Source organism: Alteromonas sp. ABH4_452, from assembly GCF_056311825.1.
Genome location: NZ_CM149973.1, coordinates 4,319,942 through 4,500,969 on the forward strand (window position 1 = coordinate 4,319,942; position 181,028 = coordinate 4,500,969).

Genomic DNA, 181,028 nt, shown 5'->3' on the forward strand with positions numbered 1-181,028 from the left:
ATCCATGAATGGGCAAAACTTTGCATTGGAATTAGCGCTAGTATCAATGTCGCTATAAGTAGTAATCGCATGTCAAAGTCCTGTTATTGGTTAGAAGTAAATGCCAAGGTTGATGTTCAACCGGTGGGTAGTTTCTTGTCTACCACCTAAGTCTAGCCCAACGCCGGGGCCGCCTGAAAACCACATATTTTTGCCTTGGATACTATCTACATATACAAACAATTTATCCCAGCCAAAGCTACAGCCATTTATCCACTGAGAAGAGTTTTTCCCTTCATTCCCTTCGCCTTTGGCAACACTGTATTCTGAATAGCAGGTAAGCGATTCTATATGCGCAAACTTATAGGGCACCGAGTACACGAGGTTTGCTGAATAGGTTTTACCGTCGGCCGCGGCTAAGAACGGGAAGGTGAAAGAGGATAGCGCTATACGGTCGTCAGCCTGCCCTTCAGGTGCAGCCAGGTCGTATTCATAGTCGATATACTGTAGCTCAACTTTTACGTCACCTTGAGTGTGACGCATATGAACGGCATAAGCATTCATGTCACCATCGTCTAACGTATCTAAGTTTAGAATGTTACCGTACTGATAAGACACGCCGATATCGGTAGTCGCACCGCGTATAAAATTCGCTGAGTAGTTAGCACGTAGATTGTACTGCCCGTCTTCTTTATTTCGGTATTCCCCGTCATCTGCTACATCAAACGAGTAACGACCAAACTCAGCTGCGTCATTGTACTCATCGTTCATAAAGTAAGCGGCTTGAAAATCCCATTTGCCCCAATCGTGATTAATTTTGACCCCAGCATCGTAGTCATCTTCAAAGCCAAGATAGTAATTAACTGAAAACCAAAAGTTGTTACTGGCAAAGGGCTGTAGACCAAACGGGGTTTGCGTTATACCTGCGGTAATTTCGGTTTTATCGTCAAAATGATAAGTAAGATCAGCGAAGCGAACGGTATCAAAATCAGTATTTTCGTACCAACGGTATTCAGCTTTGTAGCTAAACTGGTCTGACTCGCCGGATACGCCAAGCTTGAATGATTCAAACTCAAAACCATCTCTAAACTCGGGAATTTGCCAATCTTGATGTCCGTAATTAACCCTCACGTGACCGCTTAAATTAAAGGGGAGTTCGTCGGCTTTTACGCCGCTCGAAGCGCATGTAGCAATTGAAACTAAAGAAAATGCGGATAGTAGCTTGTTCATTACTGTTCCTGTATTGAATTTTCGGCGGGAACCCTTTGCTAAAAATTGCCTCTAATGAGTAAAGGGGCGTTTAAGCGCTTAGGAATTTCGTGCACCAAAATAAATCCTTCAGTACTTACAATACTGAGCAAACCTTAAAAAAAGATCATTTGTTAAGGTCTGACTTCTGTGAATTGAGTTGAGAAACTTCGCCGCCCCGATAGGCGGCGGCATTTAAACATTGGCAGTCGAATGTTTAAAGTGAAGTGGAATGAATGTACGGTAAATAAAGAAGTTTTTGCCGTGAACGCCAGGGCTTATCTAAAATTTGAGCAACGCTTTAAAAGCAATTATAGGAAAACCTGTGAATATAGCCTGTCAGCTTTATGACTACATAGAAATAGCCTGCATGTATAAACTTGAGGTAAGCGCTGTATTAAAAAGTGGGGAACTAAAAAGCGGTAAGGCATTAAATACAGTTATAGATAAACGCGATGACGCGCCAACAGAATGTATACAAATGCGCATTAACGGTAATGTAGAAAACATTGCCCTTAATGAAATCGCTCAACTTCATGCAATAACTGATAACCCGCATTTCAGCTCGGTGAGCTTTTAGGTAGTATGCCAAGTTCACTTAACCATTTTGAACTGAACCACATTTATGACACAACACCTTTCGGCGATTACCTTCTTTGTAGACGACTACGACAACGCAATTGAGTACTTCACAACGATTTTAAATTTCACCTTAACTGAAGATAAAGCAACCGGTGAAGACTCGCGCTTTGTGTTAGTAACGCCGCCAAACAGTTCAGCCAGCTTGCTGCTAGCGCAAGCTAAAAACGACGTTGAATTAGCGCTTATTGGTAACCAAGCCGCAGACAAAGTATTTTTAATTTTAAATACCGATGACTTTTGGCGCGACTTTAACGAAATGCAAAGTAAAGGCGTGGTGTTTTTAGAAACTCCCCGTGAAGAAGTTTATGGTACGGTAGCCATCTTTAAAGATAAGTTCGGCAATAAGTGGGATTTGATCCAAACCACTGAATAGCACTTTATACAAGTGCACCTTGCTTATAGCGCATTCTGTATCACAAGGTTTAATCACCCACAGTAAAGACGTAGAGGAGAAGTAAAACGTGCAGGCCATGAAACGTTCTATTATTGCAGATGTTGTTGCAATAGCGGCGATAGCACTGTTGATCACCACTACCTTTTACTGGATTGAAGCAAGACGTGAGGTCATTATTCTTTGCGACAACTTTACGCCAGGGGTGTCGAAAAAAAGCGTTGAACGCCAGCTTAACACCGCAGACTTGTTGTTGTGGGATACTGAGTTTGTAGCAAATGGCAGCAAGATTGAAGCATATAGTCCACTGCACTTAGGTATCATGAAGTGCAGTGTAGAATTTAATAAGCAAGATATTGTGGTGTTCTCTATTGTGGAATAATCATACGGCCTTCAAATATTAGGAACGCATTAAGCTTTTGTAGCCATAAAGCTGAACCACCTTGGTGCAACGTTTACATTGCCGCAACACCCTATTCACCGAAGCGCTAAAAGTCGTAAAGGCAAACTTACCTTCTTACTTTTATCGTGCTGACTTAACTTTTCATCTTGCTGTCACCGAATGTGCTGTAAACGTATAATTACGCTGTGTCTTCTTAACGCAAACTCTTTTTTATGCAAAAAACAAAACACAGTGTCGTCGAGGATGTTTTCGCCCTGATAAGCGCCGGCTTGTTTGTTGCTTTTGGCGTATATCTTTTTCAGTCTCAAGACCTAATGGTAGGTGGCGCGGCAGGTCTTGCGCTATTAGGTACCTATGCTTTCGACATGGACTTCGGGTTGTTATTCTTTTTGATTAACCTACCTTTCTATACCTTAGCGTGGACTCAAATTAGTAAACGTTTCACCATCAATACGTTTATCTCTGTAACCACTGTTTCGGTGTTAACCGAGCAAATTCCGGCATTTGTAGATATCAGCCACGTCAACCCGTTTTTCGCAGCGGTATTTGGCGGAATTTTAATTGGTGTAGGCATGCTGATGATGTTCCGTCACAGCTCTAGCCTAGGCGGCGTTGGTATTATGGCCTTCTACTTACAGCAACGCTTTAATATCAGAGCTGGGACTTTCCAGTTAACTGTAGATAGCTGCATATTGCTTAGCGCGCTGTTTTTTATTTCATGGCCATTAGTGCTTATCTCGATACTCGCGGCGTTTTGTTTAAATATGGTAATTTCGCTTAACCATAGACCAGAGCGTTACTTCCCGGCACCCGGAGAAAACAGTTCAGACAAGGCTAAAATAGAATCAAAAAAGGCTGACGCGAAGCGTGTGGATAGCAATGAGCACAGCAGCATAGACAGCGAGCTTCGCGCCCAAAACGGCTAAATTGGTAGTCAGCGCCTAAGGTTTTACGTTTACGTTTAAAGGCTTAAGCGTGTAAACAGATACCGGCAAGCTGAAAGTACTCAACGGTTCACATAAGTAGTTAATAGAAAGCCCGGTTAGGCAAACCTAACCGGGCTTTATTGTATCTTTTATTTGTATTCCTTGACGCCTACAACAAACCTATTGTTTCTTTTGAACAGGTCTTGACGGTCGACTAACTACTCCACGATTCACTCTCGGACGAGAAAACGAAGTACGCATACAAACCTCACTTATGAGTTGATGCTCAGAACAGTTGGAGGCGAAATATTCGCCGCAATCCCATAACTAAGCCACAACAGTAAAGCCCAAATTAGGGGTAAAAGTCTCATTCTTTTAATGAATAGTGCTTTATTAAAACTTATATAAAGATTGCTCAAACTGGCACAGTGTTGAAAACTAAAGGTATTTCACAATGCGCGGTACTCGCTGAGAAACTCGCGTCATTAATTCGTAGTCGATGGTGTCGGCATTGGCTGCGACTTCCTGAATAGATACATTCTGTCCCCACAGCTCTACTTCATCGCCCACTGCTACGTTGTCGATATGGGTCACGTCAATGGTGATCATGTCCATAGATACGCGGCCTGCCAAATAAGCGCGCTTACCCCTAACCATGACTGGCGTACCGTTTTTGCAGTGCCTAGGATAGCCGTCGGCATAACCAATGCCTACCGTTGCAATTTTGCTGGTTTTATTCGCCACCCAGGTTTGCCCGTACCCGATACCCTCGCCTGCCGGTATAGTTCGCACAGCCAGTACGCTTGAGCGAAGGGTCATGGCTGGATACATTTCAACATCTATGTTTTGCGAGGTTGAAACCGCACCACCGTAAACGCCCACTCCCAACCGGTTCCACGCATTTCGACTTGCGGGCCAATTTACCGTAGCCGGAGAGTTAGCCACGCTAGTAGGTAAGCCCAATTTATTTGCTATTTGATTAAACGCTTCGATTTGCGTGATAGTAAAGTTATTGTTTATATCGTCAGCGCACGCAAAGTGTGTAGCAATCACTGTTTGCTCGCTGAGTAAGTGGTTGTATTTAGCAGCAATCTCTTCGATATCGGAAAGGGCAAAACCCAATCGATGCATGCCGCTATCCACTTTAAGCCAAACATGCGGGCGTTGTTGTTCAGGGCATTGCTCTAACCATGCAAGCTGCTCTTCACAATGCATAACCAAAATGCAGTTATGCTGAAACGCCATTTGGCACTCTTTTGCCTGATGAGCCCCTTCTAAAACAACGATTGGCGCGGTAATTCCCGCATCGCGAAGGGCAATAGCTTCTTCGATAATAGCGACAGCAAAACGCGAAGAAACATGCTGAAGAATACGCGCCACATTTACGGCTCCATGACCATAGGCATCAGCTTTCACCACCGCCATAGATTGACTTGATGGTGCTAAAGCGGCAAGGGCTTTAAAATTATGTAAAATGGCGTCAGCATGAATAATTGCTTGCGTTTGTCGGCTCACTGAAAAACACGTTCCTTAAATGTTTAATGGGGAAACATATAAAGCCGAAGTGTACCACGAGAAACGCATAGAGGGCGCAGGATTAATATTGAAAAAACGACTGTCTAACGCAAGGTTTCTTATGGTTTAAAATACCGGTATGCTTTGCGCTCGCTTGTTATAACAATTTCGTAGCTTCAAGGTTTATCATGTCTTCGCACAACCCTTCTACTTCAGATACGCACGCTATCACTCGTATTAAAAACAACGCGGCAGATAATGCTCCCACCGTGAATGAATTAGCTAAATCACTGGATAAAGTTGTCTCAGAAGGCAGAAATCCCAATACCTTGGATATAGACACGTTAAGTACCCAAGGCATTCTTACCTGCCTTAACAACGAGGATGCTAAAGTCGCAAACGCGGTAGCACTTCAAATACCCCAAATAGCGAAAGCGGTAGATGCCGCTACTACTAGCATTAAAAATGGCGGAAGGCTTATTTATATTGGTGCTGGGACCAGCGGCAGATTAGGCATACTAGACGCTGTTGAGTGTCGCCCTACCTTTAGCGTACCCGATGAAATGGTTGTGGGTGTAATAGCGGGCGGAGAGAAAGCCGTTCAGCACGCGGTTGAAGGCGCGGAAGATAATTTTGATGCAGGTCGCACTGACCTTGAAAGTTTATCACTAACGCAGAACGATACAGTTATAGGTATATCAGCTAGCGGTCGCACACCCTATGTAAGTGGAGCATTGGAATATGCCCATTCCCTTGGCTGCTTTACCGGCGCTATTGCTTGTAGCCCTAACGCTGCTATTTTTGAAAATGCTGACGCGGCCATATGCCCCGTTGTCGGTCCTGAAGCACTTACCGGCAGCACACGTATGAAGTCGGGTACGGCACAAAAGCTTATACTTAATATGATTAGCACCAGCGTTATGATTAAGCTGGGAAAAACCTACCAAAATTTGATGGTAGATGTGAATGCTACTAACGAAAAACTAAAAGCTCGTGCTCTTCGCATTGTTATGCAGGCTACCGACTGTAGTGAAGATGCCGCTTTAGCAGCACTTAGTGCATGCAACAACAAAGCGAAGGTCGCCATTTTAATGGTACTAACAGGGCAAACCGCAGAGCAGGCAGCCGCACAGCTAAGTGCTAACGATGGCTACTTACGTAAAGCCGTTGAAGAAAGCAAATAGCTAAGGTGCTTCTCTACAATAAGGGACTGCAATAAGGGGGTTCAGGTTTAGCCACTATGAGCACAAATATTACACGTTATACAAAGAGCGTATTAATCATCGCGTTTATCTTGTTGGTCAGTTTTTTCTTCTTGACCTCATGTGCGCAAAACAGCTTATCTACACATGTATATACAACCGATAGTGACAGTTTAAAAGCAAACCAAAGTGGGCTGACTAATGAAGGCTTAAACGCCAATCAACTTGCTGTAGGTGCTGAACGCTATTCAAGATACCTCCCTTTGTTAGAAGGTAAGCGAGTTAGTTTGGTGGTGAACCAAAGCTCTTTAGTTAGAAATGATTTGGTTAGAGATGATTTGGTTAGAAATAACCAGATAACTGGGCATTCAGGACCGATAAAAGAAAACCAACCCTATCAGCATTTGGTAGATGCTCTATTGCAACGTAACATTGACCTAGTAAGCATTATGTCACCCGAGCACGGATTTAGAGGGGATAAAGGCGCAGGTGAAAAGGTAAATAGCGATATTGATGCTAAAACAGGTTTACCTATTCATTCGCTTTACGGGGCAACTAAAAAGCCCACGACGGCTATGCTGGAAAATACCGACGTAATTGTTTTCGATATTCAGGATGTAGGCGTACGTTTTTACACATACTTAAGTACGTTGCACTATGTAATGGAAGCCGCTTTTGCCCAAGGCATTCAGGTTGTGGTGCTAGATAGACCAAACCCTAATGGCCGATATGTCGACGGCCCAGTGCTAAAGCCAGCATTTTCATCGTTTATTGGCATGCACCCTATTCCCGTTTTGCACGGCATGACATTAGGTGAACTTGCTCAAATGATCGTGGGAGAACGTTGGTTAGATATTAATGCTGCCAGTTATAGCAATGCAAAACTTACCGTAGTACCAATAAAAGACTATGAACGCACTGCGTACTATTCCCTGCCGGTGGCACCTAGCCCTAACTTACCAAACGATTTATCTATCCAGCTATACCCCACGCTATGCTTTTTCGAGGGAACCGATGTGAGCATTGGCCGTGGCACTGATTTTCCATTTCAGCTTATTGGTCACCCTAATATTGAATTCGGTGGATCTCAAATACGGGTAAAAGCAAATAGTGCAGCGCCTCACCCTAAACATGAAAACACCTTACTAAATGCACACGTTTTTACCCGCGCAGATCTTATCGACTCTGAATATATGGACTTGGAAAACTCAAGCCTTAAGTTACAGAATCGAGAAGGTTCACCAATTAGTGGATTAGAAATAGAAACCTTGATTGATGCCTATTCTCGCTTTTCTGAATACAACCGAAATGCCACCGCCAGTGGAATTTCTACAGAAACATTTTTCACCCGCCCACAGTTTTTCGATAAATTAGCGGGTACTGATGCGCTAAGAATACAAATCCAAACCGGGAAAACATCTGCTGAGATTCGCCAAAGCTGGCAAAAAAGTTTGAACACGTTCAGAGAAAAAAGAAAGCCATATCTACTTTATGAAGACACCGAACGACGTCAAGAATAACTCATGTAGGCTTGCCAATTTAACGAACTGGTAGAAAGACAAAATGGAGAGGAACTGCTATTAACCTTTGAATGGGTAAAGGTGAAAGTAAACACTTACTCAGCCTTTAGGACTTATATCATAAGCCTAAAAAAAGTTAGTAAAAACTAACCTCCCTCTGTTTTAGTTTTTACTAGTGTTGCAAGTTTAGCTTCTGCTGTGGCTTTTTGATGTCTAAGCTCATCTCTATTTTCACCGTCACTTTCAGCGATTTTTGCATCAATATCGGCAATCGTCTGCATCAAGGTTTCTTTACTTTTTTCTTTTTGCTCGGCCTCTTCAGCCTTGTCAAAAATCACGTCTTCTGGAGACGCTTCTTCTTTGGTGGTTTGGCTGGGCGATTTAGCAATCATTTTCAAACCATCGGCCTGAGGGCGCTGGTTCATGAAACTAGGCGAAACAATTTCAATATTAGAATTGTGCAAGGCATCAAGTACAGCTTTATGCAGCCTTGAGCGAGCGCTCAGCAAGCTCTTTACTTCGGTTAGTAACCCGGAAATACGATAGCTTACAGAGAAATCGCATAGCCCCATGACCTGTACAAAAGGCTCTGCCAGCTTTGCATTTTCAGCAGCAGCAAGTAGATGCTTTTCAATAACGCTGTGGTGAATATCATAGCCTAAGCTAATATCCACGCTAACAATTGCACCAGAAGCACGCGTGACCGAAACAGGCGAATTCACCATAAGCGTGTTGGCGAAAGCAATTAGTTCTCTGCTCTCCGTCTGAATTTCAACATCAAGCAACCCCATTTCAGTAACGCGCCCGCTATAACCTTCTACTTTTATGAAGTCACCGACCCTAAAGGGGCGGTTTACCCGAAGTACTATTCCTGCCATCAAATTACCCACCATAGTGGTAGATGAAAATGCAATGACACCAGAAATGAGTACACCGATAAGTGCTATAACTTGATTTCGCGTACTTTCACTTACCGGAAGAGTCATAGCTATAACAACTGCTCCAATAATAGTAAGTACTAACATGCCAACTTGACGAGGCAGTTTCTGTTCGCTGGTAAGGTGGCTTTGTTTAGCAAGCAAAAGGTAATGTAGAGTAACGAGTGTACTTACAACCAATGCTATAGCAACGAGTAGAGGAACAAATGTAAGGAACGTACTGAACACAGAGTCCATTAGTGATGCTCGCGTAGTACCTGATAAGTTTTCTGTATTCACATGTTTTCCTTTAAGGTTGTCTAAAGAAGCACCTTTAAACTAGCCTTTCACATTGTCGGTCAAACTGGCGCTTTTAGGTATAATGAAAGCTACTCTAACGAAACTGGTGCACGACCTTCAGCAACTGAATTACCAACTAAAACATCAGCCAGTGCGTTCAGACTATAGCTGGTAACTTTGTTACCGTCCCTATCACCTTGACTGTCTATGCTTATTGCATAACTAAATGTCGCAATAGCGATGTCTGCCGCATTTTTAAGGTCATTTGCTTCATACGGCATACGTAGGGGAGCAAAAACCACGGTTTTGTTCTGTGTTTTCGCAGCAGTCATCATCATTTTGCTAAATGTCATCACATCAGTTTCACTTGCGCGCTGCTTCACATGTTCAGGTAGATCAAGCCCACCTAACTCATAGTTCGCGTGAAGCGGACTAATATTACCCACCACTAGCACTTCTGCCTGTTTTAAAAGCATCATAGCAAGCTGTTTTTTTGGCAATGCCGTCAAGGGTAAACAAGCAAATTCTAGGGGCTTATTAGTACTCTTTGAACTTGCTCGTATCAGTGCACTTTCAAAGGCTAAACACCTTGCGGCATCAGGCATTAGCGCAAGCCAACGCGTTGATGTTACCGGAAGTTTCCCCTTTCCAAACAGCACCGAAACCGAAGCCTTAGAAAGCGCTTTCTCAATTTGAATTCCTTTATTTTTTAGACTGTTAGGATTATCAATCGATGCGTTTTCTTTTGCTTCATTAAGCCACCAAGATACAGGCTTGGAAACAAAGCTTTCTAAATTAAAGTGTTGTTTTACTTTAAGAATACGATTATAGGAAGACACCAAGAAAGCGCTTTCTGAAAATGAGTCTAATGACTTATTTACAAGTCTTACTGCCACATTATCTAAAAGCTTTGAAAATGCGTTGATATCCTTTCTATTTCTTATGGTGAAAGGCATGAGCGCAATATCCGCACCGGCAATGAATGCGCGAACGAGCGCTTCTTCGTGCGAGAAGAACTGTGTAATACCAGCCATATCTAACGCATCTGTAACGACCAAACCTTTATACCCTAGCTGTTTGCGAAGCATGTCGGTTAGTATCTTTTTCGACAAGGTAGCGGGAACAATTTGCACCTTGCCATTTTTATCTGCAATTTCAGTATCATCTAACGACGGATATTGAATGTGTGCGCTCATAACCATTGCAGGCGGGGTTGCACTGTTTATGATATTAGCAAAAGGAAGAATATCCCCCGCCATAGCCTGAGCTTTGGTATGGGTGACTTGCGGTAAGCCACTGTGGCTGTCCACATGGGTATCACCGTGACCTGGAAAGTGTTTAATAGCAGCCAAGACTCCCGTACTTTGCATTGCACTTACAAACGCTCGTCCGAGTGCCGCCACCTGCTCTGGTTTTTCAGAAAAACTGCGTACGTTTATAACGGGGTTCTTTGGCTCACTATTTACATCCACCGACGGCGCAAAATTAGTATTAACCCCTAAAGGTAACAGCGTTTGCCCTATATGCGATGCTACGCTTCGGGCAAAGGCATGGCCCCGCTGATGAAAGGTAGCACCGATAGCCATGTTACCTGCAAACGGCGAAAGCATATCTGAAGGCAGTCTCGCTACTCTCCCTCCTTCTTGGTCGACAGCAATAAATAGCGGCTGGCGACCTGCTTTTACCATATGCTGCTGCATGGTGTAATTGAGCGTAATTAACTGATCGGCATTTTGAATGTTTTCCGAAAACAAAATAACGCCACCTATATTGTGTGTACGGAGCATACTTAAAAGCGAAGGAGGAATTTCGGTCATAGGCGTACGGCAGCGCGATGATGGCGTACCGTCTTCACAGAAATAGCGAAAATCTAAAATGATCTTTTGCCCAAGCATGTTCCTTACTGCACTGACAGCTTCGGCACTAATCGTTTTCGCGCTAGTCAATTCCTCGCTAGCCCCGTCATCGCCAGCCTTTTTAGCTGTGATTTTGTTAGCGCTGATTGGGGGTAAGTCAGTATTGGTAGCTCTTGGGGTAGATGCGTCGACGCTTAATGAGTTTGCCGTTGCGCTAGCAGCAAAAATGCCGACACTAAATAAAACTAAAATGCCTGAAAGAAAATGACTTAAGCCCAATACAGAAGCACGCTTTTTACAAATAACTTGCTGGAATAACAATGTTTATCTAATCCTTGGTAACACAGAGCACAATACGGTACGCTAGCATAAATGAGAGAAGCATGTTCGCCAACTTTGAACTGTATTCACTCCTTCTCTTACGCGTTAGTTTATATAATATGTGACGTGAAAAGACATACCTGTAGGACACGCTGAATTTAAGAAAACAATCTAAAGCAGCAGGTCCTAAGCACACATAAATTTAAGTTTGGAAAGAAGTATGGATTGGATGTCAGTCATCCCCCCTCTTGTGGCTATTGCCGTCGTTTTTTGGAAAAAAGAAGTTATCTTAGCATTGGCGCTGGCCGTACTGTCTGCTGAAGCCTTAATTTTGGTCAATGCTGATATCGCAACTAGCTACATGGCCCCTATTAATGCCATAGAGCGTGTGGTTGATACGGCTGCTAGTCCAGGTAACACGCGGGTGCTTATTTTCTCTGTTCTAGTAGGCGCATTACTGGCTTTTATTCGTGATTCTGGTGGCGTAACGGCAACCGTTAACTTTCTTGTTAATAAGGGCGTAGCAAAAAGCCGTAAACAAGTAGGCGGTTTAACCATGTTTACTGGTATTGCCGTATTCATAGAATCGAACTTGAGCGTGCTTACTGCTGGTATATTCGCCCGAGGGTTGTTTGACCGTTTCAACATGAGCCGCGCACGTTTAGCTTACATCATTGATTCCACCAGCGCGCCAGTTTGTATTTTGATTTTATTAAACGGCTGGGGCGCTTTTATACTCAGCCTACTCGATGCCTACGAACTACCCGCTTCGTCAGCTTCCATTTTATGGGGCAGCGTATTTTTTAACTTTTACGCTATTTTCACCTTACTTATTGTGGCTTATACAATTTCGGCTGATAAAGTGCACGGCCCTATGGCTGAAGAAGAAAAAGCACTGTCTCATGTTGAGGTAAATCACACGACTGAGCCTGCCACTAAAGCGCGATTTATGCTGGTTCCGCTGCTGGTGATGGTATTGAGTATGGTTGGCTTCATGTTCTGGACAGGCAACGGCGTTTTGTCTGAAGGCAGCGGCAGTAAATCAGTTCTTTATGCTACGGCTCTTGCCACTGCTATTGCCTACGGTCTGCTTCTCGTCCATAAACGTTTTACTCATAAAGAAGCGGTAGACATCGGTTTTAAAGGGATGGGTGAACTACTCCCCCTAGTTACCATAGTGTTACTTTCATTAACCTTAGGCAATAGTCTTAAGGTGCTAGGAACAGGCGTATTTGTGGCAGGAATAGTGGGTGAATACCTTCCAATGGTGCTGATTGTTCCCATGTTGTTTATTGCCGGCGGGATCATGTCGTTTACCACAGGTACGTCGTGGGGTACGTTCGCCATCCTTATACCTATTGGTGTACCACTAATTCAGAGTTTAGGGTTGCCTCCTTCTTTGGTTATTGGCGCTATATTGGGTGGCGGTATATTTGGCGATCACTGTTCGCCTATTTCCGATACCACAGCCGTATCTTCGCTAGCTGCGGGTACTGACGTATTAACGCACGTTAAAACACAGTTCCCTTACGCACTATTTGCCGGCGCACTTACGCTTATTGCCTATTTTGTTGCAAGCTTAGTCATGCTTGGCTAAACACGTGACTAACGTTTGTTGGTAGCCGATTGCTAATATCAAGGTGTTAGCAATATCTGTAGCAAGGAGTTTTTAAATGAAAAGACGGATAGCAAACATCGGGTTTATCTCGATGATAGTGGCATTTATTTCAGTAGTGGCAGCATGTTCACATTCGCCAAACGACACTGTAAATACTGTTGGAGAAAATGCCGTAGGCTTAAGTCAGCCGGCCGTTGCCATGCCTGACAGCTATAGCGCCGATGCTGCGATGCAGGTACTTAAGGAAGGCGGCAACGCTATTGATGCGGCTATTACTGCTCAGTTTGTTTTAGCCGTAACATTGCCAGAGGCGGGTAACGTTGGCGGCGGTGGCTTTATGACAATAAAGTTTGAAGATAGTACCGACTTTCTTGATTACCGTGAAATGGCGCCTGAAAAAGCTCACCGCGATATGTATCTTGACGAGCAAGGTGATGTAAAACCGTATGAGTCTTTGTTTGGGGCTAAAGCGTCTGGCATTCCTGGTACCGTTGCAGGTATGTGGGCCGCGCATAAAAAATACGGCACATTGGATTGGGAGCGTCTACTCGCACCAGCCGTTGATTTGGCTGAACAGGGCTTTGTGGTGCATGAAAAATTAGCAAACAACATTGCCCGTTATATTTCGCGCACCCAAGAAAAAGGCATCGACAACAATTTCAGTGAATACTTTGCAGACGCAAAAGCGGGCGCTACTTTTAAGCAGCCTGAGCTAGCAAAAACACTTAAAGCTATCCAGCAGCAGGGCAAAGACGGCTTTTATAAAGGCGATGTAGCAAAACATATTGTTGATTTTATGCAGCAAAATGGCGGCCTTATTACCTACGAAGATTTGCAAGCTTACAAAGCCGTGTGGCGCAAACCTCTTCACCTAAACTGGCAAGGTTATGAGCTGGTAACCGCACCACCTCCAAGTTCGGGTGGTGTTGCCGTAGCGCAATGGATTGGCATGCTAGAAGCCTATGATGCAAACCACGATTTGCCTGCGCAAAACAGCACTGAATATATTCACGTTATGTCTGAAATAGGCAAGCGTGTGTTTGCCGATCGCGCTGAATACATGGGCGATCCTGATTTTGTTAGTGTTCCGGTAAAAGCGCTCACTGACGCTAACTACATTATCGAACGCGCGGCAGATATTCAGCCTGACAGCATTTCTGATACGCCAAGCGTTAAGCCGGGCTTGAAAGAGAGCGAAGATACTACTCACTTCTCGATTATGGATAGATGGGGTAACGCAGTTGCCAATACCACAACCATCAACCTTACTTTTGGTAGTGGCGTTGTTGTGGCTGGCGCCGGTTTCTTGTTGAATGATGAAATGGACGACTTTAGCGCTAAACCTGGTGTGCCAAACTTCTTTGGTGCTGTAGGTGGTGAAGCGAATGCGATTGAGCCCTATAAGCGCATGCTATCTTCTATGACACCCACACTGGTTACTAAAAATGACCAAGTGGTTCTGGTAACAGGTTCGCCGGGCGGCACCACTATCATCTCGTCAGTTGCTCAATCACTTTTGAATGCCCTACTTTACGACATGAGTGCCGAAGAAGCCGTGAATTCACCACGTTTCCATCACCAACTACTGCCAAAAGACACTATTCGTATGCACGACGGATTTACAGAGGCAACTGTGAATGAGCTTAAAGCCATGGGCTATACCATTGATAACCGTCGATTTGGTGATGTGCATTTAATTAAACGTACTAAAGAGGGTGTGGAAGCCGCGTCTGAGAAAAGCGGCCGGGGTAAAAGCCTAGTACAACCGTATTAGCACACCTCATTAGCTTGTAGTCATGAACTTAAATCTATAGGCGAGCCGTATCGGCTCAGCCTTAAGATTTCGGCATCAAGCAAGGTAAAAACTAATAACTACAGCAACAGCGTGGTGTCGATAGGCACGTACTTAGACGCCACTTTTTGAATACTTTCAGCCGTTAATGCGGGAACGCCGTACACCGTTACGGTTTTCCCTTTTTCTTTAAGGGCATTTACTAGAATATCGAAATCACCGTCGCCAGACACCAGAATGACCTCATCAACATCATCGGCATGTTCAAGTGCATCTACTGTTAAACCCACATCCCAGTCACCTTTGGCCGAGCCGTCGGCGCGTTGAATGAAAGGCTTTAACTTTACTTCAAACCCAATAGCACGAAGAATGTTTTGAAATTCTCGCTGCTTGCTGTCTCCCCTGTCTATGGCGTATGCAAAAGCATGGGTTATATCAAGGTTGTCGCTAAGTTCACGCCAAAACTGGTTGTAATTAAAGTTACGTTTGTACGCCTGACGGCAGGTGTAATACACGTTTTGTACGTCTACCAGCACTAATGCTTTATTCAAAACCACTCACTTTATCGATTTACTCGGTTATTGTTTTCTGATGTTATAGCCTTTTGCTAGTAAAACCAAAAACCAAAGTGGAAAAAGCGCTAGCCTTTTCTAAACGAAGAGAAAAGTTTTACTTAGCGAAAAGCTGAGAAATATCGGCGAACGCTTTGAACTCTAACGCGTTGCCGAAAGGGTCTTTGAAAAACATAGTGGCTTGTTCACCGGGCTTTCCTTTAAAGCGAATATAAGGTGCGATAATAAACTCAGTATTTGAGGCCTCTAGCTTACTTGCTAGTGCTTGCCAATCGTCCATGGTTAGCACAACGCCGAAGTGCGGCACCGGCACTGCATGATCGTCTACCCCGTTATAAGCAGGCGGCGACGGCATGGCCTCTACGCAGTGCGTTACTAACTGATGGCCGAAGAAGTTCCAGTCTATCCACTGGGTGTCACTGCGGCCCTTTTCACAGCCCAACAATTCACCGTAGAACGCTTCTGCGTCAGTTAAATTAGTGACCGGAATGGCAAGGTGAAAAGGCTGAACCATGAAAACTCCTGTTATAAAAACTTCTTAAGCAACGATAGCTTAAACTTAGAAAACGGCGCATAACGAAAGAATACGTCGAGGGCGAATGAACGTTTCATTACCGTTTTAATATGACTGAATGTATCAAAACCTGCTTGGCCATGATAGTTACCCATGCCGCTATTTCCTACGCCACCAAACGGCAACTCAGGATTAGTCATAAACAGCATAGTGTCGTTAGTACACACACTGCCTGAACTGGTTTTGCTGATAATATTATCAAGCACATCGTCCTTATCACCAAATGCATAAAGGGCAAGTGGCTTAGGCCTGCTGTTCACAAACTTAATGCCCGCCTCCATGTTGTCGACAGTGATGATAGGTAGGATAGGGCCGAAGATCTCTTCTTTCATTAGCGGGCTATCTAGCGATGGCTCTAGTACAAGGGTGGGCGCCATTGCTGGACGAGATTCATCTAGCTCGCCGCCATACACCACATTGACGTTTTCGAGGTAACTTTCAAGACGCTTTAAGTGGCGATGATTAACGATATTGCCGTAATCTCGTGACGATAAAGGCGCTTTGCCGTATTGCTTTTTCAGCTCTTTTTTAACCGCATCAATAAGCTTTTGCTCAAAGCCCTTTTCAACAATGACATAGTCAGGCGCAATACAGGTTTGGCCTGCATTCATCCATTTACCCCACACTAAACGGCGCGCGGTGACGGCAAGATTTGTATTCTTATCCACAAAGCACGGACTCTTTCCGCCAAGCTCAAGGGTTACTGGAGTTAAATGTTTGGCCGCGGCGCTCATGACAATTTTGCCCACCACTTCACCACCGGTGTAGAAAATGTGGTCCCACTTGCAGGCAAGCAGCGCTATCGCTTCGTCTTTACCGCCTTCTATTACTGCAACGCATGAATTATCCATATATTGAGGGATAAGCTTAGCCACCAGCGACGATGTTTCTTGTGCTAGTTCAGAGGGTTTCAATACCGCACAGTTGCCCGCTGCGATGGCAGCAATGTAAGGAGCTAGTAGTAATTGAAGCGGGTAATTCCACGCACCAATGATAAGCACGGTACCAAGGGGTTCAGGCTTGCGAAAGCTCTTACCTGGCCACGCCACCATAGGCGTAGATACTTTGCGCGGTTTTGCCCATTTGTCCAAGTGCTTAAGCGTATGCTTAATATCAGAAAGCAGAAACCCTTGTTCCGCTACCATGGCTTCGGTCTTACATTTGCCTAGGTCATTTTTAAGGGCCTGCAAAATGTCGTGCTGGTTGTCCTTCAATAAGGTTTCTAGCGCCTTTAATTGGCTTTTGCGCCACTCCAGAGACTGAGTTTTCCCTGTATCAAAACTATCATTAAGTTTATGAACAACATCAACGAAACACACACCGGTTTCCACTGCGTGAAGAGAAGGTCTATTTGGCATAAGAAGGCTCCGATAGCATAACACCCACGGCAACAATTCGATGACTCTCTTTGATATTGTTGACGGGTAAAGCAGCGTAATAATTAACTGATACTATCTTATATTAATAGGGATGTTCGAAGACAACGCAACTAAATTGTTAATTAATGTTTAATGCGACCACATATTAAAGGCTATAAGTAGATTTTATATGCGTGAAATGCAGGCGCAGAAAAATGAGGCGTGATAGAGGCAAGTGAAAAAGAGGTAAATTTTGTCAGTAATAAAAAAGCCCAGTAAACACCGGGCTTTAGATAGTATATAACGCTTTGCTATTAAGCGTCGTAAGGGCTGCGCAAAACGATAGTTTCGTTTCTGTCAGGGCCTGTTGACACAATATCAACCGGCACACCTGTTAGCTCTTCAAGACGCTTAATGTAGTTTTTCGCCGCTTGTGGAAGGGCTTCAAACTCAGTTACACCAAAGGTGTTGTCTGTCCAACCTGGCATTTCTTCATATACTGGCGTTACTTTTTCGTAACCGTCAGCAGCCATAGGTGGAACGTCTTTCACATTACCGTCTGCATCTTTGTAGCCAACACAAATTTGAAGGCTTTCAAGACCGTCTAGTACGTCAAGCTTCGTTAAGCAGAACCCGGTAATAGAGTTAATTTGTACTGCGCGCTTCATTGCAACTGCGTCGAACCAACCAGTACGGCGCTTACGCCCTGTAGTTGCACCAAACTCGTGGCCTTTAACACCTAAGTGTTGACCTACTTCACAATCTAGTTCCGTAGGGAAAGGGCCTGAGCCTACACGCGTGGTGTATGCTTTTACGATACCCAATACGTAATCTAGCTTAAGTGGGCCAAAGCCAGCACCCGTTGCGACACCACCAACGGTAGTGTTTGACGATGTAACATAAGGATACGTGCCGTGGTCGATGTCTAGAAGTGTGCCTTGGGCACCTTCAAACATAATAGGCAAGCCAGCATTGTGTGCCTTGTCTAGTTCGTCAGTTACATCAACAACCATTGCTTTAAGAATGTCAGCAACTTCCATTGCACCTTTCAAGGTTTCATCAAAGTCTACTGCTTCTTCGCCATAGTATTGCGTAAGTGTGAAGTTATGCACATCTAGCACTTCTTTCAGCTTTGCAGCGAAGTCTTCGGCGTTGAATAAGTCGCCTACGCGTAAACCGCGACGAGCTACCTTATCTTCATAAGCAGGACCGATACCACGACCCGTTGTACCAATTGCTTTTGCGCCGCGGGCTTTTTCGCGCGCTACGTCTAGTGCAATGTGATAAGGAAGAATAAGCGGACAAGCTTCACTAATCTTTAAGCGCTCGCGCACTGGAACGCCACGCTCTTCAAGCATAGTCATTTCTTTCATTAGTGCGTCAGGGCTAAGCACAACACCGTTACCAATAATACAGGTAACATTATCGCGTAGGATGCCTGATGGGATTAAGTGAAGTACGGTTTTTTCACCGTCGATTACTAGAGTGTGACCTGCATTGTGTCCGCCTTGGTAGCGAACAACATATTTTGCGCGATCAGTGAGTAGGTCTACGACCTTGCCTTTACCCTCGTCACCCCATTGAGTGCCGAGTACCACAACGTTCTTTGCCATGAATCATATGTGTAAGAAAATTAGGCGGGGATTCTACAAAATTCTAGGGCAAGGATCATCTCTTTTTCGAACAAAAATACGACTATTTGATTTTTATTTTTGAAAACATAAAGATGCCCAACCGTCGCAGGCGGCTTTTTAAAATAAGGCTTGGCTTATTGTTTTATAAAACATATTTCCTAAAGCGCTAATTTTTATAGCATTCTAAAGTTTAGCTAGCGCAAAACCTGAACAGGCGGTCAACCTTGAACTGCGCAGCTCAGAAAAAAGCTTCTTCCAACATTAACTGAAATAAAAAAGCAGTAGCGCGCCAATTATCACAAGGGTACCGCCAATTTGACGCAATTGGTTACTCGGTTGCTGACTAATTTGAAGCAAATAATTACGCCATTTATTCGGAAAAAGCAGCGGTCCTATTCCCTCAATTATAAGTACCAAAGCGAAAGCGGGTAATAGCCACTCCATAAATTTATCCTTAAAGCCGTGAAAGTACTGTGATCTTAAAGAGCATGCTTTTAATGGGCATGTCGTTGATAAGTGTGCTGTTAATGAGTTCGCCACATTTTTCGCGACATTGTGTGCCGCCTTTCCTGTAACGAACTAACACCTTTTAAGGTATTTCCGAAAGCGCACCTAAATCAATGTATTCGGGTGTATGGTATAGGCCAAAACCAAAGCGTAACCGGTTACCTCTGAAGTCAGTAAGAATATGATGTGCTTTAAGCTTTGAAGCAAGGGCTTTTGTCACATCCGCATTATCTAATTCAAAGGTAAGGAAATGCCCCCGATTCATTTCATTGTTAACGGCTAAGTGCTTTTCATTGAGTAACGGATGATTGCAACCAGCAAGCTTTTTTAAAAATGTTCGCTGCATGCGCATTACGTAATCATTTATCGCGGCAACATCTAAACTATTTTCTTCAAACATGCGAAGTACAGCTCTTAACCTGTAGAGCGCCGTAAAATCCATAGTGGCACCGGCAAAGCGCATACCATCTAAACTATATTGAACGTCATTTTTACCGCCCGTCTCGCGGGGTTTGTCTAACTCGCCAAATTCGGCAAACCAGCCGGTATACGTGGGTCTTAGCTTACAGCCCAACGGTACGTGAGCAAAGCACGCCCCCTCTCCCGCCTGTGCGTATTTGTAACTACCTGAAAGATAAAAAATACGATGAGCAATATCGGCAAGGTCAGTAGGCTTTGCCATAAAGCCGTGGTAGCCATCAACTACTACGAGGGTACTGTCGTTAGTCACACTATATACAATATCTGAAACGTCGTTTACCACATAACCAGAATTGAAAAAGACCTGACTAAAGAAAACTAGCTCAGGATTGTGTTCAGCAATAGCCGCCTTAAAGCGTGAAGCAAAAGTATGATAAGGCTTGGTAGGTACGGTAATTAGTTCTATTGCCCCCTGTTCTTCTAGTCTACTCGCTTGGCGCTGAAAACTGTGAAACTCGCTGTCTGTCGACACCACTTTATAAGGGGCAACATTATCTATGCAGCTCATAATACGATAAAGCAATTCATGAGTATTTGGCGCAAAAACGATTTGCTGAGGCGCGCCAGTATTCAGTATTTTGCTAATACGCTGCTGCAGTTCCGGTACTAAAGTTTGGAAAAAATACCCCCACTTTTCGTCTACGTATTTAGCGCTGTCATCCCAATAATCAAGCATTGCCTCGCGCGTACAGTCTGGCCAAAAATAATGGCTGTGACACGCATAATGCTGTTTACCTTTGTTAGCGTTGAGAAATCCTGTATAAAACTGCTGATATGCCATGCTTTATTGCCTAAAATAAAAACCGCTTAAACCCTATCAAACTTCAGCATACTTCGCATGAACCTGCGCCTACAGCAAAACATTTATTTACAAAATAGGTGTAAATAGTTTTGCCCAAATCGTTGCGCTTAATGTTATTTCTTATATACATACGCCCACTGCAAAACTAAAAAACTCTGCTATACCCTATAGAGGTGAGCTGGTTTTGTAAGTCTAGTTAGCAAGCTCCATCTGTTCCACGCAGACACACATTAAAGGTACTTTATGCGTTTCCCTAAATACGGAAATTATTCATTGGATGTCTCAGGTAACGTTCTTGAAGTGTTTGCTACCGGAGCGTGGAACCTTAAAACAACAGAATTTTTTATAGAGGAAATGCATGCGCTTATTGATAGGTTCGACAATAAGCCTTGGGCAGCCTTAATGGACGGACGCCGTTGGGTATTATCTACGCCGGAATGTCAGACCCGTTTAGCAGATGCAATAAAGGTGAATATTTCGAAAGGGCTTAGTCGCTCAGCGTATGTGCTAGATAGCGGAATGGTCAAGCGTGCTCAGCTGGAACGCACCCATCCATCAAACCAACGTGATTTTGAAACGAGCAACTATGAACGGGAGTATTTTGAAAAATACTTCGAGGCACTTAACTGGCTGCATAAAGAAGGGTTTTCACCTATTTGCTAGTTTTCTAGCCCAAGGCGATGGTTTTAGCGTTACGGTGAACGCTAAAACCCGAATAGTCTTAGTACAACAAGCTATAGACTTTACGACGATACTCTGACTTAAGCGGATCGCCGTCAGCGAGTGCGTTCATCATATCCATCATTAACTTTCTGGCATCGCCAAAGCCAAGTTCTTTCTTTAATACAGTATAAAGAAGCTCTAGTGCATCTTGTGCTTTGTTCGCTTGCTGCAACTGTACAGCTAGGTCAACCTTAAGCTGCAGGTCATCAGGGTTCGCCTCTACTGCCGCTTGAAGCTGGCGTATTTCAGGCGTATCCGCCGCTTGTTCTGCAAGTTCAATTTTGCCCGCCAAACTCTTATAGCGAGAGTCTTGATCTACCAGCTTAATCTCTTCAAGCAAAGCTTTAGCTGCATCGATAGAGCCCGTCTCAACGTAGCAATCAATAAGCATATACTTCGCGTTTACGTTATCAGAGTTAAGCGTTAAGGCTTCTTTTGCCGCTGGCAGTGCTTCTGCGTAATCCCCTTGTTGGATCGCCTTGCCTGCAGTGGCAAGTAGATCATCTTCTGGGTTTGGCAAATATTTATCCAGCATTTCACGAATTTGCTGCTCAGGTTGTACACCTGCAAAGCCATCGACGGGCTGACCATTTTGCACCACCATTACCGTTGGTAGGCTTCTAATACCAAACTGAGCAGCCACTTCTTGCTGTGCTTCGCAGTCTACTTTGGCCAAAATCAAATGCTGGCTGTATTCACCTGCCAGCTTTTCTAGTATGGGCATTAGGTCTTTACAAGGTTCGCACCAGTCAGCCCAGAAATCGATAAGCACCAGTTTTTCTTGTGATGCTTCTACAATAATTTGCTGAAAGTTTTCTACCGTAATATCCACGATGGTTGCTTGGCTATTTGCAACGAGATTTTCCATAACGCAGGCCTTTAATTTCTTGTATTGAGAGGAATATGGGGCAGGCGCTGTAAAATTACAAGGCTAAGGGGAGTTATCTTTAGCTTTAGGATGAGCGAGATACTTTTTTTGTAAAAGCGGTCATTTCGCCTTTGTCGCTTTCACGACAATCTCTACCTTCAAGGAATGTTAATGTGGTGTAAAATTTCTCTGTTGAGATACTTTATTATTAAGCCACCTAATTTCTATAAGATTTGGCTAAGAAGGTTTTATGACTATACAAACCAGCACAGACACTCAGTTTGCTTCGTTCAAAGAGTTTTACCCATTTTATTTAAATGAGCATAAAGACGGCACATGCCGCACGCTTCATTTTATCGGCTCTTGGCTAGTACTTAGCGTTATAGCGCTGGCAATATATATGGCGAGCTGGTCGCTACTGTGGTTTATACCGCTAGTAGGTTACGGCTTTGCGTGGGTAGGACATTTCTTTTTTGAGAAAAATCGTCCCGCTACATTTAAACACCCCCTTTATAGTTTGATGGGTGATTGGGTCATGTTTAAAGATATTCTGGTGGGCAAAATTAGTCTTAAAGGCGAATAAGGCTCATGAAAGTTACACAAGGGCTACCCGTGCGGTAATAACGATAACGCCCGCTGTTAGCGCCCCCGTTGTTATACATTGCATAATATGCTGCCATATATGCAGCAATTCGCATTTTTAACGGACAATCCCCCCCCTTCACCGCACACCCTTTACATAATGGAAACGAAAGCGATAAGGTTGAGAATAAGGTTCTCAGTTTACTCAATTAACCCTAGCGTTAACGTTAAGAGTACGACTGCGAACACATTATCTTGAAAAACGCCGCCTATCGCGCATAGCGCAAAAAGAATAACAAAAGGAACAAACATGTTTGTGTCTCGTTTCCCCCTTCGCCCTATACAACAAGGTTTATTAGCTACCTCGACAGCGTTATCACTGTTGGTTTTAGGCATGAGCCAAGCTAGTGCATTGCAAAACTCTGACTCTGATTCAGGTAGCGTAAATGCGCTAACGTATGAAGATACCTTTAACTTAGAGTTTGTCACTAACCCTCAATTCCTCGATAAGGAAACGGTTATTTATTCTCGTCAAAGCATGGATATCATGACTGACGGAAGACAAAGCCGATTGTGGCAGGTAAACATTAAATCCGGTGAACACCGCCCGTTTATTGGAGTAGACGAGAACTTGTCACAGGCGACTTTGTCGCCCAACGGTAAAATGGTGGCGTATACAAAATCGGTCAACGGCCGCGCACAAATCCACCTTTATTACTTAGATACCATGCAGTCTGTGCGTTTAACCAATACCAGCGAGACACCTCGCCAGTTAACCTGGTCTCATGACAGCAAAACCTTAGCCTTCACCCAGTTTACCGAAGAAAAGCAAAAGCCATTGTTTACCGGCATGCCGAGCAAGCCTAAAGGAGCGAAGTGGGCTGAACAAGGCACGTATATTGATGCGGTGCAGTATAGAGGTGACGGCAGAGGCTACCTGCGTGAAGGCTTCGAGCAGATTTTTATTCTGCCTGTAGAAGGCGGCACGCCGCGACAGTTAACAACGGGGAAATTTCCGAGCGGCGGCACCCTTTCTTTCTCTAAAGAGAATGACTGGATTTATTTCTCCACACCACAACGAGAAGACTACGCGCTGCATCCTTTATTTAGCAATATCTACAAAGTGAATGTGAACACAGCGACAGTTGAACAAGTTACCGATATCGAAGGCCCTGAAGGCAGGCCAACCTTGAGTCCCGACGGAAAATACCTTGCGTTTACTCAGCTCAACGACAGAAAGCTTTCATATCAGAATGGTGACCTCGTTGTACTTGAGCTTAAAAGTGGTGATATTACCCGCTTAACCACATCGCTAGATAGAAGCATAGGAAAGTTCACGTGGCGTAAAGACAGTCGCGGATTAGTTTTCTCTTACCTTGATCATGGCGAAACTAAACTTGCTGCGGTGAACCTTAAAGGTGATGTAAAAACTATCGACGTTAGCATAGGTGGTCAAGCGTTTGGTCGCCCTTACACGTCGGGTGACTTTGCAGTTAGTGACAAAGGTGACATCGTTTATACCACTGCCAGCCGCACCATGCCTGGTGACTTGGCGCTTTACAGAAAAGGTAAAGACGGCACACAGCTTACCGATTTAAATAACGACGCACTTGGCCATAAGACCTTGGCAGAGGTGCAAGACCTTTCTGTAGTATCAAGTGTTGATGAGCTACCTATCGACGCATGGATTGCATTGCCCCCAGGATTCGATAGCAGCAAAAAATACCCGCTGATACTAGAAATTCACGGCGGTCCTCATGCTGCCTACGGCCCTCATTTTGCTATGGAAATTCAGCTAATGGCCGCGCAAGGTTATGTCGTGGTATGGGCTAACCCAAGGGGCAGTAGCTCTTACGGTGAAGACTTTGGTAATTTGATCCACCATAACTATCCGTCAGAAGACTACAACGACTTGATGGACGTGGTAGATGCGGTTGTTAAGCAAGGCTATGTAGATTCAGAGAATTTGTTTATTACTGGCGGCTCAGGCGGCGGTACACTTACCGCCTGGTCCATTGGTAAAACTGATCGCTTTAGTGCAGCCGTTGTGGCAAAGCCGGTTATTAATTGGATGAGCTTTTCCTTGACCGCCGATGCGTATCCTTATTTTAGCCAATATTGGATGGCTGATATGCCGTGGAATATTGCCGATAAACTCTGGCAACGCAGTCCTTTGAGCTTAGTGGGCAACGTGGTTACGCCAACCATGCTGCTAACGGGCGAAGCCGATCACCGCACTCCCATCAGTGAGACCGAGCAATACTATCAAGCGTTGAAACTGCAAGGTGTGGATGCGGCTATGGTACGAATTCCAGGCGCGTCACACGGTATAGCAAGCCGCCCTTCGCGATTAATTCAAAAAGTGGGGAATATTTTGGCGTGGTTTGAACGCTACAAGAAAGACAACGACAGCGAATAAATCGTTTTAAACCCACAGTTCTTTTTAAGAAAAAAGGCGCCCTTCAGTGAATGAAATGGCGCCTACCTTTTTTATCATCGACCTTATTTGGTCAGCTTCACTACTTTGCCATTAGGGGCGTCGGTCAGTAAGTAAATGGCACCATCTGGCCCCACTTCTACGTCGCGGATGCGGTCGTGATTGTCGCGAACATATTCAAACTGCTCACTAGGCTTTCCATCTTCTACCTTGATACGGCGAAGGTGGGTAAATTTTAAAGAACCCACTAATATATCGCCGTTCCACTCTTTAAACATGTCGCCTTGATAGAAGGTTAGGCCGCTTGGTGCAATGGACGGGTTCCAGTACAACCAAGGCTGCTTCATACCATCCATATGAGTTTTATCGCTGATAATATCGCCGCTGTAATCAACGCCATAAGTAATCTCTGGCCAACCGTAGTTCGCACCGCGCTCTAGGATATTAATTTCATCACCGCCTTTGGGGCCGTGTTCCATTGCCCAGACTACGCCAGTTTCAGGGTGAATAGTGACGCCTTGCACGTTGCGGTGACCATAGCTGAATATTTCGGGGGCATTGCCATCGGTAAAAGGGTTATCTTCTACTGCGCTGCCGTCACGGTTAATACGCACAATTTTACCAAAATGGTTATCGGTGTTCTGCGCTTCTTTCATATACTTATAGCGGTCGCCCATGGTGACGTATAAGTGCTTTTTAGCATCGAATGCTAAGCGACAGCCAAAGTGAAAGCCGTTATCGACAATAGAGTCGGCACTAAAGATAACTTCAACATTTTCAAGGCCCGAATCAGTAAGCGTGGCTTTTGCAACACTACTGCTACTGCCAGGTTTGCCTTCTGTCTCACTCGCTTTGCTGTAACAGAAATAAATCGTGTTGTTGCTGGCAAAGTCTGGGTCGATGGTAATGTCTAACATACCACCTTGGTTCTGCGCGACCACTTCTGGTACGTTATTTAGGCGCCCTGACAATTTACCGTCTTTAGACAAACGTTGGATACCACCCGCTCGTTCGGTTACCAGCAAGTCGCCATCAGGTAAAAACACCATGCCCCATGGATGTACTAAACCTTCAGCAAACGTGGTTACGGTTATATCGCTGTCGGTGATTTCATGGTCTTCGTCATGCTTGTGGTCGCCATGAGCTAGGGCAAATTGACTTACTGCTAGCGCCATCGCACATACTACTGAACGCGCTAGTATGCTTACAGGTTTGGAAATAACTGCTGGTTTCATCGTTAGAAGCCTCTTTTACAGAAGCTGTGTTTGGTGGCACAGACTTCTTCTTTTATTTTTTAAGTTATAGCAGTATACAAAAAAGGGTACAGCGCCGCTGTACCCTTTGTGATAGTTCTACTCGCTAATGCGATAAAGTTGGCTTGCCGACTAAACGAAACTAACCCCCTTCACCACGGCGCAGTATTTATTTTGGAAGCGTTGCGCGAAGCATCCAAGCAGTTTTTTCGTGAACGCGCATACGATCGCCAATTAGCGCTGCAGATGATTCATCGTCAGCATCTTGCGCTAGCTTTAATGATTCGCGACACGTTTTCACTACTTGCTCATGACCATGAGTCAGTAAGCGAACCATTTCAGTGGCCTCAGGCACACCTTCAACTTCTTCAATTGAGCTAAGCTCAGCGAACGATTTATATGTGCCCGGTGCTGAAACACCTAAAGTACGGATACGCTCTGCGATTTCGTCTACCGCTTCTGCAAGCTCGGTGTAATGCTCTTCAAACATAAGATGCAGTTCACGGAACTGCGGTCCTTCTACATTCCAGTGAAAGTTATGCGTTTGAAGGTACAAAGTGTAAGAATCGGCCAATAGCTTTTTAAGGCCTTCTGCTACTGCGTTACGATCGCTCTCAGAAATACCAATATCAATCTTGCTCATGTCACACTCCTTAACGTTAAAACCCTTTTTAGATTTACCTTCAGTCCATTCATCGGCGCTGAAAAATCTTGGTTTAAATAATATAAGTTAATAGTACTACAGAAATTTTGATTTAGATTAACGGTTTAGTTGATTGCATTCATCGCATTAATCGATGACTTTATACATTCTGCCTCAGCTACTCTATTAATGGTGGTGATGGTGACCTTCGCCCGCTTCTTTTTTAACCGGTAGCGAAACCTTCAGCTCGCTTGCATCGCTAAATGTGAGGGTTAGCACTACTTCTCTGCCCTCTTCCAATCTCTTAGTCAGTCCCATCAACATGATGTGACGGCCACCTGGTTCAAAAGCGACCATCTCGCCCGCTTCTACTTTGACGCCTTCAGTTAGCTCACGCATTTTCATGACGTCTTCTTGCATCACCGTTGTGTGAATTTGCGCTTCACTTGCTATATCTTGGGGTACTGAAACAGATATCAGCGTTTTGTCGTTTTTACTTTGATTATGTAGAGTAAAGTACACTGCGCCGGTTTTTGCCAAGGCAAAGGTTGCTCTGGCGTAACCATTCATCACCATAACGTCAGTTTGCTTACTGATGTGCTTATGCTGCTCTTTTGGCTTGTGGTGGTTATTATGATCATTGCCATGGGCAGAAATAGTCCCAGACAAGCTTAAAGAAAATAAGCCAGTAACGATAACTAACGGTTTAAGTGATTTGGAAAAAAGTGACATACAGTCTGCTCCGAATGAGTATTCGTAAGCAAGTGTACGTAAGTTTGGCATAGGAAAAAAGAGAAATGGTGCCGACTGCCGGAATCGAACTGGCGACCTACTGATTACAAGTCAGTTGCTCTACCAACTGAGCTAAGTCGGCACACTTTAAAAACCGCTGCCTAGACAGCGGATGCGTATTCTAGCGATAAACGCGTGGGTGTCAACCTTTTAATCGCGTTGCTTCACCAACTAATTTCGGGAAGTACTCAAGTGGTAAATATTTGCTCAATGCCATGAGCTTTTCACCTAAACTCTCATAACTATTAGTGGTGACATTAATGTGCCCCATTTTGCGTTTTTCACGCACAGACTTTCCGTACCAATGCAGGTGACTTCCATCAATACTTAGCAGGTCTCGAGAAAAGCTGCTGCATCCAATGATGTTAACCATAGCGCTTGGCCCTATGGCTGACGTATCGCCAAGAGGCAAGCCGCAAACGGCACGCAAGTGGTTCTCAAATTGACTGGTGACAGCGCCTGACTGGCTCCAATGCCCAGAGTTATGTACACGCGGCGCAAGTTCATTGACAAGCAGTTTATCGCCAACTTGGAATAACTCCACTGCCAGCACGCCTACGTAGTCCATACCCTCAGCTAGTTTCACGAAAATATCGTGAGCTTGAGCCTGAAGAGCGTCATCTACACGAGTCGCAGGCGCGACCGACACATGGAGCTGACCTTGGTGATGCAGATTTTCAGCAAGTGGATAGGTTCTGACGTCGCCATTAGCATTGCGTACACCGATTAAAGACAGCTCTCTATCGAATGCCACCATTTTTTCTACCACTAATGGCACGTTTTCTAAGTCCAAGCCTTGTAGCGAGCTTCTTAGCGCTGGCAAATCAGCTTCATCACTTAAACGCCACTGTCCGTAACCGTCGTAGCCATCGCGGCTCGCTTTGAGAATAAGTTTGCTACCAAGCTGTTTTACGCAATCATCTAACTGAGCAAGGTCGGTCACTATCTGGTGTTCGCAATTAGCCACCTGCATGCTTTCGAGAAGCTTTTTCTCGCGTACGCGGTCGGCACCAACTAGAATACTGTCGATATTCGGCATCAACTTGTTAGTTTTAGCCGCTTCTTCCAGCAATCTTTCAGGTACATGCTCAAACTCTACCGTTAATGCATCGGCATCTTCTAGCGCTTGCGCTAGTGGTGTATCGAGTGGGGTTTTGCTAACTGGATGTACAACGGTATCGTTGTTTACGTCCACAGCTTGAACCTCAATACCTAACGGGCTTCCCGCTAGGTACATCATTTGAGCAAGTTGGCCTGCGCCGTAAACAACTACTCTCATTCATCTAGCTCCAATGTGTTGCTTGAAGCAAGTACGGTCTCAGTTTGAGACTTTCTAAAAGCGATAACGGCTTCGCGCACGCTCTCGTCTTGCAGTGCTACGACTTGCGCCGCCAGTAGACCCGCATTTGCTGCACCAGCTTCACCAATGGCTAATGTGCCTACTGCTACGCCTTTCGGCATTTGAACAATAGAAAGCAATGAATCTAACCCGTTGAGCGCTTTTGATTTCACCGGGCAACCAAACACCGGCAGATGGGTGTGTGCGGCAATCATTCCCGGCAAGTGTGCTGCGCCGCCCGCGCCAGCAATTATTGCGCTAAAACCTTCATCGGCAGCGCCTTCAGCAAACTCTACTAGCAAGTTAGGTGTACGATGTGCCGACACCACCTTCGCTTCAAATTCAACACCAAACGACTTCAGCATTTTTGCGGCCTGCTGCATGGTAGGCCAGTCTGAAGTTGAACCCATTACAATCGCGACTTTTGCCATCTAGAGATCCTCGGAGTAGGTAAAATGGACAACCTTGGAAAGGCCGCGATTGTAGCTTAAAACCGTTCAAAATCCCACCGTAAATGGCGTGAAATATAGTGCTATAGAGTACGAGCGAATAAAAGCACTCTACCTTGACCGGTGATCTATCTAAACCTAATAACCCGTATTAACTATAATTAATTTGTGAAGAAAAACTGCCGTATAACATGGATTAGCAACCGCTACGTTATAAGCTTTGCGGTGTTAGTAGTTAAATGGCGCAAGAGGTTATTGATGACAGATAAGCATGAACCCGACGTACTTGACGAAGTCATAGAAGAAGTGCAGGACGTGGTCTCTGATTTCTTAAACCGCGAGGCTGCTCCCGGTATTTTGCTGATGGCAGCGACAATACTCGCACTCATTATTGCCAATTCCCCACTAGATACCCTTTACGACCATTTAATCAGCATGCCAGTCCAAATATCCGCTGGGTCGTGGGCTATTGATAAACCATTGCTGCTATGGATTAACGATGGCTTAATGGCAGTCTTTTTCTTTCACGTAGGCCTAGAGCTTAAACGGGAAGTTTGTGAAGGTGAGCTAGCAAACCCTAAAGATATTATTCTACCTGCTGCTGGTGCCGTGGGCGGTATGGCACTGCCAGCATTAATCTATGTAGGTATAAACTGGGATAACCCAGTGGCGATTGCAGGGTGGGCCATTCCCGCTGCCACAGACATTGCCTTTGCGTTGGGTATTTTGGCGCTACTTGGTAGTAGAGTACCTACTAGCCTAAAAGTGTTTTTAGTTACGCTAGCCATCATCGACGACATTGGCGCTATTGTAATTATTGCTTTGTTCTACACCGAGCACATTACCGCAGGTGCGCTGTACATTGCTGCTGGCTGCCTACTGTTGTTGTGGCAAATGAACAAGCGAAATGTGGTGGATATTCCAGCCTATGTTTTTGTAGGCCTCATTTTATGGGTAGCTATGCTGAAGTCGGGTGTGCACGCGACGTTAGCCGGTGTGGTACTGGCTAGTTTTATTCCCATGCGAGATCAAAAAGACCCGTCATACTCTCCAGTAACTCGACTTGAGCACGGTTTAAATGGTTCTGTAAGTTTTGCCATTTTGCCTTTGTTTGCCTTTGCTAATGCAGGCATTAGTTTCGGCAATATTAGCCCAGAAGGCATTTTTCACCCTGTAACCTTTGGTATTTTCCTTGGCTTGGTTGTGGGAAAACAAATAGGCGTATTTGGGTTCTGCTATTTAATGGTAAAGCTGAAACTAGCAAAGTTACCTGACGACCTGAACTTCAAGCATATTTATGGCTGTGCACTGCTTTGCGGCGTTGGTTTTACTATGAGTCTGTTTATAGGAGGCCTTGCTTTTGAACAAACCGGCATTAATCAAATCTTTGATGAGCGGGTCGGAATTTTAGCGGGCTCACTCGTGTCTGCGTGCTTGGGCTACATTGTATTGCGCTTGGTAAGTGATGCACCGAGTGATGACACTGACGTAGCCTCAAACGCTAGCAAGCTCACGGGCAATACAGTCAAATAGCACTTGCTTGCGTATAGGCTTACTCAAATGCGCATTCATGCCTGCTTCTAAGCAGGCATTTTTATCTTCGACAAATGCGTTGGCCGTTAGCGCTATAATTTTAATCTTAGTTTTATTTCGACCTTCGTTGCGGATAAGTGTGGATGCAGCTAATCCATCCATTATGGGCATCTGACAGTCCATTAAAACTAGATCGAAATCATGTTTTTTCTCTGCCTGAACGGCATCTCTGCCATTCTTAGTTCGAATACATTTGATGTTCGCTGATTTAAGCATATCCATCACGATGTCAGCGTTTATATCATTATCTTCTGCAAGAAGTACGCGAAGACCGCTGGGGAGTGTTGCTGAGGTCTTACGTTGCTCCTGCTTATCACTATTACTTGTCGTGGCCGGAATATGGAAGGTAAAATTAGTTCCCTTACCCAATTCACTTTCAACGTAGAGTTCGCCGCCGAGCAACTCAACCAGTCCTTTGGATATGGCCAAGCCTAGACCGGTTCCTCCAAAGTGGCGGGTGGTTGAGGTGTCAGCTTGCTCAAACTTTTCAAAGATAAGGTGTATTTTTTCAGGGGCGATACCGATGCCGCTATCCCGTATCGAAACTTTAAGCCCTTGGTGCGCGTAATCAACGTCAACCGAAACTTGACCTTCATTGGTAAATTTAATCGCGTTACTAAGAAGGTTATTAATAACCTGAGCTACTTTTCCAGCATCAATGTTTAAGGCATGGGGTACATGGTCACTAATATGAAGCGCAATGTCGTATCCCTTAACCTGCGCCGTATGGCGATAAAGTTCACAGGAAGCTTCAAGCAATTCACGAATGTCACAGCGCTGGATATCACTGAGCATTTTGCCTGATTCAATTTTCGACCAATCCAAAATACTGTCCAAAATAATCAATAAATTAGTAGCTGAACGAGAAATCGTTTTTGCTCTCACTGCGATATGTTCAGGAAGGTCGTTGTCTAACATCAATTCGCAAGAACCAACGATACCGTTCATTGGCGTTCTTATCTCGTGACTCATATTGGCGAGAAATTGCGTTTTGGCAACGTTAGCAGCTTCAGCTTCTTTTAACGCTTGTGCTAAATGCTCAGTCTTTTCCTCTATGCGCTTTTCCAAGGACTGGTTCAACTCATTAAGTTCTACGTTTAGCCCCTGCTCTATTTCTCTCGCTTTCTTAAGCTCATCAAAGGCACCTGACAAGCGGGTTTCTAAGCGCATAAACTCATCGCTTAGTAACGATAGTTCTTGAATGTGGAGTGCTCTTTGCGGCGCTTTTTTTCCTTGTTGCTGTGTAGGTTCGAAGTCTGCAATATAGCGAACGAGACGGCGAATGGGTGCTCCTACCATTTTCGCTACTACATAGCCTGTAAAGGTCCCGAACGCAGACAAAGCCAGCAATAAAAGTAAATCTTTGAGTAAATAACTACTCATTGATGCCATCAAAAGCCGTTTGTCGAAATAATAGCTAACCTTCCAATTGGCAAAAGAAATGTTCTTGGTAAATCTAAGCCACGTCTTACCTTGAGGACCATCATCAACTTCAATGGAACATTTGGGCTCACATGAATAAAACGGTGCTTTAGTTAACGGCTTTAACGCTAACGCCTCTGAGGCGTAAATTACCTCACCCTTTTGATCTTCGATTAACATCGAGAATCCACCGAGACTAAGGCTATCAATAGCATGAAAGCTCTTCAGAGATAACGACCCTTCTACAATACCTTTAGGCGCCCCATTGCTATCTAATATAGGCGCAGATAGCGCGACAATTGGGTCGTTACCAAAGCCACGGCCTTGGAAAACGTTAGATAAAAATGGCACGCCACTTTGCATAACTTCATAAAAATAAGGCCGATAAGACACATTGGGCCGCCCATTTCGCTTTGCTTTTTCCAACATGCTTGGTGGATAGGCATGCGTAATATCACCATCTTCATTGGCTACCAGAAAGGTTAAAAACTCAGGGTTATGAGAAGCCACAATTTGTAGATTTTTGGCTGCGATGTTTTCGGCATTTTTTTCCGAACCACTATTAGAAAGTACTTTCGCTGTAGCGGTAATAGCATTTTGATGATGACGTAAAAAGTTTGAAAGCTGGAACTCCAGCACTTTAACTCGCTGGGCCATATAACTGTAAATTTGCCGCTCTTGTTGATGCTGAAACAAGCTGACTGACAGATATATCACCGCCATAGAAGCAACAAAAAAGCATCCAGAGAAAAAATACCCGAAGAGAAAGTGAAGCGTGACCCGCTTGGATTTGTACGAAGTTTGCCGCTTCAGGCCATAAATAGCTAAGTACGCGAAATGGCCGATGATCAAACCAAATACACCACTGACCCAAGTAACTAAAACACCAGAGAACACCATGTTCACGTTGCCATCATCGAACAGAGAGTGTTCTAACAGCAAAATGGGTAAAAAGACGATAGACCAGAAGCCTGCGCCTACTTTAATCACTTGCTTTAGCGATTTATCATAGCCGAAAAAGCTAAGTACTATTGGCAAAAGAGTGAGACTTTCTTTGCCAACAATGCTGCCTTCGTTTAGCCAAAGTGGCAGACTGATTAGAAGTCCAATGGGAATTGAAATAAAGGGGGAAAAGCGAAGGGAGGCGTAAACTGCCGCTCCTATACCAAATGCGGCTATTCCAGTGCTGTCAAAAGGTGGAGAAAGGGCATTTAAACTTGCACCCAACACACATACAATTAATGCTTGGAAGGCCAGAGACCATGAAATGGAAAACGAATTACTACCAATTTTCAATACATGTCTCCAGCCGCCAGTGTTAGTGTTGCGCCATATAATCTAAAGTAAAGTTAGTAAGTAGCTTCACACCCAGCTTCATTCCCTCATCATCAACGTAGAACTCTGGCGTGTGATGAGCAGGGCTGTCTTCTTCTGATACATCTAGCGGTTTACCGCCTACCCAAACGTATAAACCTGGAACTTGCTCCTGGAAAAATGAAAAGTCTTCAGCCCCGGTTACCGGCTTAGAAAGCAATGTGTTTTCGACGCCAGCGGTACGCTGCATGGTAGGTAGCATGGCTTTTGTAAGCTCTGGGTCGTTATACGTAATTGGGTAATAGTAATCTAGTGGTAACGTGAGTTCTGCCTCTGCCCCCATACTCTCTGCAATCGCTTTTACTTTACGTGGAAGTGACTCGTAAATGTGATCGCGAGCGGCTTCGTTAAGAGTACGGATAGTGCCTACCATTTCGACTTCATTTGGAATGATGTTAGAGCGATTACCACCGTGGATTGAGCCAATCGATACCACTGCCGCATCGTCAATCAGTTTTAATTCTCGACTTACAATGGTTTGAATAGACATTATCATTTGCGCAGCAGTAACTACTGGGTCTACGCTTTTCCACGGATAAGCGCCATGCGCTTGCTTTCCGTGAATAACAATTTTGAACGGATCTACTGCGGCCATAGTGCCACCGGCGTTATAGCGCACTTTGCCCACATCAGTGTTGGCATTAATATGCAAACCAAAAATAGCGTCGACGTCAGGATTCTTTAATACGCCTTCTGCCACCATAACTTCAGCACCGCCTTTTTCTCCAGCGGGGGCGCCCTCTTCTGCAGGCTGAAAGATAAATTTCACTTTACCCTTTAATTCACCCTTTATTTCAGTAAGGATTTTTGCGGCACCCATTAGCATAGCCATATGCGTATCGTGACCGCAGGCATGCATCACTGGCACTTTTTTACCATTATATTCGCCTACTTGCGTAGAGCGATATGCTAGGTCGTTTTGCTCTTTGACCGGAAGCCCATCCATATCTGCTCGTAGGGCAACAACAGGGCCAGGCTTGCCAGAGTCTAATATTGCTACCACCCCGGTTTTAGCTACACCGGTTTGAACTTGTAAGCCTAGGCTTTTGAGGTAATCAGCCACATACTCAGCGGTTTTGAACTCGCGGTTCGACAGTTCTGGAAACTCATGAAAATGATGGCGCCATTTAATAACGTCTGGCTCTACTTTGTTAGCCAGTTCATCGACGTTAATTGGGTTAGCGCTAGCTGTAAAAGAGGCTAGGCCAGCAAATACAAGTGACAGCAACTTCCGATTCATATCTTTTATTTCCTTTGATGTTTTTAGACAGAGTAAATCATCTTAAAGGAGAACACACCAATGCTTCTACAATTGCAGTAAAGAATTAGCAGGGACTTGAAAATACCCCATTCGTCCAGCCGTGAATATTAGACGGAAGTATAAGGTAAGCCACTGACTAATTTGGGAAACAAACTAACCTGGAAAACAAAAAGGCGCCATGAGGCGCCTTAATGTATATATCAACTTATTGCTAAGTCGCGATTAGCTCTTTTGTCTACGCATTGCGTCAAAGAACTCATCGTTAGTCTTGGTCATCGACAGCTTACTGATAAGGAAGTCCATGGCATCAATTTCAGACATTTCGTGAACAATTTTGCGAAGGATCCACATTTTCTGTAGTTCGTCTTGCGCAGTAAGTAGCTCTTCACGACGGGTACCTGAGCGGTTAAAGTCGATAGCTGGGAATACACGTTTTTCCGCAATCTTGCGGTTAAGGTGAAGTTCCATGTTACCTGTACCTTTAAACTCTTCGTAGATAACTTCATCCATCTTAGAGCCGGTATCAATTAGCGCTGTTGCGATAATGGTTAAGCTTCCGCCTTCTTCAACGTTACGTGCAGCACCGAAGAAGCGCTTAGGCTTATGTAGTGCGTTTGCGTCAACACCACCGGTAAGTACTTTACCTGATGAAGGAATTACCGTGTTGTATGCGCGAGCAAGACGAGTAATCGAATCTAGCAAAATAACCACGTCTTTTTTATGCTCTACAAGACGCTTCGCTTTTTCGATTACCATTTCTGCCACTTGTACGTGACGGCTTGCAGGTTCATCAAAGGTCGATGCAACAACTTCCCCCTGAACAAGGCGGTGCATCTCGGTTACTTCTTCTGGACGCTCGTCGATAAGCAATACCATTAACTCACAATCTGGGTGGTTAGCAGCAATTGACTGAGCAATGTTTTGAAGAAGAAGGGTTTTACCGGCTTTAGGTGGTGCAACGATAAGGCCACGCTGACCTTTACCGATTGGCGATGCTAAATCGAGTACACGAGCCGTGATATCTTCCGTTGAACCGTTGCCGCGTTCCATACGCAAGCGGTCTGCTGCGTGAAGCGGTGTAAGGTTTTCGAAAAGGATTTTGTTACGTGAATTTTCAGGCTTGTCGAAGTTAACTTCGCGAATTTTAAGCAGAGCGAAATATCGTTCACTGTCTTTTGGTGGACGAATTTTTCCAGCAATTGTATCACCTGTACGCAAGTTGAAGCGTCGGATTTGGCTTGGCGATACATAGATATCGTCCGGCCCTGCAAGATACGAAGAGTCAGCTGAGCGTAAGAAGCCGAAACCGTCCTGTAAAATTTCTAGTACCCCATCACCAAAGATATCTTCACCGCTTTTTGCGTGTGTCTTTAGGATTGAGAAAATGATGTCTTGTTTTCTGGCGCGCGCCATGTTTTCCAGGCCCATTTCCTCGGCCAGGTTAACCAACTCGCTTATTGGTTTGTTCTTTAATTCAGTTAAATTCATACTGGTGGGTCTTTGTGCTTGAACTTCGCTTACAGGACTTAAAGTCACTCTGTTCTAGTTTAGATTTGATATCACCCGGATGTGGGCGTAAGCAGAATGCTGCTCGGATGAGCGCTGAGGAAAAGTTAGCACTATATTTAATCAACGTCCAGCGTTTTACCACCGAAATGTTAAATAAATTGATATGCCCTTTTCTAAAACAATTAGTAAGTACCTGTGATGCAAATAAAAACCGGCGCTTTATTCGCACCGGTTTTTTATTTTGTTTCAATTACAGATTTTCGTTTAGAAATTCTGTTAATTGAGCTTTTGATAGCGCGCCAACTTTAGTAGCAGCAACGTTACCATTTTTGAAAAGTAGCAATGTAGGAATACCACGAATACCATATTTAGGTGGAGTTTCGTTATTTTCATCGACATTCAACTTGCCAACTGTTAACTTGCCTTCAAACTCGGTCGCAACTTCTTCTAAGATTGGTGCGATCATTTTACACGGGCCACACCATTCGGCCCAGAAGTCAACCAGTACAGGACCTTCAGCATTGATAACATCTGCTTCGAATTTATCGTCAGATAACTGGATAATTTTGTCGCTCATTCTTTTCTCCATTATTGGTCTGTCGCTGATTTGTCTCAGCCCGACCATAAGTGTTATATAGAAACTGTTTTTTAATGCAAGCACTGATAAGCTATAAGCTATGCCTACTCACTTAACTGATACTCATTTTTCCGACCTGCCGATTAACGGCAAGGTTGTTGACGCCTTAACGGCAGCTAATTTTTCACATTGTACACCAATTCAAGCACTTGCACTGCCTCCATTATTGGAAGGTCACGACATTGCAGGGCAGGCTCAAACGGGAACAGGTAAAACCATTGCCTTTTTGGTGGCTACATTTCACTATTTGCTAAGCAAAGCAGAAAATGCAGATAACAGCAAATCAAATGGCCCTCGCGCAATTATTATGGCGCCGACCAGAGAGCTCGCCGTTCAAATCTATAACGACGCCAAACTACTTAGTGAGCATACTGGATTGTCGCTTGGTTTGATTTATGGGGGCGAAGGTTACCAAAGTCAACGTGAAACTTTGGAAGAAGGGGTGGATATTATAATTGGTACGACAGGACGCATTCTTGATTACTACAAACAGAATGTGTTCACCCTGAATAATATTCAGGTTGCCGTGCTTGATGAAGCCGATCGCATGTTCGATTTAGGCTTTATTAAAGATATTCGCTTTTTATTCCGCCGTATGCCACCGGCAAGCGACCGCCTAAGCATGCTGTTTTCAGCTACGCTAAGCTATCGCGTACAAGAACTTGCCTACGAGCACATGAACAACCCGACCCACGTTCAGGTAGCGCCAGAGCAAACAACGGCAACTCGCGTTTCACAAGAGTTATTTTACCCGTCTGACGATGACAAAATGTTGCTTCTTCTTACGTTACTTGAAGAAGAGTGGCCAGAAAAAGCGATTGTTTTTGCCAACACTAAAAATAGCTGTGAAAAAGTCACTGACTGGCTTACCGCTGATGGACATCGCGTAGGCTTACTAAGCGGTGATGTACCGCAGAAAAAACGCCTGGGGATATTGGAAGGCTTTACCAAGGGTAACCTTGATATTCTGGTTGCAACTGACGTTGCAGCACGAGGTCTTCATATCGACGCGGTTACTCACGTATTTAACTATGACCTTCCTGATGATGCGGAAGACTATGTGCACCGAATTGGTCGTACTGGTCGCGCAGGTCAAAGCGGCGTTGCGATTAGTTTTGCATGTGAGAAATACGCACTGAACTTACCGGCTATCGAGCAATACATTCAAAAGGCAATTCCGGTTACCGATTATGACCGCAGTGCCTTACTTGACGATGTGACGCCACCTAAGCCACGCAGAAGACGTACGCCTAACAACCGCAACTCTTCTCGCCGTGGTAACGGTAGAGGCCGAGGTAAGCCTCAAAACCGAAACAGCAGAGCGCAATAATAAGGCGCAAGGGTAGTCAATAAGAAACGAGATTTTATGCAGGCAGAACTCCAGCACGACGCACAAACTTACGGCGAGTATTATGCCGCCGTGGACTTGGGCTCTAACAGCTTTCATATGGTGATTGTGCACGTTGTTAACGGCAGCGTGCAAATAATAGGGAAAATTAAGCAAAAAGTTCGTTTAGCCGCTGGCTTAGACGATAACTTAGCACTTGATGATGTAAGCATGGAGCGCGGCTGGCAATGCCTGCAAGTTTTCTCGGAACGCCTGCAAGATATCCCTTCATCCAATATTAAGATAGTCGCTACTGCTACCCTACGCCTTGCGACCAACGCTCATGTTTTCATTCGCAAAGCTGAAGAGATCCTTAATCACAAGCTCAATGTGATAAGCGGCGAGGAAGAAGCGCGACAAATTTACCTAGGCGTAGCCTATACATCAGCTAACCAAGGTAACAGCCTTGTCATTGATATTGGCGGTGCAAGCACCGAAATTATTATCGGTAACGACATGCAACCTATTCATTTGAAAAGTTTGGATATGGGCTGTGTGACTTTTATGGAGCGTTATTTTACAGGCGGCACCATAACCGAAGACAACTTCGAAAATGCTAAAAAAGCGGCCCATGCACTGATTGATGATGTATCAAGCGCTTTTTTATGTTTCGACTGGGAGAATTGCTTAGGTGCGTCTGGGACGCCGCAGGCGATTACCGAGATTTTGGTAGCACAGGGTATCAGCGATGCCATTCGCTTAGACTATCTGTATCACTTGGAAAAACAGTGTATCGAATGCGGCAATATTAAAAGCCTTGATATCGACGGATTAGAAGACAATAGAAAAGCTATTTTCCCTTCTGGCTTGGCGATTCTTATCAGCTTGTTTGAAGCGCTGAATATCAAACATATGAATATCTCCGGCGGGGCGTTGCGCGAAGGGCTTATCTACGGAATGTTAGATAACGTTACTGAAAACGATAGACGCCAACAAACGCTCAACCAAGCAAAGCAGCGTTATCACGTTGATAAAAACCACGCTAATTCTGTTCGCCATGTGGCGTTAGCTTTATGCCATCAGCTTTGTGCTCAACAAAATATTTGCCATCTAGATACGGAAACTATTTTAGGGGCCGCTGCACAATTGCATGAAATTGGTCTTCATATTGAATATAAACGCCATCACGAACACGGTGAATATATTTTAAGTCATATTGATTTACCGGGGTTTACGCGCTTGCAGCGATCAGCAATTCGCGACCTTGTTGCGCAGCATCGTTTAACGATTGATGCAGACATTTTTGATAAGTACCACGAAGACTATCGCCCTATGCTAAAAGGCATGCTTCGCGTATTACGCATAGCGGTAGTTTTATGTCTACGCCGCCAAAACAAACATATTCCAGAAGTTTCGCTACAATGTGATGACAGTAAGTGGACACTTACTTTCCCTGAAGACTGGTTAAAGTCTCACCCTTTAATTAATGCTGAGTTAGCTAACGAGTGCTGGCTACAGCACAAAGCAGGGTGCGAGCTTGTGTGTAAGTAAATACTCACACCTTTATCGTATCAATAAAAAAGCCGTGCTTAGCACGGCTTTTTGTTGGAATACGCAACTTAATATCACTTAATTTTAATGTCTATTGACCATTTTGCTTTGCTAAAAGCTCCGCAGCTTTAGGTGCAAAATAGGTTAAGATGCCATCTGCCCCAGCGCGTTTAAATGCAAGTAAAGACTCTAAAATTACTGCGTCTTCATTTAGCCAACCATTAGCAAAAGCAGCTTGATGCATGGCGTATTCGCCACTTACTTGGTAGGCAAACGTCGGCACTTTAAATTCGTCTTTGCAGCGTCGTACGACATCTAAATAGGGCATGCCGGGCTTCACCATTACCATGTCCGCGCCCTCTTCTATATCAAGGGCAATTTCATGAAGGGCCTCATCGGTATTCGCAGGGTCCATCTGGTAGGTTTTCTTGTTGCCGCCTTTGATGTTTGCGGCAGAGCCGACTGCATCACGAAATGGCCCATAGTAAGCCGATGCGTATTTAGCCGAGTAAGCCATAATACATGTGTTGATATGGCCTGCCTCTTCAAGTGCCTTACGAATGCTGCCAATGCGGCCATCCATCATGTCAGAAGGTGCAACAATGTCAGCACCAGCTTCGGCATGTGACAAAGCTTGCTTGATGAGAACCTCAACGGTTTCGTCGTTCATCACATAACCCGTTTCATCTAGAAGACCATCTTGTCCATGAGACGTGAAAGGGTCTAATGCAATGTCTGACATCAGCATGACTTCAGGGAACGCCTTTTTAAGCGCCCTCATAGCTTGTTGAGCAAGGCCGTCAGGATTAAATGCTTCACTGGCGCATTCGGTTTTAAGCGACATAGGTGTTACAGGGAAAAGTGCAATCGTTCTAATGCCCAGCTCTACCCATTTCGCCGTTTCTTGCACTAGCAAATCAATAGAAAGTCTTTCAACACCAGGCATAGAGGGTACGGCTTCCCTCGCGTTATCACCAGGCAACACAAAGACGGGGTAGATTAAATCATCCGTAGTTAGCCTGTGCTCTGCCACAAGCCCTCTTAACGCATCTTTGGCACGTAGTCTACGCATACGACGGAGAGGGAAAGGTGAAGACGTCATAGTTTTTCCTGTAAATGTTTGTGTATTACTGTGTTTCGCCCTGAAGCTTTCGCTTCGTACAGGCAGTCATCAGCATATTTAAATAAACTTTGCGCGTGCTCTTCATCCGCGATAATGGTTGTAGAAACACCTGCGCTGGCGGTTAGCTTAATTACTTGTCCCTCGTATTCAAGTGGACTGTTTTCTAAGCTATGTCGGATATTCTCAGCAACGTGGTACGCGCCGCTTAAATCGGTATTAGGCAATATAATGGCGAACTCTTCACCACCTATGCGACACAAATCATCTGTTGGGCGATGGATGAGTTTTTGAAAGACATTTGTCACGTGAATTAAGCACGCATCTCCACCGTCGTGTCCATATTCGTCGTTAATTTTTTTAAAGTGATCCACGTCAACAATGATCAGTGATAAAGGCGTTTGCTCACGACGGCTGCGCCTTCCCTCCGAACGCAATCGCTTATCAAAGTGGCGGCGGTTATGGGCCCCTGTAAGCGGGTCTATTGCGTTAAGCCTTTCTAGCTCTTGATTCACATCGGAAAGCTCACGCAGTGTTATCTCTAACTCGAGCGTTCGCTCCTGAACTTTATATTCAAGATCATCTTGGTAGCGCTTTTGCACTTCCAACAAATTTTCCTTAGCTGTATTCGCCTGCTTTTCTTGTTCAAGGGCAAACTGCTGAGCATTAATTAGGTCGTCACGGCTGTGGCTGTAATTAATCGCTAAGATTAGCGCCAAAATAAGGGCTTCAACCGTCCCCCCGATAATCAGCAAGTTATTCGATGATATAGGTAGCTGGATAATATTTACATTGTCTAAACTTGCACTCAGCCCGCTAATTAGTAGGAAGCCCCATGCAATAGTAAAGTAGCGAGCTACCACTTCTCCTTTAAGAGAAAGCCATACGCCCAGAGACAGAGTAAAAATAACCACTAGGCTTAGCAATAAAAGAAATGCTTTTATCATTAGCCAACAAGGCAGAACAAGACCTGCAACAATACTCAGGCCGCAAATCCAACTAATCGCTTTGGTCACGTTATCCAGTTTATTGCTGTAATTTTTAATAGGCAGAAGACTACGCGTAAATAACGCGGCAAACATAATGGTAGCGTTTGCAAATACGATAATCGCCTTACTCTGAAACCAAGTGCTCGAAGGCCAAATATAAGAAAAGCCATAGCCATGAAGCGTAATTAGAGTAAACGCCAGGTTGATTACATAACCCGAGTAAAACAAAAAAGACACGTTTTTGGTTGTGACAGTTAAAAAGGCATTACTCACCCCCATTGCTAGCAAAACGCCGAAGAAGATGCCTAACACCAAGTTTCTCGTTGATGTGTATTCTATAAACTCTGTCTCTTCCCAAATACGAATGGGAAGGCGTATGCTGCCCGATGTTTGCAGTTTAATAATAATGCGCAGAGATTGCGCACTGTCAGGTAAGGGGAATAAGGGTTTGACGTGCGCAATGGGTCTATCTTCAAAGCTTTGTCCGTCGCCGCCAGAGTAAGACACTATGGGTTTAGTGCCCACTTGGCTATATACAGCTACATCCAAGTTATCTAACAGCGGATAGTCTATATGTAAAAGAAACCGGCTTTGGTTGCTTTGAGTAGGCTCGACCACCATTGAAAACCAGTGCACATCGATGTTCATTCCTAAATTTACTGGCGAAGAGACTTGCGTCCATTCGCTTGTTGGTGTTTGAACCACACTATTGAAATCTTGTGTCGTTCCTTGATTTTCTTTTAGATAGATTAACTGTGAAAACCGAGGGGAAAGGCTTGAGGCTGGTGAAAGGTTAAGCAGAACTAAGGCAAATGCTACAACGGCAAGGGCTGTAATAAGAATAAGACCCGCATCATACTTGCGGATCGCTTTTAGATTTGTCTGCATATAAACCCGTGTTTAGCTGAGAGAAAACAACTCACAGCTATTAGCATAACTGCTAATACGCAATTTATCAGTGTCAACTTGAAGATATTCACCTAATTGCTGAGCTATATGGGGCAAAAAAGCGGGCTCATTATTGCGTTTTCGCGGACGAAGTGTTTTTGGAAATAAATATGGGGCATCAGTTTCAAGAATAAGCTTATTCAGCGGGATATGCTTTACGGCATCACGTAAGTCAGCACCGCGCTTATCGTCACATACCCATCCTGTAATACCAATATAAAGGCCTAACGACAAATACGCTTTTACTTGTTCAGTTGTGCCAGTAAAGCAGTGGGCAATTCCCCCTTTTAAGCTCGGCATATACTGGGTTAACAAGCCAATCTGCTCGTTAAAGGCATCTCTTTCATGTAAGTACACAGGTAAGTTCAATGACGTAGCTAACTTTAACTGCGCTTCAAAAACCGCTAATTGAACGTCCTGAGGTGAAAAGTTACGGTTAAAGTCTAACCCGCACTCACCGACAGCCACACACCCTTTATGTTGAGCGAGCTCACGTAAACGCTCATAGTCGCTTTCAGTGACATCTTTTGCATTATGAGGATGTACACCAATGGTGAAACAGCACTGATCAGGGTACTTTTCGTAAAGCGCTACCGCGGCATCCCACTCGTTGGGATGAGTGGTAATGACACACAGTTTATCAACACCGGCTTCTTGTGCACGTTGTATGACTTCTTCGGCGTCAAAACGCTTATCAAGCAGATTGACGCCTGCGTCGAACCAAGACATTTACTTAACGCGTTTTACTTTCATGCGCTTGTTAACACCTTCTACGCTTAAATAGAATGACCCTAACAGACCTCTTTCAATTGAAACTTGCTGACCTTCTTCAATCTTCAAGTAAGCGCTATCGCTCTGCTTCCAAACTGAGCCATCGCTAAACGTAATAATCTTTTTACCTCGAAGAGAGTCTTTAAACGATGCGATAGTGAGTGAAATCTCAGAGGCTTCAGCAGATAAATCACGTTTATGTTCTAAACCGAAGTCATTTTCAGGCTCTGCTGCGCTAGCAGGTTTGCTTACGGCAGGACGTGTATTCGGTTCAGCTTGCAATCTTGGTTTAGCAACCGTCTGCGATTTATACGCTTGTAATTGGCTTACAGATGCATCTGCGCCATCATATTGATTCAGTGATTTCGCAATATTGTCGTAACAAATGAGACGCTTTAAGCTGTTGTCTGTGTTCCGGCATTTTTCCATAGCATCAGCTACAGTCTCGGCGTGAACGTTAAGCGCTCCAAAAGCACACAATAATGTGGCAATAGATATCAGTCGAGTTTTCATTCTTATTCCTTGCTCTTTTTAACTTTTATGTATTGTCAGTGACTTCTTCTGACTCATCGTCACTTGGCTTTTTACCTGCGTAGAAACCACCCACAATGACGCCGACTTCGAATAGCAACCACATTGGTATTGCTAACAGAGTCTGAGAAATAATATCTGGTGGCGTCAGTAACATGCCAACTACAAACGCACCTACAACCACATACGGACGTTTAGCTCTTAGCGACTTAGCATCAGTCACGCCAGTCCAACACATCAGAATAATAGCTATGGGTATCTCGAATGAGACCCCAAATGCGAAGAACAGTTTCAATACGAAATTTAAGTAACTCGATATATCTGTACTTACCGTTACTCCTTCAGGCGCCACACTGGTGAAAAATGCGAACGCAATAGGGAATACAACGAAATAGGCAAAGGCCATACCGGCATAAAATAGTAAGGTACTTGATAAAAGCAGAGGCGCAACAAGGCGTTTTTCATTTCGGTATAAGCCCGGCGCAACAAAGCCCCACACTTGATAAAGCACATAGGGGATAGCAATGAAAAACGAGAGCACCAAGGTAAGTTTAAAAGGCGCGAAAAAGGGCGATGCCACATCGGTTGCAATCATACTTGAGTTTTCAGGTAGTGTTGCAAGTAATGGCATTGCTAACAGCTGGTAAAGGTCTTGTGCGAAAGCGGCAAGACACACAAATACGATCAGCACGCTCAAAAGGGCTTTGAGAATACGTCTGCGTAATTCAATTAAATGAGAAATGAGATTGTTAGCGTCAGACATCTATTGCTTTTTATATGGTTCTTGAACCGACTCGGCGGCTTTTTTAAGCTCATCGACACTTTGTTCAAGTTCAGGTGAAAGATCTTTAAGGCCTTGCTGCTCTGCTTTTTTCAAGTTTTCATGCAACTCATGCACACGCAGCTGATGCTCAACTTCTTGCTTAAAGCCCGTTGCTACATTACGCACGCTGCGAATTGTATTTATAGTAGAGCGCATGGCACCTGGCAGTCGTTCGGGCCCTAAAATAAGGAGTGCCAAAACGCCTACTACCAATAGCTCCCAAAAGCCGATATCAAACATCAGGATTTTTCTTTAACGTCGCTCTGTGTTTTTGTCGAAACAGGCTCAGCCGCTGACTTTTCTTCAACTTGCTTCTTTTGCTCAAAGTCGGCGTCTTTGTCTTCTTCGCTCACAGCTTTTTTGAAGCCTTTGATTGCGCCGCCTAAGTCAGTGCCGATACCTTTAAGTCGTTTTGTACCAAATAATAGCACTACGATAACCAGTACGATCAGCAACTGCCAAATACTAATACCACCCATAAAAATAATCTCCATTACATCGTTGTACACAGTATGCCATTGCCCGCCAATGCTTTCACCTGAATATTTACTCGAATGAATAAAGATTGACGTTTTAGCATCGACAATACATTCTCTGTATATCTTAAAAGCGAATAGTAAATACATTCAACTATTCTAATTTTTACAAGGAGTTAGTGAGCAATGCTGTGTCTTACCATTGTCTATTGTCATTTGTTGCTCTCTGCCCCTTCTACGCTGAATAATACTCCACACACGTTGAATCAACCCGTAAACACGACCAGTAGAAGCGCTTGTTACCACGACGCTATTAAACCTACGCACGCCCTTACTACAAATTCTGTCAATTCGAAAAATGACATACTGTCAGCCGCACAGGTGCAAGACGATGAGCAGTGGTTTGATATTTGGCAGCGCAGTTTTACTGACACTATGGACTTTACGGTAAAACAGCTCGATGGCTTGTTTATGAGCGACAGCCTTCCAATTACTTCCGGACGCAAAGAAGCAAGAGCGGAAGGCCGTATTCAACTCTCATGGGAGCCAAGAAGCAGTATGCTTACAGATACTGACTTACGCTTTCGTATTCGTGTTCGTTTGCCGGCTTTAAAAGAGCGCGTTGATTTACTATTGAGTGACAATGAAGACGAAACGCAGAACAATACAATACGGGCAGCAAGAGATACCGGAAATAACGACCGCGATAGGACGACTATTGCACTAAGGTTTCGCCCAGAACAAGATTCACATTATTCGTATAGAGTCGGCGCAGGACGTCGCGACCAACTTTATGCCATGACGCGATACAAAGACGCCTTCGCCTTTTCCAAACAGTGGGCCATGCTTTATGACGCAGAGCTTTATTATTACACCCGTGACCGATTAGGGGCTGAACTTGGGTGGGCAGTTCAATACGAGATGAGCAAAAAACATCTCATTCGCCAAAACAACCGCTTTTATTTTCGAGACAATACAAATGACTGGTTGTGGCGCCACGAAGTACATCATTTGTTTTCAGTAGATCAACATAACGCCGTTATTCCCCACTTAATGGTGGAGGGGCTGAGCCAACCTAACTATCGCGTAGAAGAAATTTACGGCGGGTTTAGATGGCGTAACAATATGTTACGCGATTGGCTTTTCTTTGAAGTAGAGCCCTTCGTGTTGTGGCTACGTGAAGAGGATTTTAAAACCTCTTATGGCTTAGCTTTGCGCGTTGAAGCTTACTATGGGCGAGATACTTAACTTAAGTGAGCACATATAAAAAAAGCTGTCGTAAGACAGCTTTTTTGAAAACGATACAATGAGTGATGTTTAAGGACGAAGCGCCCTATCACCTCGAGCAAGCCCACACACGCCGGTGCGCGATGATTCGATAATTTCAGCACACTGCCCCATAGTCGTGGCAAATGCATCTAGCTTATCTGTGGTGCCCGTAATTTCGATGGTGTAATTGTTTACGTTCACATCCACAATACGCGCACGGAAGATATCAGAGTTCCGCTTCACTTCAGCACGTACCGACTCTGTGCGAGTCGCAACTTTAATCAGCATAAGCTCGCGTTCAATGTGGGTTCCTTCAGTAAGGTCTACCACTTTTAGCACATCAATAAGCTTGTTCACTTGCTTAGTAATTTGCTCGATAACCTTATCATCGCCGTGCGTGATAATCGTTAGACGTGAAAGGCTCGCGTCGTCGGTTGGTGCCACACACAGTGAGTCAACGTTGTAACCACGTTGTGAGAATACACCAACGATACGAGATAGTGCGCCGGGGGCGTTTTCCATTAATACAGAGATAATACGTTTCATCAGGTTCGCTCCGTCTTGCTTAAGCGCATGTCATCCATTGCGCCAAACTTAATTTGCATTGGATATACGTGTTCGTTTTGGTCTACTGCTATGTCCATAAACACTAAGCGATCTGTGTAGCTGAAACATTTCTCCATTGCTGCGTCTAGCTCTTCGAGCTTGTCTACTTTAATGCCTACGTGTCCGTAAGCTTCTGCTAACTTCACAAAGTCAGGCATTGAATCCATATACGAGTGTGAGTGTCGCCCTTTATAAATCATATCCTGCCATTGACGAACCATACCTAAAGCGCGGTTGTTCAATGAGATAATCTTTATAGGCAGGTTGTACTGCAAGCAGGTAGATAGCTCTTGAATATTCATTTGAATACTGCCATCACCGGTTACTACCACAGACGTTGAGCCTGGGTGCGCAAACTGTACGCCCATCGCCGCAGGCAAACCAAAGCCCATAGTGCCAAGACCACCTGAGTTGATCCACTGACGCGGTTTGTCATAAGGGTAGTAAAGCGCGGCAAACATTTGGTGCTGACCTACATCAGAGCTTACATAAGCTTTGCCGTCGGTATGTTTATACAAGGCTTCAATAACGCGCTGTGGCTTAATGACTTCTTCGCCTTGCGCGTAGTTCAAGCACTCACGAGCACGCCATGTTTCTATCTGCTGCCACCAGTCGGCTAGCTTTTCGCTTTGACCTGATAAATCTTTTTTATTTACCTGGCTTAAAATTTGATCAAGTACTTTATCTACCGAACCTACAACAGGAATATGCGCATTTACGGTTTTAGAAATTGATGCGGGGTCAATATCAACGTGAATAATATCTGCATGAGGGCAGAACTTATCAACGTTGTTGGTAACACGGTCATCAAAACGCGCACCTAGAGCAATGATGCAGTCGGCATTATGCATGGTTTTGTTCGCTTCAAGCGTACCGTGCATACCAAGCATACCGATGAATTGCTTGTGTGTTCCCGGCATAGCGCCAAGGCCCATTAGCGTACAAGTTACCGGAGCATTTAGCTTTTCAGCTAACTCAATAACTTTTTCTGATGCGTCGCACGCTACTGCACCACCACCTACATATAATACCGGACGTTCTGCTTTAAGTAGCGACTCAACCGCTTTCTTAACCTGCTTGGGGTGGCCCTTTTCGGTAGGGTTATAAGAGCGCATGGTAACGTCAGTTGGGTACACATAAGGGTGCTCTTCCGCTACGTTAACAATATCTTTTGGCAAATCTACAACCACCGGACCAGGACGGCCAGTGTTAGCAATATAATAGGCTTTAGCAATGGCTTCTGGAATATCAACCGCGCGCTTAACCAAGAAGCTATGCTTAACGATAGGACGCGAGCACCCTACCATGTCAGTTTCTTGGAATGCGTCTTCACCAATGTGCTTCGACGGCACCTGCCCCGATAAAATTACCATCGGGATAGAGTCCATGTACGCAGTAGCAATACCTGTAATAGTATTCGTAGCGCCTGGACCTGATGTGACGAGCACTGTGCCGGTTTTGCCAGTTGAACGTGCATAACCATCCGCCATATGGGCGGCTGCCTGTTCATGACGTACGAGGACGTGTTTGACATCATCTTGCGCAAATAACGCATCATAAATGTCTAATACGGCACCACCTGGGTAACCGAACACGTGTGTCACTCCTACATCTTTTAGCGCTTCAACCACCATGGCTGCGCCCGACATCATTTTCACAGTGCTTTTCTCCTGTAATGGGTTGGGGGGTTTGTCAGCGTACGTTGACGATGCCTCGACTATAACTAAGGTAATAGGAAGATAAAACACCAAATTGCGTAAAAGTGAGATATATATCCCAATATTCGTAATAAATAGGATGGATATTTCGACTGAAGGTTTAATTTGACAGAAAATAGGATAGTTATTTACACAAAATTAACAGTGTGAACAATAAAGTTTAAGAATGAGAACGATGCGCCTTTATCCACTAACGTGCATAAAGGCATAAGCTTAATCATCTAGATCAATATCAATGTCACTGTTATCGCTTATATCTTCATCATCGTCAACTTCTTCTGCAGCCGGGCGCTTAGAACCATAAATGCTTGCAGTTTTCGGTCTATTAATTCGCGCTTGGTATTTTAACCACGCTTTTTCCTGTGGTGTAGCGGGTTCACGGTGCCCAAGTGCCGACTCCAAATAAGCTTGCTCTTCGTCGTTTTCTGGTATGATCTTTCCGTCAACTAAAGCGGCAAACAAACTTCCATGAGTTTGTAGAAGTTTGCTTTCATTAATTGAAAAATCACCAGAGCGTGCGAAGCCGTAGGGATAGTTCTTCTTATCTGCGAAGGGTTTTCTTGTGACTTGTTCTTTTGTGATTACAGACATCTTAACCTCTTTCATTGCGGCTCCTCATGCTGCTTAAAAGGAGGGCTGCCACTTAAAAGTTGAATGAAATAGACTTCCGATATAGCGCCTTAATCGCTTACCAGTCTATTCTTAGATGTGTTTTTGAATGCTGTCAATTAGAAATAGGCGTGTCGTAAAAACTTAATATTGTGCTTTAAAGCTGACATAAAAAAAGGCCGCAAAAGCGACCTTCAAATAACACGACATAGTTTAGCGTTTTTCGCTTACCCAAACAGTAATAGTGCCATCTACAACCACGGTCCCTTCTGCGTTATACGCTTTAACCGAAATGGGTAAATCTCCCGGCTTCCACGCATCCGCGGGCACTTCGGCAACACAGCGAATGTCTGAGTCTGCTTTTGCAGGATATTTCACTTCCATGCCCTTTGGGATCCACCTAAGGTTTTTAGGGATTGATGCTTCGCACATAAAGCCCATGGCCATTTCTAAGCCATTACAAATCGCAATGACATGAACCGTGCCGATGTGATTTTCTACCACTTTCCGCTTTTTAATGAGCACTTCACAGTAGTTAGGTTCAATGTCTGTAATAAGGGGGGAAACTGTTGAGAAATAGGGCGCTCTACGGGCTGAATACCAGCTAAACAGCTTTTTCCCAAATGGCAGCTTCATAAATTTGTTATAAGTGTTTAGTACGTAATTCTTTGACATAATTGTTCACGCTCATTTTCTATAAAGTGCTACTGCAGAAAGCGGTGCTGATACTTCGGCTTTTATGCAATCTGTGCGATCTGGTTAGACCAGTAAGTATAGCGTTAACATAATCGTTACGTTTAAAGGTTGCAAACGAATCTACGATTTTTCTATTAAATAATACCCAATGACTTCTGCAAAGCTTCGGTTTGTAACGCGTAGCGTTTCCAGCGACCTATTGAACGGGTATTTATTGGTTCTCGTACCTGAACTTTACTGGCAGTCGAAACCGGAAGCTTGTTATTTTCAACGTGTAAACATTGTTCTTCCCAAGGCAAATTGCAAAACGCCAATAGCTCTTTAACTTCAGTCTCTGGATGCTGAGCAAGTTGCTCGTATGATTGCAGGCGAATAGCATTCGGATATGTATCAGCAAATTTTCTCACCCACTTTTCGAAACTTTGATATAGCTGCCCTATCACATCAAGGTCGTAAGCATAGGCGTAATAAGGGCTATGGATAGAAAACAATTGTCTAAAATTACCCACGCAAGTATCCATAGGATCTCTTAGTAAGCACACTATTTTGGCGTTTGGTAGAGCCTGCCTTATTAGGTCAATATAAAAGAAGTTAAACGGCAGTTTGTCGACTAAATGTTTTGAATCTTGTCGCAAGAATGACGTGCGCTGAAGATAGCGTTCTCCAACCTTGGAAAGATCGCATTCATATGCCCTTTCTATCGTATGCTTATCGAGCACCAGTTGGCTGCTGGTTTGAGTTACCTCTTTAACAGCCACGCCAAAGTCTTGTAGTTCTCCTCCAGAGGCAACTAATGAATGATGACTAAGTATCCGCTCAACTAACGTTGTGCCGCTGCGAGGCATACCAACAACAAAAATTGGAGCGTCGCTTTGGGAACCACGACTAGAAAAGGAATCGGGGTTTACTTGTGCCTGCAAATTATTATTAAGAGTACTGAATATTGCCTGATATTCTTTAAGTGTGCTTTCGCTGCGTGCCTTTTGGGGTGCTTTCGCGTGCTTCAGCGCGTCGAAAGCACGCCCGTAATCACCAAGAGCTTCATACTCCTTGGCAAGCGCATGCCCTATATGAAGACGCGCATCAGAATTTTTCTCTACCCTTTCTACCCTTTCAAATAAGGGTTCAAGTCGTGCTAGATGATTATTTTCAGCTGAAACACCGCCAAGATCAGACAAGGCAAAGTGCGCCTGAAAAAAATGAGGTTCGCTATTTATGGCCTTTTCAAAGTGTTTTCTGGCTAGCTCAAACTTCCCCGCAAACTTGCAGCTGACAGCATAGTTGTAAAGGTATTGCGGATTCGCTGGCGCTAGCGTAAGTGCTTTTTCAAAATAAGCGATAGCCTTTTCATGTAGGCCGACTCGAGACAGTGAAACGCCAACCGTATCTAAATCGAGTGCACGAGAAAGGCTTTCCACTGGAGCTTGCTCTACTCGCTCTAGTGCTTGCTGCATGTCGCCCCTTAACGCAAAACATTTGGCTAGGTAGGCAAAAGTAACGGGGCGGTTTTCTATCTCGTTAGATTTATTTAACAAGGCGATTGCTTTTTCTATTTGGCCAATTTCAATATGAATTATGCCAAGTAAAAAATAGGCGTGAGCATGCGGCCCGAATTGTTGAATTACTTCTACACAACAGCGATGCGCTTGCTGATAGTCACGTTGTGATAAAAAACTTAGGGCCTCATCTAAACGAGTTTGACTTGTATTCATTTTTAGCTTTTTTTTAAAACCGTTCTAATACGAAAAAGGCGCTTACACGTTAAGCGTAAGCGCCCTTATATTGTATCGTGTAGCAGTAACTATACTACATGCCAAATTGATACTTAAACATCAATCCTACAGTACGCGGTGTTAACACATAGTGACCATAGTTTCGCTGTAACTCGGTACCGTTTGGTTCTAGGGTATCGTTGAATTGACCTAAACCAATATCACCTACGTTACGACGTGTTGAAGTAAACGCATACTTATCAAATAAGTTGTCGATATATAGCGTTACCGACCAGTCTTCATCTGAAATAGTGGCGTTCAGATTACTTACTGCATAACCAGGAAGCGCTTCACCATCTTGACGTAGACCAACAGTAGTGTACACATCACTTTGTGCAGTGATACCGTAGTTTACGTTTAGCATTTTGTCGTCAAATACTTCTTGGCTGTATGTAATGCCGAATGAAAACTGATGCTCTGCCGTTCCTGGTAAACGATCACCCTCTTTACCATCGTAGAAATCTTGAAGCTCTGTACCTTGATCATCGAACACGCCGAATAAGAAAGGTGCGTCGGCTGTTAACTCAGCTTTTGTGTAGGCATATGTTGCATAAGTCGTGATGTTGTCGCCAATAATACCACGCACCGAGAACTCAGCCCCTTTCGACTCTGCACCTTCTGCGTTAACAATAATAGGCTGCTGACCATTGATTGTAGCCCCAGATACCTGCGGGTCCTGCCAGTCAACATAGAATAGCGCGGTATTTAATTGAAGCTTATTTCTAAAGAAACTGGTTTTAACGCCTAGCTCGTAGTTAGTTGTAGTGTCAGCCTCATAGAGTTGCTCTTCAGGAGTAGCACAAACTATTTGGTTATTCAGATCGTCAACATTATCAGGGCAAGCACCGACGCTATTCGCGCCACCAATTCTAAAGCCTTCACTGATGGTCAAATAACCCATAGTACTAGCGGTAAATTGATAGCTAGTGTTGAACTTAAATAACGTGCCGCTATCGTCAGCCTCTGTCTCACCATAATCTAGTACAATAGAATCAGACGCTCGACTTTCAAAAACAGAATTATACAGCGGTAAATCTACTGCCGAACGCGAATAGACATCATATTGATAGGCGCGCAGACCTAATGTTACGTCCCAGTCTCTTGTTAACTCGTAAGATAGTTCACCGAATAGAGCTTTTTCAGTCACTTCGCTTTCGTCTACTGAAAAGTATTCAAGCGAGTCAGGACGGTAGTTACCCTCTACACCCCACACTTCGATAGCATACACATCAAAATTAGGCGTGAATTCCTTACTGCTGCCTTCACTGTCTAAATCGTAATAAAAACCACCTACTATCCAAGATAAAGGGCCGCCAGTTTGCGAAACTAAGCGAAGCTCTTGTGTAAAAACTTCGCGTTCTGATTCTTCTTCGGTGTAAGCAGAAAATGCTGGAAATTCTTCATAGCTATAGTCTAAGCGAATCAGCAAGTCGGTTTGGTCACGCTGACCGTTTGCATTAAAGTTAGATAAACCCGTCGCAGACACTAATTCCGCAAAGCCCAGGTCGGCACTCATTTCTAAACTCAAAAGTTCGTCTTCTTTTTCGCGAGGCTCTTCATAGCGATACGCTGACTCATACTCACCAATAACTTCGCTCAAAGGATTTTCAGAGGAAAGAGAGTCGTAATGGGTAATAGAACGGCCTTCAACGTCTTGCTTTTGATAGAAGTAAGTCAAAGTGCTGTCAAACCATTCGTTTGGCGCCCAGCGCACTGCAATACGACCAGTTAGCGTATCTTCGCCATTGGCATCTTCAACCTGTTTTAAGTTGCTATTTACTTCTTCTTCGTTAGACCAGTCTGGATCTGGCAACGATACGCCGCCTTCTCTTACTACATAGTTGTAGTCAAGGAAACCAGGGTTATTGAAATAGTTTAGTGACGCACGTACCGCTAATTCACCATCAATAATAGGTGCATTAAAGACAATGCTGCTTTCTCCGCCTAGCGAGTCACTTTCGCTGATGTTGAATACATCACCCGTTACTTCACCAGACATAAACTCTAGGTCAACTTTCTTAGGAAGGTAGCGAATAGCGCCACCTAAAGTACCGGCTCCATAAAGCGTACCTTGCGGGCCAATAAGAACTTCAACCCGATCCACGTCGACTAGACGCATGTTAAGAAAAAGAGGAATGTCACCAAAATAAGTGGCTACCGTGCCCCCATTTGAACCGGGGCCTGATGAATTAGTATTTAGACCACGTACGATAATCGGAGAGTCGTTTCGCCCGCCTTGATCAGTCACAGTAAGACCAGGTACCCAACGGGCTACGCCGTCAAGATCTTCAATATTCTGTTGGTCTAAAACGTCTGACGTGAGCGCTGAGATATTAATAGGTACTTCTTGTAGCGTACCGCTTCTGCGCGTTGCAGTTACCTCTACTTTTTCAATTTGTTTTTCGTCTACTGCAACCGTTTGGGCGTATGCGCCTTGGCTTGAGCAAGCGGCTAATACTGCGCCTGCCACAGCGGAAATATGAAAAGGAGCACTTTTACTCTGCATGTTCTCTCTCTTTAAATGGACATTACTAAAAAGTCACTAGCCCATTCCGTTGGAATAACAGAGTCCTTCTGATTAAGTGTTTCTAGTGTGAATTGGGTAATTATGCGTACCGGCTCGTTCTTGGTCGCCTTACTCTTATCTATCGTTACTATTCACCGAAAAGGGTCTAGAGCCTACAGCTCAGCAGAATACGTGCCGGAATTTGCGCGCATTCTAATATAAAAACCGATAAAAGCCAGATCAAAACAGGGTATTTATTCATATTAAGTGCAATTATTCTCAAAGAATGACACAAGAAGAGGCAGGCGCACTGTATAAGAACCCATAAGGCAATGGCTTTTTAATTTATATTTCAACTATTTATAGAATTTAATCTACAACCTAACCATGAACGCACCAATTTGATGCAAATACGGTAGAATTAATATCCAGAACCAAAGAATAATGTGATGTAAACGAGAAACGTAAAAGTCATTCGTTATTTAGTCGACGATTAATATAATCATTGAATCGACTGTTATCTCTACACTTTACTATTCCCTGGACAGCTATAGAGTCGGGTGAAGAAGGAAAATCGCGATCTTCAATCGTAATTCCCTTATTTTTACTGAGGGCGCTGAATAACTTTCCTTTTATTGAACTGCAATCAACGACTATTTCAACGCTTTTTAGAAAATCTTCGTTTTCAGTATTGAAGGAGTTAGAAAGCTTAGGGTTTCTTTTCACATTCGAATAGGTTTTGTTTGAAGGTGATTGATTGGCGATGTCATGCAAACGTTGTGCGTTCAGACGATTGATATAATCTTGTGTGGCATCCCGAAATTTAAGCTTGGTTTCTTCTGTTCTTGCTTTAAATTGTGGTGAAGGTTCTTTAACCAAAAGTTTCTGTGGCTCTTTAGATTTGCCAACCACTTCGCTAGCGCTCGTTACTTTCTCACCTTTTTTCGCTTTTTTAATGGCAACGCTATGTTCTAGGTCGCTACCTTTCTCATTCACTGGTTCTGAATCAATTTCGGTCTTTTGAGGGGCAGTCGTTGGCCTTACTAATACTGCCTTTAACAATACGGGCGTAGAGTGTTTTTGGCTTACAGACTCGTTACCAGTGGTGAATGCCAACGCGAGTAACAGTGCCCCATTGATACCAAGTGAAAGTATAAACGCACGGAGTGCAGAAGCGTTTGGCAGGCTTACTTGAGTAAAACAGTTCCTCTCAAGCTCATACCTATCAATCCTTGGCTCTACCATTAATGCATCCATCCATAAAAGCACCTAGTAGTTGAGCATTGCCAAAGCAGAAAGTTCAAATAGCTTTCGCTTACAAAGTAACTGCGATTATGGGATATGGATACTGAAGAAAAAGTCTAGAGCGGGAAACAGATTTGAACTAGTTGCGAGGCAATGGCCGATACTCGGTCGCAGGCCCTTCAAGGGGTCGCATTGATACATCTGCAAATGTTTAAATTTTTGTGATGTTTGAAAATTTGGAGCGGGAAACGAGATTCGAACTCGCGACCCCGACCTTGGCAAGGTCGTGCTCTACCAACTGAGCTATTCCCGCATAGAGTCGATGCTGTGCATCTTATAGGCAATCTAGAGACCTAGATTAAAATTTGGAGCGGGAAACGAGATTCGAACTCGCGACCCCGACCTTGGCAAGGTCGTGCTCTACCAACTGAGCTATTCCCGCAACAAAAGAGGTACTTCGTTTGAAGTGGTGCGCATTTTACAAAAATTTTGGGGTAACGCAACCTTTAATTCTACTTTTTTTGCACCTCGATGTTCGAATGCTTAAATCGTAAACACTTTCTCTCGATAATAGCGCATTTCTTCAATAGACTCGCGAATATCATCTAAGGCTAAGTGTACGCCTTTCTTTTCAAAACCATTTAATATTTCAGGCTTCCAGCGGCGCGTTAGCTCTTTTATTGTACTTACATCAATATTTCTATAGTGGAAGTAAGCTTCAAGCTCGGGCATGTACTTAACCATAAAGCGTCTGTCTTGCCCAATGGTGTTTCCACACAGCGGCGATTTACCTGCATCTACCCACTGCTCTAAAAAGGCAATGGTTTGTGCAGACGCTTCTTCTACACTTATTTTACTTTCTCGACAGCGCGTAGTTAATCCACTTTCCCCGTGAACGCGTGTGCACCACTCGTCCATATTGTCTAACACGTCATCGTTTTGATGTACTGCAATCACAGGGCCTTCTGCCAAAATATTCAGCTGTGCATCGGTAACTATTGTAGCAATTTCCATTACTACACAGGTTTCAGGATCTAACCCTGTCATTTCCATGTCTATCCAAACAAGGTTACTGTCGTGTTTACTCATTACTTTCCTCTTTGCGCTACAGGCATGGCAACCATGCCCTACAAACGGTATTATTGACATAGTATACGTGAAACTAGAAAAGAATCGTGGCGAAAAAACCAAAACTTACACAACGACAGAAACGACAAGTTGCAGCTAACAGAAGCAAACGCTTGCGTGAAAAGCACGCCACTAAAGGCGCAGCCAACCTAGATGAAAGCACGTTAGAAAGCGGCACTGTGATTGGCCGTTTCGGTAAGCACGCTGACGTTGAAGATGCCAGTGGCGACGTATCCCGCTGTCACATTCGCCGAACCGTTGACTCTGTAGTGTGCGGAGACAAGGTGTTTTTCAGCAAAGGAGATGAAGCTGAGTCGGGTGTAAGGGGTGTTATTGAAATAGTAAAAGACAGACATTCGGTACTTACACGCCCAGATTATTACGACGGCATTAAGCCCATTGCGGCAAATATCGACCGAATCATTGTGGTCAGCGCTATATTACCTACTCTTTCACTGAATATTATCGACCGCTATATCGTAGCCTGTGAAGATATCGGCATTACGCCCCTGATTGTACTCAACAAAGTCGAGTTGCTTAGCGATGAAGAGCGCGAAAACGTTGCAGAGCAGCTTAAAACTTACGAAAAACTGGGCTACGAAGTACTGTTCACTAGCTGTAAAACTGGCGAAGGAATCAACACACTCAATAAATACCTTAACGATAATATCAGCGTTTTCGTAGGGCAGTCGGGCGTTGGTAAATCGAGCCTTATTAACCAAGTTTTGCCAGACGCGGATGAGTTAACCGGTGACATTTCAGATAACTCAGGGCTGGGGCAACACACAACCACAGCGGCTAAACTGCTTCATTTACCGGCTGGGGGGGATTTAATTGATTCTCCAGGGGTACGTGAATTTGGCCTGTGGCATATTCCTACCGAGAGAATTACATGGGGTTTTATTGAGTTCAGAGATTATTTGGGCGGCTGCAAATTCAGAGACTGCAAGCACTTAAATGACCCCGGCTGCTTATTAAGAGAAGCTGTAGAAGAAGGAAAAATTAGCGCTGAACGCTTCGATAGCTACCATAAAATTTTGACGACTATGGAAGAGCAGCGTCCTAGCCATAGTCAGCCACCTGGGGCATAGCAACTGCCCTAGGGTTTTGACGTTGCTGAAACGCCGAACCTGCAGAAGCGTCTTAAAAGCACATCATTTATTACTAACATTGAGCTTACTGGCATTGAGTAGCGAGGCTAAACCAGTAAAGAAAATGTTGCAGTGTGAACCATATGCTTATGCTTTTGTGTAAGCACTCATAACCCTAAAGTTGCTCTTACTACCACAACTTACTATACAATAACGCTATCTATGCAATGCGTTATTGCTTGCATAAAAGAAACGGAGATATTTTGTGTTAGATTGGCTTAAAGTTAATTTACAATACGTTACACCCAAGCACCTGCTTTCACGCCTTGTGGGCAAACTTGCAGAAGCAGAAATGGGTAGCGTAACCACCTTTTTCATCAAGCTGTTTATCAAACAATACAATGTTGATATGACTGAAGCGCTGCATGAAAAGCCCGAGCATTACCGAAGCTTCAATAAGTTTTTCACGCGCCCTCTTAAACCTGAAGCACGTACCATCGATGAAAACGAGGACGTACTGATCCACGCCGTTGACGGTACGGTAAGTCAGTTTGGCGATATTCATAGCGACAGTATCTTCCAAGCCAAAGGTCACGACTTTAGCTTAACTACCTTGTTAGGCGGAAAGCCTGAAGTAGCAGCACCATTTAAAAATGGTAAATTTGCTACTATTTACCTTGCCCCACGCGATTATCACAGAATTCATATGCCAGTTGAGGGCACATTAACTGATATGCTGTATGTGCCAGGCGAATTGTTTTCAGTCAATCCGCTTACGGCACAAAATATACCTGGGCTATTTGCACGTAACGAACGTGTAGTGGCGCTGTTTGATACGCCTGTAGGCAAAATGGCTATGGTATTAGTAGGCGCAACTATTGTGGCCAGTATTGAGACCGTTTGGGCAGGCACAGTTACGCCACCTGCAGGTAAAAACGTTCAGCACTGGTCATATGAAAAAGACACAGAAGCGTCTGTTTTCCTTGAAAAAGGTGCCGAACTTGGCCGATTCAAACTGGGCTCTACCATTGTGGTATGTTTTGAAAAAGACATGATCAACTTTGAAGATATTGCCCCAGGTATGGTTACTCGCCTAGGTGAGCCTATGGCTTCAAAACTATCTTCACAAGAGATAGTTTCCCAAGACCTTGCTTCGTCTGAGCCTGAGCAAAGTAGCGATGAGTTCGATGACGATGCAGGTGATACAAAAAAAGAAACACCATCTGAGGGCGCTGACAGCTAGTTTATGGATGCTGTTAAAAAAAGCCTGATTTCGCTTCATCTCACGGTCATTTTGTTAGGTGGTACAGCCCTTTTCTCTAGGCTTGTACCACTTAGTGCCAGTGACATTACCTTGGTGCGTTCAGTATTTGCTTGCATCGCCCTGCTGGCATTTTTGAAACTGGCCGGAAATAAAATAAAGCTAAATTCCAGAAAAGATTATGGCGTCGCTCTTGGTCTAGGGCTTTTAATGGCGCTACATTGGGTTACCTATTTTGCCGCAATGCAATATGCTGGCGTATCTGTGGGCATGATTGCGCTATTCACATTTCCCGTTATCACAGTGCTTATTGAACCTTTTTTCGAACGGGTTAGGCTGGTGTGGCAGGACATTGTATCTACGTTAACCGTAGTCATTGGTGTTTATTTAATTGTGCCTGAAACATCGTTGGAAAATGACGTTACCCTTGGGGTGCTCATCGGTATTGCTTCTGCCATCTTGTATTCATTTAGAAACCTAATTCACCGTAAGCATTTTAAGCACTATACGGGTGCACAGGCCATGGCGTGGCAGACCTTGGTTATCAGCATTCTGATGTTGCCGGTAGGCAGTGCGGAAATAGCTTCGGCGTCAACGAGCTCTTGGCTAATGCTGTTGCTTTTAGGCACAGTATTTACCGCGCTTCCCCATGCTTTAATTGCGGCGAGTCTACGTCACTTGCGGGCAAAGACATTTTCACTTATTGCCTGCATGCAGCCGCTTTACGGTGTCTTTCTTGCCATAATTTTGCTTAATGAAAAGCCCGGTTTAAGCGCATTGCTAGGCGGCATTCTTATAACGTCGGCGTCAGTCTATGAAACGCTTAACACCCATAAGTTACACAGCGCGAACGATAAGTAACATTCGCGCTGAAATTTAAGGAAGGAATGTCGATGCTAATTTTTGCCCACCGAGGCGCCAGTAAAGCCGCCCCAGAAAATACACTAAAAGCGTTTAAATTGGCCTTCGAGCAAGATGCCGACGGCATTGAGTTTGATACTTATCAACACGAAAGCGGCATTATTGTTTTTCACGATAGAACCCTTACACGTAGAGCCCGCGAGACAGGTTATTTGTTAGATACGCCGTGGCAATCCCTCAAACAAATGGACATTGGCGATGGAGAACGCATACCTTCACTTTCCGAGACCTTGGCATGTGTTCCAAATGATAAGTGGTGCAACATTGAAATTAAGCACTTGCATGACGTAGATAGCTGGGTAAAAGATGTTAGAGCGGCGGTGCAGCAAAGCGGCGTTAATGTTAACAAGCTACTTATCTCTTCATTTAATCACCATTGGCTTAAAGCGATTGCACACCTGTGGCCGGAAGTAAAAATTGGCGCTTTAACCGCAAGCTATGAACTAGACTGCACGGCAAGCGCAAGGGCCCTTAGTGCTTACTCGGTAAATATTGCGCTAGACGCGGTTAATAAGCTGTTCGTACAAACTGCGCTGCAGGAAGGCTTTGATGTTTTCGTTTATACAGTGGACGAACCTAGAGATATGCTAATGCTTAAAGAGTGGGGGGTAACCGGCATATTTACTAATCTGCCAAATGTAGCATTTAATACACTATCTGATTAGATCACGTATTTTCTTGAGGCTATGTTCTTTTAAAAACACCAGATACAAAAAAACGAGCCATTGGCTCGTTTCTTAAAACTCTGTTTTACTAGCTACTTAAATTCAGTAGATAGATGGTCTGAAAACACTGTGTTTTTGCAGCACTTACACTGTCGACACAGGCGCATATTGATCCAGTGACCCGCTACAATTAACCCTGCCCCTACCGCAATAGTAAATGGTTCGTAATGATGCCCAAAAATATCTTTATGCCAGTAAATTGCGCCACCAGTAAACAGTAGTGCCAGCGGGTAATATTTGCCGTGGTAGCGAATGGCACCGCTAATCAAGGCTACCGCCCCAACAATCAGTGAGAACGTCAAAATAGTTCTTTCAAACCATACTTGGGCAAAAAAGCTAGAACCGATAAGCGGTAACAGAGGCACCAAAACAGGTAGCGCAAGGCAATGCAGCGCACACAAGCTCGACACCCAGATGCCAAGTTTGTCTAGTTTTGTTGGATTCTCGTCAATTGGAGTCATTACTCTAATTACCACCGTGCTTGAAAATGTATACGCGAATTATTCGCCATAGACGTTATATTATAACAGACTCACGAAAATGAGAAACGTTCCCACATTAAATTTTGATCTTATTGAGATGAAAATAGACTAATTAAGTAAGAAAAAAGGCGAGGATTTTACTCGTTAGGCGCCGTAGTCGAGCGTTCCGTAACCTCTTTAGATTCAGTATTCTCTTTGAATTCAGTTATCTCTTTATATGAGGAACTCTGCACAAACTCACTGCTAACAAACCTATCCTGCTCACTTATTTCAAAGCCTGTTTTGTTTACACCTGTACGAGTAAGCTGAGCTGTTTGGCTCCGTTCTTTACCAAACTGTTTAGCCACTTTAGGTGCGTAAGAAAAATAGTCGGCTACGGAAGTAAGGGTAAAACCCTCTTTTTCAAGAGAGGGTAAATGGGTTTTCAAGAACTCGACCGTTTCAGGATGAGGGTGACCAATCACTACAACGTGCCCATTCTTTTGAGCGATGCGTTTCATATGATTAAACTGCTTCAACAAGAACGACGGCTCTAGTTTGTGGTCGAGAAATATTTGCCTGCTTGTACTGGGTACACCCAAACGCTGCGCAATTTCTTCACCTTTAGTTAGCACAGTAGTTCTGCTATCTACAAAGAAGAGACCTTGGCGCTTTACCTCTTTTAACAGCGCTTCCATTCCTTCTTGCTGACCGGTAAAGGCACTGCCCATGTGGTTGTTTACGCCTACTGCGTTTGGCACACTTTTCATCGCTTTGCGCAAATTATAAGTAATAGCCCCGGCAAACATATCCGTGGTTAATCCAAGCGGCCCCATGTTTTTACCATTTTGGGCTTGCATAGGCATATGAAGCATTACCGCCCTGCCCTCTTGCTCAGCACGGTACGCAATTTCAGATGCCAATGGAGTTTGTGGAAGTATGGAGAACGTGATTTCTTTAGGGAGAGAAAAAGCAGCGATATCGGACGGCCTGTATCCCAGGTCATCTAATATTATTATTATGTCTGACTTTGCGTTTACTTTAGGGCTAATTAGCCCGCATAAAACAAAGATTATACAAGGCATTAGCAGACGCAAAAGCATCTAGATCACATCCGTTTTTCATCATTATTATTAAGCGCACTGTGTGAATGTATTCACTTTGACGTTAAGCATACCAACAACAAGCGTACTTTCAACAAAACTAGTTTTTTATTACCGTCTTATTACAGGTGAATCATGAACAACCTTTGTAAAGGGAGGTAAATGTTGCGTAAATCTGGTGCTACGCACTAAAAAAATCAGTGATAGGTCGATACTTTATGGTTAACGACCACCCAGCATTTAAGGTTTCACTATGATTTCAGGTATTAATGATTCTTCAGCAGCACAACAACTAAGACCAAGTACTCCACCACCGCCACCAAAAGGGCAGCAAACATCACTTACTGACGAGCAAACACAGGCTTTGCAATCGATTTTAGAGCAATATGACGCTGATTCACTAACCAGTGAAGACGCAACATCTATTGTTGAACAATTGAAAAGCGAAGGCATCGAGCCTGGAAAAGCATTAGAAAGTGCACTTAGCAGTGCGGGTTTTGACGCAAAACAAATCGGCGAACTCGCTGGTTTAGGTGAAGGTAAACCTCAACGTCCACTGCCCGATACAGCAACATTTGAAGTTACTGCCTAAATTTTATCGTGACTTTAACGGTTTAATCCAGCCAAGCTTTCGGGTTTAGCGCTTTGCCTTTGTGGCGAATTTCAAAGTAAAGATTAGGATATTCCTGACCACCGCTTCGACCCACAAGAGCAATGCGTTCCCCTTGCCGAACCTCATCCCCCGACTGTTTCAGCAATGCTTGATTGTGTCCATAGACACTCATATAACCCTCGCCATGGTCGATGATGGCAACCAAACCAAAACCACGCAGCCAGTCGGCATACAATACTCGTCCGGGCGCAATGCTGTTAACTGGATCGCCCTCAGCACCATCAATTACAATACCTTTCCAAGAAATCTGCCCTTGGCGGCGACTACCAAACAAATGACGTATTTTGCCTTTCACAGGTGCGGGAAGTTTACCCTTTTGCTTAGCAAGTCCATTCATGCTGAACTCAGCGGCACGCGCGGCCCGCTCTGCTGCAATGCGGGCTGCCTCTATGGCGCCTTTTAGCGCTTTCTCATCGGCCTGCAAAGACGCAATTCGCTGGTTTTCTGAAGCAATGGTTTTATTTATTTTCTTAAGCGTTGCTTTGCGGTCGGCTTGCCGGGTGATAAGCACTGCCCGCTGGCCTTCCTGCTCCTCTTTAAGCGCGACTAGCGACAATGCTTTTTCACTGAGTTCGGCGGTAACGTCTTCAAGTCTTGCAACATTACTTCTAAAACTTTCGATTTCGTTTTGGCGCGCTTTCGCCACGTATTGATAGTAGGTAATAACACGCTCAAAAGTACGCGCATCATCTTGATAAAAAAGCATCTTAGCGTAGTCGTAGTGACCAGCCATGAAGGCACTTTTGAGTTGACTTGCCAGTAAAGATTGCTGTTTGCGAATAGCAACTTTCAATGCATCTTGCTCTTCTTTTAGCGTAGCTTCTTCTTGCTTAACGCTTTTAAGCGTTTGTTCAGTGGTAGATAACGCTTTTGCTACTTTCGCTATATCAAGCTCTGACGCCTTTAGCACAGCTTTTAGCTCTTCTGCGCTGGCTTTATTGTTTTCGAGCACTTGCTGCCTCGCACGCAGTTCGGCCTGCAGCTTTGCTAACTTTTCTCTTTGCGCACTAGCTTCGCTGTCTTGGGCTAACGCATCACTTCCAATTGGCATAACAGCCAGAGCTACTATGCATCCGATAACTGAAAGAAATGAACGTGCTGACATAACGTGCGCTTAAAACCTCAACTTTTGCAATGGTGATAACTGCCTGACCAGCTGTATTTCACCACCACTATTAATAACAACATCCAGTGTATCTGACGGCTTCCCATATGCCCAGTGCAATTTATCCGTAATATCAATCATCTAAAGTATTTAAGATCAAAGCATGGTGAAAGTCTCTTAGCTAACTGAAAGGTAAGCTGGTTTCTCGCCCATTTTTCTATATACTTTGCACTCTTTTCATGGTCTGTAGACAGGGTTAGAGGTAATGGATCAACTAATAGAATTTGCTAGCAACAATATTATTCTTGCTGGTATTTGGGTTGCGCTGATTGCCATGTTGATATTTAGCTATATCAGTACATGGACATCTTCGGTAAAAGAATTAAGCACACACGAAGCAACGCTTTTAATTAATAAAGATGATGCGATAGTGTTAGACACACGACCTGCAAAAGAGTTTAAAGCTGGCCACATTTTAGGAGCCAGACAAATTAAACCTGAAGAAGTGCGTGAGAAAAACTTCAAGAAACTTGAAAACAGCAAAGACAAACCCATTATCGTAGTATGCGCTATGGGTAATCAGGCTCGTGGTACAGCAAATGCGATGCTAAAAGACGGCTTCGCGAATGTGAATGTATTAAAAGGCGGAATGAACGCGTGGCAAAGTGCCAGCCTTCCCGTTTCTAAATAACAGGTAACCTTTATGAGCAAAGTAGAACTTTACACCAAGGGGCATTGCCCTTACTGCCACCGTGCAAAAGCACTGTTAACGCAAAAAGGTGTAGAATTTACCGAATACCCAATAGACGTTAAGCCTGAGCTACGTGACGAAATGATTGAACGCGCAAATGGCGGCTGGACTGTCCCACAAATTTTCATTGACGATCAGCACGTTGGTGGCTGTGACGATATGATGGCTTTGGAAGCACAAAGCAAACTAAACCCAATGCTGGGTTTAGCGTAAGCGTCAGCGCATACGGCAACGCACTACATTAAACTAAAACGACAATTAAATAGGAAATACCATGGCTGACGAAAATCAGACAAACAACGGTGAAGCAGCAGGCGCACAAGCGCAACAAGGTGCTCAGTTCAATATTCAGCGTATCTACACAAAAGATATTTCTTTTGAATCGCCAAACGCACCGGCTATTTTCACTAAAGAGTGGAAGCCAGAAATTAAACTAGACATCGACACTAGCACTAACAAGCTAGAAGAAAATACGTTTGAAGTTGTACTTTCAGTTACCGTTACTGCAACGCTAGGTGAAGAAACAGCCTTCCTTTGTGAAGTTCAACAGGCAGGTATTTTTGCTATCGGCGAAATGCCAGATCAAAACAAAGCGCACACACTAGGCTCGTTCTGCCCGAACATGCTTTTCCCATATGCGCGTGAGACTATTTCTAACTTGGTTAACCGTGGTACCTTCCCTCCACTTAACCTTGCGCCTGTTAACTTTGACGCTATCTTTGCGGCTTATGTGCAAAAACGTGCACAACAAGCGCAAGGCGAAGCGCCTAAAATGGACGCCTAATTAGGTGACCATGGAGCAGGTGAACATGAAGTCGAACTTGGTTTCTGAGTCGGTTTCAGTATTGGGGGCGGGGTCGTATGGCACCGCCCTTGCTTTTTGTCTTGCCAGAAATGGTAACCCAACACTGCTTTGGGGTCGTGATGAAAAGCACATTGCTGAAATGAAAGCGAACCGAGAAAACAGCCGATATCTTCCTGGCGCAACTTTTCCCGATTCACTTATTGTAAATGCCAACTTAGAAGAAGTCGTTGCTGCCAGCCGAGACATCTTGGTAGTGGTTCCTAGTCACGCATTTGCCGCTATGCTTCAAAGCTTGAAGCCATTGCTTAAACCGCATCAACGAATCATTTGGGCGACTAAAGGGCTTGAACCTAAGACTGGGCGCTTGCTTCGCGATGTGGCGGAAGAAATTCTAGGGACAGATTATCCCTTAGCAGTTTTATCCGGGCCTACTTTCGCTAAAGAAATGGTAGCGGGATTACCTACTGCAATTTCATTGTCTTCTACCGACGATACCTTAAGTGACGAGTTTGCAGCAAAGCTTCATTGCGCAAAGTCTTTTCGGGTATACAAAAACTCAGATTTTACTGGTGTGCAGTTGGGTGGCGCAGTTAAAAACGTTATCGCTATAGGCGCGGGCTTAGCAGATGGTCTAGGCTTTGGCGCAAACGCGCGTACGGCCCTTATTACCCGAGGCTTGGCAGAGCTTACCCGTTTGGGCGTAAAGCTAGGTGCCAATCCAGAGACGTTCATGGGTATGGCAGGCCTTGGCGATTTAGTATTAACCTGTACTGACAATCAGTCGCGTAATCGACGCTTCGGCTTGGCATTGGGCCAAGGAAAGAGTGTAGATGTTGCCATTGAAGAAATTGGTCAGGTTGTTGAAGGTTACCGCAATACAGAAGAAGTACATGTATTATCTAAAAAAGTGGGTGTAGAAATGCCTATTTGCGAACAGATATACGCTGTACTTTATCACGGAAAATCGCCTAAAGAGGCGGCGTTAGCCTTGCTTGGTCGAGATTTGAAAAACGAAGCGTAATTTCTCATTACGCTTCGCTTTAATTCTTGCTGACGACCTTATCATTCATGACCCAATAATTAACGCTCTTCCCTTACTACAATAACTTTCTTGTTGCCTTGGTAGCTATATTGGCTGCGTTTATAACGTTTAGCTTTTTTCACCTTATTATAGGGTGACTCTACGACCACATAGTGGTTTCCATGTTTGCGATAGTAGTGGTTATTCGCAACGTAATAGCGGTGGTTATCAACAACCTCAACCCTATGTGCGCTCGGTAACACGTTAACGAATACCCCAATCTCAGGCACGCTAATGACTACGTCAACCAAAGAACGGACGGGCTGCGAGATAACAGTTACTGTTTCAGTTTTGGCTCTTTTTCCATGAGAGTGATGGACTGAGTGCGCGCTAGCCTGCCCGGCCACTAGTAAACAAACGCCGGTAATGATACTTAGTGTTATGCTTTTCATAATGCTACTCCTAACTCATTTGTGTATATTCAATGGCTATACTAATGAGCGAAGCTGAACGAAAACTGACTTTAAGGGGCTTTACACTGTCTTTACATTAGGCATAAAAAAAGCCCTTGTTACAGGGCGTTTTTAACAGGTGTATCTTGAGGCAGCTTTCGCCTACTTTCTACTATCGGGCACCTTCGTAGCCGAACTGACGCCAGCTTTCGTATACAAAGACAGATACGGCATTGGATAGGTTCATGCTGCGACTGTCTGGCAACATGGGAATGCGAATGCGCTGCTCTGGAGGTAAGGATTGAATATAATCGTCGGGTAAACCACGGGTTTCAGGGCCAAATATAAGCGCATCGCCTTTCTGATACGAGACATCGCTATGAAACGCTTTGCCTTTTGTTGTACAAGCGAATACTCGGTTCGGCTTCGCGTCTTCAAGGTAGGCTTCTAAGTTTGCATGGCGCTTAACGTGAGCAAATTCATGATAATCTAAACCTGCACGTCGTACTCGCTTGTCGTCCCACTCAAAACCTAAAGGCTCGATTAAATGTAGTGTGAACCCACTGTTTGCGCATAGACGGATAATATTTCCCGTATTTGGCGGGATCTCTGGCTGATAAAGTACGACATCAAGCATGTTTTTAAACGACCTTCACTGTTAATAACCGACGTATTCTACAACGAAACACGGAAATTCATCACCTACTCTGCGATCAAGAAGTCTAGAATTCTGGAAAGAGAGCGCTCGCGAATGTCGTCTGACTCGGTGAATAATTCATGATAAGCCCTTGGTATAATTTCGAGCTCAGCATTTGGCATTAGGTGTGCCACCCGCTGTTGGCGCTTATTATCTATTATGGCGTCATCGTCTGCGCTTAAAACTAGTGAAGGGGTAGTGATTGCCCCCGCACTAGTTTCAATTCTATTCATGGCCTGATGGGCTGCGGCCAACCACTCAGTCGTTACGCCCCCAAGCTGGATATCTTGCTCTTCATCATAAAGCTCACGAAACAATGCGTAGCGGGATTTGCTATGGGTAAGCTTATTCAAAGAAAAAGGAAACGCGATATACGGGGTTTGCCCAAAAAAGTAGCCTGCATCAGCTTTTTTCATTCTATTAACCGCAAGACCAGTGCGAATTAAACCGTTCGCCAACCAGTTGGGCAATGAAGGTTTAATCCCGAACATGGGGGAAGCCAACACGGCTTTAGAAAATAAGTTAGGTAAACGCAATAGCGTAAGCGCACCAATAGCGCCGCCCATCGAATGACAAACCAACAACAAAGGGCCTTGTTGCATAGGCTTAACGATAGACTCAACGAAGGCAACGAAATCGTCTACATAGTCATCGAAATGCGCAACATAGCCGTGTTGGGGGTCCCGTGTCATTCTGTCTGACAGGCCTTGCCCTCGGTGATCAAGAATAAAAACCGCAAAGCCATTTTGATAGAGGTCGTAAATAAATTCTTTGTATTTTAAGTAAGACTCTATACGCCCAGAACAAATAACGATAGTTGCTCGCGGCGTTTCAGGAATGCAGTAGGCGTAGCGCACCTTTATATCATCTTTGCCGGTGAAGTGGCTTTCAGTAACACTTTCCTGCCAAAACGGGTTGATGTGAGTGGCAAAGGTGCTGGCTAAATTCTCTTCCGACGTGAACGTCCAGTTCATAAATACCCTATAACGGTCAATTTGCGCTCGTTGTGAAGCTACATACTACTGTCAAAGTATAGGTTACTACTTCGGGAATGACAGAGTTACTCGCAGCCCACCGCGCTCAACAGGTTCAGCGATAATGCGCCCATGATGCAACTCAACCGCAGCTTTTGCAATGGATAAACCTAGCCCAACACCTCCTGACTCTCGCTCTCTGGCAAGCGTAGCGCGGTAAAAAGGTGAAAATATACGTTCGCACTCCTCTACAGTCAGTCCCTCACCGTCATCTGTAATATGAATGCACCATTGCTTCGCATCTTCGCTAAAAGAAACATGGGTTAAGAACTCGCTATGTCGTATAGCATTGCGCAGAACATTCTCAACCGCGCGACAGAGCATCATACTGTCGACAACTACACGCTTTGTGGGAATGTCATCAATTTTAAGCTGCTTGTTTTTATTTGCTGCCTCAAAATTCGCATCGGTAAAGACATCGTTGAGCACTAGCGATAGCAATTGCTCTTCCTTCGTTGCTTCGCCAGCTTCAGCACGGCTTAGTGTAAGCAACTGACTTACCAGCGCTTCCATGCGATCAGCCTCTCGCTCGACCCGAGATAGCGTTTCAGGATCTACATTTTGTTGATAGGCGAGACCAAGCGCCATTTGCAAACGCGCGAGCGGTGAGCGAAGTTCGTGGGATACATCGGCTAGCAATCGCTTTTGCGATCCCCACATCGACTCCAATTGCTCAGCCATTTTATTAAAGTCGCGCGAAAGCTGCCCTAGCTCGTCCTGACGCTTAGCCGCTCTGCCTACTCGCGCCTGCCAATCACCGTTTGCTATGCGTTTCACTGAGCTTTGGATTCGCAATATGGGGTTAGTGAGTGATTTCGCAAACAGCCAGCTCAATAATATGGTGGTGATCAATGCGATGCTAAGAAACAGCAAGACGGGAGGCGTTTGCTTTTCAGGCATTTCCAATCTTACTGAAAAAAGCGCAAATCGGGTGCCGTTGCGCTCAAAGAAAACCGGGCCCAGAATTTTAAACGCCCCTCGCTTAACCGCTATGGGTGATGTTTGGCTCATTAAGCGGAGTAAATCTTCTCGATCCTCATTACGAAGCGGTGGCCCACCACCTGAAATAACACGATTATCAGTAGTATCGACAGCCACCACTCGACCTCTTCCCGCTCTGGAATGGCGGTCTAGCGCACCGCGTAATGGCGCATCTTGAAAACGGTCGTTTTGAATGCTCTCCACCACTTGATTAAGGGCAGATACTTCACGTGGCTTTATTGGCACGATTTCAAGATCTTCAAAGAAAAGGCGACTGCCCCAAATAGCCAACAGTGCGGTAACGAGGAATGTTGCCCAAAACCAAAGAAACAATCGGCCCATAATGGCCCGGGTTGGGCTTATACTGCGTAACAGGTTTACCATTAGTGGCTTCCAACAAGTAACATATACCCTACACCACGGATGGTTTTAATTTTTTCATCTCTGGCCACTACACTGATTTTCTTGCGCAAGTTACTCACGTGCATATCGATACTTCTATCAAAAGCCTGAAGTGGCTTACCTAGTATCTTTAAGCTTATCTCTTCTTTCGTAACACGTTGAGCAGCATTGAGCATTAACAGTCGCAGAATTAAAAATTCCGTTGTGGTAAGCGTTAGTTCGACATCGTCCACTTTCGCCAGCTGACTGCTAGGGCTTAAAAAGATCCCGTTGACAAATAAATCTTGTTCAACAGCTCCGCCCGTTGATGACAAATTATGACGGCGAACAATAGCTTTTATTCGCGCAACGAGCTCCCTGTGATTAAAGGGCTTAGGTAGATAGTCATCCGCTCCCATTTCGAGGCCCAAAATGCGGTCGTAGTCATCGCCTCTCGCGGTAAGCATAAGCACAGGGGTACTGTGACTTGCTCGAAGCTTTTTCAATACGTCAAACCCATCCATTTTAGGCATCATCACATCAAGCAATATCAGATCGTAATGACGCCCAGAAATTGCTTCTGATAGCCCCTCTTCGCCATTGTTGCGCACTTGCACCTGATAACCCATACCCGATAGATACGTGGAAAGCATTTCTGTCAGCTCTAGGTCATCATCAATAACGAGGATAGACTGCAAGTGAAAATCTGTACTCATGGTATTAAACTCTTTAACTGCTAGATTCATGAAAATGCCTGTAAATTAGATAAAACTCAACCTACGCTTTCGGGGTGCTGCGCCTTGAGCTTACAAACAACACTGGCAAAACGCGTACTATATCTTTTCAGACCTTTACAATCACAAATCGGCATTACCTTTACATAAGCTTTACACTGCGTTGACTGCATTTTTAGACGCGCACGCTAGGATTAGCGTGTCCGAAAAAAAGGAGACGACAATGAAAAAGTTATTAATTGCTAGTGTAACAGTAGCAGCAATTGGCTTAGGTGGCCTCGCACTTGCGCATCCTGCCGGGCCTGGAATGCGTCACCACGAACCGGTAAAAGAAATTGTTAAACATCTTCGCGGCATCAGCTTAAGTGACGCGCAGCGCGAAGAAATAAAAACACTCGTAAGCGCATTTAAAGACGCTAACCCTCGACCTGAATTTGGTGATATTCAAAAACCTAACTTAGATTTTGCTACCGCCACTGATGCCCAGTTCAGCGCTTTTATCCAAACCCAGATTGAAGAGCGCGAAGCAAAGCATTTTGCTTTTGCTCAACTGCGCCACGACATCTACAAGGTGCTGAATGAAGAACAGCAAGCAATTCTGTTAGCTCGAGACGCTAAAAGAGAAGTAGATAGACAGAAACATCATGATGCTTTCAAAAAACAAGAAGCACGCTTTGCCAAACGAATGGATGGTGAGGGTCAAGGTCCTAAACCCAAGCCTAGGGAGTTTTTGTTCGAAGGCATTGAATTAACCGACGCACAAATAGAAAGCCTTGCTGAGCTTCGCGAGTCGTTCAAAGAGACATCGAAAACAAATAGAGAGACGCTACGCAATTTTAAAGACGCCCAGCAAGATTTAATTCGAAGCCAGTCTTTCTCTGAAGACGCTTGGGACGCGCTTATCGCTCAATACAAAGATAGCCTTGTTAATGCCGGCGTGGAAAAAGCTAGACAGCATCAGGCCATGTTTCAAGTCCTAACATCAGAGCAGCAAGCGCAGCTAGCAGCTCTGCGCGAAGAAGAACGTAAGCTACACGAGCTATTTAAGCTTTAACGTTTAGCCTTTTTTACCCTTTTTACCCACCTTACCCACCGTAAAAAGTGCTGGCTTCGGCCAGCCTTTTTTATGGCTGAGCCTCAGACAACTTTTGTGTTACGGATAAGGTCAGTGGCGTCACAAAATCACCAAGATGTACGCTATCACTACCTCGCTCAGCCTTAAGCAAGCTAACCTCGTCAGCCACTTCAAATACTTCTAAAGTAAGGGTATTACTCGAAAATAAACCGGATTTTCTTGATAAACCTAGGGTGGGTAACGCGCGTTGCTTTACGAGTGAAAACTTATCTCCTGCCGTCAAACCGCTATTTTTACCTAGGTCGATTGCAATATAGTCCGGCGATATATCTATAACTTGCGCATAGGTTGTTTCGCACTGTAATGCCGCATGAATATCGGTAATGGCAGCGTGTATAGTGTTTAGCACCATTCGACCAAAATCACTTCGCCACAAAATGCTATTGTTACTATCTACAGAATCGTGTTGAGAGAACGGCCAGTCCGCTTCACTGTGATAGCTATCGTTGAAAATAACTTTTGCTTTAAACGTATCGAGTACGTAAACCTGAACAGTAAAGTTTCTGCGAAGTGCTGTACTATCGCTTTCAAATATCGACGTTGCTTGTGACACTTGTTCAAAAAGCGAAATGTCTTTAACAAACCCAAATACCACAAATTGCTGACCATACTCATTTCGAAGGTACGTGGACATCGCCGTCAAATCGACATCAGAGAGACTAGACGTTAGCCAAGTATTTACGTTAATGAGGGAAACGGGAATCTGGCTAACACTATTGCCGTTATAAAGCCCATTGAGCTGCTGTGTAAAACGTTGAGATACATGACTACCAAACGAATAAAGCATACCGGTAGCGGCTTGCTGCGGTGAAGTTAAAGAAAACTCTGTTACTAGTATCCGATGGGCTAATCCATTATTAGTACAGTTAAACAGAGGCGTAATATTAACGTTCACCACTACAGTAAGCATGTCGTCTTTAAGTGTTTCACTTATAATTTCTACACGCTGTATTCTTCCCTGAGAGCGAATTTCTGCCTTACTAGAAAGCAGTAAACCATTTACCATAATATCTTGCGCTGATATCGTGCTGCCACTATGAAAAGCCGCATCTGCGATAGCGTTTTGTATGGCACTGGTTCTTATGTCGCTTAACTCTGCCCCTGCGAGGGCTACAGTAGATTCGCCTTGTACCCATTGAGCGCAAGGCTGCTTAATCACGATGAATGAAGAGAATAAAACTAACCCAGTAAGCGTTTTACGTAATCGGCTCTTGTACATGTAATTCTCGTCACTAACCAAAAATTGAAAACAGTTTACCGATTACCGTAGGCTGCTGATTTTCCTGTAGATCACCTGTACCGCTGTATTCAATTAATGCGTTACCGACTTTAGATGACAACACGGTATTGCTTTCATCAACGTCCTTTTTACGTACTTCTCCGGAAAAACGAATGTATTCTTTTCCCCTGTTCATGGTTATCCACTTTTCTCCGGTAACAAGTAAATTTCCAGCAGGGGTTATACCGGTTACGTATACAGTAATGCTGCCACTCATTGAATTTGATTGTTTGGTTTGAGCTGAGCTAGCAAATTCGCTGTCTTGCTTATGCTCTACTTCAACATCATCGCCTTCAACACGAATACCACCTAGTTTCAATGTGACGGGCGCCAAATCGAACGAAGTATTTTTGTCGGTATTAAAATCAAGAGACTTCTCTGATTGGGTCTGCTCATCGAGCTTAACCAATATCATATCTCCCACTTTAAAGTTCGCATGACGCTCATATAGCCCTATTGATTGCTCAGGGTTAAATAAAGACCCGGTAGGCACATGTAAAGTGGGTGTGGGCTGCGCTCTGGGTGGTGAATAGCGCGGATGACCAGGTTTCGGTTCGTCTTCTATTTGGCTAACTGCCCGTTGCGACACATTGGGGTTAGTAGGGCTATTTTGAACCACCTGCTCTTCTTCAGTAATTGTTTGGGCGCAACCCCCAAGTGTAAAGATTGCGATAAGTGTGTGTATATGGCATCGAACTTTCATGACATTGCTCAGTATTATTTTTTATGCAGTGTGTAATTTAAGTGCCATCCATGACCTGACAGGAGCAAGTTTAAACGAACAAATCAGAAGAAATCTCGTTCACTTTCTCTATTTGCAAAACCTTTACAAATCAACTATATGCCTGCGGGTAAGGGGATGTTATGGCCTTAGAAAACACAACCACCAGCTCTGTTGGAACTGGCTTCAATGCACTGTTATCAAAACTTGATTTAGCGTCAGGTTTCAATGACAGTAAAGCTACGGATTCGACAAATTCTTCAACAACGTCAGATAATGAAGCGGCAAAAAGCGGCGAGTCTTTGCCGTCTATTTTCTCATTATTACTTGACCAACAGAGCCAGACGAATGAACCAGTGGGTACATCGGATATTGTTGCGGATATCAGTGCGGATACTATTGCAGATAAAGAAGAGGCTATCAGTGCTGCAAGTCTTGCAGAAGATGCTCTCTCACCACTGACAAACATGAGCAATGCACTTTCAGATGATGCTATAGTCGCTATGCAAGGTACGCTATTAACTGCATTGCAAAACAATATATTTCAAGCGTTATCCTCCAATAGCGACACCACTAATACTGCTACTACCAGCGCAACTTCTGACATTAACAATACTAGTATTAATCAAAATGAAGCCAGCCCAACTTTATTCCACACCCTATACACAAACGCATTTGGTGATGACGGGCTTAACCTTAAAGATGGCTTTGATGTCTTAAATATTGCAAACCACCTGCCTATAGTTTCTGATATTTACGAGGCAACTACTTCTAGCCACACTGCTGCCGCGGCAAGTTTGGCTGGTAGCTTTTTATATGGGGGCGTAGGTGGCCTTATGTATAACGCTGTAGACTTAGCCGTTGAAAACGTTACTGGGCAAAGTATTTCAAATAACCTATGGTCAATGGGCCAAGCTCTAGTGTCATCGTCGCTTAACGAGATCAACACAAATAGTGCTTCACAGGCGTTGGATGAGAGTGTACTGGCCTCAACGCCTATCGAGACTAATGATATAAAAGCAGGAATAGCCAATAAGGCCGCGGACGCTACTTACCAATTCGTTCAACGAGGCTTAAATTAAAGCCTCTACTTTGAACAAGCGCACGTGGCGGCAATAGTGTTTGCCCGAAGGCCTTAAAAGTTAGGTTTAACTGGCTTGTATTCGGGAGATAGGAAGAGCGGTGATGTGATCACTAAATCTGCTGTGGCTGGTGTACAGGCTACTGGTACGTTCCACACTGAGCACAGCCGCAATAGCGCTTTTACGTCGGGGTCATGGGGCGCTGGATTTAAAGGGTCCCAAAAGAAAAATAGCGCGTCTAGCTTGTTTTCTGCAATCAACGCGCCTATTTGCTGGTCTCCACCAAGCGGGCCACTTTTATAGCGTGTGACGTCTAACCCTGTTTCGCTAGCAATTAAGCCGCCCGTAGTTCCTGTCCCTACCAAATTACACTGCTTAAGCACGTCAATATGCTGTTTAACCCATGCTAGCAATTCGGGCTTCTTATGATCGTGCGCAACCAGCGCTAAAGTAAGTTTGCTCATTTTATTTTCCGAGTTCAATCCCAATAACCTATTTTCACAGTCTTCTGCTTAGGCCTATAGCAACCTATCACTTATCACTGTCTGATTTCATGCGCTACTTGCGCTTTACAATTTGGGCCCGTTTTCCTTTGCAAAAACAGACTACATTCATAGCTAATTAAGCAGCAACGCTGCCATAAATAAGTACAACTACTACTTATTAGGTGCCAAATATAAATATTCAGTTCTATTGAGCTTGTTGTCAACTTACTGTCATAACTATAAATATATTATTAAGTATCTTTTTACAGACGAAACAGCATAAATATAAGATAAAATATTTATACATTTTTATTGCATAAACATTCAAATTAGATACACTAGTCCACGGTTAAAGCATCCAACCCGTAAATTCGGGTTGTAACTTTATAGGAATTGATGATGACACAACCAACTCGCGTTGTTGGTTCAACCACTAGCAACGATAAAGAGTTTATCTCTCCCCTGGCTGGCTACACCATGCATAGCGCACGACGATGCGTGTGCACATCTATGCTTATTCAGTAGCACACTTTTTACCTTTGTAATGTGGTCGCGGTTAGGCAAGGATATTCGCCCAACCAGTTTACAAAGGTAAAAAGTGATTTTTTTCTCCTTTTATTGAATTTTTAAATTATGTATAGCGTTTCAATTATTGGTGCCAGTGGTTACACAGGTGCACAACTTGTTCAGTTGGTTAATCAACATCCAAAACTTGAGTTAGCGGGTACTTATGTATCTGAGAAAAGTAGCGATGCGGGTAAAAATATCGCGCAGCTTCACGGCAACTTGGCCCATGTCAACGCTACGCTCACGCCTATCTCAGATGCTGCCCTAAAAGAGATGGCTAACGATGTTGATTTTATTTTTCTGGCAACGCCTCATGAAGCAAGCCACGACTGGATGCCAGTTTTATCTTCAGGTAAAGCGAAGGTGCTTGATTTATCAGGTGCGTTTAGGCTGAAAGACACCCAAGTCTTCGAACAGTTTTATGGCTTCCCTCATACGCAGAAGCAAAGTCTAGCTCAAGCCGTTTACGGTCTTGCCGAGTGGCACGAAGCACAGATTGCCAGCGCAGATGTAATTGCTGTTCCGGGTTGCTACCCCACTGCGAGTCTTAGTGCACTTAAACCACTTGCTGAAAATAACTTGCTTGATGCAAATGTACGCCCTGTAATTAATGCCGTTTCCGGCGTATCGGGTGCAGGTAGAAAAGCCAGTTTAACCACCAGTTTTTTTGAGGTCAGCCTTCAGGCATACGGCGTGTTAGGTCATCGTCATATGCCTGAAATTGAAGCGTATCTAGGCACGCCTGTTATCTTCACGCCGCACCTTGGAAACTTCAAAAGAGGTATCTTGGCAACGGTCACCGTAAAGGTTAAAGCTGGTACCACCAGCGAGCAGCTTGAACAAGCGTACACTGGCGCCTATGCTGATAAACCTATTGTACGTTTGCGTACCAGTTTTCCAAAAATTGACGACGTTGCTCATACCCCTTTTGTTGATCTTCACTGGAAGCTAGATGAAGCATCTGGGTATGCAGTGGTTACCGCTGCAATTGACAACGTAATGAAAGGCGCAGCCTCTCAGGCTATTCAGTGCCTTAATATAATGACGAAACAGCCAGTAGAGACAGGGCTAGTACTATGAATGTTTCACCTATCGTAATTAAAGTTGGTGGTGCATTGCTTGACGATGCAGCAGCAATGACACGCTTATTTTTAAGCGTGCAAGAAGTTCAAGCCATACGCCCCGTAGTGGTCGTGCACGGTGGCGGCCCGTTGGTTGAGACCCTAATGGCAAGCCTAGGTCTTCAAAGTACGAAAATTGATGGCCTTCGCGTTACGCCCGATGAGCACATGCCTTATATCTGTGGCGCACTTGCAGGCTCTGCGAACAAACAGCTTTGTGCAGCGGCACTTGCCACGGGTATTACGCCAGTTGGTTTATCTCTGCTAGATGGAAATATGGTGGTATGCGAACCACTAGCTGATCAATATGGTGCGGTAGGTGTACCTTCAACAGCTGATGCTTCTTTCCTAAAAAGCGTACTAGCGCAGTCTACACTTCCCGTAATTAGCTCTATTGGTTCAAGCCCCCAAGGTAGATTACTGAATGTAAATGCTGATCAAGCAGCCACGGTTATTGCTGAACTTCTTAACGCGGAACTTTTATTACTTTCTAATGTTGAAGGTGTACTAGACGGCGACAAAGCGCTAATTAGCGAACTTAACGCTGCAAGTATTTCAAAGTACGCAGATGAAGGCGTGATCACAGACGGAATGAAAGTAAAAGTAGATGCGGCACTTGCGTCTGCAGAAAGCCTAGACCGCGCGGTTTACATCGCAAGCTGGGCAGCTGATATCAACGATATTTTAAATAAGAAAACGGGCACACAAATTCTGCCCGCAGCGCTGGCAAACTCAGAGTCGACAAACGCTGATTTACACCACACCGACGTAACAAAAGGCAATGCCGGAGAAGTACAATGAAACAGGACCTACTTACTTTTGCAGACTGGACACCCGAAGCAATGAAAAACTTGCTGCAATTGGCTGTAGAAATTAAACAAGCACCGGCAAGTTACAGCAATGTGCTAGCGGGAAAATCAATCGTTGCCCTGTTTGAAAAACCGTCTTTGCGAACCCGCGTAAGCTTTGATATTGGAATTAATAAGCTTGGCGGTCATATGGTGTACTTAGATGCACAGTCGGGCAAATTAGCAGGTCGAGAAGATGCTGTAGATACCGCAGCTAACCTAGCCTGCTGGGCTGACGCGATTGTCGCTCGCGTGTTTTCTCACCAAACCCTAGAGACCTTTGCTAAGGCAGCAAAAGTGCCAGTAGTTAACGCATTGTGCGATAAATACCACCCATGTCAGGGCCTTGCCGATTACCTCACTATGTTTGAACGCTTTGGCAAGACCGAAGGTCTTACCATGGCATACGTAGGCGATGGCAATAATGTGACCCATTCACTATTAATTGTAGGTGCGCTTTTAGGTTGCAACCAAGTGGTAGTAACACCAGAAGGTCACGAAGCGGCTCCTGAGATAGTGGCGCAGGCCAAAGCAATTGCCGAGAAAACGGGCGTATCGATTGTTGAAAGCACCGACCTTAGTGCCGCTAACGGCGCAGACGTTATCTATGCAGATACATGGCTTTCGATGGGTGACGATACGCCGCTTGAGGTGATCAAAGAGAAGTTCATGCCTTATCAGGTAAATGAAGCGCTGATGGAAGCAACGGGGGCTAGCTACGTAATGCACTGCCAGCCTGCCCATCGCGACTTAGAAATTACAGGCTCGTTAATTGATAGCGATAAGTCGCTATTAATGCAGCAAGCCGAAAATAGAATGCATGGCCAAAACGCCATTCTTACTCAATTACTTAACGCCTAAGCAGGCGCCTAAAAAGACGCTTAAAAGGATTAAATAGATGCAAAACGTAAAAAAAATCGTGCTGGCCTATTCAGGCGGGCTTGATACATCAGCCATCATTCCATGGCTTAAAGAAAACTATGGCTGTGAAGTTGTAGCATTTGCAGCAGATGTGGGCCAAGGTGATGAAGAGCTAGAAGGCCTTCACGAGAAAGCTATCGCGTCTGGCGCAAGCGAATGCCACATTGTTGATTTGAAAGAAGAGTTCGTAAGTGAATATATCTTCCCAACTATTACTACCGGTGCGGTTTACGAAGGGGAATATTTACTTGGTACGTCAATGGCGCGCCCGGTAATCGCAAAAGCGCAAGTTGAGATAGCCCGTAAAGTAGGTGCCGACGCCCTATGTCACGGCTGTACCGGTAAAGGTAACGACCAGGTGCGTTTTGAAAGCACCTTTGCCGCCCTTGCTCCAGACCTTACCGTTATCGCGCCGTGGCGTGAGTGGGATATGGTAAGCCGCGAAGACTTACTTGCGTACCTAGCCGAGCGCAATATTGCGACTACAGCGTCAGCAACAAAGATTTACAGCCGTGATGCCAACGCATGGCACATTTCTCACGAAGGCGGCGAGCTTGAAGATCCATGGCAAGAGCCTACCAAGCAAGTGTGGACCATGACGGTTGACCCAGAAGATGCACCAGACACGCCTGAGCGCGTTACCCTGTCTTTTGACGAAGGTAAGCTGACTCATGTTGATGGTGAAGCACTATCGCCTTATCAAGCGCTAGTTAAACTTAATACTGTTGCTGCGGCACACGGTGTTGGGCGTATCGACATTGTTGAAAACCGCCTTGTAGGCATGAAGTCACGTGGTTGTTATGAAACGCCAGGAGGCACTGTATTACTTAAAGCGTATAAAGCGCTAGAAACTATGGTGCTAGATAAAGCGGCGCTTAAATACCGCGAGCAAATTGGCCTTGAGTTCTCACATGTTATGTACGATGGCCGTTGGTTTACTGCCCTTAACGATGCACTGCTTGCTGGCGCAGCGTCTTTTGCTAAGAAAGTGACAGGCGAGATAGTAGTTAAACTTTATAAAGGGCAAGCTACTGTTACCCAGCGTAAATCGCCCAACAGCCTTTACTCTGAAGACTTTGCTACCTTTGGTGCAGACGATGTTTACGACCAGAAACACGCTGAGGGCTTTATCCGCCTATTCAGCCTTTCAAGTCGTATTGAAGCACTAAAAAATCAAGGTTAATGGTATACCGCGCGTAGCGTTTAGCAGCTACGCGCAGGTAGCAAAGGCAACAAACAGTATTTAAGGAGCATCGCATGGCGTTGTGGGGTGGCCGGTTTGAATCCGGTGCAAGTAGTATGTTTAAACAGGTTAACGACTCGCTGCCGTTTGACCAAGTTATGGCAAGCCAAGATATTCAAGGCTCTATCAGCTGGTCTCGTGCGCTTCAAAAGGCTGGCGTATTGACCGTTGACGAACAAGCCCAGCTTGAAGCAGCACTTAGCGAGTTGAAAGCGAAAGCCGATGCTGGAGAATTAGACTTTAACGCATCGAGCGAAGAAGACATTCACAGCTTTGTAGAAGCTGCGCTTATTGAAAAGCTTGGCGACATTGGTCGTAAGCTTCATACCGGGCGTAGCCGAAACGATCAGGTAGCCACCGACTTTCGCTTGTGGGTACGTGAACATATTGCCTCACTTCGCGCTGATGTTTTAGGTGTGATCAAATCGCTTCTTAATGCCGCAAGTCGTCATCAAGAAGCGATCATCCCAGGTTATACCCACTTACAGCGTGCACAGCCTATTCACTTTGCACACTGGTGCTTGGCTTACGTTGAAATGCTAAAGCGTGACTTAAGCCGTTTAGACGACTTGAAAGTCCGTATGAACCAGTGCCCGTTAGGCTCTGGTGCATTAGCAGGCACTACTTTCCCTGTAGACCGTCATGCCATTGCTGAAGAGCTGGGCTTTGACTCTCCATGCCTTAACAGCCTAGACGCTGTGTCGGATAGAGACTTTGTGCTAGAGCTTTTATTTGTAGCCAGCACCAGCATGATGCATTTGTCTCGTCTTGCCGAAGACATGATTTTCTATAACTCTGGCGAAGCCGGTTTCTTACAGTTAGGCGATAGCGTAACCTCTGGTTCATCGCTTATGCCGCAGAAGAAAAACCCAGATGCACTAGAGTTAATGCGCGGCAAATGCGGCCGTGTGTTTGGCTCACTGCAGGCCCTGCTAGTTACCATGAAGGGCCTTCCACTTGCATACAACAAAGATATGCAAGAAGACAAAGAAGGCGCTATCGATACGGTAAACCAGTGGCACATTTGCTTGTGCATTGCTAGTGAAGTGCTCGACTCATTGCAGCTTAATGAAGAGCGCTGTCGTACTGCGGCAACTCAAGGCTTTTCTAACGCAACCGAGCTTGCCGATTACTTGGTAGGTAAAGGTGTACCGTTTAGAACAGGCCATGATATTGCAGGGCGCGTTGTGCTTCAGGCCATCGACAAAGGCTGTGCTATTGAAGATTTACCGCTAAGCGACATGCAGGCGATTTGCGATAAAATCGAAGACGATGTTTATCCAGTACTTCAATTGGAATACGGCGTAAACCAGCGCAATATCCTTGGCGGAACCAGTAAAGAAACAGTCACTAAAGCACTGTATCAAGAGCTGGAAGATTTGGATAAGCAAGGGTAGCGGTAAGGAACTACTTAGATGGTATTAGCGCAGCAAGATGGTATAAAACTGTTTCGCAGTTCACTGCCATATATTAATGCTCATCAGGGAAAGACCTTTGTACTGATGTTCGGTGGCGAAGCCATCGAACATCCTAATTTTCCCAACATTATTCAAGATATCGCTCTATTGAACAGCCTTGGCGTACGTGTGGTTGTGGTGCACGGTGCCAGACCACAAATAGACCAGCGAGTTGCGTTACGCAGTATAGAAGGCCGCTTCGAAAACGGTGTACGCATTACAGATAAACAAACCCTTGAGTGCGTTAAAGATGCCGCCGGCTCGGTGCGTTCTCAAGTGGAAGCTCTGCTTACTATGGGGCTTCCCAACTCACCTATGCACGGCTCTCAAATACGCGTGTGTTCGGGCAACCTGGTCGTTGCCAAGCCGATGGGCGTACGAGGCGGTGTTGATTTCGAAAACACGGGATTAGTGCGTCGTATTGATACGACCGGCATTAACGATCATTTAAACGACGGCTCAATTGTGCTGCTATCTCCTATGGGCTATTCATCAACAGGAGAAGTGTTTAACTTATCTCACGAAGATGTAGCCACACAGGCGGCTATAGCCCTTAAAGCTGACAAACTTATCGTATTTTCAAACTATGATGGCGTATACAACCGTGACGGACGTTTACTTCGTACAATTGAACGCCCTCAGCTAGAACAGTTGATGATGGCGGGCGACATTACCACCGAAGATACGGTGTTAAGCGCTCTTACCACCAGCGTAGCTGCAGGTGTTCCCCGTGCCCACTGCATCAGCTTTGAAAAGGACGGCGCATTGCTTCAAGAGCTGTTCACCCGTGACGGTACGGGTTCGCTTGTAATGGAACATCATTACGAACAACTGCGTGCAGCCACCATCGAAGATGTAGGCGGTATCTTAAAGCTGATAAAACCGTTAGAAGAAAGCGGCGTGTTAGTGAAGCGCTCTCGTGAGCGTTTAGAAAACGAAATAAACCAGTTTATCGTGATAGTGCGTGACGGCATGATCATCGCCTGCGCAGCTTTGTATTTATACCCCGAAGACGGTTGTGCCGAGCTAGCTTGTGTGGCAACCCACCAAGATTATCGCGGTAAAAACCGTGGCGAACGGATTTTAGATGAAGTGCGCTCCCGTGCTAAAGAAGCGGGTATTAACAGTATTTTTGTACTGACCACAGTTACCGCACACTGGTTTTTGGAGCAAGGGTTTGAACCTGCAGACATTAGTGCGCTACCTGCCGTAAAGAAAGAGCTATATAACTTCCAGCGCAATTCTAAAGTATTTACCTTGGCGGTGTAGGAAATCTCTCGTTTTAGCGCGAATGCTATGGCTTACCATCCCAGCTAAGCAATAGCATTTGCGCGTCACTTATCACTCAGCACTAACTATTAACAAAATAAATAGTCAAGATATTGCATTTTATTGGTGCAGAAGGTTTACTGGTTAGACCAGATGTGTTTTCGAGATCTCCAATGTCGAGCAAAATAAAGCAATACGGCACAATAAAGAATACGAGTGTTAAAGATATCACTGTTACTTGCGTTGATAGCACGCCACTTGCTGCCTCTCTTTTCACCCCCGAGCAGCCTGCTAAAGCAGCCATTATGATTGGTCCTGCTACGGGTATCAAACGTCAGTTTTACCGCGCATTTGCTACTTATTTGTGTGAGCAAGGGTTTGGCGTTATCACGTTCGATAACCGAGGCATTGGCGAGTCGGTAAAGGGCTGCGTTAAACAAAGCGATGCATCACTAGTAACCTGGGGGGAACAAGATATGCCGGCGGTGCTAGAGACACTAAAGGTTCATTTCCCTAACGTACCCTATTTTCTTGTTGGCCATAGCGCAGGTGGCCAATTACTGGGTTTGATGCACAACGTACACGACCTCACTGCTTTTTGTAACTTTGGCAGTTCATCAGGTAGCTTACGAAACATGCGTAAAAGCTATCTGCTAAAAGCGCATTTCTTTATGAATTTCTATATCCCCGTGAGTAATTTACTGTTCGGCCATACGAAATCTCAGTGGGTAGGCATGGGAGAGCCACTGCCTAAAAAAGTGGCGCGCCAATGGCAAAAATGGTGTAACGGTAAAGGATACGTAAAAACAGGGTTCGGCAGTGATGTAAACCAGCACCACTACGACACCATTCAGATACCTTCTAAGTGGTTACTCGCCAATGACGATGACATTGCTAATATTCACAACGTCCACGATATGATTAGCGTTTTCCCCAATATGGAAGCTGAGGTGGAGGAACTCGACCCGCAGGCCAACAACGTAAAAGAAATAGGCCACATGAAGTTTTTCTCACGGAAATGTCAGCATCTATGGCCTAAAGTCACCGATTACTTTAATCAATACGTGTGATATTACCTTCGAACGAGCGCTTTTTATCAAAGCGCTCGAACTTAACGAAGGTGAGGAGCTCCACGCTAAACAAGCGTATAAATTCTTCCTTCGTCTGAGGGAATCTGACCTTGTTGATGCTGGCTAAAGTCATCTTGTAGCGCGCTCAGCCCTTCACGCTCTTCAACGTTCAACCAACCGGCGCTCCACGCAATGGCTTTTGATACAAACCCGCTACTTAACTTCTGGTACTCAGCAGCCCCAATCTCAGACATGCGCTGCTGTATATGAGCAGGCGCAAAGAAGAACTCCTCATCGCTTTTGGGCTTAACGTCCTGCCAGTGAGTAAGCCCTACGTTGATGTATCTTGTTAAGTGCGTACCAAGTCTATGTTTAATTACTTCTTTGACCTGAGCATTACCTGACATGTCGACCACAACGGTGCTTTTTAGTTGCAACATTCCCAGCTGTTCATAGCTAATAACGGTGCTGTAAACATTTAACGCTTCAAGTGATGCAATGCGCTTTTCAGAGGTGACGCCTATCGCGCTAATACCGGCTTCATTTAACGCAAAGGCAAGCCCTAAACTGGTTTTGCTTGAAGCACTTAGTACTAATAACTGTTCTTGCGCTGAAGCGGGTATGGATTCGATTACTTCCGACAAACAAAAGGACGTTGCATAAAGCGGCCACAGCAACATCTGAAAATTTTCTTGGCTGTGCTGCTTCGTGTTTACTTCAGCGTTAGCATCGCTCTTTTGGGCAGGCAGTGGGCGATATACGTTATAACCTTGCGGCAACGTCAAGCGATGTGGGCTACAGTCGATAAGGTTACTGCTATTAACTGTAGTGTTACTCATAACCAAATATTCAGCGGGTGGGAAGTACCCCAGAAAACGACTTCCTGCTTCTACCGCATCGTTATTAGAGCTAATTACTTGCCCCACGCCCCATACTGGAATAACGCCCCAGTTTTCGTTGCTACTGGTATTAAAAGGTGGAAAAAACTGCCAATAACCTAGCTTGTCACCCACCATATAATAGGTCAGGTTATTGGCAGTAAACGCGAACCTTTCAATTTTGATCACTAGGCTTTTCGCCTTTCCAGTTCCCTCTATCTGCGCGTTATCATGACTAGCTTCTGTTTGCATTATTCGATAACGGTTTGGGTTCGTTTTGTCTATTTGAAACTGTTTCATCGTTATTTATAACCTCTTAAAGTTGCCCACTCGCTTTTAAGCCGTGTATGTAGGTCATCAGCTTTTGCATTGCCGGTCCCGCTGCTTCTTTCAAACGCCCTAACACCTGCATTTTTTGCATATCGTCTTTTGCCACGCCGTGTACTACTTTTGAAAAGCCATCCAGCCGACAATGGTAGATCCAATCTTTAAGCGCTGTGTCTTCACCCCAAATTTGCATGTTTCGCAACATGGCAGCAGTCATGGGTAACCAGTCGACGTCACGATTAGGCAATGGGACCACTTGTGTCAGCATCTGCTTTTGTTGTTCATCGCTGTAGGCCGCCTCTACGTGGGCAATAAGCGCTGCACTAAACACGGGTTGATAGGCGCGCACTGTTTGAGGGGTGATGGTGTCGCCATCGAACACCGCTTTCATCTCTAGGTTAGTCAGTGCAGAAGCTGAGCAGTCAATGACCAACGCGTTATCTGGCATTTTCCATGTTGTGCTTTCAAAACACAGTTCTTCGCGGCTGATATGCTTAACCCGACCTTCTCTAACGATAGACGGGAGCGTTTGTAAGGCTTTTAGCTCTAGTTCGCTTACCGTTGCACCGTGAAACATACTGGGTCTTACGTTTTTATCTAAACGCAACAGAACACCGCGCTCCTCTAATTTGTCGAACATATCTTCAATGGAGGTTGACGCAGCAATGGCTTCCATTTGATTTGCTTGTGCCCCAATAGAGTCGAAGAAGAAGTCATCCAAGGGCTGCGTATTTTTACGGTTGAGTAACCAAGCATCTCGCGATACCACCCAGTGGATATTATGCGGTGCCACATGGTTTTCAAGCAGCCATAGGCAGGTATCAATACCCGTTTTACCCCCACCAACAACCACGTAGTTTTCAAAGCCTTCAATATTTTGAACCACGGTATTAACTGGCGTAAAGGCAACATCGTCGTCGCGGGTAAAGCTAGGTGTATGAGTAAGCGGAATATTAGTGTTGAGATAAGTGGCATCAACAATTTTCTTGTTAACCGTAACGTTATAGTGCTTGCCATTTAACGTAGAAATAAATTGTTTATTGCCCTTGTATTCGCAAAGCGGGTAATACTGCACACGGTTTGAAGGTAAAAAGGTCTCGTTCATTACCGCATCGAAATATGCGCTAACTTCTTGGCCTGAAGCTAACCCCATTAGGCCTTCATTCATTCCACACTTGTCGATTACGCCCCGATTTAGCTCTTTTGAGCATACGCCATAGAACGCTGAAGGCTGGTGAAGGGTAACGAAGGGGTAGGCATAATTCCAATGCCCGCCGGGCTTCGCATTTTTATCTACAATCAAAATGTTAGCGTTTGTTTCGTGAAGCAGTACATCAGCGAATGCCATCCCTACCGCGCCAGCACCAACAATTAAATAATCGCAGGTTAATTGCTCAGTTTTCATATATAGTGTCCTTATGAATAACCTGCGGGCAGGCAGGTTAAGTGTTAAACCAAGAGATATAACAGCGTTATAAATTCACTCTACATAACGGTGTTATATTGCGCAACATGTAAATGATGTGTAAATGAAAAAAGATACGCGACAAAAGATCTTAGATGCGGCTTCTGCACTGTTTCTGAAGGGCGGTACAAATGCGCTGAGCGTGCGTGCCATTGCTGAAGGCGCAGGTATGTCTACTATTGGTATTTATAGCCATTTCAAAGGTAAGCAGGGTATTTTAGATGCACTTTACATAGAAGGCTTTGAACTAGTAGAGCGTGAAATGTTGGCAGCCGATGGCAATACAGCGGCAGAAAAAGTGATTAATGGCTGTGAGCGTATTTTAACGTTTTCAGAAACCCATGCGGCCCATTATCGGTTAATTTTCGCTTCTAATTTGAAAGATTATACGCCATCAGATGAGGCGATAGAGGCAGGTGAAAAAGCCTTTATCACGCTAACTAAGCTGACCGCGGCGTTAATCAAAAAAGACCTGTCTGTTGAAGAAAAGCAAGATGTTGCTATGCAGGTGTGGGCGCTTAATCACGGGTACATTACCTTAAACCAGCACGAAATTAGCAACCGGATTACTTGGAACAATTGGAAAGAACGTGCGCTTCAAGCCATCCGTTTGCACGTTTACGCCCTAGTCGCTACCCAGTAACGAAGCGGGGTCAGAGTACTTTTTCCAAAATTAACTCTGACCCCATTTACTCTATCTGTTAGATACTGCCTGTCTTACACGGGCGCCATAATCACTATCTGCCAAGTCGTATTGCACGAACATCGCTTCTTGCACATCTTGTGTCGCTTGGCTTAAACCATCAGCGATATTGTTTACTAACTGCTGCTTTTGATCTTCACTCATAATGCGGTACAGATCACCTGCCTGAGAGTAGTTGTCTTCATCACGGTTATCATAGATGTCTAACCATGCATCTTGCTCTAGTGGCATCGGTGGTTCTTGCACCTCTGGCATTTCAGCAGGCTCACCAATACGAGCTCGGTTGTTTGGATAGAAGTTGGCTCCACTTCCCGCTAGTGCTGGGTTGATCCCTGCAAAAGCGCCATCTCGCTGATAATTGTGTACAGGACAACGTGGTGCGTTTACCGGTATTTGATTGTAGTTGGCTCCAATGCGGTATCTGTGAGCATCTTGATATCCAATTAGTCGCGCTTGAAGCATTCTGTCTGGCGACGCACCAATACCCGGTACCAAATTGCTCGGCGCGAACGCTGCTTGCTCAGTTTCTGCAAAGTAGTTATCAACATTGCGGTTTAACTCCAACTGTCCAACTTCAATTAATGGGAAGTCGCTGTGTGGCCATACCTTGGTAAGATCAAACGGATTGATATGATAATTACGTGCTTCCTCTTCAGTCATAACCTGCACGTTCACGGTCCACGATGGAAAATCGCCTTTATCAATGCTTTCAACCAGATCTTGCTGAGCGCCATAGGCAGGCATCTTTTCCGCTTCTTCGTTAGTGAGCGTTTTAATACCTTGGTTAGTTTTAAAGTGCCATTTCACCCAAAAACGTTCGCCGGCATTATTCCAGAAACTCAATGTATGTGAGCTATAGCCATTCACGTGACGATAGGAAAGCGGAATACCACGGTCAGACATCAAAATCGTTGATTGGTGTAATGACTGTGGGTTATTCGCCCAAAACTCATAGACCGCCTGCGGATCTGGCAAGTTAGTACGTGGGTTCTTTTTCTGGCTGTGTATAAAGTCAGGGAACTTAATGCCGTCTCGCAAAAAGAATACTGGGGTATTATTGCCTACCATATCCCAATTACCCTGTTCGGTGTAAAACTTCACTGAAAAACCACGTGGGTCACGCGCGTAATCACTTGAATCTTGACCACCACCTACCGTAGAAAATCGCAAGAACACATCGGTCTTTTGCCCTTCTTTTTGCAAGAAGTCGGCAATAGTATAATCAGACAAACTTTTAGTTAGCGTAAACGTACCATACGCTGCGCTACCTCTGGCGTGAACTACGCGCTCTGGAATTCGCTCGCGGTTAAAGTGCGCAAGCTTCTCGAACAAATAGTGGTTATCAAAAGTAACGGGGCCGCGAGGACCCACGGTTCGACTTTGATTGTCATTGGCAACGGGCGCACCATTGCTAGACGTTAGCGTGGTAGGGTTTATAGCTGTACCTGAAAATGGACACTTACTCATTGCGAATTCCTTCTAGTTCTTTTCTCGCCCTCTTTTTAGCTTTACTAATTGTCTCGCTAAAACTGGGCGCTATATGCGCAATTAACAATGTTTTGCTAATCACCTTTTTCGTTTAAAAAGATAATCGCTGATTCACAACAACAATTAAAGTGAACAAAATAGATAATGCTAATCGTGATTTCAAATTACGCTAAAACACCTTTACTAGGTGAATATTTTTGAATATCTGTTTTTGCTGCTGGGGCGTCGTAAGATGAAGGTAAGCATCGGCGAGTTTTTATGACTGGAAGGAGCGAAAGCTACTCATCGCTATTGTCTGGCGTCTAAAATAAATGGTGAAATGTGCAAATTCCATGGGTTCTTCAGCTGACACGCTCACTATTTTAGTTCGATAGAGGCTATAAAAAGATAGAGCAAAACGAATTACTTTTTTGCAATGAAAGTCTAGCGGTGTGCTTTTTTCGTAAAAGGCACAATAAGCATCCGCAATCTACTAGGGGCTTGCCTCATGACAAAGCCACTCATATTTATCACCGGTTTTATAATGTTGTGTATCATTGCCGTTGCGTCTTGGAATACCTTTGAAACACTATGGCGTATTAACAGCAAGAACAGCGAGCTAAGTTTTATGGGCAGTTCGGGTTGGCAATGGCATAACAAATCAAAAGGGCTTCAAATTAAGCGAGTTGATGGCTATTTGCCGGCGCTGAGAAGAGTGTCCGAGAGTAAAGAATATGCATCACTCATTACCATTACCGAAAAGGGAGGGTACCGGGGTTTTGTATTTTTTGACCAAGACTGTGAAGAAGGCGCTATTGTCTCTGAGCATGTAACTTACAGTGCGGCAGAAGCACCAAAACTTGAAGTGTTACATTGCCTGCATGGAAAGTTAGTGTATATGAAAAACTGGTCTGCAGCGCCTAACGAACGCTGGCGAGGCCGTGTGGGCAACTTTGAATTTAATGAGGCCCTGAATGAGTGGGATTTCACACCACTTCAACAAGCCTATCTAAAGAGTGTGGCAGAGCTCATTTGAAAATTGGGGTCAGAGTCCGGACTCTGACCCCATTATTTAGGTGTTGGCGAGGGCGTCGTCGATATCTTTTGCGCTGTGGCGGTTTGCTAGCTGGCCGTCATCGCCCCAGGTTTTGTTGACAATACGACCTCGTTTGACGCCTTCTCGTTGCTCTAGCTGTTTAGCCCATCGTACTAAGTTGGTGTACTCATGTACTTGAAGAAACGTTGCTGCGTCGTATAGGTTGCCAAGCACTAAATTGCCGTACCATGGCCATATAGCCATATCTGCAATGCTGTATTCACTTCCCGCCATAAACTCATTATTTGCTAAGTGCTTATCTAGCACGTCTAGTTGACGCTTAGTTTCCATAGTAAAGCGATTGATAGGATATTCCATTGGGTAAGGTGCATAGCTATAGAAGTGCCCGAAGCCGCCACCTAAGTAAGGCGCCGAGCCTACCTGCCAGAACAGCCAGTTAAAACACTCTGCTTTAGCATGGGCGTCTTGGGGAATGAACTTACCGAACTTTTCTGCGAGGTAAACCAAGATTGAACCTGATTCAAAAAGCTTCGTTTCTGGCGCCGTTGTAGTATCGACCATTGCGGGAATTTTACTATTAGGGTTCACGTCAACAAACCCTGAAGAAAACTGCTCGCCCTCACCAATATTTATAAGCCAAGCGTCGTACTCTGCTTCACTTACACCTGCTGCCAACAGCTCTTCTAGCATGATAGTCACTTTCTGACCGTTGGGCGTGGCTAACGAATAAAGCTGCAAACCATGTTCGCCACTCGGACGATCCTTTTCGTGGGTAGCGCCAGACACAGGACGGTTAATACTAGCCCACTTGTTACCATCATCTTCAGCCTGAGTCCAAACTTCTGGCGGTGTGTAGTTATTTTCTGTCGACATAGCAAATCCTTATAGTTTCTTTATTGGTTAAGTTACTGCAATACATAGCTATTAAGAACAGCTTTTAAAGACTTATAGCTCATCACTGTCGACTAATAAACGGTGATATACGGTTACTGACATAAAAAAGCCGCACTTTGTTAAGACACAAAGCACGGCTTCAATAATAAAAGGCGAGCAGTCCATTGCCCGCAAACTGGTACTAATCGATACCCACCGATAAGCTTTAACTGCAGAAACGGTGACTATATCGATAGCATGTAAACGTATGATTTCGGGTTACTTAACCTTGTAGTAGGCGTCAATTAGGTCGGATTCATCCAAATAGACAAACATTTCACTTTGTTCATCTACTGGGCTTTCTGAAGCAGGTTCGATAGCTTTTTCCGTAGCCTTTTCATCATGTGCTACAACATCAACGTTAGTTGCATCACAAGCAGAAATTGTTGCAAGAGCTGCCATAACTAACGACGTAGAGAATGAGCGCTTAATAAGTCGCGTACAGAAAGGACTTGCCTTGTTTTTTAACTTTGTCATCAATAACACCTCTTGCTCCTTGTTGTAACTAATAAGAAGAGTATCAATCATCGTGCCAATTGAAATTAATCAATAAATATCAATAATTTAATAACACCAAGGTAGTAAAAAGAGTCAGAGAAATGAAGGAAATGTTGCGCATAGGCAACACCATTTTACATTGGTTTACGATTGCTCCGCGAGATGGATAAAAAGCGAACGAATTAGGTTTGGTTATTTCTGCTAATGATAGAGAAGTAATAAAGAAAACCTAGTCTACAGGCACAAAAAAAGCAGGTTTCACCTGCTTTTTTAAAGTTATGTGCAGATTAAATACTTACCCGCTTATAAGGACGATATTCAGCTTTCCAGAAGTTTCGCTCAATGCTGGCGCGCAGTGCGTCGTCAGACATTTCCAAGGCTAGCCCCTGCTCCATCGCTACTTTTCCTACTTCAAAAGCGATCTCACGGCTAATTTCCGCGATAGCTGCAAGTGGTGGTAATAATGAACCTTGACCGGTGTTGACTAATGGCGACGCTGCCGCCAGAGCATTACTTGCAGCCATTAGCATTTCATCGCTAATTAACTTCGCTTTTGAGGCAACAACACCAAGACCAATACCAGGGAAAATATAAGAGTTATTACACTGAGCAATAGGGATGACATTGCCATTGTACTCAACAGGCTTAAACGGGCTCCCGGTTGCAATAATCACCTCACCTTCGGTCCATTCAATTACTTGCTCTGGACGCGCTTCAACCTGGCGAGAAGGGTTGCTTAACGGGAAGATAATCGGCAGTTCACAACCTTGCTTCATGGCACGGATAACTTGCTCAGTGAATAGACCTGGCTGACCTGAAACACCAATAAGTACGTCTGGTTTCGCGCAGTGCATCACATCTAACAAAGAGGCGTAGTCACCGCTGAATGTCCAATCTGCCAAATCGGCATTCTTCTGCTGAAGTTTTTGTTGAAAGTCGCGCAAACCTTCCATGCCTTCAGTTACCAAACCAAAACGGTCAATCATAAACACTTGCTTACGCGCTTGTTCGTCGGTAAGGCCTTCAAATACCATTTGCTGAATTAGCATTTCAGCAATACCACAGCCCGCAGAGCCCGCCCCAACGAACACAACTTTCATGTCTCTTAGCTTTTGCTGCTTGGTTTTACACGCCGCCAGAATAGTGCCAAGAGTAACTGCAGCGGTGCCTTGAATATCGTCGTTAAAACAGCACACGTCGTTGCGATAGCGGTTTAATAGCGGCATAGCATTTGGCTGTGCAAAATCTTCAAATTGAATCATCACGTCAGGCCAGCGTCGCTTCACCGCATTGATGAACATATCAACAAATTCGTCGTACTCTTCCTGCCCTATACGCGGGTGACGCGCGCCCATGTACATAGGGTCATTAAGCAGTTTTTCGTTGTTAGTTCCTACATCTAACATCACTGGTAAAGTGTACGCAGGGCTAATTCCCCCGCAAGCGGTGTAAAGCGATAGCTTTCCGATAGGAATGCCCATACCACCTATACCTTGGTCACCCAAGCCTAGAATGCGCTCACCGTCAGTCACAACAATCACTTTCACTTTGCGCTTTGTCGCATTGCGAACGATGTCATCTAGCTGATGACGTTCTTCATAAGACACAAACAAGCCGCGTGAACTGCGATAAATGTCAGAAAACTGTTCGCATGCATCACCTACAGTTGGGGTGTAGATGATAGGCATCATTTCATCAATGTGCTTTTGAATCAGACGATAAAACAAGGTTTCGTTGTTATCTTGAATAGCGCGCAGATAAATATGCTTGTTTAGTGCTTCGTCAAAGCTGCTGTATTGCATATAAGCACGCTCAACCTGCTCTTCAATCGTTTCATACCGTGGAGGCACTAGACCAGTTAAGTTAAAGGCCGCACGCTCACGTGCTGTGAACGCACTGCCTTTATTCAGTAGGGGGGTTTCCAGCAAAGATGGGCCGGCATGAGGAATATAAAGATATCGCTGTGAATCTTCTGACATTGGTTTTCCGATAATGAGTTCAGGGCAAATACATCGCCTTCGCCTAAAGCAGCACGCACACAGCGTGCTTTTTTTATAATTAGAATATTTCTTCTGGCTCTGGCGCAGTTGTCTTGTCCTGCGTGGCTGGATCTAACACTTCGTCATCGCGAACGTAAGTGGTTGGTTCCGTACCTTGCAGGAAATATTCGAATAGTGTCGTATGGTCTGTACGTCTGGTCAACTTTCCACTGGTACGATCAATGCGAACACGCACTATATTCTCTGGTACGGGCATAGGCGTATGAGGTTTATTTTCAAGGGCGTGCTGCATAAATCTTATCCATGCAGGCTCCGCCGCTTTCGCGCCATCTTCGATACCAATCAAAGCGTTACCAATCCAGTTGAACTTCTCAGGGTCCTTATTAATCAAATTTTGATTACGTGTGGCACGTCCCAGTTGACGGCCCATATTGTCAAACCCAACCCAGGTCGTTGCCACCAAATCTTTATGGAAACCACTGAACCAGGTATCTCGTGAATCGTTCGTTGTGCCTGTTTTACCAGCAATATCGGTGCGCTGCAGAATATTTCGAGCACGCCAACCTGTGCCTAACCAATAGGTCTTTTTGCTCCAATTTCCATTTGCTCGAACAGCCGTACGCATCATCTCTGAAACTAAGAAGGCATTTTGAGCCGTAATGACCTGAGGCGCTATCGCTTTTTCAGTGTTTTCATCAAGGTCGGCGTCACCTAGTAAGATATCTTGGTTTAACTCAGCGGCTAGCAAGGCTTCAATATCCGCTTCTTCGTCTTCAGGCAGCATTTCTTGCTCGCTTTGGTTTTCGCAACGATTACATGCCCACACAGGGTTTGCTTTCCAAAGTTCATCGCCGTTTTCATCAAGTACTTTGCTAATGAAATGAGGGTTTACTAAGTAACCGCCGTTCGCGATGACCGACATACCTCTTACGACTTCAAGTGGGGTGTGTGAACTCGAACCTAGAGATACGGTTTCATCTAATGGAATGTCGTCTTTATTGAAACCAAATCGGGTTAAATAATCTGCCGTTTCTCTTAGACCAACACCACGTAGTAAACGTACCGATACCACGTTTTTAGATTTGCCCAAGGCTTTGCGCATTCTTATTGGGCCATCGTACTCTGCCGGTGAGTTTTGCGGTCGCCAAGCGACGCCGGTAGCGGCATTCCATTGGTTTATAGGCGCATCGTTTATAATTGACGCAAGTGTGTAACCACTGTCTATTGCTGCTGAATAAACAAAAGGCTTTATATTCGAACCCACCTGTCGTTTTGCCTGGGTCGCCCTATTAAATTGACTTTGGTAAAAGCTATAGCCGCCAACTACAGCTTCAACAGCGCCATTTTGAGGATTAAGCGCAATAAAGGCACCGCTTACTTCTGGAATTTGCGAAATACGCCACTGCCCTTCTTGCTGCCTAATGTAAATTACTGCGCCTTCTTGGGTTACATCTGATGCGGTTTTAGGGTCACTTCCCTGCCTAAAATCCGTAATGTAGCGCCTAGCCCAATCGAGGCCGTCCCACTCTACCGTAATGGTTCTTCCATCAACGGCAAGCACATCGATTGACTGATCATTTACCTTTGTAACAACCGATGGCAAAAGAGGTTTAATGTGAGGAATCTCTTCAAGCACGCGCATGATTGATTCGTTATCCCACTCTTCTCGTGTTGTTTTATTACTTACGTCAAAGCTTAAGGAAAGCTGGGGAATGACGTCATCCTTTCCTTCTGGCTTAGGAATATTCCATAAGTAACCAAGGGCGCCTTTATAGCCATGACGCTCATCGTAATCATGAAGGTTTCTCACCACTGCGCGTTGTGCCGCAAGTTGCAGATCAGACGTTGCGGTAGCGTAAACTTGGTAACCGCCCGTTTCCGCTTCTTCTTTGCCATAAATTTCTACCATTTCATTGTAAATGGTATCTGCTAAATATGGCGCATCAACTTCTATCTCGGCTCCGTGTTTCTTAGCTGTAACCGGCGCATTAGCCGCTTCATCGAACTGAGCTTTAGTTATGTATTCTTCATCTAACATTCGAAGAAGTACAACACGTCGACGCTCAACCGAACGCTCTGGCCCGCTTACAGGGTTAAGTACCGAGGGGGCTTTGGGAAGACCAGCTATAGTGGCAATTTGCGCTAAAGAAAGTTCGTCTAGCGGTTTGCCATAATACACCTGAGCAGCAGCACCAAATCCAAACGCCCTGTGCCCCAACTCAATTTTATTTAGGTACAGCTCCAGAATTTCCTGCTTGGAAAGCTCTTGCTCCATATGCAGCGCAATGAAAATTTCTTTGATTTTTCGAACGTAGGTCTTTTCACGGCTAAGAAAGAACCCTCTTGCTAGCTGCATGGTTAATGTACTCGCGCCCTGACGCTTTTCACCTGTAAGTACTAAACTTACTGCAGCGCGCACAATACCAATAGGGTCAATACCGTGATGTTCGTAGAAGCGACTATCTTCAGTAGCCAGTATGGCGTCAATTAATTCTTGCGGAACTTCCTCAAGTTTTACCGGGATCCGCCGTTTAACTCCATATTGTGAAATAAGTTTTCCATCTTTAGTGTATATCTGCATAGGGGTTTGCAGTTGTACATCCTTAAGTACAGTAACACTTGGTAGGTCAGGTTTGATATAAAAGTAAATACCTACCAGTGCTGCAAAACCAAGAAGGCCTGATAGAAAGCTAAATAAAAAAAGTGGTTTAATGTACTTCACTGTAACGGATACCAAGACATTTTGTTGAAATGACGTATATTCTATACGTATGTGTTATCTGTAGAACCATACGCACAATACTAATAGAGTAATATTGTACTTTAGAGCAACTACCTTTGAAACTGGACACTTGTAAATGAAATCGCTGTTCGAAAAAAAGCTGCCGCCCATTGTGGGCTTAGACATAGGCACGCGTCAAATAAAAGCGGTGTGGCTAGAACAATCAAAAGACGGGTTCGTCCTTCAAGGGTATGCCTGCGAACCCATCTCAAAGATCGCTTTTTCAGAGCGAGATATTAAAGATTATGAATCGGTTAGCGTTGCGCTGAAAAAAATCCGTAAATCGTTAAAAACAAAGTTAAAGCTGGCGAATGTCGCGGTGGCGGGCACGTCTGTTATTAGCAAAATAGTCTATATGGAACCTGAGCAGAACGATTACGACCTTGAAAATCAAATTGAGATAGAAGCAGATAGTCTTATTCCCTACCCCCTTGAAGAGGTCTATTTAGATTTTGAAGAAATGGGGCCAAGCGCGACTCACACTGGTAAGGTCAATGTTTTATTAACGGCCGCTCATAAAGATCTCGTCGACAGTAGGTTGTTGCTAGCAAGAGAGGCTAACTTCGAGCCTAAAATTGTCGATATGGAAAATTACGCTATTGGCAATGCATTGGATTTTTTCCACACTCCGCAAGCTGAAGATGAGCCACTTTGCTGTATAAATGTGGGCGCCTCACTACTTCAAATATGCGTGATTAAAAATGGTGATGTGATTTACACAAAAGAGCACGCATTTGGGCTAAACCAACTGGTCAATGATATTAGCGCTATTCATATGGTGGAGCGCGAGGTAGCAGAGCGTCAGTTACTAGACGGGACACTTTCAGGGAACTGGGTGGAAGATACACTACCCATATTCGCGGCTAACCTTCAGCAGAATATTAACCGCGCTCTTCAGATGTACATGAGCACCTTGCATGCTGAGCGACCAAAGAAAATTCTGTTAAGTGGTGGCGCTGCTACCATCGAGCCCCTGGTAGACATTCTGAAACAAGACTTAGGCCTTGAAGTAGATTGCTTCAACCCATTTAGTAATATGACTATAAACCCAAAACTAGATACTGCACGACTTAGTAAAATTGCACCTCAGCTTGCAATAGCAGCGGGTCTGGCGAGCCGGAGCTTTACGCCATGGCACATGTAAATTTACTGCCTTGGCGAGAAAAGCAGCGCCAACATCAAAAGCAACAATACTTGGCAGGCCTAGTTGCGGTTGCTGCTATTGTGGGCTTAATTTTTTGGTTTATTGGTCAAGCTATCGACCAGCAGATTAATAATCAAAACTCGCGTAACCAATACCTTGAACGTGAAATAGCCGTGCTTGATGCGCAAATTGGTGAGATTAAAAAAGTAAAAGAAAGAAAGAGTGCGGTTGAGCAGCGTATGGCACTCATTGAGCAACTACAAGCAAACCGTAACGTCGCCCCTATTGTATTTGATGAGCTTGCCAAGCTGGTCCCCCAAGGTGTGGCTTTCGAATCTATGACAAGAACCAATAACATCATCACGATAGAAGGGATTAGCGACTCAAACAACCGCTTATCAGATTTTATGCGCGCACTAGATAATTCAAAAGTATTCGTGGGCGCAGAGCTTTCTACCATAAAATCTGACAGCAGCGCGGCTAGAGCGATTAGCAACTTTACGCTTACGTTTTCGATAAACCCGAACGTTGCTCCCTTAGAAATCGTAAGTAGTGAGGCGAAGGAATCATGAAGTTTGATGTCTCGAAACTAAAAGAACTCAACGAACTCGACTTTGAACAAATCGCAATTTGGCCGAACGAAGTCCGCATAGTTGTCGCTGCGTTTCTTGCCATATTGGTAGGTGCAATAAGCTACTACACCTTGGTAAGCCCTAAACTACCGATTATGGATGCCGCCGAGCTAAAGGAGCAAGAGCTGAAACTGCAGTTTGAGGCTAAATATCGCATTGCGGCTAATTTAGAAGCGTATGAGGAACAACTTGCAAAGATAAAAGAAGACTTCTCTTCCATGCTGAAAAGTCTGCCAACCAGTAACGAAACGCCAGGCCTGCTTGATGACATCACGTACGTGGGTACGTCAGCTGGGCTAACGTTTGAACTCCTTAACTGGCAACAAGAAGTACCAAAGGAATTCTACACCGAGCTTCCTATCGAAATGGAAGTAAGCGGAGGTTATCATAACTTCGGCGAATTCGTGTCTAAAGTGGCCGACTTACCTCGTATTGTTACGCTACACGACTTTGATATTAAGCGCGAAGTAGGCGGTTTATCTCTTAAATTACAAGCTAAAACCTATCGTTCTGAAAATGCTTCAGATATTGAAGGAGATGAACAATGATTCGTTCGCTTTTATCTCTTTTAATCATATTACTTATAACAGGCTGTTCGCCTAAGCTTGACGATCTTCAGGCCTACACACAAAGTGTTAAGGAGCGCGCACAGCCTCAAATAGAACCCTACCCAGAATTCAAAACACACCCTCCATTTAGCTATACTGCAAGTACGCTTAGAAGCCCTTTCGACCGTCCGCGAAAAAATACGGCGCCGGTAGCTAAAGCAAGGGTAGAAAACTGTCTACAACCCAACTTTCAACGCACTAAGGAAGCATTGGAGGCTTATGGTGTAGATGCCCTTGCACTTGCTGGCAACTTTGCCGTTAAGGGGGAAAAGTGGGCATTATTAAAAAGCAACGATGGCGCGTTACATAAAGCTAAAGTAGGGAGTCGTATCGGGCTGTTTTATGGCAAAATTATGCAAATTAGCACCGACTCAATTACTATTGAACAATTATTACCTGATGGTGCAGGCTGCTGGCAAAGGAAAACAACAACAATGACTACAGCATCGAAGGCGGGAGAGTAAGCATGGCCGAACGATACATTTTTAATAAGTCTCTCACTCGAAGAGCACCTAGATGGTATTGGCTGGCTTTTGCTGTCGCTGCAATATTCTCATTTACTTTTTTGGTGTCTCACCCCGTCAAAGCACAAGAGCCCCTACTGGTAGATCCCAACGCAAAGCAAAATGAAACGGCTCCCACTACTACGGTTACCAATATAGACTTTACCCAAGCGCCCAATAGTACGGCAGTAACCTTAGTGGAGTTCGTTGGTAAAGCTCCCAAAGTGCAGCTTATTGAATCGCAGGGAAAAGTGTCTCTTACGCTCACCAATACCGCTTTAGCTGAAGATCAGCTCGTTGAGCTTAGCGTGGCCGATTTTGGCACTGTTGTTTCAACCATCGAAACCTTTGAAGATGAAAATGATGCACGTATTGAGATTAACTACTCTGGCCAAGTTACCGTTAAAAATACAGTAAAAGACAGTGTACTGCGCGTAGCAATTTCGCCGATGGACATCGAGCAACAAGAAGCGTTGGGCGCAGAGAAACAATACACAGGCGATCCGATTTCATTAGACTTTCAAGATGTTCCTGTAAGGCAGGTTCTACAAATTATCGCGCAGGTAAACGGTTTTAACCTTGTAACGACTGACACCGTATCAGGCAACGTCACTATTAGCTTATCTGGCGTGCCGTGGGACCAGGCGCTAGATATGATTTTACGCGTTAAAGGCTTAGACAAACGCTTAGAAGGCAACATTTTATTAATCGCGCCTGCCGAAGAATTATCTGCACGCGAAACACAAGCGCTTCAGTCTAAGAAACAAGTGTCGGATTTAGCCCCACTACATACGGTAAATATTTCGGTCAACTATGCTAAAGCCACAGCGTTAGCCACTATATTGAAATCTACCGAAGGTGGAATCCTTTCCGATCGTGGCGGCGTTACCGTGGATGAACGAACCAATACATTACTTATTCGCGATACCTTAGCGTCTATTGATGAAGCTAGAAAAACCATCAATGCTTTAGATATTCCCGTGAAGCAAGTACTGATAGAGAGTCGCATGGTTACTGTACTTGATGATGTTGACGAGCAGTTAGGCGTTCGGTGGGGCTTCAGCGACCGCCAGGATGATAACGGCGTATCAGGCACCCTTGAAGCGGCCGATACCATTGCCGGAGGCGTGGTGCCTAGCATTGATAACCGTCTTAATGTGAACCTTCCAGTGACCAGCGCAGCGGGAAGTATCGGCTTTCAAATTGCAAGTTTAGTAGACGGCACCATTCTCGATCTCGAACTTTCTGCGTTGGAATCAGAGAACAAGGGTGAAATTATTGCAAGCCCTCGTATTACCGTGGCTAATCAGCACGAAGCGTATATTGAACAAGGTACGGAAATTCCTTACGTTCAAGCAACGTCGAGCGGTGCAACATCGGTAGAATTCAAAAAGGCCGTGCTATCGCTTAAAGTTACTCCGCACATTACGCCAGACAATCGCATAATTTTGGATTTAGTGGTAACCCAAGACACGCGCGGTGAGACTGTATCTACATCAACCGGTGATGCGGTAGCCATAGATACCCAGGAAATCAAAACCCAGGTATTGGTAGAAAATGGTGAAACTATCGTACTTGGCGGAATTTTCCAACAGACCAGTTCGGACGGCGTATCAAAGGTACCTTTATTTGGTGATTTACCTTTTATAGGCGCTTTATTTAGAAATACCTCGCAGCTTCAACAGAAGCGAGAGCTACTTATCTTTGTTACACCTAAAATTGTAACTGAAAGGCCATAAGTAAAATTTCACCTCCCAAAAAACGCGCATTTTAATGCGCTTTTTTTGTTTTAAGGCTTTTTTTGTAACTAAATTTACAGGTATACGCTATTTGTTAGTAACAAAACTTGCATCGCCTTGCATGAAACTGAGATAATCCCCGCCTCGAAATTTAAGCGAGGTTTAAGGAGTGGTGCTTATTGGACACTAAATAGGCACGAGTCAATGGGTAGGCTGGTAAGGCAACAGTGCACTGCCCCTAACATGATTAAGTTGTGATATAAGCAAATATGGCTGAAAAACGTAATATCTTTTTAGTTGGCCCAATGGGTGCTGGCAAAAGTACCATCGGTAGACATCTGGCAGACGAACTTCACCTAGATTTTTTTGATTCGGATCAGGAAATTGAGCGCCGTACAGGTGCAGATATCGCTTGGATCTTCGACTTAGAAGGCGAAGACGGTTTCCGCAATCGTGAAGAGAACGTCATTAACGATTTGACAGATAAGCAAGGTATTGTACTTGCCACTGGCGGCGGTTCTATTGTAACTAAAGCGGTGCGTAATCGTTTATCTGCTCGCGGCATTGTTGTTTACCTTCAAACCACAATCGATAAGCAAGTTGCACGTACACAACGCGACAAACGTCGTCCTTTGCTACAAAACGAAGATCCAGAACAAGTTCTTCGCGATCTTGCAGAAATGCGCAACCCGCTTTACGAAGAAGTAGCTGATTACATTGTTGATACAGACGACCAAAGTGCGCGTGCTGTAGCAAATCAAATTATCAGTAAAATCGGTCTATAAATTAAATATGTAATAGGAGGTGCTACGCCAATGTCAACCTTAACTGTGGAACTTGGAGAACGTAGCTATCCTATACAGATAGAGGCTGGGCTGCTTTCGCAACCCGGCCTTTTTAGTGCCTACATAAAAGGCCCGCTGGCGGTTATCGTAACAAACGAGACCGTTGCGCCCCTTTACTTAGAAACCGCTAAAGCAGCATGTGGTGACGTTCAAGTTGAAACCATCATTCTGCCAGACGGCGAACAGTATAAGAATTTAGAACAGTTCGAAGTGGTCATGACCCGTCTTCTCGAGCTTAATGCAGCAAGAGATACAACGCTTATTGCCCTTGGCGGTGGTGTGATAGGAGACCTCACAGGCTTCGTTGCAGCGACTTACCAACGCGGTGTACCTTTTATTCAAGTGCCCACTACCCTGCTTTCCCAAGTTGATTCCTCGGTAGGCGGGAAAACAGCGGTAAACCACCCTCTAGGTAAAAACATGATTGGTGCGTTCTACCAACCTGTTTATGTTGCTATCGATACCGACTCGCTAGCGACACTCCCCCCAAGAGAATTTGCTGCTGGTATGGCAGAAGTTATTAAATACGGCATTATTTACGATGCACCGTTTTTTACGTGGCTTGAAGAAAACGTTAACGCACTTACGTCACTTGATACTGAAATCCTTACTTACGCCATTTCTCGCTGCTGCGAAATAAAAGCAGACGTTGTTGCGAAAGATGAACGGGAAGGTGGCTTACGCGCCATTCTTAACCTTGGCCATACCTTTGGTCACGCCATTGAAGCCGAACAAGGCTATGGTAACTGGCTACACGGCGAAGCGGTAGCCGCTGGTACTATAATTGCTTGTAAAGCTGCTGAAGCATTAACATGGTTTGAAGCGTCAGAAACACGACGCGTGACAGCGCTATTTGAAGCTTTTGCACTGCCTATTGCAGGGCCTAGTAGCATGACGAAAGACGACTATGTTAAGCACATGAAGCGCGATAAGAAAGTGGAAGCGGGCAGTATTCGATTTGTACTTCCTCAAGGCATTGGCAAAGCGGTTGTTACTAAAGACGTCACCGACGCCATCCTTACTGACATTCTCTCTTAATCAATCGCGTTCACGACAAACTGGCAGCGTGCCCTTTCATTATTCCCGAGACTTGGGAAGCTGAGAATAAGGTGCGTTGCTAGACTAGTTTTAAAGCAACATTGAATAAGGGCAAACTCCCATGCAAAGTGAACTGCATGAACGTTTGGAATATCTGGTTAACTATTCCTCTCAGCTGATCTTTGTCAGCGGTGAGTCTATTGCTCAACAACAAAAAACCCTTGAAGCCTTTGTCTTTCAACAGCACGACGATACCGAAATTGCGTATTTGACCGCGCAAGATAATATGGAGCCTTCTGACTATCGTAGACAGCTTTGTCGGCAGCTGCTCGGTCAAGTAGTGGGAAGCTTTGTTCGTCCCCTCAATGAATTACTTTCTGATTTGAATAGCCACGAAGGCCCAATTCTAATTGCTATCACCCAAGCCCATAACCTTCCTGATGCACTGTTACAAGAGCTGTGGGATTTGGTATTACAAAGTCGATTTGCTGGAAACAAACAGCATTTAAACGTGCTTTTATTTGCAAATAACGCATGGGCTGAGCGCGCTAAACAATGGCTTCCAGCTAAAAATACTGAAACACCGCTTATTATTAGCAGCCAGTCTGTGATTAGCGAGCAGCCTAATTACGAGTCAGATCTCGATAAAATGATAGCTTCTCGAAGAGAAGCGTTTCAGGCTCATTTAGAAAATAGACAACGTGAAAATACTAAGACATTCACTAACCCGCTAAAAACAAAATGGTTTTATGCTGGTGTAGCTCTGGTGTTTCTAGCCACATTCTCTGGCCTTATTTATTGGCAGTACGGTGAAAAGCTCGCATCAATTTTCTCTCCTATTAGCCAGCAAACTGTTGAAACTAAGGAAAATCAGGTTGAACCAGGTTCAGCCTATAACAAGCTAATTGCTGACGGCGATGGTGACGAAAGCCTCAATACCGGCGAGAAAAAAAGCAGAGAAGTCACCGTTGCTGAAATGCAAAGTGACGTAAGCGCACAAACCGGTAATGTGGAAATTGTCTCGACACCAAGTGCACCACCTGAGCTAACCGGTCAATCAACCCTTGATAAGCCAGTGGAAAACGAAATAGCAGAGAATGACTCGCTAATTACCGACTGGGAAAGCGCAGTATCCTCATTACCTGATGCAGGTTCTTTGTCTGAAACAGAAGGCGACAATAGTAGTATTACTTCAAGGGCGCAAAGCAGTAACTCTTCCTCTGTCGAGGCTAGTCGAGGTGAAAGTACTGAGCAAACGGCTGCAGAGAATACACAAACAGCACTAACGAACACGCAAAGCACTGATACGGCGCTAAGAAACGAAAATGTGAACCAAACATCACTGCAAGCAAACCAATGGATTGACGCTAACGATTACGCCATTCAAATGTTAGCCATGAAAAGCGAATCGGTGCTCAATGCGTTCTTGCGTGACAACAATCTTGTAGAGCAAACCCACATTTATAAAACTAAACGCTACGGCGGCGATTGGTTTGTGGTTGTGTTCCGAGAAGTTTATCCCTCACTATCACAAGCACAGCAAACTCGCGCAGCGTTACCTGAATATCCAGGCAGACAAAATGCGTTTATAAAGCGAGGTAGTCAGATCCTAGCTGAAATAGATAAAGCGCAAAATTAAGCCGATTCAAAGTCAAAAGCACCTAATTAGTTCTGATAATTTAGCTAAATTCCACTCTTGCGACACTTGCTGGTTGTCCGTTTTACTGATGAAAGTTACAATCTACCTTTAGCGTGGTGATATCTGATACTGATCAGCATAAAAGTATAAAGACGACCCTTTCCCTTGGAACGGCGGCGCAAGGAAAAACCACCGTCTTCATTCCGTCTAGGTAGTAACGTTTAAGCATGATGCAGAAAAAGAACCGTGCCTTTTTAAAGTGGGCCGGTGGCAAGTACAGCTTGGTTGAGCACATTCAGGCCAGATTACCGCAAGCTAACAAACTCATAGAACCGTTTGTTGGTGCTGGATCTGTATTTCTGAATACGCAATACAAACGCTACCTGCTTAATGACATCAACCCTGACCTCATTAACTTATACAACTTCTTAAAAGCGCAACCCGATGCGCTTATTAACGATGCGCGTGCGTTTTTTGACGGGAGCCGCAATGAAGAGAAGATGTACTATGACCTGCGTGAAGAGTTCAACGGCACGCAAGACGAATACTATCGCGCTATTCTTTTTCTCTATTTGAACCGCCACGGCTACAACGGTTTGTGTCGATATAGTCTTCAAGGTCGTTTTAATGTGCCTTTTGGCCGGTACAAAAAGCCCTACTTTCCAGAAGACGAAATGTTTGTGTTTTCTGAAAAATCACAAAAGGCCACTTTTACCTGCCTACCGTTTGAGAAGGTTTTTTCAAGGGCTAGGCGAGGCAATGTTATTTATTGCGATCCTCCATACGCACCTATTAGTAAGACAGCAGCCTTCACCAGTTATGCGGCGCGAAGTTTTGGGCAAGAATCCCAAGAAAAACTGGCAGAATTGGCCACCCGAGCTTCTAAAAAACGTGGTATACCGGTTTTGATATCGAACCACGATTTACCGCTAACTCGTGCTTTATATCAAGGTGCAGACTTTAGCATGCTGTCAGTTAAACGCTCTATTAGTCAAAATGGCGCGAAGCGACAGCCAGTAGATGAAATATTAGCTTATTTTCCACCCGCGAAAGTCGTTGTGAAACGGAAAACACGCAAGAAAAAAGTAGCTCAGTCGGCTTCTGCTGAATAATTATTGCGAGATAAAAGGTTAGCAAACACCTATTTGAAGCAATGAAGCGCTTTTACTCAGTGTGAGGGGGCTATCAGCCGTAGCCTGTATACCACTTTACAAACATGAAAAGTGATACGACAAATACCACGACTAAAATAACACCTATAACAGCAAAGCTGATAAAGGTACCTTTAGTAAAGTCACGTTCATAATTTTTATGGCTTTGAACACCAAACAAACTTGCCACTACACTACCTAGAACTGACCAAAAACCAGTACCAGATTGCATAATATCCCCTTAAGAGTCGTTTGAAGGTGAAGTGAAATCCCGATTACCATCGTCGCTGTGAAGCAACTCTAGTAAATCTAAAAAGTGAAATTGAAAGGACGGTGATTTTCCTGCTATCCATGACAGCCAGCTAACCTCTTCAACTCCCTCTTGATGACGGGCGCACTGGTTTTGAATGTGGCTTGCAGGAAGCTTTGGATTAAACTCGGTAACAGGCTGAAATTCACAAACAGACGAGCGTGAGCTTGGCGGGTTTGTAACGGCCACGCTAACTAGGGCGACGGCTCCGCAAATCGCAAAAAAAGGAAGAACTTTCATCCTGAATACCCCTTACACTCGTTTAAAATTTAATCTCATTATAATCAAAAGCAAGTAACGAACAAGTTAAAAATGCGTTGCGTTTTAAATTGAAAAGCCTAATGCAAATACATTAGGCTTTTACTACTCAACGTTTAGGTTAAGAGGCCTATCCTTAGGCCTCTTAGATTAATCTTTAAAGCTCGAAATCTACTGAATAAGCTACAGTAAATTTAACTGCATCGTTATCATATTCGTCGTCACCGCCCATATCATCAAGATCAGTGCCTGTAATTGCAAAGCTAAATCCGTCTTTTGCGATTGAAATACCGTAGTCCATGTAACCTTCTACGCCGTTAAACGCTTCAGCGAAATCACCTTCGTGATAACCAACGTGGAAACCAAGTTCAGTGCCATTTAAAATTTCAGTGGTGTAGCCAAGAGTCGTATAAGACGCTTGCGCAAAACCAAAGTCCTGTCCTTCGCCCTCATCAGCTTCGGTGTGAGCTAGCAAGTAAACGGTAAGGCTTAAACCACCCATACCTACCGAGCCGTATAATTCTGCGAAGTCGAAGTTCGCTTCATCATCGTAGTTGTAATAAAGGTAACCAAAATCATACGCAATGCCGTCAGACTCGCCAGCAAAACCAAAATACATATCGTGCTCGTATGAATATACGTCACCTGCACCGTAATTCACGTTAGACGCCCACGTACCTGCATAGAAGCCGCTTTCGTGTGCGTAGTCGATACCGCCCTGTACAGCAGCTTCGTTAGTTGTCTGTGTTAGACCACGCCAAATGTAGTTGCTGGTTGCACTAGCATTGGCAGTAAACTCGCCTTCAGCATAGCTAGGCATTGCAGTTAGTAGACACGCTGAAGAAATAGCAGCGGCAAGTAGGGTTCTTTTTGTAGATGTTTTCATGTGTGTTCTCCAGTCAAATTCAAACTTGTTGTAATTCGTTTTTTCTGTCTGTGTTTTCTTTTTGGACTGGATAACGCAAAGTTGATGCCCATTTATGGTTCATTAAAAAAGCTTGCCATTTTATTTTTAAATCACTGATAAAAAACAAGTTATAAATTCATCACTCAATACTTCTGTAATTGAATCAGGTGAAGTGCAGTTTAAAAACGCACCAATAAAACGCAGCCTCACCAAAATTGGGCAGCGACACGCTTTACCGTTGTCTGTCTTAAATTTATGTCAAATCATCCTTGATGTGCCCTTTACATAGTAAAAAAGCATGGTTTTGGGTAAACTTTCGCAACCTTATATCGTAAGTGGCAACGCACCTTATTGTTTTTGACTTGAAGGACACGTAATGAAACCCTTTTTAATTGCCCCATCAATACTCTCTGCCGACTTCGCCAGACTTGGTGAAGACGTAGTAAAAGTATTAGACGCAGGCGCCGATGTGGTGCATTTCGATGTGATGGATAACCACTATGTGCCAAACCTTACGTTTGGGCCAATGATTTGCGAAGCATTGAGAAATTACGGTATAACCGCGCCGATTGATGTTCACCTTATGGTAAAGCCAGTAGATGACCTTATTGAGAAATTCGCTAACGCGGGCGCAAGCTACATAAGCTTTCACCCAGAAGCGTCTGAACATATAGACCGCTCTCTTCAGCTCATTATTGATGCAGGCTGCAAACCCGGTTTGGTATTTAATCCGGCTACGCCGCTACACTACCTAGATCATGTTATGGATAAACTACACCATATCCTTATTATGTCGGTGAATCCTGGTTTTGGCGGCCAGAAGTTTATCCCCAGTACCCTAGATAAGGTACGTGCGGTAAAGCAGCGTGTACTAGAAAGCGGCTATGATATTCGAATTGAAATTGACGGTGGCGTAAAAGTCGATAACATTCGCGCAATAGCAGAAGCTGGTGCAGATATGTTTGTGGCTGGTTCGGCCATTTTCTCCCAACCCGATTACAGCGATGTGATTGCGCAAATGCGCGATGAACTTTCATTGTTGTCTAAAGCTTAGTTTTTAACAGAATTTAACGTATTACAGGTAAATAGAAATGAGTAATAAACCCGTTGTATTAAGTGGCTGCCAGCCTTCAGGACAACTTACCCTTGGCAACTATATGGGTGCACTTAAACAGTGGGTTTCCATGCAAGACGATCACGACTGCTTATACATGATTGTTGATTTGCATGCGATCACCGTAAGGCAAGATCCAAAGCAGCTTGCCGAAGCCTGTCTAGACGGCCTTTCTCTTTATCTAGCTTGCGGTATTGACCCACAAAAGAGCACGCTCTTTTTGCAATCACATGTCCCTGAGCATGCGCAGCTGTCTTGGGTATTAAATTGCTATGCTCAAATGGGCGAGCTAAACCGCATGACGCAGTTTAAAGATAAGTCTGCGAAAAACGAGAACAATATCAATGTGGGCTTGTACAGCTACCCTGTGCTTCAAGCAGCAGATATCTTGCTTTATCAAGCGGATAAAGTCCCTGTGGGTGAAGATCAAAAGCAACACCTTGAATTAACTCGCGACATTGCTACCCGCGTGAATAACCTATATGGCGACGTATTCCGTTTACCTGACCCTTATATTCCAGAGTTCGGTGCTCGTATCATGAGCCTGCAAGAACCAGAAAAGAAAATGTCTAAGTCAGACAACAACCCCAATAACTTTATTGGTCTGTTAGAAGATCCTAAGAAGCTGGCTAAGAAGATTAAACGCGCGGTAACCGACTCTGACGAACAAGCTAATATATACTTCAACCCGACCGAGAAACCAGGGGTATCTAACTTACTTACCCTGCTTTCATTAGCAACGGGTAAAACAGTAAAAGAGCTTGAGCCTGAATATACCGATAAAATGTACGGTCACTTAAAGGGTGATGTTGCAGATGCGGTGGTATCTTTACTAGAGCCTATCCAAACCCGCTATGCTGAAATTCGTGCGGATAGAGCGTACTTAGACGACGTTATGCGCCAGGGTGCGGAGAAAGCATCAGCACGCGCAGCAGAGACGCTGGCCAAAGTTTACAAAGCAGTGGGTTTTATTCCAAAGCCGTAACTTAAATACTGTACGTAAAAGACATGAAGCGTTAATAAAGCGCTTCATGTTCTAACCGTTGTTTTATAGATATATCAAGGATTAACACTGCTGTGTTGCTGTTAATTGATAACTTCGATTCGTTCACTCATAACCTTGCTAGGTATTTCACAGAACTTGGTGCTGACGTTGAAGTAGTGCGAAACAACGCCCTCAATCTTGATGATATATCGCGCTTAGCACCTTCTCAGCTTGTTATCTCGCCAGGCCCTTGCACGCCTAACGAAGCGGGTATCAGCTTATCTGCGATAGAGCATTTTGCCGGTGAAATTCCCATAATGGGCGTTTGCTTAGGTCATCAAGCCATAGGTCAAGTCTTTGGTGCAGAAGTGGTAGGCGCAAAAGAAATTAAACACGGCAAAGTTTCAGCATTGTCCCATCACAACACAGGGCTATTTGAAGGGCTACCAAACACCTTTAATGTAACCCGCTACCATTCACTGGTGTTAAGCCCTGAATCTTTACCGCCATCACTACGCGTCGATGCTTGGTGTGAGACAGCGTTGGGTACAAAAGAAATTATGGCAGTTTCCCATAATCGCTACCCTATATGGGGTGTTCAGTATCACCCTGAGTCATTACTTACCGAACACGGTCATAGCGTGCTTGAAGCTTTTCTTCATCATAAAAAGGTTTAAGTCTACAGGCGTATTGCCGATACCCTACATAGTGTAAAAGGTTGCGCTTGAAGGCCGTTAAAATTCGCAATTCACTGATTTTTCGTTTAACTTTTCATAATCAAGTTTAGCCAAGCGCTAACTGAGCGTTATGTTGAAAACTACATAAGCGATATCAATCATTGCAGGGTGCTAACTGTGCTTTTAAGTGGTAGCTACATTTTCATCATTACCGTAGCTAACGTTATAAAGGCCCCTAATGTACGATAATATCGCCGTTCACCAAAAAGTTATGAGCAGGAGTGCTTTTAATATGACCATGGGGGCAACCACACCGCCGACGATAGATGATCGATTTGAAAATATGATCGTATCACCCGAGCGCGTGCTTGAAATGCTAGGAAAGCGTAAGGTGGGCCAAGTCAGCTTCGAACAGTCAGAACAGGGTGACGCACGTAGGCTTTTACTTCACGTTGAAAAAGTCGCAATTGAAAATAAACGCCTACAGGAAAAAACAGAAGCCTCTTATTTAGAATCGGTTAGCCACCACCTTCACGAGATTTTGCTTGGTGAACTTACTGAACAACTCAGCTATACCGATGAACTCGTTCAGAAAGTGCTTAACTTGCCTGAAAACATTGGTGAGCTATTAGATGCCTTATCTGTCAAAGCATGCTCAGTGTCAAAGCTCGAGCCTATAGTCGCCACTATGCCATGGCTTTACGACGAACTTATTGTAGTAGTAAATACGCCCAGATTCAGGCGAAAAGACTCGCGAGGGCGTATTATTGTGGTTGAAACCTTACGTACCGCTTTAAGCTTTTTAGGTATCGAAAACTTGCGTACGCTAATCCCCTCGTTGATATTAAAGCGTGCCATGCCTCAAATTACCGATCCATACCCGTTGATAAAACAAAAACTAACGCAGTACTCTACGGGCATTGCGCTGACCGCTAAGCGCCTTGCTACATTAAGCGACCTGAATAAGAATCAAGCCTACGTGTTGGCAATGGTAAGTAACTTAGGCCGTTGCGCCGTGACGCGGCTTTACTTTAAGCTGTTTGATAAAATTCAGCTGCACCTGCTGCAAGAGTGTCAAAAAGATAAAGAACAAAGACGGCACGAGGCTTTGCTAAAAATTGCGCCATCAGCAAACCACCTTATTGCCTTACAGCAAGAATTTGCTGATGCAATAAGCGCAGATATTTTGGAGTGGATGCACTTTACCCGCCTGCCAATTGCACAGCCAATGCGTGCATGTGCTGATAAACAGCCTGCGCAGGCCAAGACCTTGAGCAAAATACTGCACCAAGCACGTGCTTATACGCAAATACGCATGTTGCATCAGTTAAAGCTTGTCGACATTAAAGAAGTAAAACCACTTTTCGCTGAACAAAAATACCCTGCGGGTGCACTTGAGGCACTTAAAAGCACGGATATCTTCACCCTTCCCTTGGTGAAAAATGAAGATAGTTACTAGAGCTTTTAGCTACACCCTACTCATTTAGAACACCAATCACGCAAAATAGTGCACTAAACGTGAAATATTTTATGGATATTCATGCATTGGTTATGCACTTTTTTCGTAGTTGATGTCTGATACTCAAAAATATCGGCCGTACCTCAGTACTTTGCCTGTTTTCAGCACGGGTAAACAGGCAAGTTTGTCGCGGCGCATTACCCCCTTTTATTCTGTTAAAGCACCACAAAACCACCACGCGGCGCTTTTCTTAACGTAAAAATTGATTATTACTTAATGATATAGCCCAGTAGTTAATAGTTATTCACTTTTCCTGCAAATTAAGCCACAGTCCTTATAAATAAAGGGCTGCAGCCCTTTGCATAGAAGACAAATGTTAAAAAAAATGGCATACTGTAAATCAAATCCGATTAGTTTTTATGCGCCAAATTAGTGCTTATCGACTCACGCAGCACGTATGAAACGTGCGCATTGATTAGACAAGCAGGCGATTGGCGCCCAATGCAGAGGTAACAAAGATGAACGTAACTCGCGCTACATTTGATGATGTAATGGTTCCTAACTATAACCCAGCAGGTATGGTACCTGTTCGAGGTGAAGGTTCACGCGTATGGGATCAAGATGGAGCTGAGTACATCGACTTTGCAGGTGGTATTGCAGTAAACGTTTTAGGTCACTGCCATCCTGAGCTAGTTAAAGCACTTAATGAACAAGGCAGCAAGCTTTGGCATTTAAGTAACGTATTTACCAACGAGCCAGCGCTTCGCCTTGCTAAAAAGCTTAACGATGCAACTTTCTCTGACAAGGTTTACTTTGCCAACTCTGGTGCGGAAGCTAACGAAGCGGCACTTAAGCTTGCTCGTCGTTGGGCACTTGATAAGCACGGTGAAGACAAGAATCAAATTATTGCTTTTAATAAAGGTTTCCACGGTCGTACCTTCTTTACCGTAACGGTAGGTGGTCAAGCGGCTTACTCTGATGGTTTTGGTCCTAAGCCAGGCGCTGTTGATCACTGTGACTACAATGACCTAGCTGCCTTTGAAGCACTAATTTCAGATAAAACTTGTGCAGTAATGATGGAGCCGCTTCAAGGGGAAGGCGGAATCATTCCACCTGATGCAGATTTCGTAAAAGGCGTTCGTGAGCTATGTGACAAGCACAATGCTCTGCTAATTTTCGATGAGGTACAATCGGGCGTGGGTCGTACCGGTCACCTTTACGCATATATGGGTCTTGGCGTAACACCAGATATCTTAACTACCGCTAAGTCACTTGGTGGCGGCTTCCCAATTGGCGCCATGCTAACAACGAATGATATTGCAGCACATCTTAAGCCAGGTACCCACGGTAGTACTTACGGCGGTAACCCACTGGCTTGTGCGGTTGCGGAAAAAGCGTTAGATATCGTGAACCAGCCAGAAGTGCTTGAAGGCGTGCTTAAGAAAGAAGCCCTTTTCCGCGAATTACTTGGCGCTATCAATGACAAGTACAACGTATTTGAAGAAGTACGTGGTCAAGGCATGTTGTTAGGTTGTGCATTGAATGAGAAATACCAAGGCCGTGCACGCGACTTCATGATGGCTGCAACGAAAGAGAACCTTATGTGTCTGGTTGCTGGCATTAACGTTATTCGTTTTGCACCTTCACTGGTTATTCCTGATGAAGACATTAAAGAAGGTCTTGCACGTTTTGAACGCGCCGTTGCTGCCGTTGTAAACGCCGAATAATTACAACACGAGTAGCGAACATGAATATCATTCGCCCTATCACGAAGGCCGACTATAACGCGCTTAAAGAAATCGCCGTTGAATCAGGTATTGGCTTTACGTCTTTACCTGTCAACGACGAGTTGCTGCAGCGTAAAATTGATCGTGCAGAAACCGCGTTCAACAAGCCAAACGTAACTGAACCTGGCGATGAGTCATACTTGTTTGTAATGGAAGATACCACTACCGGACAGGTAGTGGGAACAACAGGTATTGAAGCGGCTGTTGGTATAGACGATGCGTTCTATCATTACCACCTAAGCAAAGTAGTGCACGCCTCGCGCGAGCTTAACATTCACAACACGGTAGACATTCTAACGTTTTGTAATGACTACACCGGTGTTACTGAGATATGTACCCTGTTTCTTCGCGAACAAGCCCGCGGCGGCATAAACGGCCGCTTCCTTTCAAAGGTTCGATTCTTGTTCATGATGGAGCACCGTGAACGCTTCTCAGAGACAGTTATTGCTGAAATGCGTGGTGTGAGTGACGAAGAAGGACGCTCACCGTTTTGGGAGTGGTTGGAAACCCATTTCTTCTCTATGGATTTTCCTACTGCCGACTACTTAACTGGCATTGGTAATAAAGTGTTTATTGCTGAACTTATGCCGAAGTACCCGATATACGTAAATCTGCTTAGCAAAGAAGCGCAAGAAGTCATTGGCGAAGTCCACGACAAAACACGCCCTGCACTTCAGCTTTTAGAAGAAGAAGGCTTTTCTTGCCGCGGCTACGTAGACATTTTCGACGCAGGCCCAACGGTAGAAGCAAACTTGAGCCACATCCGCACGGCTCAGTCGAGTTTAAAACTGCCTGTTTTGATTGACGATAGCGCTGCTGCCCAAGGGCAAACGCACTACATCATTAATACATCAGTATCTGATTTTCGTGCAGTCGCCACCGAGATGACGGTAAGCGAAGAAAAGCAAGTTGCCGTGCTATCTCGCCAAGCCGCTGCTGCATTGAATGTCAAAGAGGGAGAGCACGTACGCTTTGCCCCCGTTACATTCAGAGATTAAAAGGACACCCACTATGCTACATACACATTTTATCAACGGTGAATGGGTTGCCGGACAAGGTCACGACTTAACGTCAGTTGACCCTGCAAAAAACGAAGTAATTTGGGAAGGTAAGTCTGCGACTGCCGCTCAAATTGATGACGCAATTAACGCCGCTCGAGCTGCACTTGTAGCGTGGAGCATGAAAACCGTTGAAGAGCGTCTAGAAATCATCAAGGTTTATGGCACTAAGCTAGAAGAAGCGAAAGCGCATCTAGCCAAAGTTATGGCTAAAGAAACGGGCAAACCAGAGTGGGAAACTGCCACTGAAGTGGGCGCCATGATGGGCAAAATTGGTATTTCTGAAAAAGCCTATTTTGAACGCACGGGTAACGTTGAAAACCCAATGCCTGTAGGTAAAGCCTTCATTCGACACAAGCCTCACGGCGTTGTTGCTGTATTTGGCCCATACAACTTCCCTGGCCATTTGCCAAACGGACACATTGTTCCGGCCCTTATTGCAGGAAACACGGTTGTGTTTAAGCCAAGCGATTTGACGCCTATGGTTGCACAAGAAATGGTAAAACTATGGGACGCTGCTGGCCTGCCAGCGGGCGTACTTAACCTAGTACAAGGTGAGGTTGAAACAGGCAAGGCATTGGCATCGCATAACGACATCGATGGTCTGTTCTTCACAGGTAGTTCTCGTACTGGAAAAATCCTTCACGAGCAGTTCGCAGGACACCCGGGTAAAATCTTGGCACTTGAAATGGGTGGTAACAACCCACTTATTGTGAAAGACGTGGCTGATGTTGATGCGGCAGTACACGATATCGTGCAATCTGCTTTCATAACTTCAGGTCAGCGCTGTACGTGTGCACGTCGTCTATTCTTACCAGCCGATGCACAAGGTGATGTAATCCTTGCTCGCTTAATCGAAGTAACCAAAAACATTAAAGTTGGCGATTACGATGCTGAAGACCAGCCGTTTATGGGTGCTATGATCTCAAGCAATGCCGCTGCACTTATGGTGAAAGCGCAGCAAGAACTTGAAGACCTTGGTGGTAACGTGTTAGTTCGCCTTGAACAAAAAGACGAAAGCAAAGGTTTTGCTACCCCAGGCATTATTGACGTTACCGACATGCTTGCTTCGCTGCCAGACGAAGAACACTTTGGTCCACTACTTAAAGTAATTCGCTACAGCGACTTCGACGCAGCCATTGAGGAAGCGAATAACACTAGCTTTGGTTTGTCAGCAGGTCTTCTAGGTGACAACGAAGAAGACTATCGTTACTTCTTCGCGCGTATACGTGCGGGCATCGTAAACTGGAACAGACCTATTACCGGTGCAAGCAGCGCTGCGCCGTTTGGCGGTGTGGGCGATAGTGGTAACCACAGAGCAAGCGCGTTTTATGCCGCTGACTACTGTGCATACCCAGTAGCTTCCGTAGAGCTAGACAAAGTCACTATGCCGGGCAAATTAAGCCCAGGCTTGTCAATGTAAGCTAAGCTTTTAAAGCGATATAAAGGCCGATGCAGAGTGCGTCGGCCGATTAAGCACCAACCCTATACGAACTATTCATTTAGAAATAGTCGACGACAGAAAGGACCCTATCATTATGCATAGCAACATCGATACGTTGTTTAGCAACATGTGGGACGATTACGTAACCATCACTCCCTCAGCGCATAAAATCCATGCACTTTTGGCCGGTGAAGAACACACGAACGATATCGTTAACGACCATGTGGCTTTTAGAACTTTTGCTTTAGATAAAACTCGCTTAGACAAGCTTGCTGCACACTTCTTAGCATTGGGTTATGAAGCGAAAGGCGACTATGACTTTGAAGCTAAAAAGCTGACTGCAAAGCACTTTGAGCACCCTGACGATACTAAACCAAAAGTATTTATTAGCGAGCTACGTGTAAATGAATTGTCTGAGGCAGCTCAAACAATTATTAAAAAGCTTGTTGATCAAATGCCTGAGTCTGTAGTGGATGCAGATAACTTCTTGTACTCGGGTAAGCATTGGGACGTGACTAAAGTAGAGTACGACACACTGCTTAACGAGTCAGAATACGCGGCGTGGATGGCAGCATGGGGCTTTCGTGCTAACCACTTTACGGTAAGTGTTAATCACTTAACCCGCACTGACGAGTTGACCGACGTAAATACATTGCTTAAAGAAGCAGGCTTTGTGCTAAACACCTCAGGCGGCGAGATCAAAGGCGGTCCAGACGTATTTTTAGCCCAATCGTCAACTATGGCTGACCGTGCTGACGTAGCATTTAGCGATGAGACTGTGGCTATTCCAAGCTGCTTTTACGAATTCGCACAGCGTTATGAAATGCCTGACGGTAAACTTTATAAAGGCTTTGTTGCTGCATCGGCAGATAAAATCTTTGAAAGTACAAACGCTAAGTAACGCGCTTGTTTAGTCATTAAAAAGCCCGTTAGGGCTTTTTTTGTTTACGCTTTACAGAAGACGTTAACGATTAGGCTCAGTGGTATGCCTGGCAAGAAACTGGTCATAAGGCATAGGTTTATCAAAGTAAAAACCCTGCATTAATTTAATATCTGCTTGCTCCATAAAAGGTAGATAAGACTCTAATTCTACCCCTTCAGCCACCACATCTATTTGCAGGCTCTTCAACATAGCTATCAGACCATTAAAAAGCGCGTTTGCTTTGCTATCTTGGTGAATACCTTGAATTAAGCTTTTATCTACCTTGACCACCTCAAACTGAAAACTCCTCAGGTAGCTAAGTGATGAGAAGCCACTGCCAAAATCATCTAAAGACAATCTAAAACCACTCTCTCTAAGTGTATTTAATGCTCTTAGCGCTGATTTTTCGTCCCGAATAAACACCGACTCAGTGAGCTCTAACTCTATAAATTCCGGGGATATATTGTTATCCAAACAAATAGAGGCTGCTTGGTCAGGAAATTCTGGGTCGAGCATTTGGTTAGCACTAATATTTACCGACAGCGGAATAGCTTCGCCTTGTTGCGACTCCATTATCGAAATATAGTCACAGGCAGCCTCTAGCGCTTGTAAACCAATGGCGCTATCTAACTTGTGCTCTTCTGCTATGGGGATAAACACTGCTGGCGATACGACACCGTGCAATCCAGAGATCCAGCGGCACAACACTTCACCACCCTTTAATACGCCATTTAAGTCATATTTACCCTGAATATAAAAATCAAGAAGGTGGTTTTCTACGGCCTTGCGCAAGTCGTTCACCATACTAACTTGCTGTGTCATGCTTTCATAAAGCCCTGGCTCATAGACAAAGGTTTGCCCTTTCCCAAGCTCTTTGGCGCGATACATTGCTGCATCGGCACACTGCACTAAACCTTCAATGTTGTTACTGTGTTCTGGAAATTCTGCAATGCCAATACTGGCCGACAGCCTTAGCTCTGTCCCTTTTACAACAATGGCGTCTTCTTCAATTTGGCTAATAAGTTCCTGTGAGCGCTCGGCAATTTCTTCAATATTTTGGTTAGGCACTACGGCAATAAACTCATCACCGCCCCACCTGCCAACTTCCCCAATGGGGCCGAACATACCGGTAAGTAATGCTCCCATGCGCTGCAACTCGGCATCGCCTCTTTCATGCCCCGCATTATCATTTATGGCTTTAAACCCATCTAGGTCGATAAACACGAGAGAAAAAGGCTGCACTTTTTTCACTAACACTGAAATAGACTCACGTAGCGAGTTACGATTAGAAAGACCGGTCAATTCATCGTGCAAGGCGAGTTGACGTAGCTTCGCCTCATTGCGCTTTCTATCGCTAATGTCGCGCATTGTTGCGATTAAATAAGTCGAGGTTTGTTGATAGGTTTCGAACAAAGCTACAGAAATATCTACCACTTTCATTTCGCCGCTTTGGTTTTTTATCTTTGACTCAAATCGAACCTGCTTATCGATGGCCAATTGCGCTTTATTAACTTTCTCTGCGATGAATATTTGATTGAAATCCAACCCTACACATTGCTCTTTTACTGACATACCAAGCAATTTGATAAAAGCATCATTGCATTCTGTGATAACCAAGTCGGGAGAAAGGACTAACATAGGCTCTCTTGAACTAGCGAACGCAGAGGCCATTAAATGGAAAGATTGCTCGGCTTTACGCTGCTGGGTTATATCTTTGGTAGTTCCGACAATGTGCAATGCTTCACCCGAGCTTCCCCGCTCTAGTACGCGGCCGCGTAACCTTACCCATTGATAACCCTTTTCTAACATTAAGCGAAAGGAAAACTCAACACGATCGCGATTGCCGTGAAGTGCCATGGTCCAGTGAAACTGAAGCCCTTCTAAATCGTCTTCATGTACCCGCTCAGAAAGCTGAATTAGGGTACCCGACCACGTAGATACGCTTTGTGAGTGAAGAGAAAAAGAGCGAATCTCCATTATGTCGCTTTGCGCCTCCCAACTCCAAAATGACTCTTGCGAAGCCCAAAGGGCAAGTTCTAGGTCCTTTTGCGCACGTTGGCTCTTTTGCAAAGTAGCATATAAGCTTTGGGTTTTTTCTCTGAGCAAACTTTCGGCTTGCTCTCTGGCATTTCGCTCTCGCTTTAAACGACGCTCAATTGAAGCTAAAGCGTCGTTATTAACGGATTTGCCAATGGATGCATCGTTTGACATTACATCCCCCGTTAAACAACAAGAGATATGCTAAATTCGTACGTGTGAGGCGTTTCTAGTTGATGGGTTTCCCTTTCAAGTTTGCAGTTGTAATAGGCTGCAGCGGCGTCCATCAAGCCCTCAGCTAGGGGATATAACTCTCTCTCAGAGTAATATTGTAGGCGCATGGAGGTGTCTGTGCGTGACAGCACCTTAAAACGCGGGAGGTCTGCGTCAGGATAAAGCTTTTTAACCTGGACATGGATATCGCCGTCCAAGTGCTCCAACATGTCTAGCATGCTATTGGTATTGGCTAATACGTCACCGTGTACGGCCCCTAACTTACCGAATAAATAAAAACCAAAATCGTATAAGAGTTCGTTAGCAGATTTACCCGTTCTCTCTACCAGCACACCTACCAGGCGTTGCATCTGTTCAAACGGGTAATAACCCACTGCGGTATAAGCTCCGTCGTTCTCTAACCCAGCTTCCATGATGACATCATCAGCGAACTCGGGAGAAACCTTCTCCTCAAGCATATCGATTAATGATGTAAAAACTATGCCTAACATGCAAATTCCTCGTTCATTCCTTTAATGAGTGTAGTTCACTTAAGCATAAGAACAACTTAAACTTTATGACAAATCTTCAGGAGCTTCGTCTTTATTTGATAGCACTACTTCTACGCTATCCACCCGCTGTAAACCGCGAGGCAATTTATTCCCCCTACGCCCCCTTTCCCCCTGATAGTGGGTAAGGTCTTCAGCGCTTAACGTCATGTTGCGCTTCCCTGCTCCAACCTTAATGGCCGCGCCGTCAGGCACGACGGTCAGCACTTTGACATACTCTTCACGAGACTGTGATTTTGCTGAAGGAATATTGATCAGCTTATTTCCTTTTCCTTTGCCTAAACTTGGCAAGTCGCGAAGCGGGAACATAAGCATGCGCCCTTCGTTAGAAATACTTAAACACCAATCAGAGTCCGGGTTAGTCACTGGCATTGGTTTCATTACTTTCGCTGCTGTAGGCAATGACAAGTAGGCTTTACCCGCTTTATTCTTGCTAACCATATCTTTGAATGTGCCGACGAAGCCATAGCCCGCATCAGAACCCACCAAGAACTTACTCTCGTCTTGCGCCATAATCACGTGCTGGAAGGATTCCCCACCAACAATACTAAAGCGCCCGGTTAAAGGCTCGCCTTGACTTCGTGCAGAGGGAAGCCCGTGAGCGTCACACGAGAATGTTCGTCCTGAGCTATCCATAAATACGGCAGGCTGATTACTTTTGCCTTCGGCGCTAGATAAATAAGCATCACCCGCTTTATAGCTTAGTCCTTCAGCATCAATATCGTGACCTTTTGCACAACGTGCCCAGCCTTTTTCTGAAAGTACAACTGTAACTGATTCCGCAGGCACTAACTCTTTTTCAGACAGCGCTTTAGCCTCGCTACGCTCGACAATAGGTGAACGCCTGTCGTCACCGTATTTCTCAGCATCAGCAAGAATTTCTTTTTTAATGAGGGTTTTAAGGCGACGGTCTGAGCCAAGCAGTTGCTGTAGCTTGTCTCGCTCGGCAGCGAGCTCGTCCTGCTCACCCTTAATTTTCATTTCTTCTAATTTGGCTAAGTGGCGAAGTTTCAGCTCTAAAATGGCTTCGGCCTGTTTATCACTTAAACCAAAACGCGACATAAGCTCAGGCTTGGGTTTGTCATAGGTACGAATAATTTCGATAACTTCATCGATATTCAAAAACGCAATTAACAAACCTTCTAAAATATGTAGACGCGCCAATACTTTATCTAAGCGATACTGCAAACGTCGTGTCACTGTATCTTTTCGATACTGCAACCACTCAGATAAAATAGTACGCAAGTCTTTAACCTGAGGGCGACCGTCTAGGCCTATCATGTTCAGGTTAACGCGGTAATTTTTCTCAAGGTCGGTAGTTGCAAACAAATGCTGCATTAATTGGGTAACGTCAATGCGATTTGAACGAGGAGTAATAACTAAGCGAGTTGGATTTTCATGGTCCGATTCATCGCGCAGGTCACTTACCATTGGCAGCTTTTTCGCCTGCATTTGCGAAGCTATTTGCTCCAGGATCTTGGCGCCAGACGCCTGATGAGGTAGAGCAGTAATGACCACATCCCCATTCTCTTCGCCGTAGACAGCACGCATTTTTATTGAGCCACGCCCAGTCTCGTAAAGCTTTTTAATATCGGCTTTTGGCGTAATAATTTCGGCTTCAGTGGGGTAGTCTGGCCCATTAACATGTTCTAGGACGTCGCTAAGCTCAGCTTTACTGTTGTCCAGCAGCATAGCGCATGCGTTAGCCAACTCTCTTACATTGTGCGGTGGAATATCAGTGGCCATGCCTACTGCGATACCTGTCACACCGTTAAGCAGTATGTGCGGTAAACGGGCAGGTAATACACTTGGTTCTTCTAACGTACCGTCGAAGTTGGGCACCCAGTCTACCGTGCCTTGGCCAAGTTCGTTTAACAGCACTTCCGAGAATCGAGAAAGCTTAGCTTCGGTATAACGCATGGCTGCAAACGATTTAGGGTCATCCGGTGCGCCCCAGTTCCCCTGACCGTCAACCAAGGGATAGCGATATGAGAAAGGCTGCGCCATAAGCACCATGGCTTCGTAGCAGGCAGAGTCACCATGTGGGTGAAATTTACCAAGTACATCACCTACGGTTCTGGCAGACTTTTTATATTTTGCATTCGCGCTTAAGCCTAAATCGGACATCGCATAAATAATACGTCGCTGTACCGGCTTTAAACCATCGGAAATATGCGGAAGAGCACGGTCCATGATGACGTACATGGAATAGTTTAGATAAGCGTCTTCGGTGAAACGTCGAAGAGGAAGTTGCTCTACCCCATCGCGATTAATGATGATCTCGTCACTCATGATAGTTTTTTCGTTTTGTTATTAATACCAATGCGCTCGTAATAGAAAGGCCGCCATTCGCGTTGTGTTGTAGCGCACTACTTACTGAATGTACGCGAGCGTTTACGCTATTGTGGGGTAAACCGCATTTGTGTGCAATCTTTGAAAACAATTGTCACCATTTTTCAAATAGCCTATGCCCCACAGTCTTAGCTATTTAGCAAAGATCCTCGCACTCTAAATGCTATCAACATGTTAATTGTTTGCTTTGTTATTCTGCAAATAGAGTGTTTAAATAGATTGGGCTGAATTTTGCGTTCAACATTCGCCTTAAAAATAATAAAACCCTTATTTAAATGGTAGTTAAAGTACAGAATAATATGGCAACCTTTCGCGCACTTTCTTTCCTATTTATTTTGCTAGCTAGCTTCTGGCCTTCTTGTTCCCAAGCGCAGCATATCGAGCAGCTATTTGACGAACAAAGTACGCTAGATTTATCAGACTCCCTGTACTTTCTATTCGAAACCGATTACCAGCTTACCATTGGGGATGTATCAAGAAGACGAAATGACTTTCTTATGCATCCTCACGGAAACCCTAACTTTGGTTTTCGCAATAATGGTATGTGGTTGCTAACATCCGTTGCCAATGTTTCAAACGACAAAAACTGGGTATTTTCAATAAACTTTAGTCAGCTCGATAACGTTGATTTCTATTTAGTACAAAATGGAAAGGTGATTAGTCAAAGTCATCAAGGTAAGGCGCAAAAAGAGCAGCGTTTTCGCGTTCCTACCTTTCGGGTTGAACTCGCTAACAGCGACCCAGTTGACCTTTACATACGCATTGAGAGTCATTCATCAAGCCTCATCGCTCCACTTCGCATACAAGCTGAGCCTTTGCACAGCAGCTATTTCCAAATGGACAGTTTGCTCTGGGGCTTTTTTTACGGTGGCTTACTCATACTTGCCATTTATAATTTAGCCTTATTTTTCGGTGTAAAAGAGAAAAGCCTGGTTGCTTATGTTGGATACATATTAGCGGTAATATTATGGCAATTCGTGTGGGGCGGTCATACACACCTCTTATTTACTCAAGGTATTCCGTCTTGGCTAGTCGGTCATTCGGAATTGATATTCGTCATTATCGGTATCAGTTCAGGCTTGTTTACCATGACCTTCTTAGAAACCGAAAAGCACTCGCCCACTGCTCACCCTATTATAAACTTATTATTGGTGTGCCAAGCGCTCACTGGACTCGTGTGCTTTGTCGATCTTCTTCCCTCTATCTGGAAGAACAATCTGGTATATGGCGTAGGGCTGGTAGCGATTTTGAGCTACATCTACGCAGGGGTGGAGGCCTTCCTCAATAATTTCAGACCTGCACGCTACTTTATTTTTGCATGGGGCATGCTTGCTACCGGTGCCATTATTGGCATGTTAAGCCTTATCGGTGTGCTGCCCTCTAACGACTTTACTACCTACTGCTTCCAAGTTGGCGTTTTCCTAGAAGCTGGACTTTTTTCTTTCGCACTCATGGAGAAAAGTCGAAGCCAGCTTGAAAGCGAAGTAGAACAAGCAACCGATGATTTACGCAATAATGTTGAGCTTATTGAAGAGCAGAATGCACGCTTAGACATTGCGCGAAAAGACGCCATCAAGGCCAGTAACGTAAAATCTCAATTCCTTGCAAACATGAGTCATGAGATACGCACGCCGCTAAATGCAATATTGGGGTTTAGCAAAGAACTCAATAACGCATTGCTACCTACGGACCAACAAGAGCAGGTTCGGATCGTTAATACTGCAGCTGAAAACCTGCTCACGATTGTTAACGACGTACTCGACTTTTCAAAAATTGAAGCGGGCAAACTTCAAATAAACAACCAACCTTTTTCGCCTAATAAACTGCTCGAAGAGATGGTCACTATTATGGCCAAATCTTCGCACAGCAAGCGCATTGAGTTCGTTTTCGACTTAAATCCGCTGCCTGAAAAACTTATTGGCGATGTATTTCGCATCAAGCAAGTGCTAAACAACTTACTCAGTAACGCGCTTAAGTTTACCTCTAGTGGAGCCATTACATTCTCAGCAAGCGGGCGCTCGCTTCCTCATGGTATCCACGAATTAAATATTGTCGTTGAAGACACGGGAATTGGTATTAGTCGTCAAGACAGGAAAAAGCTCTTCAGCGCGTTTTCACAGGTAGACGATGCACTAAATCGAAATTACCAAGGTACAGGCTTAGGCCTTGTTATTAGCAGGGAACTCGTTCGCCTGATGAACGGAGACCTTTCGCTTAAGAGTGTGCTGGGCCAGGGCTCTACGTTTAGCGTCTCTCTTCGTATGAATCAGCTTAGCCAAAAGTATTCATTGACGAGCAGCGAAGACTGGAAAGATAAAAACGTGGTTAATTTCGACCCCATTCCCGCAACCCGCCGCTCTAGCGCTAATATGTTGTCTATATTGGGTGCCAAGGTCACCTCAGTGGAATCGTTAGACTATTTAGCTACGCTAAACGGTCAATATGACTTCTTCATGGCAACGGTACCGGTAAGCAAAATGGCATTGCGTGATACTTACCTAAGCCGATTTGTACAGTTTCCAGCCACAAAACGAATTCTCTGGTACTCTGGCCCCGAGCCGTACGCTCAATATCCAAGCCTATCGCAGCATTTCCATTCTCAGATACGTATGCCAATAACCTTGACTAAGTTAGATAGCTTGGTAAACCAGCACGCTACGCCTGCGAAAAATGCCATGCAAGAGAAGATCAGCAGTTTGCCTAGCGTGAAAATATTGGCTGTTGATGACATGGAAATGAACCTGAAACTTCTGCATACATGGCTTGACCATTCACCTGTAGAACTCATTACAACTATTAGCGGGCAAGATGCGGTAAATCAGTGTCAGACACAAGAGTTCGACCTGATTTTAATGGACGTTCAGATGCCTGGGATGGATGGTGTACAAGCAACTAGGGAAATTCGTAAATCTCCTGTAAATATGGGTACGCCTATTATCGCTGTCACCGCTCACGCATTTAAGGAAGAACAGGAGCGATTACTCGCATCAGGTATGGATGATTATCTTCCTAAGCCTATCGAAGTAGAATTACTTATTAACCTAATTAAATCCTGGTGCCACAGCATTGAACCAGGGGAAATAGAGCTTCCCTCAGTTGACTGGCAGCTTGCGCTAAAACATGCCAATCAAAACCAAGACACCGCGAAAGAAATGTTAGACGGCTTTATAGAGCTGCTCCCAGAAACCATTGTATTACTTTCAACGCTGTGGGAAGAAAAAGATTATAAAGAGCTAAAGACCGAGGTACACAAGCTTCATGGTGCATGTTGTTATACTGGCTTGCCGCGCATGCAGCATTTGGCGAATGATACTGAAAGCGCGCTCAAGTTAGGCCAGCATAAACTTGTTGATGAGCATTTACCTGCACTTATCGCTGAAGCAGAGAAAGTGTTACGGGAGAGTAAGCCTAGCGTATAACAAATTATTGGCCACGCATATAGCACTGGTTATTGCGTGGCGTTTTCCTTTTGGAAAAACTTCCGTGATTGCTGACAGTCAGCGATTAACCTAGCAAATTCGCTGGCGTCTCTATCTAACTCTGAGCTTGCTATAAAAATATCAAAACCGAGACGTTTTCGAAGCTCTACCATACGATGAGCTAACATGGCTTTTATTCCTTTAATGATAGTACCGTCTTCCATAACGTATTGCTTATCGTCAAACATTGATTGTTCGTAACAACTTCCCGACGCGCAGTTTTCGTCGGTATTTTGCATTAGCAGAGGTCGCTGCTCCATCAGTAAGTGTGTAGCAAGCCTAGGTGATATTGTATTTAAAAAATCAGTATAGCTTTTTATTTTGAAGCCGACTGTTTCTAAGGGAACGTGATCTAATCCATGGCGCACACGTGGGCAATCTGCACGCTGGAGGTTGTCCCAGTGAATTCGCCAACTGCCGAGGCGGTGGCGATAGGTGATGTAATCTCTGGCTATTTCTAAGCTGAAGTCTGGCTCGCGTACCTTAAAATAACCCACTAGTAAACACACCAGTGCCGCACTTGTCAGAAAAATACCGGCTAAAAACAACCAATCTGGCAAAAAGGCCAGCCACAATGCTGCGACAAAAAGTCCTACACAGCCCAATACTAGGCTAGTGATGCCGTTACTTTTTGACGCAGCTCGGATATAGATAGGTTCAACACTAGTGCCAGACATACAAGTACACCACCAACATAATTATGGCCCAAACGATATAGAGTCTGACCCGTTTACATTTCACGCAGTCAGTCTGCCACCAGCGCAATATTGGATGAGATTTTCGCATACGCTGATACACCCTTATTATACGCTCATTAGAAAGGGATAGTTTAACCGCAAAATCAAGCTAATGTGTGGTTTCTATAACGATATCGTTGAAATGCCGCCACTATGGTTGGTGTAAATACTAACGACAAGATAACCGAAAAACCAACTCCACCTGCGAGCACAACAGCCAATGGCGGCCAGAAGCTTCCCTCGCTAAATAACAACAGTGGAATTAAACCGCCTACCGTTGTAAAGGTTGTCGAGAGTATGTGGCGGCTACAACTCATGGTTTCTTCAACAATGGCCTTGGTATCGCCTTGCTTTGCTTTGGGATTAGCATTGATTGCAGCAATGACCACTATCGAACCGTTAATTGCAACACCAATAAGCCCTGCACAGCCAAGTAGAGGGTTGAATCCTACTGGCAAGCCTGAAATCCACAAACTAAACATTCCTAGTCCCACTGAAAGTATCGCGACAAGTGCGATAACTCCGGCCATACGCAGACTTGTGAACGTCAATATGAGCGTGGTTATCATTAAAACCAATAAAACAGGCGCATAAGTGGCAAGCTTGCCTAGCGCTTGCTGCTGTTCATCTGCATCGCCCGCCAAGTGAATTCTATAGCCCTCGGGCAGTTCAAGTTGGCTTTCAAGCAAGTCTCTTAACTGATTACTGGCATCAATTGCCGGCACACCTGGCAGTAAAAACGCCTGAATGCGGTTAAGCCTTTCTCCGTCAACACGGGTAATGCTGCTAGTTGCAGGCTGTAGCGTTAAATTAGTAACCGCCGCCAGTGGTGACCACGAGATTGCATTGTCACCGGCTACAGGTATGGGCATAGCATCCACACCCGTTACGTTTTGTCTGTAGGCCTCATCCAGCCTTACCCTAACCGGAATTTCTTCTGTGCTCTCCAGTACCGAGCCACCGGTGATCCCCGAGAAATTAACCTGCATTTGATTAGCAAGCTCAGAAAGGGTTAAGCCAAGGTAAGATAAGTTATCGCTATCGGCATTGATTTTAAGTTCGGGCTCGCCCATAGAGATACTGGTGATGGACTGAGATATGCCGTCAACTTGTGACATCAACATACGAACTTTATCGCCTAGGTCATTCAGTATATTAAGATCTGGGCCAAATATTTCGACTTCTACCGGCGCGGCAATTGGCGGACCTTGCCCAAATGCTCGTACTACAATTTGTACCTCAGGATATTCGCTATCGAGAGAATGTTGTAACTCACCCACCAGCGCTACCGCTTCATCTACCGTGTGGGTAGAAACCACGGCATTAGCAAAATAAGGCATGTTATCGCGAGTCATCATTTGATTGTAATACACCGAAGGGGCAGAGCCGCCCACCAACCAGCTAACCTGCTTTACACCTTGCTCGGAGCGAATAGCGGCATCAATTTCTTTAACGTAGTGGGTAGTGTTGTCAATGCTGCTTCCTTCTTTCGTCCACAGATAAACTTCAAACTGGTCTCTATCTGCGCTTGGGAAGAACACATTGGCCAATGTCGAAGACAGCACAAAGCCAGACAGGCAAAGTATGGCAACAACCGGTAGCACGAGAATGGGCTGTTTGACCCAACGACCTAACTGCCTTTTAAAAGCTAGGCTTAACTGCGGCGCTTGAAGACCCACTTTCCACCACGAATTGGATACGGCTTTACCTTGGGATGCATTGTCGTGCTTTGGTAAAAATCGTGCGGCTAGCGCGGCAATAATAGTCAGTGAAATAAACAGGGAGCCAATGAGCGCCATGACCACGCTTATCGCTATTGGCCCTACGAAATCACCTATATTTCCATCAAGAAGAAAGATAGGCATAAAGCCGAGAATAGTCGTAAGTGTTGAAGCTAAAAGTGGCGCAAATAAGTGAGACACACTTTTTGCCATAGCTCCTACCCGCGTTAGGTTAGGGTCTTGTAAGTTAATGCGTATTTCATCGGTAATTACGATAGCGTTATCAATAAGCAGGCCGATGGCGATAATCATTCCGAAGATTGACATTTGGTGTATTTGCTCGTTGTAAAAGCTCAATGAAAACAACGCAAAAGCGGCGCACAATGGTAATGCTAACCCCACAATCCATGCTGCGCGAAACCCCATGAAAAGTAGAATAACCATCATGACAACCGCACACCCCATCAATAAATTCATCGATAGGTCGGCAAGGCGCGTGGCAGTATATTCATTTTGCTCAAATGCCACCGTAGCGGTTAATGTTCCACTGAAATCTTTATTAAACTGCTCTACCACTGCTAATGCATTTTTTGTCCATACATCAGAACGCAATGAGGGCTGCATGCGGGCGGCTACAAAGATAGACTCTTCACCATTTAAAAAGGCTATTTCGCCTCGTGGAGTGGTGTAACTGCGTTCTACCGACGCAACATCTTCGACTCTCAAATAGCGCCCTTGTTCATTAACAAGAGGAATAGACGCTATCATGTTTACACCATTTAAGCCCTCTCCCACCGTAAAGCGCAGATTACTTTGTTCGGTATTCAACATACCTGCAGGCAATTTGGGGTCGGCACGACTGATTGTATTGCTGACCTGCTGTAATGTAAGGCCTGTCGCGGCAAGCTTAATAGGGTCTATGTTGACACTAATTTCTTCCTGCGGTGCGCCGTATACACGCACTAACTCAGTACCGTTAACATTGCGAAGTCGGTCGGTAAGTTCCTGAGCCAAACGAGCGGTAAGTGTAATAGGTGTATTATTAAAATGGTCGGCACGTACAGAAAGCAACAAGGTGAAAGCAGTCGCGCCGCGTTTTTCATCGAATATTGGCGCCATTGCGCCTTCTGGAAATGACTCAGCGGCAGCACCTATTGCATCGCGGATCTCGCTAAATAGCTGCTCGTTACTGGTGTTGTCTATCCAGTCCTGTGTTTCAATTAATATGATAGAAATCCCAGCACGAGAGGTAGATTTCACTTCCTTAATCTCAAATATCTCCCTTAACCTGTCTTCAAGTACGTCGCTGACTAAGGCTTCAACTCGCTCGGCTGATGCGCCGGGATACTGGGTGATAATTAGCGCATTTCTTGTATCAATTCGAGGGTCTTCTATTCGCGGTAATGAGCCCAAAGCCGATAACCCTGCGGTAATCAAAATCAATAGACTTAAAACCAGCAAATGGCCCCGTCGGTAAAAGAGCGTGTACCAGGGGTAGGATTTATCAGTATCGAAGTTAAATGACTTCATTAACGAGCCCCAGCATGTTGTTGGCTAGGTATAGCTACCATTTGCCCCGGCGCTAATTTATGGGTGCCCTCATTAACATAGACATCACCGTTTTTGAGCGCGCCGCGAACGAACGCTTTATTTCCATCTGTGTACACCACCTCGACAACGCGCGCTTCTATGGTGGCGTTTGACTCACTGGATAAAACAAAAACCCTCCATAAGCCTCTTAGGCCATTACTTAGCGCGTTTACAGGAAGCCAAGCGCCTGTTTCAGAATGAGAGCGGAAGGCAGACAGAATTGCCATATCGCCAGGACGAACCTGTTCGTTACTATTAAGTGTAACCAGAATATCTACGGTTCGAGTCTGCACGTTACGTACTGGAAGCCGCTGAGATACTGTTCCAGCAACATCGATATCACCAACACGCACAAGTACGGGTTCATTAACATCAAACTGCTCTACGACGTCAGCAGGTACCGCAAAACGCGCTTGATAATTGTCGATACTTGTAATGCCAAATACAGGGCTTCCTGCACTCACCACACTGCCTTCATCAAAAAATCGGCGATTAACAACACCATCAAAAGGCGAAACGAGCGTAGTTTTTGCTATCTCTACATTGAGAGATTCGAGCGCGGCCTGCATTTCGCTAACCTGCGCTTTCGCTACATTTAAATTCGCTTTTGCTTCGTCTAGTCGTTGCGCTGACTCTAGCTTTCTCTCCACCAATGAGGTGGTCCTATCACTGTTGACTTTAGCAAGTGCAAGGTCAGCGTTTGCTCGCTCTAGCGCTGCTTGTAGCTCTCTCTTTCTTGCATTTAGACGCTGCAAATCTTGGTGAGCAAGAATATCGCCTTGACTGACTACATCCCCTTCTTCAACAAGCATTCGGGTAACTTGACCAGCGACATCAAAAGATAAAGATGTGGCCTTAGGTGATTCAACTAAACCAAACACATTAATAGGCGTTTCAAAGCCTGATTGAATGGTGACCGTACCTGTTGAGACCGCAACGGGTAGTCTTGCCTCCGGCGTTTGCGTTGCATTCCCCAAACCAGCAGTCATCAGTAATACCACCAGTGCTGCTGTAAAAACGGCAATTGAAATAAGTAACGTGAATTTGCCACTTTTAGACGGTGTATTTGCAGCAGTCATAACGGTTCCTTTAACCAATTGGGCGTGTGCTTTAGGCTATATTTGCATACTTATTGTGCTATGCTAGTATATAAATACTAGACCGTCCAGTTTGATATTTAAATATTCTGCAATAAAGTGAGAACGTACGTGGCTAACATCAAAAAGCAAGGCCGTCCCAAAAGTGAAGAGAAATATCATCTTATATTGCACGCCGCGTCTTGCTTGTTTTTAAAAGAAGGGTTTGCTAGTACGTCAATGGACACCGTGGCTAAGGCCTCAGGAGTGTCTAAACAAACGGTTTACTCTCATTTCGAGAGCAAAGATGCTCTGTTTAAAGCCGCTATCTCTTCAAAATGTCGCTCGTATCAACTCGACACTCAGCAGCTTATCGACGCCTCCTTAGGCTCGCTTTCACTGTTTGAATGCTTGCAAAAAGTGGGGTGTCAGTTTGTACGCCTGTTACAAGACCCTGAAGCTATCGCTATATTTCGCGTAATTATTGCCGAAGCGGTAAATAGCCCACACGTAGCCACCTTGTTTTATCAAGCAGGTCCTGAAGCGTCGCTCGCCACACTTAGCACAGTGATAGAAAAATTTGGACAAGGTAGCTTAAGCGCTGATGTTGCGCAGCAGCTAGCCGTGGATTATTGCGCTCTACTTAAAGGCGAATACCACACCATGATGTTATGCGGCATCCAGTCTCCGCTAGAAGACGCCGAAATCACAGCCCACGTTGACAGTGCCGCTGAGAAAATTCTGCTGCTTTTTACTCATTACACGCAGCAAAGTGGTAAAAGCTGAAAATTATCCTAGCCATTTCAAACAGCACAAGTGCTATTTTACCAATTGGTCAAACCGAGAAAAACGTTAGGTAAGATTAACCTTGCGCTAATGACTTAACCCCAGCGGTATTATAAACTAGCGGCGTTTTCGTTGATGATTGAGAAGCGCATGTCTGACTTTACCGGTAACCACATTCTTTCGGTTAATCAATTTGATCGCGAGGCCATTGAGAAAGTCTTCTCAGTCGCCAATTCCATGAAGCCTTATGCGAAGCGGCAAAAGCGCACTACCGTATTAGACGGCGCTATTCTCGGAAATCTTTTCTTCGAACCAAGTACGCGTACCCGCGTGAGCTTTGGTACCGCTTTTAATCTTTTAGGCGGCGAAGTAAGAGAAACTACAGGCATGTCGAGCTCTGCACTTGCTAAAGGCGAATCACTTTATGATACCGCCCGAGTGCTCAGCGGCTATTCTGATATTATAGCCATGCGACACCCAGCAGCCGGCTCCGTCGCTGAGTTTGCAGAAGGTAGTCGAGTGCCTGTAATTAATGGGGGAGACGGCGCAAACGAACACCCCACCCAAGCACTTTTAGACCTATTTACCATTAAACGTGAGCTTGAGTACAACGGTCACGGTATTGATGGATTACATATCGCAATGATTGGCGATCTGCGATACGGTCGAACAGTACACTCTTTATCACGCCTATTATGCCTGTTTAAGAATATTCGCTTCACGCTGATATCGCCGAAAGAGCTGGCTATGCCTCAGCCAGTTATTGATGCCATTGAGAATGCTGGACACCAGCTTACTATTACCGATACGCTCGAAGGAAATATGGATGCGGATATATGCTATCAAACTCGTATTCAAGAAGAGCGCTTCCCTTCTCAAGAAGAAGCGAACAAATACCGAGGTAAGTTCCGCTTAAATCAGTCGATTTACACGAAACACTTTCAGTCGAAGACCGTTATTATGCATCCACTTCCTCGTGACTCACGTATGGAAGCCAACGAATTAGATAACGATCTAAACCTTAATCCAAACCTCGCTATTTTTAGGCAAACCGACAATGGTGTGCTTGTAAGAATGGCCCTGTTTGCGCTAACCCTTGGTATAGAAAACCTTCTGACCAAGTATGAGCGCGATGTTGTTTGGTACAGCAATAAGAGTAAGTAATTACATGCAAAAATCTGAAGCCCTATTTACCCGCGCCCAAAAAACCATTCCCGGTGGCGTAAACTCACCTGTTCGCGCATTTAAAGCGGTAGGCGGCACACCCCGCTTCATTACCAAAGCTGATGGCGCTTATATGTGGGATGCGGATGGTAAGCAATACATTGACTACATCCAGTCTTGGGGGCCGATGGTACTAGGTCATAACAATGCAAAAATCCGCGAAGCAGTGATTGAAGCTTCATACAGTGGCCTTTCATTCGGTGCCCCAACCGAAGCGGAAGTGATCATGGCCGAACTTGTTAGCGAGTTGGTGCCATCTATGGAAATGGTACGCATGGTTAACTCTGGCACAGAGGCCACCATGTCAGCCATTCGACTAGCCCGCGGCTACACTAGCCGCAACAAAATCGTTAAGTTTGAAGGCTGCTATCACGGTCATGCCGATTCACTTTTAGTGAAAGCAGGCTCTGGCGCATTAACCCTTGGTGTGCCTAGCTCTCCGGGCGTACCTTCCAACGTAGCCGAGCACACGCTAACGGTCGAATACAATAATCTAGATAGCGTAAAAGAAATTTTTGCAGCTCACGGCGATGATATTGCGTGTATTATTGTTGAACCAGTCGCTGGCAACATGAACTGCATTCCCCCAGTAGAAGGCTTCCTTGAAGGGCTTCGCACTATCTGTGATGAGTACGGCAGCGTACTTATATTTGACGAAGTGATGACAGGGTTCCGCGTTTCTCGTGGCGGTGCACAGGAACGCTACAACGTAAAACCAGACCTAACTTGCTTGGGTAAAGTTATCGGTGGTGGTATGCCTGTGGGCTGTTTCGGTGGTCGCCGCGACATCATTACTCATATTGCCCCAACCGGCCCTATCTACCAAGCCGGTACACTTTCGGGTAACCCTGTTGCTATGGCGGCAGGACTTGCTGCGTTAACCCAAATCAAACAGCCTGGTCTTTACGATTCTATCTTTGAGAATACACAAAAACTCGTCGATGGATTTCAGGCACTAGCTGATAAACACAATATTAGTCTAACTACTAATATTGCTGGCAGTATGTTTGGGATATTCTTTACAGACGTAGAGAAAGTCACTAACTACAAGCAGGCGATTAACTGTAATACCGAGCAATTCAATAAGTTTTATCACGGTATGTTAGAACAAGGTGTTTATTTGGCTCCCGCTTCCTATGAAGCAGGTTTTGTCTCGAAAGCACACGATGCTGAGGTCATTGAAAAAACATTGGCTGCGGCAGATAAAGTGTTCTCAACCCTATAAGTTAATTGCCCCTTACCGTTAATTAAAAATCGGCGCTAACACTTTTTGTAAATGTAATTAAAAGTAATGTGTTAACGCCGAATTATCCTTTATACTTTCTTGGCAGCATAATTATTGACCGCATTTTTGCTGTTTTTCTGTAGGAAATTAAAAGGTGTGATTAACAATGGACTGGCAAATAAGCGCGCTTGTTGCACTTACTGTTTATAGCACTGTTATAAGTATTCTTTATGTCAGGCGAAGCAGGCGCTTCAAATATCGACTGAGAAAAGCCCTATCCCGCAATTCGAGTAAGTATGAAGCAACACTGCAGGCTGCAGACGAAGCCCGGTTTCAGGCCGCTGCTGATGAAGCCTCAAAACTTACCCAAACTTTTCAGAAATTTGTACCCCGCCAGTTCGTTGAACATATGGCTACCACCGATGTAGATTCATTGGAACTGGGCTATGCTGCTGAAAACGATGTTGCCATCATGTTTTGTGATATTCGTGGCTTTGCAGGTTTTTCTGAGCGTATTACCCCGCAAGAACTGATGAATTTTCTAAATTCGTATTTCACGCGAATGAATGACCCTATTCACCAAAACCGAGGCTTTATCGACAAGTTTATGGGCGATGGCATTATGGCGCTATTCGACCATCAAGGCGGCACGCCCAAAGAAAAAGCGTTAGATGCGGTACAAGCAGCGTTGGATTTACGTAAAGCATTAACGATTTATAACGGGCACCGGAAAAACTGCGACTACGAAGCCATAAATATGGGGATAGGTATTCATTTCGGCCAAGTCATTATGGGAACCGTGGGCTCGGAGGATAGAATGGATACCACGGTTATAGGCGATAGTGTAAATATCGCCTCCCGACTAGAAGCCCTAACGCCTAAATACCAAGCAGATATTATTGTAAGCGCTCAGGTGCTACAAATTATCGGCCCTAACGACTCCCTTAGAACCCGCTTACTTGACTGGGTCAGAGTTAAAGGACGAAAATCGCCTATCGAGATATATGAAATTCTCAGCCACCTGCCAGAAAAAGAACAAGAGAAGAAGCTTGCGGTGCAAACGAAAATAGCGGCGGGTCTGGCGTGTAGAATCAATCAGCAATGGGACGAATCTATTGCATACTTTGAAACGGCCCTAGCCATAAGCCCCAATGACTCACTTGTACATCACCACTTAGATGTGTGCCGTATCTACAAAAACTTAGATCTTGCCTCTGACTGGGACGGTGCTTTGGTTCTTTAGCATTTTTCGCTTTAACACCTTTAAGCGACTAACAACCTGCTGGGCTATTCCGGCTTCTAATGAAGTTCAGCATTAATTCAACACTCTCAGTTTTCCGAAAGCTTCGCTTGTTGCCGAATAAAGGTCACCGAGGGTGCGAAGAAAGCAGCACCTGTTTCGGCACTGGTGAAGTCTAGCCAGCGGTCGTAGTCGCCTTCACCGTTGCCGTATATCTGGCTATGCAGCATCTGTTTAAAAGGCCGCGCGCTCGCACTACAACTTACAAAGAATAACCCCTGAGATATCATATCGCCGTAAGGCATGCCTTGCTTTATTAGTCTTGGCTCGTCGCCATCTGGGGCGACCGTACTTGCTCTTACATTGTGTGACGACTCTGACTGCTCACTACTGACTAAGTTATGCTCTTGCGTTGTACCCATAACCTGCTCTTGCTGGCGGCTTGAGAGGCTGTTCCAGCGCCTTAAATCATGGCGATAACGCTGAACGTGAACATAGCTGCCACCGCTAAAATCAGGGTCATCTTCCCCGATAACCCCCACTTTTCTGCGCTTCATACCACGAGGGTTATCCGCTCCATAAAGATACCCATTGAGGTCACGCCCGTCTAAATATCTAAACCCTCTTATCTGTTCAACAAGCTCTACATGAATACGCAATAGGTCCATCACTTCAATGCCAACGGCGTGGCAGATATCTAACCTATCAGCACGTATTTGAATAAAGAGATCACAGGGCATGGTGGGCGCACTTCGGTCTTCACACTGCATATCGGGAAAGGGGGCAAGTTCAATGGGTATCAACCCCGGGTAGACTTCTGCCCAATAACCCGTACCTATGGCTACTACCCCTGTAACCATAGCCTCGTAATGCTCATTCTCGAAGTGCTCAAAAATATCCAGCACGCGAGACAATTTTGCGCGCACGGCTTGGCTATCATCGTCAATTACGTTCAGTAACAAATACTGTGCATGTAAGTTGGGCTCAGCGCAGAGACCTTTTTGTGGTTGTGTCATTGCCGCTCTTTTTGTTATTAACGTCTCACTATGACGCTTCGCTGCTGACGAACATTCGTCACGCTTTGTATTGCGAACCTTTTATCAATTGTAGCAACTACTTCAAACTTAAAAACCTTTTCAAGTGAAGCTAAGCTTTATTGAGCAGATAATCTATCGCTTAATATTTACTCTAGTGTGCTTAATAGCCCGCTGCTTGTCCATCTTTTCGCGTTTCTGATGCGCCAAAATAGACACCTTTTTGCTCATCCCAAGCAATGGCTTGGTAACCACCAAATGCGCCTACAACGCGCTGCAGCTTATGCCCTCGCTCCATGAGTTCTCGTTGAACGGTTTCACTAAAGCCAGACTCTAAGCTCACATAGCCGCCATCGGTCATAAGCGCCCCAGTTGGGCTACTTGAACCACTGTGCAGTATGCGAGGCGCATCTCCCGCTTCTTGTAAATTCATACCGAAGTCGAGAATATTCACAATAATTTGTGCGTGCATTTGCGGCTGTGTCCCGCCGCCCATCACCCCAAAGCTCATCACGGGGTTGCCGTTTCTTGTTACAAAAGCAGGAATAATAGTGTGGAAAGGACGCTTGCCTGGGCGGTACTCGTTAAAGTGCCCTTCTTCAAGGGTAAACATCTCACCTCTGTTTTGGAGAATAAAACCCAGTCCAGGCGGTGTCATTCCTGATCCCATGCCGCGGTAGTTGCTTTGAATCAAAGACACCATGTTGCCTTCTTTATCAGCAACGGTAAGGTAAATGGTATCCCCTTCATAAATGCCCGCATCAACACGATTTGCAGCGCGTTCGTTGTCAATCAGCTTTTGCCGCTCAGCAGCATATTCTTTTGAAATCAGCCAATCGACGGGAATCTCATTAAAATCCGGATCCGCATAGAACTTAGCGCGATCTTCAAAGGCAAGTTTTTTGGCTTCCACAAAGGTATGGATGTAGTCAGCTGAGTTAAACCCCATTCCTTCTATGTCGTAGTGCTCAAGTACATTAAGAATCTGTAGTGCCGCTATGCCTTGTCCGTTTGGCGGAAGCTCCCATACATCGTAGCCGCGATAGTTAGCGGAAACAGGCTCTACCCACTCAGAGGTATGTGAAGATAAATCCTGGTATGACAAAAAGCCCCCTTGGGACTTCATATAAGCATCGATAGTACGGGCGATATCCCCTTTATAAAAGGCATCACGTCCCCCAGTTGCTATTTTTTCATAGGTCACGGCTAACCCGGGGTTTTTAAAAATGTCCCCCTTCTGCGGTACCTTACCACTGATAAGAAAGGTCTCAGCAAAGCCATCGTAATGGCCAATTCGTTCTTGATTCATCTGCCAGTAGTAAGCAATGACCTCGGAAACCGGAAAACCTTCACGGGCATATTTGATAGATGGCGTGAGCAACGCTGACATAGGCAGTTTGCCAAACTTCTCGTGTAGCGCGAACCAACCATCTACAGCACCAGGGACAGATACGGGCAGAGGACCAAATTTGGGTATTTGATGAAGACCGCGCTCAGCAAAGACCTTTTTGGTTAGCTGTCGTGGTGATCGTCCAGAGGCATTTAAACCTACCAGCTTTTCTTCTTTTGCATCCCACACAATGGCAAATAAGTCGCCGCCAATACCGCTACCTGTTGGCTCAACCAACCCCAACATGGCGTTGGCCGCAATGGCTGCGTCAACCGCGCTACCACCTTGTTTTAAAATATCCAACGCCACTTGCGTGGCTAATGGTTGGCTAGTGGCCGCCATGCCGTTCTTCGCAATAACTTCTGAGCGACTTGCAAAGGGTTGCCCCGTTATTCTGTCATAGCCCAAACAATTGATACTGAAAAAAGCCAATATCAAAGGTAGTAGTCGCACACTTACAGTCATAACTATCCTTTTACAAAAACGTTGCCGTTGATAAATCTAGCCTAAACCCTTTAAAACCTAAGCCCCGGAAAACATAGTGTAGCGTTATTGTCACATTACGCCTAGGGCCTTTTCCTTAGTCTTATAGCAACTAAAAAGCACATTACTTTAAACGAAAAAAGCCCCGCAACTGCGGGGCTTAAACGAAGTAACAAGGCATTATTATTGTTATTTCATTTGCCTAATCAAGACTCTCTTACGAGCGGCCGCTTGTGAAGTCTGGGTATGCTTCCAGACCGCACTCGCTCATGTCTACGCCGTCGAACTCTTCTTCTTCGCTCACACGTACACCCATTACCGCTTTAATCACTAGCCATACCACTAGGCTCACGACAAATACCCATACAAAGATAGTCGCGGCGCCAATTAGCTGACCAGAGATGCTTGAACCGTCATTTGTGAAAGGTACAAGGATTAGACCTAGTAGACCAACCACACCGTGAACTGAAATTGCGCCCACTGGATCGTCAATCTTAAGTTTATCTAGTGCAACAATGCTAAGCACTACCAGTATACCGCCTAGGCCACCAAATAGAGTCGCTTGAAGAGGCGTTGGTGTAGATGGCTCTGCAGTGATAGCAACAAGACCCGCAAGCGCACCGTTAAGTACCATAGTTAGGTCAGCTTTACCGAATAGAATACGTGCAACGATAAGTGCAGCAATTGCACCACCCGCAGCTGCAGCATTCGTGTTCATAAATACGATTGCTACTGAGTTTGCACTTTCAACAGTTGCAGTAGCCAGTACTGAACCACCGTTAAAACCAAACCAACCCATCCAAAGGATGAATGTACCTAATGTTGCCAGCGGCAGGTTAGCACCAGGGATAGCATTTACTTTGCCGTCTGCAGTGTATTTACCTTTACGCGCACCAAGTACAAGCACACCAGCAAGCGCCGCAGCCGCGCCGGCCATGTGAACAATACCAGAGCCAGCAAAGTCAGAGAAACCTAGGTCACCAAGCGTATACATACCGAATACCGCTTCGCCGCCCCACGTCCAAGCACCTTCCATTGGGTAGATAAAACCTGTCATAACAACTGCGAATGCTAGGAATGCCCAAAGCTTCATACGCTCAGCAACCGCACCAGATACGATAGACATTGCTGTTGCAACAAATACTACTTGGAAGAAGAAGTCAGCAGAAGGTGCATATGTTGCTGGCTCTTCAGCGACACCTGTTGCGCCATCAGCCATGATACCGCTTAAGAAAGGACCCCAGTCGCCGCCGCCATACATAATGCCGTAGCCGCAAATCATGTACATGGTGCAAGCAATTGCAAATAGTGCCACGTTTTTAGTTAGAATTTCTGTGGTGTTTTTCGCTCGAACAAGACCAGCTTCAAGCATCGCAAAACCTGCAGCCATCCACATAACCAGTGCACCGCAGATTAGAAAATAAAAGGTATCTAGCGCATACCCAAGTTCAAAAGTGATTTCCATTATGGTTTTCTCCGCAAATATATCGTTGTGGCTTACAGCGCGTCGCTATCCGACTCACCAGTTCGAATACGAACGGCGTGCTCAAGGTCGTAAACAAACACCTTGCCGTCTCCAATTTTGCCTGTTTTGGCAGCGCCAACGATGGCTTCTACCAGGCGCTCTACTTGATCATCCTGAACAGCAATTTCCAGTTTGACTTTAGGTAGAAAATCCACCTGATATTCCGCTCCACGGTAAAGTTCAGTGTGTCCTTTTTGACGTCCAAAGCCCTTCACTTCGGTCACGGTCAAGCCGTCGATACCGATTTCTGAAATGGCTTCACGAACATCATCTAGCTTGAACGGCTTGATGATCGCTGTGACTAGTTTCATGAGTTGCTCCCAGTTTGTTTTGGTTATTCTGTGATTTATGGTCGTGTTTCCAACTATGGGAAGATAAACCAAGAGCCATGCCACAAATGTTTCTTCATATAAATCAGACATATACTTACAAGGAAGATGATCATGCACAAAAATAATGCACATTTATGGTGCACCCGTTAAAAAATGCCCAATTATGAAGCGGTCGAGAAAATTGCTGAGGTAAGGTGACTAATAAGTGCGATGAAATTAGGATGGAACTATTCGATAGCGTGAATGGTCTGTTGTTTACTATGACAACTATCACGCCTTCTTTCTTTGCGCCAGAACGCAGTACAGAGCACCACTCCGTTGCCAAAAAAGCGGCGTGGCGACCGCTATTAGTTTCATGTGGTGTTCACGTATTTGGGGTGATTTTGGTTGTCTTACTTTCTCAATTGAGTATTGATAATCAAAAAGCTCGTGTAAATGTTTCAGAGCGAACACCTGAGATTAGTGCCAGACTATACTACCCTCCAACTCCGCGCCCCTCAATCCAAGCCGAATTAGAAGACACTAAAGCAGTCGATGCTTCCGCTAAAAGGCAAGAAATTGAACTGAAGTCTGATGTCACTCAATCCACCGAAGCACCTGATAGTAAAACTAAAATTTCTGAAATTCCTGAAGCAAAGCAGCAGAAAGTTGCTGAGCCCGAAATACAGCAAGCCCAGGTAGAAAATAAGCCAATTACTACGCCACCAACGCCGACTCTTTCAAAAGATGCAAATCGTCGCGCGGGTTCGTTAAATTTATCGGTCAAAGATGGCGCTGCGCTTTATTTTGAAAAATACAACAGTGAAAAAGTAGCTGAAGACGCAGAGCAAGCAGCAAGGAATTTCCAAGAACGAAAAGATAGCCCTATATTAAGCGGGCCAAGTACACAAGAAATGCAAGCTAGTGAAAATAGACGCCCGTCAAAACAAGTAAACTGTAGCAGTACGACCAATAAAACCTTGGCGATATTAAGCGGTTTTGCCGGAGGCACTTTAAAATGCACCAAAATGGACGATCACAAACGTTTTATAGATGCGAGAGTGAATAAACTGCCCAAAGATGAAGAGCGAAACTAGCGCGTATTGATTTTTGCCATGCTCTTTTTTGCGATAGTCCGTAGCCGACTAGTGTCCCCCTTTAGCAAAGCGTGATTACTTTCTTTTAAAAGACTTTGGTGGTTGCCCGAAATAGGCTTTGAATCGGCGGCTGAATGCAGCAACATCTTCGTACCCCGTTGATTGAGCTATGCTCGACATAGGCGTATCGGTGTTTCTAAGCAGTGCTTTGGCTTTCTCCATCCTTATCTTCACTAGGTAATCACGTAAGCTAAGACCAGTGGTTTGTTTAAACCGAGTTTTGAACTGTGTGGTTCCCATACAGGCCATCTCTGAAAGCAACTGCAACGAATGCGATGCCCCTAAGTCACTATGTATATGGCTTATTACTTGGGTGATCCGCTTGTCTGTTCCCCCGCCCACCTCGCTTTTCGCCAGTAACACCTGAAATAACGCGGTCATTTCATCCTGTCCGTAAAACGCGTAATTCGTTAATTGCACTTCGACAAAGCTTAAGAAAGCTTGAAGGGCGGTATTAACCTGAAAAATAGGATTGTGTTTGTCTTGCAACTGTACCGGTACTGAAAGTAAGTCGGCGACCATAAACTTTGCATTTTCGTTTGCACTAAAACTATGTACCTCGAATGGCGCTATACACACTCCCTCCCCTACACCGACGCTGCCTGTAAAATCGTCTTGTGCTATTTCTATATGCCCATTTACAGGCAATACTAACTGATAAAATGGGTGAGCGTGACTGCGTGCTTTTCTGGTATAAGAACGAATTGAAAGTGAGGGAAGTGCTGTCTCTTGATTTATTTCGCTATCGTTACTCACACTGATTTCAACCTTTTATCTGAAGTCGTACTATTCATAAGTTGCCAAAGGTAAAACCCTGCGCGTATTCTTTGTATGCCGCAACTACTTATCGATTGCCGATTTGCTATGTTAGTGAAACACAAAAACAGCACACTTAATAACAACGAATACAAGGAAAATCACTGTGGCCGCAGCTAACTTACTTGCCCTACTTGATGATATTGCAACGCTAATGGATGACATCGCTACCATGTCAAAAGTAGCTGCGCAAAAAACAGCGGGGGTTTTAGGAGATGATTTAGCGGTAAATGCCGACCAAGTCCAAGGGGTTAAAGCAGACCGAGAGCTACCTGTTGTATGGGCAGTAGCAAAAGGCTCTCTTATCAATAAAGCGATATTGGTTCCTGCGGCATTAGCCATCAGTGCTTTTGTGCCCTCACTTATAACCGTCCTTTTGGTACTGGGCGGATTATATTTATGTTTTGAAGGTGCAGAAAAACTCCTGCACAAATATCTTCCCCACGAAGATGAAGAAAAAACACGAGAAGCCAGAATAGAAGCGCTCACCCACGAAGATGTTGACATGGTAGCTTTTGAGAAAGATAAAATCAAAGGCGCTATACGCACGGACTTCATACTCTCCGCTGAAATCATTGTTATCGCGTTAGGTACCGTGACAGATGCCACGCTTACAACGCAAATTGGCGTGTTAGTGGCACTAAGCTTAGCGATTACCCTTGGCGTATATGGGTTGGTAGCGGGCTTAGTTAAAATGGACGATGTTGGGCTTTACATGCTTCGCAAGTCGTTAACAGGTTCAATGAACACCCTTCAACGATTTGTCGGCAGAGCATTACTGGTTGCCGCGCCCGCACTAATGAAAACCCTCGCGGTAGTGGGTACTGTTGCCATGTTCTTAGTGGGCGGCGGAATTCTTACTCACAGCATAGGCTTTTTACATATTTTTAGCGACTGGTTTACCACGCTGATCCCAAGCGCGTCACTGATCATGTCGATACTGGCAGATGGCGTAGTAGGTATTGCTGCTGGTGTTATCATTGCGTTAGTTGTGGCAATGGTTACGAAGTTTAAAGGCAAAAAGTCCTAGGGCCGTGCTCTATGCTTTATCTTTTTGTTTACTCTTTTTACTTTGCTTTTTCACTTTCTCTTTTAAGCGAGGGTGTCGCGGCTTTCTGTACTGCTACCCCTCTGTTTAACTCTATATCTGACAAAAGATGCCTTAGCATACGCTCGCAAAAACGTTGCGTTAGTCATTTTGACCACCCCCATATGAAAAACACTAAATTTTAGTACTTTTGTAATAGATAAACTTTTCACTCATTTCTCCAAGAAAATTAAAACCCAATTATTTCAATGAGATAAACAATTTTAACGAGTTGGCACATCCCTCGCTATAAACTAATTGTTAATTGATAACGACTTATTATCGAAACCTTTAGCAACATGATAGCTGCCACGCAGTATGTTCAAGTGCAGTGTCTAACTTACTTTTTTAGGAGATTACTATGTTTATCGGTCGCAAAACTTTCACTGCACTAACTTTAGCAACTAGCGTATTGAGCGCAGCAGCATTCGCTGACGAATCTCAGAACAACATTGTTTCACATACAGATTTTATCGTTGAAAGCGCCATGAATGACGTAAAGCAGAACTTAGCGCTGGATGTGACCTATGACGTGTTAACTACAAGTCACACATTTGAACCAGAAGTAGAAGAGGCGCGCTCATTGGTTGCAGAGATAACGATTACACCAATTGAGTCAGTCAGCTCGGACGATAACGACGCATAAGGAGAGTGCACATGTTAACCGCCGCAACCCTATTTATGATAGTACTCGGGCCGGTTATTGCGTTTGCTGTAAGTGCGCTGGTGTTTTCTACAGCGCGCCTATTCCTTCAGAAAGGGCATTGAAAACGCAATAAAAACAAATAGGAACCTAACCGACTACCGCTAAAAGATTTGCCTTCCCTGGGCCTTTTACTCCAGAGGGAGATAGAAAGCACTGACAGTATCCCAGCCAAGTGATTGTGTTTTCTATCTTCTTACTGGAGTTTTTTTATCCGAATATCCGTTCCCACCAGCTTTTTTCATCTTTATCACTATTTTCATCTACAGGACGGCCTGAGCAGTCTTGCTGCGGTGGAGGAAGCACATCCAAAATAGCCGGTACGCTCAAACTGCCCGCACAACCTGCAACCACTACCGCCCCGGTTTTTGCATCAAAATGCGCAATGCCCAGACCTTTCGGGAAACGTCTTGATAATGATTTAGGTGATTGAGACTTCATGTAATTAATGAACACGGGAAGCGCACCACCGGCACCGGTTAAGTTAACGGGTTTATTGTCGTCGTTACCTACCCAAACCGTGACCACATTGTTTCTATCGAAGCCGCTAAACCAGCTATCGCGGTAATCATCTGTGGTTCCCGTTTTGCCTGCCATGTTCACATTACCAAAGTTCCAGCCTATGCGTTTCGCTGTGCCTTCTGTGGTTACCTTGTACAACGCGTAGTTGAGCAAGTAGGTGGCAGCCTCATCAGTTCGCTGGCTAAAGAACTCCGCTTTTTTCCAAAGCAACGCATTATCCGCTGTCACTACCGAGGTCACTGTATGAAGGGGTATATAGCGCCCGTCGTTAGATAGGGTTTGATACATCTGATTAGTGCTAAACGGCGTCAGTTCGAAGGCGCCTAGGGTTAACGACGGTACTTTATCTACCGGAGTGGTAACCCCTAAGCGCTCAATAGTATCAGCTAACGCATCTAGGCCTATCTGCATGCCTAAATTGACTGTTGGCACGTTCAAAGATTCAACTAGCCCTTGAAGTAAAGGCACTTGACCTCTGAACTCTTTATCGTAGTTTTGCGGCGACCACGTGTTTCCATTTCGACTTTCAAGGGTAATGGGTTCGTCTTTAAGCGGTGTTGCCAAGTTAAACTGTGTTGGGTCTTCTAATGCGGTTAAGTAAACCGCAGGTTTAATCAACGAGCCTATTGGGCGTTTCGCGTCAAGCGCCCGATTAAAGCCTTTGAACGCAAAGTCTTTTCCGCCAACAATAGCGCGTACTTCGCCACTTGCGCTGTCAGTCACAACCATCGCCCCCTGTAAGGGCACTTGTCTGTCTTTTTGCAGACCGTCTAATGTGCCTGACAATGCACTTTCTGCACGGCGCTGAGCTACGATATCCAATGTTGTGAACACTTTTACGCCCGAGTCTCTTAAACTTGGCTCTGCTAAAATTTCATTAAGCTCTCGACGTACCTGCTCCATGAAAGCAGGATGTTTGCCGCTTGCTAAACTCGCACCACTGGCAAGCCCTAACGGCATATTCACGAAGCGTTCGTAGTCTTGACGGCTTATTTCATTTTCATCAAACAGCATGCGCAGCACTAAATCACGACGCTCTTTTGTGCGCTCGGCATATTTGCGGGGGTTGTAATAAGATGGGCCTTTAATAATGGCAACAAGCGTGGCTATTTCAGGCGTGCTTAACTCGTTGGCTGGTCGGTCAAAGTAGAAATAGCTGGCAAGTCCAAAACCATGTACGGCCATGTCGCCGTTTTGACCTAAAAACACTTCGTTCAAATAAGCTTCAATTATTTCTGATTTGCTGTAGCGTGCGTCAATGATCACCGCCATGATCGCTTCTTTTGCCTTACGCACAATTGAGCGCTCTCGGGTTAAAAACATGTTTTTAACCAGCTGCTGCGTCAGCGTGCTGCCACCTTGAACCGTACGACCTGCAGCAATATTCGCCATTAGGGCGCGCAATATTGAAAGTGGCGCAACGCCATGGTGATTATAAAAATTACGGTCTTCCACCAGCGTTAGCGCTTTAGGTAACATTTCAGGAATGGTGTCTAAAGTCACCAACATACGGTCTTCTTGCGAACCGCTTGTCATACGCGTTACTAACCAAGGTTCAAGTTTTACAGAACCATAAGGGCGCCCTTGCGATTTGTCATAGATTTCCCCAATGCGTGCACCTTCCCACGTTATTACCAAGTGTCGAAGAGGCTCAGCGCCTTCAGGGAACTGAAACGCTCGGCGCTGCACGGTTAACACCTTGTTTTGATAGCTGTACTCACCGCTACTGTCAGCAAAAGTCACCTTGCGATAGCCCAGCAAATTAAGCTCATCAATGACTTCTTGTGGCGTGATCTCCTCGCCTTTACTCACTTCTAAAGGACGAGCAAAGATTTGCGCAGGTACTTCCCACTTGTTACCCGAGAACGCATGTTTAATTTGTGCGTCGAGATAAAACGCATAAGCCCCGAGCACCACTAAGCCAATTAAAGTGACTCGCCAGAACAGCTTGAAAAACCACGAGCGCTTGGCTGAGCTCTTATCCTTGTTGCTTGCTTTACTTTTTGAAGATGATTTGTTTTTTGTCTGTCTTTTTGCCACGTGAAAACGCCATGAAGATCATTGAAGATGACATCGCATTCTTTGCGATATAGATTTAACGAACGTTGCTTAAAACGTTAGTTTTAATAGTATCAACATTACCATTCGGGCCGCCGCTCAACAACTGTTTCCAAATATGCACACTTAAAGCCCATTTACTATTGAAGCGGGATAAAGTACTTCTATACGTACTACCAAAAGTGAATTTTACTCGCGTTTCACGGTCACAATGCGATAGCATGCTGGCAAGTAACACAGGAATCGTACTATGCGCTTAGCTTCATTTAAGTCTTCTTTTCTTTCTGACCGTTCACCTAAGAAGACCAAGTCTTACCCCTCATTCATTCGTACATCTTTGGCTCTGCTTATTGCTAGTGCGTCGATTAACTTCGCGTATGCCAATGAACAATTTGCTAGCTGCACCGCCGTGCTTGCAGATAAAGCAAAGCAAGAAGGGGTTAGCCAGCAAACCATTGATGATGTATTTCCTCACCTTGTTCACCAGGACCGTGTGATTGAGCTAGACCGAAGCCAACCCGAATTTGTACAAACTTTTCCAGGATACTTTAGTAAGCGCGTTACCGATTGGCGTACTCAGAAAGGTAAAGAGATGTACGCTAAGCACGAGGAGCTTTTGCACAAACTAAGTGATAAGTACGGCGTGCCTCCTCACTACCTGCTCGCTTTCTGGGGCTTAGAAACAAACTTTGGCTCTTACAAAGGCAAAATGCCGGTACTTGATTCTCTTGCCACTCTGGCTTGTGATAAACGAAGAAGTAAGTACTTTACACAAGAGTTTCTTGTGGCCGTGAAGCTAATGGAACGGGAAAAGCTACAAAAAGAAGACATGATTGGTTCGTGGGCTGGCGCGATGGGCCACACTCAGTTTATGCCTTCGGCCTATACGCACTATGCCATTGACGGCGATGGCGATGGGCAAATCAATTTGTGGGCAAGTGAAGAAGATGCGTTATCTTCTGCCGCAAACTTCCTTGCAAGCCTAGGTTGGGAGCGCAGCTTCCGCTGGGGTCGTGAAGTGCAGTTGCCTGAGAATTTTGACTATCAAGAGTCTGGCTATAAAAATAGAAAACCTCTTAGCGAATGGAATGCTCAAGGCGTGAAGAAAGCCGATGGTTCTGCGCTTGGCGAAGACGATACCTCAGCTTATGTTATCGTGCCTGCTGGGCATAACGGCCCTGCCTTTATCGCTTACAAGAACTTCCGCGTTATTATGCGTTGGAACAACTCTGAGTTTTATGCCATCGCCGTAGGCGTATTGGCCGACCGCATCGCTGGGGCGTCTGGTATTAAAGCAACCTTACCCGATCTCCCTGCCTACAGCCGCAAAGACATTATTGCGCTTCAAAGTAAGCTGAATAATTTAGGCTTCGATGTGGGCAAACCCGACGGCATCATTGGCCCTGCCACTCGCGAGGGTATCCGCAACTACCAAATTAGCAATAATATGATCGCAGATGGGTTTCCAGGTCTAGAAGTAATGGCAGCCCTTAACATTGACCTTGCAAGCAAGGCTACTTCTTAATCTTGATTAAAACAGCGCCCTTTCAGGGGCGCATTAATCATTCGGTATTTTTAGTGACCGGTGAGGTAAACACCGTTCATCTTATTGGTTACTGAACGTATTCAAACGTAAGGCTTGAAAAGTAAGTCTCAAAATCTGCTGCAGAACTATTTGTGAGGGGTACGCCCCAAACCGTATTTAGCATAACAGGCCCTTCGACATTAAGTTTAAACATCGCCTTTCCTTCACTGTCAGTTTGCACCGCTTGCACTTCAGCACTGTGATCAACCAAAGATACTGCATCGATAAGTGCATCGCTTAAGGGCTTTCCTTTAAATAACACCTGAACAGATAGGGTGTTATCTGAGAGTTTATAAGGGTGTTCAAGGGGCACTATTTCTAGCGTATGGCCTATGGGTTTTAGCGCATTATCCGTTGTTGACTCACCCACTTGCACAATGGTTTTTGCTTTCCTTGAATAAAGCTCTTTTCCGGCAATATCATTCTGCCCTCTCGCCTCGCGATAGCTCAATATCTCAGTTAAGCCTTCATCTTTTGCATACTGATTAAATTTCTTCGCTTTTAGTACACTAGTAGCATGATAGCTCTCAAACCCTATAACGTGGGTGCCAGGTGAAAGCTCGACCGTTTTAGCCATGCCGGGCAGCATTGACGTTTTAGGTACTACGCTGGCGGCCATATCACTCACGCCGTCAGAAGAGTAGGTACGCAACGCGACTATTCTATCCCACGCAAGGTTCCAATGAGAGGTATCTTCTTTATGGCCCACTTTAAACTGCAAGGCAACAGCACTTGGCTCTTGTGAACGGTAGTTTGTTGGCTCTAACCAAAAATCGTGAGCCTGAGCGCTTAAAGATGTAGCTAACAGAAAGCCCACGGTAGCTAAACTTGATAATTTCATAGCGTAAGGTTACCTAAATAAAAGTTTGTAAATGCTACCATCAACTTAGCTTAGTTTTTATTGTGTAACCACTGTCGTTAAAAACAGACTGTGTAAGAAACTGGTGTATGAGCAATGGCTGGTGTTTGTAATACACAACAATCAACTAAAAACAGTAAGAGGTATGGCCGCAGTAGCGGCTACATATGTTTTTTTGTCTTACTGGTCGGCAATGCATTGGCAGGATCATCCGGCCAAAAGTGCTTGGGGTAACGCCCCTTCATCTCTTTTTGTATTTCCTTATAGCTGCCGTGCCAAAACGCACCTAAATCACTGGTGGTTTGCAGTGGCCTACCAGCTGGCGACAACAGTTCGCAAACAACAGTCACTCGCTCACCCGCTAAGGTTAATGGAGTGCTTTGCGAATACAGTTCTGGCATTTTGACCGACAGCACCACATCCCCATTGTCGCGATAATCTAAGCTAGCCTCTCTGCCCGTAGGAATAGTCACGTGAGTGGGCAAAAGCGTAGCCAATGCGTCTTGCTGAGGCCAAGATAACCCATTATTTAAGGCTGTCTTCCAGGGTAACTGCTTAAGGTTTTTAATACTTTTACAGCTTTTTAAAACAGGCACTAGGCTGTCTTTTGCCTTATGCACCAGTTCGCTTAATGACAATGGCCAGGGATCTGGTTCGTCAAAAGCTTTATCTTGCGGTAGATTGAGCTTTGCGGCCATCAGAACTCTTCGCCACCATTGCCAATCGGCATCCGACAGTGGCCAATGGGATAACGGCAAGGTATCGAGATAGGCAAACCAGGCATCGCACATTGCGCTATCCCAAAACGCTTTTTCGCGGCTTTTTTCTTGACCGGATACTGGCGCACTATTTAGCGTTATGTCATAAAACCCCGTACTTACTCTAGCTTCCATCACGCCAGTGTCGCTGTTAAGAATAACACTACGCTTTTCGCTAAATGCGTCAGGGAAAGCTAAACGCAACCAGCGCTCGGGGACACGCTCAGCTAGGCGTATTGCCACTGTGCTTTTGATTAGCTGCCCCTCAAGCACCGCTATCCAGGGTTCATTGTCTTTCTCGCTTTCATTGGAAAATGTATTACCGGCTGTAGCGGTTAGCTCAGCCCCCTTCCCACTCGCCAACTTGTACTCAATAATATGATACTGAGAAGCACTGCTTCGTGTAGCCCCTTTTATTACGGCTTTCGAATTACCAGAATTACCGCTATTACCGCTCGGCGCATTGCGCCTGTAGCCCACCTGCAAAGGAAATGCGATGGCGATACAAAGGCCAAGGGCGCGCTCGTCTAATGCATTGATGTCGGGCGTGAAAGTCTGCGCTTTTCCCTTCTCGCTTTGCACATGGCGCGCATAACGGGAAGCTTGTTGTATAAGCTGATTGCGAGTGCTGCTATTAGCATGAAGCAGCGCATCCATTACGTTTGTGACACCACTCACATTAATATTACTTTCGCTTATTGCCACAACAAACGGTGCAGCAAAGCGAAGCGCGCTATTTTCATCAGAACTTAGCCCGTCTATGCCTGCTTTTGCCGTTAGCAATAAATGGGCTAAGTGGGGCTGACAAGGCAACTGGGCCAACGCTCTTCCATAAGGGGTAATGTTTGCCTTTGAAACAGCATTAACTCGGCAAAGCTTTTGCTGTGCAACCTGCAGTTGTGCTTGTGTAGGTTGAGTCAACAGTGCCAAGGTATCTGGGCTGCTACCCCACGCTAGAGTATCTAGCAAGAAGCTGCTTAAGTCCTCTTTTTCAATTTGCGCTGCATTATGTTTAGCTAAACGCTCGAAGCTGCTTTTACTGCATAGCCTATAGCAGGTACCGGCCATTACCCGTCCTGCTCGCCCCGCTCTTTGAGTGGCAGATGCTTGCGAAATACGTTGCTGGGTGAGGGCGGTAATATCGCTTGAAGGGTGATACTGAGCACTGTTCTCCCACAGAGAATCAATAACCACTGTCACGCCTTCAATGGTTAAACTTGTCTCTGCAATATTGGTAGATAATATGATTTTTCGCTTGCCCTGCGGGTCTGGCGCTATGGCTGCTTGTTGCGCTGATTTTCCTAAAGCGCCATAAAGCATGTGAACGGCTATGCCCGCACTTTCAGCTACCCCTTTTATTTCTCTGGCAACAGCATTTATGCTTCCTCGGCCGGGAAGAAACACCAAAATATCACCATCGTGCTCGCTTACTGCCAGTTTTATGAGATTACTGGTCTTCGGTATCAACTCATAAGCCTGCACATCTTGGGTGTAGCGAACATCAACAGGAAACATACGACCTTGAGTTTCTAAGTTCGCTACTGGCAGTACGCTAAACCCATTGAGCAATGTTTGAAGTGGCGCAATATCCAAAGTAGCCGACATCACCACTAGGCGTAAGTCATCGCGAAGCCCAGACTGGACTTCAAGTGCCAGCGCCAAACCAAAGTCACTATGAATACTGCGTTCATGAAATTCATCGAAGACAATAGCATCTACGCCGGTAAGCTCTGGGTCTTGCTGAATCATGCGCGTTAACACGCCCTCGGTTATTATCTCAAGCCGAGTAGCTGACGACGTTTTCGACTCGCCCTTTATACGATAGCCAACTGTTTCACCCACATTTTCGTTTAACTGTTTTGCTAAGTGGTCAGCAAGATTTCTTACCACGACCCGGCGTGGCTGCATAAGCAGTATTTTTCCCTTTAGCGAAGATTGCAGCAGTGACAGAGGCAGTACAGTAGATTTCCCTGCCCCCGGAGGCGCCCCTATAATGATGTTGTTAATCGCTACGGCTTCTTGTAGCGGCGTAACAAGTTCATAAGCGGGTAGGTGAGAAAACGGCTGTAACATAAAGGGCATAAAGGTGTTATAAGTTGGTGGGTATAGTGTACCTGATGTAAACAATGCACTCGAACATCACAGCTATTTTTTTAAATTTGGTAAATATTCAATACGCGCGACTTGTTTTGGAACTCGTCCGCAGCGCCATGATAAACTTATTGTCGTACGGACGTTCGCTGCCTTCTTAAACTTATGGGCTGCACTACTGTTTAATGTACATAGATAGGGCAAATTTAAAGGAGGAAAGCTATGCGAAGCTTTATTGGTTTAGATCTTAGCGCCACAGAAAAACTTGCTCTAGATAGCTGGCGTCAACAGGCGTTGCCTGAAGTAATGCCTCGTCAATGGGTGAAAAGCGAGGTGACTCGTACTCGTAAGTCTGGCAACAAGCGTAACGAGCACATCAACGGCCAGGGGCCTGCAATACCTTATGCAGTGCCAGCAGCAAACTTTCATATCACGCTTTGCTTTTTAGGCGAAATAAATCACCGTCAGCACGAAGCGCTTGTGTATGAACTCGACCAGCTCGTCAGTGAACCATTTTCTCTAACTCTTAATGCTACCGGGTTATGGAATGGACCTAAAATACTCTTTGCTGCACCCACTGAAACAACAAAGGCACTTAATGAACTCGCTAAATTGTCGAGAAAAGCGGCCCGTAAAGCAGCAATCGAAGTAGAAAGCAGAGAGTATAAGCCTCACGTCACTCTTGTAAGAAAGGCTACGTCGACATTGCCGCTACCGCTTTACAGCCCGAGCGTAGACGTTCACATTTCAGCATTTCACCTATTTGAATCTGTCACTACGCCGCAGGGGGTGACCTACCCTATTCGTCAATCTTGGCCGTTGAAACACAATATGTCGGTAAGAGAGAAACTTCGCCGCGGTATTACAGATGAGTAAAAAGAGGCAAGTAAAGAGCGGCGAAAAACGGAAAATGTACTGCCTAGCTGGGTTATATGCATCTGTACCGCTATTAAAAATGCCTTTTTATAGCTAAGCAGCCCTGATAACTGAAAGTAAAGACTGAGAGTGATTATGAGTTATAGCAATTTAAGCTGGCATTAAATCGCCTATAGCCTTTACAACGCCTAGCGTCACGGGTAAAAAGATAGCCTGTTTTTTTATTCAAACTGCCCACATGCAACAAACATTTAGATTAGTTATAGACTGCCCTGACCAAATAGGGCTAGTTGCCAGCGTGTCGCAATTTTTAGCCGACCACAACGCAACCATCGTTGAAGCCAGCCATCATACCGATTTACAAACCGGCCGCTTTTTCATGCGCCATGAAATTAGTACCGATTCGCTTAAGTTAGATCACCAAAGCTTTGTTAAAGAGTTCACCCCACTTGCTAACGAGTATCAGATGAACTGGAAGCTCAGTGACTCAGACAAAAAGCAGCGCGTAGCGCTGTTAGCTAGCCTAGAGTCTCACTGTTTAGTTGACCTGCTTCACCGCTGGCACACTGGCGAACTACACTGTGATATTCCAGTGATTATTGGTAACCACCCACAAATGAAACAATTTGCCGACTGGTACAAAGTCCCTTTCCATTGGGTAGACTTTAAAGCATTAGGAAAAGAAGCAGCATTTGCGCAAATCACGACCTTACTTCAAGAGTACAAGATTGATTTGACCGTGCTTGCTCGCTTTATGCAGATTTTACCTGATACCCTTTGCCAAGAATTAGAAGGCAAAGCCATTAACATTCACCACAGCTTCCTACCTAGCTTTGCCGGTGCTAAGCCTTACCAGCAAGCCTATGATCGCGGCGTAAAATTAATTGGCGCAACCTGTCATTATGTCACCAAAGACTTAGATGAAGGTCCGATCATTGAGCAAAGCGTTAAACGTATCAGCCATAGCGACAGCGCAGCTGATATGGTGCGCAAAGGTAAAGACTGTGAAGTAACCGCACTGGCTCACGGTGTGCGCTACCATTTAGAAGACCGCGTAATTATTCACAGAAACAAAACCGTGGTGTTTGCGTAAGTTTTTACGATTGCCCAATAAAAAAGCCCGACAGTAAAATTACTCTCGGGCTTTGATTTAGTCGAGTCTCGCTCTATCTAGACATTCTTTTTCACGTTATTGAACCCATCTTCACCAAGTACTTCTTGAAGCCTCGCTTTTATTACGGCTTCCTTGTGTGGATAGTGAAAATCAAATCCTCTGCCGTTTCTGTCTAAAATTACCCCGAGATAATGGTGAGAAAAATTTAGTGCATAGATAGTACTAACATTCACTTTTAGTGGCTGGCGCTCATGACGGTGAAAATAACAAAAGACCAAGGACTCGCCATCTTTCTCTATCAAATCCTCGATGGGGTACCTTCTGCTGACACAGCCGCTTCTTAAAAAAGAATAATAACTAACACATAACCCTATACTACCAATGGCAGCCGCTAGTTTCACTTCACCGTCTGCAAATATGTTTAGAATGAAAAGTGCGAGTAGAAAAGCCGGAACACCGAATAGTAGTACTTTATCGATGGGTTTGCGTTGCATAATCTTCCCTGTAAGTTTGATTCCATTTTGACGATAAATAAATCACAAAGTGGCTATATATTCAACGGCTAAACTCTTTTCACATTTAAATTGGTTTAAACACAAAACTAAACAGGGCTAGTGCGCATGGCACGTCTAAGCTTCATGTAGTACCACAGGTTTGATGCTGCAAATAGTGCTTCAGTAATAGCTAATCCCCAGGTTTGGGTAATCACACCGTATGCCGTGAAGTTGATTGAACCTATAATCATACACACGCGAAGGCCTGCTTCTTTACAATGCAGCTCACCAAAGCGATAAGCCATAAAAGTTAACACAGGCATAGCCTCAATCAGCGAGGTTTTACCGGTTAAATTATTTACTGTCAGTACAATCACCATCATAGTGATTAAAGTAATGTAAGTTGCAATAGGCGACAGGAGCTTATTTTTTATTATGCGATAGCTGGTACTCATTCCTGCTACCGTAATAACTACGACGCCTCCCCATGCTTGCTCAAAAGCCAAAAGAGAGCCAATCGCAATACATAACCCTAAATTCAGCAGCAGTAATTTGCGTTCAGTATTGGACCAAAAGGAGGCCAAGGCGAATGCTACGGGAAACCCGTGAAGAAGTAATTCAAACATGGTGATCACAGTAAATAAGTCAGTGGTTTACGCGCTGTGGAATACAGCTAATTCAGAACACGCGCAGTGTAATTTCCAACCAGCGCAAAGCCAATCAAAATTTGTGCAATTTCGACGAATTGCATACCAGTACGATTTCCCCTCCAAACCGCTGTACTGCAAGGAATTACGTTAAAGAGCATTTAACTTATTTTTACATTATCTTAAGATGGTTTTTGTCAAAAAACCTATAGATAAAAACAGACAGGAAAACTCATGGGTAAATTTAAAACATCACTTACCGCGATAGCGGTTGTGGTTGCACTTGGTGCATGTTCAGAACAAAAGGCACCAGAAACGTCTAGCACAGAAGTGCAAAATACAACGGCATCTCAACAAGCACAGTTTGATAACGTTCTGCTTCAAGAGTTTAAAGGCCCCTATGGCGGTGTACCTGCTTTTGATAAGATGAATTTGGAAGATTTAAAGCCAGCGCTAGAAAAAGCCATGGAATTGAATCTTAAAGAAATTGAAGCTATCGCGAATAATGAAGCGCCACCAACGTTTGAAAACGTTATTGTAGAAATGGAGCGTGCAGGTGCTGAGCTTGGTCGCGTATTCACCTATTACGGCATTTGGAGCTCAAACAAGTCTAGCCCTGAATTCCGCGAAATTCAGGCAGAAATGTCGCCTAAGTTATCGGCTTTCTTCACGCAAATTACGCAAAACGAAAAACTTTTTGAAAGAGTTAAAACGGTATACGAATCTGACGAGTTAGATTCACTTACGCCAGAAGAACAGCGTATTACATGGATGACTTACAATAGCTTCGCACGCAATGGCGCGACCCTAGATGGCGAAGCGAAGAAGCGCTACGCTGAAATTAACCAAGAGCTTGCTACGCTACACACTAAGTTTTCTAACAATGTACTAGCAGACGAAGAAAACTACGTTACCTATATTACTGAAGACCAGCTTGACGGTTTGCCTGCCTCATTTGTTAAAGCAGCAAAAGCGGCAGCCGAATCTCGCGGCGAAGAAGGTAAATACGCGATCACCAATACGCGTTCGTCTATGGACCCGTTCTTAACATACTCCACCAATCGCGAGCTTCGCGAGAAAGTATGGCGTACTTACTACAACCGCGGTGACAATGCTGACGAGTTTGATAACAACGACATTATTAAACGCATCTTAACTCTTCGTGACGAGCGCGTTGAGCTATTAGGTTACGAAAACTACGCACAGTGGCGTTTAGAAGATCGTATGGCGAAGAACCCAGAAAACGCCATGGATCTGATGATGAAAGTATGGCCTGCCGCTATTGCTCGCGTTGAAGAAGAAGTGGCCGACATGCAAGCCATTGCCGATGAAGAAGGTGCAGACATTACGATTGCACCTTGGGACTACCGCTTCTATGCAGAAAAAGTGCGCCAGGCGAAGTACGACCTAGATTCAAACGAAGTAAAGCAGTACTTACAGCTTGATAAGCTTCGCGAAGCGATGTTCTACGTTGCCGGTCGCTTGTTCAACTTCAACTTCACGCCTGTTGAAGAAGGCAAAGTACCCGTTTTCCATGAAGACGTGAAAGTATGGGAAGTAACGGACAAAGACAGCGGTGAACACATTGGTCTTTGGTATCTTGACCCGTTCTCACGTCAGGGTAAGCGCTCTGGCGCTTGGGCAACTACATACCGCTCTTACACCACGTTCGATGGTAAGAAGACCGTATTGTCTTCAAACAACTCGAACTTCGTAAAAGGTGCTGATGGCGAAGCCACGCTTATTTCGTGGGACGATGCTGAAACCTACTTCCATGAATTTGGTCATGCTCTTCACTTCTTAGCGTCTGACGTAGAATACCCGTCTTCGCATTCTGGCGTACGCGATTACACTGAGTTCCAGTCTCAGTTGCTAGAGCGTTGGTTAACTACCGATGAGGTTATCAACAACTACTTGGTTCACCACGAAACAGGTGAGCCTATTCCTGCTGAGCTGGTAGAAAAAATTAAAAAGGCTTCAACCTTCAACGAAGGCTTTAAAACGACCGAGTACATGGCTTCAGCCATCATGGATCTGAAGTACCACACTACCGATCCTAGCAAGATTGACCCTGACACTTTTGAGCGTGAAGAGCTTAAGAAGCTAGACATGCCGGAAGAAATTGTTATGCGTCACCGCTCACCTCATTTCGGCCACGTATTCTCAGGCGAAGGTTATGCAGCGGCCTATTATGGCTACATGTGGGCAGAGGTATTAACCGCTGACGCAGCAGAAGCCTTTATGGAAGCACCGGGTGGTTTCTACGATAAAGAAGTAGGCGATCGCTTAGTAAAATATCTATTCGCCGTACGTAACGCAATGGATCCAGCTGAAGCATATCGCAAGTTCCGCGGTCGTGACGCCAAGGTAGACGCATTGATGCGTGACCGTGGTTTCCCTATTCCTCAGGAAAATAAAGAATAAGCGAAACGGCAGCAGCAGGCTAAGTTAACGCCTGCGACTAACCAAATCCGTTTCTGAAACGCTTAGGCTCTCGTATTTGTTATAACAAATACGAGAGCCTTTTTATTTATCCCCTACATATGTAAAGGCTAATATTTTTTGTTGACCTGTTGGTCAATTATGCTTCACAATCGTTTTGACTTATTTATTGGCAAAAAGTATAAACTTTGCAAAGAATAGGTCGATAACTTCTCTGCGCTTTAAAAATAATAAAAGCATTAGCGTAAGAATCATAAAGTAGTACTGACCCGCCTAGGATTCAGTATCAGACGTTGCTGTGCCTGCAATGCCACGTCACCTTTTAATCTATAAATTTTCAGCATTAACTTACGTGGTCGAAAGTCATGACTTTCAGTATTAAACAAAAACTCATTATTTCTCTTATTGTGGCCGTACTTGCCGCAGCTATTCTTGTAGGTTCAATTAGCCAATGGATTGCCCGTGATCTCGTTAAAGAGAACATGGAAGAACTACAGCTCCCTTCTTTACTGAAACAGGTTGGCAACCGCGTAGACAGAGAGGCTAGCGTGATGCTTACTGTAGCACACAGCATTGCCTCTAACCCGGATATTCTCGCTTGGTCATCAGCCGGCGCCGATAGCGCTGGCGAACGGCGTTTACTAGGCTATCTGAATAATATTGTTGAATTTAACGATTTAACGGTAGCCTCGTTTGTTGACAGAACCACTCACAAGTATTGGAACCAAGACGGTTTCTTACGGGTGTTAAAAAACGACGAATTTGATGGGTGGTTTTTTGCGTACAAAAATAGTGGCGAACCCATCTCGCTGAGTTTGTACAACGAACCCGGGCAGGGTTACCGCCTGTTTGCGAATTATCAGCAAGTAAACGGCAGAGGTATGTCGGGTGTCGCTAGATCGGTAGATGAGTTATTGGGTATTATCAATGCCGTTAAAATTGCACAAACCGGATTTGTCTTTCTTGTAGACGGTAGCGGCACTATTATCGCGCACCCCAATACCGATTTACTGGGCAAAGCCAAATTAGCGTCAATAAGTGATTCGAACACAGCGGGGCAACTGCTTAATCGTCAGGGTTTCGCTATGGCCACCAGCGACTCAGCAGGCGATACTCAGTTATTTGCCAGTACCTATGTGGAAAAGGCGGGTTGGTACGTAGTAGCTCAAGTACCCGAGCACGAACTTTATGCATCCTTAGATGCTGGTAGCCGCCAAATCATTATATGGGCGTTGATAATAGCCGGTGCTTTTGCATTTATCGGAATATGGCTAGCTGGAACGCTTACTAAACCACTTGAATCACTCGCGGATGTCTTCCAACAGCTTGGCAGAGGTCAAGGCGATCTGCGCTCGCGAATTCCTATGCCTGAACAAAAAGAAATTGCACGCTTAGTAGAAGGGTTTAATAACTTTATCGACCACCTTCACGGCACTATCTCTCAAGTAGCTAAAACAAGCCATGCATTAAAAGCATCGGCTCAGGATGTAGCAAAGCAGTCTCATCAAACTGAGAGCTCTACTAAAAGCCAGCGGGATCAGACGTTGCAGGCAGCTGCGGCATTAACAGAGATGGGCAGCACGGTAAATGAGGTGGCTCAGTCTGCTACTCATGCAGCCCAAAATGCTAACTTGGCAACCACCAACTCGGCTCACGGCCGCGAAATTACTCAGCGTGCGGTGCATGCGATAAACGGCCTGTCAGAGCAAATTCAAGATGTATCACGCGTGATTCAGTCGCTAGATGAACACACCGCAGCCATTGGCGGTATCCTTGATACGATAAGAGGTATTTCGGAGCAAACTAACCTACTTGCGCTTAATGCTGCAATTGAAGCCGCGCGGGCTGGCGATCACGGTCGAGGTTTCTCGGTTGTTGCCGATGAGGTTCGAACTTTGGCGCAACGTGCCGCCCAGGCGACTGATGAAATACAGGTTAAAATTGACAAGTTCCAGCAGGACTCCAAATCTGCGGTTTCGCAAATGGAGTCAAGTCGTACGCGCACCACTGATGTTGTAACCGCAACCACTGAGATTGACAAATTGCTTCAAGATATCGCCGAAGAGATTGCTCATATCAATGATGTGAATACGCAAGTAGCGACTGCTACCGAAGAGCAAGCAACTGTGGTTGAAGATATAAACCGAAACATTAACGATATTAGTGCATCTAGTGAAGAAACTTTAAATGCAACGCAAATATTGGTAAATGTAAGTGACAAACTTGACGAGCTGGCGCAGGAACTTTCGGTAGAAGTAAGCAGGTTTAAATTATAAATAGCCTCTATTACTTTACGCGCTAAACGGTTAGTAACAAAACCTTATACGCCATCATTTAGAAGGTGATGGCGTATTGCACTTTTACTTGATTATCACGGCTTGAACGCCATGGTAGTTGAAGTGACGCACCACCACTTTCCCACGATTCTCTCATGGCGCCTACAGTAAGTAAGTGTTTATCTTCGTTAAACGGAACTTCAACGTACAGCCCAGCCGTTGTGCTAGTTGGTAGTCTGATCGTATCGGCGACAGGAATACGCATTTCATGGCGAGGACGAACTTTGTGGCTCAATCCTAGGCGGTAGCCTCCTCTATCCCACCAGCTGACTACTTCAAATTCGTGGCTTTTCACGCGCTGAGATAAAACACCATAGTCAAGAAGCCCTTTATTGTAGTGCACAATAGCTTCAATATTAAACGTAGGCGCTAGTTTTTGGCTGAACGCTAATTGATATTGTTTCTGCTTGCAGCCTTTGAATTTAATCTTATTTTTTGTGAGGGTTAGAGAAAAGGTATCATCGCTATCTGAATATTTGTTGAGCCATTGCTGCGCCTTTTCAACCACGGAGGCATTAGCTGCTCCTGCCATTAATAAACATGGGCAAACACACATTGCTAAAAAGGACTGGTGAAAACGTCTCATTTTGGTTGCCTCTGAAATTGTGGTTGGCTACAACTTGTTCGATAACAATTTCAGTATAGACGCTAGTACGGCCAGTTGGGTATTAGCCATTTTACTAACAACAGCTAAAAGATAACTTAAAAAGAATGAATACTGTTAATGGCAGTAGACTTGTTCACGGTCTTAAACAAGCAATAACGACCGAATTTTGCTCATTTTTGTGTTACTTGAGCGCTAGATAATGACGCCTTGCGCCCTTCCGTTGCTTCCTCACTAAACCAATAGGTGCCTTTGTTATCTACGCATACACCTTCAACTTGCTTGTATCGCTCTAATGGCCATATATCAAGAAGCTTATAGTCTTGTGAAACCTGTGCGATAAAGGTTGCGAAATTGCCAAAGGGATCTGATTTATACCCTGTGATAACGAACTTGCCTTGATGACGGTCGAAATCAACGCCAGTTACTACACCTGGTAGGCCTTCAATTGATGCAAAGGGGCTGATGGTTTGTTCTGTTTCCCCTTCGTTGACCTTGTAAACGTGAGTAATGCCCGTTCTCCAGCTTTTTGAGAACAGAAGCAATTCATTACCGTACTTGACCATCGCTTCTGAATCGAAATCGTGTGCGTAAGGAATATTGCTCGAAGCATTATTACCTGCATATTTTAGCGTGAAGGTAGTTATATCGTTTGTATTACGTCGATTTACTTTGTGAACTTCAACCTTCTCTCTTTTTCCTTTATTGTTTCCAACATCTGCAATATAAAACGATGCGTCATCAGCGGTTATTGCTTCCCAGTCTCTATTGGTCAATGGTAAACGCGTCCGCTCGGTTATCTCACCTTGGTAATTGATACGGTAAATTACCGGTGCGTTGCCTGAGTCATTAAGCGAATACATACTATCAATTTCACAAAACAAACCCGACGTTTCCGAAAGCTCTTCAGGCAATTCCACAACACTCTCTACGTTAAACGAAGCAACTGACGCAGGGTATTGATTCGCGCATGCAGACGCTAGTAAAAGCGCTGACATTGAAAGTGCAAGTTTAGAAAAAGAGTTCAAAAAGTCGCTCCTAAAAGACCAGTAATCTCTTGTAATAGTACCAAAGCTTTTAAACATCGAATATGTATTTAGCGGGCTAAAAATGGTCTATTGGTCTAAACTTCAAACCTCAGCGTATATCGCTATGAGCTAATGCTTGGCCTAAAGTCTCTATATGACAAATAATTAGGCTGATATAGGATGGATAAATAATAACGCGATAAGGATTCAATTTGTCAGACCCGCTTCTCTCACTCGTTGCAGTAGGACTGCTGTCAATAACATGCCAGTACTTAGCTTATAAGGTAAGGCTTCCTGCAATTTTGCCACTCTTGATAGTCGGTATTGTTGTCGGCCCGGTATTCGGTGTACTTAATGCGGACGACTTATTCGGCGATTTATTGTTTCCCGTCGTTTCTCTTTCTGTTGCCATTATCCTGTTCGAGGGCTCACTGACGCTAAAGTTTGGTGATATTGCGGGCCATGGCAATATGGTGAGGAATCTGTGCTCTATCGGTGTATTAGTCACCTGGGTGGTTGCGGCGACAGCCGCACACTATAGCCTAGACCTTTCATGGCAATTGTCCTTTTTGTTCGGTGCAATTGTTACTGTAACTGGCCCTACCGTGATTGTTCCCATGCTAAGGACTGTGCGACCTAAAACCAATCTAGCCAATATCTTACGTTGGGAAGGTATTGTTATCGATCCCATTGGGGCCTTGTTAGCGGTACTGGTATTCGAATTCATCGTAGCATCACAAGAAACAGCTATCACACATACGCTCATTGCCTTCGGAAAAACCGTTGGTATAGGTTCGGTATTGGGGCTTGCCTCAGGCTATTTATTGGGCCTATCTATTCGTAAAGAATGGATCCCCCACTATCTGCTTAACACCGCTGTGTTAACCGTTATTTTAGGTGTATTTGCAGCCTCAAACTACGTAGCGCATGAATCGGGCCTTCTAGCGGTGACCATCTCTGGCATGGTGTTGGCCAATATGAAAGATGTTGATGTAGAAGACATCCTCGAATTTAAAGAAACCTTAAGCGTTTTGCTTATTTCTGGCTTATTCATACTGCTTGCCACGCGACTGAACTTACAGTCTGTCATCGATGTAGGATGGGGCTCGATTGTAGTGCTAGCCGCTATTATGTTTATAGCCCGCCCCCTGTCGGTATTAGCATCGTCCATTGGTACTGGACTTAAGCTTAATGAATTAGCGTTGATAAGCTGGATTGCTCCACGTGGCATTGTTGCGGCAGCAGTCTCAGCCTTGTTCTCTCTTAAGCTTGAAGAAATCGGCTATGAAGGAGCGGGCATTATCGTTCCTATCGTCTTTATGGTGATTATCGCGACCGTTGTAGTGCAAAGTCTTACCTCTCGTAGCGTTGCATCTCTTCTTAAGGTTAGAGCGCCTGCGCCTACTGGCTACCTTATTTTTGGAGGTAGCAAATTCAATCGCGCCCTTGCGTGTGAAATGTTGAATCAAAAATTGGACGTGACTATTGCAGATACTAACTGGGATGCCATTAGAGAAGCGCGCATGATGGATATTCCGGTGTATTTCGGAAACCCTATGTCCGATCATGCTGCCCGACATCTCGATTTAAACACCTTTGGCACTGTATTGATAATGTCGCCTTACAAACAATTGAACCCGCTTATTGCTTATCACTTTGAGTACACTATGGGTAAAGACAAAGTGTGGGCGCTAACCAACAATGAACAGTCTACGAGACCTAGTCACCAAGTTAGCGAGCAGTATGCTAAAAAGCTTACGTTATTTGATGAGGGTGTTACCTATGGCTATTTAGCGTCAGCCATTGCCCGTGAATCTGCGGTTAAAACGACCCGGCTTTCAGAAGAGTTTACCTTTGAGCAGTATACGAAGCAGTATGGTGAACGGGCTACGCCGCTTATTGCCATTAACGCCGAAGGTAAAAGCTACACATTTATCAACGGAAACAGTATTCAGCCTAAAGCTGGCTGGCGTGTTATCAGCCTGATTGAGCCAGAGCCTGAACAAAAAGTAGAAGAGTAAAAGTAAGAAAACCTCCTGCCTCTCGGCAGGAGGTCTCTCCCTGGAGAACACGTAACACAGTGCCCTTTTTTAAAGGTGCATATTTATTTGGATTTTACTGCCGCTACGCTGTCGTAGGCTTTATAGCAAAGAGTAGACCAAAACATCAAAAGCCATGCTTTACAATAACTTACGTTAATTTACACATTCTAGCTTTACTGCCACTTCTTAGAAAACCCCATTAAAGTGCACAGTGCGCACTGTTTAGGGGACCACTTTTTGACCACAAAAACAATTAGTTAACGTATTTTCGTATGCACTGAACAGTAGCCTCAAGAGCGCCACTATTTTCTTCTAGTACTTTACGGCCTGATTGGCCTGCCTTTTCTCGCTCATTCGGGTTTAGAAGCCATCTATTCACAATCGCCGACATTGCTTCTCCACTCTCTACTTTTATCAGCGCGCCACACTCTTCTAAGTAACTGCAGATAACCGGATTATTATAAGTGTGAGGGCCCATTATTATTGGAATAGAAAAGCTTGCAGGCTCTAGGGCATTGTGCCCCCCTCTATCAGCTATGGAGCCACCAACAAAGGCAAAAGAAGCCACCGCATAGGCATCATTTAACTTGCCCATCTCATCGAGTAACACCACATTGGTATCTTCTGGTACAGATTGCACCTGAGAGCTTCGCACAAAGGGTAGCGACTTCGCTTCAATAAGCTTAGCAACTGCATCGAAACGCTCAGGGTGACGCGGAACAATAATGACTTTCAGGGAAGGGCTTTGTTGCCATAACTCTTTTGCTGCTTGAAGTACCGCTTCTTCTTCAAGGTCATGGGTACTCCCCGCTACAAGTATGGGGTAATCCGCTTGATTCAAACCTAAAAAAGGATGCTCCGGCGCGGTAGCAGAAGCTACCTGGTCGAACTTGATATTGTTAGTAAGCGTAAGCTTTTTATCGGGCACCCCAAGCCACGCGTAATTTGTATAGTCGCGCTGCCCTTGGGCACAAATATGGTATAGCTTAGCGAGCATAGGGTTAAACAATTTACCAATTTTTTTATAACGTCTGGCAGACCTATCGGTCATACGGGCGTTGACGACCATTACAGGTATATCTCGTTTCCAGCATGCGTGGATAAGGTTAGGCCATAACTCTACCTCGGTAATTAGCACTGCTTTGGGCTGAATTCGTTTAAGCATTCCTGCCATAGCCATATGCAGATCGTAAGGTAAGTAAAAGTGATGCACGCTGTCACCGAAGATCGCCCGAACCCTCGCAGAGCCCGTAGGCGTAGTGGTGGTCACCGTAATTTGGCAGTCGGGCTCGTCCGTCATGATGCGCTTAATTAAACAAGAAGCCGCAACCACCTCTCCCACAGAAACACAGTGAAATAAGTATCCGTCTTTTTTAGGTGCATGTGCGACGAACCCAAAGCGTTCAAACCTTCTGCGGTTATAGTCTTGGTTTCTAGTGGTACCTCTTAGCATTAACTGTAAAAAGGCGAAGGGAATAATGAATACTAATATCAGAGAGTATCCCCATCGGCATATATCTTCGATAAGTGTGGGTTTGTAGCCGTTACGCTCGGCAGCAAACATAAATTGTCCTTAATGGTAAACATAAACGCATACATAACCGTTATTACAATGTGCGTCATTAAAGTGTCGTCAAACTGTGATGATATTGCTAGCTAGTTAGCTTCACGTGAATTTTGAAAGCCTATTCTAATGCCTAAAGACGTACAACAAATTCTTTTTATCAGGCTTAGCGCAATTGGCGATATTGTAATGGCTTCTGGCCTACCGTCTAGCATAAAGCAAAGTTATTCCCAACACGGTAAGCCTGTTGAATTGACTTGGCTAGTAGAAGCCCCCTATGTCGCACTAGTTAGCAGCCAGCCTTATGTCGACCACGTTATTGCGTGGCCCAAAAACGAATGGCGAGCGCTGTTAAAGGCTAAAAAATACTGGGCGCTTTTTAAAACTATAAAAGCATTTAGAAAACAGCTCAGAGAAAAGAACTTCAAAGTGGCAATTGAAGCGCAAGGTCTGTTGAAAAGCGCCTTTTTCGCTTACATCAGTGGTGCTTCAGAGCGCATAGGTTTTAAGAGCAAGGAAAATAGCCAGAGATTACTCACTCTCGCGCTAGATAAGCCAACATCACAACAAATTAGCAGCGAATATCGACATCTTGCTAAAACACTATATTCACTTTGCAGCACTGAAAACAATGGTAGCCAAGGCTATGAAATGTGCATCAGATCAAGTAGCGCTGCTATGCAGTCAGCGATATCGAAAACTAGTCACTTAGGCTTAACACAACCCTTTATAGCCATCGCGCCTTTTACCACTCGCCCTCAAAAGCATTGGCCTTCTGAACACTGGCAAAGTTTAATTCACAAAGTACGCAAACACTCTAGTTTACCTGTAGCCATATTAGGAGGCCCTGGAGACGCTGCAAAAGCTGAAGCCTTAACCTTCGAGTGTAACGGGGTAATTTCGCTGGCAGGAAAAATTAGCTTAGAGGAGTCGGTAAGTGTGCTATCACTTTGCCATGCGTTTGTTGGCGTAGATACGGGTCTTACTCATCTAGCTACAAGCTATAAAAAACCTACTATTGCCATTTTTGGTTCAACAAGACCCTACACGATAACCGACAATGCAGATACCCATGTACTGTTTGAAGACATGCCTTGTGCCCCATGTAAACGAAAACCCACATGCAATGGCCGCTTTGACTGCATGACGCTCGTTACACCTGAACAAGTCTTTAATCAGCTTAAGCCATATATAAGTCACTAGTATGAGCAACCAGCATTCTTTCGACATTAACGTTTTGCATATCGAATTGGGAAGGCATTTATACGGTGGTGCGAAGCAAGTAACTTATCTTATCGATGCGCTAGATAATAACAGTAGGTTTACCCAACAGCTTGTTTGTGCTGCTAACAGCGAAATCAGTCACTACAGTTTTGACCGCTGTAAAACTTTCTCTATTGACTACAAAGGCGATACCGACCTAATGGGCTTTAAGCGTTTACTTGACGCTATAAAGCGCATTAGGCCCGACATAATTCACGTACATAGTCGACGTGGCGCTGATGTATGGGGCGCACTGGCAGCAAAGTTCACTGGAATACCGGCTGTATGTACCCGACGTGTAGATAACACTGAAAGTAAATTCGCTCGCTTTAAATATCGAGAATACGAAGCTGTTATAAGCATATCGGAAGGTGTGCGCAAGGTTGTCTCAAAGCATTGCGAAAAAGTAAAATACCAAGGAGTTATTCACTCTGCCGTCGACCAGGAAGAATACGGACGGCCTTCTGACCAGCAGTGGTTAAGGAATAAGTTTAACATTCCTCAGCACCACTTCATTATCGCTAACTTTGCACAATATATCCCCCGTAAAGGGCAAGCCGATTTGATACTCGCTATGCGAGAGCTAACAACGCAATTCAATAACCTAACTTGCCTTCTTTTTGGTAAGGGCTCGCAAGAAGAACACTATAAGTCGTTAATCGACGAGTACAACCTGCACAGTAGCGTAAAGCTGTGCGGGTTTACTAACGACGTCGCTAGCATATTGCCAAATATAGACGCGCTGGTTCACCCCGCTTACGCTGAAGGCCTTGGCGTTATACTTCTTCAAGCAGGGATAAGCAAATGTGCTGTTGTATCAACCCCCGTTGGCGGAATTCCGGAAATTATAATACACAAGGAAACGGGTTTGATGGTAAGTCCTGGAGATGTCAGCGGGCTTGTGCAAGCAGTAAGCTCATTGATAGCGGAACCCGAAGAAAAGATAGCATTAGGTAAAGCACTTCACCAGCATGTGAAAACACACTTCAGCATAGAGAATATGGCAAGAGAGTATGCCGCGCTCTACCACCAGATTGTGTACGCGTAAGTGAAAGGAAGCGTGAGTGCTTTTTTGGACAGGTCAAAGAAAACAAAAAAGCCGCTCGAAAGCGGCTTTTTTAAGACTTTGAAAAAAGTTAGCGATTAAACGCCAGCTTTTTCAACAACGTCAACTAGCATCCAAGATTTGTTCTTAGATAGCGGGCGACATTCACGTACTGTTACTACGTCACCTTGGTTGCACACGTTGTTTTCGTCGTGGGCGTGAAGCTTAGTAGAGCGCTTGATGAACTTCCCGTAGATTGGGTGCTTAACAAAACGTTCAACTACAACAGTGATGGTTTTATCCATCTTGTTGCTAACCACACGACCTTGTACTGTACGAATTTTTTGCTCAGTCATTACGCATCAGCCTTTTGAGTCAGAATGGTTTTAACACGCGCGATGTTACGACGTACTTTTCTCAACTGATCAGTTTTTTCAAGCTGACCTGTTGTGTGCTGCATGCGTAGGTTGAACTGTTCGCGTAGCAGGTTAATCAACTCTGCGTTCAGCTCTTCTACGCTTTTGTCTTTCAGTTCAGTCGCTTTCATTACATCACCGTCCGAGTTACAAAGGTTGTTTTAAATGGCAGTTTAGCCGCTGCCAATTCAAACGCTTCGCGTGCAAGATTTTCAGGAACACCTTCCATCTCGTAAAGAACACGACCAGGCTGAATTTGGCATACCCAGTACTCAACGTTACCTTTACCTTTACCTTGACGCACTTCAAGAGGCTTCTCAGTAATTGGCTTGTCAGGGAAAACTCGAATCCAAATTTTACCTTGACGCTTAACGTGACGAGTCATAGCACGACGCGCTGCTTCGATTTGACGCGCAGTCATTCGACCACGGCCAACTGCTTTAAGGCCGTAAGTACCAAAGGCAACAGTGCTACCCGCTGCGAAGCCGCGGTTGCGGCCTTTGTGCATCTTACGGAACTTCATGCGTTTTGGTTGTAACATGATTAGCCCTCTCGCTTAGCGTTGCGGCCTTTCTTCTTAGGTTGAGCAGCTGGTGCTTGCTCTTGAGTTGTAGGTAGACCACCTAGAACTTCACCTTTGAAGATCCATACTTTAACGCCGATGATACCGTAAGTAGTTGACGCTTCAGAGGTTGCGTAATCGATGTCCGCACGGAAAGTGTGCAGTGGAACGCGACCTTCACGGTACCATTCAGAACGTGCAATCTCTGCACCGCCCAAACGGCCGCTAACTTCAACTTTAATACCTTTCGCGCCTAGACGCATTGCGTTTTGTACTGCGCGCTTCATAGCACGACGGAACATAACACGACGCTCTAGCTGGCTAGAGATGCTGTCAGCTACTAGCTGACCATCTAGCTCTGGCTTACGTACTTCAGCGATGTTGATCTGAGCTGGCACACCGGCTAGCTTAGATACGTAGTTACGCAGCTTTTCTACGTCTTCGCCTTTCTTACCGATTACTACGCCTGGACGAGCAGTGTGAATAGTCACACGGATGCTCTTAGCAGGACGCTCGATCACGATTTTAGAAAGTGAAGCGTTCTTAAGTTGCTTAGTCAGATACTGACGTACCTGATGATCGTTATACAGGTTGTCTGCATAGTCTGCAGTATTAGCGTACCAGGTAGAAGTCCATGGTTTGCTGATACCCAGGCGTATACCTGTAGGATGTACCTTCTGTCCCATTATCTACTCCTAGTTATCCGCTACAACCACAGTGATGTGACTGCTGCGCTTAAAGATACGATCAGCACGGCCTTTAGCACGTGGCTTGATGCGTTTCATAGTTGGACCTTCGTCAACGAAAACTTTAGACACGCGTAATTCGTCGATGTCTGCGCCTTCGTTGTGCTCTGCGTTAGCAATCGCAGATTCCAAAACTTTCTTTACTAGCGCTGCGCTTTTCTTCGGGCTGTACGCAAGAACTTCTAAAGCTTTCTCTACGTGCAAGCCGCGAATTTGATCCGCAACCAAGCGTGCCTTTTGAGCCGACGTGCGGGCAAAACGGTGTTTAGCTAATGCTTCCATCTTCCTACCCCTTAACGTTTAGCTTTCTTATCCGCGACATGGCCGCGGTAAGTACGCGTTGGCGCGAATTCGCCCAACTTGTGGCCGACCATTTCGTCACTAATAATGACAGGTACATGTTGGCGACCGTTATGGACCGCAATGGTCAACCCAATCATATCTGGGATGATCATAGAACGACGAGACCAAGTTTTGATTGGTTTACGTTCGTTCTTTTCCACTGCAGCCTCTACCTTCTTCAGCAAGTGAAGGTCAATAAAAGGACCTTTCTTGAGAGAACGTGGCATGGTGAATCCTCGCTATTACTTGTTTCGACGACGTACGATAAGCTTATCAGTACGCTTGTTGCTTCGGGTTTTCTTACCTTTGGTAGGAACACCCCAAGGAGTTACTGGGTGACGACCGCCTGATGTACGACCTTCACCACCACCGTGTGGGTGATCAACCGGGTTCATGGCAACACCACGAACGGTAGGACGAACACCACGCCAGCGTGTAGCACCAGCTTTACCTAGTGAACGAAGCATGTGTTCTGCATTACCAACTTCACCAATGGTGGCGCGGCAATCAGAAAGAACTTTACGCATTTCGCCAGAGCGTAGACGTAGAGTAACGTAGTTTCCGTCACGTGCTAGGATCTGAGCGTAAGCACCAGCAGAACGTGCGATTTGTGCACCCTTGCCAGGCTTCATTTCAATTGCGTGTACAACAGTACCTACAGGGATGTTACGCATAGGTAGCGTGTTACCAGACTTGATCGGAGCGCCCGAACCAGACTGGATTGCATCACCTGCTTTCATACCCTTTGGAGCCAGAATGTAACGACGTTCACCGTCTGCGTACAATACTAGTGCAATGTTTGCAGAACGGTTTGGATCGTATTCTAAACGCTCAACTTTGGCTGGAATGCCGTCTTTGTTGCGTTTAAAGTCGATTACACGGTAGTGTTGCTTATGACCACCACCAATGTGACGAGTGGTAATACGACCATTGTTGTTACGACCGCCAGATTTGCTGTTCTTTTCAAGCAAAGGTGCGTACGGTGCACCTTTGTGCAGGTCAGGATTTACGACCTGAACAACGTGACGACGACCGGCAGAAGTTGGCTTAGCTTTCAATAATGGCATTTCTAATCCCCTTCTTACTCAGCACCACCGACAAAGTCGATGTCCTGACCTTCTTTAAGAACCACGTAGGCCTTTTTCCAGTCGCTGCGCTTACCGAAAGACATGCCGTGACGCTTGGTTTTACCCTTAACGTTCACAGTACGAACACCTTCAACTTCAACTTCAAACAGTTTTTCAACTGCAGCTTTGATTTCAGCTTTGTTCGCGTCTTTAGCTACTTTAAATACAACTGTGTTGTTCGCTTCAGCAGCCATTGTAGACTTTTCTGAAACGTGAGGTGCTACTAGCACCTTCAGTAGACGTTCTTCTTTCATGCTAACGCCTCCTCAAGTTGTTTAACCGCATCAGCAGTAATTAGCACTTTTTCAAATGCAATCAAGCTCACTGGGTCGATGCCTGCTACGTCACGTACGTCAACTTTGTACAAGTTGCGCGCCGCTAGGAACAAGTTCTCATCAACTTCTGGAGTAACGATTAGAACATCATTTAGTTCATATTCGTTAAGTGCAGAAATAAGAGCTTTAGTCTTAGGTGCGTCAACACCGAACTTCTCTACAACAACCAAACGGTCTTGACGGATTAGTTCAGACAGGATGCTCTTAAGTGCACCGCGATACATTTTCTTGTTAACTTTTTGGTCAAAGTCACGAGGCTTTGCTGCGAAAGCACGGCCACCGCCAACCCAAATTGGGCTACGGATTGTACCAGCACGTGCACGGCCAGTACCTTTTTGACGCCATGGCTTCTTACCGCCACCACGAACTTCAGCGCGAGTTTTCTGCGCTTTTGTACCCTGACGAGCGCCTGCACCGTAAGCTACAACTACCTGGTGTACCAGGGCTTCGTTGAATTCACGTCCAAAGGTCGCTTCGGATACTTCAAGAGCGCTTTGCGCGTCTTTCAATGTTAATTCCATCAGTTCACTCCCCAGACGTTACGCTTTAACAGCTGGCTTTACGATTACATCGTTGCCAGTTGCGCCAGGTACGGCACCTTTAACTAGGATAAGGCCGTTCTCTACGTCAACACGTACAACTTCCAAAGACTGAGTAGTCACTTGCTTGTTACCAAGCTGACCAGCCATTTTCTTGCCTTTGAATACTTTACCTGGTGATTGGTTTTGACCAATTGAACCAGGTGCGCGGTGTGACAAAGAGTTACCGTGTGTCATACGCTGTGAACTGAAGTTCCAGCGTTTGATTGCACCTTGGAAACCTTTACCTTTTGATGTACCAGTTACATCAATCTTTTTAGTGTCGTTAAAGATTTCAACAGTGATTTCACTGCCTACTTCAATATCGGCACCTTCGTTTTCTTCTAGGCGGAATTCTACTAGAGTGCGTCCAGCTTCAACACCAGCTTTAGCAAAGTGACCTGCTTCAGCTTTGTTGATGCGGTTAGCTTTCTTAGTTCCAGCAGTAACCTGAAGAGCGCGATAACCGTCAGTTTCCTCAGTACGAAGCTGAGTAACGCGGTTTGGGGTCGCTTCAATAACAGTCACAGGGATAGACGTACCATCTTCAGTGAAGATGCGAGTCATACCCACTTTACGACCGACTAGACCAATCGCCATTGTTATAACCCTCTCTTATTAGCCCAGGCTGATTTGAACATCAACGCCAGCAGCCAAGTCCAAACGCATCAACGCGTCAACTGTTTTATCAGTTGGCTCGATGATGTCTACCAAACGCTTGTGAGTACGGATTTCATATTGATCACGCGCGTCTTTGTTAACGTGCGGAGAAATCAGAACTGTATAGCGTTCTTTGCGAGTAGGTAGAGGAATAGGACCACTTACCTGAGCACCAGTGCGTTTCGCAGTTTCAACGATTTCAGCCGTAGACTGATCGATCAACTTGTGATCAAACGCTTTCAAACGAATGCGAATTCTTTGATTTGGCATCGATTAAGCTCCAATCGAAAGAACAAAAAAATTCACCTTTTCTCTTCCATTAATTCCGGAAAGAAAAGATGTGCGTAAACCGATGGTTCCCTATCGGAACCCTGTTCTTTTTTCTAGCACGCCAGCAACAGGCTAATCAGTAATGATGAATCCGTTACTTCGGCAACCACCCTAAAAGCAGTGAGGTTGCGGCTAAAAACTTCATACCCTAATTGGGCAGTGGGCGCGAATTATACAGAAAGCAGAGGGCAATGCAAGAGGCAGTTTGCTTTTTATACACATATTTTTACGCTATAACAGTGTATGTAACTGTCTATAAGTAGTATTGTTGGTTTTATGGTAACAGGATATCTTGATACCCTAGCGTAAAACATGCTTATAGCGTCAAAAGCGTAAAGGAATAGGCGCCAACATTATTAGTAGCGAGAATATGGAAGTAGTAAATAACCAGCAAACATTTGCACAAATAAAGCGCATCTTAAATAACCACTCTACGTTGTTAGATGCCTACAGCCTATTAGAACCTATGATACTTGGCTTGTTTGACGCCACACGCATGAGTATTTTTCAACGCCGTCGTCAACACCAAGACCTAGTCGCCAGATTTAAAACAGGTAAAGAAACCCTAGAGATAAAAGTACCGATTAGCCCCATGTCTATTGCTGGCTACGTTGCGCTTTCACAAAAGCCTGTTGTCATTGATGACCCGTACAACCCTACCCTACTTCAAAGCATTCACCCTCGTCTTCGCTTTGCCGATAAATTCGATAAAGACAATGACTTTAGAACTCAAAACATTCTTTGCGTACCAATAATGAACGCTGGGGTGTTAATGGGTGTAATTCAGATCATCAATAAGGAAAGCGGCGGGTTTACCGAAGAGGACCTCAAGCGTGGGAATGCATTAGCGTTAATTCTTGGTGATAAATTCAGATTCGAATTAGGCGGCACCAATAACCCGTTTGACTTGTTAGTTCACAAAAGCTTGCTAGAAGAGGCCACCCTCGCCGATATACAAGCGACAACTCCAGATATACGAGCCTTAGTGCAGCGGTTGATATCTGAACATCGCATATCGGAAGATGAAATTGGTAACTCTCTTTCAATCCACTATCAAGTGCCGTTCATTTCTTACCTGCCGGAAAAATATCACAGGTTCGAAAACGAAAGTCGTCTAAACGTTTCTTACCTCAAGCGAAACTATGTTGCAGTTATCGCCGATGCACACGATAAACCCATTGTGCTAATGGCTGAGCCAAACAATGCCGCGCTCTTAATGGAAATTGAAAGCGCTATGGGCATAGATAGCTACGAAATCGCGGTAAGTTTACCTAACCTTATTCTTCAATATTTAGGGGAGAATAGCGGTGGCGGCGGCCCTGGTGAAATGAGCGACATCCTTGATGAAATTGGCTCATCTACCGATGACAATGAAGACCAGATTGATGAGCTTTCAGACGATGCTCCGGCTGTTGTTCGTTTGGTAAGTCGTATTCTTCACGACGCTAAACGTTTAAATGCCTCAGATATTCATATAGACCCAGAAAAGAATGCGCCTACTCGGGTGCGCATGCGCGTGGATGGCGTATGTCGCGATATGAACCAAGTACCTCACTCGCATCATAACGCGGTGATTGCGCGTATTAAGATAATGTCGAATCTTAATATTGCAGAGAAACGCGTTCCGCAGGATGGCAAGCTCGCATTTAGAATGAACGGTAAACTCGTAGAAGTGCGTGTGGCTACTATTCCCACCGTCGCCGGTGAAGGTGTAGTAATGCGTATTTTGGCATCAGGCGGTGCGATGCCTATCGACAAGATGAACCTGGCCCCCACCAACCGTACAAGGTTGGAAGAAATGATTAAAAAGCCTCACGGCATCCTGCTTGTTGTAGGCCCTACAGGTTCCGGTAAAACCACTACGCTTCACGCTATTTTGGGATATCTAAATACGCCTGAAAAGAAAATTTGGACGGCTGAAGACCCAGTAGAAATTACTCAACCTGGTCTGCAACAGGTTCAGGTAAGCCCTAAAATTGGCTTTAACTTTGCCGCAGCACTTCGGGCATTCTTACGTGCAGACCCAGATATCATTCTTATTGGTGAGATGCGTGATAAGGAAACCGCTCATGCGGGTATTGAAGCGTCATTAACTGGTCACTTAGTACTTTCAACGCTGCATACTAACTCAGCACCAGAGACCATCACCCGTCTACTTGACTTAGGTCTTGATCCGGTCAACTTCTCAGACGCATGTGTAGGGATATTGGCCCAGCGTCTTATAAGAACCTTGTGTGGGAACTGTAAAGAGAAGTATGTTGCAAGCGAAAAAGACATGGCGTTTATTGAACGTCAATATGGCCAAGAGCACTTGTCAGAACTGAATATTCAGGCCCCACTTGAACTCTACAGAGCCAAAGGCTGTGAAGAATGTGGAAACACAGGTTATAAAGGCAGAACAGGTGTGCACGAATTATTGGGGATGACACCAGAGCTTCGCTCAATGGTATATAAAGAAGCCAGCGTTTCAGAAATGAAATCACAAGCTGCCAAAGATGGTATGCGCACCCTTGTGCAAGATGCAATTTTCAAAGTGTTAAAAGGCGATACTGATATAGCACAAGTCCAAATTATTGGCGGAGAATAAATGCCCCTGCCGGGCGCCATAAATAAAAAGGCTGCGAATTAACCGCAGCCTTATATTTATAAACGCTTATCGTTTTAAATACTCTCGAATAACGTAGTGAAGAATTCCACCGTTTTCGAAGTAGGTAAACTCGTTAGATGTATCAATTCTGATATCCATCACAAACATTGTTGTCTTCCCTTCATCCGACACGGCTTTTACTTCAACCTCGGTCTGCCCGCGTTCGACGGCATCAATAGAAAAAGACTCATTGCCCTTAAGCTCTAAAGAACTCGCACTGTCACCAGACTTAAATTGAAGCGGCAGAATACCCATTCCTATTAGGTTAGAGCGGTGAATACGCTCATAGCTTTCCGCTAGCACAGCCTTCACGCCCATAAGAGACGGCCCTTTAGCTGCCCAGTCTCGACTTGAGCCAGTGCCGTACTCCTTACCACCAATAACAACTGCTGGTACTCCGTCATCTTTATAGCGCATCGCAGCGTGGAAGATAGACATGCTGTCGCCACTTGGATAGTGGGTTGTCGCACTTCCTCGTGTACCCGGCGCCAGTTGGTTTTGAAGACGAACGTTCGCAAACGTCCCTCTCATCATAACCTCATGGTTACCGCGACGAGAGCCATAAGAGTTGAAATCTTTAGGCTCAACACCTTGTTCCTGAAGGTACTCTCCTGCTGGGCTATCATTTGCGATGGCTCCCGCAGGTGAAATATGGTCTGTTGTGATTGAGTCACCAACTTTCACCAAGCATCGTGCATTTTCGATTGCTGTTAAGGCTTCCGGCTCTTTACCCATTACTTCAAAGAAAGGTGGATGCTTGATATAAGTCGACTCTGGCCAGTCATAGACAGATGTTTTACTCACTTCTAGCTCATTCCATTCGCCGGCGCCTTTAAACACGTCTGCATACTTTTCTTTAAACAAATCACCAGTAACGTTTTCAGCAATATATTGCTGAATTTCGTCTTCAGTAGGCCAGATGTCTCTAAGGTAAACAGGTGAACCGTCACTCGCTTGGCCTAGCGGCTCTGTAGTGATATCTATATTCATGTTCCCTGCTAACGCATACGCGACTACTAAAGGTGGTGATGCAAGATAGTTTGCCGCTACATCAGGGTGAATGCGTCCTTCAAAGTTACGATTACCAGATAGCACCGAAGTAACAGTAAGTTTCGCCTTTCTAATAGCATCAGTAATGGAATCAGGTAGTGGACCAGAGTTACCGATACAGGTTGTACAGCCATAACCCACTAGGTTAAACCCTAGGGATTCTAACGGGTCCATAAGACCAGCATCTTCTAGATATTGAGTAACAACCTGTGAGCCAGGTGCTAATGATGTTTTAACCCACGGCTTACGTGTTAATCCTTTTTCAGCGGCTTTCTTAGCAAGTAAGCCAGCACCGACAAGTACTGATGGATTCGACGTGTTTGTACAACTGGTGATAGCAGCAATCACGATTGCGCCATCTTCTAAGTTGAACTTGTTACCTCTGAACTCAACAAAAGAGTCATGGTCTTCATCAACATCATCACTGGAACCCAGCCCAGCCTCGGCAATTAAATCGGTTTCTTCATCTAGTACTTTCACATCAATTTGCGAACGATGCCATTCATTAAATGCTTCTGCTGCCTTATCTAGGGCAATGCGATCCTGAGGACGCTTCGGTCCAGCTAGTGAAGGAACAACGTCGTCCAAGTTTAGTTCAAGGGTCTCATGATACTGGGCATCTTTTGAGTGGTCGTCGTGCCATAGGTGACTGAATTTCGCATATTCCTCCACAAGGGCAATTTGATCCTCGTCTCGGCCGGTGAGTCGAAGGTAGTCTAGCGCTACATCATCAATAGGGAAGATTCCGCACGTTGCACCATATTCAGGTGCCATGTTCGCAATTGTCGCGCGATCTGCTGTAGTTAGGTGTTTAAGACCTGGACCGTAAAACTCGACAAATTTGCCAACTACGCCGTGTTCACGTAATTGCTGTGTAATAGTTAGCACCATATCGGTGGCAGTGACGCCAGCAGGTAACTTACCTGAAAGTCTGAAGCCAACAACCTTGGGTAGCAGCATGGTAACTGGCTGTCCAAGCATTGCCGCTTCTGCTTCAATACCGCCCACGCCCCAGCCAAGTACGCCAAGACCATTAATCATTGTGGTGTGAGAATCGGTACCCACAAGGGTATCTGGATAAACCAGGGTCTCACCATCTTGTTCTTTAGTGAACGCACAGCGAGCCAGATACTCAAGGTTAACTTGGTGCACGATACCGCGACCTGGAGGGACAACTTTAAAGTTATCAAAACTAGACTGCCCCCACTTTAGAAACTGATAGCGCTCTTTATTGCGCTCAATCTCTATATCGGTATTCTTTTCTAATGCATTCTCTTCAGCGAAATGATCAACCATCACAGAGTGGTCAATAACCAGTTCTACAGGGTTTAGGGGGTTAATTGCTTGCGCATCGCCTCCCAAGCGATTGACTGCATCTCGCATTGCAGCTAAATCGACGATGGCAGGAACGCCGGTAAAGTCTTGAAGAATAACCCGCGCAGGAACAAATGATACTTCGTGATCAGCGTGGTTGTCAGTGTCCCACTTAGCCACTTGCTCAATATCACTACTAGTTACAAACTCTTCATCTTCATGTCGGATTAGGTTCTCGAGAAGAATTTTAATACAAAAAGGTAGCCGGTCGAGCGCATACTGATTACCTATACTGTCAAAATTGACCGCCTTGAAGTTTTTGCCGTTTACTTCAAGCTGCGAAAAAGACTTATATGTCATACGCTCTCATCCTTCTTTGCCTGTTCATGAATATTGTCAACGTTTCAATTTTGCCATTGCAAGAAACGAGCGACGTGTCTAATCCGTCGCGTTATTTTCAAGTTTGTACGGCATAAACATGAAAAAAAGTTCACCTATTATTAGTTATTCGTATCGACGCTTTTCGTTTCGACATGTGCCTCTAAAGAGGTGGGCGGAAAAAGTGTTTCCTATCAGCGAAAAGCACCCAGTTAGAATAGTTAGCCTTTATGGACAAATAGAAGCTTTTGGCCTGTGGCGACAAGGAGGAAGTTATTACGAATGAAATGTCATACACCTCGTTCATTTACAAATATATAACATCCCTGTTTTCTTATAATCTTTCAAGCGGTATGCTTATTACCACGCTAAACGCCTAATGCCTTGATACATGCTCAGAAAGTCATTGAAAAACGAGCACCGGTAAAAAAGCAATAACAACAATACGAAGTTATCATGACCCATCCGCTTATTAAGAAATACAACCTAGAACCTCATCCCGAGGGAGGTTTTTATCGTCAGGTTTTTCGTTCAGAAAATAAGACTACATCCTATGTCCATGGTGACAGTCGTCCAGCACTCACCCATATCTATTTTCTTTTACTTAAGGGCCAAGTCAGTCGCTTTCATCGCGTTTTACACGATGAAGTATGGAATCACTATGAAGGTGCTCCTTTACAGCTATTCCAAATTCAAAAACAGCAGTTATGGGAACGCCGTATAGGTGGTGGCAACAACGATTATGTTGAAGTCGTTGAGGCGGGCAATTTTCAAGGAGCTGCAACTATGGGTGACTACTCGCTTGTCGGTTGTACAGTCGCGCCAGGATTTGATTTCGAAGATTTTAGCTTTATTGAAGAACCATCAATGAAAGAGTGGATAAAAGTTGCCCATCCAGACCTGACACGGTTTATTTAATAAATCTCTTAACTGAACGGCAAAGACACGTCTTACCTGCGATTTTATAACCGCTTAAACTGGATTTTTAAGCGCCAATCAAGGATGATAACAGCAGTTTTTAAATATACGTCTGAACGTCCAACTTCTGGAATTATCTCAGACTATTTCACTTTAACGCCGCAGGTAACCCAACTATGTATAAATTGGTACTTATTCGTCATGGAGAAAGTCAGTGGAACTTGGAAAATCGTTTCACGGGCTGGCACGACGTTGACTTGACCGACACTGGTGTAGCACAAGCAAAGACCGCAGGTCAGCTTCTTAAAGATGCTGGATTTACATTTGATCAGGCATATACGTCTGTACTTCTTCGCGCAATCAAAACGCTTAATATTGCCCTTGAAGAAATGGGTCAACACTACCTTCCAGTTGAGCGTCACTGGCGCCTGAACGAGCGTCACTACGGTGCTCTGACCGGTCTAGACAAAGCGGAAACTGCTGCTAAGCACGGCGAAGAGCAAGTGAAAATCTGGCGTCGTAGCTTCGATATTCCACCTCCGGCAGTTGAAGACGACAGTGAACACTTCCCTGGTCACGACGCTCGTTATAACAATGTAGATGCTGATATTTTGCCACGTGGTGAAAGCCTGAAACTTACTATCGAACGTGTATTACCCTACTGGCACGACGTTATTCGCCCAGACATCCAAGCTGGTAAGCGCGTAATTATAGCGGCCCATGGCAACAGCCTTCGCGCGCTTGTTAAGTATTTAGATGGTATGTCAGACGAAGAAGTATTAGGTCTTAACATCCCTACAGGTGTGCCACTAGTATACGAACTAGATGAAAACCTTAAGCCAATCTCTAAAGAGTATCTTGGCGATGCTGATGCAATTAAAGCAATGATGGATGCAGTTGCTAAACAAGGCCAAGCGAAATAAGCGTAAACCTTTTAAATACTAAAAAGCCTGCTTAAGCAGGCTTTTTTATGGGTATCTGATTTTGACTAGTTTAGTTTGGCACTTTGACTAGCCAGTTGTGGGTATCTTCGGCTTTACCCCATTGGATATCATTTAACGCCTGTCTAAGTTTCATAGTGACCGGGCCAGGTTCGCCGCTTCCAACCTGATATTCTTTGTCGTTATGAATAAAAGTACCCACTGGCGTAAGCACAGCCGCTGTACCAGACAGCGCCGCTTCTGTATTTGGTTTTGCAGAGCGTTCTAATAGCTCTTCAACTGTAATATCACGCTCACTTACTTTCATGCCGTGATCTTTAGCAATTTGAAGAACGGTTGCACGGGTTACTCCGTGTAAGAAGCTAGAGTCCAACCCTTTTGTAATGATCTCGTCGCCGTCAATTAGTAAGAAGTTTGCTGCACCGGTTTCTTGAACGTCACCATTGGGACAAAACAGTATTTGATCAGCCTGAACTTCTGCGCGGGCTTTCAGAATAGGTGGTAATGCACTGGCATAATTACCGCCACTTTTTACCATTCCCATATGCGGCGCACAGCGCATCCCTGTTTCGTCTAGTAACAAGCGAAGCGGCTTTGCTCCGCCCGCAAAGTAATCACCCACTGGAGACAATAATACGTATAGAATCGAATCTGCTGACGGTGCTGCTGCCTTGCCAATAGATGCTTCTGTACCAATGTGGGTAGGACGAATGTACATAGAACCAGGAGGCTCTGGAACCTCAGAGGCATACTTTGCAACAATATCGATAATCATCTTTTCAACTTGCGCTTTATCTATTTCAGGCAAATTTAAAAGGCGGCTACTTTGAGCAAAGCGCTCAATGTTCTTATCCATTCTAAAAATATTGATGCTGCCATCTTCATGCTTAAATGCTTTTAAACCTTCAAAGCATGTACTTGAGTAGTGAAGCACATGTGCACCAGGGTGAAGTGAAATACTGTCTGCACTGACAAATTCGGTGTCAGTCCACTTATCGTTGACAAAGGTAGCAAGCGCCATTTGTGGCATGAATACTGTACCGAATACGGCCATTAGTTCGTCCTATTTACTTCGACTAAAATGATATTCGCAAGAGTTTACCAAAAAACCTGAACATTGCTAAAAGTAAGTCGATTCTATTAAGGCTTTTATCGAATAAGAATGTCTATAAATACTGACAGCTTACAAATAATGGGGTCAGAGTACATTTCTCTGATTTAACGGCACTGGGGGTAAGGGAGTGACTATGTTTTGATGCTTAAAGTAATAAAGTACTCTGACCCCAATTTGAGGTTTTGCTGGGGGGAGTGGCGATTAATGTACTCTGACCCCATTTTTTCTTTCTTCCAAAC

At 44.8% G+C, this 181,028-nt stretch carries 161 protein-coding genes and 3 tRNA genes (1 of these 164 cut by a window edge); 72 read left to right on the forward strand and 92 right to left on the reverse strand.

Features of this window, described 5'->3' with window-relative positions; all coding sequences use genetic code 11:
• Nucleotides 1–71: the 5' portion of a substrate-binding periplasmic protein gene (locus ACYX4N_RS18520; protein ID WP_476055076.1), read on the reverse strand. The gene continues 727 nt to the left of window position 1, outside the view; 71 of the gene's 798 nt are visible here — the first part of the coding sequence; it begins with the start codon at nt 69–71; its stop codon lies beyond the left edge, outside the window.
• A gap of 19 nt (nt 72–90) precedes the next feature.
• Nucleotides 91–1,209, reverse strand: coding sequence for a hypothetical protein (locus ACYX4N_RS18525; protein ID WP_476055078.1), 1,119 nt, complete (start codon nt 1,207–1,209; stop codon nt 91–93).
• Nucleotides 1,210–1,552: 343 nt separating this feature from the next.
• Here ACYX4N_RS18525 and ACYX4N_RS18530 point away from each other — a divergent pair, with 343 nt between their 5' ends.
• From ACYX4N_RS18530 to ACYX4N_RS18545, 4 genes are all read left to right on the forward strand, one after another.
• On the forward strand, nt 1,553–1,807 hold the full coding sequence (locus ACYX4N_RS18530) for a Rho-binding antiterminator (RefSeq protein WP_476055080.1): 255 nt from the start codon (nt 1,553–1,555) through the stop codon (nt 1,805–1,807).
• Nucleotides 1,808–1,852: 45 nt separating this feature from the next.
• Complete coding sequence (locus ACYX4N_RS18535) at nt 1,853–2,242, forward strand: VOC family protein (RefSeq protein WP_476055081.1); 390 nt, start codon at nt 1,853–1,855, stop codon at nt 2,240–2,242.
• 88 nt (nt 2,243–2,330) lie between these two features.
• On the forward strand, nt 2,331–2,642 hold the full coding sequence (locus tag ACYX4N_RS18540; protein ID WP_179982234.1) for a hypothetical protein: 312 nt from the start codon (nt 2,331–2,333) through the stop codon (nt 2,640–2,642).
• 233 nt (nt 2,643–2,875) lie between these two features.
• A complete protein-coding gene (locus ACYX4N_RS18545) occupies nt 2,876–3,589 on the forward strand; it encodes a YitT family protein (RefSeq protein WP_476055082.1) in 714 nt (237 codons plus the stop codon).
• A gap of 438 nt (nt 3,590–4,027) precedes the next feature.
• On the opposite strand, the gene alr is transcribed toward ACYX4N_RS18545, so the two are convergent.
• A complete protein-coding gene (gene alr / locus ACYX4N_RS18550; RefSeq protein WP_476055083.1) occupies nt 4,028–5,104 on the reverse strand; it encodes an alanine racemase in 1,077 nt (358 codons plus the stop codon).
• A 188-nt stretch (nt 5,105–5,292) separates the two neighbouring features.
• Here alr and murQ point away from each other — a divergent pair, with 188 nt between their 5' ends.
• Nucleotides 5,293–6,288 (forward strand): N-acetylmuramic acid 6-phosphate etherase, encoded by a 996-nt coding sequence (gene murQ, locus ACYX4N_RS18555; RefSeq protein ID WP_476055084.1) that lies wholly within the window; start codon nt 5,293–5,295, stop codon nt 6,286–6,288.
• 56 nt (nt 6,289–6,344) lie between these two features.
• A complete protein-coding gene (locus ACYX4N_RS18560) occupies nt 6,345–7,826 on the forward strand; it encodes an exo-beta-N-acetylmuramidase NamZ family protein (protein ID WP_476055085.1) in 1,482 nt (493 codons plus the stop codon).
• Nucleotides 7,827–7,972: 146 nt separating this feature from the next.
• Here ACYX4N_RS18560 and ACYX4N_RS18565 read toward each other — a convergent pair whose 3' ends face one another.
• On the reverse strand, nt 7,973–9,043 hold the full coding sequence (locus ACYX4N_RS18565; RefSeq protein ID WP_476055086.1) for a mechanosensitive ion channel family protein: 1,071 nt from the start codon (nt 9,041–9,043) through the stop codon (nt 7,973–7,975).
• An 89-nt stretch (nt 9,044–9,132) separates the two neighbouring features.
• The gene (locus tag ACYX4N_RS18570; protein ID WP_476055087.1) at nt 9,133–11,220 is read right to left on the reverse strand and encodes a glycoside hydrolase family 3 N-terminal domain-containing protein; all 2,088 of its coding nucleotides are present in this window, start codon (nt 11,218–11,220) and stop codon (nt 9,133–9,135) included.
• A 220-nt stretch (nt 11,221–11,440) separates the two neighbouring features.
• Here ACYX4N_RS18570 and ACYX4N_RS18575 point away from each other — a divergent pair, with 220 nt between their 5' ends.
• Nucleotides 11,441–12,817, forward strand: a complete 1,377-nt coding sequence (locus ACYX4N_RS18575) for a Na+/H+ antiporter NhaC family protein (protein WP_474808962.1) — start codon at nt 11,441–11,443, stop codon at nt 12,815–12,817.
• Nucleotides 12,818–12,893: 76 nt separating this feature from the next.
• Nucleotides 12,894–14,612, forward strand: coding sequence for a gamma-glutamyltransferase (gene ggt / locus ACYX4N_RS18580; protein WP_476055088.1), 1,719 nt, complete (start codon nt 12,894–12,896; stop codon nt 14,610–14,612).
• Nucleotides 14,613–14,710: 98 nt separating this feature from the next.
• Here ggt (ACYX4N_RS18580) and ACYX4N_RS18585 read toward each other — a convergent pair whose 3' ends face one another.
• The 6 genes from ACYX4N_RS18585 to ACYX4N_RS18610 all read right to left on the reverse strand — a co-directional run bounded on the left by ACYX4N_RS18585 (nt 14,711) and on the right by ACYX4N_RS18610 (nt 20,536).
• The gene (locus tag ACYX4N_RS18585) at nt 14,711–15,181 is read right to left on the reverse strand and encodes a LabA-like NYN domain-containing protein (protein ID WP_476055089.1); all 471 of its coding nucleotides are present in this window, start codon (nt 15,179–15,181) and stop codon (nt 14,711–14,713) included.
• A 118-nt stretch (nt 15,182–15,299) separates the two neighbouring features.
• Complete coding sequence (locus ACYX4N_RS18590) at nt 15,300–15,716, reverse strand: VOC family protein (RefSeq protein WP_474808968.1); 417 nt, start codon at nt 15,714–15,716, stop codon at nt 15,300–15,302.
• A gap of 11 nt (nt 15,717–15,727) precedes the next feature.
• Nucleotides 15,728–17,134, reverse strand: coding sequence for an aldehyde dehydrogenase family protein (locus ACYX4N_RS18595; RefSeq protein WP_476055090.1), 1,407 nt, complete (start codon nt 17,132–17,134; stop codon nt 15,728–15,730).
• A gap of 314 nt (nt 17,135–17,448) precedes the next feature.
• The gene (locus ACYX4N_RS18600) at nt 17,449–18,747 is read right to left on the reverse strand and encodes an adenylosuccinate synthase (RefSeq protein WP_025256721.1); all 1,299 of its coding nucleotides are present in this window, start codon (nt 18,745–18,747) and stop codon (nt 17,449–17,451) included.
• 282 nt (nt 18,748–19,029) lie between these two features.
• Complete coding sequence (locus tag ACYX4N_RS18605) at nt 19,030–19,212, reverse strand: DUF2065 domain-containing protein (RefSeq protein WP_071816877.1); 183 nt, start codon at nt 19,210–19,212, stop codon at nt 19,030–19,032.
• A 145-nt stretch (nt 19,213–19,357) separates the two neighbouring features.
• Entirely contained in the window at nt 19,358–20,536 is a 1,179-nt protein-coding gene (locus tag ACYX4N_RS18610) for an aminotransferase class V-fold PLP-dependent enzyme (RefSeq protein WP_476055091.1), read from the reverse strand.
• Nucleotides 20,537–20,800: 264 nt separating this feature from the next.
• Between ACYX4N_RS18610 and ACYX4N_RS18615 the strand changes: the two genes are divergently transcribed.
• A complete protein-coding gene (locus ACYX4N_RS18615; RefSeq protein ID WP_474853440.1) occupies nt 20,801–21,220 on the forward strand; it encodes a hypothetical protein in 420 nt (139 codons plus the stop codon).
• A gap of 58 nt (nt 21,221–21,278) precedes the next feature.
• Here the strand turns inward: ACYX4N_RS18615 and trxA (ACYX4N_RS18620) are convergent, their stop codons facing one another.
• Nucleotides 21,279–22,148, reverse strand: coding sequence for a thioredoxin (gene trxA, locus ACYX4N_RS18620; protein ID WP_476055092.1), 870 nt, complete (start codon nt 22,146–22,148; stop codon nt 21,279–21,281).
• A 250-nt stretch (nt 22,149–22,398) separates the two neighbouring features.
• On the opposite strand from trxA (ACYX4N_RS18620), the gene ACYX4N_RS18625 reads away from it, so the two are divergent.
• Together ACYX4N_RS18625 and ACYX4N_RS18630 are read left to right on the forward strand one after the other, a co-directional pair.
• On the forward strand, nt 22,399–22,731 hold the full coding sequence (locus tag ACYX4N_RS18625) for an Mpo1-like protein (protein WP_476055093.1): 333 nt from the start codon (nt 22,399–22,401) through the stop codon (nt 22,729–22,731).
• A gap of 309 nt (nt 22,732–23,040) precedes the next feature.
• Nucleotides 23,041–25,149 (forward strand): S9 family peptidase, encoded by a 2,109-nt coding sequence (locus ACYX4N_RS18630; RefSeq protein WP_476055094.1) that lies wholly within the window; start codon nt 23,041–23,043, stop codon nt 25,147–25,149.
• Nucleotides 25,150–25,232: 83 nt separating this feature from the next.
• Here ACYX4N_RS18630 and ACYX4N_RS18635 read toward each other — a convergent pair whose 3' ends face one another.
• The 6 genes from ACYX4N_RS18635 to purE all read right to left on the reverse strand — a co-directional run bounded on the left by ACYX4N_RS18635 (nt 25,233) and on the right by purE (nt 29,625).
• Nucleotides 25,233–26,402, reverse strand: a complete 1,170-nt coding sequence (locus ACYX4N_RS18635; protein ID WP_476055095.1) for a PQQ-dependent sugar dehydrogenase — start codon at nt 26,400–26,402, stop codon at nt 25,233–25,235.
• A gap of 187 nt (nt 26,403–26,589) precedes the next feature.
• Nucleotides 26,590–27,063, reverse strand: coding sequence for a Dps family protein (locus ACYX4N_RS18640; RefSeq protein ID WP_136783517.1), 474 nt, complete (start codon nt 27,061–27,063; stop codon nt 26,590–26,592).
• A 186-nt stretch (nt 27,064–27,249) separates the two neighbouring features.
• A complete protein-coding gene (locus ACYX4N_RS18645) occupies nt 27,250–27,795 on the reverse strand; it encodes a copper chaperone PCu(A)C (protein WP_476055096.1) in 546 nt (181 codons plus the stop codon).
• A gap of 66 nt (nt 27,796–27,861) precedes the next feature.
• Nucleotides 27,862–27,937 (reverse strand) — tRNA-Thr (locus ACYX4N_RS18650).
• Nucleotides 27,938–27,997: 60 nt separating this feature from the next.
• The gene (locus ACYX4N_RS18655) at nt 27,998–29,134 is read right to left on the reverse strand and encodes a 5-(carboxyamino)imidazole ribonucleotide synthase (RefSeq protein ID WP_476055097.1); all 1,137 of its coding nucleotides are present in this window, start codon (nt 29,132–29,134) and stop codon (nt 27,998–28,000) included.
• On the reverse strand, nt 29,131–29,625 hold the full coding sequence (gene purE / locus ACYX4N_RS18660) for a 5-(carboxyamino)imidazole ribonucleotide mutase (protein WP_269918229.1): 495 nt from the start codon (nt 29,623–29,625) through the stop codon (nt 29,131–29,133). The genes ACYX4N_RS18655 and purE overlap by 4 nt, the downstream gene beginning before the upstream one ends.
• 276 nt (nt 29,626–29,901) lie before the next feature.
• On the opposite strand from purE, the gene nhaA reads away from it, so the two are divergent.
• Nucleotides 29,902–31,176 carry a Na+/H+ antiporter NhaA gene (gene nhaA, locus ACYX4N_RS18665; protein ID WP_474833957.1) on the forward strand — a complete coding sequence of 425 codons (1,275 nt, stop codon included), beginning with the start codon at nt 29,902–29,904 and terminating at the stop codon, nt 31,174–31,176.
• Here nhaA and ACYX4N_RS18670 read toward each other — a convergent pair.
• The 4 genes from ACYX4N_RS18670 to trxA (ACYX4N_RS18685) all read right to left on the reverse strand — a co-directional run bounded on the left by ACYX4N_RS18670 (nt 31,138) and on the right by trxA (ACYX4N_RS18685) (nt 37,379).
• Entirely contained in the window at nt 31,138–33,954 is a 2,817-nt protein-coding gene (locus tag ACYX4N_RS18670) for a hybrid sensor histidine kinase/response regulator (protein ID WP_476055098.1), read from the reverse strand. The two genes, nhaA and ACYX4N_RS18670, sit on opposite strands and share 39 nt — an antisense overlap.
• A 22-nt stretch (nt 33,955–33,976) precedes the next feature.
• Nucleotides 33,977–35,272, reverse strand: a complete 1,296-nt coding sequence (locus ACYX4N_RS18675; protein WP_476055099.1) for an amidohydrolase — start codon at nt 35,270–35,272, stop codon at nt 33,977–33,979.
• 243 nt (nt 35,273–35,515) lie between these two features.
• Nucleotides 35,516–36,781 carry a transcription termination factor Rho gene (rho, locus tag ACYX4N_RS18680; RefSeq protein ID WP_014948094.1) on the reverse strand — a complete coding sequence of 422 codons (1,266 nt, stop codon included), beginning with the start codon at nt 36,779–36,781 and terminating at the stop codon, nt 35,516–35,518.
• 271 nt (nt 36,782–37,052) lie between these two features.
• On the reverse strand, nt 37,053–37,379 hold the full coding sequence (trxA, locus tag ACYX4N_RS18685; RefSeq protein WP_118490421.1) for a thioredoxin TrxA: 327 nt from the start codon (nt 37,377–37,379) through the stop codon (nt 37,053–37,055).
• Between the two features lie 100 nt (nt 37,380–37,479).
• On the opposite strand from trxA (ACYX4N_RS18685), the gene rhlB reads away from it, so the two are divergent.
• Nucleotides 37,480–38,769, forward strand: a complete 1,290-nt coding sequence (rhlB, locus tag ACYX4N_RS18690) for an ATP-dependent RNA helicase RhlB (protein WP_474853425.1) — start codon at nt 37,480–37,482, stop codon at nt 38,767–38,769.
• 36 nt (nt 38,770–38,805) lie between these two features.
• Nucleotides 38,806–40,317 (forward strand): Ppx/GppA phosphatase family protein, encoded by a 1,512-nt coding sequence (locus tag ACYX4N_RS18695; protein WP_474808990.1) that lies wholly within the window; start codon nt 38,806–38,808, stop codon nt 40,315–40,317.
• Nucleotides 40,318–40,408: 91 nt separating this feature from the next.
• Here the strand turns inward: ACYX4N_RS18695 and hemB are convergent, their stop codons facing one another.
• Genes hemB through tatA form a run of 7 tightly spaced genes read right to left on the reverse strand, consistent with a single transcriptional unit; the run spans nt 40,409 to nt 45,984 of the window.
• Complete coding sequence (gene hemB / locus ACYX4N_RS18700; protein WP_476055100.1) at nt 40,409–41,419, reverse strand: porphobilinogen synthase; 1,011 nt, start codon at nt 41,417–41,419, stop codon at nt 40,409–40,411.
• The gene (locus tag ACYX4N_RS18705) at nt 41,416–43,314 is read right to left on the reverse strand and encodes a sensor domain-containing diguanylate cyclase (protein ID WP_476055101.1); all 1,899 of its coding nucleotides are present in this window, start codon (nt 43,312–43,314) and stop codon (nt 41,416–41,418) included. The genes hemB and ACYX4N_RS18705 overlap by 4 nt, the downstream gene beginning before the upstream one ends.
• Nucleotides 43,315–43,326: 12 nt before the next feature.
• Nucleotides 43,327–44,103 carry a TatD family hydrolase gene (locus ACYX4N_RS18710; protein WP_474808995.1) on the reverse strand — a complete coding sequence of 259 codons (777 nt, stop codon included), beginning with the start codon at nt 44,101–44,103 and terminating at the stop codon, nt 43,327–43,329.
• Entirely contained in the window at nt 44,104–44,658 is a 555-nt protein-coding gene (locus tag ACYX4N_RS18715) for a hypothetical protein (RefSeq protein ID WP_476055102.1), read from the reverse strand.
• A gap of 25 nt (nt 44,659–44,683) precedes the next feature.
• Nucleotides 44,684–45,439 carry a twin-arginine translocase subunit TatC gene (gene tatC, locus ACYX4N_RS18720; protein ID WP_476055103.1) on the reverse strand — a complete coding sequence of 252 codons (756 nt, stop codon included), beginning with the start codon at nt 45,437–45,439 and terminating at the stop codon, nt 44,684–44,686.
• Complete coding sequence (tatB, locus tag ACYX4N_RS18725; RefSeq protein ID WP_012517066.1) at nt 45,440–45,739, reverse strand: Sec-independent protein translocase protein TatB; 300 nt, start codon at nt 45,737–45,739, stop codon at nt 45,440–45,442.
• Entirely contained in the window at nt 45,739–45,984 is a 246-nt protein-coding gene (gene tatA, locus ACYX4N_RS18730) for a Sec-independent protein translocase subunit TatA (RefSeq protein ID WP_232091269.1), read from the reverse strand. The genes tatB and tatA overlap by 1 nt, the downstream gene beginning before the upstream one ends.
• Nucleotides 45,985–46,161: 177 nt before the next feature.
• On the opposite strand from tatA, the gene ACYX4N_RS18735 reads away from it, so the two are divergent.
• Entirely contained in the window at nt 46,162–47,223 is a 1,062-nt protein-coding gene (locus tag ACYX4N_RS18735; protein ID WP_476055104.1) for a hypothetical protein, read from the forward strand.
• 69 nt (nt 47,224–47,292) lie between these two features.
• Here the strand turns inward: ACYX4N_RS18735 and ilvN are convergent, their stop codons facing one another.
• The 10 genes from ilvN to orn form a co-directional block, all read right to left on the reverse strand.
• Entirely contained in the window at nt 47,293–47,790 is a 498-nt protein-coding gene (gene ilvN, locus ACYX4N_RS18740; protein ID WP_014975513.1) for an acetolactate synthase small subunit, read from the reverse strand.
• A complete protein-coding gene (locus ACYX4N_RS18745; protein ID WP_476055105.1) occupies nt 47,790–49,508 on the reverse strand; it encodes an acetolactate synthase 3 large subunit in 1,719 nt (572 codons plus the stop codon). The genes ilvN and ACYX4N_RS18745 overlap by 1 nt, the downstream gene beginning before the upstream one ends.
• A gap of 273 nt (nt 49,509–49,781) precedes the next feature.
• Entirely contained in the window at nt 49,782–50,174 is a 393-nt protein-coding gene (locus ACYX4N_RS18750; RefSeq protein ID WP_476055106.1) for a MaoP family protein, read from the reverse strand.
• A gap of 216 nt (nt 50,175–50,390) precedes the next feature.
• Entirely contained in the window at nt 50,391–50,852 is a 462-nt protein-coding gene (locus tag ACYX4N_RS18755; RefSeq protein WP_476055107.1) for a hotdog fold domain-containing protein, read from the reverse strand.
• 155 nt (nt 50,853–51,007) lie between these two features.
• Nucleotides 51,008–52,585: a sulfotransferase gene (locus tag ACYX4N_RS18760; RefSeq protein ID WP_476055108.1), complete on the reverse strand. Its 1,578-nt coding sequence runs from the start codon at nt 52,583–52,585 to the stop codon at nt 51,008–51,010.
• A gap of 94 nt (nt 52,586–52,679) precedes the next feature.
• Nucleotides 52,680–55,151, reverse strand: coding sequence for a TonB-dependent receptor (locus ACYX4N_RS18765; protein WP_476055109.1), 2,472 nt, complete (start codon nt 55,149–55,151; stop codon nt 52,680–52,682).
• Nucleotides 55,152–55,622: 471 nt separating this feature from the next.
• Nucleotides 55,623–56,408 (reverse strand): hypothetical protein, encoded by a 786-nt coding sequence (locus ACYX4N_RS18770; protein WP_476055110.1) that lies wholly within the window; start codon nt 56,406–56,408, stop codon nt 55,623–55,625.
• Nucleotides 56,409–56,633: 225 nt separating this feature from the next.
• A tRNA-Gly gene (locus ACYX4N_RS18775) sits at nt 56,634–56,709 on the reverse strand.
• A gap of 53 nt (nt 56,710–56,762) precedes the next feature.
• Nucleotides 56,763–56,838, reverse strand: a tRNA-Gly gene (locus ACYX4N_RS18780).
• 101 nt (nt 56,839–56,939) lie between these two features.
• Entirely contained in the window at nt 56,940–57,485 is a 546-nt protein-coding gene (gene orn, locus ACYX4N_RS18785; protein ID WP_476055111.1) for an oligoribonuclease, read from the reverse strand.
• Nucleotides 57,486–57,571: 86 nt separating this feature from the next.
• On the opposite strand from orn, the gene rsgA reads away from it, so the two are divergent.
• The 4 genes from rsgA (at nt 57,572) to ACYX4N_RS18805 (ending at nt 61,462) form a co-directional block, all read left to right on the forward strand.
• The gene (gene rsgA / locus ACYX4N_RS18790) at nt 57,572–58,615 is read left to right on the forward strand and encodes a small ribosomal subunit biogenesis GTPase RsgA (RefSeq protein ID WP_476055112.1); all 1,044 of its coding nucleotides are present in this window, start codon (nt 57,572–57,574) and stop codon (nt 58,613–58,615) included.
• 265 nt (nt 58,616–58,880) lie between these two features.
• On the forward strand, nt 58,881–59,858 hold the full coding sequence (asd, locus tag ACYX4N_RS18795) for an archaetidylserine decarboxylase (RefSeq protein ID WP_476055113.1): 978 nt from the start codon (nt 58,881–58,883) through the stop codon (nt 59,856–59,858).
• Between the two features lie 3 nt (nt 59,859–59,861).
• The gene (locus ACYX4N_RS18800) at nt 59,862–60,737 is read left to right on the forward strand and encodes a DMT family transporter (RefSeq protein ID WP_476055114.1); all 876 of its coding nucleotides are present in this window, start codon (nt 59,862–59,864) and stop codon (nt 60,735–60,737) included.
• Nucleotides 60,738–60,769: 32 nt separating this feature from the next.
• Nucleotides 60,770–61,462 (forward strand): glycerophosphodiester phosphodiesterase, encoded by a 693-nt coding sequence (locus ACYX4N_RS18805; protein ID WP_476055115.1) that lies wholly within the window; start codon nt 60,770–60,772, stop codon nt 61,460–61,462.
• 92 nt (nt 61,463–61,554) lie between these two features.
• On the opposite strand, the gene ACYX4N_RS18810 is transcribed toward ACYX4N_RS18805, so the two are convergent.
• Nucleotides 61,555–61,983 (reverse strand): MerC domain-containing protein, encoded by a 429-nt coding sequence (locus ACYX4N_RS18810; RefSeq protein ID WP_474809026.1) that lies wholly within the window; start codon nt 61,981–61,983, stop codon nt 61,555–61,557.
• 158 nt (nt 61,984–62,141) lie between these two features.
• Complete coding sequence (locus ACYX4N_RS18815) at nt 62,142–63,086, reverse strand: divergent polysaccharide deacetylase family protein (RefSeq protein ID WP_476055116.1); 945 nt, start codon at nt 63,084–63,086, stop codon at nt 62,142–62,144.
• A 253-nt stretch (nt 63,087–63,339) separates the two neighbouring features.
• Between ACYX4N_RS18815 and ACYX4N_RS18820 the strand changes: the two genes are divergently transcribed.
• On the forward strand, nt 63,340–63,678 hold the full coding sequence (locus ACYX4N_RS18820; RefSeq protein ID WP_476055117.1) for a hypothetical protein: 339 nt from the start codon (nt 63,340–63,342) through the stop codon (nt 63,676–63,678).
• Between the two features lie 22 nt (nt 63,679–63,700).
• On the opposite strand, the gene ACYX4N_RS18825 is transcribed toward ACYX4N_RS18820, so the two are convergent.
• Nucleotides 63,701–64,864 (reverse strand): murein hydrolase activator EnvC family protein, encoded by a 1,164-nt coding sequence (locus tag ACYX4N_RS18825; protein ID WP_476055118.1) that lies wholly within the window; start codon nt 64,862–64,864, stop codon nt 63,701–63,703.
• Between the two features lie 265 nt (nt 64,865–65,129).
• Here ACYX4N_RS18825 and ACYX4N_RS18830 point away from each other — a divergent pair, with 265 nt between their 5' ends.
• The 4 genes from ACYX4N_RS18830 to gpsA all read left to right on the forward strand — a co-directional run bounded on the left by ACYX4N_RS18830 (nt 65,130) and on the right by gpsA (nt 67,441).
• Nucleotides 65,130–65,555 (forward strand): rhodanese-like domain-containing protein, encoded by a 426-nt coding sequence (locus tag ACYX4N_RS18830; RefSeq protein WP_179982192.1) that lies wholly within the window; start codon nt 65,130–65,132, stop codon nt 65,553–65,555.
• A gap of 12 nt (nt 65,556–65,567) precedes the next feature.
• Nucleotides 65,568–65,828 (forward strand): glutaredoxin 3, encoded by a 261-nt coding sequence (grxC, locus tag ACYX4N_RS18835; RefSeq protein ID WP_476055119.1) that lies wholly within the window; start codon nt 65,568–65,570, stop codon nt 65,826–65,828.
• Nucleotides 65,829–65,889: 61 nt separating this feature from the next.
• Nucleotides 65,890–66,399: a protein-export chaperone SecB gene (secB, locus tag ACYX4N_RS18840; protein ID WP_476055121.1), complete on the forward strand. Its 510-nt coding sequence runs from the start codon at nt 65,890–65,892 to the stop codon at nt 66,397–66,399.
• A gap of 10 nt (nt 66,400–66,409) precedes the next feature.
• Complete coding sequence (gene gpsA, locus ACYX4N_RS18845) at nt 66,410–67,441, forward strand: NAD(P)H-dependent glycerol-3-phosphate dehydrogenase (protein ID WP_476055122.1); 1,032 nt, start codon at nt 66,410–66,412, stop codon at nt 67,439–67,441.
• A gap of 59 nt (nt 67,442–67,500) precedes the next feature.
• On the opposite strand, the gene ACYX4N_RS18850 is transcribed toward gpsA, so the two are convergent.
• From ACYX4N_RS18850 to ACYX4N_RS18870, 5 genes are all read right to left on the reverse strand, one after another.
• On the reverse strand, nt 67,501–67,893 hold the full coding sequence (locus ACYX4N_RS18850; RefSeq protein ID WP_476055123.1) for an NAD(FAD)-dependent dehydrogenase: 393 nt from the start codon (nt 67,891–67,893) through the stop codon (nt 67,501–67,503).
• Between the two features lie 172 nt (nt 67,894–68,065).
• Nucleotides 68,066–68,530 carry a tRNA (uridine(34)/cytosine(34)/5-carboxymethylaminomethyluridine(34)-2'-O)-methyltransferase TrmL gene (gene trmL, locus ACYX4N_RS18855; protein ID WP_476055125.1) on the reverse strand — a complete coding sequence of 155 codons (465 nt, stop codon included), beginning with the start codon at nt 68,528–68,530 and terminating at the stop codon, nt 68,066–68,068.
• Between the two features lie 65 nt (nt 68,531–68,595).
• The gene (locus ACYX4N_RS18860; protein WP_476055126.1) at nt 68,596–69,564 is read right to left on the reverse strand and encodes an alpha/beta fold hydrolase; all 969 of its coding nucleotides are present in this window, start codon (nt 69,562–69,564) and stop codon (nt 68,596–68,598) included.
• Nucleotides 69,565–69,630: 66 nt separating this feature from the next.
• Nucleotides 69,631–70,989 carry an ATP-binding protein gene (locus ACYX4N_RS18865; RefSeq protein ID WP_474853372.1) on the reverse strand — a complete coding sequence of 453 codons (1,359 nt, stop codon included), beginning with the start codon at nt 70,987–70,989 and terminating at the stop codon, nt 69,631–69,633.
• On the reverse strand, nt 70,989–71,732 hold the full coding sequence (locus ACYX4N_RS18870) for a response regulator (protein WP_476055127.1): 744 nt from the start codon (nt 71,730–71,732) through the stop codon (nt 70,989–70,991). Before ACYX4N_RS18870 ends, ACYX4N_RS18865 begins: the two co-directional genes overlap by 1 nt.
• 211 nt (nt 71,733–71,943) lie before the next feature.
• Here ACYX4N_RS18870 and ACYX4N_RS18875 point away from each other — a divergent pair, with 211 nt between their 5' ends.
• The gene (locus tag ACYX4N_RS18875; protein WP_476055128.1) at nt 71,944–72,774 is read left to right on the forward strand and encodes a Spy/CpxP family protein refolding chaperone; all 831 of its coding nucleotides are present in this window, start codon (nt 71,944–71,946) and stop codon (nt 72,772–72,774) included.
• Nucleotides 72,775–72,844: 70 nt separating this feature from the next.
• Here the strand turns inward: ACYX4N_RS18875 and ACYX4N_RS18880 are convergent, their stop codons facing one another.
• Entirely contained in the window at nt 72,845–74,074 is a 1,230-nt protein-coding gene (locus ACYX4N_RS18880) for a flagellar assembly protein T N-terminal domain-containing protein (RefSeq protein WP_476055129.1), read from the reverse strand.
• Between the two features lie 13 nt (nt 74,075–74,087).
• Nucleotides 74,088–74,837, reverse strand: coding sequence for a flagellar basal body L-ring protein FlgH (locus ACYX4N_RS18885; protein WP_476055130.1), 750 nt, complete (start codon nt 74,835–74,837; stop codon nt 74,088–74,090).
• A 161-nt stretch (nt 74,838–74,998) separates the two neighbouring features.
• Here ACYX4N_RS18885 and ACYX4N_RS18890 point away from each other — a divergent pair, with 161 nt between their 5' ends.
• Nucleotides 74,999–75,937 carry a hypothetical protein gene (locus ACYX4N_RS18890; RefSeq protein WP_476055131.1) on the forward strand — a complete coding sequence of 313 codons (939 nt, stop codon included), beginning with the start codon at nt 74,999–75,001 and terminating at the stop codon, nt 75,935–75,937.
• Nucleotides 75,938–75,990: 53 nt separating this feature from the next.
• On the opposite strand, the gene ACYX4N_RS18895 is transcribed toward ACYX4N_RS18890, so the two are convergent.
• Nucleotides 75,991–76,401, reverse strand: a complete 411-nt coding sequence (locus tag ACYX4N_RS18895) for a methylglyoxal synthase (protein ID WP_461853264.1) — start codon at nt 76,399–76,401, stop codon at nt 75,991–75,993.
• A 417-nt stretch (nt 76,402–76,818) separates the two neighbouring features.
• Between ACYX4N_RS18895 and ACYX4N_RS18900 the strand changes: the two genes are divergently transcribed.
• From ACYX4N_RS18900 to ACYX4N_RS18935, 8 genes are all read left to right on the forward strand, one after another.
• A complete protein-coding gene (locus ACYX4N_RS18900) occupies nt 76,819–76,947 on the forward strand; it encodes a hypothetical protein (protein WP_476055132.1) in 129 nt (42 codons plus the stop codon).
• A 108-nt stretch (nt 76,948–77,055) separates the two neighbouring features.
• Nucleotides 77,056–78,069: an N-acetyl-gamma-glutamyl-phosphate reductase gene (argC, locus tag ACYX4N_RS18905; RefSeq protein WP_476055133.1), complete on the forward strand. Its 1,014-nt coding sequence runs from the start codon at nt 77,056–77,058 to the stop codon at nt 78,067–78,069.
• Nucleotides 78,066–78,911: an acetylglutamate kinase gene (argB, locus tag ACYX4N_RS18910; protein WP_476055134.1), complete on the forward strand. Its 846-nt coding sequence runs from the start codon at nt 78,066–78,068 to the stop codon at nt 78,909–78,911. The genes argC and argB overlap by 4 nt, the downstream gene beginning before the upstream one ends.
• Nucleotides 78,908–79,819 carry an ornithine carbamoyltransferase gene (locus tag ACYX4N_RS18915; RefSeq protein WP_476055135.1) on the forward strand — a complete coding sequence of 304 codons (912 nt, stop codon included), beginning with the start codon at nt 78,908–78,910 and terminating at the stop codon, nt 79,817–79,819. Before argB ends, ACYX4N_RS18915 begins: the two co-directional genes overlap by 4 nt.
• A gap of 37 nt (nt 79,820–79,856) precedes the next feature.
• Nucleotides 79,857–81,062, forward strand: a complete 1,206-nt coding sequence (locus tag ACYX4N_RS18920) for an argininosuccinate synthase (RefSeq protein WP_334050339.1) — start codon at nt 79,857–79,859, stop codon at nt 81,060–81,062.
• A gap of 74 nt (nt 81,063–81,136) precedes the next feature.
• Nucleotides 81,137–82,519, forward strand: coding sequence for an argininosuccinate lyase (argH, locus tag ACYX4N_RS18925; protein WP_476055136.1), 1,383 nt, complete (start codon nt 81,137–81,139; stop codon nt 82,517–82,519).
• An 18-nt stretch (nt 82,520–82,537) separates the two neighbouring features.
• Nucleotides 82,538–83,848 (forward strand): amino-acid N-acetyltransferase, encoded by a 1,311-nt coding sequence (argA, locus tag ACYX4N_RS18930; protein WP_476055137.1) that lies wholly within the window; start codon nt 82,538–82,540, stop codon nt 83,846–83,848.
• A 173-nt stretch (nt 83,849–84,021) separates the two neighbouring features.
• The gene (locus tag ACYX4N_RS18935) at nt 84,022–84,918 is read left to right on the forward strand and encodes an alpha/beta hydrolase family protein (RefSeq protein WP_476055138.1); all 897 of its coding nucleotides are present in this window, start codon (nt 84,022–84,024) and stop codon (nt 84,916–84,918) included.
• Nucleotides 84,919–84,983: 65 nt separating this feature from the next.
• Here ACYX4N_RS18935 and ACYX4N_RS18940 read toward each other — a convergent pair whose 3' ends face one another.
• The gene (locus ACYX4N_RS18940; RefSeq protein WP_476055139.1) at nt 84,984–86,096 is read right to left on the reverse strand and encodes a DUF2855 family protein; all 1,113 of its coding nucleotides are present in this window, start codon (nt 86,094–86,096) and stop codon (nt 84,984–84,986) included.
• A gap of 16 nt (nt 86,097–86,112) precedes the next feature.
• The gene (locus tag ACYX4N_RS18945; protein ID WP_476055141.1) at nt 86,113–87,528 is read right to left on the reverse strand and encodes an NAD(P)-binding protein; all 1,416 of its coding nucleotides are present in this window, start codon (nt 87,526–87,528) and stop codon (nt 86,113–86,115) included.
• A gap of 124 nt (nt 87,529–87,652) precedes the next feature.
• On the opposite strand from ACYX4N_RS18945, the gene ACYX4N_RS18950 reads away from it, so the two are divergent.
• Entirely contained in the window at nt 87,653–88,231 is a 579-nt protein-coding gene (locus ACYX4N_RS18950) for a TetR/AcrR family transcriptional regulator (RefSeq protein ID WP_476055142.1), read from the forward strand.
• Between the two features lie 51 nt (nt 88,232–88,282).
• On the opposite strand, the gene ACYX4N_RS18955 is transcribed toward ACYX4N_RS18950, so the two are convergent.
• Nucleotides 88,283–89,758 carry a catalase gene (locus ACYX4N_RS18955; protein WP_476055143.1) on the reverse strand — a complete coding sequence of 492 codons (1,476 nt, stop codon included), beginning with the start codon at nt 89,756–89,758 and terminating at the stop codon, nt 88,283–88,285.
• A 508-nt stretch (nt 89,759–90,266) separates the two neighbouring features.
• Here ACYX4N_RS18955 and ACYX4N_RS18960 point away from each other — a divergent pair.
• Nucleotides 90,267–90,794 (forward strand): hypothetical protein, encoded by a 528-nt coding sequence (locus ACYX4N_RS18960; protein ID WP_476055144.1) that lies wholly within the window; start codon nt 90,267–90,269, stop codon nt 90,792–90,794.
• Nucleotides 90,795–90,830: 36 nt separating this feature from the next.
• On the opposite strand, the gene yghU is transcribed toward ACYX4N_RS18960, so the two are convergent.
• The 4 genes from yghU to ACYX4N_RS18980 form a co-directional block, all read right to left on the reverse strand.
• A complete protein-coding gene (yghU, locus tag ACYX4N_RS18965) occupies nt 90,831–91,688 on the reverse strand; it encodes a glutathione-dependent disulfide-bond oxidoreductase (protein ID WP_476055145.1) in 858 nt (285 codons plus the stop codon).
• Between the two features lie 279 nt (nt 91,689–91,967).
• Nucleotides 91,968–92,225, reverse strand: a complete 258-nt coding sequence (locus ACYX4N_RS18970; RefSeq protein ID WP_476055146.1) for a hypothetical protein — start codon at nt 92,223–92,225, stop codon at nt 91,968–91,970.
• A gap of 308 nt (nt 92,226–92,533) precedes the next feature.
• The gene (locus tag ACYX4N_RS18975) at nt 92,534–94,225 is read right to left on the reverse strand and encodes an NAD-dependent malic enzyme (protein ID WP_474809073.1); all 1,692 of its coding nucleotides are present in this window, start codon (nt 94,223–94,225) and stop codon (nt 92,534–92,536) included.
• 79 nt (nt 94,226–94,304) lie between these two features.
• Entirely contained in the window at nt 94,305–96,968 is a 2,664-nt protein-coding gene (locus ACYX4N_RS18980; protein ID WP_476055147.1) for a penicillin-binding protein 1A, read from the reverse strand.
• Between the two features lie 136 nt (nt 96,969–97,104).
• On the opposite strand from ACYX4N_RS18980, the gene pilM reads away from it, so the two are divergent.
• The 9 genes from pilM to ACYX4N_RS19025 all read left to right on the forward strand — a co-directional run bounded on the left by pilM (nt 97,105) and on the right by ACYX4N_RS19025 (nt 106,288).
• The gene (gene pilM / locus ACYX4N_RS18985) at nt 97,105–98,172 is read left to right on the forward strand and encodes a type IV pilus assembly protein PilM (RefSeq protein ID WP_476055148.1); all 1,068 of its coding nucleotides are present in this window, start codon (nt 97,105–97,107) and stop codon (nt 98,170–98,172) included.
• Nucleotides 98,160–98,744: a PilN domain-containing protein gene (locus ACYX4N_RS18990; RefSeq protein ID WP_474853334.1), complete on the forward strand. Its 585-nt coding sequence runs from the start codon at nt 98,160–98,162 to the stop codon at nt 98,742–98,744. Before pilM ends, ACYX4N_RS18990 begins: the two co-directional genes overlap by 13 nt.
• Nucleotides 98,741–99,352: a type IV pilus inner membrane component PilO gene (locus tag ACYX4N_RS18995; RefSeq protein WP_474853332.1), complete on the forward strand. Its 612-nt coding sequence runs from the start codon at nt 98,741–98,743 to the stop codon at nt 99,350–99,352. The genes ACYX4N_RS18990 and ACYX4N_RS18995 overlap by 4 nt, the downstream gene beginning before the upstream one ends.
• Nucleotides 99,349–99,876, forward strand: a complete 528-nt coding sequence (locus ACYX4N_RS19000; RefSeq protein ID WP_476055149.1) for a pilus assembly protein PilP — start codon at nt 99,349–99,351, stop codon at nt 99,874–99,876. The genes ACYX4N_RS18995 and ACYX4N_RS19000 overlap by 4 nt, the downstream gene beginning before the upstream one ends.
• A gap of 2 nt (nt 99,877–99,878) precedes the next feature.
• Nucleotides 99,879–101,654, forward strand: a complete 1,776-nt coding sequence (locus tag ACYX4N_RS19005) for a type IV pilus secretin PilQ (RefSeq protein ID WP_476055150.1) — start codon at nt 99,879–99,881, stop codon at nt 101,652–101,654.
• Between the two features lie 269 nt (nt 101,655–101,923).
• On the forward strand, nt 101,924–102,439 hold the full coding sequence (gene aroK / locus ACYX4N_RS19010; RefSeq protein ID WP_118490478.1) for a shikimate kinase AroK: 516 nt from the start codon (nt 101,924–101,926) through the stop codon (nt 102,437–102,439).
• A gap of 30 nt (nt 102,440–102,469) precedes the next feature.
• Nucleotides 102,470–103,537: a 3-dehydroquinate synthase gene (gene aroB, locus ACYX4N_RS19015; protein ID WP_476055151.1), complete on the forward strand. Its 1,068-nt coding sequence runs from the start codon at nt 102,470–102,472 to the stop codon at nt 103,535–103,537.
• 121 nt (nt 103,538–103,658) lie between these two features.
• Nucleotides 103,659–105,176 (forward strand): SPOR domain-containing protein, encoded by a 1,518-nt coding sequence (locus tag ACYX4N_RS19020; RefSeq protein ID WP_476055152.1) that lies wholly within the window; start codon nt 103,659–103,661, stop codon nt 105,174–105,176.
• Between the two features lie 227 nt (nt 105,177–105,403).
• Nucleotides 105,404–106,288, forward strand: coding sequence for a Dam family site-specific DNA-(adenine-N6)-methyltransferase (locus tag ACYX4N_RS19025; protein ID WP_474809088.1), 885 nt, complete (start codon nt 105,404–105,406; stop codon nt 106,286–106,288).
• A gap of 73 nt (nt 106,289–106,361) precedes the next feature.
• On the opposite strand, the gene ACYX4N_RS19030 is transcribed toward ACYX4N_RS19025, so the two are convergent.
• The 3 genes from ACYX4N_RS19030 to ACYX4N_RS19040 all read right to left on the reverse strand — a co-directional run bounded on the left by ACYX4N_RS19030 (nt 106,362) and on the right by ACYX4N_RS19040 (nt 107,781).
• Nucleotides 106,362–106,559 carry a DUF2970 domain-containing protein gene (locus ACYX4N_RS19030; RefSeq protein WP_474809090.1) on the reverse strand — a complete coding sequence of 66 codons (198 nt, stop codon included), beginning with the start codon at nt 106,557–106,559 and terminating at the stop codon, nt 106,362–106,364.
• A 9-nt stretch (nt 106,560–106,568) separates the two neighbouring features.
• Entirely contained in the window at nt 106,569–106,877 is a 309-nt protein-coding gene (locus ACYX4N_RS19035) for a hypothetical protein (protein WP_039217648.1), read from the reverse strand.
• A 175-nt stretch (nt 106,878–107,052) separates the two neighbouring features.
• A complete protein-coding gene (locus ACYX4N_RS19040) occupies nt 107,053–107,781 on the reverse strand; it encodes a TorF family putative porin (protein ID WP_474809092.1) in 729 nt (242 codons plus the stop codon).
• Between the two features lie 397 nt (nt 107,782–108,178).
• Between ACYX4N_RS19040 and rpe the strand changes: the two genes are divergently transcribed.
• From rpe to ACYX4N_RS19080, 8 genes are all read left to right on the forward strand, one after another.
• A complete protein-coding gene (gene rpe, locus ACYX4N_RS19045; protein ID WP_476055153.1) occupies nt 108,179–108,856 on the forward strand; it encodes a ribulose-phosphate 3-epimerase in 678 nt (225 codons plus the stop codon).
• Between the two features lie 37 nt (nt 108,857–108,893).
• Nucleotides 108,894–109,901: a tryptophan--tRNA ligase gene (trpS, locus tag ACYX4N_RS19050; protein ID WP_334060219.1), complete on the forward strand. Its 1,008-nt coding sequence runs from the start codon at nt 108,894–108,896 to the stop codon at nt 109,899–109,901.
• A 92-nt stretch (nt 109,902–109,993) separates the two neighbouring features.
• The gene (locus tag ACYX4N_RS19055) at nt 109,994–110,578 is read left to right on the forward strand and encodes an anthranilate synthase component II (RefSeq protein WP_476055154.1); all 585 of its coding nucleotides are present in this window, start codon (nt 109,994–109,996) and stop codon (nt 110,576–110,578) included.
• A gap of 292 nt (nt 110,579–110,870) precedes the next feature.
• Nucleotides 110,871–112,037: an HDOD domain-containing protein gene (locus ACYX4N_RS19060; protein WP_476056473.1), complete on the forward strand. Its 1,167-nt coding sequence runs from the start codon at nt 110,871–110,873 to the stop codon at nt 112,035–112,037.
• Between the two features lie 518 nt (nt 112,038–112,555).
• Entirely contained in the window at nt 112,556–113,764 is a 1,209-nt protein-coding gene (locus ACYX4N_RS19065; protein WP_476055155.1) for an aspartate aminotransferase family protein, read from the forward strand.
• Nucleotides 113,765–113,784: 20 nt separating this feature from the next.
• Nucleotides 113,785–114,822 carry an arginine N-succinyltransferase gene (gene astA, locus ACYX4N_RS19070; RefSeq protein ID WP_474809096.1) on the forward strand — a complete coding sequence of 346 codons (1,038 nt, stop codon included), beginning with the start codon at nt 113,785–113,787 and terminating at the stop codon, nt 114,820–114,822.
• A 13-nt stretch (nt 114,823–114,835) separates the two neighbouring features.
• Nucleotides 114,836–116,305, forward strand: coding sequence for a succinylglutamate-semialdehyde dehydrogenase (astD, locus tag ACYX4N_RS19075; protein ID WP_476055156.1), 1,470 nt, complete (start codon nt 114,836–114,838; stop codon nt 116,303–116,305).
• A 115-nt stretch (nt 116,306–116,420) separates the two neighbouring features.
• On the forward strand, nt 116,421–117,227 hold the full coding sequence (locus ACYX4N_RS19080) for a 2-oxoadipate dioxygenase/decarboxylase family protein (protein ID WP_476055158.1): 807 nt from the start codon (nt 116,421–116,423) through the stop codon (nt 117,225–117,227).
• Nucleotides 117,228–117,290: 63 nt separating this feature from the next.
• Here ACYX4N_RS19080 and ACYX4N_RS19085 read toward each other — a convergent pair whose 3' ends face one another.
• The 3 genes from ACYX4N_RS19085 to parC all read right to left on the reverse strand — a co-directional run bounded on the left by ACYX4N_RS19085 (nt 117,291) and on the right by parC (nt 122,359).
• On the reverse strand, nt 117,291–119,459 hold the full coding sequence (locus ACYX4N_RS19085) for a putative bifunctional diguanylate cyclase/phosphodiesterase (protein WP_476055159.1): 2,169 nt from the start codon (nt 119,457–119,459) through the stop codon (nt 117,291–117,293).
• Nucleotides 119,460–119,470: 11 nt separating this feature from the next.
• Complete coding sequence (locus tag ACYX4N_RS19090; RefSeq protein ID WP_474828251.1) at nt 119,471–120,010, reverse strand: heme NO-binding domain-containing protein; 540 nt, start codon at nt 120,008–120,010, stop codon at nt 119,471–119,473.
• A 63-nt stretch (nt 120,011–120,073) separates the two neighbouring features.
• Nucleotides 120,074–122,359: a DNA topoisomerase IV subunit A gene (parC, locus tag ACYX4N_RS19095; RefSeq protein ID WP_474853304.1), complete on the reverse strand. Its 2,286-nt coding sequence runs from the start codon at nt 122,357–122,359 to the stop codon at nt 120,074–120,076.
• A gap of 359 nt (nt 122,360–122,718) precedes the next feature.
• On the opposite strand from parC, the gene ACYX4N_RS19100 reads away from it, so the two are divergent.
• Nucleotides 122,719–125,838 (forward strand): hybrid sensor histidine kinase/response regulator, encoded by a 3,120-nt coding sequence (locus ACYX4N_RS19100; protein WP_476055160.1) that lies wholly within the window; start codon nt 122,719–122,721, stop codon nt 125,836–125,838.
• Nucleotides 125,839–125,867: 29 nt separating this feature from the next.
• On the opposite strand, the gene ACYX4N_RS19105 is transcribed toward ACYX4N_RS19100, so the two are convergent.
• From ACYX4N_RS19105 to ACYX4N_RS19115, 3 genes are all read right to left on the reverse strand, one after another.
• Nucleotides 125,868–126,575 (reverse strand): DUF2982 domain-containing protein, encoded by a 708-nt coding sequence (locus tag ACYX4N_RS19105; RefSeq protein WP_474809106.1) that lies wholly within the window; start codon nt 126,573–126,575, stop codon nt 125,868–125,870.
• A gap of 164 nt (nt 126,576–126,739) precedes the next feature.
• Nucleotides 126,740–129,886 carry an efflux RND transporter permease subunit gene (locus tag ACYX4N_RS19110; protein WP_476055161.1) on the reverse strand — a complete coding sequence of 1,049 codons (3,147 nt, stop codon included), beginning with the start codon at nt 129,884–129,886 and terminating at the stop codon, nt 126,740–126,742.
• Nucleotides 129,886–131,025, reverse strand: a complete 1,140-nt coding sequence (locus ACYX4N_RS19115) for an efflux RND transporter periplasmic adaptor subunit (protein WP_476055162.1) — start codon at nt 131,023–131,025, stop codon at nt 129,886–129,888. Before ACYX4N_RS19115 ends, ACYX4N_RS19110 begins: the two co-directional genes overlap by 1 nt.
• Nucleotides 131,026–131,154: 129 nt before the next feature.
• Between ACYX4N_RS19115 and ACYX4N_RS19120 the strand changes: the two genes are divergently transcribed.
• From ACYX4N_RS19120 to ACYX4N_RS19135, 4 genes are all read left to right on the forward strand, one after another.
• Nucleotides 131,155–131,808, forward strand: a complete 654-nt coding sequence (locus ACYX4N_RS19120; protein ID WP_476055163.1) for a TetR/AcrR family transcriptional regulator — start codon at nt 131,155–131,157, stop codon at nt 131,806–131,808.
• A gap of 150 nt (nt 131,809–131,958) precedes the next feature.
• Nucleotides 131,959–132,972, forward strand: a complete 1,014-nt coding sequence (locus ACYX4N_RS19125; RefSeq protein WP_476056474.1) for an aspartate carbamoyltransferase — start codon at nt 131,959–131,961, stop codon at nt 132,970–132,972.
• A 4-nt stretch (nt 132,973–132,976) separates the two neighbouring features.
• The gene (hemL, locus tag ACYX4N_RS19130; RefSeq protein WP_476055164.1) at nt 132,977–134,257 is read left to right on the forward strand and encodes a glutamate-1-semialdehyde 2,1-aminomutase; all 1,281 of its coding nucleotides are present in this window, start codon (nt 132,977–132,979) and stop codon (nt 134,255–134,257) included.
• A gap of 166 nt (nt 134,258–134,423) precedes the next feature.
• The gene (locus ACYX4N_RS19135; protein WP_476055165.1) at nt 134,424–135,500 is read left to right on the forward strand and encodes an adenylate/guanylate cyclase domain-containing protein; all 1,077 of its coding nucleotides are present in this window, start codon (nt 134,424–134,426) and stop codon (nt 135,498–135,500) included.
• An 86-nt stretch (nt 135,501–135,586) separates the two neighbouring features.
• On the opposite strand, the gene ACYX4N_RS19140 is transcribed toward ACYX4N_RS19135, so the two are convergent.
• The 4 genes from ACYX4N_RS19140 to glnK all read right to left on the reverse strand — a co-directional run bounded on the left by ACYX4N_RS19140 (nt 135,587) and on the right by glnK (nt 140,240).
• The gene (locus ACYX4N_RS19140) at nt 135,587–136,513 is read right to left on the reverse strand and encodes a Dyp-type peroxidase (protein WP_476055166.1); all 927 of its coding nucleotides are present in this window, start codon (nt 136,511–136,513) and stop codon (nt 135,587–135,589) included.
• Between the two features lie 181 nt (nt 136,514–136,694).
• A complete protein-coding gene (gene ggt, locus ACYX4N_RS19145) occupies nt 136,695–138,386 on the reverse strand; it encodes a gamma-glutamyltransferase (protein ID WP_476055167.1) in 1,692 nt (563 codons plus the stop codon).
• Nucleotides 138,387–138,621: 235 nt separating this feature from the next.
• The gene (locus ACYX4N_RS19150; RefSeq protein ID WP_476055168.1) at nt 138,622–139,869 is read right to left on the reverse strand and encodes an ammonium transporter family protein; all 1,248 of its coding nucleotides are present in this window, start codon (nt 139,867–139,869) and stop codon (nt 138,622–138,624) included.
• Between the two features lie 32 nt (nt 139,870–139,901).
• Entirely contained in the window at nt 139,902–140,240 is a 339-nt protein-coding gene (glnK, locus tag ACYX4N_RS19155) for a P-II family nitrogen regulator (protein WP_012516988.1), read from the reverse strand.
• Nucleotides 140,241–140,482: 242 nt separating this feature from the next.
• Between glnK and ACYX4N_RS19160 the strand changes: the two genes are divergently transcribed.
• Nucleotides 140,483–141,337: a hypothetical protein gene (locus ACYX4N_RS19160; RefSeq protein WP_474853286.1), complete on the forward strand. Its 855-nt coding sequence runs from the start codon at nt 140,483–140,485 to the stop codon at nt 141,335–141,337.
• A 75-nt stretch (nt 141,338–141,412) separates the two neighbouring features.
• Here the strand turns inward: ACYX4N_RS19160 and ACYX4N_RS19165 are convergent, their stop codons facing one another.
• Nucleotides 141,413–142,153, reverse strand: a complete 741-nt coding sequence (locus tag ACYX4N_RS19165; RefSeq protein ID WP_474853284.1) for a helix-turn-helix domain-containing protein — start codon at nt 142,151–142,153, stop codon at nt 141,413–141,415.
• A gap of 166 nt (nt 142,154–142,319) precedes the next feature.
• Here ACYX4N_RS19165 and ACYX4N_RS19170 point away from each other — a divergent pair, with 166 nt between their 5' ends.
• Nucleotides 142,320–143,243, forward strand: a complete 924-nt coding sequence (locus ACYX4N_RS19170) for a DUF808 domain-containing protein (protein ID WP_476055169.1) — start codon at nt 142,320–142,322, stop codon at nt 143,241–143,243.
• Between the two features lie 418 nt (nt 143,244–143,661).
• The gene (locus ACYX4N_RS19175; RefSeq protein WP_269918149.1) at nt 143,662–143,946 is read left to right on the forward strand and encodes a hypothetical protein; all 285 of its coding nucleotides are present in this window, start codon (nt 143,662–143,664) and stop codon (nt 143,944–143,946) included.
• Between the two features lie 267 nt (nt 143,947–144,213).
• Here ACYX4N_RS19175 and mrcB read toward each other — a convergent pair whose 3' ends face one another.
• Entirely contained in the window at nt 144,214–146,565 is a 2,352-nt protein-coding gene (gene mrcB / locus ACYX4N_RS19180) for a penicillin-binding protein 1B (RefSeq protein ID WP_476055170.1), read from the reverse strand.
• A gap of 268 nt (nt 146,566–146,833) precedes the next feature.
• Here mrcB and ACYX4N_RS19185 point away from each other — a divergent pair, with 268 nt between their 5' ends.
• Nucleotides 146,834–148,108, forward strand: coding sequence for a lytic murein transglycosylase (locus tag ACYX4N_RS19185; protein WP_476055171.1), 1,275 nt, complete (start codon nt 146,834–146,836; stop codon nt 148,106–148,108).
• 88 nt (nt 148,109–148,196) lie between these two features.
• On the opposite strand, the gene ACYX4N_RS19190 is transcribed toward ACYX4N_RS19185, so the two are convergent.
• Both ACYX4N_RS19190 and hrpB read right to left on the reverse strand, forming a co-directional pair.
• Complete coding sequence (locus ACYX4N_RS19190) at nt 148,197–149,009, reverse strand: DUF4198 domain-containing protein (protein WP_476055172.1); 813 nt, start codon at nt 149,007–149,009, stop codon at nt 148,197–148,199.
• Between the two features lie 179 nt (nt 149,010–149,188).
• A complete protein-coding gene (hrpB, locus tag ACYX4N_RS19195; protein ID WP_476055173.1) occupies nt 149,189–151,912 on the reverse strand; it encodes an ATP-dependent helicase HrpB in 2,724 nt (907 codons plus the stop codon).
• Nucleotides 151,913–152,098: 186 nt separating this feature from the next.
• Here hrpB and thpR point away from each other — a divergent pair, with 186 nt between their 5' ends.
• Both thpR and purU read left to right on the forward strand, forming a co-directional pair.
• Entirely contained in the window at nt 152,099–152,752 is a 654-nt protein-coding gene (gene thpR, locus ACYX4N_RS19200) for an RNA 2',3'-cyclic phosphodiesterase (RefSeq protein WP_476055174.1), read from the forward strand.
• Nucleotides 152,753–152,990: 238 nt separating this feature from the next.
• Nucleotides 152,991–153,845 carry a formyltetrahydrofolate deformylase gene (purU, locus tag ACYX4N_RS19205; protein WP_179982126.1) on the forward strand — a complete coding sequence of 285 codons (855 nt, stop codon included), beginning with the start codon at nt 152,991–152,993 and terminating at the stop codon, nt 153,843–153,845.
• Nucleotides 153,846–153,922: 77 nt separating this feature from the next.
• On the opposite strand, the gene ACYX4N_RS19210 is transcribed toward purU, so the two are convergent.
• Both ACYX4N_RS19210 and ACYX4N_RS19215 read right to left on the reverse strand, forming a co-directional pair.
• Nucleotides 153,923–154,360, reverse strand: coding sequence for a hypothetical protein (locus tag ACYX4N_RS19210; protein WP_476055175.1), 438 nt, complete (start codon nt 154,358–154,360; stop codon nt 153,923–153,925).
• A gap of 107 nt (nt 154,361–154,467) precedes the next feature.
• On the reverse strand, nt 154,468–154,986 hold the full coding sequence (locus ACYX4N_RS19215) for a YgjV family protein (protein ID WP_476055176.1): 519 nt from the start codon (nt 154,984–154,986) through the stop codon (nt 154,468–154,470).
• 255 nt (nt 154,987–155,241) lie between these two features.
• On the opposite strand from ACYX4N_RS19215, the gene ACYX4N_RS19220 reads away from it, so the two are divergent.
• Complete coding sequence (locus tag ACYX4N_RS19220) at nt 155,242–157,431, forward strand: M3 family metallopeptidase (protein WP_476055177.1); 2,190 nt, start codon at nt 155,242–155,244, stop codon at nt 157,429–157,431.
• Between the two features lie 383 nt (nt 157,432–157,814).
• Entirely contained in the window at nt 157,815–159,725 is a 1,911-nt protein-coding gene (locus ACYX4N_RS19225) for a methyl-accepting chemotaxis protein (protein ID WP_476055178.1), read from the forward strand.
• 58 nt (nt 159,726–159,783) lie between these two features.
• On the opposite strand, the gene ACYX4N_RS19230 is transcribed toward ACYX4N_RS19225, so the two are convergent.
• Nucleotides 159,784–160,371: a hypothetical protein gene (locus tag ACYX4N_RS19230; RefSeq protein ID WP_476055179.1), complete on the reverse strand. Its 588-nt coding sequence runs from the start codon at nt 160,369–160,371 to the stop codon at nt 159,784–159,786.
• Between the two features lie 191 nt (nt 160,372–160,562).
• On the reverse strand, nt 160,563–161,417 hold the full coding sequence (locus ACYX4N_RS19235) for a hypothetical protein (protein WP_476055180.1): 855 nt from the start codon (nt 161,415–161,417) through the stop codon (nt 160,563–160,565).
• Between the two features lie 212 nt (nt 161,418–161,629).
• On the opposite strand from ACYX4N_RS19235, the gene ACYX4N_RS19240 reads away from it, so the two are divergent.
• Nucleotides 161,630–163,438 (forward strand): cation:proton antiporter, encoded by a 1,809-nt coding sequence (locus ACYX4N_RS19240; RefSeq protein ID WP_476055181.1) that lies wholly within the window; start codon nt 161,630–161,632, stop codon nt 163,436–163,438.
• Nucleotides 163,439–163,712: 274 nt separating this feature from the next.
• On the opposite strand, the gene ACYX4N_RS19245 is transcribed toward ACYX4N_RS19240, so the two are convergent.
• Entirely contained in the window at nt 163,713–165,023 is a 1,311-nt protein-coding gene (locus tag ACYX4N_RS19245) for a 3-deoxy-D-manno-octulosonic acid transferase (protein WP_476055182.1), read from the reverse strand.
• Nucleotides 165,024–165,152: 129 nt separating this feature from the next.
• Between ACYX4N_RS19245 and ACYX4N_RS19250 the strand changes: the two genes are divergently transcribed.
• Both ACYX4N_RS19250 and ACYX4N_RS19255 read left to right on the forward strand, forming a co-directional pair.
• Nucleotides 165,153–166,226 (forward strand): glycosyltransferase family 9 protein, encoded by a 1,074-nt coding sequence (locus ACYX4N_RS19250; RefSeq protein WP_476055183.1) that lies wholly within the window; start codon nt 165,153–165,155, stop codon nt 166,224–166,226.
• A 1-nt stretch (nt 166,227) separates the two neighbouring features.
• On the forward strand, nt 166,228–167,334 hold the full coding sequence (locus ACYX4N_RS19255; protein ID WP_476055184.1) for a glycosyltransferase family 4 protein: 1,107 nt from the start codon (nt 166,228–166,230) through the stop codon (nt 167,332–167,334).
• Between the two features lie 95 nt (nt 167,335–167,429).
• Here ACYX4N_RS19255 and rpsQ read toward each other — a convergent pair whose 3' ends face one another.
• Genes rpsQ through rpsJ form a run of 11 tightly spaced genes read right to left on the reverse strand, consistent with a single transcriptional unit; the run spans nt 167,430 to nt 172,367 of the window.
• Entirely contained in the window at nt 167,430–167,687 is a 258-nt protein-coding gene (gene rpsQ / locus ACYX4N_RS19260; RefSeq protein ID WP_012516966.1) for a 30S ribosomal protein S17, read from the reverse strand.
• Nucleotides 167,687–167,878, reverse strand: coding sequence for a 50S ribosomal protein L29 (rpmC, locus tag ACYX4N_RS19265; protein ID WP_012516965.1), 192 nt, complete (start codon nt 167,876–167,878; stop codon nt 167,687–167,689). The genes rpsQ and rpmC overlap by 1 nt, the downstream gene beginning before the upstream one ends.
• Nucleotides 167,878–168,288, reverse strand: a complete 411-nt coding sequence (rplP, locus tag ACYX4N_RS19270; RefSeq protein ID WP_012516964.1) for a 50S ribosomal protein L16 — start codon at nt 168,286–168,288, stop codon at nt 167,878–167,880. Before rplP ends, rpmC begins: the two co-directional genes overlap by 1 nt.
• A gap of 2 nt (nt 168,289–168,290) precedes the next feature.
• Nucleotides 168,291–168,995, reverse strand: a complete 705-nt coding sequence (gene rpsC / locus ACYX4N_RS19275) for a 30S ribosomal protein S3 (RefSeq protein ID WP_014947978.1) — start codon at nt 168,993–168,995, stop codon at nt 168,291–168,293.
• Between the two features lie 9 nt (nt 168,996–169,004).
• Nucleotides 169,005–169,337 carry a 50S ribosomal protein L22 gene (gene rplV, locus ACYX4N_RS19280; protein WP_474809158.1) on the reverse strand — a complete coding sequence of 111 codons (333 nt, stop codon included), beginning with the start codon at nt 169,335–169,337 and terminating at the stop codon, nt 169,005–169,007.
• A gap of 11 nt (nt 169,338–169,348) precedes the next feature.
• On the reverse strand, nt 169,349–169,624 hold the full coding sequence (gene rpsS / locus ACYX4N_RS19285) for a 30S ribosomal protein S19 (protein WP_012516961.1): 276 nt from the start codon (nt 169,622–169,624) through the stop codon (nt 169,349–169,351).
• A 15-nt stretch (nt 169,625–169,639) separates the two neighbouring features.
• Nucleotides 169,640–170,464 carry a 50S ribosomal protein L2 gene (gene rplB / locus ACYX4N_RS19290; RefSeq protein ID WP_474853248.1) on the reverse strand — a complete coding sequence of 275 codons (825 nt, stop codon included), beginning with the start codon at nt 170,462–170,464 and terminating at the stop codon, nt 169,640–169,642.
• Nucleotides 170,465–170,478: 14 nt separating this feature from the next.
• On the reverse strand, nt 170,479–170,778 hold the full coding sequence (gene rplW, locus ACYX4N_RS19295) for a 50S ribosomal protein L23 (protein ID WP_012516959.1): 300 nt from the start codon (nt 170,776–170,778) through the stop codon (nt 170,479–170,481).
• Nucleotides 170,775–171,380, reverse strand: a complete 606-nt coding sequence (rplD, locus tag ACYX4N_RS19300; RefSeq protein ID WP_118490523.1) for a 50S ribosomal protein L4 — start codon at nt 171,378–171,380, stop codon at nt 170,775–170,777. Before rplD ends, rplW begins: the two co-directional genes overlap by 4 nt.
• 18 nt (nt 171,381–171,398) lie before the next feature.
• On the reverse strand, nt 171,399–172,037 hold the full coding sequence (gene rplC / locus ACYX4N_RS19305) for a 50S ribosomal protein L3 (RefSeq protein ID WP_014947975.1): 639 nt from the start codon (nt 172,035–172,037) through the stop codon (nt 171,399–171,401).
• An 18-nt stretch (nt 172,038–172,055) separates the two neighbouring features.
• On the reverse strand, nt 172,056–172,367 hold the full coding sequence (gene rpsJ / locus ACYX4N_RS19310; RefSeq protein ID WP_010179497.1) for a 30S ribosomal protein S10: 312 nt from the start codon (nt 172,365–172,367) through the stop codon (nt 172,056–172,058).
• A 430-nt stretch (nt 172,368–172,797) separates the two neighbouring features.
• Between rpsJ and ACYX4N_RS19315 the strand changes: the two genes are divergently transcribed.
• The gene (locus ACYX4N_RS19315) at nt 172,798–175,014 is read left to right on the forward strand and encodes a GspE/PulE family protein (protein ID WP_476055185.1); all 2,217 of its coding nucleotides are present in this window, start codon (nt 172,798–172,800) and stop codon (nt 175,012–175,014) included.
• 66 nt (nt 175,015–175,080) lie between these two features.
• Here ACYX4N_RS19315 and acnA read toward each other — a convergent pair whose 3' ends face one another.
• On the reverse strand, nt 175,081–177,798 hold the full coding sequence (gene acnA / locus ACYX4N_RS19320; protein WP_476055186.1) for an aconitate hydratase AcnA: 2,718 nt from the start codon (nt 177,796–177,798) through the stop codon (nt 175,081–175,083).
• A gap of 474 nt (nt 177,799–178,272) precedes the next feature.
• Between acnA and ACYX4N_RS19325 the strand changes: the two genes are divergently transcribed.
• Together ACYX4N_RS19325 and gpmA are read left to right on the forward strand one after the other, a co-directional pair.
• On the forward strand, nt 178,273–178,734 hold the full coding sequence (locus ACYX4N_RS19325; protein ID WP_476055187.1) for a cupin domain-containing protein: 462 nt from the start codon (nt 178,273–178,275) through the stop codon (nt 178,732–178,734).
• 176 nt (nt 178,735–178,910) lie between these two features.
• The gene (gene gpmA, locus ACYX4N_RS19330; RefSeq protein WP_474809166.1) at nt 178,911–179,657 is read left to right on the forward strand and encodes a 2,3-diphosphoglycerate-dependent phosphoglycerate mutase; all 747 of its coding nucleotides are present in this window, start codon (nt 178,911–178,913) and stop codon (nt 179,655–179,657) included.
• 70 nt (nt 179,658–179,727) lie between these two features.
• On the opposite strand, the gene ACYX4N_RS19335 is transcribed toward gpmA, so the two are convergent.
• Nucleotides 179,728–180,729: a branched-chain amino acid aminotransferase gene (locus ACYX4N_RS19335; RefSeq protein ID WP_476055188.1), complete on the reverse strand. Its 1,002-nt coding sequence runs from the start codon at nt 180,727–180,729 to the stop codon at nt 179,728–179,730.
• Nucleotides 180,730–181,028: the final 299 nt, after the last annotated feature.

Excerpts from the sequence above, each read along its gene's own strand:
- ACYX4N_RS18525 (WP_476055078.1), bottom strand. The coding sequence starts at position 1,209 with ATGAACAAGCTACTATCCGCATTTTCTTTAGTTTCAATTGCTACATGC.
- ACYX4N_RS18535 (WP_476055081.1), top strand. The coding sequence starts at position 1,853 with ATGACACAACACCTTTCGGCGATTACCTTCTTTGTAGACGACTACGAC.
- ACYX4N_RS18545 (WP_476055082.1), top strand. The coding sequence starts at position 2,876 with ATGCAAAAAACAAAACACAGTGTCGTCGAGGATGTTTTCGCCCTGATA.
- murQ (WP_476055084.1), top strand. The coding sequence starts at position 5,293 with ATGTCTTCGCACAACCCTTCTACTTCAGATACGCACGCTATCACTCGT.
- ACYX4N_RS18560 (WP_476055085.1), top strand. The coding sequence starts at position 6,345 with ATGAGCACAAATATTACACGTTATACAAAGAGCGTATTAATCATCGCG.
- ACYX4N_RS18575 (WP_474808962.1), top strand. The coding sequence starts at position 11,441 with ATGGATTGGATGTCAGTCATCCCCCCTCTTGTGGCTATTGCCGTCGTT.
- ggt (WP_476055088.1), top strand. The coding sequence starts at position 12,894 with ATGAAAAGACGGATAGCAAACATCGGGTTTATCTCGATGATAGTGGCA.
- ACYX4N_RS18590 (WP_474808968.1), bottom strand. The coding sequence starts at position 15,716 with ATGGTTCAGCCTTTTCACCTTGCCATTCCGGTCACTAATTTAACTGAC.
- ACYX4N_RS18595 (WP_476055090.1), bottom strand. The coding sequence starts at position 17,134 with ATGCCAAATAGACCTTCTCTTCACGCAGTGGAAACCGGTGTGTGTTTC.
- ACYX4N_RS18600 (WP_025256721.1), bottom strand. The coding sequence starts at position 18,747 with ATGGCAAAGAACGTTGTGGTACTCGGCACTCAATGGGGTGACGAGGGT.
- ACYX4N_RS18605 (WP_071816877.1), bottom strand. The coding sequence starts at position 19,212 with ATGGAGTGGCTATTACCCGCTTTCGCTTTGGTACTTATAATTGAGGGA.
- ACYX4N_RS18610 (WP_476055091.1), bottom strand. The coding sequence starts at position 20,536 with ATGGCATATCAGCAGTTTTATACAGGATTTCTCAACGCTAACAAAGGT.
- ACYX4N_RS18615 (WP_474853440.1), top strand. The coding sequence starts at position 20,801 with ATGCGTTTCCCTAAATACGGAAATTATTCATTGGATGTCTCAGGTAAC.
- trxA (WP_476055092.1), bottom strand. The coding sequence starts at position 22,148 with ATGGAAAATCTCGTTGCAAATAGCCAAGCAACCATCGTGGATATTACG.
- ACYX4N_RS18625 (WP_476055093.1), top strand. The coding sequence starts at position 22,399 with ATGACTATACAAACCAGCACAGACACTCAGTTTGCTTCGTTCAAAGAG.
- ACYX4N_RS18630 (WP_476055094.1), top strand. The coding sequence starts at position 23,041 with ATGTTTGTGTCTCGTTTCCCCCTTCGCCCTATACAACAAGGTTTATTA.
- ACYX4N_RS18635 (WP_476055095.1), bottom strand. The coding sequence starts at position 26,402 with ATGAAACCAGCAGTTATTTCCAAACCTGTAAGCATACTAGCGCGTTCA.
- ACYX4N_RS18640 (WP_136783517.1), bottom strand. The coding sequence starts at position 27,063 with ATGAGCAAGATTGATATTGGTATTTCTGAGAGCGATCGTAACGCAGTA.
- ACYX4N_RS18645 (WP_476055096.1), bottom strand. The coding sequence starts at position 27,795 with ATGTCACTTTTTTCCAAATCACTTAAACCGTTAGTTATCGTTACTGGC.
- ACYX4N_RS18655 (WP_476055097.1), bottom strand. The coding sequence starts at position 29,134 with ATGAGAGTAGTTGTTTACGGCGCAGGCCAACTTGCTCAAATGATGTAC.
- purE (WP_269918229.1), bottom strand. The coding sequence starts at position 29,625 with ATGGCAAAAGTCGCGATTGTAATGGGTTCAACTTCAGACTGGCCTACC.
- nhaA (WP_474833957.1), top strand. The coding sequence starts at position 29,902 with ATGACAGATAAGCATGAACCCGACGTACTTGACGAAGTCATAGAAGAA.
- ACYX4N_RS18675 (WP_476055099.1), bottom strand. The coding sequence starts at position 35,272 with ATGAATCGGAAGTTGCTGTCACTTGTATTTGCTGGCCTAGCCTCTTTT.
- rho (WP_014948094.1), bottom strand. The coding sequence starts at position 36,781 with ATGAATTTAACTGAATTAAAGAACAAACCAATAAGCGAGTTGGTTAAC.
- trxA (WP_118490421.1), bottom strand. The coding sequence starts at position 37,379 with ATGAGCGACAAAATTATCCAGTTATCTGACGATAAATTCGAAGCAGAT.
- rhlB (WP_474853425.1), top strand. The coding sequence starts at position 37,480 with ATGCCTACTCACTTAACTGATACTCATTTTTCCGACCTGCCGATTAAC.
- ACYX4N_RS18695 (WP_474808990.1), top strand. The coding sequence starts at position 38,806 with ATGCAGGCAGAACTCCAGCACGACGCACAAACTTACGGCGAGTATTAT.
- hemB (WP_476055100.1), bottom strand. The coding sequence starts at position 41,419 with ATGACGTCTTCACCTTTCCCTCTCCGTCGTATGCGTAGACTACGTGCC.
- ACYX4N_RS18705 (WP_476055101.1), bottom strand. The coding sequence starts at position 43,314 with ATGCAGACAAATCTAAAAGCGATCCGCAAGTATGATGCGGGTCTTATT.
- ACYX4N_RS18710 (WP_474808995.1), bottom strand. The coding sequence starts at position 44,103 with ATGTCTTGGTTCGACGCAGGCGTCAATCTGCTTGATAAGCGTTTTGAC.
- ACYX4N_RS18715 (WP_476055102.1), bottom strand. The coding sequence starts at position 44,658 with ATGAAAACTCGACTGATATCTATTGCCACATTATTGTGTGCTTTTGGA.
- tatC (WP_476055103.1), bottom strand. The coding sequence starts at position 45,439 with ATGTCTGACGCTAACAATCTCATTTCTCATTTAATTGAATTACGCAGA.
- tatB (WP_012517066.1), bottom strand. The coding sequence starts at position 45,739 with ATGTTTGATATCGGCTTTTGGGAGCTATTGGTAGTAGGCGTTTTGGCA.
- ACYX4N_RS18735 (WP_476055104.1), top strand. The coding sequence starts at position 46,162 with ATGCTGTGTCTTACCATTGTCTATTGTCATTTGTTGCTCTCTGCCCCT.
- ilvN (WP_014975513.1), bottom strand. The coding sequence starts at position 47,790 with ATGAAACGTATTATCTCTGTATTAATGGAAAACGCCCCCGGCGCACTA.
- ACYX4N_RS18750 (WP_476055106.1), bottom strand. The coding sequence starts at position 50,174 with ATGAAAGAGGTTAAGATGTCTGTAATCACAAAAGAACAAGTCACAAGA.
- ACYX4N_RS18755 (WP_476055107.1), bottom strand. The coding sequence starts at position 50,852 with ATGTCAAAGAATTACGTACTAAACACTTATAACAAATTTATGAAGCTG.
- ACYX4N_RS18760 (WP_476055108.1), bottom strand. The coding sequence starts at position 52,585 with ATGAATACAAGTCAAACTCGTTTAGATGAGGCCCTAAGTTTTTTATCA.
- ACYX4N_RS18765 (WP_476055109.1), bottom strand. The coding sequence starts at position 55,151 with ATGCAGAGTAAAAGTGCTCCTTTTCATATTTCCGCTGTGGCAGGCGCA.
- ACYX4N_RS18770 (WP_476055110.1), bottom strand. The coding sequence starts at position 56,408 with ATGGATGCATTAATGGTAGAGCCAAGGATTGATAGGTATGAGCTTGAG.
- orn (WP_476055111.1), bottom strand. The coding sequence starts at position 57,485 with ATGAGTAAACACGACAGTAACCTTGTTTGGATAGACATGGAAATGACA.
- ACYX4N_RS18800 (WP_476055114.1), top strand. The coding sequence starts at position 59,862 with ATGGATGCTGTTAAAAAAAGCCTGATTTCGCTTCATCTCACGGTCATT.
- ACYX4N_RS18805 (WP_476055115.1), top strand. The coding sequence starts at position 60,770 with ATGCTAATTTTTGCCCACCGAGGCGCCAGTAAAGCCGCCCCAGAAAAT.
- ACYX4N_RS18810 (WP_474809026.1), bottom strand. The coding sequence starts at position 61,983 with ATGACTCCAATTGACGAGAATCCAACAAAACTAGACAAACTTGGCATC.
- ACYX4N_RS18815 (WP_476055116.1), bottom strand. The coding sequence starts at position 63,086 with ATGCTTTTGCGTCTGCTAATGCCTTGTATAATCTTTGTTTTATGCGGG.
- ACYX4N_RS18820 (WP_476055117.1), top strand. The coding sequence starts at position 63,340 with ATGATTTCAGGTATTAATGATTCTTCAGCAGCACAACAACTAAGACCA.
- ACYX4N_RS18825 (WP_476055118.1), bottom strand. The coding sequence starts at position 64,864 with ATGTCAGCACGTTCATTTCTTTCAGTTATCGGATGCATAGTAGCTCTG.
- ACYX4N_RS18830 (WP_179982192.1), top strand. The coding sequence starts at position 65,130 with ATGGATCAACTAATAGAATTTGCTAGCAACAATATTATTCTTGCTGGT.
- grxC (WP_476055119.1), top strand. The coding sequence starts at position 65,568 with ATGAGCAAAGTAGAACTTTACACCAAGGGGCATTGCCCTTACTGCCAC.
- secB (WP_476055121.1), top strand. The coding sequence starts at position 65,890 with ATGGCTGACGAAAATCAGACAAACAACGGTGAAGCAGCAGGCGCACAA.
- gpsA (WP_476055122.1), top strand. The coding sequence starts at position 66,410 with ATGGAGCAGGTGAACATGAAGTCGAACTTGGTTTCTGAGTCGGTTTCA.
- ACYX4N_RS18850 (WP_476055123.1), bottom strand. The coding sequence starts at position 67,893 with ATGAAAAGCATAACACTAAGTATCATTACCGGCGTTTGTTTACTAGTG.
- trmL (WP_476055125.1), bottom strand. The coding sequence starts at position 68,530 with ATGCTTGATGTCGTACTTTATCAGCCAGAGATCCCGCCAAATACGGGA.
- ACYX4N_RS18860 (WP_476055126.1), bottom strand. The coding sequence starts at position 69,564 with ATGAACTGGACGTTCACGTCGGAAGAGAATTTAGCCAGCACCTTTGCC.
- ACYX4N_RS18865 (WP_474853372.1), bottom strand. The coding sequence starts at position 70,989 with ATGGTAAACCTGTTACGCAGTATAAGCCCAACCCGGGCCATTATGGGC.
- ACYX4N_RS18870 (WP_476055127.1), bottom strand. The coding sequence starts at position 71,732 with ATGAATCTAGCAGTTAAAGAGTTTAATACCATGAGTACAGATTTTCAC.
- ACYX4N_RS18875 (WP_476055128.1), top strand. The coding sequence starts at position 71,944 with ATGAAAAAGTTATTAATTGCTAGTGTAACAGTAGCAGCAATTGGCTTA.
- ACYX4N_RS18880 (WP_476055129.1), bottom strand. The coding sequence starts at position 74,074 with ATGTACAAGAGCCGATTACGTAAAACGCTTACTGGGTTAGTTTTATTC.
- ACYX4N_RS18885 (WP_476055130.1), bottom strand. The coding sequence starts at position 74,837 with ATGAAAGTTCGATGCCATATACACACACTTATCGCAATCTTTACACTT.
- ACYX4N_RS18890 (WP_476055131.1), top strand. The coding sequence starts at position 74,999 with ATGGCCTTAGAAAACACAACCACCAGCTCTGTTGGAACTGGCTTCAAT.
- ACYX4N_RS18895 (WP_461853264.1), bottom strand. The coding sequence starts at position 76,401 with ATGAGCAAACTTACTTTAGCGCTGGTTGCGCACGATCATAAGAAGCCC.
- ACYX4N_RS18900 (WP_476055132.1), top strand. The coding sequence starts at position 76,819 with ATGATGACACAACCAACTCGCGTTGTTGGTTCAACCACTAGCAACGAT.
- argC (WP_476055133.1), top strand. The coding sequence starts at position 77,056 with ATGTATAGCGTTTCAATTATTGGTGCCAGTGGTTACACAGGTGCACAA.
- argB (WP_476055134.1), top strand. The coding sequence starts at position 78,066 with ATGAATGTTTCACCTATCGTAATTAAAGTTGGTGGTGCATTGCTTGAC.
- ACYX4N_RS18915 (WP_476055135.1), top strand. The coding sequence starts at position 78,908 with ATGAAACAGGACCTACTTACTTTTGCAGACTGGACACCCGAAGCAATG.
- ACYX4N_RS18920 (WP_334050339.1), top strand. The coding sequence starts at position 79,857 with ATGCAAAACGTAAAAAAAATCGTGCTGGCCTATTCAGGCGGGCTTGAT.
- argH (WP_476055136.1), top strand. The coding sequence starts at position 81,137 with ATGGCGTTGTGGGGTGGCCGGTTTGAATCCGGTGCAAGTAGTATGTTT.
- argA (WP_476055137.1), top strand. The coding sequence starts at position 82,538 with ATGGTATTAGCGCAGCAAGATGGTATAAAACTGTTTCGCAGTTCACTG.
- ACYX4N_RS18935 (WP_476055138.1), top strand. The coding sequence starts at position 84,022 with ATGTCGAGCAAAATAAAGCAATACGGCACAATAAAGAATACGAGTGTT.
- ACYX4N_RS18940 (WP_476055139.1), bottom strand. The coding sequence starts at position 86,096 with ATGAAACAGTTTCAAATAGACAAAACGAACCCAAACCGTTATCGAATA.
- ACYX4N_RS18945 (WP_476055141.1), bottom strand. The coding sequence starts at position 87,528 with ATGAAAACTGAGCAATTAACCTGCGATTATTTAATTGTTGGTGCTGGC.
- ACYX4N_RS18950 (WP_476055142.1), top strand. The coding sequence starts at position 87,653 with ATGAAAAAAGATACGCGACAAAAGATCTTAGATGCGGCTTCTGCACTG.
- ACYX4N_RS18955 (WP_476055143.1), bottom strand. The coding sequence starts at position 89,758 with ATGAGTAAGTGTCCATTTTCAGGTACAGCTATAAACCCTACCACGCTA.
- ACYX4N_RS18960 (WP_476055144.1), top strand. The coding sequence starts at position 90,267 with ATGACAAAGCCACTCATATTTATCACCGGTTTTATAATGTTGTGTATC.
- yghU (WP_476055145.1), bottom strand. The coding sequence starts at position 91,688 with ATGTCGACAGAAAATAACTACACACCGCCAGAAGTTTGGACTCAGGCT.
- ACYX4N_RS18970 (WP_476055146.1), bottom strand. The coding sequence starts at position 92,225 with ATGACAAAGTTAAAAAACAAGGCAAGTCCTTTCTGTACGCGACTTATT.
- ACYX4N_RS18975 (WP_474809073.1), bottom strand. The coding sequence starts at position 94,225 with ATGTCAGAAGATTCACAGCGATATCTTTATATTCCTCATGCCGGCCCA.
- pilM (WP_476055148.1), top strand. The coding sequence starts at position 97,105 with ATGAAATCGCTGTTCGAAAAAAAGCTGCCGCCCATTGTGGGCTTAGAC.
- ACYX4N_RS18990 (WP_474853334.1), top strand. The coding sequence starts at position 98,160 with ATGGCACATGTAAATTTACTGCCTTGGCGAGAAAAGCAGCGCCAACAT.
- ACYX4N_RS18995 (WP_474853332.1), top strand. The coding sequence starts at position 98,741 with ATGAAGTTTGATGTCTCGAAACTAAAAGAACTCAACGAACTCGACTTT.
- ACYX4N_RS19000 (WP_476055149.1), top strand. The coding sequence starts at position 99,349 with ATGATTCGTTCGCTTTTATCTCTTTTAATCATATTACTTATAACAGGC.
- ACYX4N_RS19005 (WP_476055150.1), top strand. The coding sequence starts at position 99,879 with ATGGCCGAACGATACATTTTTAATAAGTCTCTCACTCGAAGAGCACCT.
- aroK (WP_118490478.1), top strand. The coding sequence starts at position 101,924 with ATGGCTGAAAAACGTAATATCTTTTTAGTTGGCCCAATGGGTGCTGGC.
- aroB (WP_476055151.1), top strand. The coding sequence starts at position 102,470 with ATGTCAACCTTAACTGTGGAACTTGGAGAACGTAGCTATCCTATACAG.
- ACYX4N_RS19020 (WP_476055152.1), top strand. The coding sequence starts at position 103,659 with ATGCAAAGTGAACTGCATGAACGTTTGGAATATCTGGTTAACTATTCC.
- ACYX4N_RS19025 (WP_474809088.1), top strand. The coding sequence starts at position 105,404 with ATGATGCAGAAAAAGAACCGTGCCTTTTTAAAGTGGGCCGGTGGCAAG.
- ACYX4N_RS19030 (WP_474809090.1), bottom strand. The coding sequence starts at position 106,559 with ATGCAATCTGGTACTGGTTTTTGGTCAGTTCTAGGTAGTGTAGTGGCA.
- ACYX4N_RS19035 (WP_039217648.1), bottom strand. The coding sequence starts at position 106,877 with ATGAAAGTTCTTCCTTTTTTTGCGATTTGCGGAGCCGTCGCCCTAGTT.
- ACYX4N_RS19040 (WP_474809092.1), bottom strand. The coding sequence starts at position 107,781 with ATGAAAACATCTACAAAAAGAACCCTACTTGCCGCTGCTATTTCTTCA.
- rpe (WP_476055153.1), top strand. The coding sequence starts at position 108,179 with ATGAAACCCTTTTTAATTGCCCCATCAATACTCTCTGCCGACTTCGCC.
- trpS (WP_334060219.1), top strand. The coding sequence starts at position 108,894 with ATGAGTAATAAACCCGTTGTATTAAGTGGCTGCCAGCCTTCAGGACAA.
- ACYX4N_RS19060 (WP_476056473.1), top strand. The coding sequence starts at position 110,871 with ATGACCATGGGGGCAACCACACCGCCGACGATAGATGATCGATTTGAA.
- ACYX4N_RS19065 (WP_476055155.1), top strand. The coding sequence starts at position 112,556 with ATGAACGTAACTCGCGCTACATTTGATGATGTAATGGTTCCTAACTAT.
- astA (WP_474809096.1), top strand. The coding sequence starts at position 113,785 with ATGAATATCATTCGCCCTATCACGAAGGCCGACTATAACGCGCTTAAA.
- astD (WP_476055156.1), top strand. The coding sequence starts at position 114,836 with ATGCTACATACACATTTTATCAACGGTGAATGGGTTGCCGGACAAGGT.
- ACYX4N_RS19080 (WP_476055158.1), top strand. The coding sequence starts at position 116,421 with ATGCATAGCAACATCGATACGTTGTTTAGCAACATGTGGGACGATTAC.
- ACYX4N_RS19085 (WP_476055159.1), bottom strand. The coding sequence starts at position 119,459 with ATGTCAAACGATGCATCCATTGGCAAATCCGTTAATAACGACGCTTTA.
- ACYX4N_RS19090 (WP_474828251.1), bottom strand. The coding sequence starts at position 120,010 with ATGTTAGGCATAGTTTTTACATCATTAATCGATATGCTTGAGGAGAAG.
- parC (WP_474853304.1), bottom strand. The coding sequence starts at position 122,359 with ATGAGTGACGAGATCATCATTAATCGCGATGGGGTAGAGCAACTTCCT.
- ACYX4N_RS19100 (WP_476055160.1), top strand. The coding sequence starts at position 122,719 with ATGGCAACCTTTCGCGCACTTTCTTTCCTATTTATTTTGCTAGCTAGC.
- ACYX4N_RS19105 (WP_474809106.1), bottom strand. The coding sequence starts at position 126,575 with ATGTCTGGCACTAGTGTTGAACCTATCTATATCCGAGCTGCGTCAAAA.
- ACYX4N_RS19110 (WP_476055161.1), bottom strand. The coding sequence starts at position 129,886 with ATGAAGTCATTTAACTTCGATACTGATAAATCCTACCCCTGGTACACG.
- ACYX4N_RS19115 (WP_476055162.1), bottom strand. The coding sequence starts at position 131,025 with ATGACTGCTGCAAATACACCGTCTAAAAGTGGCAAATTCACGTTACTT.
- ACYX4N_RS19125 (WP_476056474.1), top strand. The coding sequence starts at position 131,959 with ATGTCTGACTTTACCGGTAACCACATTCTTTCGGTTAATCAATTTGAT.
- hemL (WP_476055164.1), top strand. The coding sequence starts at position 132,977 with ATGCAAAAATCTGAAGCCCTATTTACCCGCGCCCAAAAAACCATTCCC.
- ACYX4N_RS19135 (WP_476055165.1), top strand. The coding sequence starts at position 134,424 with ATGGACTGGCAAATAAGCGCGCTTGTTGCACTTACTGTTTATAGCACT.
- ACYX4N_RS19140 (WP_476055166.1), bottom strand. The coding sequence starts at position 136,513 with ATGACACAACCACAAAAAGGTCTCTGCGCTGAGCCCAACTTACATGCA.
- ggt (WP_476055167.1), bottom strand. The coding sequence starts at position 138,386 with ATGACTGTAAGTGTGCGACTACTACCTTTGATATTGGCTTTTTTCAGT.
- ACYX4N_RS19150 (WP_476055168.1), bottom strand. The coding sequence starts at position 139,869 with ATGGAAATCACTTTTGAACTTGGGTATGCGCTAGATACCTTTTATTTT.
- glnK (WP_012516988.1), bottom strand. The coding sequence starts at position 140,240 with ATGAAACTAGTCACAGCGATCATCAAGCCGTTCAAGCTAGATGATGTT.
- ACYX4N_RS19160 (WP_474853286.1), top strand. The coding sequence starts at position 140,483 with ATGGAACTATTCGATAGCGTGAATGGTCTGTTGTTTACTATGACAACT.
- ACYX4N_RS19175 (WP_269918149.1), top strand. The coding sequence starts at position 143,662 with ATGTTTATCGGTCGCAAAACTTTCACTGCACTAACTTTAGCAACTAGC.
- ACYX4N_RS19185 (WP_476055171.1), top strand. The coding sequence starts at position 146,834 with ATGCGCTTAGCTTCATTTAAGTCTTCTTTTCTTTCTGACCGTTCACCT.
- ACYX4N_RS19190 (WP_476055172.1), bottom strand. The coding sequence starts at position 149,009 with ATGAAATTATCAAGTTTAGCTACCGTGGGCTTTCTGTTAGCTACATCT.
- thpR (WP_476055174.1), top strand. The coding sequence starts at position 152,099 with ATGCGAAGCTTTATTGGTTTAGATCTTAGCGCCACAGAAAAACTTGCT.
- purU (WP_179982126.1), top strand. The coding sequence starts at position 152,991 with ATGCAACAAACATTTAGATTAGTTATAGACTGCCCTGACCAAATAGGG.
- ACYX4N_RS19210 (WP_476055175.1), bottom strand. The coding sequence starts at position 154,360 with ATGCAACGCAAACCCATCGATAAAGTACTACTATTCGGTGTTCCGGCT.
- ACYX4N_RS19215 (WP_476055176.1), bottom strand. The coding sequence starts at position 154,986 with ATGTTTGAATTACTTCTTCACGGGTTTCCCGTAGCATTCGCCTTGGCC.
- ACYX4N_RS19220 (WP_476055177.1), top strand. The coding sequence starts at position 155,242 with ATGGGTAAATTTAAAACATCACTTACCGCGATAGCGGTTGTGGTTGCA.
- ACYX4N_RS19225 (WP_476055178.1), top strand. The coding sequence starts at position 157,815 with ATGACTTTCAGTATTAAACAAAAACTCATTATTTCTCTTATTGTGGCC.
- ACYX4N_RS19230 (WP_476055179.1), bottom strand. The coding sequence starts at position 160,371 with ATGAGACGTTTTCACCAGTCCTTTTTAGCAATGTGTGTTTGCCCATGT.
- ACYX4N_RS19245 (WP_476055182.1), bottom strand. The coding sequence starts at position 165,023 with ATGTTTGCTGCCGAGCGTAACGGCTACAAACCCACACTTATCGAAGAT.
- ACYX4N_RS19250 (WP_476055183.1), top strand. The coding sequence starts at position 165,153 with ATGCCTAAAGACGTACAACAAATTCTTTTTATCAGGCTTAGCGCAATT.
- ACYX4N_RS19255 (WP_476055184.1), top strand. The coding sequence starts at position 166,228 with ATGAGCAACCAGCATTCTTTCGACATTAACGTTTTGCATATCGAATTG.
- rpsQ (WP_012516966.1), bottom strand. The coding sequence starts at position 167,687 with ATGACTGAGCAAAAAATTCGTACAGTACAAGGTCGTGTGGTTAGCAAC.
- rpmC (WP_012516965.1), bottom strand. The coding sequence starts at position 167,878 with ATGAAAGCGACTGAACTGAAAGACAAAAGCGTAGAAGAGCTGAACGCA.
- rplP (WP_012516964.1), bottom strand. The coding sequence starts at position 168,288 with ATGTTACAACCAAAACGCATGAAGTTCCGTAAGATGCACAAAGGCCGC.
- rpsC (WP_014947978.1), bottom strand. The coding sequence starts at position 168,995 with ATGGGACAGAAGGTACATCCTACAGGTATACGCCTGGGTATCAGCAAA.
- rplV (WP_474809158.1), bottom strand. The coding sequence starts at position 169,337 with ATGGAAGCATTAGCTAAACACCGTTTTGCCCGCACGTCGGCTCAAAAG.
- rpsS (WP_012516961.1), bottom strand. The coding sequence starts at position 169,624 with ATGCCACGTTCTCTCAAGAAAGGTCCTTTTATTGACCTTCACTTGCTG.
- rplB (WP_474853248.1), bottom strand. The coding sequence starts at position 170,464 with ATGCCATTATTGAAAGCTAAGCCAACTTCTGCCGGTCGTCGTCACGTT.
- rplW (WP_012516959.1), bottom strand. The coding sequence starts at position 170,778 with ATGAAAGAAGAACGTCTACTGAAGGTGCTAGTAGCACCTCACGTTTCA.
- rplD (WP_118490523.1), bottom strand. The coding sequence starts at position 171,380 with ATGGAATTAACATTGAAAGACGCGCAAAGCGCTCTTGAAGTATCCGAA.
- rplC (WP_014947975.1), bottom strand. The coding sequence starts at position 172,037 with ATGGCGATTGGTCTAGTCGGTCGTAAAGTGGGTATGACTCGCATCTTC.
- rpsJ (WP_010179497.1), bottom strand. The coding sequence starts at position 172,367 with ATGCCAAATCAAAGAATTCGCATTCGTTTGAAAGCGTTTGATCACAAG.
- ACYX4N_RS19315 (WP_476055185.1), top strand. The coding sequence starts at position 172,798 with ATGGAAGTAGTAAATAACCAGCAAACATTTGCACAAATAAAGCGCATC.
- acnA (WP_476055186.1), bottom strand. The coding sequence starts at position 177,798 with ATGACATATAAGTCTTTTTCGCAGCTTGAAGTAAACGGCAAAAACTTC.
- ACYX4N_RS19325 (WP_476055187.1), top strand. The coding sequence starts at position 178,273 with ATGACCCATCCGCTTATTAAGAAATACAACCTAGAACCTCATCCCGAG.
- gpmA (WP_474809166.1), top strand. The coding sequence starts at position 178,911 with ATGTATAAATTGGTACTTATTCGTCATGGAGAAAGTCAGTGGAACTTG.
- ACYX4N_RS19335 (WP_476055188.1), bottom strand. The coding sequence starts at position 180,729 with ATGGCCGTATTCGGTACAGTATTCATGCCACAAATGGCGCTTGCTACC.